The organism is Streptomyces sp. NPDC001137 (assembly GCF_040298885.1).
GTDB lineage: Bacteria > Actinomycetota > Actinomycetes > Streptomycetales > Streptomycetaceae > Streptomyces.
The window spans coordinates 1-225,797 of the sequence record NZ_JBEPBA010000001.1; the positions used below are offsets into that span (position 1 = coordinate 1).

Here is a 225,797-nt window from a genome sequence, read left to right on the forward strand (position 1 = left end):
GACTGCGCGAGGCGACAGGCATGAAGGCCCGCGCAGCAGCGGAGTTGCTCGGCATCGACTCTGTGCAGATCAGCCAGATCGAGTCCGCTGTCGCCAGCGTCAGCGCCGAACGCGTGCGCCGTCTGGCGGCCCACTACGCCTGCACTGACGCGGCGTTGATCGACGCTCTCGTGTCCATGGCCACCGACCGGACCCGTGGCTGGTGGGAGGAGTACCGAGATCAGCTGCCCGCGCCGTTCATGGATCTACCGGAGCTGGAGCATCACGCCCGATTCCGCCGGGACGTGGAGTTCCTGCATGTCCCGGGTCTTCTCCAGACCGCGGATTACGCTCGGTGCCTCTTCTCGTACGTGAACCCGGAGTTCTCGCCGAGCGATGTCGAGCGGCGGGTCGAACACCGCATGAAGCGCAGGATCATCATCGAGCGCACGGAGCCGGTCCCGTACGAGGCCGTGATTCATGAGGCGGCACTGCGCATCAAGGTGGGCGACCGCTCCACAGCACGGGCTCAGCTCGCCCGTGTCCTGGAGATCTCCGAAGCCGATCACGTCACCGTACGCGTCATCCCTTTCGACCTGGACGGCTTCGGCGGGGCCGGAAGTGCGATGGTCTACGCGGGCGGCCCCGTCCCCCAGCTGGACACCGTCGTCCGTGACGGCACCGGCGGGCCGGTTTACATCGATACCGAGGCCCAGCTCAACCGATATCGAACGCGATTCCGTAGAGTGCAGAGCGTGTCACTGGACCCGAACCATTCGCGGGACTTCATCCACCGGCTGGCGAAGGAGCTGTGAGTGTGCTGACCCCCCACTCCTGGCAGAAGTCCTCGTTCTCCGGTGGTGACGACGGCGACGCCTGCGTCGAAGTCGCGGACCTGGACGACCACATAGCCATCCGCGATTCAAAGGCTCCGGCCAGAGCAACCCTCGCCTTCCCCGCGGAAGCCTTCACCCCCTTCATCGAAGCCCTGAAGCACGCGGCCTCCGCGGCAGACTGAGATGCCCGGGTGCCCCCGACCTGGGGGCACCCGGGCATCAAATGACCTGCTGTCAGCCGTGCTTGGCGCGGCTGGCCGCGCGGGCGCGCTCGCGGGCGTCCAGGTTCACCTTGCGGATGCGGACCGCCTCCGGGGTGACCTCCACGCACTCGTCGTCGCGGCAGAACTCCAGCGACTGCTCCAGCGAGAGCTTGCGCGGCGGGACGATCGCCTCGAACGAGTCGGCCGAGGAGGACCGCATGTTCGTGAGCTTCTTCTCCTTGGTGATGTTCACGTCCATGTCGTCGGAGCGCGAGTTCTCGCCGACGATCATGCCCTCGTACACCTCGGTGCCCGGCTCGACGAAGAGCACGCCGCGCTCCTGAAGGTTCGTCATCGCGAAGGCGGTGACGGCACCGGCGCGGTCGGCGACCAGCGAGCCGTTGTTACGGGTCTGGAGCGTGCCGAACCAGGGCTCGTGGCCCTCGTGGATGGAGTGGGCGATGCCCGTGCCGCGGGTCTGGGTCAGGAACTCGGTACGGAAACCGATGAGACCGCGGGACGGGACGACGAACTCCATGCGGACCCAGCCCGAGCCGTGGTTCGACATGTTGTCCATGCGGCCCTTGCGGACGCCCATGAGCTGCGTGACGGCGCCCATGTGCTCCTCGGGCACGTCGATCGTCATGCGCTCGACCGGCTCGTAGACCTTGCCGTCGACATCCTTGGTGACCACCTGCGGCTTGCCAATGGTCAGCTCGAAGCCCTCGCGGCGCATCTGCTCGACCAGGATGGCGAGCGCCAGCTCACCACGGCCCTGGACCTCCCAGGCGTCCGGACGCTCGGTGTCGAGCACGCGCAGGGAGACGTTACCGATCAGCTCGCGGTCGAGGCGGTCCTTGACCTGACGGGCGGTCACCTTGCGGTCCTTGATCGCGGCCTTGTTGTCGGCGCCCTTGCCGGTACCGCCACGGCCGACCAGCGGCGAGGTGTTGGTTCCGATGGTCATCGAGATCGCCGGCTCGTCGACCGTGATCAGTGGCAGCGGGATCGGGTTCTCCGGGTCGGCCAGGGTCTCGCCGATCATGATGTCCGAAATACCGGCGACGGCACAGATGTCACCCGGGCCGGCCTTCTCGGCGGGCTTGCGGGTGAGCGCCTCGGTCATCAGCAGCTCGGTGATGCGCACGTTGGACATGGAGCCGTCGCGCTTGATCCACGTGACGGTCTGGCCCTTGCGCAGCTCGCCCTGCTCGACACGGAGCAGCGCGATACGGCCGAGGAAGTTGTCGGCGTCCAGGTTGGTGACGTGCGCCTGGAGCGGGGCCGTCTCGTCGTACTCCGGAGCAGGGACGTGCGACAGGATCGTGGAGAAGAACGGCTCCAGGTTGGTGCTGTCGGTCGGGACGGTGCCGTCCTCCGGCTTGGTCAGCGAGGCGACACCGTCACGCGCACACGCGTAGACGATGGGGAACTCGATCTGGTCCTCGTCCGCGTCCAGGTCGAGGAAGAGGTCGTAGGTCTCGTTGACGACCTCGTCGATCCGGGAGTCCGGGCGGTCCGTCTTGTTGATGCACAGGATGACGGGCAGGCGCTGCTGGAGAGCCTTGCGCAGCACGAAGCGTGTCTGCGGCAGCGGGCCCTCGGACGCGTCGACCAGCAGGACCACCGCGTCCACCATCGACAGACCGCGCTCGACCTCGCCACCGAAGTCGGCGTGGCCCGGGGTGTCGATGATGTTGATGGTGATGACGTCGCCGCCATCCTTCGGGTGGTACTTCACGGCCGTGTTCTTGGCCAGGATCGTGATGCCCTTCTCACGCTCCAGGTCGTTCGAGTCCATCATTCGGTCGTCGAGCGACTCGGCGGCGTGCGCGGCGAAGGCACCGGCCTGCTTCAGCATGGCGTCGACGAGGGTCGTCTTGCCGTGGTCGACGTGGGCGACGATGGCGACGTTGCGGATGTCGTGGCGCGTGGCCATGAAGGCGTACTCCTGGAGTGTGAGGAAGGCCGACGCGTACGTCTGTGTTACGCGGACCCTGCCGGGCTGAACACGCCACGGCCTTACACCATGGTACGGGGCCGCCGAAGCGGCGGCTCGCCGGGCGGTCGGGGTCAGGCGTTCCGGGTGGCCCTGGAGCCGTGCGGGCAGGTCTCGCGGGCGGCGGTGCGGCCGGTGGCCTGGTCCGCGGGATCCTCGGCGCAGGGGAGGAAGCCGCTGCCCGTCGTCGCCCAGGTGCGGACTTCGCCCCTGACCGGCTTGTCGCTGCCGCAGGTGTACGTGAAGCCGGCGTCGACCAGTTCGATATAGGCCCAGGAGTAGTAGGCGCCCTTCAGATCCCCGGTGTGCACCTCGAAGTACTCGTCGTGCCCGGGCCGCTCCGTCTCGGACGGGTCGGCGAGCGGCTGCTCCACCTTCAGATGTGCCCCGAGGGCCTTGATCACCCCGGCCGCGCTCGCGCCCGCCGGGACGCCGGTGACCGTGGGCCGGTAGACGGTGTGGTCCACCGGTTTGAGGTGGCTCGAGTAGGACTCCGTCCTCTTCGCGAAGGAGACGGGGTCGCCGAGCGCCGTCAGCTTCTCCGTGCGCCGGACGCCCGACCAGGCGTAGGTCCCGCCCGTGCAGGGCTTCGCCCGGTTGTCCGTGCTGCTGCCGCCCCCGCCGCAACCCGTGAGCCCCGCCACCAGCGCCACCCCGGCCAGTCCCGCCGCCCAGGTCCCCCGCGTGCTGCCGCGCATCCGCGTCCCCGTTCCCCCGCGCACGGACGCCCGGCGTCCGCGGCATGATCAATGGTCGATTCATGCTGCGGGCGCCGGGCGCCTGCCACAAGGGTTTTGAGCCATCCCTGAGGTACCAGCGAGGTACCGCCCCGTCAGCCGTCCGACTTCGCGCTCGCCGACGGCTTCGCCCCCTTCTTCAGGAAGCCCATGTCCTCGTAGACCGGGGTCTGGAAACCGAAGGACCCGGCGTTCACCAGGTTCTTGGTCACCGCCGTCAGCTGGGGGCGCTGGTACAGCGGGATGGAGCCGGCGGCGGCCCAGATGCGGGAGTCGGCCTTGCGGATCAGGGAGAGGTTCTCGTCGGTGTCGAGGGTGGCGGCCGCCTGCTCGAAGAGGTGGTCGACCTGGTCGGTGCCGACGCGGGTGTAGTTCTGCTCGACGTCGAGGGAGCCGTCGGCGGCCGGGACCGGCTTGGCGTAGACGGGCCGGGCGTCGGTGGCCGGGAAGGCGGAGGCGGGCCAGGAGTACAGCGCGAGGTCGAACTCACCGGACGCGATGTGGTCCTTGAAGTAGCTCTCGTCGGAGACCTTCGTCATCCGGGTGCCGATGCCGATCCGCTGCAACATGGCGCCGATCCGGTCGGCCACGGTCCGCAGGGCCTGTGAGCCGGGCCCCGACGGCAGCACGAAGCGCAGGGTGAGCGGCTTGCCGTCCTTGGCCAGCAGCCCGGCGGCGGCACCGGCCGGGGCCGCGGTGCCCTTGGGCGCGTAGGCGCCGGGTGCGCCGCCGTGCGGCGGCTGCGCTCCGGCGTACTTGCCGTCCGCGAGGTGCGTACCGGCGTGCTCGCCGCCCTTGGCCTTCTCGTCCTTCTTGGTGTGGTCCTTGGGATCCTTGTGGTGGCCGCTCTTGCTGTCGCCGTTGCCGTCCTCGCCGACGATGTACGTCCCGTCGTCGTCGCCCTCGGACTCGTCGGCCTTGCGGCCCTGGGCCCCGGCGGCCTTCTCGCCCTTCTGCTTCTTCTTCTCCTCCTTGACCGGACCGCCGCGCACCCACCCGGCGTCCGCGAGCAGCGCCTCGGCCTCGGCGGTGTCCTGGCCGCCGAGCGCGCCGCTGTTGTCGGCGTAGGCGGCCTGCCCGGACAGCGCGAGATGGCTGCCGACGGGCACGGCGGGCAGCCCGAGCGGTTTGAGGACGGTCTCGGCCAGCGCCTTGCGGTCGAGGGCGCGGGCCACCGCGCGGCGTACGCGCTCGTCCGCGAGGGGACCCTCGGCGCCGTTGAGGGCGAGCTGGGTGTAGACGGGCTCCAGCGACTTGCGGACCTCGAAGCCGCTCAGGCCCTCGGCGTCGGCGGGCAGGGCCTTGGCGGCGGCGCGCCTGGCTTCCGGGCCCGGCAGCGCGGCGGAGCCCTTGGCCCCGGCGGCCGGCTCGATGCGCTGGGCGCCGGACGGGTCGACCTCGGCCAGGTCGATCTCGCCGTCGGTGAGCGCGGCGGGCCGCTTGTCGAGCGGTACGGCCTTCAGGTCGATCTCGGAGAGCTTGGCGGGCTGACCCCACCAGCGCGGGTTGCGGACCAGGCTGACCTGGTTGTTCTTGTGGTCGACCGCCTTCACCGCGAAGGGCCCGGCGGTGACCTTGAGCGTCCTGCGCGCCCCGTCGTTGAAGGAGTCCGGTGTCCCCATGACGTCCTTGGGGTACAGCGGCGAGAACAGCGACTGCCAGTCGGCGTACGGCCGCGCGAAGGTGACCTTGACCTCGAGGTCGTTCGCGCCGCGCTCGATCTTCTCGATGCGGTCGTAGCCGGCGTTGCGGGCGGTCCAGTAGGCGGTGTCCTTGCCGGACAGGGCGCGCCACTGGGCGGCGAAGTCGGCGGCGCCGATCTCGCGGCCGTCGCTCCAGACGGCCTGCTGGGCGATCTTGTAGAGCACGACCTGCTTGGGCTCGGTCTGGACGACCCTGGCGGACTCCAGGTAGTCGGAGTTGCGCTGCGGCCGTCCGTTCCGGTCCAGCCGGTACAGGGACGGGAGGACGGCCTGCGCGACCCGGTTCGTGACCGCGTCGGCGTCCGACTGGAACGTGTTCAGGGTCTCCGGCACGTCGTCCACGGCCCATCGCAGGGTGCCGCCGTCGGCCACCAGGTCTCGCCCGGCGGGCGCGATGTCGGGCCCTGCAAGGGGCTTGCCCGCCTCGTCCTCGGAGGCACAGCCGGCGAGCAGGGGCACCACGAGCGCGCCCGCGGCGAGAAAGGCGATCGTGCTCCGCCGCAAGGGCCGCGATGGGCCGAGGTTCGTCTGCGGCACCACCGTGGCTGGTCGCTCCCCCACTCTCGGCTTCGCTCGAGTGGGGGGACCCCCATCGCGGCGGAGCCGCAGATCGATGCTGCCCCGCGCCCTTTCGGGGCGCTGCCGAACGTGGGACGTCACTGCTTACCTCCGGGGAGCCGCTCTCGCCGGTGAATGAGTAGGGGTCTGATCACATTTGGGCGTATTTTGGAGCTGATCAGATCTACGGCCCACTGAAGAGGAAAGGGTTCGCCCACCGGGGGTGACACGGCGGCACAGCCGGACAACCCCACCCGTACGGCCCAATGTGCGCCCCCGGCGCACACAGAGCGCTTGCAGGCGTGCACTCAAGGCGTGCAATCCGCCAATCGCTGCACATCCCTTCCCACCGGCAGGTGTGACGCGCAACACTCGCAGGCGCATGAACGTTGCCACCTGGGGCCTGACGGCCCATGGAAGTGAGGTCACGTCATGTCCGTGCAAGACGACCTGACGACAATGCAGCGCTGCCTGGACGACCTGTCCCGGTCGGTGGGCCGCCTGGAGAAGCAGCTGGGCAGCGGCGGCCTCGACATACGCCGCGTCCGCGCCGACGCCGATCACCTCCGGGAGAGCGTCGCGCTCCTGCGTGAGACGGCGTCGAGTCCGAGCGCACCGCGCAAGCCGGAACTCGTCACCATCCCCGACACCCCGTACGACCCCTCGCTGTGGATCGACACGGACGACGAAGGACTCGGCGCCCGCGACCGCCACGCCCCCTGAACCCGACCGGAGTCATGAGTTGGCCACTGGTACGGAACCACATCTGAACAGCGGCGGCGTACGAACCGGTACGCGCGCCGCGATCGACGCCCCGCATCTGCGGACCGACCGCTGGTGGCTGGCTCCGGCCGCCACCGCGGCCGGGTTGCTGGCCTTCATCGTGTACTCGACGTGGCGGGCCTTCGCGAACGCGGACTACTACTCGGCGCCGTATGTCTCCCCGTTCTACTCGCCGTGTCTTGCGGAGAACTGCAAGGACATGCCGTCGGGCCCGAACGCCGACCTCTTCGGGAGCTGGTGGGGCATCTCCCCCGCCATCATCATCCTGATCTTCCCGCTGGGCTTCCGCCTGACCTGCTACTACTACCGCAAGGCCTACTACCGGGGCTTCTGGGCCTCGCCCCCGGCCTGCGCGGTGGCCGAGCCGCACAAGAAGTACACCGGTGAGACCCGCTTCCCGCTGATCCTGCAGAACATCCACCGGTACTTCTTCTACGCGGCGATCCTGGTCGCGGGCGTGCTGACGTACGACACGGTGCTGTCCTTCCGCGACACGCACGAGAACTGGGGCCACATGGGCCTCGGCACGGTCGTGTTCCTGGTCAACATCACGCTGATCTGGGCTTACACGATCTCCTGCCACTCCTGCCGGCACATCGTGGGCGGCAAGCTCAAACACTTCTCCAAGCATCCCGTGCGCTACAAGGCCTGGCAGTTCGTGGGGAAGCTGAATGCCCGTCACATGCTGCTCGCCTGGGCGTCGTTGGTGAGCGTGGCGCTCGCCGACTTCTACGTCTATCTGGTGGCGTCCGGCGCCTTCGACGATCCGCGATTCTTCTGATGAGGGGTGCCTTCTGATGTCCGTGGTCGACCGCCAGGAGTGGGACGTAGTCGTGGTCGGCGCCGGGGGCGCCGGACTGCGTGCCGCCATCGAGGCGCGCGAGCGGGGCGCCCGTACGGCCGTGATCTGCAAGTCGCTGTTCGGCAAGGCGCACACGGTGATGGCCGAGGGCGGCATCGCGGCGGCGATGGCCAATGTCAACGAGCACGACAACTGGCAGGTGCACTTCCGCGACACCATGCGCGGCGGCAAGTTCCTCAACCAGTGGCGGATGGCCGAGCTGCACGCGCAGGAGGCCCCGGACCGGGTGTGGGAGCTGGAGACCTGGGGCGCCCTCTTCGACCGTACGAAGGCGGGGAAGATCTCCCAGCGCAACTTCGGCGGCCACGAGTACCCGCGCCTCGCGCACGTCGGGGACCGTACCGGCCTCGAACTCATCCGCACGCTCCAGCAGAAGATCGTCTCCCTCCAGCAGGAGGACCACCGCGAGACCGGCGACTACGAGTCCCGGCTGAAGGTCTTCCAGGAGTGCACGGTCACGAGGGTGCTGAAAGACGGAAGCAGGGTCTCCGGTGTCTTCGCCTACGAGCGTGAGACCGGCCGTTTCTTCGTCCTGGAAGCCCCTGCCGTGGTGATCGCGACGGGCGGCATCGGCAAGTCCTTCAAGGTGACGTCGAACTCGTGGGAGTACACCGGCGACGGGCACGCGCTCGCGCTGCTGGCCGGGGCGCCGCTGCTGAACATGGAGTTCGTGCAGTTCCACCCCACGGGGATGGTCTGGCCGCCGTCGGTGAAGGGGATCCTCGTCACGGAGTCGGTCCGCGGCGACGGCGGCGTGCTCAGGAACTCCGACGGAAAACGCTTCATGTTCGACTACGTCCCCGACGTCTTCAAGGAGAAGTACGCGGAGTCGGAGGAGGAGGGCGACCGCTGGTACGAGGACCCGGACAACAACCGGCGTCCCCCCGAACTGCTCCCCCGTGACGAGGTCGCCCGCGCGATCAACTCCGAGGTGAAGGCGGGCCGCGGCTCCCCGCACGGCGGGGTCTTCCTGGACGTCTCGACGCGGATGCCCGCCGAGGTCATCCGGCGCCGGCTGCCCTCCATGTACCACCAGTTCAAGGAGCTGGCGGACGTCGACATCACCGCGGAGGCGATGGAGGTCGGGCCGACCTGTCACTACGTGATGGGCGGCATCGCGGTCGAGTCCGACACGGCCGCCGCGCGCGGGGTGCCCGGGCTGTACGCGGCCGGAGAGGTGGCCGGCGGTATGCACGGCTCCAACCGGCTCGGCGGTAACTCCCTCTCCGACCTGCTGGTGTTCGGACGCCGGGCGGGCTGGCACGCGGCCGAGTACGCGGCGGCCCTGGCCTTCGAGCGTCCCGCCGTCGACGAGGTCCAGGTCGACACGGCGGCCGCGGAGGCGCTGCGCCCCTTCTCCGCCGAGGGCCCCGCGCCCGGCGCCGACGAGGGCCGCCCGCCGGAGAACCCGTACACCCTGCACCAGGAACTCCAGCAGACCATGAACGACCTCGTCGGCATCATCCGCCGCGAGGGCGAGATGGAGCAGGCCCTCGAGAAGCTGGCGGACCTGCGGGTACGGGCCCGCCGGGCCGGTGTCGAGGGGCACCGCCAGTTCAACCCCGGCTGGCATCTCGCGCTCGACCTGCGGAACATGCTGCTGGTCAGCGAGTGCGTGGCCCGGGCGGCCCTGGAGCGCACGGAGTCCCGGGGCGGCCACACCCGCGAGGACCATCCGACGATGGACCGCAAGTGGCGCAACATCAACCTGCTGTGCCAACTGACCGACCCCACGGGTGGGTTGGCCGCCACGGACCCCGTCCGCGGCCAGATCGACCTCTCCCGCGAGACCACCGAACCCATCCGCGCCGACCTGCTCGCCCTCTTCGACAAGGAGGAGCTGGTCAAGTACCTCGCCGAAGAGGAGCTGTACGAGTGAGCAGCTACGAGGCCCGCTTCAAGGTCTGGCGGGGCGATGTGAAGGGCGGCGGCCTGGAGGACTTCAAGGTCGAAGTCAACGAGGGCGAGGTGGTGCTCGACATCATCCACCGCCTCCAGGCCACCCAGGCCCCTGATCTGGCGGTCCGCTGGAACTGCAAGGCGGGCAAGTGCGGTTCGTGCTCCGCCGAGATCAACGGGCGGCCGCGGCTGATGTGCATGACACGGATGTCGGTGTTCACACGGGAGGAGACGATCACCGTCACGCCCCTGCGCGCCTTCCCGGTCGTACGGGATCTCGTCACCGACGTCGGGTTCAACTACACCAAGGCGCGCGAGGTCCCCGCGTTCGTGCCGCCGGAGGGTGTGGGGCCCGGCGAGTACCGGATGATGCAGGAGGACGTGGACCGCTCGCAGGAGTTCCGCAAGTGCATCGAGTGCTTCCTGTGCCAGGACACCTGCCATGTGGTGCGGGACCATGAGGAGAACAAGACCGCGTTCGCCGGACCCCGCTTCCTGATGCGGGTCGCGGAGCTGGACATGCACCCGCTGGACGCGGCCGCCGAGACCGGCCTGGACCGCAAGAAGACGGCCCAGGACGAACACGGCCTCGGCTACTGCAACATCACCAAGTGCTGCACCGAGGTCTGCCCCGAGGGCATCAAGATCACGGACAATGCGCTGATCCCCTTGAAGGAGCGGGCGGTCGACCGCAAGTACGACCCGTTGGTGTGGCTGGGGTCGAAGATCAGGCGGCGGTCCTCGTAGCCCTTGGGCGGGACGGCCGGGTTCAGCGGACCCAGCCGTCCCGGTACGCCCTCCAGTCCGCCTCCGTCGCCGCAAAGTCGACGTAGAGCGCGACGCCGAAGCGGGCTCGGTCCGCGTCCGTGCGGGACAGGCCCAGGCGCACGCCGCGGACGGCGGCCGGCACGGTCTCGGCATGGTTCCAGTGGCCGAACCGGTTCTCGTGGTAGAAGGGCAGGCCCATCAGCAGGTCGGTGGAGGGCGGGGTGACCTCCAGGGCGAGCGAGGTCTGCTGGGCGACGTAGCCGCCGTACAGGCTCTGCAACGGCTGCATGGTGTCGTACGACATCACGGCGATCTGGTCGACCCGGCGTGCGACCTGCCCGAAGAACCTCTGCGACCACCACTTCGGGTGTCCGGCGACCGTGCCCCAGAAGGCGTGGAAGCCGGGGAGCGGGTCGATCTGGTGGGCGGCGACGGACAGCAGGGCGTGGTGCGCGCGGGTGACGGAGCGGAGGGAGTCGAGGAGGGTGAGGTAGTCGCGGTCGCCGGAGTGGAGGGGCTCCAGGTCGAAGTGGACGCCGTCGAAGCCGGCCGCCAGGATCTCGCGGGTGGAGGCGACGACGGCCGCGCGGGTCGCCGGCCGCTCCAGGCGCATCCCCGTCGGGCCCTCGGTCGCGAGTACGTCGCCCAGCCAGGCCTGGACGCGGAGCCGCGGCGCTCGGCCGTGCAGGGTTTTGATGAGCCAAGTCGCCTTGCTGTAGGCCGACTTGGGGAGGGTCCCGTTGTGTTCCAGGGGGCCTGCGTGGACGTACAGGTCGCGGATGCCGGTGGTTTTCAGGCGGTCGGCGAGGGCTGTGACGTCGGCGTCGGTCTTGCGGCCGTCGACCCAGGCGTGGCCCAGCCAGATGGCGTCGCGGTTTCTGGTGTACGTGCCCTTCTTGGGGTCGCCGGTGTAGTTCAGGCGCAGGGCGGATTCGGCGGCGAGGAGGGGGAGGAGGAGGGTCAGGACCACGGCGAGGGTGAGGCGTCGCCAGCGGCGGGAAGGCGGCTTTGTCGCCTCGGCTACGCCATCGGCTTTGTCGCTCCCACCCGCACCACCCGTACTGCTTTCGTCGTCGGGTGCGGGTGGCCCCAGTGGGGGGTTCTCGCCGCCGGCGGCTGCGGGGGTGTGGGGGGGCGCCGGCGGCTCGTCCGGCACACCGGCCTGCTCGGCCCCCGCCCCTTGCTCAGTGTGCTGCGCGCGGTCCATCCCGCTCACTCCCCCTCGTCGATCCCGTCCCGTCCCGCCCCACCTCCCCCACCCCTGACCCACCCCGGTCGCGCGGCCGCATTCCTGCTCATACGCTCCGAAATGTGACGTCATCCTTGATCCGGGGCCGGCCACGGCGCGCCACTGCTCACATATCCGTACGGGTGCTGCACACCGTCGTGGGCGGGCTGGCCGCGGTGGTGTGGCTGGTGTTGCCGTGGATGACGATCAACAGCGAGGCGCCGGTTCCGGACGCCCGCGCGCATCCGGCCGCCGCGAGCGCCGCCGCGCCGGAGCAGGACGAGACGTCGGCCGCCGATCTGGTGCTGCCGCTCGTTGCGGTGGGCGCGGTGGTGGTGGCCGCGGGGTACGGCTGGGTGCGGCGCACCCGGCGCGCCCGGACACGTACGACGCCCGGTGGCGGCACGGCGCCCGCCGGGCCCTCCGCACCCCCGCTCTCCGAACTCGACGAACGGGTACGGGCCTTGCTGGTCGACGCCGACGACTGGGTGCGCACCAGCAGGGAGGAACTCGACTTCGCCGAGGCGCGGTCCGGGGCGGATGCCGTGGTGCCGTTCGTACGGGCCGTGCGGGACGCCGAGGCCGAGCTGTCCGCCGCCTTTCGGATGCGGCAGCAGTACGACGACGGTGTCCCGGAGGACGAGGCGTCCCGGCGGCATGCGCTCGCCGGGATGATCGGGCGGTGCCAGGAGGCGGGGCGGCGGCTGGACGCGGAAGCCGCGGGGTTCGACCTGCTGCGCGCGCTGGAGACCGCGGACGGCCTGGGCGAGGCGCTGGAGGTCGCGGAGGACCGGTTCCGTGCGCTGGCCGCGCGTACGGCGGGCGCCGGGGCGACACTGGCCGACCTCGGCACGCGGTACGGGTTGGCCGCGGTCGACGCGGTCACCGGGCATGCCGAACAGGCCAAGGACCGCCTGGTGTTCGCCACGACCCGGCTGAACCGGGCCCGCCAGGCGGCCGACCTGGGGGAGGCGGCCGATGCGGCACGTCATCTGCGGGCCGCCGAGGGCGCGACGGCCCAGGCCGAGGTGTTCGTGGCCGGCATCGAGCGGCTCGCCGCCGACCTGGCCTCGGCCGCGGAACTGGTGCCGGCGGCGCTCACCGGGGCGGAGGCGGAGCTCGCGGGCGCACGGACGGGCGCGGGGGACGTCCCCGCCGGGGAGCTGCACGCCCGCGCGGCGCACGCCGACCTCGTCCTGACGGCCGTACGAGAAGAGCTGACGGCCGGGCCGTACGACCCGCTCGACGCCCTCCGGCTGCTCGTACGGGGGCTCGCGCCGGTGGGCGTGGGGCGCACCGGGGTGCTGTCGGCCGCCGCGTCGCTGGTCGCCCGCGGTGCCGTGGCCGAGGCCGACGCCTTCGTCACGACCCACCGGGGAGCCGTCGGCAGCACGGCACGCACCCGCCTGGCGGAGGCGAAGCGGCTCCTCGCCGAGGAGCCCTCGGCCCTGCTCACCGCCGACGCCCTGGCCCGCCGGGCCCGCGAACTCGCCGAACGCGATGTACGGCTCCACGGCAACCCGAAGGCCGGGGCTGCCGAGCACGAGAGCGGCGTCGCGGGGGCGGTCCTCGGTGGGGTGCTGCTGGGCGATGGCTCACCATCGAGCTTCGGCGGCCCCCGCACTCGGGCCCGCCGGGCCGCGACCCCGCCCTGAAGGGGCGCGAGGAACTGCGCGACCAGCCACAACAGGCCCGCAGCCGCCGAACGACCCGCGCCCCCTATCCGATAGGCGCACCCCGGCTCAAAACAGACTCAGCAACGCCTCCGCCGGATCCGTCAGCCCCGTCTCCCCGTCCGGCAGCGGCAGTTCGAACCACACCGTCTTGCCGCGTGGTGTGCGGCGGGAGCCCCACGCCGCACTCAGGAGGCCGACCAGCTGGAGGCCGCGGCCGCCCTCGTCGGTGTCGCGGGCGCGGCGGCGGCGGGGCTGGACGAGGCCGGCGTCCCAGACCTCGCAGACCAGGGTGCGGTCCAGCAGCAGGCGCAGTCTTATCTCGCCCTCGCCGTACCGCAGGGCATTCGTGACCAGCTCGCTGACCAGCAACTCCGTGGTGTCGACGAGGGGTTCGAGGTCCCAGGACAGCAGCTGGCCGCGGGCGTACTCGCGGGCCCTGCCCACGCTGCGCGGCTCGCGCGGCAGCGTCCAGTCGCCGACGGAATCGGCGGGCAGGCCCTGGACGCGGGCCATCAGCAGGGCGATGTCGTCCTCGCCGTGGTGGGTGTCGAGGGTGTTGAGGACGTGGTCGCAGACGTCCTCGAGGGGGCGGGCCGGGTCGGTGAGCGCTCCTACGAAGGCCTGGAGGCCCTCGTCCAGGGGGTGATCGCGGCTTTCGACCAGTCCATCCGTGTAGAGCGCCAACAGTGCGCCTTCGGGTAGTTCGACCTCGACCTCCTCGAAGGGCTCCCCGCCGACGCCCAGCGGCATGCCCGGCGGCACGTCGAGCATCAGCGCGTCCTCGCCGGGCTCGACCAGCACGGGCGGCAGATGGCCCGCGTTGGCGAAGGTGCAGCGGCGGGTGACGGAGTCGTAGACCGCGTAGACGCAGGTGGCGAGGTACACCTCGGAGAGGTCCGCCTCGCGGGGGCGGCGGGCCGCACGGGTGGCCTGCTGGACGCCGCCGGGCGCGCCGAGGCCCCGGGCGATCTCGTCCAGCGCGCTCAGCACCTCCGCCGGTTCGAGGTCGAGCAGCGCGAGCGTCCGTACCGCCGAGCGGAGTTCGCCCATCGCCACCGCCGCCCGCAGGCCGCGGCCCATGACGTCCCCGACCACCAACGCCGTGCGGTGGCCCGGCAGTTCGATCACGTCGAACCAGTCGCCCCCGACCTCGCTGGGGCGGTCGGCGGAGGAGTTGCCGGGCAGATAGCGGCAGGCGATGTCCAGGCCGGAGGCGACCGGGTCGCCCGGCGGGAGCAGCGAACGCTGCAGTATCAGGGCCCGTTCGTGCTCACGGCGGTACAGGCGCGCGTTGTCGATACAGACGGCGGCGCGCGCCGCGAGCTCCACCGCCAGATCCCGGTCCCGGTCCCCGAACGGCTCGCTGCCCTTCGTACGGGCGAACTGGACGAGTCCTACGACGGTGTCGTGGGCGACCATCGGCACGGCCAGCGTGGACTGGACGAGGCCGCCCTCCTCGGCGGGCACGAGCTGGGTGCGGGCGGTGCGCAGGGCATCCGCGCAAGGGGAGTTGAAGGGGTAGTGGTGGACCGCGCCCACGGCGACGGGTGCGCCGCCCCCGACGAACGGCGCGTCGGAGACCGCGCTGGCGAAGGCGACCCGGCGCAGCTCCGCGCTGCCGTCGGCGAGGCCCGGCGGGGTCTCGTCGCCCGCCAGCAGCCCCTGGTAGAGGTCGACCGTGGCGAGGTCGCAGAAGCCGGGGACGACGACGTCGAGGAGTTCGCGGGCCGTGGTCTCCAGGTCGAGGGAGTTGCCGATGCGGGCGCCCGCCTCGTTGAGAAGGGCGAGATTGCGCCGCGCGGCAGCGGCCTCGCGGGCCGCGGCGCGGCGGGAGGTGATGTCGGTTCCGAGCCATGCGACGCCGATGGGGCGGCCGGAGCCGCTGTGCACGCGGTACAGGTTGATGGACCAGTGCCGACGGTCCTCGGACCCCGGCACGAAGCCTGTGACGTGCATGTCCGTGATGGAGTTGCCCGTCTCCAGGACCCGGCGCAGGGTCGCGGCGACCCGCTCGGCCTCGGGCCGCTGCAGATAGTCGTGGACGCCGCGGCCACGGTGGTCGTCGGGAGTGCCGCCGAAGGTGTTCGCGAACTGCTCGTTCACACGGCGAACCCGCAGGTCGGGGTCGATCAGCAGGAAACCGAAAGGAGATTGACCGAAAATCGACTGCGAGGCGGCAAGATCGGTCTCGATGCTGCGCAGGGTACGTACGTCGACCACGATGCAGACGGCGGCCTTCTCGCCCTCCTCGGTCCGCGTCGGCATCACATAGACCTCGGCGAGCCCCTCCCGTCCGCTCTCCCCCGGTGCCGCGCCGGGCTGACGGAACGGGACCACTCCGGTCCACTCCCGCCCGTCGAGGATCTCGGCCATCTTGCGCTGGCCCTGCTCGCGCAGATCGGGGTCGATGAACGCCTCGATGGGGTCCATGCCGACCGCGCGCTCGGCGGGGATCCCGAAGAGCTGCTCGGCGCGCAGACTCCACTGGTCGACCAGCCCGTCCGGGCCGATGGAGAAGGACGCGACCTTGATGTAGTCGTAGATGGAGCCGGGCGGACTGCTCTGCCACATGGCGTCACCGTGAGGTGCTTCCTCGGTCCCGTCGAAGGAGGACAGGCCCGCCCCGCCCGCCGTCCCGCTCGTCGCATCGGCCGCGGCATCACCCGCGGCCTTTGCCCTCGCGCCGTCCGACGGGTCCTCGGACTCCGTGGCCTTCGCTGGTATCTCGCTCACGCGAACCGTCCCCTCCAGCTCACCGCGTCCGGCACCGGTCACCGGGTGCGGCTGCCCGCAGTATCCAGCACTACGGCGCCGCACAACACGGTGTTCACGATCACAGCACGGTCCCGACGGTTTTCGGTCCCGGCTGCGACAACACTTCCAGTCTTCTAACCAGCCGACACCTCGTCGAATCACACGCGCGGGACACTGCCACCGGCCTGAACGAGTCGGTCTACAGGGCGGGTGTTCGCGTACAGCGTCCTGGGGCCGGACCCGGGGGCCGGGTCAGCCGGGCAGCGCGAGTTCGAACCACACCGTCTTGCCCGCCTCGCCGGGCCGGGTGCCCCAGCGGCGCGAGGAGTGGGCGACCAGTTGCAGCCCGCGGCCGCTCTCGTCCTCGGGGCGGGCCACGCGTTCGCGCGGCAGGTCGGGCAGCGGGTCGGAGACCTCCACCAGCAGGACGTCCGCCAGGCCCGCGGGCCGTACGAGGCGTACGCCGATGGGTCCGGTGGCGTGCCGCAGTGAGTTGGTCACCAGCTCGCTGACCAGCAGGGCCGTGAGATCTCCGAGGGCGTCGAGCTCCCAGGTGCGCAGCTGGCCGCGGACGGCGGCGCGGGCGCTGCGGGCGGCTCCCGGTTCCGCGGGGAAGCTCCACTCGGCGCAGTCGCCTTCGGTGTCGATCACGCCGATCACTTCCCAGGCCACAAGCCCACCCTTGTCCGGTTTCGTGGGGTTAATGGGCACATACCCGATATCAGGGATGCAGTACCGTCCACGGCGGGAGCTTGCTCCGCGGGGGTGCGCCGCCGAGGGGGCGGGGCGCCTATGAGCTCGGGGGTACGTGCGCCTAGAGGGCGGGGCCTCGCCCCGATCCCCATCGGGTGGTCAGCTCACCGACCGCCGGGATGTCCTGGTCCAGCCAGGGCACGTCCCACAGCTCGTCCCGAGTGAGCCAGCGCAGTTCGTCGTGGTCCTGGAGGGGTTTGGGGTCCGGGGAGCCCGGGCGCAGACGGGCCGTCCACACCTGGAGGACGTACGGCGGCTTCAGGGGCCACTCGCCCGGTACGCGGGCCACGGGGTCGGCGTCCACGCCGAGTTCTTCGTGCAGTTCGCGGGCGAGAGCCGCCTCGGGGGTCTCGCCCGGTTCGACCTTGCCCCCGGGGAGCTCCCAGCGGCCGGCGAGTTCGGGAGGTGCGCTGCGGCGCGCGGCGAGCAGGCGGTCGCCGTCGAACAGGGCGGCGCCCACCACCACGATCCGTTCCGTCATGCGGGGAGCCTACGGGAGTCAGTTGACCGTGGCCGTTCCGTTCTGCCCGTTCTGGCCTATGCGCTCGACCCAGTACAGCTGCTTGTGCCCGCGGTCGTCGAGGCTGTCCGCGATCTTCTGGGCCTCGGCCCGGGTCGCGTACCGGCCGACGCGGTAGCGATTGCCGTTGTCGTCCTGCCGAATGACGAGCCAGGGAAGCGTGATCGTGCCGTCGTTCATCGCGCCCCACCGCTCCTTCCCACCGCGGCCCGACCGCTCCTCGCCCGCGGTTCGTGCCGTGCCCCACCCTCTAAGGAAACCGCAATCCGCATATGCCCGAGCCTACGCCTTACCTTTACGCAGCGAACACGCCTTTTCACAAAGAGGTACGCAACCGGCCAGAACGAGGGGGGCGCACGGAGTCGGATGCGCCGCGCGCGGGCATCGACGCATCGGGTCAGCGGCACGGCGGGCAGGCATGGGGCGACCTGCGAGAACGGCCGGATTCCAGCGGCGGACGGACAGGCTCCGAGGGCGTGCGGAAGGAGTCGCGGCGAGGGGGCGGCGGGGTCAACTGCCGTAAAGGTGTGCGCTACTTCACTGGGAGGTGGTACGCCACGCGGTAGCGATCGGCGGGGATGACCACGTCGGCCGTCTCCACGGGACGGCCCGAGGCGAAGAACGTGCGCTGGATGACCAGGACGACATGACCGGGGACACCGCCGAGGGTCACGAGTTCCTCGGCGAGGCCGGGGCGGGCGCCGACCTCCTCCGTGACGTTGTCCACGATCACGTCGATCGCCGCCATGCGCTCGACGACGCCCATGCCCCCGAGCGGGCCCTCCTCGGGAAGCATCACGGGGGTGCGGCCGGTGACGGCGAGGGGCTCCCAGGAGGTGGAGAGCATCATCGCCTCGCCGGCTTCCCGGAAGACGTACCTCGTGCACATCACGCGGTCGCCGGGCTTGATGTCGAGCCGCTCCGCGACGGAGCTGCTCGCCTCGGCCTGGGCGCTGCTGGACTCCCAGGTGCCGCGGCCCTCGCCGTCGGCCTGCTCCTGGCGGAAGGGGGTCGCCCCGCCGGCCGGGCGGAACCCGGAGCGGGCCACGCTGCGGGGCACGGGGCGCTCGCGGACGTATGTCCCGGATCCGGAGCGGCCCTCGACCAGGCCCTCCGCCATCAGCACCTTGCGCGCCTCCAGCGCGACGGTGTCCGAGACGCCGTACTCCTCGCGGATCCTGGCCTGTGAGGGCAGTCGGGTGTGCGGTGGCAGCGAACCGTTGACGATCTTCTTGCGGAGATCACCCGCGACACGCAGGTACGCCGGCTGCTCACCGAAAGTCACTGGCCGCTCCCATCAGCTTGTACAGACAGCAACAGCGTGGCAACCGTGGGTTGTGCCGTGCAAGCAAAGGCCAGAGAATCACTCGATGTGATGACATGTGCCCGCGGAGGGCTTTACGCAGGCACTTTCTCCCCGCTATAGCCGTGGTCACACCTCGAACTCGGTGCCACCTCCGGCGCTGGTCCCGTCGTCGTCCGCGTCCCGGGATTCCGGCGGGACGGCGGCCAGGCCCAGAGCCTTGCGGGCGGTGACGGCGCGGTCGGGTGTCGAGAGCGCCATGACGAGGTCGTAGTGCTCGTAGAAGCCGTTCGCGTCATGGGCCTTCGCGGCGCGCGCCCACTCCTCCTGTCGCGCCTCGACCTCCTTGGCGACCTTCGCGACCGGCGTCCTCGCACCGGCCGGCCACGGATGGTCGTGCAGCATCCGGGCCTCCTCGGTGAGCGCGGCCGACATCTGTCCCGCCCACCGGCGGCTGGCCCGCAGATCGTCGTCGGGGCTGTCCGGCGGCTGCCGGTCCAGGGCCGCGTTCTCGACGTCGACGGCCTGGAGATAGGCGGCCTGGTCGGCGTCGAGGGTCTGCTTGTCGTTGCGCAGCGAACCCTTCAGGCCGGCCTTCTCGTCGGTGTTGCCGAACAGACAGGTGACCTCGCGGTCGCCGTAGCGCCAGCTCTGCCGGCCCGGCGTCAGGTAGTACACGTCGACGTCGTCGGGCACGGCCCAGACGTCCATGGCGTAGCCGTAGCGCAGCGCGTAGCACCTGGTGTCGGCGGCGTCCGTGATCTCGCCGTCGCCGGGGTAGTCGGCGCCACCGGGCAGCTTGAAGGTGGCGAAGACCTCGGCGTCGTGCGGGCCGGCGCAGGGCACCTTGTCGACGTCGTAGGCCATGCCCTCCAGGGATCCGCTCGGGGAGTCGAAGCACTCGCCCTTGGTGAGGGAGTAGGCGCTGCCGTGGTCGCGGGCGGCGTCCTTCACCCAGCCGTCGAGCGCGGCACCGCCGACCGGCACCGCCACCCACAGCACGAGCCCGAGGCCGGAGAGGACCGCACCGGTGACGGCCATCGCGCGTCCCCGCTCGCCGGTCCTCCTGATCTGGCGCAGCGCGACCAGTCCGAGCAGCAGCCCGAGGGCCGGAACGCAGCAGAGGATGCCGAGAACCAGGGCGGCGATGGCGACCCCGTTGACCGGCGCGGGAGTGTTGTAGGGGCGGTAGCCCTGCCCCCAGGGCTGGTACGGGTACGGCCCGGGAGGCGGCGGGGGTGGTGTGGACACGGCTACCGTGCTCCTGGTTCGGATGACTGACGCACAGAAACGGCGCACAGAACTGGCGTACGACTGGGCGCATGGTAAGCGTGCGGTGAGGAAAAGAGGACCCCCGGCCTCCGTTACGCCCGCCCGCGCTCCGTCTCCAGCAGTGCCACGCACCGCCCCAGCAGCCCGACCAGCGCCTCGCGTTCCTCGTCCGTGAACTCGGCGGCCAGGGCCCGCTCGACCCTTACGGCACGGGCGTCCGCGTCGGCCATCACCGCGCGGCCCTCGTCGGTGAGGCGGGTCTCCAGCACGTTCCTGTGCCACTCGTGGGGGGTGCGTTCGATCAGGGCGCGGTCCTGGAGGTTGTTCAGGACCGTGTTCATCGTCGGCGGGGTGACCCCGCACAGGCGGGCCAGGGCCGCGGCCGAGATGCCGGGGTTCTCGGAGAGATGCAGCAGTGCCGAGTACTGCGCCACCGTCACGCCGGCCGGTTTGAGGACGGCCGCCTTGGTCGCGCTGAGAGCCTGTTCGGCCCGCTTGAGGTGGGAGCCGAGGCGCTCGGACACGGGCATGGACGTCATCTCCGCATGGTAGCGGCCCCTTTCAATGGTCAACATGCAGCCAACCATTAATGCATTGACGAGTATTAGAGGTCTAATCTACGTTCATGCACACAAGATAGTGAGTACCGAGTCGACCCGAAACGAGAGGCACCGACGTGTCCCGTTCGATCCACCGCCGTACCTTCCTGACCAGCGCCGCCGCACTGGCCGGCGCCGTGGCACTCCCCGCGACGGCCGCCCGGGCCGCCGCCGCGCCCCGCATCAGCACGGCCTTCACGCTCCCCGAGGACCGCGCCTACCCCGAAGGCATCGCGCTCGACGCGCGCACCGGTGACGCCTATGTCGGCTCGTACACGACGGGTGCGGTGTACCGGGCCCGGCGCGGCAGCCGTGCGGCCGAGGTCTTCCTCCCGTCCGGCACCGACGGCCGTACCACCGCCAACGGCCTGAAGGCCGACCGGGCCGGGCACCTGTGGGTCATCGACTCCACCGCCGGGGTGGACGTCTACGACCTGCGGACCCGCGCCCTGCTCGCCCGCTTCACCGTGCCCGGCGGCGGCCCCTCCTTCGTCAACGACCTGGCGCTCGGGCCGGACGGCACGGCCTACCTCACCGACAGCTCCCGCCCGGTGGTCTACCGCGTCACCCCGGCCGACCTGGGCCGCGCCCGCGGCGGCAGCGCGACGCTCGACGCCGCCTACGACCTGAGCGCCGTGGCCCCGTCGGACGGGCTCTTCCTCAACGGCATAGTCGTCGATCCCTCGGGGCGGTATCTGCTCGCCGTCGGCATGACGGGCGGCGGCCTGTACCGCGTGGGCACGGCCACCGGATCCGTACGCCAGGTCGCACTGGACGGCGGCGACCTGAAGCACGGCGACGGACTGGAGCTGGCGCACGGCACGCTGTGGGCCGCGCACAACGCCACCAACACCCTCAGCCGCTGGCGGCTGTCCCCGAACGGCACCTCGGCCCGCCTGGAGCGGCAGTTCACGGACACCGCGCTGCAGATTCCGACCACCCTCGCCCGCACCCACGGCCGGTTGCTGGTCGTCCGCTCGCAGTTCGACAAGGGCGGGCCGATGGGGCCCGGGGTGCCCGAGGAGCCGTTCACCGTGGCGTGGGTGGACGGGATCTGAGGGCCGGTCGGGCGCCTCAGTCGCGGAAACCCGTGCGGCGGGTGCGCTTCTCCCAGGCCAGGACGTCGTCGCGCACCTGGTCGAGGTGGTCGAGGACCGCACTCACGCCGTCGTCGCCGAGCGGCAGGCGCAGCGGGGGCTGCCCCGACTCCAGCGCGGCGAGGATGAGCGCCGCCGCCTTGGCCGGGTCGCCCGCCCGCTCGTCGAAGCCGGCGTCGACCATCGCGCGCGTGCCGCCCACGGTGGCGTACGCCCCGCCGTCGGCACTGGCCTGCGTCCCGTCGTACAGCGCCGTACGGAAGGCGCCCGGCTCGACGATGAGGACCTTGATGCCGTACTCGGCGACCTCGCCGGCGAGCGCCTCGGACATGCCCTCCAGGGCGAACTTCGTCCCGCTGTACGCCGAGAAGCCGGGGTAGGAGGTCTGCCCGCCCATGCTGCTCATCTGCACGATCGCGCCCGAGCGCCGTGAGCGCATGTACGGCAGTACGGCGCGCACCAGGGCGGCCGGGCCGAAGACGTGCACGTCGAACAGGGCGCGCAGCTCGTCCTCGGTGGTCTCCTCGAAGGCACCGACATGGCCGCGGCCGGCGTTGTTGACCAGGACGTCGATGCGTCCGTGCCGCGCCACCACGTCCCGTACGGCAGGTTCGGCGGCAGTCGTGTCCGCGACATCGAGCCGCAGTGCCTCGACCTGGTCGGGATGGGCGGCCACGAGGTCGTCCAGCCCCTCGGGCCGCCGGGCGGCGCCCACCACGACATCGCCGTCCGCCACGGCCGCCTCGGCGACGGCCCGCCCGAGTCCGCTGCTGGCACCAGTGATCAGCCACACCTTGTTCACGACAACCCACCCCTCTCCGAGCAGCGCTGCGAGTGCCTCCCTGAGCAACTCCTGAACCAGGCTGCTCCTGTGGCGAGTTGCCCGTCCAAGACCTACGGTGACAACCGATGGCTATGACGGCGGACGTACATGTGCGGGACCTGCGGTACTTCGTCACGGTCGCGGAGGAGCTGCACTTCACGCGCGCGGCCGAGCGGTTGTACGTCTCGCAGCCCGCGCTGAGCAAGCAGATCCGGGCGCTGGAGCGGCAGTTGGGGGTGGAGCTGCTGCGGCGCGACCGGCACGGCGTGGCGCTCACCGCGGAGGGAGCGGCGCTGCTGCCGCACGCCCGGCGGGTGCTGGACGCATGGGCGCAGGGCGCGTCGGTGGTGGCCCAGGCGCGGGCCGCACAGCGCAGCACGCTGGTGGTGGGCATGAGCACCAGCCCCGGCCGCGGCGGTCTGCTGCCCGCGATCCGCTCCCGTTTCACGGCCTCGCATCCCGAGGCCGCCGTCCGCCTGCGCCAGGTGAGCTGGGACGACCCGACCGCGGGCCTGGCGGACGGCGACACGGACATGGCCTTCGTCTGGCTTCCCCTGCCCGGCCAGGACCGCTACGCCTGGACGGTCGTCGCCGAGGAACCCCGCCTGGTCGCCCTCCCCGACACCCACCCGCTCGCCTCCCGCCCCGAGATCGACTTCACGGACCTGGCCGAGGAACCCTTCCTCGCCCTGCCGAAGAGCGCGGGACCGCTGCGGGAGTACTGGCTGGCGGCCGAGGAACGCGGGGGCCGTCTGCCCCGCATCGGCGCGGAGATCGCCAGCACGGAGGAGACCTACGAGGCCCTGGTCGCGGGGCTGGGTGTGTGCCTGGTGGCGGTCGGGAACGTCCCGCTGATCACGCTGGGCGGTGTGGTCACCCGCCCGGTCCGCGGACTCACGCCCAGCCGGTATGTGCTGGCCTGGCGGAAGGGGGACCGCAGACCGCTGGTACGGGCGTATGCGGAGGCTTGCCGACGGGTGACGGAGCGGGCCGGCGGCAATGAGACCGCGTGAGAGTCCGCGCCCTCCGTGTGCACACGGGGTCGCTGCCCCGTGGCAGGTCCGGGGCGGTCACCCCTTGACGACCTCGTGGCCCGGGCCTCGCCGAGCCGCTACCGTTTAGCCATGACCGCACTGCCCGACTGGATGCGCCCGCCGCGCGAGGAAGGCTGGTTCGCGGAGGACCTGGACCGCCTCCCCGAGGCACCCCGCCACACCGAGCTGATCGACGGGGCGCTTGTCTTCATGATGTCTCCCCAGCGGTCCTGGCACGGCCGCCTTGTCACCTCCCTCACCACCACACTCATGGCCGTGGCGCCCGCCGGTTTCGAGGTCGAACGGGAGATGACGATCCGTCTGGACGAGCGAAACCGGCCGGAGCCGGATCTGCTCGTGACGACCGCACCCTACGACCCGGACCGGACGTGGTATGCACCGGAAGAGGTCCGGCTCGTCATCGAGGTCGTCTCACCGGAATCCGCCCACCGTGACCGCACGGTGAAGCTGCACAAATACGCAGAAGCCAAGATCCCGCACTATTGGTACATCGAGGAAGAGGACGACGCTCCTGTCGTCCACGTCTACGAACTCGACGAACCGACCGGCGTCTACGCACCCGCCGGCATCTTCCGGGGCACCCTGAAGCGGCCTGTGCCTTTCGAGATCAGCCTGGATCTCGACCGGCTCACCCCGCCGAAGCGCACGTAGCAGCCGGCACCAGGTCGGCGCGGGAACACGGAAGGGGCCGGGCTCACGGAGCCCGGCCCCTTCCGGCCGCTCACACGTTGAAGCGGAACTCCACCACGTCGCCGTCCTGCATCACGTAGTCCTTGCCCTCCATCCGCGCCTTGCCCTTCGCACGGGCCTCGGCGACCGAGCCGGTCTCCACCAGGTCCTCGAAGGAGATGACCTCCGCCTTGATGAAGCCCTTCTGGAAGTCGGTGTGGATGACACCGGCGGCCTCGGGGGCGGTGGCGCCCTTCTTGATGGTCCAGGCGCGGGATTCCTTGGGGCCGGCCGTGAGGTAGGTCTGCAGGCCGAGGGTGTTGAAGCCCACGCGGGCGAGGGTCGTCAGGCCCGGCTCCTCGGCGCCGACGGACTCCAGGAGTTCCATGGCGTCCTCCTCGTCGAGCTCGGCGAGGTCCGCCTCCAGCTTGGCGTTGAGGAAGATCGCCTCGGCGGGGGCGACCAGGGCGCGCTGCTCGGCCTTGAAGTCCTCGTCGACCAGTTCGTCCTCGTCGACGTTGAAGACGTAGAGGAAGGGCTTCGTGGTCAGCAGGTGCAGGTCGTGGAGGAGCTCCTCGTTGCCGGAGCCCTGGACGATGCCCGCCGAGAACAGCGTGTCGCCCTTCTCAAGGATCTCCTTCGCGGCCTCGACCGCCGCCACCTTGGGAGCCACGTCCTTCTTGATGCGCGACTCCTTCTGGAGGCGCGGCAGGACCTTCTCGATGGTCTGGAGGTCGGCGAGGATCAGCTCGGTGTTGATCGTCTCGATGTCGTCCTTCGGCGAGACCTTGCCGTCGACATGCACGACGTTCTCGTCCTTGAAGGCGCGGATGACCTGGCAGATCGCGTCGGACTCACGGATGTTCGCGAGGAACTTGTTGCCCAGGCCCTCACCCTCGGACGCGCCCTTCACGATGCCCGCGATGTCGACGAAGTCGACGGTCGCCGGGAGGATGCGCTGCGAGGAGAAGATTTCGGCCAGTTTCGTCAGCCGGGGGTCGGGGACGCCCACGACGCCCACATTGGGCTCGATCGTGGCGAACGGGTAGTTGGCCGCGAGCACGTCGTTCTTGGTCAGGGCGTTGAACAGGGTCGACTTGCCGACATTCGGCAGACCGACGATTCCGATCGTGAGCGACACGTTGCGACTTCCCGTACGTGAGAGACATCAGGGGACTGGGGGCTGCGGGCCCGGTCCTTCTTCGGTGCACGGGCGGGCCGATCCACCAGTCTACGGCGTGCCGGTCCCCGTACCGGCGCCCCGTCGAACGCTTGGCCAGGGTCCGCCCCTCGGCGTGTCTGAGGGGCGATTGCGCACATAAACCGACCTAAGTTGGTCCGGTGGAGCAACACGGGTCGGGACCACCGCACAACGGAACGCGACGCGGCAGGCCCCCGCTGCCCCCGCAGGCGAAGCGCGGTGGAAGCGGGGGCCGTGCGGGCGGCGGTGCGCGACCTTCCGGACAGGGCCGCCCCGCCACCCGCCCGGCGGTGCGTCAGCCCGGCCCGCCGCCGGCCGAGGCCGTACGGCGGCTGCCCAACCCGCTGCTGACCGGGCTGGGCAGCGGGCTGTTCTGCGGGGCGCTGATGTTCACCCTTGGCTGTCTCGACCAGCTGCTGTTCGGGGCGTCGCTGACCCTGTACGGCGTGCTGTTCCTGCCGGTGTGCCTGCTGACCGCGGTCTGGGTGCGCAAGAGCGACCTGGCGACCGCGCCCGTCGTCGTACCGATCGCCTTCGCGCTGGGTCTGCTGCCGGTGGCCGACAGCAGCGGCGGGCTGCTCGGCCGGCTGATGGGCCTGGTGACGGCACTGGCCACCCAGGCCGGGTGGCTGTACGGGGGCACCCTCGTCGCGGGCCTCATCGTCACGGGGCGGAAGGCCGCCCTGATGCGCCGCCGACGCGGCGGCCGCCGCCCGCCCCGGTATTAGGCCTCTGGTACCAGCCCCCACCCCGGTACCTGGCCCGGCCTCAGCTCTCCGCGGCGTGCATCGCCGCGCCGACGATCCCCGCGTTGTTCTGCAGCTGCGCCGGGACGATCTCCGCCTTGATGCCGTCGATGAAGGGCAGGAACTTCTGGGACTTACGGCTGACACCGCCGCCGATGACGATCAGCTCGGGCGAGAACAGCATCTCGACATGGGCGAGGTACTTCTGCACGCGGTGCGCCCAGTGCTCCCAGGTCAGCTCGCCGTCCTCCTTGGCCTTGCTGGAGGCGCGCTTCTCCGCGTCGTGGCCGTGCAGCTCCAGGTGGCCGAGCTCGGTGTTGGGCACCAGGGTGCCGTCGACGAACAGGGCACTGCCGATGCCGGTGCCGAAGGTCAGCAGGATGACCGTGCCCCTGCGGCCCCGGCCGGCGCCGAAGTGCATCTCGGCGACGCCCGCCGCGTCCGCGTCGTTGACCACGGTCACCGGCAGTCCGCCCAGGCGGTCGCTGAACAACGCGCGCGCGTCCGTGTCGATCCAGCTCTTGTCGACGTTGGCCGCCGTGCGGATGGTGGACCCGCCGGTGACCACGCCGGGGAAGGTGAGGCCGACCGGGCCGGTCCAACCGAAGTGCTCGACGACCTGCTTCACGCCGTCCGCCACGCCGTCGGGTGTCGCCGGGTGCGGAGTGAGCACTTTGCAGCGCTCCTGAGCCAGGTCGCCCTTGTCCAGGTCCACAGGGGCACCCTTGATCCCGGACCCGCCGATGTCCACACCGAAGATCTGCATGGCTCTACGTTACGACGGACGACTGACAGTCACTCCGGCGAGGTGCCGGTTCGCTCCGCGATCAGCGCCGCCGCCTCGTCACGCAGGTCGCGGCGGAGCTCCTTGGGCAGCGAGAACGTGATGGACTCCTCGGCCGCCTTGACGATCTCGACGTCCTCGAAACCGCGCTGCGCGAGCCACTCCAGGACCTGCTCGACCAGGACCTCGGGGACGGAGGCGCCGGAGGTGACACCGACCGTGGACACGCCTTCGAGCCAGGCCTCGTCGATCTCGTCGGCGAAGTCCACGAGGTGGGCCTCGCGCGAGCCCGCCAGCTTGGCGACCTCGACGAGCCGCTTGGAGTTGGAGGAGTTGCGGGAGCCGACGACGATCACCAGCTCGGCCTCGGCGCCCATCTGCTTCACCGCGAGCTGGCGGTTCTGCGTGGCGTAGCAGATGTCGTCGCTGGGCGGCGAGATCAGCTGCGGGAACTTCTCCTTCAGGGCGTCGACGGTCTCCATCGTCTCGTCGACGGAGAGCGTGGTCTGGGAGAGCCAGACGACCTTGGAGGGGTCACGGACCTCGACCTTGGCGACATCGTCCGGACCGTCGACGAGGGTGATGTGCTCGGGGGCCTCGCCGGAGGTGCCGATGACCTCCTCGTGGCCCTCGTGCCCGATCAGGAGGATGTCGTAGTCCTCGTTCGCGAACCGGACGGCTTCCTTGTGGACCTTGGTGACCAGCGGGCAGGTGGCGTCGATGGTGGCGAGCCTTCCGCGCGCGGCCTCCTCGTGGACGACCGGCGCGACTCCATGGGCGGAGAACATCACGATGTTCCCCTCGGGGACCTCTTCCGTCCGTTCGACGAAGATGGCGCCCTTCTTCTCCAGCGTCTGCACGACGTACTTGTTGTGCACGATCTCGTGCCGGACATAGATCGGAGCCCCGTACTGCTCCAGGGCTTTCTCGACGGCGATCACGGCGCGGTCCACACCCGCGCAGTAGCCCCGGGGGGCGGCGAGCAGAACACGGCGGCCAGGCGAAGCAGTCATGCGGTCCATCGTAAGGCCGCGGTGGGGGAGGCGAAGATCGCAGCCCGGAGTTGTCAGTCCTGGCCGTTACCCTCGCGGCATGGCTCTCAACACGTCCCCAGAAGCGCCCCTGCCCGTCGGTGAGGTGTCGCGGCTGATCGGTGGGTGGATCGACCGGCTGGGGGCCGTCTGGGTCGAGGGGCAGATCACTCAGCTCTCGCGGCGGCCCGGCGCCGGGGTCGTGTTCCTGACCCTGCGGGACCCCTCGTACGACATCTCCGTCAGCGTCACCTGCTACCGGCAGGTGTTCGACGCGGTCGCCGACGTGGTGAGCGAGGGCGCGCGGGTCGTCGTCCTCGCGAAGCCGGAGTGGTACGCGCCGCGGGGGCAGCTGTCCCTGCGGGCCGCCGAGATAAGGCCCGTGGGGGTCGGTGAACTCCTCGCGCGGCTGGAGCAGTTGAAGAAGTCCCTTGCCGCCGAGGGCCTGTTCGCGCCCGAGCGGAAGAAGGCCCTGCCCTTCCTGCCGCAGCTCATCGGGCTGGTGTGCGGCCGCGCCTCGGCCGCCGAGCGGGACGTCCTGGAGAACGCCCGGCACCGCTGGCCCGCCGTCCGCTTCGAGGTGCGCAACGTCGCCGTGCAGGGCGTGCACGCCGTCCCGCAGGTCGTGCAGGCGGTCAAGGAGCTGGACGAGGCCGGCGAGGTGGACGTCATCATCGTCGCGCGCGGGGGCGGGAGCGTGGAGGATCTCCTGCCGTTCTCCGACGAGCAGCTCGTGCGCGCCGTCGCCGCGTGCCGTACGCCGGTCGTGTCGGCGATCGGGCACGAGCCGGACAATCCGCTCCTCGACCACGTCGCCGACCTGCGCGCCTCCACTCCCACCGACGCCGCCAAGAAGGTCGTACCGGACGTCGGGGAGGAGTACGAGCGGGTGCGGCAGTTGCGCAACCGGGCGCGACGGTGTGTCGAGGCGTTCCTGGAGCGGGAGGAGCGCGGGCTCGCCCAGGCGCTCGCCCGGCCCTCGATAGAGGATCCGCACCGGATGATCGACGAGCGGGCCGACCATGTCTCCTCGCTGGTCGACCGTTCGCGGCGCACGCTCGGGCATCTCCTCGACCGCGCCCACTCCGAGCTGACGCACACGCACGCGCGCGTGGTGGCCCTCTCCCCCGCCGCCACCCTGAAGCGCGGTTACGCCGTGCTGCAGAAGCCAGACGGGCATGTCGTCCGGGCCCCGGACGAGGTGACGGCGGAGGAGACACTGCGGGCGCGCGTGGCCGAGGGCGAGTTCACGGTGGTCCGGGCCGACCGAGAACGCTGAGAGCGGTGGGAGTCGATGCATAGGGTGGGCGGATGACCAGCAAGGTGGATGAGGCGCTCGGCTACGAGCAGGCACGGGACGAGCTGATCGAGGTCGTACGACGGCTCGAGGCGGGCGGTACGACGCTGGAGGAGTCCCTGGCGCTCTGGGAGCGGGGCGAGGAGCTGGCCAAGGTGTGCCGGCGCTGGCTGGACGGGGCGCGCGCCCGGCTGGATGCGGCCCTCGCGGAGGAAGAGGCCGCGGAAGAGGCCGGCGGCGAGTAGCGCTCGACAAGGAGCGGTGGCGGCGGTCCGCTGTGAAGCGGATCACCACGCCCCGCTTATTGTTGAACTTTGAACCTTCCTTCGCGTACCGTCGGTCCCGTCAGTCGATCCGGACCACGGTCCGGAACGGATCCCGGCGCGATTCCGAGGAAGTTCCCGCATGTCTCTCGTTCTTGACCCCGCCGCCCAGGACCTGCTCTTCCGCGAGGCCCGTACCGCGAACACCTTCACCGACGAGCCGGTGACCGACGAGCAGATCCAGGCGATCTACGACCTGGTCAAGTACGGCCCGACCGCCTTCAACCAGTCCCCGCTGCGCGTCACCCTGGTCCGCTCCGCCGAGGCCCGTGAGCGCCTGGTGAAGCACATGGCCGAGGGCAACCAGCCCAAGACCGCCACCGCCCCGCTGGTCGCGATCCTCTCCGCGGACAACGAGTTCCACGAGGAGCTGCCGACCCTCTTCCCGCACTTCCCGGCCGCCAAGGACGTCTTCTTCTCCGAGCGCACGGCCCGCGAGGGTGCCGCCGGCCTGAACGCCGCGCTGCAGGCCGCGTACTTCATCATCGGCGTCCGCGCCGCCGGTCTCGCCGCCGGCCCGATGACCGGTCTCGACTTCGCGGGCGTCCAGAAGGAGTTCCTGGACGACGACCACACCCCGCTGATGGTCGTCAACATCGGCAAGCCGGGCGAGGACGCCTGGTTCCCGCGCTCCCCGCGCCTCACCTACGACGAGGTCGTCACGACGGTCTGAGCGACCCCGCACGACGGACGGGTCTGAGCGCCCCCGCAGGACAAAGGCCCCCGGCGACGAAGCCGGGGGCCCTTCCCGTGCGGTCTCGCGTGCGAAGACCTACGCCAGTTTCAGCGCCCGCGCCATCTCCGTCAGCTGCTGGAACGAGCCCGTGCCCGCGACCACCGTCGTGGAGCCCTTGCCGGGCAGCACGAGGGCGTCGTAGCGGCCGCCGGTGTAGCGGGTCCAGGTGCGGCCGGCGATCTCCTCGGTGGCCTTCGTCTCGTCCGACCCCTGGGTGGCCTGGTCGATGAAGGTCGAGGGCTTCTGAGTCGACTGCTCGATCTGCACGTACTGGCCGTCGGGTGTGTGGAAGCCCAGGTGCCAGGCGTCGAACTGGTCGCCCTGGAAGCGGACCGAGGTCGCCTTCCAGTCCTTGGACAGGCCCTCGGGTGCGGCCACGGGGTAGGCGGCGGCGCGACGCGCCGTGAGCAGTTCGACGCGGTAGTCGACCCGCGGGAGGTCAGGAGGCGAGTCGTCGTGCGGGATGAACACGTAGATGAGTGCCGCCGCGATCCCGATGAGGCCCAGGGAAAGGATCATGTCCCGGACCGTCTTCTGCTTGCCGTTCGAACCTGCCACGCCCCCTATCGTCGCAGGTGCCCGGCTCGCTCATCCGTGGGGTCCCCTGCTCATTTTGTCGGACTGGCGATAGAGTCGAGGGTCGAACCCTCATCCGGCCGTCGTCGTATCAGAAAGGTGCGCCTCGATGACCGAGCATCATCACTTGCCGTCCGAGCTCGAAGTCCCCAGCGAAGCCCCCGACCGCAACCTCGCCCTCGAACTCGTCCGGGTGACCGAAGCCGCCGCCATGGCCGCGGGCCGCTGGGTCGGGCGGGGCGACAAGAACGGCGCCGACGGCGCCGCGGTGCGCGCCATGCGGACCCTCGTCTCCACCGTGTCGATGAACGGTGTGGTCGTCATCGGCGAGGGCGAGAAGGACGAGGCCCCGATGCTCTTCAACGGCGAGCGCGTCGGTGACGGGACCGGGCCCGAGTGCGACATCGCCGTCGACCCGATCGACGGCACCACCCTGACGGCCAAGGGCATGCCGAACGCGATCGCCGTGCTGGCGGCCGCGGACCGCGGGTCGATGTTCGACCCGTCCGCCGTCTTCTACATGGACAAGCTGGTCACCGGGCCCGAGGCCGCCGACTTCGTGGACATCGACGCGCCGGTGTCCGTGAACATCCGCCGCGTCGCCAAGGCCAAGCGCTCCACGCCGGAGGACGTGACGGTGGTGATCCTCGACCGGCCGCGGCACGAGGGCATCATCAAGGAGATCCGGGAGGCCGGTGCGCGCATCAAGCTGATCTCCGACGGCGACGTAGCCGGGTCGATCTACGCGCTGCGCGAGGGCACCGGCGTCGACATGCTGCTCGGGATCGGTGGTACGCCGGAGGGGATCATCTCCGCGTGCGCCGTGAAGTGTCTGGGCGGGACGATCCAGGGCAAGCTGTGGCCCAAGGACGACGAGGAGCGGGGGCGGGCGATCGACGCCGGGCACGATCTCGACCGGGTACTCACCACCGACGACCTCGTCGCCGGCGAGAACGTGTTCTTCGTCGCGACCGGGATCACGGACGGGGAGTTGCTGCGCGGGGTTCGGTACCGGTCGGAGACCGCCACCACCGAGTCGATCGTCATGCGGTCGAAGTCGGGGACGGTGCGGCAGATCAACTCCGAGCACCGGCTGAGCAAGCTGCGGGCCTACAGCGCGATTGATTTCGATCGCGCCAAATAGCCCCCGCGCTCCAGCAGCGTCGGCAGCTATGACAGCGGTGGGGCGCCCCCGGTGCGGTGGGGGCGCCCCATCGGTGTGCGTACGGGGGCCGGTCAGCCCGCTGCCGCTATACGGCCCTGCGCGCGGGCCGTCTTCTTGAGCTCCATCTCGCGGCGGCGCCTGCGCGCCAGGACCACGCGGCGTTCGGCGGCGGTGAGGCCGCCCCAGACGCCGTAGGGCTCCGGTTGCAGCAGCGCGTGCTCGCGGCACTCGACCATGACGGGGCAGCGGGCGCAGACGCGCTTGGCCGCCTCCTCGCGGGAGAGCCGGGCGGCGGTGGGCTCCTTGGAAGGTGCGAAGAACAGGCCGGCCTCGTCGCGCCGGCACACCGCCTCGGTGTGCCATGGAGCGTCTTGGTCCCTGTCCCGCACTGGCACCCGCTGGGCCGGAACGGCAGCTACCTGCAGGGACGAATGCGGCGGTTGCAGCACGGTCTACTCCTGACGACGGCTTCGCGAGCGAGCGACGATGCAGCAAGGCCTACCCGCTGTGCGCGAGCCTATGCACTGAGTTCCGAACCGCTGGATTTCGCGTGCTCGTGAGCGCCTCGGGCGTGCGACCGCGGGTGGACCAATCCCCTGCGGGCGCGCCCGAATTAGCAATCGTCAACGATTCAGGTGTTTGCGCAAACTCTTGTCGACCTTGTGCTGGACGCGGTCGAGGATGTCCGCGACCAGCTTGCCCCGCTTCGGCCGCGCCTCGACGCTGCCCAGCACGGCCCAGCCGTCGACATAGACCACCGGGGCGTTCGGGTCGGTCGAGTCGAGGTTGTCGACCTCGAAGCTGCCGAGCACCCCGCCACCCGTGCCACGCAACGACACGTTCTCCGGGACGCGGATCTCGACGCTGCCGCAGAACGAGAAGGTCTTGACCGCGACCTGCTGGTACTCGAAGAGGGCCTCGCTGAGGTCTATCTCCACGCTGCCGAAGATCGCGTACGCATGGATACGGCGCCCCGCGCGCCAGCGGCCCTTGCGGACGGCGCTGCTGAACACCGCCACCACGTTGTCGTCGGGGTCGGCCGGGATCGCGCCCACCGGGGGGCGGCTCGGGGCGGCTGCGAAGGCGGGGGCCGCGCGGTGGTGGGCCGCGGGCAGGTCCCGTATGAAGACCTCCAGTTCACCGACCGTCTTGGCGGCGAGGACGCCCTCGACCCGCTCGGCATGCTCGTCCGCGGTCAGGCGGCCCTCGGCGAGGGCGTCGCGCAGGAGGTCGGCGATGCGGTCACGGTCGGCGTCCGAGGCGCGCAGTTCGGAAACCCGCGGTGCCGTGTCCTGGTGTCGGTCACTCTTCTGAAGGTCCACGACGGCAGCGTACCGAAACGCGATAGATCGCGACTACCCCTCATCGCGACCTGTGGAAAACGCGTGCGGCCCTCGAACTGAGCCTTACCTCACAGGCTCGGTGTCAGCGGCAGGTTCTACGCTGGTGAGCGCCCGCCAATGACGGCGGGCGCCGTCTGCCGAGTGAGGAATGGGCTGAGATGCCTGAGTTCGCGTACACCGATCTGCTCCCCATGGGAGAGGACACCACCCCGTACCGGCTGGTGACCTCCGAAGGTGTGTCCACCTTCGAGGCCGACGGGCGGACGTTCCTCAAGGTGGAGCCGGAGGCGCTGCGCAAGCTGGCCGAGGAGGCCATTCACGACATCCAGCACTATCTGCGGCCCGCCCACCTGGCCCAGCTGCGGCGCATCATCGACGACCCCGAGGCGTCGAGCAACGACAAGTTCGTGGCGCTGGACCTGCTGAAGAACGCGAACATCGCGGCCGCGGGCGTGCTCCCCATGTGCCAGGACACCGGCACGGCGATCGTCATGGGCAAGCGCGGACAGAACGTCCTCACCGAGGGCGGCGACGAGGCGGCGCTGTCGAAGGGCATCTACGACGCGTACCTCAACCTCAATCTGCGGTACTCGCAGATGGCCCCGCTGACCATGTGGGACGAGAAGAACACCGGTTCCAACCTGCCGGCGCAGATCGAGCTGTACGCCACCGACGGCGGCGCGTACAAGTTCCTGTTCATGGCGAAGGGCGGCGGCAGCGCCAACAAGTCGTTCCTGTACCAGGAGACGAAGGCCGTCCTGAACGAGGCCTCCATGATGAAGTTCCTGGAGGAGAAGATCCGTTCGCTGGGTACGGCCGCCTGCCCGCCGTACCACCTGGCGATCGTCGTCGGGGGTACGTCCGCCGAGTACGCGCTCAAGACCGCGAAGTACGCCTCCGCGCACTACCTGGACGAGATCCCGGCGGAGGGCTCGGAGCTCGGGCACGGCTTCCGGGACAAGGACCTGGAGCAGAAGGTCTTCGAGCTGACCCAGAAGATCGGCATCGGCGCGCAGTTCGGCGGCAAGTACTTCTGCCACGACGTGCGGGTGGTGCGGCTGCCGCGGCACGGCGCCTCGTGCCCCGTCGCGATCGCCGTGTCCTGCTCGGCCGACCGGCAGGCCGTCGCGAAGATCACGGCGGAGGGTGTCTTCCTGGAGCAGCTGGAGACGGACCCTGCGCGGTTCCTGCCGGAGACGACGGACGAGCACCTGGAGCAGGACGGGGACGTCGTCAAGATCGACCTGAACCAGCCGATGGAGTCGATCCTCGCCGAGCTGACGAAGTACCCGGTCAAGACCCGTCTCTCCCTCACCGGTCCGCTGGTCGTGGCCCGCGACATCGCGCACGCCAAGATCAAGGAACGCCTTGACGCGGGTGAGGAGATGCCGCAGTACCTGAAGGACCACCCGGTGTACTACGCGGGCCCGGCGAAGACTCCCGAGGGGTACGCGTCCGGTTCCTTCGGGCCGACCACGGCCGGGCGCATGGACAGCTACGTCGAGCAGTTCCAGGCGGCCGGCGGCTCCAAGGTCATGCTCGCCAAGGGCAACCGCAGCAAGCAGGTCACCGACGCGTGCGGCGCGCACGGCGGGTTCTACCTCGGCTCCATCGGCGGCCCGGCCGCCCGGCTCGCCCAGGACTGCATCAAGAAGGTCGAGGTCGTCGAGTACGAGGAGCTCGGTATGGAGGCGGTCTGGAAGATCGAGGTCGAGGACTTCCCGGCGTTCATCGTGGTGGACGACAAGGGCAACGACTTCTTCCAGGATCCGGCGCCGGCGCCGACGTTCACGTCGATCCCGGTGCGCGGGCCTGGGCTGGCGTAGTGCCTGCGGGTGCGGCGGGGGACGGATCTCGCCCCCGCCGCCCCTACCCGTCCCATCCCCAGGGGCTGCCGCCCCTTCGACCCCACCAGGGGCTCCGCCCCTGCACCCCGGCGGGGACTGCGTCCCCTGCACCCCTCCCGGGGCTCCGCCCCCGCACCCCGGTTCGGGGCTCCGCCCCGGACCCCGATCGGCCTGAACGGCCTCGTCCTCAAACGCCGGACGGGCTGAAAATCAAACGCCGGACGGGTTGAAGGCTCAAACGCCGGGCGGGGTGGAAGACCAAACGCCGGACGGGCCGAAAGACCCAAAGCCGGGCGGGCTGAAAAGCCCAAACGCCAGGCGGAGTGGAAGACCAAGCGCCAGGCGGCAGGAGAAGACACAGTCCCGGGACGGCGTCGCTATGCCGCGCTGCTGCGGGTAACGCCTGGATGTCGTCCCAGTTCGTCCCAGGAACGGGTGGGACGGCATCTTTGGGAACTTCGCCGGAAACGCTCCGTGCTGACTGGATCACAGCCCGTGATCCGCAGGTCATCTCGGAGGGACCAACCATGATCCGACGCACACTGCGCAACGGCCTTCTGGCCGCGTTCGCGGTCGTCGCCGTCTTCCCGGTGGCGGCCGTCGCCTCCGCCGGGCCGGCCGCGCAGGCCCACGCGCTGAACTCCACTCCCCCGCAGATCTCCGTGCCGGCGTGGCAGCCGGCCCCCGCGCCGTCCACGCTGCCCGCCCGGCCCAAGGCGCCGAAGTGCCACCACGCCAAGGGCCGTGCCTCGCGTCACCACCGCCAGGTCCGGCACATCCAGCACATCCACGGCATCCGGCACATCGTCAGGAACCACACCTGGGGCCATGTCGCCACCCATCGCCTGCCGCTGAACGTCCGCTCCGGGCCGGGCACCGGCTACCGCGTCGTCGGCTCGCGGCCGGTGGGCTCCAGTGTGGCCATCACCTGCAAGGTGCGGGGCTCCGGCGTCCGCGGCAACCACCGCTGGTACCGACTCGCCCACCACCGGGGCTGGGTCTCCGCCCGCTACGTGCACAACCTCGGCACCGTCCGCTGGTGCTGACGGCCCCCGGACCGCACCGGTCGTGATCCCCGGCACCTCCCGGCGGGCGGCACAGGCCCGCCGGGAGATGCCGTCCGGTTATCCGCCGATCACACCCCCACTCGGCGTAATCGCAGGTCAACTCAGTCAACTCCCCTTCATATTCCGGTGATCGCGGTATGGCCGGGCGCCGCCGCCGGGAACACATCAGGGCGGTCACCCCGGCATGGCGAGGGAGCGAGATGGAGAGCCACGTGACGGTCCAGAGGCAGCCGCTGCCCGACGCGTCGCAGGACGACGGGCGGCTCCTGACGGAGCGGCTGCGTGCCCTCAAGCAGCGGACGGGGCTGAGCCTGGCCGCACTGGCCGGTGTCACCCCGTTCAGCAAGTCGACCTGGCACCGCTATCTGAACGGCGATCAGTTCCCGCCCCGGGCGGCCGTCGTGGCGCTCGGACGGCTCGCAGACGCCGACCCCGGCCCGCTGCTCGCCCTCTGGGACTCCGCGGCACGGGCGCAGGCCGACGGGGCGACCGTCGCGAAGCGGCAGCCGGTCCCGTCCGTGCCGCCCGACGCCGTACGGCGCCGCCGCATCCCGCGGCCGAGCCGTGCCGTCGTCGCCCTCGCCACCATGGCCGCCACCGTGGCGGTCACCGCGGCCACCGCGGACGTCCTGGACCCCGGCCACACAGCGGCGCCCAGGACGGCCGCCTCCTGCCACGGCAGCGACTGTCAGGGGGAACTCCCCACCTCCGAGACCTGCGCCCGGGACGCGCGCACCGAGAGCACGGTCGCCAGGGCCGCCGAGATGGTGCTGCTGCGGTTCTCGCCGTCCTGCGCCACGGTCTGGTCCGAGCTGCGCACCCGCACGGGCGGCGCGCGGGAGATCTGGATCAGGTCGGGCGAGGACGAGCTGTCCGCTGAGTACCAGGGCGACAAGTCCGACGGGTACAGCAGCCCGATGCTGGCCGCGCCGGACCCGCACGGAGCCCAGGCGTGCGCCGAGGTGGCCGAAAAGCCCGTGTGCACCGGCCGGTTCGGAGTGCCGGGCCGCTGACGAGGGCACCGGCCCGCGCAACGACCCCCGGCCGGCTCAGGGTCCGGAACATCCCCGCCTCCCCGATCGCTATACGGGCATGAGCGACGACTACCGCATCGAGCACGACTCCATGGGCGAGGTCCGCGTCCCCGCCGACGCCAAGTGGCGCGCCCAGACGCAGCGCGCCGTCGAGAACTTCCCGATCTCGGGCCAGCGCATCGAGCGCGCCCACATCGAGGCCCTGGCCCGGATCAAGGGCGCCGCGGCGAAGGTGAACGCGCGGCTGGGGGTGCTCGACAAGGACATCGCCGAGGCGATCCAGGAGGCGGCCGAGGAGGTCGCCCGGGGTGACTGGGACGAGCACTTCCCGATCGACGTCTTCCAGACCGGTTCCGGCACCTCGTCGAACATGAACACCAACGAGGTCATCGCCACCCTCGCGACCGAGCGGCTCGGCAGGGACGTGCACCCCAACGATCATGTGAACGCCTCCCAGTCGTCCAACGACGTCTTCCCGTCCTCCATCCACATCGCCGCCACGGCCGCCGTCACCCGCGACCTGATCCCCGCCCTGGAACACCTCGCCGACGCCCTCACCCGCAAGTCCGAGGAGTTCGCCGACGTCGTGAAGTCCGGGCGGACGCATCTGATGGACGCGACGCCGGTCACCCTGGGGCAGGAGTTCGGCGGCTACGCGGCCCAGATCCGCTACGGCGTCGAGCGGCTGTACGCCGCGCTCCCCCGCCTCGCGGAGCTGCCCCTCGGCGGGACGGCGGTGGGCACCGGCATCAACACCCCGCCCGGCTTCTCCGCCGCCGTCATCGAGGAGGTCGCCCGTGTCACGGGGCTGCCGCTGACCGAGGCGCGCAACCACTTCGAGGCGCAGGGGGCGCGGGACGGGATCGTCGAGACCAGCGGACAGCTGCGGACGGTCGCCGTCGGGCTGACCAAGATCGCCAACGATCTGCGGTGGGCCGCCTCCGGACCGCGCACCGGGCTCGCCGAGATCAACCTTCCCGACCTCCAGCCCGGTTCGTCGATCATGCCCGGCAAGGTCAACCCGGTCATCCCGGAGGCCGTGCTCATGGTCGCCGCGCAGGTCGTGGGCAACGACGCCACCGTCGCCACCGCCGGAGCCGCCGGCAACTTCGAGCTCAACGTGATGCTGCCGGTCATCGCCAGGAACGTCCTGGAGTCGGTCCGGCTGCTGGCCAACGTCTCGCGGCTGCTCGCCGACCGGACCGTGGACGGCATCACCGCGAACCGGGAGCGGGCCCGCGAGTACGCCGAGTCCTCGCCCTCCGTGGTCACTCCGCTCAACAAGTACATCGGCTACGAGGAGGCCGCCAAGGTCGCCAAGAAGGCCCTCGCGGAGCAGAAGACGATCCGCCAAGTCGTGCTGGAGAGCGGGTACGTGGAGCGCGGCGACCTCACGGCGGAGCAGCTCGACGAGGCCCTGGATGTCCTGCGGATGACGCATCCGTAACCATTCGTCGCGCCGTCGCGAACCGTGACGCGCGCCGCAGCGTCGTATGCCGGGGGCACCTAATATCTGTGCATGGCAGAGGGTGGAGCGATGAGAGCGGAAGCGGACGCGGCTGCGGCGGTGCGGACGGGGTTCTGGACCCCGGGGACACAGGTTCTGTGGCGCTACCGGGAGAACGCGGGCGAACGCTTCCACATCGCACGCCCCGTCACCGTCGTCCGGGACGACGAGGAACTGCTCGCCGTCTGGCTGGCACCCGGCACCGAGTGTGTGCGGCCCGTCCTCGCCGACGGCACCCCGGTGCACGTCGAGCCCCTCGAGTCCCGCTACACCAAGCCGCGTACCGTCCAGCTCGACCACTGGTTCGGCACCGGGGTACTGAAGCTGGCACGGCCCGGTGAGCCCTGGTCGGTGTGGCTGTTCTGGGAGCCGGGCTGGCAGTTCAAGAACTGGTACGTGAATCTGGAGTCGCCTCTGGTGCGTTGGGACGGCGGGGTCGACTCCGAGGACCACTTCCTGGACATCTCGGTGCACCCGGACCGCAGTTGGCACTGGCGTGACGAGGACGAGTTCGCGCAGGCCCAGCAGGACGGACTGATGGACGCGTCGGCCGCCGAACAGGTGCGCAGGGCGGGCCGCTCCGCGGTGGAGGTGATCCGCGCCTGGGGCGCGCCGTTCAGCGACGGCTGGCAGCACTGGCGCCCGGATCCGTCCTGGGCTGTACCGTCTTTGCCGGAGGACTGGGACCGTACGCCCGCGCATGCGTCCACGTGAGACTCTTGATGCGCCCCCGGTCCACAACCGTAGGATCGTCCTCCGCAAGGGTGCGGCAGCAACTGCCGCAGCATGCGCTGGGCTTGACCGATCGTCACCGAGGGGCGGCAGGACGTGAGCGAGGGGTACGAGGGCAACACCGCAGCGAGCCGTGAACGGTTCGCCGGTGGCACGACAACAGCCTCTGACCACGCGGGAAATCCGTTCCGGGGACACGTATTCCGGGTATCGGGATTCCTGCGGGACCAACTGCGCTCGCGATGCGCAGCCCCGGACGGACGGATTCGACACGCGTGACGGAGCACCCCATGTCCTTCGAGCGCCCGCAGCCGGGCGCCGACCCCGCGGACCCCCGCGGGGCGCTCCTGCACACCCAGACGCCCTCCCCCACGGCCGCTTTACCCGCACAGGCGCGCACCGGGGAGACCCCGTCGACACCGGGTACGGCCACACCGTGCAGCAAAGGAAGCCAGGGAAAGGACCCGGTCTCGCCCCCCTCCGACACCACCGGCCCCGAGCACTCGCAGCCCGCCGCCGCAGAAGCCGTGGAACCCGGCACGCACCGTCCGCGCCCCCTGCCCGAGACCATCCCGGACCAGCCGGACGGCGAGCAGGACCGGCCGCAGGGGTCCGGCGCCCAGGAGCGCCGTACCGGGCAGGGAATGACGACCCCCGGGCAGCCCACGCCGATGCGGCGGGACGGCGACCGGCTGCGGTTCGTCGGCGCCGCGACCCGGCGGATCGCCCGCGGCATCGACCTCGACGAGATCGTCATGGGCCTGTGCCGGGCCACCGTGCCGACCTTCTCCGACGCGATCCTCGTCTATCTGCGCGACCCGCTGCCCGTCGGCGACGAGCGGCCCACCGGCCCGCTCGTGCTGCGGCTGCGGCGCACCGACCGGATCCCCGCGGAGCGGGACACCGAGGGCGGCTTCTCGCCCGCCCTTCAGCCGGAGGCCCCGGAGATGACGGGGCTCGACGCGGTCGGCGCCGAACTGTGCGAGGTGCGGCCGGGCAGCGCGCTCGCCGAGGTGCTGCGCGGGGTCCGCCCGGTCTTCACGGACGCGCCCGCCGCCCGCGCCGCCCTGCCCGAACTTCTGGTCGAGGGCGGGGAGTTCGCCGTACCCGGCGGACGGCGCGCGATCCTCGCCCCGCTGCGCGGCCGGCGCCGGGTGATCGGCGCCGCGCTCTTCCTGCGCCGCCCGGAGCGCATGGCCTTCGAGGCCGACGACCTGCTGGTCGCCGCCCAGCTGGCCACGCACAGCGCTCTCGGCATCGACAAGGCGGTGCTGTACGGGCGCGAGGCGTACATCGCCGACGAGTTGCAGCGCACCATGCTGCCGGAGACCCTCCCGCGGCCCACCGGCGTACGGCTGGCGTCCCGCTATCTGCCCGCCGCCGAGACCGCGCGGGTGGGCGGCGACTGGTACGACGCCATCCCGCTGCCCGGCAGCCGGGTCGCGCTGGTGGTGGGTGACGTGATGGGCCACTCCATGACGTCCGCGGCCATCATGGGCCAGCTGCGGACCACGGCCCAGACCCTGGCGGGCCTCGACCTGCCCCCGCAGGAGGTTTTGCACCACCTCGACGAACAGGCCCAGCGCCTGGGCACCGACCGCATGGCGACCTGCCTCTACGCCGTGTACGACCCGGTCTCGCACCGCATCACCATCGCCAACGCCGGCCATCCGCCGCCGGTCCTGCTGCACCTGGGCGGCCGCGCCGAGGTGCTGCGGGTGCCGCCGGGGGCGCCGATCGGTGTGGGCGGCGTCGACTTCGAGGCCGTGGAGCTGGACGCACCCGCCGGGGCGACCCTGCTCCTGTACACCGACGGCCTGGTCGAGTCCCGGCTGCGGGACGTGTGGACCGGCATAGAACAGCTGCGCGAGAAGCTCGCCGCGACCGCACAGCTGACCGGCCCCGACCATCCGCCGCCGCTGGAAGCGCTCTGCGACGAGGTCCTCGACATGCTCGGCCCGGGCGACCGGGACGACGACATCGCGCTGCTCGCCGCCCGCTTCGACGGGATCGCGCCGAGCGACGTGGCGTACTGGTTCCTGGAGCCGGAGGACGCGGCGCCCGGCCGGGCCCGCAGGCTGGCCCGGCGCGCGCTGTCCCGCTGGGGCATGGAGGACCTCAGCGACTCCGTGGAGCTCCTCGTCAGCGAGGTCGTCACGAACGCCGTCCGCTACGCCTCCCGGCCGGTCACGCTGCGGCTGCTGCGCACCGACGTACTGCGCTGCGAGGTCGGCGACGACGTACCGCAGCTGCCGCGGCTGCGGCAGGCACGGGCGACGGACGAGGGCGGTCGCGGCCTGTACCTGGTGAACAAGCTGGCCCGGCGGTGGGGGGCGACGCGGCTGAGCACCGGGAAGGTGGTCTGGTTCGAGCTCGGGAGCAGCGCGGTCCAGATCTGACGCGGCGGCGACGTACGGGCACGGAGACTTATCTGGCGTGTCCATGCCTCGTGTAAGGTGGACTCGCGATCGGCGACCCGGACTTGACCACTCCGGCCTCCTGACCGCGCGAACGTCCAGGGGGACTTCCGCACAGCACGCCCTGTGTCGCCCCCATCCGTATGCATTGACACATGGGGGATCGAGATGCGTCTCACAAGAATCGGTGGTTCGTCGATCCTGGACGCCCTCCCTCGCTGACCCTTCCCAAAGTCGCCCTGCCCACCCCTGACCAATTCCTCAGGGGCGGGCACAGCCCCACGTGCGCCTGGCGGTCCGGACAGGGAACCCCCTGAGCGACTTCTTTGAAGCGGCGTTCTACACCGGCGCCTTCCGGGCGATCACGGAAGCAACTGGCCTGCTCGAAAAGCCCCGCCAGATCTGACGGAAGCGCGGGCGTGAGCAGGAAATTCTCAGTCGAGGGAATGAAAAAGCCTCAGCGCACGATCACTGTTCCCTCATTCGCGACGCCACCGGAGACAAATATCCGTGACATCTCCTCCGGTCCCGCCGCAGTAAGTGATCCACATATTTCTGGAGGTAATTGCATGACTGCCAAAGCGAAGTTCGGCACACTCGTGGCCGGCCTGGCTATCACTCTGGGGCTCGGGGTGGCCCCCGCGCACGCTGCGGACTACAGGTACCACGGGTCGTGCGAGACCGAGGGTGCCAGCGGTTCCATAGCCACCAGCGGGTGGCACCGCGGCGTCGGCCAGAGGACGGTGCCGTCCATCAAGCTCAAGGTCTATGACTGGGTCGAGGACCGCCACCATGTGAGCATCCGTGTGGTGGCGTACTACGCCGACGGCTCCAAGGGGTACTACCCCTGGCACGCGAACTACGACGGATACGGCACCTCCAAGGAGATCGACACATCCGCCACCGCGGGCGGGGTCAGCGGGATCTGGGACCTCGGCATCGAGGTCGCCCGATTCGAGGGCTCGCATCTGCTGAACTACTGCTCGGCCGGCGTCTCCTGACGCCTGCTCTGCCGTCACCCGTGTGCCTTCCCGCGACTCCTGCCGCGGGAAGGCACACCTCCTCGGGGCAGGCGCCCGGCAATCGGGTGCCGAGAACGAAAGGGGCGCCCGGCGTTCGCCGGGCGCCCCTTTGTTTTCTGCCGCTGCTACTGGCCGTTCGGATTGAGCGGGTCCGTCGGGGCCGTCGGGGTCTGCGTCGGCGTCTGCGTGGGTGTTTGCGTCGGCGTCTGCGTGGGTTTCCGTGTCGGGGTCTGCGACGGCGTCTGAGACGGGGTCTCGGACGGCTTCTGAGTGGTCGGTGACTGGCTGGGCGTCCGGCTCGGCGTCTGGGTGACCGTCGGCGTCCAGGTCGGCTGGACCGCCGCGCCCTGCGTGGTGTCCAGGTCGAACTTCAGGCCCGTCTTGGAGACGCCGAACATGTACGCCGCCCAGACCTCTGCCGGGAACGTGCCACCGTTGACGCGGGGCAGTCCGCCCGCGTGGTACATCGAGACCTGGGCGCCGCTCTTTGCCTCGCCGAACAGGCCCACTGAGGTGACCAGGTCGGGAGTGAAGCCGGTGAACCAGGCCGAGCGGTTCTCGTCGGACGTACCCGTCTTGCCGGCGACCTTGCGGCCGTCACGGTTGGGGTTCTCCTGCACCGACTTCTTGGCCGTACCGTCGTCGACCACGCCGGTCAGCACGGAGGTGACCGTGTCGGCGGCCTCCCGGGTGATGACCTGGTCGCCGATCGGATCCGGCAGGGTGACCGAATGCCTGCTGTTCTCCACGGACTTGAGGATGGTCGGGGTGACCTGCTTGCCGTGGTTGTCGAGGGTCGCGTAGACCCCGGCCATCTGCAGCGGGCTCGCGCCCATGGTGCCGAGGGTCTGCGCGTACACCGGATCGAGGCCGGCCGTGTCCATGCCGAGCTGGCCGGCGACCTTGAGCACCTTGCTCATACCGACGTCGGCGCCCATCTGCGCGAAGACGGAGTTCACGGACTGGTTCATCGCCGTCTGGACGGTGATGGGGCCGTAGCTCTGGTCGTCCTCGTTCTCGGGGGCGAAGCCGACCTTGTTGCCGTTGCCGTCCACGACCTGGCGCTTGCTGGTGCCGTCGTAGATCGTGTTCGCACCGATCGCCTTGCCGTCCTGGGTCTCGGCGGCCCCGTCCAGGGCCGCGGCGAGGATGACCGGCTTGAACGTCGAGGCGGGCTGGTAGTCCGTGCGGGTCGCGTTGTTGCGGAAGTGCTTGTAGTAGTCCTTGCCGCCGTACATCGCGACGACCGCGCCCGTCTTCGGGTTGACGGACACGGCGCCCGCCTGGACCTCCCCGTCGACCGAGCGCTTCTTCGGGTCGAGTTTGCTGTTCAGCTGCTCCTTGGCGGCCTTCTCCAGCGCCACCTGCTTCTTCTTTTCGATGTTGAGCGTGATGGTCCAGCCGCCGGCCTTGACCATGGTCATGGCGTCGTTGAAGTTGTCGGCGGTGCCCTGGGTCACCAGCCGCTTCGCCAGCTGGTTGTTGGCCGCGTCCACCAGGTAGCCGGTCTGCCCGCCCATGCCCGGCGCCGCCTTGGGCGCCAAGGGGGTCGGGAACCTCATCTCCGCGCGCTTGGTCTTGTCCAGCCAGTTCTTCTCGACCATGTTGTCGAGGACGTAGTTCCAGCGGGCCTGCACCAGCTTCTTGCCGGTGTCGGTCGCGATCGCCCAGTCGTACTGGTTGGGCGCCTGGAGGAGCGCGGCGAGGTACGCCCCCTGCTGGACCGAGAGCTTCTGGGCGTCGACGTGGTAATAGGCCTGCGCGGCGGCCTGGATGCCGTACGCGCCGCGGCCGTAGTAGCTGGTGTTGATGTAGCCGGCGAGGATGAAGTCCTTGGACTTCGTCCGGTCCAGCTTCAGCGAGATGACCAGTTCCTTCAGCTTGCGCGAGATGGTCTGGTTCTGCGTCAGGTAGTAGTTCTTGACGTACTGCTGGGTGATCGTCGAACCGCCCTGCGCGCCCTTGCCGGAGAGCGTGTTGAGGATGCCTCGCGCGGTGCCCTTGAGGTCGACGCCGTTGTCCTCGTAGAAGGTCTTGTTCTCGGCGGCGACGAAGGTGTGCTGGACGGGCTTGGGGACCTTGGACAGATCGACGATCTCGCGGTTCTTCTCGCCGTCGCGCGTCAGCAGCTGGCCGTCGCTGTACTTGTAGACGTTGCTCTGCAGCGTCGCGTCGGGGTTGCCGCCGTCGGGGACTTTGATCATCATGTACAGCGCGACGAAGGCGCCCATGCCGAGCAGGCACAGCACGAAGAAGGTTCCGAGGATCTTCTTCCAGGTGAACAGCCGGCGTAGGAAGCTCCTGCCGTCCTTGCCCGCCTTGCCCTTGCTCCTGCCCTTGCCCTGGGCCGCACGGCGAGCCGCGGCCCGGCCGCCTATGACGGTGGGCTCGGTTCCGGACGACTCCATGCCGGACGAGCGCGTGGGGGGCGCCGCGCGGCGGCCACCACGCTGTCGCGCTCGTCTCTCTTCCGCTCGTCCCATGGGTCCGTTCCGCTCCGCTTCGGTCATGTGTGCTCATCTGCCACACAGGTTCACAGCACAGGTCAGCTCAGAAAGCTAACACCGGGAGATGTGACAAAGGTCGGTCGATCCGCTCTTTTGCGGACGTGACAATCAGCACCCGCTCCGATGGAACCGACGGCCGAGAGGGGTTCAGGGTTGCTCTGCGGGGTAAAGTGATATCACTTAGCTAGATGCATGCTTTCGTTTGAGGGCATGCCGACCGGACCGCACCACGACGACGGGGGACCACCCATGCCCATACACGACACCACTCCCGAGGCCGACATACCGGAGATGCCGGCGCCCCGCGTCCGGGAGTTCACCGCGCACAGCATCGGTGGCGCGCTCGCACTGCTGCTCGGGCTGCTCGGACTCCTGGTCGCCGTCCTCCTGTTCGCGGCCGCGCAGGCAAATCCGGCCTTCGCGGCCGGCGGCGCCGTCGTCCTCGTCGCGGCGGTGATCTCGCTGCGCGGGCTGAACACCGTGGCGCCGGGCGAGGCGCGGGTCGTCCAGCTCTTCGGGCGCTACCGGGGGACGATCCGGCAGGACGGCCTGCGCTGGGTCAACCCCTTCACCTCCCGCACGAAGATCTCCACGCGGGTGCGCAACCACGAGACCGCCGTCCTCAAGGTCAACGACGCCTACGGCAACCCGATCGAACTCGCCGCGGTCGTGGTGTGGAAGGTGCGCGACACCGCGCAGGCCACCTTCGAGGTGGACAACTACCTGGAGTTCGTCGCCACGCAGACCGAGGCGGCCGTGCGCCACATCGCCATCGAGTACCCCTACGACGCCCATGACGAGGGCGGGCTCTCGCTGCGCGGCAACGCGGAGGAGATCACCGAGAAGCTCGCCGCCGAGCTGCACGCACGCGTGGAGGCGGCCGGGGTGCAGATCATCGAGTCGCGCTTCACGCATCTCGCGTACGCTCCCGAGATCGCCTCGGCGATGCTTCAGCGGCAGCAGGCCGGGGCGGTCGTCGCGGCCCGGCGGCAGATCGTGGACGGAGCGGTGGGGATGGTGGAGGCCGCGCTCGCCCGGATCACCGAGCAGGACATCGTGGAACTGGACGAGGAGCGGAAGGCGGCGATGGTGTCCAACCTGATGGTGGTGCTGTGCGGGGACCGCGCCCGGCAGCCCGTGCTCAACACCGGGACGCTCTACCAGTGACGGAACCTTCCGAGGGGGCTTCGCCCCGGCGTCGGCCGCAGCAGCGCAAGCAGGTGCTGCTGCGGCTGGACCCGTTGGTGTACGAGGCGCTGGCGCGGTGGGCCGGGGACGAGCTGCGTTCCGCGAACGCCCAGATCGAGTTCCTGTTGCGCAAGGCGTTGCACGAGGCCGGGCGCCTCCCGGGAGGGGCCGGACCGATCCCGCGCCGCGGGCGCCCGCCCGCAGATCCCGAGCACTGAAGGTTCGTGTAGCAGAACCGTGACAATCGGCCCCCACCTGCAAAGCTGTGAGCCCGCTGTACACCCCGCCATGATCTAAACACGGGGCGTATACACAAGGCGTATACACCATGTGTAGAGTCGTGGACATGTCCATCGGTCACACCCTTCTAGGGCTCCTGGAGTCCGGGCCCCGCCACGGCTACGACCTGAAGCGGGCCTTCGACGAGAAGTTCGGTCACGACCGGCCGCTGCACTACGGCCAGGTCTACTCGACGATGTCCCGCCTGCTGAAGAACGGGCTCGTCGAGGTCGACGGCATCGAGGCGGGCGGCGGGCCCGAGCGCAAGCGGTACGCCATCACCGACGCCGGGATCACCGACGTGGAGCGGTGGCTCGCGACGCCGGAGGCCCCCGAGCCGTATCTCCAGTCCACGCTGTACACCAAGGTCGTCCTCGCGCTGCTCACCCACCGCAACGCGGCCGACATCCTCGACACGCAGCGCTCCGAGCACCTGCGGATGATGCGGATCCTCACCGACCGGAAGCGGAAGGGGGACCTGGCCGACCAGCTCATCTGCGACCACGCCCTGTTCCATCTGGAGGCCGACCTGCGCTGGCTGGAGCTGACCGCCGCGCGTCTCGACAAACTCGCGGAGGCGGTGGCCAAGTGACTCCCGCAGGTTCCCTGCTCGTCGCCGACGAGCTGCGCAAGTCGTACGGACCGACCACCGCGCTGGACGGTGCCGAGTTCTCCATCCACCCCGGTGAGGTCGTCGCCGTGATGGGCCCCTCCGGGTCCGGCAAGTCGACGCTGCTGCACTGTCTCGCGGGGATCGTGACGCCCGATTCGGGGTCGATCCTGTACGCGGGGCGCGAGATGGCGACCATGAGCGATGCCGAGCGCAGCGCGCTCAGGCGCTCCGAGTTCGGCTTCGTCTTCCAGTTCGGCCAGCTCGTACCTGAGTTGACCTGTGTCGAGAACGTCGCCCTGCCGCTCAGGCTGAACGGCACCTCCCGCAAGGAGGCCGAGCGCACCGCCCTGACCTGGATGGAGCGGCTGGAGGTCGACGACCTCGCGAAGAAGCGGCCCGGCGAGGTCTCCGGCGGTCAGGGGCAGCGCGTCGCCGTCGCCCGGGCTCTGGTGACCGGCCCCCGTGTGCTGTTCGCCGACGAGCCCACCGGCGCGCTCGACTCGCTCAACGGCGAGCGCGTGATGGATCTGCTCACGGACGCCGCCCGGTCCACCAACGCCGCCGTCGTCCTCGTCACGCACGAGGCCCGGGTCGCCGCCTACTCCGACCGGGAGATCGTCGTACGGGACGGCAAGTCCCGGGACATGGAGCGCATCGTATGAGGATGCGTCAGTGGGCCGACGATCTGGCCATGGGGGTTCGGTTCGCCTTCACCGGCGGACGCGAGGGATGGGTCCGGGCCCTGCTGACGGCCGTCGGCGTCGGGCTCGGCGTGGCGCTGCTGCTGCTCACGACGGCGATACCGAGCGCACTGCACCGGCGCGACGAGCGCGGCACCGCCCGGGACGACTTCACGTACAGCCAGAAGGTGCTGCGCAAGGCGGACAACACCCTCGTCATCGCCTCCGCGGACACGACGTTCCGCAGCAAGGACGTGCGCGGCCGGCTGCTGGAGCCCGAGGGCGCGCGGGCGCCGCTGCCGCCGGGGGTGGCGAAGTTCCCGGCGAAGGGCGAGATGGTCGTCTCGCCGGCGCTGAAGAAGCTGCTCGACTCCGGCTCCGGCAGACTGCTGCGCGAGCGCCTCCCGTACCGGATCACCGGCACCATCGGGAACTCCGGGCTGATCGGGCCCACCGAACTCTCCTACTACGCGGGCGCGACGGGACTCGCGGACCATCTGTCCGGCGGCCGCGTCGAGCGCATCAACTACTTCGGGCCCTCCCCCGGACACCAGCAGGACGAGCTGGATCCGATCCTGATCCTGCTCATCATGATCATCTTTGTGGTGCTGCTGCTGCCGGTCGGCGTGTTCATCGCGGCGGCCGTCCGCTTCGGCGGCGAGCGCCGGGACCGCCGGCTCGCGGCGCTCAGGCTGGTCGGCGCGGACGGCGGGATGGCGCGCCGGATCGCCGGCGGCGAGGCCCTCGCCGGGGCCCTGCTCGGGCTCGTCCTCGGCACCGTCTTCTTCCTGGTGGGGCGGCAGCTGGCGGCCCTGCTGGACGTGCGGGACATCAGCGTGTTCCCGAGCGACCTCAATCCCTCGCCCGCGCTGGTCGCGCTCGTCGCCGTCGCCGTACCGGCCGCGGCCGTCCTGGTGACGCTGTTCGCGCTGCGCGGGGTCGTCATCGAACCGCTCGGCGTGGTCCGTACGGCCAAGCCGCCGCGGCGCCGGCTGTGGTGGCGGCTGCTGCTGCCGCTGGGCGGCCTCGCGCTGCTCTACCCGATGATCGGCCAGGGCAACGACAACGGCCGCTTCAACGAGTGGATGGTGATCGGCGGCACCGTGCTGCTGCTGGTCGGCGTCACCGCGCTGCTGCCATGGATCGTCGAGGCCGTGGTGGCCCGGCTGAACTCCGGCTCGGTCTCCTGGCAACTCGCCGTCCGCAGGCTGCAGTTGAGCAGTGGCTCGGCCGCCCGCATGGTCAACGGCATCGCGGTCGCGGTGGCCGGGGCGATCGCGCTGCAGATGCTGTTCGCCGGGGTCGAGCACGACTACACCAAGGTGACGAAGAACGACCTGAACCGGGCTCAGCTGCAGGTCATGGTGCGCGGCGACGTCTCGCTGGCGGAAACGGGCCGGCAGCTCGCCGAGACCAAGGGCGTACGCCATGCGTCGGTCATCTCGCAGGGCTCCGTCGGGGACCGGGCGAAGGAGCCGCACACCACGCTGGAGGTCGCCGTCGGCAGCTGTACGGAGCTGCGTGAAGTGGCGAGTCTGCCGTCCTGCCGGGACGGCGACGTCTTCCGGATCCTCGGCGGCGAGTACGACAGCGACACGAAGAAGGCCACCGGGCCGGACGACACGCTGTACTTCGACCCGGCCTACGACGGGTCGCCGAGCCACCCGGTGGCCTGGAAGGTGCTGCCGGGCATGAAGACGGCAGGACAGCGCGAGGACCCCACCGGCTACGAGCGCAGCGGCCTGCTCTTCACCCCGGGCGCACTGCCCAAGGCCGCGGCGGCCGGTCTGAGCCAGCAGGTGTACCTCTCCCTCGACGAGTCGGTGCCGGACGCGAGCGACTACGCGCGCAACACCGCCGCACGGCTGGACCCACTGGCGGACGTGTACACCCTGACGAGCAGCCGGCAGTCGCTGCAGTTCCGGTCCATCCGCAACGGCCTGTTCGTGGGCGCGACCTGTGTGCTGCTGCTGATCGGCGCGAGCCTGCTGGTCTCCCAGCTGGAGCAGCTGCGCGAGCGCAAGAAGCTGCTGTCCTCGCTGGTCGCCTTCGGCACCCGGCGCCGCACGCTGAGCCTGTCGGTGCTGTGGCAGACGGCGATCCCGATCGCGCTGGGCCTGCTGCTGGCCTCGGTGGTCGGGCTGACGCTGGGCGCGGTGCTGCTGCGGATGACCGGCGAGACAGTGCGCGTGGACTGGGCGAGCGTGCTGTCGATGACCGGCATCGGCGCGGGTGTCGTACTCGCCGTGACCCTCCTCAGCCTGCCCCCGCTGCTGCGGCTGATGCGCCCGGACGGGCTGCGCACCGAGTAGGGACGGCCCGGGCCCAGGGCCCCTCCCCGCGTCGGGGAGGGGCCCTGTCCGTTCACAGGCCGTACTCCCGCACCACCCGCCGTACCTGAGCGAACAGCATGCCCACGTTGACCGACTTGCGGCAGACGACGACGGCGACGACGTCCTGCTGCTCGTTCATGCGCACGAAAAGATGGGTGAGGTTCTCGCTGTTGACGAGGATCTCCTGGAAGAAGTGGTTGTCGCTCTGGATCCCGCGGCGCTCCTTGAAGACGTCCTCGATCATCACGACCGTGCGTCCCTGGAACAGGTCGAGGGTCGCGCCGGCCAGCAGGTCCAGCACCTCCGGCGGGTGGTTGTCGACGGTCTCGTACGACAGCAGCATGCCGGTGGACATGTCGACGACGCCAGAGGCGACACAGTCGGGGGCGTCGGTACGGAGTGACTTGACCAGGCCCATCACCTGATCGGAGAAACCTGGGGTCATACGCTTCGTCGCCATCCCTTCAGACTCCTTCAGCTGTCTTGTTCTGGTGCGTGAGGATCGAGCCGATGCGGTCCAGGGCGGGCTGAGTCACCCGGTGCAGGCGGTCGACGTCCATGCCCTCGTCGCCCACCACGACCATCAGGGCGGTGTCACCGACGGCGTAACAGGCGGCACAGCCGTGGCTGCCGTACGTCACGGTCCGGCGCAGCGTGCCGCGGGCGGTCGCCTGGGCGGTGCGGCGGGCGAGGCCGAGGCCGGCCGCGGCGAGCGCGGCGAGGCCTTCGGGGTCGATGGCGTCGGCGGTGTCGGCGGCGATCAGCAGTCCGTCGGCCGCCGCGACCGCGGTGTCGGTGATTCCGGCCACCTGCTCTCGAAGGCCGCGCATCTCGAGCGCCAGGGCTTCATGATCCATATGCTCAACTCCCCTATTTCTCTTTGCGTTTCATGGGTCTCGCGGCTGCTCGGCCGGCTCACTTCGGGGCCCCGTTCCGCAGCCGGAAGAAGCCGCCCGGTCTGCGCCGGGGCAGGTCGACGGGTGCCGGCGGTTGCGGCGGGGGCGGTGCGGGTGGGGGCGGGGTGCGGTGGCGGATGCCCTCGGGGAGTGCGCGGACCGGGATCGGCGCGGGCACGGCGGGGCACTCCAGGAGCCCCTCGCCGAGCATGCGCGCGACCTCGACGGTGACGGTGTAGACGCCGCGCCCGGCGCGGAAGGCCAGGTCGCGGGCGGTACGGCGACCGTCGGCGTGGTCGAGCAGCGCGCGTTGCAGTGCGCTGAGCGGGCCGCCGGCGTGCGGGCCGGGCACGGGGCGTTCGCGGTCGGGATGGACGGGGCGGGGCAGGGCCGCGAGGGCGGCGAGTTTGCGGGCGGCGTCCTCCAGGAGCCGGGCGGGCGGCTCGCCCACGGCGACCGGAGCGGGCGCTTCGGAGCCGTCCCCGACGCGCTCGCAGCCGTCGATACGGCCCGCGAGGATCGCGAAGGCCGCGTCCTGCAGCGCCATCGCGCACACCACCCTGAGCTGGGCGGCACCGGCGTACCCGTGGGCGATCAGCCCGGCGGCCGGCCAGCGTGCGCCCCCGGCCTCCCGGACCAGCGCGGCCCACTGCTCGCCGTCCAACCGCCCGGACCGCAGCAGCAGTGTCTCGGCCCCCGGCGCCCCCGGCGACTCGGCGGCGACGACGAGCCCGTCCCTGAGGTGCAGGGCGCCGCCGGGCGCCCCGGACACGCGCAGGACACCGGTCCACCCGTCCCGCCCACAGGCGGCGAGGGCCCGCGTCAACAGGTCGTAGCCCGACATCACGCGGGAAGGTGTATCAGTCCGAACGCATATTCCGGGTGCAGGTTTCCGACCTGTCTCCAGGTGACGGAAGTTGAGCCGCGAGCTCGTTCAAATCGCTTTGTTCGGTGCGCATTTGATCGAGCCGGGGGCCCGTTTCAGGCACCGTCGGACGTCAGGCGCCGGCGTCTTGGGTGACGTCGCCGGGGGCTGTGCCCCCGGACCCCCCTTCGGCCTGAACGGCCTCGTCCTCAATCGCCGGACGGGCTGGTTGTTGCTGATCGGCGGGGAGAACTCCGGCCGAGTACGCCCGCAGATACCCCACCACCGTGTTCGTCACCGCCACCAGCGGAACGGCTACCACCGCGCCGCCGATGCCGGCCACCATGCCGCCCGCCGCGACCGACAGGACCACCGCGAGGGGGTGGACGCGTACCGCGCGGCCGAGGATGAACGGCTGGAGGATGTGGCCCTCGATCTGCTGGACCGCGAGGACCACGAGGAGCGTCATCACCGCCGTGAACACGCCCTGGGTGACCAGTGCGACGACCACGGCCAGCGCGCCGGAGGCCACCGCGCCGACCAGCGGGATGAAGGAGAACAGGAAGATGAAGACGGCCAGCGGGACGGCCATGGGGACGTCGAGGAAGTAGATGCCCAGGCCGATGAAGATGGCGTCGATCAGGGCCACCAGCACCGTGCCGCGCACATAGGCGGTCAGCGTGCTCCAGGCCCGCGGGCCGGCGCCCGCGACACCGGGGCGGGCCGCCGCCGGCACCAGCTTCAGCGTCCACTCCCAGATGCGCCGGCCGTCGTAGAGCAGGAAGAGGGTCGAGAAGAAGGTCAGCAGGATGCCGGTGAGGGCCTCGACGACGACCTGGACGCCCTCCAGCCCCGCGGAGGTGATCTGGTCGGTGTTCGCGCCGACCGCATCCCGCAGGTTCTTGGCGATCTGGTTGATCTGCTTGTCGGTGACGTGGAAGGGGCTCTTCAGCAGCCAGTTGCGCAGATCGTCGATGCCGCTCTGGATCTGGTTGGAGAGGTTGTCGATGTTCTCCATGACCTGCCAGGTCACGAACCAGCCGATCAGCCCCATGACGACGAAGCCGAGGATCGCGGTGAGCGCCGTGGCGGGGCCGCGCGGCACCCCGTGACGCTTGAGGCGGGCCACGGTCGGCTGCAGCAGCGCCGTGATGAGCAGGGCGACGACGAAGGCGAAGACGACGAGTTGTACGGCGCTGATGACCCGCATCAGCACCCAGACCGTGCCCGCGAGCACCAGCAGCCGCCAGCCGGCCTCGGCGGCGACGCGCACACTCCACGGCACGGCCTGCACGGGGTCCGGGCGTACCACGGGCGCGGGCGGCGGCGCTTGAGCCGCTCGGTCCCGGGACGGCGGATCGTCCGCGGCGGTCTTGCGGGGCGGACGCGGTGTCTCGTCCCCGGCGGTCTCCCGCTCCACCTCGGCGCGGCGTTCGTCCAACCGCTCGCTCACCTCGGTCAGACCGGCGCCGATACGGCCGAGCCACCCTGGCACTCGCGACATGATCCGTCCTCTTCCCCCGCGTCCCCGGGTGCTCCCCACCACTCCCCCCTGGAGTCGTCGGATCGACCGTACAGGGCAACAGCCCCTCCCCCTATGACGGGGAGGGGCTGTCGAAGGTTGAGAGGCCGGACCGCGGGTCTCGGCGGCTGCGCGCCGGGCCTAGTACCAGTGGTTCGCGACCCAGAAGGACTGCGCCGCGCAGGGGCTGCCGTAGCGGTTGTTCATGTAGTTCAGGCCCCACTTGATCTGCGTGGCCGGGTTGGTCTGCCAGTCGGAGCCGGCCGAGGAGTACTTCGAGGCGGGCAGCGCCTGGAAGAGGCCGTAGGCGCCGGAGGAGGCGTTGACCGCGTGGTAGTTCCAGCTGGACTCGTGGTCCACGATGTAGCTGAAGCACTGGAACTGGCCGCTGGGCACCATCTGCCGTGCCATCGCCTGGATCTCGGCGACGGAGTACGAGCTCTGGATCGGGAAGTCACCGGCGCTGCGGCTGGCCTTCTCCTTGGCCTCGGCGCGCTCCTTGGCCTCCTTGGCAGCCTTCTCCGCCGCTGCCTTCTTGGCGATGGCGGTGTCGGCGGCAGCCTTGCGGGCGGCCTCCTCGGCGTCCTTCTTGGCGCTCGCGTCGGCCTGGATCGCCTGGGCGTCGGCCTGCTGCGTCAGGGAGGCGGTCTGGACCTGGGCCTGCTGGCCCGCGGGTATGTCCGCCAGGAGCGTCGCGTCGCTTGCCGTCGCCTCGGCGTCGTTGGGCACGGCGGTGCTGCCCGAGGCAACTCCGACAACGCTTCCGACGGCGGTGACCGCGGTGGCCGAGGCCACTGCGAATCCCCGGACCGAAATCCGGCTCACACGGTTTCCTTCCAGCATCGCCCGCTTCGGTGACCCTGGCGGACGCAATCGTGCCCCTGACTCTGGCCTCCCAACTACGGGGTCACGGGAGGCGCGGGCCCGGTGGGCAACTCCCGCGAGGGGAGCGCCGCGTGGTGCTCGGGCGGCATACGACGACGCTGTGGAGTTAGCTGTGGTGCTCATGTGGTTCCGTACCGCTGGGGGTACAGGTGTGTCGTATGCGGGGCCTGACAGGAGTGAGACTCTGCCGTAACCGGACGCCGGGTGGCAATTCTGAGTTGCGTGTGAAAGCTCACATGCCGTTTGACCCCAGGGATTTTGAGAAACAGCAACACGCGAAGGCGCCGCCCCGCTAGGCTCACGGCCTTTGCGGAACGGCGCCAACCGACCTTGAATTACCTCAGAGTTGGCCTTCCGGCTCAGATCTGTCCGTCTTCGAGCATTTCGGTCACAAGCGCCGCGATCTGGGACCTCTCGGACCTGGTCAGCGTCACATGCGCGAAGAGCGGATGCCCCTTCAGCTTCTCCACCACGGCGACGACACCGTCGTAGCGTCCGACGCGCAGATTGTCCCGCTGTGCCACGTCATGGGTGAGAACCACCCGTGAATTGGCGCCGATTCGGGACAGAACGGTCAGCAGGACATTCCGTTCCAGTGACTGCGCCTCGTCCACGATCACGAATGCGTCGTGCAGCGAGCGTCCGCGGATGTGGGTGAGCGGAAGGACCTCCAGCATTCCGCGCGCGGTGACCTCTTCGATGACCTCGCGGCTGGTGACCGCGGACAGCGTGTCGAAGACCGCCTGCGCCCAGGGGCTCATCTTCTCGGCCTCGGAGCCGGGGAGATAGCCGAGCTCCTGCCCGCCGACCGCGTACAGCGGCCGGAAGACCATCACCTTCTGGTGCTGGCGCCGCTCCAGCACCGCCTCGAGTCCCGCGCACAGCGCGAGCGCCGACTTTCCGGTGCCGGCCCGGCCGCCCATGGACACGATCCCGACGTCCGGGTCGAGGAGCAGATCGAGCGCGATCCGCTGCTCCGCGCTCCTGCCCTTGATGCCGAAGGCCTCCCGGTCGCCGCGCACCAGGCGGATGTTGCCCTCGGCGGTGACCCGGCCGAGCGCCTTGCCGCGCTCCGACTGGATGGTCAGCCCTGTGTGCACGGGAAGGCCGGACGCTTCGGGCACATACACGTGCCCTTCCTCGAAGAGGATGTCCACCTGCTCGCCGGGCAGGGTCAGTTCGGACATTCCGGTCCAGCCGGAGGAGTCCGTGATGGCGAGCTCGGCGCGGTACTCCTCGGCGAGGAGACCGACGGACGAGGCCTTGATCCTGAGCGGCAGGTCCTTCGACACGACGGTGACGTCGAACCCCTCGGCCTGCAGATTGCGGGCGACCGCGAGGATGCGGGAGTCGTTGTCCCCCAGGCGGTAGCCGGTCGGCAGCACGCTGGGGTCCGAGTGATTGAGCTCGACACGTACGGTCCCGCCGAGTTCCCCGATCGGGATGGGGGCATCGAGGCGGCCGAACCTCACCCGGAACTCGTCGAGCAGCCTGAGGGCCTGCCGGGCGAAGTAGCCGAGCTCGGGATGGTGCCGCTTGGCCTCCAGCTCCGTGACCACGACGATGGGGAGCACTACCTCGTGCTCGTCGAAGCGGCTCAGGGCGTTCGGGTCGGCCAGCAGGACGCTGGTGTCGAGAACATAGGTGCGCCGGTCTGGCTTGTGGCGCTTTGTGCTGGTCACCACGGAAGGACGTACCCCCTCGGATGAGGTCGGGGAGCGACGGAGTGGAGCTGGGCCGGTCGACGGCCGCGATGCACGGGCCGAAAACCGGCCCTCCGCCTGTTCTTCCGTGCTGGAACCGCACGGTCGGGCTGGTGCAAAGGGCCTCCCGGGCGGACGGCCCCGTGCCGCCCGCTGAGATCCGACACCCGTGGTTCGGGCATCGACCTGACTGGCTTATGCCCTCGAACATGCGTCACCATGCCGACGCATATGACGGCACCTTGGTGAACTCCTCGTTACGGATGCCCCAAATCGGGGTACTCGCGCGCCCTTCGGAGGGGTACGGCGGGTCAGCCGCCGTAACGCCGGTGTCGCGCCGCGTAGTCACGCAGGGCGCGCAGGAAGTCGACCTTGCGGAAGGCCGGCCAGAAGACCTCGCAGAAGTAGTACTCCGAGTGCGCGGTCTGCCAGAGCATGAATCCGGACAACCTCTGCTCACCGCTGGTACGGATCACCAGGTCGGGGTCGGGCTGGGCGCCGGTGTAGAGGTGGCGGCCGATCATGTCGACGTCCACGGCCTCGGCGAGGTCCTCCATCGAGGTGCCCTTGTCGTGGGCGTCGAGGAGCATCGAGCGCACCGCGTCGGCGATCTCCTGGCGGCCGCCGTACCCGATGGCGACATTGACCAGTATCCCGTCGATGCCGGCGGTGGCCTCCTCGGCCTCCTTCAGGGTGGTCTGCATCTGCGGTGGGAGCAGGTCGGGGGTGCCGACGTGGTGCACCCGCCAGCGGCCGTCGGCGGCGAGCGTCTTCACGACGCCCTCGATGATGCCGAGCAGCGGGACGAGCTCTTCCTGGGGCCGGTCGAAGTTGTCCGTCGACAGCAGCCAGAGGGTGACCACCTCGACGTCCGTCTCGCTGCACCAGCCGAGGAACTCCTCGATCTTCTCGGCACCGGCCCGGTGGCCGTGCTCGGTGGAGGAGCCCGCGGCCTTCGCCCAGCGTCGGTTGCCGTCCATGATGACGCCGATGTGCCCCGGCACCTGAGCGTGGTCCAGGTGGCCTTCCACCCGGCGTGCGTACAGCCTGACCAGCAGGCCGCGCAGCTTGTCGCGCAGGTTCACGTGATTGTCAGCCCCTCCGTACGGATCGGACAGGCGCGGCCCGGGAGTGTGGAGGGCGATCCTGTCCGTATGGCGGTCCCCGGGGGCGAAGCCTACCCCCGGCTCCACCACGGCTCCCCCAAGGGGTGGTTGGGGGCACAGAAAACGGGCCGGTCCGTGGGGGGGAGACGGACCGGCCCGAGGGGGGGTTTCCACCATAACCCTTTGTAAGTGCTGCTGGGTGCATCGGCGTGCCACAACTACTCTCCGAATTCGAACGGCGACGCGCCGATGGCCATGGAGTGGCACTTTCCTGGCGGGCGCATGGCCGGATCATGGCGGATTTCCAGGGGAAACGTGGGGGAAGCGGAGTGATCCGGAGGGTTTGCCGCGTCTTGGGACTCGTTCGGGCGAGTTGTCCCGGCATCCCCCAGCCGGGTGACCCGGCCCGCGAACGTCGATTTGACGTGGATACGGCACCGCGCAGCCCCCTCCACTGCGCGGTGCCGCCGCGCAGCTTTGCTCACGCGAATTACCTTGGTCTGAACTTACGTGACGCATGGGACTGGAATCGACTCGGGGGGATAACGATGTGGAAACCGCCCGCCTTCGCGCACGGAAGCTCCATCTAGGACAGAAACTGTCCTGCTTGGATCCTACGGTCGTCCCATGACCCTGAGGATCAGCTGGAACGAGGCGAGCGCTCGCCGACTGGAACGGCAGTTCCTGGCCAACCCTGCCGAGCCGGGCACATCGGTCGCCGATGTGGTCGGCGCCATGCTCGCCGCGCATGCGCAGGTGCTGTCCGCGGCCGAGGTGTCGGTGGGAGTGCGGTCTGCCAGGACGACCCGGGCCGATGTGCGCGCGGCGCTGTGGGACGAGCGGACGCTGGTGAAGACGCACGGCCCGCGCGGGACGGTCCATCTGCTGCCCGCACGGGAACTGCCCCTGTGGTGCTCGGCGCTGCCCGCCGTACCGTCCACCGCGAGCCCGTTCGCACCGGGGGTACGGGTCACCGAGGAGCAGGCACAGCGGATCGTGGCGGCGATCGGTGGGGCCCTGGAAGGGGTGTCCCTGACCATCGACGAGCTGAGTGAGGAGGTCGTCGCCCGTACCGGTCCCTGGGCCGGCGACCGGGTGATGCCCGCGTTCCAGGACCTGTGGCCGCGCTGGCGGCAGGTGCTGCACCGGGCCGGCCAGTCCGGCGCCCTGTGCTTCGGCCCGAACCGTGGCCGCAAGGTGACGTACACCCGCCCGCCGCACTTCACACCGCTGCCGCCGGACGAGGCGGTGCGCGAACTCGTCCGCCGATATCTGCGCGCGTACGGCCCGGCGACCCCGCAGCACTTCGCCAAGTGGCTGGCGGCGCCCGGGGGTTGGGCCGTCAAGCTGTTCGGCACGCTCGCCGGGGCCGGGGAGGTCGAGGAGGTCGTCTTCGAGGGGGAGCGGGGGTGCTGGCTCGTGGCGGGCGACACGGAGTTCCCCGAGGGGCGGCTGCCCGGGGTCCGTCTGCTGCCGTACTTCGACGCCTACGGCATCGCCGCGCAGCCCCGGGAGCTGCTGTTCCCGGGGGCCGCCTACGAACGTGCGCTGGCGGGCGGCCAGGCGGGCAACTACCCGGTGCTGCTGGTGGACGGCGTGGTGGCGGGGGTGTGGCACCAGCGGCGCCGTGGACGTCGTACGACCGTCACGGTGGAGCCGCTCGGGCGGCTGACGGCGCGGCAGGAGCGGGAGCTGGGCGAGCAGGTGGAACGGATCGGCGAAGTGCTGGAGGCGGAGCCGGAGTTGGTGATCGGCGAGGTGACGGCGGGAGCGCACGCATAGGGCTCATCGGCGGTGCGGCTTGCGGGCCTCGACCAGGTGACGGGTGCTGTGCGCGACGAAGGGGCCCTCGGACTCGATCTGTTCGTGCAGGGCGCGGAGCCGGTCCTCGTACGCCTCGACGGTGAAGTCCGGAACCATCCAGATCACCTTGCGCAGGAAGTGGACGACGGCTGCGATGTCGTGGAACTCGACGCGGAGCCGTTCGGCGCGCAGGTCGGCGACGTCCAGGCCGGCGGCCTCGGCGCCGGCGCGTTCGTGGTCGGGGTGGCGGGTGCTGCGGGATGCGTCGGGCTGGGGGCCGAGGAAGTACTCGACGAGTTCGAAGACGCTGTTCGGGCCGACGTGCTGGGCGAAGTAGGTGCCGCCGGGCTCCAGGACACGGGCGATCTCCGTCCAGTGCGGGGTCACCGGGTGCCGGCTGCTGACGAGGTCGAAGGCGCCGTCCGCGAAGGGCAGCGGGGCGTCCTCGGGCACGGAGACGACCACGGTGCCGTGCGGGCGGAGCAGGGCGGTGGCCTTGGCGGCGTTCGGCGGCCAGCCCTCGGTCGCGGCGGTGAGCATCGGTGGCTTCTCGGCCCGGCTCAGGGCGAAGTGCAGGACCTCGCCTCCGCCGGTCTGGATGTCGAGCGCGGCTGTGGCAGTGGCGAGGCGGCCTGCCAGGGAGTTGGCGTAGCCCCAGGAGGGCCGCTGCTCCGTGGCGCGGCCCTTGAACCAGGAGAAGTCCCAGCCTTCGGTGGGTACGGCGGTGCCTTCGGCGAGGAGGGCCTCGAAGCGGTTGTTTTCTCTGCGAGGCATGGGTTCCGTCCTGTCTGGGGGTTGTCTGCGGCGCCGTCGTGGCTGGTCGCGCCCACGCGGCGGAGCCGCATATCGATGCAGCCCCGCGCCCCTATCGGGGCGCCGCCGGACCGTGGGGGACTTTGCGCACCCTGCTCACGGGACGAGGGGCCTGACCTCTTGTGCCGCGAAGCGTACGAAGCCCTCGGGGTCGGGCTCGTCGCCCGTCGGCTGGAGGATCACCCTGTCGGCGCCTGCGTCCGCCAGCCGCTGTACGGCCTTGGCGACGGCGCCTGCGTCTCCGGCGACGCCGAGGTCGGGGACGGACTCCAGGCCCTCGTCGGCGAGTTCGGCGCGGAGCCTGGCGGCGGCGTCGGGGCCGGTGGCGGTGAGGAGGTACACGACCACCTGGTGCGGGTCGGTGCGACCGGTGGACTCCCGGCCCTCGTCGATGAGCCGGCGGGCCCGCCGTACGCCGTCGGCCGTGGTCGAGGCGGTGAGGATCGTGCCGTCGGCCGCCTCCCCGGACAGCCGCAGTGAACGCGGCCCGGTGGCGCCGGCCAGCACGGGCACGGGACCGGCGGGCGGCCAGTCGAGCGCGACGTCGTCGAGCCGGACGTAGCGCCCCTCGGTCGTCACCCGCTCCCCGCCCAGCAGGGCCCGCAGGGCGACAAGGTGTTCACGCAGCAGTGTGACCGGCGACTCGACCCGCGCCCCGACCTGCCCCATCCAGTCCTGCACCCCGTGCCCGACGGCGACGACGGCGCGCCCCGGGAACATCCGGTGCAGCGCGGCGGCCTCCATGGCGGTGATGGCGACGTTGCGCAGCGGAACCGGCAGCAGCCCGACACCCACCCGCAGCCGCTCGGTCCAGGCGAGGGCGGCAGCGGCGGTGGAGATCCCGCCCTCCCGGAAACAGTCCTCCCAGAGCCAGAGCTCTTCGAGGCCGCTCTCGTCCGCGAGGCGGGCGACGTCCCTCAGGCGCTCGGGAGGCAGTTGGGGGCGGAACACGGCACCGAGTCCAGTCATGCGTTCTTCCTATCCGGGCGGAAACGAACCGGACAACTGCTTTATTCACCGCCGCCGTCGGTGTCCGGCTCGTATTGCAGGAGTACGACGCCGTTGCCGAAGACATGGCTGTCGGTGAGCCGGAGCGAGGCCGCGATGTCGGCCTCCGGGAAGAGCCGTGTGCCGTGCCCCACCAGGGCGGGATGGACGTACACCCGGTACGCGTCGATGAGTCCGAGGCGCAGGAACTCCTCGGCGATCTCGGCCCCGCCGAGCCAGAGATCCGCATCCGCCTGCTCCTTGAGCGCCCTGACCTCCTCGGGGACGACGTCCCGGAAGACGGTGGTCTTCCACCCGGCGTGCTCGATCGTCCGCGAGTACACGGCCTTCGGGATGTCCCGCCAGATCCCGGCGAACTCGGCGGTGACGGCGGAGACGCCGGGTTCCGCGTCCGCCGTGGGCCAGTAGGAGGCCATGGCCTCGTAGGTGCGACGGCCGCTGAGCAGGCCGCCGAGTTGCCGGATGGTGTCGTTCATGTGCTGGTGGAGCTCGTCGTCGACGCGGTGCCAGGAGATGTCGTGGTCGGGGCCCTCGGTATAGCCGTCGAGGGAGATGCCCATCGTCCACACGATCTTCGCCATCGGCCACCTCGCCTGGTCTGTTCCTGATCCGTCCCGCGCCGGTCGTGGTCCTCACCGTACGCGCGGATGGTCCACCTGAGCGGTGTGCGCGCCGTCAGGCGGCCGCGCATGCGCCGAGCAGCAGCCCCGTGAACGCCCCACCGATCATGAACGGGCCGAACGGAATGGCCGACTTGCGGCCCGCGCGGCGTGCGAGGACCATCCCGAGGCCGTACACCGAGCCGTAGAGAAGACCCGCGAAAGCCCCCGTCAGCAGGATCTGCCGGCCGTACCAGCCGAGGGCCGTGCCCAGGGCGAGGGCGAGTTTCACGTCGCCGAAGCCCATGCCGGACGGGTGGACGAGGAAGAGGACGAGATAGGCGGCGCCCAGGGTCAGGCCGCCGAGGAGGGCCGTGGGCCAGGATCCGGTGGCGGAGGGGAGGGCGGCGGCGACGCCCAGGAGAGCGGCGGTCGCGGCGGCCAGCGGCAGCGTCAGGACGTCGGGGAGGCGGTGGACCCGGTGGTCGACGAGGGTCAGCAGGACCGCCACGGGGGTGAGGAGCACCCACACCGCCGTCTCGGGGTGGGCGCCGGACGCGGCGGCAAGGACCGTACAGGCGAGGGCGGTTGCCGTGGAGACGGCCACCGTGCGCGGGCCGTACGGACCGCACAGCCCTGTCCCTTCGGTTCGTCGGCACCGCGCTCTGCCCAGCCAGCCGTCGAAGGCGCCCGTGATCCGGTGGCCTGCGGGGCAGCTGTCGCTCCACGGCCGGCCCGGGTCGACCGAGAAGCGGTGGGCGGCGCGGGGCAGGAGCAGGCCCGTTCCCGCGCCCCACAGGGCCGCCACGAGGGTGAGGAGTGTGCGCACGGCGGGACCTTAGCCGGGCGCGGGCCGGGCGGCATGGGTCTGCGGGCCCATGGGGGCCTACTCCCGTGCGGAGCGGAGCGGATACGTTCGGTCCGGGCAGCGGACGGTGGCGGCGGGAGGTGGCCTCGGGATGGGGCGGCAATGGGCGGACGGGCACGGGAAGTTGATCGTTCGTACGGGGGACGGCGGGGCGGGCGCTGTCGCTGTTCCGCTGGAGATCGCCACCTCCTACCGGGCCCGTACGAAAGGGTTGTTGGGGCGGGACTCGGTCGACGGGGCGATGCTCCTCTCCCCCGCCAACAGCGTGCACACGTTCCGGATGCGGATGCCCATCGACGTCGCCCACCTCGACCGGGACCTGAGGGTCGTCGCCGTGGTCACCATGAAGCCCTGGCGGTTGGGGCTGCTCCGGGCCCGGGCGCGGCATGTGCTGGAGTCGGAGGCCGGGGCGATGGCGGGGTGGGGGCTGAGGGTGGGGGTGCGGGTGGAGGTGATTCCCGAGGTCCGGGCCGGGTCGTAGAAGCTCCCGTCTCCGCTAGAGACGTGTCGCGGTACGGACGAGGCCCGCGACGGCCCGGGAACGGCTGTGCGGTGGCCAGGCGATGACCGTGGTGACCGCCGGCGCGTCCAGAACCGGCACGGCGGCGAGGTCGTCGCGCAGCCGGCCCTGGCTCGACTCCGGTGCGATCCAGCAAGCGCGGCCGAGCGCGATCAGCTGGAGCAGCTGCCCATGGTCCCGGGCCTGCGGACCGGGGCCGTCGGGGTACTTGCCGTCCCGGCCGGGCCAGCGCGGCATCGGCAGATCGGGCAACTGGGCGACGTCGGCCATCTGCACGTGGGGCCGGGTGGTGAGAGGGTGTCCGGCCGGCAGGATCACAACCTGTCGTTCCGTGCGGAGCTCCTCGGTGTCGAGGCCTGCGGTCGCGTCGAACGGCAGGTGCAGCAGGGCCACGTCCGCGCGGCCGTCGCGCAGCATTCGTTCCTGCTCGCCGATTCCGCACAGGACCACCTCGACGGGAGCCGCATCCGGTTCGGCGGCGTAGGTGTCGAGCAGCTTCGCCAGCAGCTCGCTGGAGGCGCCGGCCTTCGAGGCGAGGACGACGTCGGCCTGGCCGCCCGCGGCGAGGGCGGCGCGGCGGGTGCGCCGCTCGGCGGCCTCGACCGCGTCCAGTGCCGCGCGGGCCTCCCGCAGGAGCACCGAACCGGCCTCGGTCAGGGTGACCGTGCGGCTGGTGCGTTCCAGCAGGACCGCCCCGAGGCGCCGTTCGAGTTGGCGGATCGTCCGCGACAGCGGGGGCTGTGCGATCCCCAGCCGCTGTGCGGCCCTCCCGAAGTGCAGCTCCTCGGCGACGGCGACGAAGTACCGCAGTTCACGCGTCTCCACGCCGCCACTTTACCGGCCGGGACCGGGATCGATACCCGTGCGGTATCGGTCCGCACCCGATTGGTGTTGGCCTGCCCCTGCCGGGCCGGGACAGCATCGACCGTATGAGCGAACAGACGATCGCGCTGGTGACCGGCGCGAACAAGGGAATCGGCTACGAGATCGCGGCCGGGCTGGGTGCCCTCGGCTGGAGGGTCGGGGTCGCCGCCCGGAACGAGGAGCGGTGCGAGGCCGCCGTGGCGAAGCTGCATGCGGCCGGCGTGGACGCGTTCGGCGTCCCGCTCGACGTGACCGACGACACGAGCGTGACCGCGGCCGCCGAGCTGCTGGAGGACCGCGCCGGAGGCCTCGACGTACTCGTCAACAACGCCGGGATCACCGGCGGCATGCCGCAGACGCCCACCACGGTCGACCCCGACACGGTGCGGGCGGCCGTGGAGACCAACGTGATCGGCGTCATCCGCGTCACCAACGCGATGCTGCCGCTGCTGCGCCGGTCGGCGTCGCCGCGGATCGTGAACATGTCCAGCAGCGTCGGCTCCCTCACCCGGCAGACCACTCCCGGCAGCGAACCGGGCCCGATCGCGGCTGCCTACTCGCCCTCGAAGACCTTCCTCAACGCCGTCACCGTCCAGTACGCCAGGGAGCTGCACGACACGAACATCCTGATCAACGCCGCCTGCCCCGGCTACTGCGCCACCGACCTCAACGGCTTCCGCGGCGTACGCACCCCGGAACAGGGCGCGGCCATCGCCATCCACCTGGCGACCCTGCCGGACGACGGCCCGACGGGCGGGTTCTTCGAGGACGCGGGGGTGGTGCCGTGGTGATGTGAGCTCCACGCCGCTGCACGGTGGCGACGAGAAACCGCACGGAGTATGCCTACTCCGTTTCCTTGGCACTCGCTCACAGTTCGGGGAACAGCCTGACGACAGGTGGAGCCGAGGCCACATCAATCGCTCCCCAGTCTCCCTCCACATGAAAAACCGAACCATTCCAGAAGAGCGCATCGATACCCCCGAAGTCCTTGGCCCCCGAGGCGTCCACGGCCGGAGGTGTTCCCTGATCGGCCCACATCAGATTGCGCACCTTCGGGAATTCGATCGTCGCCCGCGCGTAACAGTGCTGCTCACCGGGGACAGGCGGGTGATATGCGGGGTGCTGGGGAGTGAGAACCAGTTCCGCCTCAAGAACCAAGGATCCCGGAGTAGCTTTGACCTCCAAAACAAAACTGTCCTCCAGATAGAAGTTCGCAAATCCATCCAACTGTGCATAGTCGACCTTTTTGGCGTTCATGGCAGATCCCATGTGATCGGTGTGTGGTTACCCGGACTCTTCCTTGTGACGAGATTCCCGTTCGGGTCAATTCTCTCCCCTTGGGCATTCCTGATTTCCACATGCGGCATGCCGCTGCCCGGCGCACGGCTGCTCCCCTGCTTGAGCGTCACACGGACTATCCCGTTCTCATCGACGAACTTCGGCGGGCCGTTCTCCGTCTGTGTTTCGGTCCACCCCTGCTCGCGCGCCCATTTTGCGATACCGGATGCCGTCCGCTGTCCTCCGATCGCGTCGCCGGAAGCAGTCGGAGCCTGCTTGGCAGGAGAGGTGCCCGGCGATTGCCCGGTGCCGCCGCCTGCGCCACCCGGCCCTCCGCCGACCGCCCCGGCAGCCATCAAGGCGATTCCCGCCGCGCCGAGCCGCGCAGCAAGCACAGCTCCCAAGGCGCCTTCGCCCCACGCGGAGACACCGGCAAGCGCCAACCCGGCTCCCGGCGGAAAGAGCGCGAGCAGGGAGAGAAGAAGCAGGGCGAAGCCCAGGTAGACGAGGAAGTGGTTCAGGGCGTCGAGCAGGTGGGCCGCAGGAACGACCCGCCCGTCGGGGCCGGCCGGCCCCGCGCTGCGCCAGAGCAAGAGCGCTCCGATCGTCGCGGAGGCCAGCGCCGAAGCGAATCGCAAGCGGTGGGTGGCGAGTTGCTCGCCCAGCGGATGGGCGGTGGCCTGCCGCCAAGTGCGCAGCAGGATCGCCACCTGCCAGAGGATCCACACCAGGGCGGCCATCGCGAAAGCCAGCAGCACCTTCGGTCCGCCACCGGTCGTGAAGTAGTGCTGGAGTCGGGCCGTCGACTTGAACGAGCCGACGCAGAGGAAGAGGACAGACGGGAGCAACAGGAGGCATGGGATCAGCAGCACAAGCCGCCTGCGGCCGCCCCCAGCCGCTCTGGCCGCTCTCACATGGGTGCGTATGTCGGCCGTACGCCAAGCCGGTTCATGGTCAGTGGCATCGATCCGCGTGGCGACGTCGGCCACTGCCACGCGTACCGGCTCGAGGGCAGAGGCCGGGGTGACTGCCGCCGCGTAGCAGAGGGCTCGCCGTAAGCGTACGAAGCGCAGTGCGATCAGGAGGGTCCACGGGAGGCGTCGGCTTGCGTAACGGATCAGCACGGCAGCGGTGTCCCCGTCCGCCCGCTCCGCCGACAGCAACAAACCAGGTATTCGCCGCTTTCCCCGACGCAGCCAGATCCAGTCCGCGGCCATCGCCAGGAGCAGTGCCACCAGAGGGACGAGCCACAGCGTGCCGTCCAGGTGCTCCAGCCACCGCTTGGCCTGCCGGTCGACCGGGTGCTGGACGACATAGTTGTTCAGGGTGTGATGCGCCACGGACACGGCGAGCGGCACCAACGCCAGCGGCTTCATCCAACCCTTTGCCCGCCACAGAAGGCCGACTCCCAGTCCCACCAAGGCTGTCCACGCCAGGTGATTGAAGGTGGGGACGGAGATGTCACCGGTCTGCCCGAGGTTCAGCGACGCAGCCGGGGCGGGCAGCCAGGAGGTGAGCACCTGGCTCGGGCCGGGGATGTACGGCGGGGAGAGGCTGTCCGGGACGATCCAGCCGCCGTGACGTGCAAACGCCCGATCCGCGTCCAGGGAGTAACGCAGCAGCGCTTCCAGCAGACCGAATCCAGCACCCAGCCCGGCTCCCAGCACGGTGAAGTCTGCCAAGCCCCACTGCCGCCGTACCTTGGCATGCAGCCCCACAGCCAACAACGGCAGGGCCTTTACCAGTTCCTCCACCCAAGGAGCCGTGGTGTAAGACGTGGTGTTGACGACGTCGATCAGGGACTGGCCGGTCCGATCGGCAATCACCCTGGTGTACGTCAGTTCCAGCAGGGCCACGACCGTTCCGCAGACATAGACACCCACGATGAGCGCCAGCAGCACCGTGGCAAGGCGCACCGAGCGCGTCGGATACGACAGCACGAACAGCTGGACGACCCCGTACATGGCCGCGGCCACCATGAGTACGGTCACGCAAGCCCCCGCTCCCCCAAAGCAAGTACGTTGCTAACGCGAACATCATGTCAGTTCGGCCAGTCGATGACTACAACGATTAACTTGCCTTTGCTCTAGGCGGATCGATGGCGCCGGTGGCGATCCGATTGGGTGCGCAACATTCGCCCCCATGAACATGCCCGCCAGGGAGAACGGACGGCAGGGCCTGGAGATCAGGGCAGGCAAAGTCGATCACTTGCTGTAGCACCTTCTCCCCCGGCGTCAGAGGCCCCGGCTCAGGTGCTCGGACCGAGGACTCAACTCGAGGCGCAGGCGCACATAGTTCGCGTCACCCGGACCGGGCCTATGATGCCCGTCGGGCTTCCACCCGTGCCGGGCGTAGAAGGCCTGGGCCCGGCTGTTGCGCTCCCATGCTTCCAGCACGCCGGTCGTGCGGGACGCATCGCGAAGCTGCCGCACGAAGGCCGCGTGCAGCAGGGTGCCGATCCCCTGTCCCCAGCTCCCGGGGCAGACATGGATCTGGTACAGCTGGGCGGTAGCGCCGGGGTCCATGTCAGCGTCCAGGGGCGGGCCCATGGCCAGGATGCCTACGGTCTCGTCGCCGCGCGCGGCGCACAGCACCGTCCTGGTGTCGTCCTCGAGGGCGTGCATCCACATGTCCCGGCGACGGGAACGTCCCTCGGGAGAGGCAAGATCCGGCTCCGAGAACCCGCCCGCCTGGTAGTAGGCGATGCGTGCCTGCGTGTGCAGGTCGGTGATCCGGTCCAGGTCGTCCAGGCTCGCTGTTCGCAGCAGTGTCCGGGAAGTCGTCATGATCAGACGACGTGCCGGGCACGGTCTGCGGTTGCGCCGGCTGACGGCTGACGGCTGACGGGACGAGCGGTCTGCGTCAGTTGCCGCCCTCGGTGCGCGGGAACGTGACCTCCACCCGTCGGTTCTTCCTCCGGCCCGCCTCCGTCGAGTTGTCCGCGATCGGGTACTGCTCCCCGTAGCCGCGCACCTCGAAGGTGATGTTCGGGTCGTGCAGTTCCTGGTCCAGGACGTCCTGTACGGCGTTGGCGCGCTGCCGGGAGAGGACGTCGCCGTGGGCCGCCGAGCCCAGGTTGTCCGTGAAGCCGAAGACGCGGACCTTCGTCGCGTTCTGCTTCTTGATCTCGTCCGCGATCGCCGCGATACGGGACTTCGACTCGTCGCTCAGCTTCGCGCTGTCCTTGCTGAACAGGACCTCGGCCTGGAGCGCGAACGTCACGTCGCTATTGGTGTCTTCGCGGCGTTCCTCGCCGCCCTGGTCCTCTACGACGGACTTGATGTCCAGGACTTTGGGGGCGGCGAGCGTGGCGCCCTCGGGGAGCTTGAGGTCGGGGTCGTTGGGATCGACTTTGACCGGGGCCGAGGCGGTTGGTTCGGTGCCGGGCGGGACGCTTGGGGTGTCGTCGGCGTGGGCCGTTGCGGCGCCGAAGAGGTTGGTGGCGACCAGCAAGGAGGCGGCGGTGAGGGCGAGGCGGGGCGCGCCCGCTCGCGATGGCGTGTGGGTGACGGTCATGGCCGGCCTCACCCAGAGATCGCGATGTCGGCGGGAGCGAACATGGGCAGCTGGAAGGAAACTTGGGTCGTGTCCGTGGGCGGGGAGGGGAACTGCATGAACACGGGCACGGTTTCGCCCGACTTGACGGAGGTGATGCCTGTCGTCGTCAGCGGACGGCCATCCGTGTCGCGCAGGACGTAGTAGCGCTTCTTCCCCTTGGAATCCACCAACGTGGCTCCACCGAGCGATCGGCCATTCCTGATGATCTCGGTTTCGTTGCCGCTCAGTTGCGCGGGAAGGGTGAGGGTCTTGCCGCTGTCGTTCTTCAGGACTCCGTTGACTGTGACGAATCCGCCCGAGTCCCGCTTGGCCGAGGCGAGCTGAAGCAGCAGGCCGTCCGGGCCCTTCAATTCGGCCAAGGGCTCGTCCGACTGCCCTTCCTGAGCACTCGCGTTTGAACCACTGCCCTTGGAGGCGGACGCCGACGTGTCCGGCTTCTTGTCGTCGCCGCCACCACCGTTGCCGCAACCGGCCACCCCGAGGGCCAGACCCGCCGCAAGGGCCAACGCGACCGTCCCCCTACGGGCCTTCGCAGTGAACCGAATGCTCATGACTCCGCTTCCTTCATCACTCGTCGTTCGCTTGTCAGTCGGCCAGATGGACGGAGAAGAGGTCCTCGGGACCCGGCAGGCCGGCGGGGTCGTCCGGGTTCAGGTCCCAAATCCTGTTGTCCTTGCAGGTGAGCTGCGGCAGTACGTCGGCCCCGGCACCCTCGGTCGGAAGCTCGAACGTGCAGAGGGGCTCGATCACAGCCGTGGCGGAGGCCTTTGCGTACGTGTTCTCCGTACCGGGGACGATCGTGTCTCCGACCGGCTTGTCGGTCTTGACCGCGACCGTGAAGCCCAATGGGCCCGTCAGAGTCGCCGCACACTGCTCGACATGGGCCCCGTTCTGCGTGGCGAGCTCGGACGCGCGCCAGCACGAAGGCTCGAGCCCCTGCACGTTGCCGTCGAAGATGTCCTGCCACTTCGTGGGGTCGAGTACGTCCTTCACCCACTTGCCCGCGAGTTGATTCCGGGAGTCCTGCGCCGCAGCGAGAGCTGCCGCATCGGCTGCCGTCTGTGCTCCGTTCCGCGTTGCCGCGGCCTGGCCGACCGCAAGGTACGCGAACGCGAGAAAGAGCAGACCCGCCACCACCGTGATGTAGATGGGGAAGGCCTGCCCTGCGTCGTCGTACCTGTGGGGCCTCATCAACCGCCGGTAACCTCGGTGATCTTGTCGGTGATCGCGTTGAAGATCGTCTGCCCGATGTCCGTCCCCGTAATGGCCAACACGATCGCCACAACCACCGCGATGATCCCCAGATACTCCACCGCCGTCTGACCCTTGTCGTTGCGGGCGGCGCGTGACTGGAGGTACGTGACGGTGGTGTTGATCCAGTTGCTCATGGTGTTCCCCTCCGGGTCGGATCTCCGTGCCGCTGTCGGCACGAGAACCGTACGGTGCAACTCCCCTTCCGCCGAAGGGTCCCAGGGCCCAATCATGGGCCCAGAGCGAGGACCGGCCGCGAGCTCGGTACCGCCCGTTCCCCCCTGCCCTCATCTCGGCTCACCCCACCCCTCGGCCCGAACCGGGCGCCGTGCCGAGCCATTTGGCGGCCGCTTCCGCGCGGCTGGTGCTGTGGAGTTTCGCGAAGATGCGGTTGATGTGGTTCTTGACCGTCTTCTCGCTGATGAAGCAGGTGGCGGCGATCTGCCGGTTGTTCATCCCGGACGCGATGAGCTCCATGATCTCCGCCTCCCTCGTGCTCAGTTGGAACCTTGCCCTGTACTGTCCCACATCCGGTTGCACCTGCGAAAGGTTTTCTGAAGAAATAGTGAAGGTCGGGGTCGGGGGCGCTTTAAAAGCCGCTGGTGAAGCGGGGTGTTGAGTAGTCGCACGCGAATGTGCGCGGTGTTCATTTTCGTATGCAGTTGCACTACCCAGGCCTTCTGGGAGCGGAGGGCCTCCCTGGCTCTCACGCAGTTGCGCCAGCAGCGCCCCGGCTGCCGTCGGAGTGAAGTGGGCCCTGCCCTCCTTGATGTCCCATACCGCCGCGACCAGTTGGTCCGCGGTGAACTCGCCGTGGACCAGATAGCCTCCTGCGCCCCTGCGCAGGGCCTCCTGGACGATCTCCGACTCCCTGCTGTACGTGAGCATCACGACCGGGGCGATCTGTACGAGGTGGGGGAGCGCCGAGATGCCGTCCACGCCGGGCATACGGACGTCCAGGAGGATGACGTCCGGCTGGTGTTGGAGTGCCGCTTCGTAGGCCTGGCGGCCGTCCGCCGCTTCCGCCACCACGGTGATGTCCGCACGGCCGGAGAGGAGGGCCGTCAGGCCTGCCCGGACGACCGGGTTGTCGTCCGCCACCACGACCTTCAGCGGGGCGGGCGAGGGGACGGCCTCGAACGGGTTCTGCGGTGGCGGCTGCTGGGGACCGGTGCGGGGAGTCGCGGGATCCGGCATGGGGCAGCCTCCTCTCGTGTCGTGGGGGACGTTCATGTCGTCACGGCCGCCAAGGGGAGTTCCAGGCAGACCTCCGTGCCCTTGGTGTGGGCGCCGCGGCCGATGCGGATGCGGGCGCCCACCGATTCCGCGCGCTCGACCATGCCGACCAGGCCGAAGTGACCTGCCCTGCGCAGTTGTCCGAGGGTGGTGCCGGAGGGCAGACCGGGGCCGTCGTCGTGGACACTGATGCGGAGGAGGCCGCCGTGGACACCAGCCTGTACGTCCACGCGGGTCGGGGCCGCGTGGCGGTGGGCGTTCTCCATGGCCTCCGAGGCGATGGTGAGGAGTTGGCGGGCCACGGCCGGTGGCATGGGCGGGACGGCCTCGTCGCCGGTGGAGCGGTAGGCGGCGGGGACGCCCGTGCGGGTGGTGAAGTCGCGGGTGCGGGCGGCCAGTTCGACCAGGACGTCGATCGCGTGGTCCGGGTCGGATTCGCGGCGCAGGTCCGCCAGCAGCTCGCGGGATTCGGCGGCGGCTCGGCGGGCCGAGCGGGCGACCAGTTCGGCTTGTTCCTTGACCAGCTTCGGGTCCAGGTGGGGGCTGCCCGCCGAGGCTGCCAGGCTGTCCGCGGCCAGGGCCACGCCGTGGAGGGTCTTCGCCACGGAGTCGTGCATCTCCCTGGCCAGACGGGCTCGTTCGGCGCCGACCGCCTCCGTCACCGCCAGCCGGGCCCGCACCGTGGTCAGGGCCTGCGTCGCGGCGCCGAAGCGGAACATGAGGTTGCGCAGGGCCGAGCCGACCGCGCCCGCGATCACGCACAGGCCGGGCAGGAGCAGGGTCTCCGCGGGGCGGCCGGAGTGCAGGTCCCGCGCCGCCGCGTGCACGAAGAAGAGGATCAGGGACTGGAGCGAGGCGAAGACCGCGGCTCCTCGCCAGCCGTAGACGATGCCGGCCAGGAGCGGGGTGCAGACGCTGACGTACGCGAGGGGGGTGTCCGGGCCCGCGGAGATCAGGAGCAGCGAGCCGAGGAGCATGTCCACGGCGAGGAGCGTGGGGTGCCTCAGGAGCAGGGGGCCGAAGCGCTCCCAGTCCCTGAAGAGGACGTAGGAGCCCATGAAGGTGACCACGACCGCCGCGCCCACCAGGCGGGTGGCCAGGCCCGGCGCCGCGTGGAGGAGGGCGGCGGGGGCCGCCAGCGCGATCATGGCGAGGCGGAAGCCGAACACCTGGCGGCACATGGCCTGGAGGGCGTTGACCTGGAGGGGGAGGGCGATGTCGCCGGGTGCGGGTTCCGGAGCGGGTGCTTGGGTGGGCACCCGGCCTTCGTCCAGGCTCGGGCCACCCGCACCGCCCGCACCACCCGTACTGCTTTCGTCGTCGAGGGCAAGCGGCCCCTGTGGGGGTCGACCGCCATCGGCGACTTCGGGGCTCCGGGTGTGCGGTTGCGCGGGCACGGCAGGCAGATGGGCGTGGGGTGGCAGGACCCTGGCCGCCGGTGGGGTCGTGATCTCCCGGGGCTTCGGGCGTCGTCGTAGCAGCCGTGTGCGTTCCCGGCGGCCCGATCGTTCCTCTGTCGTAGCCATCGTCCTCGTCGCCCCGTCCCTACTTGCCCGTGAGTGAGCCGAAGTCGGTGCCGGAGCCGAGGATCAGGCCGGCGCCGAGGAGGAGCATCGTGGCCGGGACCATGAAGGTGGTGATCATCATGGTGGCCTTGGGGACCGCGCGGGCCGCCTTGCGGCGGGCGTTCTGCGCGTCCGTGCGGCGCATGTCCTTCGCCAGGGCCACGAGGGTGTCGACGATGGGGGCGCCCAGTTCCTCGCCCTGCTGCAGCGCCGTCACGAACATCGCGACCTGTTCGGAGTCGTTGCGGCGGCGCAGCTCCGCGAAGGCCTGGCGGCGGCTCATGCCGAGGTCCATCTGGCGGAGCGTGATGCGCAGTTCGTCCGCCCAGGGGCCCTCGTACTTCGAGGCCACCCGGTCCAGGGCCTGGCGGAAGCCGAGGCCCGCGCTCACCACGACGGCGAGCACGTCGAGGAAGTCCGGCAGGGTGCGCTCGATGACGTCCTTGCGGATGCGGATCGCCGACCAGATGCCGACCTCCGTCCAGAACGCCCCGAAGGCGAACAGGACCAGGGCCAGGATGAAGTTGCCCTTCATCAGGAACACCAGTCCGCCCACGCCGCCCAGGAAGCCGTAGACCGCCCGGCGGGCCGCGTAGCGGTCGATGGTCAGGCCGCCGGGGTTGCCCGCGAGGTCGATCTTGCGGCGGTACTTGGCGACCAGCTTCGGGCCCATCAGGCGCAGGACCGCGGGCGCGTACCGCATGCCGAGCCGGTCGATGAGCGAGTCGACCGCGCCGGTGCGGGTCGAGCCCACCTCCAGGGCGAGCACCAGGTCGCCGGGCAGCTTGGCGTCCGCGCGGTACATGCGGATGCCGGCGAAGACGCCCCAGACGCTGAGGCCCATCACCAGTGCCAGCAGAAGTCCCAGTCCCATGGTCGTCCTCCCTCCAGAGTTCTCGTACGCTCGGGCGTCTCAGACGTCGATGCGGGACAGGCGGCGGATGAGGATGAAGCCGACCGCGTAGAGCGCGAAGGCGATGATCACGGCCGCTTGGCCGAGCGAGGAGCCCGTCATACGGTCCAGGGCGCCGTGCTTGACGCCGTTCATGAGGAACAGGGAGCCCACGCCGAGCACGGGGACGGCGTACGAGGTCATGTTGACCTGGGAGAGCTGGGTGCGGACCTCGCGCCGCGTCTCCTTGCGCTCCTCCAGCGTGTCCGTGAGGTTGCGCAGGGCGGTGACCACCTGCCCGCCCGCGCGGTTCGACAGCACCAGCGTCGTCACCAGGACGACCAGCTCGCGTGACGGCAGCCGCTCGGCCAGTTCGCCCAGCGCGTCGTCCATGGACGCGCCGAGCGCCAACTGGTTGGCGACCTTGGCGAGTTCCTCCCCGGCCGGCGCCTCCAGTTCCTCCGCCGCCATCCCGATCGCGGTGCGCAGGGCCAGTCCGGCCTGGGTGGCGTTGGCCATGATCCGGGCCAGCTCCGGCAGTTGGTTGATGAACTTCTCGATCCGCTTCTGCCGCTGCCAGTTCAGGAACTGCAGCGCCACCCAGATGCCCAGCAGACCGGCCAGCGGGCCGAAGAAGGGTGCCAGGGACGCCTGGCCGACGAGCCACAGGCCCGCCACCGTCGCCAGCATGTAGACGAAGAACTCGCCCGGAGTGATGTCCAGGCCCGTCGCCGCCAGCCGCAGTTCCAGCTTCTTGCCCGGTTTCGTACGGCGCAGTCGGCGGTCCAGGTTGCGAAAGCGCCGGCGGCGGCCGCCCGACGGTATCTGCCCGGCGGCCGAGAGGCGGTCGACGAGTGCCTGGCGCTGGGCCCTGCCGGTGGCGTAGGAGTGCAGGCCGATGACCGCGAGGACGCAGGTCAGCAGGGTGATGCCGGTGGTGAGCAGGACTAGGGTGTGCAGATCCATCGGGCTGTTCCTACCTGGGTTCCATCGGGACGGTTCCTACCTGGCTTCTCGGACGGCGAGCTGTGCTGCGGACTCGGCGACGCCGAACGCCTGGGGGACGGGCTGGCTCGCCATGTAGAGGCGGTCCGCGGTGCGGCGTGGAAGCGGGAAGTACTCGAAGGCGCCGTAGATTCGGCCGTCGGGGGCCATCGGCTGTGCGTTGAACCGGGCCACCGTGGCCAGGCGGTACGGCTCGCTGCCGTGGCTGTCGAGGATCGCGATCTCGGTGATGCGGCGGGCGCCGTCGGCGAAGCGGGTGAGCTGGATGATCACGTCGATGGCGCTGTTGATCTGGTCGTGCAGCGCCTCGAAGGGGACCTCGACCTCGGACATCGATGCCAGGGTCTTCAGTCGCATCAGCGCGTCCTCGGCGCTGTTCGCGTGCACGGTGGCCAGGGATCCGTCGTGGCCGGTCGACATCGCCTGGAGCATGTCGAGGGACTCGCCGCCGCGGACCTCACCGACGACGATGCGGTCGGGGCGCATCCGCAGGGAGTTGCGCACCAGGTCGCGGATGGTGACCCGGCCCTTGCCCTCGACGTTCGGGGGGCGGGACTCCAGCCGGATCACATGTCCCTGCTGGAGCTGGAGTTCGGCCGAGTCCTCGATGGTGATGATGCGCTCGCTCTCGGGGATCAGGCCCGACAGCGCGTTCAGCAGCGTCGTCTTGCCCGTGCCCGTCGCGCCCGACACGATCACGTTCGACTTCGCCTGCACCAGTCCGGCCAGCAGATACAGGATGGGCTCGTCCAGCGAGCCGAAGCCGATCATCTCCTGGAGCGTGAAGGAACGCGGGAAGCGGCGGATGGTGAGGGTGGCGCCCGTGAGGGAGAGCGGCGGGATGATCACGTTCACTCGCTCGCCGGACGGAAGGCGGGCGTCGACCATGGGGTTCGACTCGTCCACCCGCCGGTTGACCGTCGAGACGATCCGCTCGATCGTCTGCATCAGCTGGTCGTGGGAGGGGAAGCGCAGGGGCAACTGCTCCACCCGGCCGCCCCGTTCGACGAAGATCGCGTCCGGGCCGTTCACCATGATCTCCGTGATCGACGCGTCTTCGAGCAGCGGTTCCAGGATGCCGAGGCCCAGGGCCTCGTCCACCACCCTGCGGATCAGCTGCGAGCGCTCGACCGTGGACAGCACCGGGCCCTCACGGCTGATGATGTGCCCGAGCACCCGCTCAAGGCGGGCGCGGCGCTCGGCCGCGGCCAGCGCGCTCATCTCCGCGAGGTCGATCTCCTCCAGGAGCTTGGCCCGGTAGGAGGCGACCAGGTGGCCGTCCTCGCCCCGGTGGCCGTTCTCCTCGGGGGTGTTGATGCGTGCGCGCAGGCTCATCGTCGGTGCTCCTTGTTCCCGCGTCAGCCGGTGGTCGGGTCGGTCGAGTCGAGCGGCATGGTCGCGGTCTTCCTGGCGGGGTCGAAGTCCCAGCCGGGGACGATCGACGGGATCTTGACGGTGGCGGTGACGGTGACCGTGTCGCCGTTCGGCGCTTCGTCGCAGGTGACCGACAGCCCGTTGCTGATCGCGTTCGTGCAGCCCTGCTGGCCGGTCCCCGGTTCCAGAGAGGCGGCCCGCGCCCCGGCCCGGGCCGCCGTACCCGCCTGCTGAGCGGCGTAGGCGATCAGACCCAGCTGCACGACCGCCATGCCGACGATCAGCAGAATGGGCAGGAACCCCAGGTATTCGATGGCGACCTGTCCGCGGTCGCGGTCTTTGCGGTCGTACGACATCTCAGTGCGTCGCCTCCTTGACCGCGCCCGCGTGTCCCTTCACGTGGAACGGGATACCGAACGTGCCCGGGAAGAGGAGGGGGACCGTGAGCGTGACATCGGCCGTGACATAGCCGGGTGCTCCCGGATTGCAAGTGACGGTGGCGCCGCCCTGCCATGCGTCCGGCAGCTTCTCCTTCCCCTTCTGCGCGCACACCCCCTGCCAGTCACCCTCCGCCGCGGTCCCCGCCCGCACGGCCTCGTCCGCAGCATTCCCCGCGAGGGTGTACGTGTATCCCACCAGCACGAGCTGCCACAGCACCACCAGCGTGATGATGATCGTCGGCATCATGCCCAGGAACTCGACGGTGACCTGGCCCCTGTCCCCGCCTGCGCGCAGCGCCAGCCGCATCCCTAGCCCCCACCCTCCCGACGCCGCCGGAAACTCACCGACCCGCGGTCCCCCCGGAACCGCCCACCCCGCTGCGCCCCCTCGACCGCCTTGACCAGCCCCAGCTCCCCCGCCAGCGCCCACAGCGCCTGCTTCACCGCGCCCCTGCTGTCCAGCTCGTGGACCCGGCCCGCGTCCACCGCCCCCTGCAACTCCTTGAAGTTGGCGGGGATCGCGGTCCCGGCGACCGCCGTGCCGGTGATCTTCTGGATCAGCGGCGGCTGGATCTCCGTACCGCGCGAGTGCCGGTTGACGACCACCGTCGTCTCCTCCGCCTTGCGGATCTGCAACCGGTCCCACATCCGCACGGTCCGCTTGGCGCCGCGAACCGCGACCACGTCCGGGGTGGTGACCAGCAGGGCGGTGTCGGCCATCTCCACCGCGGCCGCTCCCGCCCCGCCGAGCTGGGCGCCGCAGTCGATGACGACCACCTCGTAGCGGGAGCGCAGGGCGCTGACGATCTGCCGGGCCGCCCGGTCGGTCACCTCCTCGCCGCGTTCGCCCTCTCCCGGGGCGAGCAGCAGCGCGAGGCCGGTGTCGTGGCGGAAGACCGCGTCCGCGAGCACCCGCGGGGAGATGTCGGTGATCGCCGCCAGGTCCACGACCGACCGGCGGAACTGGACGTCCAGGTACGAGGCCACGTCCCCGGTCTGCAGGTCCATGTCCACCAGTGCGGTGCTGCGCCCCGAGGCCTGTGCCGCGAGCGCGAGTTGGATGGCGGTCAGGGTCGCGCCCACGCCGCCCTTCGCGCCGCTCACCGTGACGACGGTGCCGCCGACGCCGGTGAAGACGTCGCCGCCGGAGCCGAGATGGCGCCGTACACCCACCGACCACTGCGCGACCGCCTGGACGCGGCTGGCCAGTTCCTCGTAGCTGAGAGGGAGCGCCACCAGGCCGCGCGCGCCGTAGTCCATCGCCGCCTGGAAGAGGCCGGGGCTCGCGTCCGAGGTGACCAGGATGACCCCGACCGCGGGAAAGCGCAGGGCCACCTCGCGGATGAGCTCCAGTGCCGGGACCGGGCCGATCCGTTCGTGCACCACCACGACCTCGGGCAGCTCGTCGACGGACTCGGCGGCGAGGCGCGCGAGGGTGTCGACGAGCTGGGTCGAGTCGACGACCGGGGTCACCGGTTCGGCGTCCGGGAGCTGGCTGAGCAATGTCGTGATGGACCGGACCGCGTCCACGTCACCGACTGCCGGGAGGATCCTCGTGGGCATGGGGGCCTCTCACTTGTCCTTGGCGAGTTGGTACGTGCGGTCCTGCCCGGGGATGGTGCCGGTCTCGCCCGGCGCGACCAGCGCGAGCCGGACCCGCTTGGCGAAGGACTCCGCGTACGTCAGGCGCTGGGCGTCGAGCGCGGAGAGCGCGAAGGTGATGGGGACGGCCTTGGTGGGCTGGCCGGTGCGGTTGTCGGCGTCGGGCTGGAGCGAGGTGAGGTCACCGACGTCGAGCACCCTGGCGTTCGTTACGATGATCTTGGACAGGTCGGGGTCACCCTCCTTCTGTCCCTCGAAGGTGGCGTAGACGTTGACCTTGGAATCCGGCGTTATCTTGCCGGCGACGCCGGTCGCCGCATCGATCATGATGGCGACCTCCTGCTGCCCGGGCTGCAGGGCGGGCTGATCGGCGATCATGTCGCTCTGCAGCAGGGAGCCCTTCTTCAGGCTCGTCACGGCGACCTTCCCGCGGATACCGGCGAGATCGGTGACCGCGTTCGCCGACAGCCAGCGCTTGGGCATCTCGGTCTTCTCGAACTGGTCCGCGCGCAGGCTCGCGTAGGGCTTGATGTCGCTCTTGACCTCGTACGCCGTCACCTTGGGCCCGACCTGGGACTTCACGTCACTGATGACGGACAGGACGCCGACGAACGCGCCGAGGGCGCAGACGACCGACAGAAGCAGGAGTAGCACGCCACGGCGCTGACGGGAGTTCATGAACCGTACAACCTCATTGGGGGATAAGGGTCGAGCGGACGGGATGGTGCGGGCGGTGCGTCTGCGGTGGGTCCGGTCGGCGGTTCAGGAGCCTCTCCCCGCGGGGAGCTGGTTCTGGTTCTCCAGGATGGGCGGCGGGCCGGCGGAGCAGAAGACACAGCGGTCACCGATGACGTCGATGCCGCACCAGTGGCAGGAGCCCTGCCGTACGGACGTGACCAGCTGGTACAGCACGGGCAGGTCGGGCAGGAAGGCGGCGAACTCGATCAGCTTGCCGGTCCCCCACCAGAGCGCGGACTCGGCGGGCAGCACCGCTTCCCGCAGGCCCTGGGCGTTCCACTGCGGTACGAGGCTCGCGGTGACCCAGTCCGACTGCAACTGCCCCTTCGCGACCAGCATCGAGGTGCCGAACTCCGGCCCCGGCAGGGCGGCCCCGGGGGCGAGCTTCACCAGCTGCGGCTCGGGGTGGGCGAGTACGGCGAAGTGCTGGCCAGGCACCCAGGACTTGGCGTGCTGCTTCAGTCCGACGTGGACGCGGTCGAGGCGGGCGACCGAGCCGAGCAGTGCTCCGGCGTGGATGTAGTGGGTGAGGAGGCGGCCGGCGGAGGCGAGTACGCCGGGGCTGAGGTCGCAGGAGGCCAGCTGCCTCAACTGGCGGGCCAGGACGGCCAGTCCGAGCGGGGGCAGAGCGGGGCGGAACAGGGCGATACGGTCGGTCTCCAGCAGGGAGCGGATCGTGTGCAGCCGCCGGCCCGTCTCCGCGGAGACCGCCTGTGAACAGACCACGATCAGATGCCCGTGCTGGTCGATCAGACTCTGCACACCCGCCAGCGCCTGCCCCAGCGGCTGCTTGTCCAGGTCCTGGAGCACGACGGCGGGCAGGGTCCGCTCGTCCTGCGGTGGCAGCGCCATGTCGGCACTGGTCACGGCGATGGCAGTTGGCACGCGCAGCTCCCCGTGGTACGCCCGTCGGCGAACCGGCGCGTAACTCCGGGACACCGAGGTGACTTCACTCCGTGACTACCTCAGCACTGTATCCACGCCTCTGTGGCCGGAGAACAGCGTTTGTGTAGCTGATGAGCAACTGGCGTTTCACAAGTTGAGTCAAAACGGGGCAGGTTCGAGCATCTCGCCGATCCCCGAGCGAGCCTGCGGCCCATTTGGTCTGGACCTCTTGACAGGTGAATTGGTCTGGACCAACTTATTGTCATGTCCCCACAGAGACGATCCACGGCACGACGTACGGCACGGCTGTCGACAGCACGGCTCTGGTCAGGAGCCGTCACCGCCGCCCTCGCCCTCACCTTCGCGGGCACGGGCCAGGCGTCCGCAGCGGACGTCAACAACGTCAGGAACGCCGGCTTCGAGTCCGGCCTGACCAACTGGACCTGTTCCGCGGGCAGCGGTACGACGGTCTCCTCCCCCGTGCACGGCGGCGCGGCCGCGCTCAAGGCCACCCCGGCCGGGCAGGACGACGCCCGGTGCAGCCAGACGGTGGCGGTGAAGCCGAACGCGACGTACTCACTGAGCGCCTGGGTGCAGGGCGGCTACGCCTTCCTGGGCGTGACCGGCACGGGCACCACGGACGTGTCCACCTGGACCCCGGACTCGTCCTCCTGGAAGCAGCTGACGACGAGCTTCACCACGGGCTCGGCCACGACCTCCGTGACGGTGTACACGCACGGCTGGTACGGCCAGGCGGCGTACTACGCGGACGACGTGTCGGTCTACGGCCCGGACGGCGGCGGAGGCGGCGATCCGGCACCGACGGTCCCCGCCACGCCGAGCGGTCTCTCGGTGTCGGGTGCGACCTCCTCCTCGGTCTCCCTGGCCTGGAACGCGGTCTCGGGCGCGACCGGCTACAACGTCTACCGGGACGGCACGAAGGTGACGGCGGTGACGGGCGCGTCGGCGACGGTGACCGGCCTTGCGGCCTCGACGTCGTACTCCTTCCAGGTCACGGCGACCAACTCGGCGGGCGAGTCGGCGAAGTCGACGGCGGTGACGGGCACGACCACCGCGTCCTCCGGGGGCGGCGGTGGCACCGCGCTTCCCAAGCACGCGGTCACCGGGTACTGGCAGAACTTCAACAACGGCGCCACGGTCCAGAAGATCTCCGCCGTCTCGTCCCAGTACGACATCATCGCCGTGGCCTTCGCGGACGCCACCTCCACGCCGGGCGCCGTGAGCTTCAACCTGGACTCGGCGGGGCTCGGCGGCTACACGGTGGACCAGTTCAAGGCGGACATCGCAGCGAAGCACGCGGCCGGCAAGAAGGTGATCATCTCGGTCGGCGGCCAGAACGGCACGGTGTCGGTGAGCGACTCGACGTCGGCGACGAACTTCGCGAACTCCGTGTACTCCCTGATGCAGACGTACGGCTTCGACGGCGTCGACATCGACCTGGAGAACGGCCTGAACGCGACGTACATGTCCCAGGCCCTGCGCTCCCTGTCCGCGAAGGCGGGCTCGTCCCTGATCATCACCATGGCCCCGCAGACGATCGACATGCAGTCGACGTCGAACGCGTACTTCCAGACGGCGCTGAATGTGAAGGACATCCTGACGGTCGTCAACATGCAGTACTACAACAGCGGTTCGATGCTGGGCTGCGACGGCAAGGTCTACTCCCAGGGCTCGGTCGACTTCCTCACCGCCCTGGCCTGCATCCAACTGCAGGGCGGCCTGTCCCCGTCCCAGGTGGGCCTGGGCCTGCCGGCCTCGACGAGCGCGGCGGGCAGCGGCTACGTCTCCCCGACGGTCGTGAACAACGCCCTCGACTGCCTGACGGCCGGCACGAACTGCGGCTCCTTCAAGCCGTCGAAGACGTATCCCGACCTGCGGGGTGCGATGACGTGGTCGACCAACTGGGACGCGGCTGCGGGCAGCTCGTGGTCGAGTGCGGTGGGGGCGCATGTGCATGGGCTGCCGTAGCGGCCTTTGACCGATGTGCTTCGGTGCGGCGCCGCGGGCTGTGCGGCGCCGCACCTGCGTGCGGGTGCGACTGCCGCGGGCAGACCACCTGCGGTGAAACATTTCCCCGGCCCCACCGCGTCAATGAAGTGAGAACAGTCGAACGCCGGCGCCGGTACGGTGCGGTGGGCAGGGGGACGTGGATGAGACGGGCGCGTGCGGACGAGTATGCGGAGTTCGCTGCGGTGCGTGCCGGGCATCTGTACCGGTCCGCCTGTCTGCTGACCGCCGGCGACACGCATCTGGCCGAGGATCTGGTGCAGGAGACCCTCGGGCGGCTGTACGTCAGTTGGCGGCGTGTGTCCCGTGTGGGGAATCCGGCGGGGTACGCGCAGACCGTTCTCATGCGTACGTTCCTCACCCATCAGCGCAGGCGCAGCAGCACCGAGCGCGCCACCGACGTGCTGCCCGACGTGCCCGACGACGGCCGCGACATGCCGCTCAGGCTGACTCTGCTTCAGGCCCTGGCCCGGCTGCCCGCCAAGGACCGGGCCGTGGTCGTCCTGCGGTACTGGGAGGACCGCTCCATCGAGGAGACCGCCCAGGCCATGAACGCCAGCTCGGCGGCCGTGCGCACGCGGTGCGTCCGGGCCCTGGGGCGGCTGCGGGAGCTGCTCGGCGAGGACCTCGGCGAGTACGCCCGCCCCTGAACGGCATCTGTGCAGCCCTGTGCAGCCGTCCTCTTCACTCACTTCTTCGTCCCTTTCGCGAAACGGTGGTCCGTCATGCCCTTCGAACAGCACGGCAATCCCCTCGAGCCCTTCGAGGAGCGGCTCTCGGCGGATCTGCGGCAGGCCGGCGACACCTTCGAGGCCGACCGGGCCGCGCTCGTCACCGCCGGCGCGCTGCGGGGGCGGCGACGTCTGCTGCTGCGGCGGCGGGCCGCCGTCGTGGGCGGGGTCGCCTCGCTCGCCCTCGTCGGCGTGGGCGGGGCGGTGCTGCTGCCCGGCAGCGGATCGCCGGCGCACCAGGACGGGGCGTCGGTCGGCACCGGCAGCCACACCGCCACCGCCGCACCCAGCCCCTCGCCCGTCTCCGGCGACCAGCTGGTCCGCACGCTCGAAAGGTTGCTTCCCAAGGGAAGGTTCAGCCAGGCGGAAGCGCGCGGGTCGGACGAGCAGCCGGGGCCGTATGTGCAGCTCGTGTACGACGACGGAAAGGGCCCGGCGGCCATCAGCGTCGGCCTGGGGCGGGTCGAGCCGGGGAGCGACGAGGCGCGCGGGACCACCGAGTGCCCGGGGAAGGTGTTCGTCCATTACGACGCCTGCAGCACGACCCGGCTGCCGGACGCCTCGGTGGTGATGGTGCTGCAGGGCTACGAGTATCCGGACCGGCGGGTGGACACCAAGTGGTGGAGCGCCGAGCTCGTCACGCCGAAGGGTCAGCATGTGAGCGTGAGCGAGTGGAACGCGGCGGCCGAGAAGGACGCGCCGATCAGCCGGACCGAACCACCGTTGTCGGCGGCCCGGTTGAGGAAGCTGGCAGCCGCCGGTGCCTGGCGGGACGCCGTCGACGCGATGCCCCCGGACACGAACCGGCCGGCCCCGCAGCCGAGCGCGACCGGGACGGCCGGCTCCAGCGCGATCGCCCCCACGCTCAAGTCCCTCTTGCCGAAGGGGGTGTTCAAGGTGTCGGACGACAGCGGTGACGACTCCGGATACGGCTACCTCGTCCTCGACGACGGCAAGGGCAAGAACTTCGTCCAGGTCAACGTTCAGCCCGACATGTCGGACGCCGAGGGTGATCTCTTCGGCTCCGGCGCGGAGGTCCTCGCCGACGGGACGAAGGTCGCCACGCACCAGGTGCCGAGCGAGAAGGGCGGCGCGGGAGCCGTCATGTGGACCGTCGACACCCTCCGGACCGACGGAAGGCGGGTGGTGATCAGCGAACTCAACTCCGGCGCGCCGAACGACGACGCGACCCGCGAGACCCCCGCGCTGACCATGAAGCAGCTCCGCGAGATCGCGCTCAGCCCCAAGTGGTGGCGCTGAGGGTGACAAGGGGGGCGGCGTGCGGGGCCTGGCGCTACGGGTCCCGCCGGCCGCAGCCGTCCGCCCCGCACGTGCCCAGCTCGAACCACACCGTCTTGCCCTGTCCGTCCTGGTGGCAGCCCCAGCGTCGGGCCAGCGCGTTCACCAGGAACATCCCGCGGCCGCTCTCCGAGGCTCCCGCCTGAAGCACCTGCGGGGTGCGGCGGCCGCCGTCGCGCACCTCGCAGCGCAGGACGCCGTGCGCCGCGGAGAGGGTGAGCCGGAAGCGGCTCGCGGAGTGCAGCAGGGCGTTGGTGGCCAGTTCGCTGACGAGGAGTTCGGCGACGTCCACCAGGTCTTCCCGGTCGGTCAGCCCCCAGACCTCCAGCTGTCTTCGGACCTCTGTGCGGGCCTCGCGGACGGCGGTCGGGCGGGGATCGTACTCCACGCTCGAATGGCCTGCCCGCAAGGGCGGTTGAGGGTAAGCGGCGAACTGAGCGTCCGAGTCCGGGTGGGGGGTCCCGGAGAGATCCAGCATGGATTCAGGGTGTCCTCCCCGGTGCCGCGGCAAACGGGGAGGACTACCTGTTTCCATACCTGCGTACGGGGCAAGCGGTTACCCGTACTGCAGCCGTACGGTCGTCCCCGTGGCGTCGTCACGGACGTCGACGTAGGCGCAGACCTGCCGGGTGAACCACAGGCCCTGGCCCGGTTCCAGTTCGGGTACGGGCGGGGGGACGAAGCCGGCCAGCGGGTCGTCGAGACGGCGTGACGCGCGCAGTTCGCAGACGCAGGCGGGTGCCTCGCCCCACATCAGGGCGCCGGTCACGGAGCCGAGGGAGATGGCCGCCGCGGTGACGGCCTCCGTGAACAACTCCGCGTCCGCGGGCGCAAGTCCACGGGCGGCGGCCGCCCTGCGCACGGCCTCCGGGTCCGGCTGCCTGAGCGGCTCGGCGGTGGCCGGGGGCAAGGGCAGCGGCACGGAGTCCAGTTCGGCGGTGAGGCGGACCGGGTCCTCGTAGACGGCGGTGTCGGGGTGGGCGCGGCGGGCCGCCTCGATGATGGCCGCTCCGGCGGTGCGGGTGTCGTACGCGCACAGGGCCGTCGCCGCCAAGGGTGCGAAGAGGAGGTTGGCGAGCGCCTCGTAGCGGATCCACTCGGTGGTCTCCCGGACGGAGCGTCCTGCGCGGCCGTTCCAGACGGGTTCCATGAGGAGGTGGATACGGCCGCCGGGCCCGGCGTGCGCGGCGAGGTAACCGGCGCCCTGGGCCACGGCGTTGGCGGCCGAGCCGGTGTACCACTCGGTGTGCGGGACGAAGGTGATGCTCTTCGTGTCGCCGCCGAGGGCCTCGCGCAGCAGATCCAGCTTGTCGGGGGCGGCGATGGCCACCGGCGGGGGTTCGCCGGGGGCGCCGAGGCCTTCGAGGAGGAACGGCAGCGCGGCGGCCACGAACTCGTCGTCCGCGCCGTACACGGCCATGCGGTGGTCGAACGGGGTGGGGGCGGGTGGTGTGCTGGTCATGGTTCTCCGCTCTGTGGGGGGTGTGGGGGCCGGGAGGGGAGCCTGGACGGGGCTCAGTTCTGGGCGGTGACCCAGGCGGCGATCTGGCTGCGGTTGCTGAAGCCCAGCTTGCTGAGGATGCGTTCCACATGGCCTTCGGCGGTACGGCGGGCGATGACGAGCCGGTCGGCGATCTGCTGGTTGGCGAGGCCCTGGGCGACGAGTTCGGCGACCTCGGTCTCGCGGCGGGTGAGCGTGCTGTTGCGCGGGGGCCGGGATCTGCGTCGGCCCCTCGTCTCCCCTGCCGCCGTGGCGGGCTGGGGCGTTTCGCTCTTCGTCGCATGGGCGACGAGCTCCGCGAGTCCGAGGGCGCCTCCTTTCTCGTAAGACCGCTCGAAGGCGGCCCGTCCCAGGGCCTTCGACGCCCGCTCGCCGCTGTCACGGCGGATGGCGCCCAGGTAGGCCGATCCCCAGCGGTCCCGGTCGATGTCGGCCCAGGTGCGGTCGGCGCCGCCGAGCAGGGCGGCCGCGTGTTCATGGGCGCCGGCCCGGGTCGCGATATGGGCCAGCAGGTCGAGGGTGAGGGCGATGCCGGTGACGTCGTGCACGGCCAGCTTGAGGCGCAGGGCCTCGCGGGCGTGCCGTCCGGCCTCGTCCCAGTCCTCCTTCACGGTGTGGGCGAGGGCCAGCATCCGCAGCACGTACGAGCGCACCCACTCCTCGCCGTGCTCCTCGCACAGCCGGCGGGCCCGTTCGCAGACCTCGACGGCGCGGTCGGCCTGGCCCAGGAAGCCCAGGGCGCAGGCGAGTTCGACCTGGTCGAGGCCGTGCAGACTGAGATGCTGGCCGGGGACGGGGCCGCGGGCGACGGAGGCCTCGAAGTGGTCGAGGGCGGCCGGCAGTTCGTCGCTGAACAGGCGGATGACGCCGATGACGTAGGCGGCGTGGGCGGCCTCGGACTTGTCGCCGAGGTGCTCGGCCAGCGCTTGGGCGTCCCGTGCGCGGCGCAGGCCTTCACTCATGTCCTGGGTGGCGGCGGCGAGGAGGCCGGCCACCCACAGCCCGCGGGCCCGCGGGGCGGTCGGTTCGGGGTTGGCGTCGAGGGCCCGCTCCAGCCAGTAGCGGCCCTCGCGGGGTGCGCCGCAGGCGTGCCAGTAGAACCACAGGGTGCCTGCGAGGCGCAGGGCGGCGAGACGTTCACCGGGGGCCGTGAGGCTGAAGTCGAGGGCGGCACGCAGGCTGTCCTGGTCGGCCCGCAGCCGGGCGACGATCTGCCGCTGCCCGGGCCCGAACCAGGCGTGTTCGCAGTCGGCGGCCCGCCGCTGCATCCAGTCGCGCTGGCGGCGCCGGGCGGCGTCCTCCTCGCCCTCCAGCCGCCGCAGCCGGTCGAGGCCGTAGTGCCGCAGGGTGTCCAGCAGCCGGTAGCGCACCCCGTCCGGTCCCGTCTCCCGCCCCAGCACGGACTTGTCGACGAGCCCCGCGACCGCCTCCAGCACCTCCTGCGCCCGCACCCTGCCCCCGTCTCCGGCCGGCGTGACCCCCCTCTCGCCTCGCTCGCCGTCCGCGCACACCGCCTCCGCCGTCTCCAGGTCGAAGCCACCGGGCAGGACGGAGGCCCGCGCCCACACCAACTGCTCCTCGGGGGTGCACAGTTCGTGGCTCCAGTCGACGGCGGCGCGCAGGGTCTGGTGGCGGGGCAGGGCCGCGCTGCTGCCGGCCGTGAGGAGGCGGTAGCGGTCGTCGAGGCGCTCCAGGAGCTGTTCGACGCCGAGGACGCGCATGCGTACGGCGGCCAGCTCGATGGCGAGCGGAAGCCCGTCCAGGCGGTGGCACAGGCGGGCCACGGCGGCGCGATTGCCGGCGGTCAGCCGGAAGCCGGGGACCACGGCGGCGGCCCGGTCGGCGAAGAGGGCGAGGGCCGGGTAGCCGTCGGCGGCGGAGAGATCCCCGTCCGGGTCGGGGACGGGTAACGGCCGTACCTCCAGAAGGTGTTCCTCGGTGAGCGCGAGGCGGTGCCGGCTGGTGGCGAGAACACGGACACCGGTGGTGCCGTGCAGCAGGGCGGCGGCGAGCTCGGCGCAGGCGGACAGCAGGTGTTCGCAGTTGTCCAGCACGAGCAGCAGACGCCGGTCCCGTACCTGCTCGACCAGGGCGTCCAGCGGGGGCTGCGCGGAGTGGTCGTGCAGGCCGAGCGCGTCGGCGGCGGTGAGGGGGACGAGCGCCGGATCGTGCAGTCCGGCCAGGTGCACGAAGCGCACGCCGTCCGGGAAGGCCCGTTCCACGCGGGCCGCGATGCGTGCGGCGAGCCGGGTCTTGCCGACGCCGCCCGGACCGGTGAGCGTCACCAGGCGCGCCTTGGCGAGCAGTTCACGCCCCTCGGTCAGCTCGCCGCGCCGGTCGACGAAGCTGGTGGTCTCGACCGGCAGGTGGCGGTCCCGTCGCGGCGCCGATCCGCCCATGATCAGCCTCCCTGACTGCATTTCCCGGGGGCCGACCCCCGGACCCCCAGCAGAAAAGCAGGCTGGCCAGCGTGACCGGCACGGGCATCGCAAGGCGAACCTGAGTGAAGCGGAACATCACTCTTCTCCGCAATCGGCATATATGCACGTTCCGGTCACACACGCGGGTGCACTTCGCCGGACGGCGCCTCTGCGGTGACGGCTGCGCGTACACTCCGGCCGGTTTTCGCTCTCTTGACCTGTCCATGCCATTCCATGACGATGGGGCGGCACCCGCACAGGCACCTCACAGGCACGTCGCACTGAACCACCCCACCTCCCTAGGAGAATTCATGCGACTTCGGATACGAGGCTCGGGCGCCCGCGGCGGCAGACGCACCGCCGCGTTCGCCGCCCTGCTCGCCCTCGCCCTCGCGGCACCCGTCTCGGCGACGGCCAGCAGCGCCCACAAGGCGGCACCTTCGGGCGACGACGTCCGCCAGTACGAGATCCACGTCGACCACAACACCCCCGTCACCCGCACCGCCATGGCCGCGGCCGGCGTGACCGTGGACGAGGCCGACGAGGAGACGGTGGTCGTCTCCGGACGGGCGGCACAGATCAGCACGCTCCGCCGGCAGGGCTACGACGTCTCACCGCTGGGCTCGGCGCCGGACCGCTCCTCGGGCTCGGACGGCGTACGGCTCTACGACTTCCCCTCGGCCGACTCGAAGTACCACAACTACGCCGAGATGAACACGGAGATCGACCAGCGGCTCGCGGCCTACCCGAACATCATGAGCAAGCGGGTGATCGGCAAGTCCTACCAGGGCCGGGACATCATCGCCATCAAGGTCAGCGACAACGTGGCGACGGACGAGAACGAGCCGGAGGTGCTGTTCACCTTCCACCAGCACGCGCGTGAGCACCTGACGGTGGAGATGGCGCTGTATCTGCTGCGCGAGCTGGGGGCCGGTTACGGCAGCGACTCCCGTGTCACCAGCCTGGTGAACAGCCGCGAGATCTGGATCGTGCCGGATCTCAACCCGGACGGCGGCGAGTACGACATCGCGACCGGCTCGTACCGGTCGTGGCGCAAGAACCGGCAGCCCAACTCCGGCTCCTCGTACGTCGGTACGGACCTGAACCGGAACTGGAACTACAAGTGGGGCTGCTGCGGCGGCTCTTCGGGCTCCACCTCGTCCGAGACCTACCGCGGTGCCGCGGCCGAGTCCGCGCCCGAGGTGAAGGTGGTCGCCGACTTCGTACGCAGCCGGGTGGTCGGCGGCAAGCAGCAGATCACCGCCGGGATCGACTTCCACACGTACAGCGAGCTGGTGCTGTGGCCGTTCGGGTACACCTACTCGGACACCGCGACCGGGATGACGGCGGACGACGCCGCCGCCTTCAAGGCCGTGGGGCAGAAGATGGCGGCGAGCAACGGGTACACCGCCGAGCAGTCCAGCGACCTGTACATCACGGACGGGTCGATCGACGACTATCTCTGGGGCAGTCAGAAGATCTTCGACTACACCTTCGAGATGTATCCGACGTCCAGTTCCGGGGGCGGGTTCTACCCGCCCGACGAGGTCATCGAGCGGGAGACGTCACGGAACCGGGACGCGGTGCTGCAGTTGCTGGAGAACGCGGACTGCATGTACCGGTCCATCGGCAAGGCGGCCCAGTACTGCAGCTAGCGGCTAGTCGGCGTCCTCGGCCTCGGCGCCTTCGGTGTCCTTGGCTTCCTCGGCGCCTTCTTCGAAGTACGCGTCGAGGACCGCGTCCAGCTGTTCGTCCCACTCGCTGAAGCGCGCCCTGGCCGTCGCCTCGATCTCGATCGGGTACCAGCGGCGGTCAGGGGTGTGGACGGTGATGGTGAACCGCTTGCCGAAGCGGGGCGATTCGGTCTCCACGGCGCCGATCTCGTCCCAGCGGAACTCGCACTCCTGGTCGTCCAGGCTGAGCCGGACGCCCCTGTGATCGGCGACGATCTTCGCGCGCCGGTCGGAGGCCTCGAAGACGGGCCCTTCGGGGGCCGCGTCCTCGTCACCGTCCTCGGAGTCCTGGTCCTCGGCGACCGGCACCTGTTCCTCGGCCTCGGACTCCGCCCCCTCGGACGCGACCTCCTCGCCCTCGAGTTCCGGCTCGGGGGACTCGGCGTCTTCCGCCTCGACCTCCTCCGGCTTCTCGGAGACGGGTGAGGTGAGCCCGGGGATGAAGGCCGGGTCGAACCCGGCACCGGTCACGGGCTCTGCCTTCAGGGGCTGGCTGCTCGATCCTATGCGCTGCTCCACAGCGGGCAGTATGGTCGAAGATCCTGTGGCGGACACAGCCAGCCCCAACTTCGTTATGAGACGCCTACACGAACAGGCTCAGCACGGCCGCCACCGCGAAGCCGACCACGGACAGCACCGTCTCCAGCACCGTCCACGTCTTCAGGGTGTCCCGTTCCGTGATGCCGAAGTACTTGGCCACCATCCAGAAGCCTCCGTCGTTCACATGGGAGGCGAAGATCGAGCCTGCCGAGATGGCCATGATGACGAGGGCGACGAAGGCCTGGGAGTGGTGGCCCTCGGTGAGGAGGGGGGCGACGATGCCCGCCGTCGTGACGATCGCCACCGTCGCCGAGCCCTGGGCCACGCGCAGGACCACGGAGATCAGGTAGGCCAGGACGAGCACCGGGAGGCCCACGTCGTGGAAGGTGTCCGAGAGGGCCTGGGCGACGCCGCTCGCCTTGAGGATCGCGCCGAAGACACCGCCCGCGCCCACCACCAGCAGGATGTTGCCGACCGGCTTGAGCGAGGCCGTGGACACCGTCTCCAGGGACTTGCGGGACCAGCCGCGGCGGATGCCCAGCAGGTAGTACGCCAGGAACAGCGCGATCGTCAGGGCCACGAACGGGTGGCCGAAGAACTCGATCACCGAGCGGCCGGTTGACGGGTCCAGCGCGATCGAGGAGAAGGTGGCCGCGAGGATCAGGACCAGAGGGGTGCCGATGATGCCCAGCACCGTGCCCAGCGGCACCGGGTGCTCACGCGGCTCGACGCCCTGCTCCCGCTGCTCGTTGATGATCGCGAGCTTCGCCTCCGCCGCCTCCACCATGTCCTGCGGTACGGCGACGAAGATGCGGCGGCCGATCCACGCGGAGAACGCCCAGGCGGCCAGTACCGCAGGGATGCCGCAGACGATGCCCATCAGGATGACCCAGCCGAGCTGTACGTGGAGCAGGCCGGCCGCGGCCACCGGCCCCGGGTGCGGGGGCAGGAACGCATGGGTCATCGAAAGGCCCGCCAGGAGGGGCAGGCAGTACAGCAGGATCGACTTGCCGGAGCGCTTGGCGGCGGCGTAGACGAGGGGCGCGAGGACGAAGATGCCCACGTCGAAGAAGACCGGGATGCCGAAGATGAGGCCCGTCAGGCCCATCGCGAGCGGGGCCCGCTTCTCGCCGAACAGTCCCAGCAGGCGTGACGCCAACACCTCCGCGCCACCGCTGACTTCGAGGATGGCGCCGAGCATCGTGCCCAGGCCGATGATGATCGCGACATGACCGAGGATGCCGCCCATACCGGTCTCGATGGTGGACACCGCGTCCGAACGCTGGACCGTGCCGAAGAGTTCGGTGACCGACAGGCCGGCGAGCAGGCCGACGGCTATGGAGACGGCCAGCAGCGCGACGAACGGCTGGAGTCTCACCTTGATGATCAGGAAGAGGAGCAGGGCGATACCGATGGCGGCGACCGTGAGGAGGCCGGCCGTTCCGTCGACCAGCAGGAGCAGGCCTCCGGTGTGGGGTGGGGGCACGGGGGCCGGGGCTGGTGCGGCGAGCGGGAGGGACATTTGGGGGTCCTCTATGTAAATGCATGGGCCTTCGGGCAGGGGGGATCGCGGCACGGCGCCCAGGGATGACGGGCGCCGCACCGTGAGTACGTACGGTGTGCGGGAGTTGAGGGACCGTCAGCCGAGTACGGCCAGCGCGTCGATCTCGATGAGGAGCCCCGCGGGCAGACCGACGTAGACCGTCGTGCGCGCGGCGGGCGGCTGGGTGAGGCCCTGTTCCTCGAAGTAGGTGTTGTAGAGGGCGTTCATCTCGGCGAAGTGGTCGACGTCCGTGAGGTAGACGCGGATCATCATCACGTCGTCCCAGCTCGCACCGCCCTCCTCCAGGATCGCCTTGACGTTGGCGAGGGTCTGGAGGGTCTGCTCGCGCAGGGTCGGGCCGGCGGGCGTGGGGGGCTTGCCCTCCTCGGCGGGCAGGAAACCGACCTGACCGGCGACCTGCAGGATGTTGCCCTTCTTGACGCCGTGGGAGAACTTCGCGGGCGGAGTGGTGTGGGTCTTGGGGGTGAGGGCGATCTTCTCGGTCACTGGCTGTCCTTCACTGGCGTTCTTCCGGAGTACTCCCCGCTGATCGCGTCGGCCGTGCGGCGCACCAGGGGGAGCAGGGTGAGGAGTTCCTCGGCGGTGACGACGACGTTCGGCGCGGAGACCGACATCGCGGCGACGACCCGGCCGTCGGCACCGCGGATCGGTGCGGCGACGCAGTTGATGGACTCCTCGTGGCCGCCGAGGTCGGTGGCCCACCCCTGTTCGCGCACCTTGTCCAACTCCCGCAGGAAAGCGGGGGCGTTGGGGGTGGAACGGGAGGTGTACATGGGGTAGTCCAGCTTGTCGGCGAGCGCCCGGCGCTCTCCTTCGGGCAGGTCGGCGAGGAGCAGCTTCGCCACCGCGGCGACGGTGATCGCGACCGGCTTGCCGATCCGCGAGTACATCCGGACCGGGTAGCGGCTGTCCACCTTGTCGATGTAGAGGACCTCGGACTCCTCGTACACGGCGAGATGGACGGTGTGGCCGCACTGCTCATTGAGGCGTACCAGGTGGGGGTGGGCGATCTCGCGGATGTCGAGGTTCTCCATGGCCTCCTGGGCCAGGGCGATGAGGCGGGCGCCGAGGCGGTAGCGCTGGTCGGACTGGCGGTAGACGAGGCCGTGCTCGTGCAGCGTGCGCAGCAGGCGCAGGGCCGTGGACTTGTGCACGTCCAGGCGGTCGGCGACCTGGCCGAGATCGGCGGGGCCCTCGGCGAGCAGCGGCAGGATGCTGAGCGCGCGGTCGACGGTCTGGCTCATGGCGTACGTACCTCCTCGTCGGCCCGATCGACGGCTCGCTCCACGGCGTGATCATCGGCTTGCGTCCAGCCGGGGCCGAGTCGAAGTTTCCCCCACGCGTCGTCGTCGAGGGCGGCGAGGCGGTCGGCGTGGTGGCGGGTGGGGGGCGGGGCGAGGTCGCCCTGGGTGGTGAGGGCGGCTGCCGCCGCCAGGTGGCCGTGGCGCAGGCGGTCCCTCAGGGGGAGATCGCGAAGGGTGGCGGAGAGGAACCCTGCGGCGAAGGCGTCACCGGCGCCGGTGGTTGCCACGACGTCCACGGTGAGGGCGGGGACGAAGGTGCCCGGCGTGGGGGCTGAGGCAGAGGCGGTGTCGCTGACCCGCGCGTGCGGGGTGCCGCCTTTCTTTGGGTCGGGAGCCGCCCCAGCGGCACGACTGCCCGCAGGCTCTGCGAAGTGGCGGCCCGCGGGCGGTGCGGCGTGGCCGCCGGTGGGTTTCAGGGGCGCGGGGAACTGCGCGACAAGCCCACGACTGCCCGCAGCCGACACGAAAGCGGTGGCCCCCACGCTCCCTTGCTTCACCACCAACACCCGCGGTTCCGGCAGTGCAGTGCGAACCGCGTTCGGGCCTCCCCTCACCCCCCACGCCTCCTCCGCCTCGTCCTCCCCCACGAACACGATGTCGGCTCCGCGAGCCAGTTCCAGCAGCACCCCCGCTCCGTCGGCGTCCGGCCACAGGCCCGGCCTGTAGTTGACGTCGAAGGAGATCAGCGGGCGGCCTGTCCGCGGTGCCGTCAGCTCGCGCAGCAGCCCCAGGCACCCCTCCGACAGCGCCGCCGTGATCCCCGAAAGGTGCAGTACCCGGCCCGCGCGCACCGCCTCCAGGTCCGTGTCGGCGACCGTCATCGCGGAGGCCGCGGATCCGGTCCGGTAGTACGCCACCTCGTGGGCGGCGGTCGACCGGTCCCCGGCCGTGCGGAAGTAGATGCCGGTCGGGCGTGCCGGGTCCCGTCGTACGGCGGTGACGTCGACGCCGTACGCCCCGATCGCCTCGACGAGGTGGTCGCCGAAGCCGTCGGCGCCGACCCTGCTCACCCAGCGCACGGAGTGCCCGGCGGCTGCGAGGGTGCAGGCCACGTTGGATTCCGCGCCGCCGATGGCGCGGTCGAAGGAGGGGACGTCGGCGAGGCGGCCGGGACGGGAGGGCAGGAACGTGACCATGGACTCGCCGAGCGCGACGACATCGACGACCTCGACGACCTCGACGGCATCGGCGCCGCCGGGGGCGTTGCAAGGTCCGGTCGCGGTCACGATCGTCGTAACTCCTCGGTGGTTGGCGGGCGGGCGGATGGTCGTTGACCCCGCGTTGGCCGAGATGTTAGACACCGGTGAGCGATATATGCAATGAGCGTTGCAGTTACTGCAACACACCAGATCAGGAGGCCTGTATGGGTACGGAAGATCTCGCCCGGCTCGCCGGGGAACGCGTCGACCACCGGTTCAAGGGCCTCCCGCCGGACGCCGACGGACTGACCGTCGGCGAGCTGGCGGCCCAGCGCCGCAACCTCTTCACCGGCGGCTTCGCGACCCCCGTCCTCGCCCTGTCGGCCGAGCGCCTGGAGCACAACCTCGCGCTGATGGAGACGTATGCGACCCGCCACGGCCTCGCCTTCGCCCCGCACGGCAAGACCACCATGGCCCCCCAGCTCTTCCGGCAGCAGATCGAGCGCGGCGCCTGGGGCATCACCCTGGCCGTCCCGCACCAGGTGCGCGTGGCGCGGGCGTTCGGGATCCAGCGGGTCTTCCTCGCCAACGAGCTGGTCGACCCGGCCGCCCTGCGCTGGATCTCGGCCGAGCTCGACGCCGACCCCGAGTTCCGTCTCGTCTGCTACGTCGACTCCGTGCGCGGGGTGGAGCTGATGGACGCGGCGCTGCGGGGCGCGGGCCGCCCCCTGGACGTCGTGGTCGAGCTGGGGGCCGGCGCGGGCGCCCGTACCGGGGTGCGCACGGAGGCGGAGTGCGCGGCGATCGCCGATGCCGTGGCCCGGACGCGGACGCTGCGGCTCGTCGGTGTCGCGGGCTACGAGGGCGAGGTCCCGCGGGCCGACCCGGAGCGGGTGCACGCCTGGCTGCGCCGGCTGGTCGCACTGGCCGTGGACTTCGACAAGGCGGGGCGGTTCGCGGGGCTTGACGAGATCGTCGTGAGCGCGGGCGGCAGCGCCTGGTTCGACGCGGTGGCGGACGTGTTCGCCGAGATCCCCGAACTCTCCGCCCCGGTGCTGAAGTTGCTGCGCTCGGGCGCCTATGTCTCGCACGACGACGGCCACTACCGCAAGCTCACCCCCTTCAACCGGGTCCCGGAGGAGGGTGCCCTGGAGCCCGCCTTCCGGCTCTGGGCCCAGGTCGTCTCCCGGCCCAACGCCGACCAGGCCTTCGTCAACGCGGGCAAGCGCGACGCGGCGTACGACCTCGATCTCCCCTTCGCGCAGGTCGTCCGGCGGGACGGCGTCGAGCGCCCGGCGACCGGCATCTCGGTGACCGCCCTGTCCGACCAGCACGCCTGGCTGCGGACGACGGAGGAGGCGGACCTGGAGGTCGGGGACTGGCTGGGCATGGGTCTGTCCCACCCGTGCACGTCCTTCGACAAGTGGCAGCTGATCCCGGTGGCGCAGGCGGACGGCACGGTGGTCGACTACATCCGTACCTTCTTCTAGGAGGCAGGCCGTGGAAGAGCTGGTCATCCGGGACGCGGACGTCGTGGACGGCAGCGGCAAGCCCTCGTACCGGGCGGACGTGGTGGTCGACGGCGGCAGGATCGTCTCGATCGTCAAGGAGGCGGCGGCCGCGGGCTGCGGGCGCCCCAAGGCGCGCCGGGAGCTGGACGCGGAGGGGCTGGTCCTCTCCCCCGGCTTCATCGACATGCACGCCCACAGCGATCTGGCCCTGCTCCGGGACCCCGACCACAGCGCCAAGGCCGCACAGGGGGTCACGCTGGAGGTGCTGGGTCAGGACGGGCTGTCGTACGCCCCCGTCGACGACCGCACACTCGCCGAGGTGCGCCGCGCGATCACCGGCTGGAACGGGTACGGCGACGACATCGACTTCGACTGGCGTTCCGTGGGCGAGTACCTGGACCGGCTGGATCAGGGAATCGCGGTGAACGCGGCCTATCTGATCCCGCAGGGGACCGTCCGCATGCTCGCCGTCGGCTGGGAGGACCGCGAGGCGACCCCGCAGGAGCTCGACCGGATGCGGCAGTTGGTCGCGGAGGGCATGGAGCAGGGCGCGGTCGGCATGTCCTCCGGGCTGACCTACACGCCCGGCATGTACGCCAAGGACGCCGAACTGACCGAGCTGTGCCGGGTGGTGGCCGAGTACGACGGCTACTACTGCCCGCATCACCGCTCGTACGGGGCGGGCGCCCTGGAGGCGTACCGGGAGATGGTGACCCTGACCCGTGAGGCGGGCTGCTCGCTCCATCTGGCCCACGCCACCATGAACTTCGGTGTGAACGAGGGCCGGGCGCCGGAGCTGCTGTCCCTGCTGGACGAGGCGCTGGCGGCCGGGGCCGACATCAGCCTGGACACGTACCCCTACACACCCGGCTGCACCACCCTGGTGGCGCTGCTGCCGAGTTGGGCGAGCGAAGGCGGCCCCGAGGCGGTCCTGAAGCGGCTGGCGGACGACGAGAGCGCCGAACGGATCCGGCACCACATGGAGGTCGTGGGCGCGGACGGCTGCCACGGTGTGCCCGTCGAGTGGGACACGATCGAGATCTCGGGCGTGGCGGACGCGGGGCTGGCCGATTTCGTCGGCCGTACGATCCTGCGGTCGGCCGAGGCGCGCGGCGAGTCCCCCTGGGCCACCGCCCGTCATCTGCTGCTTGCGGACCGGCTGGGCTCGACGATCCTCCAGCACGTGGGCCACGAGGAGAACGTCCGGGCGATCATGCGGCACCGCGTCCACACCGGCGGCTCGGACGGCATCCTCCAGGGCACGAAACCGCACCCACGCGCCTACGGCACCTTCCCGCGGTATCTCGGCCGGTACGTACGGGAGTTGGGGGTGCTGACGCTGGAGGAGTGCGTCGCCCGTCTGACCTCACGGCCCGCCGCCCGGCTGCGGCTGCCGGACCGGGGCCTGGTCCGCGAGGGCTACCGGGCCGACCTGGTGCTGTTCGACCCGCAGACGGTGGCCGCGGGGTCGACGTACGAGAATCCGCGCACGCTCCCGACGGGCATTCCGTACGTCCTCGTCGACGGCCGGTTCGTCATCGAGGACGGCCGGCGGACGGACGTACTGGCAGGTCGGGCGGTCCGTCGCAGTCCCGTGCGACGGAACGCCATCCGGCGGTGAGCCAGGGGACTACGGTTTGGGCAGCGTGCAGCCGCCGGCGCTCAGGTTCAGCTTGTTGCCGGTGGTGAAGCAGGCCGGGATCTGGTAGATCTCCTCGGCGTAGTTGGTGCCCTGACGGACCGTGACATTGCCGCTCGTGTCGACCTCACAGGGGTTGTTCTCGGTGCAGCGCTCGCCGTCCTCGTTGCCGGTGTTGTTGACGGCGACGACCTTGCCGGTGGCGTTGTCGACGACGGGCGAGCCCGAGGTACCCCCGATGGTCTGGCAGGCGGAGGTGTAACGGACCGAGTCCTTCCAGGTCCATTCGCCCTCCTTGAGCCGGTAGACGAAGCCGTCGATGTTGCAGGCGTACGTCTTCTTCCAGTAGCCGGAGACGACCGTGATCGCGGTGCCCGCGGTCGGGTGCGTGTCCTGCACGGTGAGCGGGCTGATGCCGTACGTGCTCTTGATCTTCGCGTAGGTGGTGGTGAGCTGGTAGATCGTGACGTCCGTGTCCGTCATCGTCGCGTACGCCACCTTGCTCGCGCGCAGCGTTCCGACCTTGGTGGCCGAGGCGTTGAGCAGGCTGAAGCTACGGCTGGAGGCCTGGTCGACGATGACCTCGCCCGCCGCCGGGAACCCGGTCTCCAGGCAGTGGCCGTTGGTCATGACGAGCGCCGGGTCGGTGTCCGCGGAGCTGGGAAAGCGGATGACGGAACCGGAGCAGTTGCTGAGCGCCACGGTGCCGGCGAAGTTGACGGCCTTGATGGTGGGCGTGGCCGTCTTCGTCGTCGTCTTGGTGGCCGCGCCGCCCGCGAGCAGGGGCGCCGCGACCGCGGGTGCCATGCCCGCCCCGGTTATCACCAGGGCCGAGAGCACGGCGAGGAGAGGCTTCTTCATGTGGGGGTCCCCTCTTGCGACTTGGGCGACCGGAGATTTTCCGGCCGCCCATAGATTTGACATGTGCATTGTGAGGGGACAGGGGTGGTTGGGCAAGGACCCATCCGGCCCTACGGCTGCTTGGGACCCTTCGTGCCGCCCTGACCATGTCCGGGCTTGCTGCCGGAATGCCCCGGGCCCGATGCGCCCACGGTGGGAGTGGGCGCCGCCGTGGCACCCGCGGTGGAAGCCCCGGCCGAGGGGTCCCGGGTCGCACCCTCGGACGCGGTACGGCTCGGCGAGACACTCGGGCTCGGGGAGGCCGCCGGGGGCGATTCGGCCCCGGCGCCGACAGGGGGACCCACGGCCTCGGAAGCCGTAGGCGACGCGGAGTCACCGACCGTCGGCGCGGCACTCTCCTCCTTGCCCTGGGCGCCACCGGAGGGCCCGGAGGAAGACCCGGCGAGGGAAAGCCCCACCGTCACGGCGACAGCGACACCACCGGCGACCAAACCACCCTTGAGGGGCGCGGGGAACTGCGCGACAAGCCCCCACAGACCGTCAGACGCCCGACGACCATTCGCCCGCCTCCCCGCGGAGCGCTTGGGCTTCCGCCGGGAGGGCCTGTTCGCCGACGGGGACACGGGCACCTTCGCCGGCGGGGGCACGGGTGCCTCGTCCACCACCGGAGGCATCTCCCGGGTCTGGTCATACGCATTGAGCCACCCGTGCGCAACAGCCGGATCGGCATACTCCTCGTACGAGGGGACCGACTCCGGCTGTGGGTGGTACACGTTCGGCGGACCCTGGGGTGCCCCGTATTCGTACTCGGGTGGCCTGGACATGACCGCGCATTGTAGAGACGGGCGGGGCCCGTGGGACAGCTACCGGCGATAACGGCCCAAACCCCATGTCTCACGTGGCGGATAACACGGGCCAAGACGCGTTACCGGGCCGTAAGCTCCCAGACATGCAGGTGATCCAGTCGACCAAGCTCGCCAACGTCTGTTACGAGATCCGGGGCCCGGTGCTCGAGGAGGCGATGCGGCTGGAAGCGGCCGGTCACCGCATCCTCAAGCTGAACACCGGCAACCCCGCGGCGTTCGGCTTCGAGTGCCCTCCCGAGATCCTGGAGGACATCCTCCGCAATGTGTCGTCGGCGCACGGCTACGGCGACGCGAAGGGCCTGCTGGCCGCCCGCCGGGCGGTCGTCATGCACAACCAGACCCTCGGCATCGAGACCGACGTCGAGCACGTCTTCGTCGGCAACGGCGTCTCCGAGCTGATCGTGATGGCCATGCAGGGCCTGCTCGACGACGGCGACGAGGTCCTCGTACCGTCGCCCGACTACCCCCTGTGGACCGCCGCCGTCTCGCTCTCCGGCGGCACGGCCGTGCACTACCGCTGCGACGAGCAGTCCGACTGGATGCCCGACCTCGCCGACGTCGAACGCAAGGTCACCGACCGCACCAAGGCGATCGTCATCATCAACCCCAACAACCCGACGGGGGCCGTCTACGACGAGGCGATGGTCAAGGGCCTGACCGACATCGCCCGCCGCCACAACCTGCTGGTCTGCTCGGACGAGATCTACGACAAGATCCTCTACGACGGCGCCACGCACACCCCGACCGCCGCCGTAGCCCCCGATCTGCTGACCCTCACCTTCAACGGCATGTCGAAGGCGTACCGGGTGGCGGGCTACCGGGTGGGCTGGATGGCGATCTCCGGACCGCGCGCGCACGCGGACTCGTACATCGAGGGTCTGACGATCCTGGCGAACATGCGCCTGTGCGCGAACATGCCGGGGCAGCACGGCGTGGTCGCCGCGCTGAGCGGGCGGCAGACCATCAACGACCTGGTGCTGCCGGGCGGCCGGCTCAAGGAGCAGCGGGACGTCGCGTACGAGCTGCTCACCCAGATCCCGGGCGTGACCTGCGTGAAACCGAAGGGCGCGCTGTATCTCTTCCCGCGCCTCGACCCCAAGGTGTTCAAGATCAAGGACGACCGGCGGATGGTCCTGGACCTGCTGCGCCGCGAGAAGATCATGGTCGTGCAGGGGACCGGGTTCAACTGGGCCGAGCCCGACCACTTCCGGGTCGTGACCCTGCCGTCGGTCGGGGATCTGCGGGACGCGGTCACCCGGATCGGGAACTTCCTCGACGGCTACAGCCAACTTTAGACGAAATCTAAGCTAGGATGGTTTCCTGACAGCACAGGAGGCCATCCATGTACGAACCGATCCGCACACCTCCTTCCCGCAAGGGGTCTGTCCACAGCACGATGGCCGGCACCACCTCTGACTCCGACTTCCCGCACCGCTCCCGTGAGGAGGAGCTGGACATCCAGCTCGCGGGCCATCTCGGGGCGCTGCTCGCCGTCACCGACGAGTTGCGGGCGGCTGCCCCGTCCGAGGAGCTGGACACCGCGGCCGAGCGGCTTGCCGCTCAGGTGGCCCGGTTGCGGGGCGGTGTCGCGCCGGTCCGCATGGCCGCGGCCCCGGCCGACGACCTCAGGGCGCTGCACCAGCGGGCCCACGCCCTCGCGGGACGCGCGCTGGTCGTGGCGGCCTCGCGTGCGGACACGGCGGCCGCGATTCTTGCCGCCGAGCAGATGGACGTACATGCGGCGGCGCTGGAGCCGCGCGAACTCGCGTCCCGCTGAGCCCTCGGGGCTCCCTTCGACGGCCCCGGTCCGCGTGCTACCCGCAGCGTCGCGCGGACCGGGTGCCACAGCACTGCGTTGGCTTGGGCCGGGGCGCCCATTCGCCATAGGGGTTCATGTTGTTTTGCGGGTGCGGGTTCGTTGTGGCTGATCGCGCAGTTCCCCGCGCCCCTGAAAAGCCACTGCAGTGCCGCCGCGCATTAGCCGCTGCGGTGCTGCCGCGCCCCTTAGGGGCGCGGGGAACTGCGCGACAAGCCACGACGGACCCGCACCCGGCAGACCACGGACAGGCCAACGACGAAGGCCTGTCGTCGCCTTTCCGTCGGGGCGGACGGAAGGCGACGACAGGCCACGAGCCACGCACGCCGTTGTGCGCGGCCTCGCCGAATCTCACCGCGGCCGGCCGTGACGATCACTGGTCAGGGCACATCCCAACCGGCCGCGGAGCTTTCCCGACGGGGCGGCTCAGCCCAGGCGCCGCACCAGCGCCCGGTACTCGTCCCAGAGTTCCTTCGGGGTGTGGTCGCCGAAGGTGTTGAGGTGGTCCGGGATCAGGGCGGCCTCCTCGCGCCAGACCTCCTTGTCGACCGTGAGCAGGAAGTCCAGGTCGGACTCGGAGAGTTCGAGGCCGCGCGTGTCGAGGGCCTCCTTGGTCGGCAGGATGCCGATCGGGGTCTCGACGCCCTCCGCCTTGCCGTCGAGGCGGTCGACGATCCACTTCAGGACACGGCTGTTCTCACCGAAGCCGGGCCAGACGAACTTGCCCTCGTCGTTCTTGCGGAACCAGTTGACGTAGTAGATCTTGGGCAGCTTGGACTGGTCCTTGTCCTTGGCCACGTCGATCCAGTGACCCATGTAGTCGCCCATGTTGTAGCCGCAGAACGGCAGCATGGCGAACGGGTCGCGGCGCAGCTCGCCGACCTTGCCCTCGGCCGCGGCGGTCTTCTCCGAGGCCACGTTGGCGCCGAGGAAGACGCCGTGGTTCCAGTCGAAGGACTCCGTCACCAGCGGGACCGCGGTGGCGCGGCGGCCGCCGAAGAGGATCGCCGAGATCGGCACGCCTTTCGGGTCCTCCCACTCCGGCGCGATGATCGGGCACTGCGCGGCGGGGGTGGTGAAGCGGGCGTTGGGGTGCGCGGCCGGGGTCCCCGACGCCGGAGTCCAGTCGTTGCCCTTCCAGTCCGTCAGATGGGCCGGAGTCTCCTCCGTCATGCCCTCCCACCACACGTCGTTGTCGTCGGTGAGCGCCACGTTGGTGAAGACCGAGTTGCCCCACAGCGTCTTCATCGCGTTGGCGTTGGTGTGCTCACCCGTGCCGGGCGCGACGCCGAAGAAGCCGGCCTCGGGGTTGATGGCGTACAGGCGGCCGTCCTCGCCGAAGCGCATCCAGGCGATGTCGTCGCCGATCGTCTCGACCGTCCAGCCGGAGACCGTGGGCTCCAGCATGGCGAGGTTGGTCTTGCCGCAGGCGCTCGGGAAGGCTGCGGCGACGTACTTGGACTCACCGGTCGGCGGGGTGAGCTTCAGGATCAGCATGTGCTCGGCCAGCCAGCCCTCGTCGCGCGCCATCACCGACGCGATCCGCAGGGCGTAGCACTTCTTGCCGAGCAGCGCGTTGCCGCCGTAGCCGGAGCCGTAGGACCAGATCTCGCGGCTCTCGGGGAAGTGCGAGATGTACTTGGTCGAATTGCACGGCCAGGGGACGTCCTTCTCGCCGTCCTCCAGGGGCGCTCCGAGGGTGTGCACGGCCTTGACGAAGAAGCCGTCGGAGCCGAGCTCGTCGAGGACCGGCTGACCCATGCGCGTCATCGTGCGCATGGAGACCGCGACATAGGCGGAGTCGGTGATCTCGACGCCGATCGCGGAGAGGTCCGAGCCGAGGGGGCCCATGCAGAACGGGACGACGTACATCGTCCGGCCTTTCATCGAGCCGCGGAAGACGCCCTTCTCGCCCTGGAAGATCTCCCGCATCTCGGCGGGGGCCTTCCAGTGGTTGGTCGGGCCCGCGTCCTCCTCCTTCTCGGAGCAGATGAAGGTGCGGTCCTCGACGCGCGCGACGTCGGTCGGGTCGGAGGCCGCGTAGTAGGAGTTCGGGCGCTTGATCGGGTCGAGTTTTTTGAACGTGCCCTTTTCGACGAGCTCCTCGCACAGGCGCTCGTACTCGGCCTCGGATCCGTCACACCAGACCACGTTGTCCGGCTGAGTCAGTTCGGCGATCTCGTTCACCCACGAGACCAGTTCCTGATGCTTGGTGGGGATGACGGTGGGAGCCGCGTTGTCGCGCGCCACGATTGCTCCTAAATGAGGGATTTTTGTTTTGGAGGCCCCGTGGGGGCTGCGGCCCGGATGCATCGTGGCTGGATCTTCAGCGCTCATCCGGTGCCGACCGCACTCATTTGATCATCCGACGAGAGTGCCCATATGTCCAGAGGGCCTCACAGGTGAGCGGAGTGGGGATCGTCACGCGGGAGAGTGTTTCCAAGCGTGTTTTTGCGTGCACGTTGAGTTCATCTGAAGGTTCTTTTGCCCGACGGCCGATGGCGCCAACTGCCGTGAGATGATGGCCACTCTTGGCCCGTTATCGGCCCGCGCTCATCCGCAACTTACGGTCCCGTAGGTACGATGAAGGGCATGACTGCGCCCGTCCCCGACGCGCCCACGGACACGCCGGCCGCCGGCCGCGGTTCCGACGCGCCTTCCATCCCGCACCAGATCAAGCAGCACGCCCAGCAGCTCGCCGAGCCGATCAAGCCGAAGCTCCGCGGCTGGCTGCATCTGGGCATGTTCCCCGCCGCACTCGTCTCGGGCCTGGCGCTCACGGCCCTCGCCGACTCGACCAGAGGACGCATCGCCTGCGGGATCTTCGCCCTGACGGCCTGCCTGCTGTTCGGCGTGAGCGCGCTGTACCACCGGGGGAACTGGAGCCCACGCATGGACGGCGTCCTGCGCAGGCTCGATCACGCCAACATCTTCCTGATCATCGCGGGCACGTACACGCCGCTGACGATGCTGCTGCTGCCGGGTGCGAAGGGGCAGTGGCTGCTGTGGGGCATCTGGGGTGCCGCTGCGGCGGGGATCATTTTCCGCGTCTTCTGGGTCGGCGCCCCGCGCTGGCTCTACACCCCCTGTTACATCGCGATGGGCTGGGCGGCCGTCTTCTTCCTGCCGGACTTCATGCGCGCGGGCGGTATCGCGGTACTGGTCCTGGTGATCGTGGGCGGTCTCCTCTACAGCGCGGGCGGCGTCATCTACGGCATCAAGCGTCCGAACCCGTCACCGCGCTGGTTCGGCTTCCACGAGGTCTTCCACTCGTTCACGCTCGCCGCGTTCGTCGTCCACTACGTGGGGATCTCGCTGGTGGCGTACCAGCACGGGTAGTACCTCGCAGCACCACAGGGCCACGGCTTCCAAGCCGTGGCCCTTTTTGCATGCCCGAAACAGATTGACAGCCCAACCCGATTGACAGTGACCATATTTTGAGAGCTACTCTCATTTCATGGTTACTACCACCTTGAACCCACGGCGCTGGTGGGCCCTCGGGGCCCTGGTCGCGAGCATGCTCACGCTCGGCTTCGACACGACGATCCTCAACGTGGCGCTGCCGACCATGGCCGCCGATCTCGGCGCCACCACCGGCCAGCAGCAATGGATGGCGGACGCGTACGTCGTCGTCTTCGCGGCGCTGATGCTCCCCGCCGGGCTCCTCGGCGACCGCTTCGGGCGGCGGCTGATGCTGATCGCGGGGCTCGCGGTCTTCCTCGCCGGTTCGCTGGCGGGCGCGCTGGCCGGGGACGTGAACTGGGTCATCGCCGCCCGTGCCCTGATGGGCGTCGGGGCCGCGCTGGTCACGCCGCTCGCGCTCTCCGTCGTGCCCACGCTTTTCGCCCGCGACGAGCAGCCCAAGGCCACCGCCATCGTCTCCGCCGCCTCCGCGCTCGGCCTGCCGCTCGGCCCGATCATCGGCGGCTGGCTGCTGAACCACTTCTGGTGGGGCTCGGTCTTCCTGGTCAACGTCCCGATGGCCGCGATCGGCATCGCCGCCTGCGTCTTCCTGCTCCCCGAGACCCGCGACCCCGCCTCCCCCGAGGTGGACACCGTCTCCACCGCGCTCACCGCGACCGGCCTCGGCGCCCTGGTCTACGCGATCATCGAGGCACCCACCCGCGGCTGGGGCGACCCGCTGGTCCTGGGCATGCTCGCCGCAGCGGTCGTACTCCTCGCGGCCCTCGTCGTGCGGGAACGCCGGGTCGAGCGCCCCATGCTGGACATGACCCTGCTCGCCCACCGCGGCTTCCTCCTCAACACGATCGCCGCGACCCTGGTCATGTTCGTCCTGTCCGGCCTGCTGTTCGTCCTGCCGCCCTACCTCCAGGCGGTCCTCGGGAGCGACGCCTTCGGCACCGGCGTACGCCTGCTGCCGATGATGGGCGGCATCCTGGTCGCCTCCCGGACCGCCCCGCAGGCCGCCGTGCGCTTCGGCGGACGCGCCACGGTGAGCGCGGGTCTGGTGGTCCTGGCCTTCGCGGCCTTCCTCGGCAGCCGTACGACCGTCGACTCCGGCTACGGCTACACCGCGCTGTGGCTCTCGATCACCGGCCTCGGCTTCGGCTTCTCCCTCATGCCGGCGATGGGCAACGCCCTGGGCGCCCTGCCCCGCGACCGCGCCGGCAGCGGCTCCGGACTGCTGATGACGCTCCGCCAGGTCGGCGGCGCGATCGGTATCGCCCTGCTCGGCAGCCTGCTCGCGGGCGCCTTCCGCGACCGGCTCGACGTCACCGGGCTGCCCGCCGAGGCCGCCGACACCGCCGGGGACTCCGTGGTCGCGGCGCACCTCGTCGCCGAGAAGGCACACCCCGACGTCGCGGCCCACCTGGCCGCCTCCGCGAACAGCGCGTACGTCCACGGCATGGGCCTGGTACTGCTGGTGTGCGGGGTCGCCGCGCTCGTATCGGCGCTGCTGGCGGCGGCGTTCCTGCCGAACACCCGGGCCGACCGAGCCGCCGTACCGGCGGAAGGCACCCCGGACATGGTCGCCCCGGCGGCCGATGCCCGACAATGAGCCGCATGACGGCCGCACGTTCCCCCCTCTCCCCCGCCGACCGCTCCCAGCTCGGCCTGCGCGAGCGCAAGAAGATCAAGACGCGTGAGGCGATCCGCACGGCGACCTACGCGCTGATCGAGGAGCAGGGGTACGACGCCACCACCATCGAGCAGATCGCCGAGCGGGCCGAGGTCTCGCCGTCGACCGTCTTCCGGTACTTCCCGACCAAGGAGGACATCGTCCTCACGGACGAGTACGACCCGCTGATGCTGGAGGAGTTGCGGGCGCGGCCCGCCGACGAGTCGTGGATCGAGTCGGTGCGGCACGTCATGCGGAAGTCGCTGGACTTCATGGCGCAGGAGAGCCCCGAGGTGATCCGGCTGCGGGCACACCTCGGGGTCCAGGTCCCGGCCGTCCGTTCCCGGATGTACGAGAGCATGTCGGAGACCGGGCGCCTGATGCGGGGGGCCATCGCCGAGCGCTTCGGCCTGGACCCGGACAGCCTCGAGGTCCGCGTCTACGCGATGTCCCTCATCGGCGGCCTCATGGAGGTCAACATGTACTGGGCGGAGAACGACTTCGGGGGCGACCTGGGAACACTCATGAACCGCGCCCTGGACGTCCTCGAACACGGCCTCCCCGCCGAAAAGCCCTGAGCCCGCCGCCCCGACGCATGACATCCTGACCGGGTGAACGGTCCCGAGATCCATGTCGAGTTCGCCCCCGACCTGGCCGTGTTCGTCCAGCACAACCTGGAGCGGAGGCTCGCCACCGACGGCGTCTCCTCCCTCGGCCATGTCGTCGAGTCGGCCGGCGTCCCGCTCACCGAGGTCGGAACGCTGTGGGTCGAAGGCCGCGAGGTGCCGCCGTCGTACGTCCCCGCCGAGGGCGACCGTGTGGAGGTCCGCACCGTCGACCGCCCCCAGCAGGTCCCCGGCGCTCCCCTGCGCTTCCTCCTCGACGTCCACCTCGGCACACTCGCCCGCCGGCTGCGCCTGCTCGGCGTGGACACGGCGTACGAGTCGAAGGACATCGGCGACCCGGCTCTCGCCGCCCGCTCGGCCGCCGAGCAGCGGGTCATGCTCAGCCGCGACCGGGGCCTGCTGCGCCGCCGCGAGCTGTGGGCCGGGGCGTATGTCTACAGCACCCGGCCCGAGGACCAACTCCGGGACGTCCTCGACCGGTTCCGGCCCGAACTCAGGCCCTGGACACGGTGCACCGCCTGCAACGGGCTGCTGAAGGAGGCCACCAAGGAGGAGGTGGCCGACCAGCTGCACGGCGGCACGCACCGGTCGTACGACGTCTTCGCGCAGTGCCGGGACTGCGGCCGTGCGTACTGGAAGGGCGCGCACCACGAACAGCTGGTGGCCATCGTGGAGCGCGCCCTGGAGGAGTTCGCGGGCTAGCTCTTCCTCAGATCCGCCTTTCCGCAGGCCAGACCGTCCTTGTTCGGGTCGAGGCCCAGCGGGTCGTCCCTGCCGTTGATCTTCAGGCGGCCGTAGTGGTTCTGCTTGAGCCAGGTGCAGCGGGACTTGGCCGTCGCCTTCACGCCCGGCGGGAACACGGTCGGCACACACACGTTGACCGAGCCGTAGTGCCGGTCGCAGCCGGAGATGGTGACGGGGACCTTGACCGAGGTGCGCTTCTTGCCGGGCCCCGCGACCTTGCCCGACAGGGAGTCGGCGAAGGAGTGGACGTGGGCGTCGGCGGTGGTGGCGCTCAGGGCCTGCGGGCCCTGGAGGTGCACCCACTTGGCCACCGACGGAACCCCGTTGGCGTCGACCGCGAAGAGCATGTACCAGCCGGGCGGGGCCACGTTGGGGTTGCTCGTCACGTTCAGGTCGACGTTGTTGCCGTCGACGGACAGCGGCAGGTCGACGAAACGCTGGTTCGGATCCGAGGAGTGGGTGACGGCGGCGGGTCGGATCAGCTCGGCCTTGACGACGGGGTGGTCGACGGTGATCCGCTGGGTGTCGCCGTAGTGCCACTCCGTGTTGATCATCGAAGTGATCGTCGGGCGCTCGCCCTTGAGGAGATAGGGCGGGGTGTAGATCGACACGTTGTGGTTCCAGGTGCCGTTGCCCGGGTTGTCACCGGTCGCCATCACACGGCCGTCGGGCAGCAGGAACGCGGAGGAGTGGTAGCCGCGGGCCTCGGGGTCGGCGGCGACCGGGTCGAAGGTGTTGCTGTCCGGGTCGTACATCGACGCCTCGTAGACCGGGTTGGCCCGGTTGTGCAGGCCGCCGCCGGTCTCCAGGACCTTGCCGTCGGGCAGCAGCACCGCGGAGACGTACATCTTGCCCTGGTTGCCGGTCTCGGGGACCTTGCCGTTGCCGAGGTCGACCGTGCCCTGCGGGATCGGCGGCCCGGCGACGTACGACGGGTTCGCCTGCTTGAGGTCGATGACGTCCGTCAGACGGTTGGCGTCCGGGTTGGACTCGATGTTGCCGCCGCCGAGGGTGAGGACCTTCTGGTTCTGAGCCGGGGGCAGCAGCACGCTCGCGGACTGGTCGCGCTGGTCCTTGTTCTGCAGGCCCGGGACCTGCGTGACCGTGTTGGCGTTGTAGTCGTAGATCGCCGAGCCGGTGCCGGGGATGTTGTTGCCGAAGACATGGCTGCCCGAGTAGAAGAGGCGGCCGTCCTGCATCAGGATCATCGACGGGTACAGGCCCCAGAACGACCAGGTCTGGTTGACCTGCCACAGCGCCAGCCACTTCTGCTGGGCGTCGGACCAGTACTCGGCGGTCACCGAACCGGACGAGTCCTCGCGCAGGCCGCCGAAGGAGACGACGTCACCGTTGCCGAGCTCGGTCGCCGACGGGTACCAGTGGCCGTCGTTGAGGTCGTTGGTCTTGCTGTAGGTCTCGGTCTTCGGATCGAAGATGTACGAGTCCTTGTAGCCCTCGTAGCCGTGCCCGCCCGCGACCGGGAACGCCTTGTTGCCGCTCAGCACCAGCACCCGGCCGTCCTGGAGCTGGATGTGGCCGGAGCAGAACATGTCCTTCGGGGTCGGGATGACCTTGTAGGAGCCGTCGGCCGGGTTGTAGACCGCGCTGGTGAACGTGCCCGCGTTGAAGTTCTCCTCGCTGTTGCCGGAGCCCGCGATCAGCAGCACCTTGCCGTTGTTGAGGACGACCGAGTGCATCGAGCGCACCGGGTTCTGCGTGGGCAGCACGTCCCAGCGGCCGTTGGCGCACTGGTCCGCCGTGCCGGTGCAGGTGGCGGGCGGGGTGACGTCGGGGACCTGGTCCATCGTGTAGTCGTCGGTGGTCGCCGAGCCGGTGCCGTAGACGGAGACACCCCAGGTGATGCGGTCGGTGCCGGTCGGGACCTCGGGTGTGCGGACCGTCGCCTGCGTCCAACTCCCCTGCATTGCCAGGGTTTTGAGGTCGGTCCAGTACTGCCAGCCGGCCGTGGTGTCGTGCCGGAACAGCGTGATGTTGGCGTCCGGTGTGGTCGTCTTGTACCAGAGCGACAGGTCGTACTGCTTGCCCGCCGTCACCACCGGCGCGCACTCCGTCGACTCGGTGATCAGTGCCTTGCGGTCGCCGTTGACGCGGCGGCTGAGCGACACCTTCATCGCCCTGGACCCGCTGTGGGCGTCGCTCGTCGTCTCGAAGGTGAAGTCGTTGTCGCCCCAGCCGGACTTCTCCCAGCAGTACGGCATCCCGCCCGTGCCGTCCGTCTCGAAGCCCGGGTTCTTGACGAGGTTGGCGGCCTCGGCGGACTGGGGTGAGGTGAGGAGCAGACCGGCGGTCAGGGCCCCCACCCCGACCAGTGCGGTTCTCCTGCGGAATTGGTTCACACGGCTCTCCTTGGTGCGGTGCTCTTCCCGCGGCCCCTGCGCGGGAGGTAGACCAGCGCTTCGGTCCCGACGAAGCGCAGAACGAAGGTCGTCACCAGCGCGAGCGCGGTGGCGGTGAGTGCCCCCATCCCGAACCGGTTCACGAACAGCGCGATCAGCGGGATGCGCAGCACCAGGTCGGCGTTGGCGAGCAGCGCGAACCGGCCGAGGCGGTCCCACCAGCGCCGGTGCGCGCGGCGGTCACGGAAGAGCAGATGCTCGATGAGGACGAAGTTCCAGGCGACACCGAGCTGGTTGGCGAGGATCTCGGCCGGTACGTAGTGCAGACCGGCGACCGTCAGCGCCCACAGCCCGAACAGGTTCGGCAGGAAGCCGCTCGCGCCGATCAGCCCGAAGGCCACCATGCGCGCCACGGGCGAGGCGGTGCGCAGGCCCACGAGATGGCGCAGAAAGCGGAAGCCCTCCTGCGCGGACGACTTGGACTCCCCCGCGAAACGGTCCTGGAAGACGAAGGGCACCTCGGTGACCTGGCGGGGGCGGCTGCGGACCGCCAGCTCCAGGAGGATCTTGTAGCCGAGGGGCCTCAGGGCGTCCGCCGCGATGTCGCTGCGGCGGATCGCGAAGAAGCCGCTCATCGGGTCGCTGATGCCCCGCAGTCTGCGCGGGAACAGGCATTTCGTCAGCCAGGTGGCCCCGCGGCTGACGGCCACCCGGTAGCTGCCGGCCAGGCCCGCGCGGCTGCCGCCCTTGATGTACCGGGAGGCGACGACCAGCCCGGCGTTCGCGCGCTCGCCGGTGGCCACCAACTCCGGGACCAGGGACGGCGGGTGCTGGCAGTCGCCGTCCATGACGACGATCCAGTCCGAGCCTGCCGCCTTCATCCCCTCGACGACCGCGCCCCCGAGCCCGCCGACCGGCTCCTCACGGTGCAGCACGGTGACCGGGAAGGGGCAGTCCTTGGCCGCCTCGTGGATCACCTCGGGGGTGTCGTCGGTGGAGTCGTCGACGAAGACGACCTCGCAGGGCAGCCGGGAGGGCACTGACTCGGTGATCTGGTACAGGAGTTCACGGATGTTCGCGGACTCGTTGTACGTCGGTACGACGAGGGTGACGGCGCCGGGCTCGGCCACTTCGGCGCCGCGTACGGCCGGGTCGTCGAGTTCCCCGGGGGCGGTGTACTCGTGGGTCATCGGACGCCTCCGGAGGCGGTCTGGATCTGCCGGATCTCGATGCGGTCGGGACCGGTGCCGAAGGTGGCGACCGGAGTGGAGTGCTCGATGGCCGCCCTGACGTTGGGCAGGTCCACCGCGTCGCGCCGCACCGTCGGGGAGGCGACCACGTAGTCGAGGTCCTTCCAGCCGTGCGGCATCGTCTTCGTCACGGCCGGGTCGAGGTCGGCCTTGTAGAACCAGATGACGCCGAGTCCGGGCCGGTATCCCTCGTGCACCAGGTCCAGCCAGAGCGCGTCGTCGACCAGGACCCGGGTGTCCTTCGGATGCGCGACCTCGGTGGCCAGCCACTTGGAGGCGGACCGGTAGGGCGCGTTGGCGTCGGCGGTGACGGCGGTGCGGTCGCCGTCGAACCACTTCGGGACGACGTAGGCGCCGGCGGCGAGCGCCAGGACGGCGGCGAGGGTGTAGCGGCCGTATGTCGTCCAGCGCTGTTCTTCGGGGCGCCGCCACCTGCGCAGCACGGCGTGCGCGACGGAGGCGGTGCCCCCGGCGAGGACCAGGGCGAGGAAGGGCAGCGCCTGGATGACGTACATCGCGGGCAGATAGCCGCCCGGCCGCAGGGCCAGCGCGGTGAGGATCGCGACCGTGAGGGCCGGTCCGGCCAGGGCGCGGGCGGTGACCGACCAGCGCCAGGTGGCCACCAGCAGCAGCGCGCCGGCGAGGCCGCCCAGCGGCAGGACGCGGTCGTAGTAGAGCCAGGAGTGCAGGACGCCCCAGGAGCCGGAGCCACGGTGGAGGATGAAGCCCGAACCGGGCCTGGTCATCTGGTACTTGACGCCTTCGAAGAGCGAGACGTGTCCGCCGCCCTGGAACAACTCGCCCTTCAGGAGGGCGAAGAGGGGGTAGCTCAGGCCGATCAGGGCGCAGGCCGTGACGGCTCCCGTCACCGCGAACTTGCGGGTGTCGCGGTGGCTGTGCCGCCACATGGTGACGAACAGCGCGGGGAGGACGACGAGCATCGTCTCCTTGGTGAGCACCGCCGTGGCGGCCGCGAGGCCCGCGCCGAAGTGGTGCCAGAGGTGGCGGCTCGGGGAGGCGGCGAGGGTGAAGGCGAGGAGCGTCCACATCACCGCGAGGTTGTCGAGGAAGATCTCGCGCTGGAGGACGACGGAGAGCGGCGAGAGGCCGAACAGGACCATCGCGAGCCCTGCGGCCCAGCGCGGCAGCGACAGGCGGCGGGCGAGGACGTAGACGAGGACCGCGCTGACCGCGGAGACGATCAGCATCACCGCCCGCATGGAGCCGACGGTCATCGAGCCGGGGCTGAGCCAGGACGGGATCCAGGTGAGCAGGGCTATCTGTATCCAGCCGAGGGGCGGATGGTCGTACCAGTAGGTGTAGTGGGCCAGGCCCTTGCCCTGCTGGACCGCCCAGGCCTGGGCGAGGTAGGTGCCCTCGTCGTCGCTGAGCGTCGGGTAGTCGGCGATGTTCCAGCCCTGCACGACGAGGATCGCCACGAGGAGCGCGCCGCACAGCAGGAGGTCGGGACGGGAGGAACGGAGGCGTCGGGGCGGCGCCGTCGGACCGGTGGAACCGGTTTCGGGCGCAGGCTGCCGCTGCGCGGGGACCTTCTGAGAGGTCACCGCGGGAAGTGTGGAGGTCACGCAGGGACGTCCTCTCGGAGTACCGCTGTGTCATTCAGATGTGCGCCGACATGGCTGGTCAGCTCCCAGTCGTTGCGGCCGCGCTGCTCACGCCATACGGCGCGGATCGCGGCCCCGGCGAGGAGGACCTGGTAGAAGGGGCCGCCCACGACCAGCTTGAGGTAGTGGACGAGGCGGACGCGCAGCCCGTACTGCTTGCCGAAGTCGTGCAGTCCGACGACTTCGAAGACGAAGGTGACCGCCGCGGTGACCAGCGGCAGGAAGGTGAGGAAGGCGATTCCGACGGGCACGTCCAGGAAGAGCGCGACCGCCGCGTTGAGCGGGATGATCACCCCGGAGAAGGCCTGGAGGAACGGGGTCATCAGCGTGTACCGGGCGAGCAGCCGCTGCCCGAAGCCCGGGAGCTGCTTCCAGTCCTTCTTCCGGTAGACCTGTAGGAAGCCCTGGTTCCAGCGGGTGCGCTGCTTCAGCAGCGACATGAGACTTCCGGGTGTCTCCTCGCGGGTGACCATGTCGGAGTCGTAGGCGACGACGACCTTCTTGCCGACGGACGACAGCCGTACGCCCAGGTCGCAGTCCTCGGCCAGGCAGTCCGGGTCCCAGCCGTCGGCTTCCCTGAGCACGTCGGTCCGTACGAAGACGGTGTTGCCGCCGAGCGGGATGAACCCCTTCTGCGCGTGCAGGTGCAGCCGGGAGCGGAACCAGAAGAAGTACTCCAGGCAGTTGCGCAGGGAGTACCAGCTGGAGTGGAAGTTGATGAGCTGGACGCCGCCCTGCACCACGTCCGCGTGCGTGGTGCGGAAGGCGTGGTCGACATGCGCGAGGAGCTCGGGGTGGACCTGGTCCTCGGCGTCGAAGACCCCGACGACATCGCCGCGGCAGTGCGGCAGCGCCGTGTTCATGGCCTTCGGCTTGTTCTTCTTCTCGTGGGTGTCGACGACGACACGGACGCGCGGGTCGCGCGCGGCCGCCTGCTCGGCGACCTCCGTGGTCCCGGGGTCGTCGTGCCCGACGATGACGATGATCTCGAAGTCGGTGTGGGTCGACTCCAGCAGACGCTGGATGGTGTGGTCCAGCACGGCTTGTTCGTGCCGGGCGGGCAGCAGCAGCGAGAACGACATGTGTTCGTCCCCGTCCGGTCTGCTGAACCGGGTGGAGGCGAGCACTTCGGGCGTGCGCCACGCGTGCATCTGCCACCACAGGGTGAAGGCCGCCATCCAGAACAAGGCCAGCGAGACGGCAGCGATGAAGACAGACGTCAGCAACAGATCCCCCCAGATCCCCAATGCCCCCTGCCGCAACAGACGTTACATCTGTCGCGGAACCGTGTAGACATTAAGGGTGATCTGTGAAGTCCGCAGTCCGTTTCGATGAAGAGCGCGTTTCCTCACAACGAGCCCAGGAGTGAGCAATTCGAACAGCGGATACGTGACGCACCCCTCGCCTGACGATGTTTCAGCTGGTCAGCGCGGTGCGCAACCGGTCCGGGTCGGTGGTCGGGGCATCACAGGTGAAGTTGCGGCAGACGTAAGCCGCAGGTTGACCCTGCTGCAACGGACGGTCGACGAGGAGCGGAAACTCGTCACTCTCCGGAGGCCCTACGGCCACGACCGCGCCCGGGGCGCCACCCAGAAGTGCCGTGCGGTGCAGGGTCCTTGTGGCGGGGTCGTCGAGCGACGGGCCGACGATCGCGACCTCCCGCGGCCCGTCGAGGAGGGCCTCGGCGACGGCGAGCCCCCAGCCGATGAAGCGCGGCACCCGCGGACCGAGCGCCTTGACCACGCCCAACGCCCGCTCCGCGGCGGCCCGATGGGGCTCAGCACCGGTGTGGGCTGCATAGCTCAGCAGGGCGCCCGCGGCGGCGGTCCAGCCGGACGGCGTGGCGTTGTCGGTGGGGTCCTGCGGCCTGCGGATCAGCTGCTCGGCGTCGGCGGCGGTGTCGTAGAGACTGCCGGACTCGGCGTCGACGAAACGGGCCAGGACATGGTCGAGCAGGAACCCGGCGAACTCGAGCCAGACGCCCTCGCCGGTGACGGACGCGAGCGCGAGGAAGCCCTCGGCGACATCGGCGTAGTCCTCCAGCACCCCCGCGTTGGCGCCGGCCCGGCCGTCCTTGCTGGTACGGGTGAGGCGGGCCTGCTCGTCCAGATGCAGCCGTACGAGGAGGTCGGCGGCGCCGACCGCGGCCTCGACCAGGTCGGGGCGGTCGAAGTAGGCGCCGGTCTCGGCGAGGGCCGCGACGGCGAGCCCGTTCCAGGCGGCGACCACCTTGTCGTCGCGACCGGGGGCGGGGCGCTCGCTGCGCGCGGCGAGCAGCCGCTCACGGATGGAGGCGATCCTTCCGGCGTCGAACAGGCCGTCCTGCTGCGGGAGTTGGAGAACGGACTGACCGTGCTCGAAGGTGCCCTCCTCGGTGACGCCGAAGTAGTGGGCGGCGAGCTCGGCGTCCTCCTCGCCGAGGACTTCGGTCAGCTGCTGAGGCGTCCACACGTAGTACGCGCCCTCGACGTGCCGGCCCGTCCCGTCGTCGCTGTCGGCGTCGAGGGCGGAGGCGAATCCGCCCTCGCCGGTGCGCAGTTCGCGGACCATGAAGTCGGCGGTCTCCAGCGCGACACGGCGGGCGAGCTCGGAGCCCGTGGTCCGCCACAGGTGCGCGTACACGCGGCACAGCAGGGCGTTGTCGTAGAGCATCTTCTCGAAGTGCGGGACGACCCACTCACGGTCGACCGAGTAGCGGGCGAAGCCGCCGCCGAGCTGGTCGTAGATGCCGCCGCGGGCCATGCGCTCGCAGGTGTCCGCGGCCATCTGCAGCGCGCCCTCGGCGCCGGTGCGGGCATGGTGGCGCAGCAGGAACTCGATCACCATGGACGGCGGGAACTTCGGCGCGCCGCCGAACCCGCCGCGCTGCGGGTCGTACTCGCGGGTGAGCCCGAGCAGGGCCCGCGCGAGCTCCTCCTCGCCGGGGACCTGTGCGTCGCCGTACGAGATCTCCCGTCCGGCGAGGTCCCGCACGATCTTCCCGGCGACCTCGGCGACCTCGTCCCGCCGGTCCGACCACGCCGAGCGGACGCCCTCCAGGACCTGCCGGAAGGAGGGGCTGCCGTGGCGGGGGGCGGGCGGGAAGTAGGTGCCGAAGTAGAAGGGCTCGGCGTCGGGCGTGAGGAACACGGTCATGGGCCAGCCGCCCTGGCCGGTGGCGGCCTGCACGGCCTCCATGTAGACGGCGTCGACGTCGGGGCGCTCCTCGCGGTCGACCTTGACGCTGACGAAGTGCTCGTTGAGGAAGTCGGCGGTGGCCTGGTCCTCGAAGGACTCGTGGGCCATGACATGGCACCAGTGGCAACTTGAGTACCCGACGCTCAGCAGGACCGGTTTCCCGCTCTTGCGCGCCTCCTCGAAGGCCTCGGCCGACCAGGGCCACCAGTCGACGGGGTTGTCGGCGTGCTGGAGAAGGTAGGGGGACGTCTCGTGAGCCAGTCGGTTCGGCATGAGGTCCATCCTGCCGCAGTACCCCCGGCGGCACGCGCCAGGCATGTCACGGAGGCCGGTGATCGCCGCCCCCTGTCGCTGACGTGTTCCCCGAAGGACACTGGTAGGCAAAGGAGTTGCTGCCGGAGGGGGACGTGATATGCGGGACAGCCATCGGGCGGATGCCGAACGGCTGTTGGCCCGGGCCGTGGAGGAAGAGGTACGGCGCTCGGGCGGGCGCACCGACGGGACGGTGCTGCTGTCGCGGTCGCGCGGCGCGCTGGACGCGATGGCTCAGACGGCCGCCGAGGAGTACGAGGCCTACACACGCGCCCTGGACGAGGCGGAGGGCGACCGGCTCACCTTCGGGCAGAGATACGCGAAGGAGGGCTCCGGGACCCCCCTGCTGGTGGCGGTCGTCGCGGCGATCGCGGCGGCGGTGGCCGACCTGGCCTTCGGCACGGACACCGGTACGGCGGTGGGGGTCGGCGTGACGGTCGGTGTGGTCGGCGCCGCGGCGACCGTGATCAAGGTGGCCGGCTCCCATCTGCCCGCCGCGCACCACCGGGCCGGCGCCGCGAACCAGCCCGGCGGCCCCGAACAGCTGCGGCTTCAGTGGCTGACGGCACTGGAGGTGCGCGGCATCCGGCCGTTCCTCGACCAGCAGCGGGTGCGCGCCGCATCCACCGGCCCGAAGAAGCCGGGACCGCAGCTGCGCGGCACCGACAAGAGCGCGGCGGCCCGTGGGCGGAATGTGCTGGCGCAGTCGTTCGCCCAGCTCCCGGAGCCCGCCGGGGCCTTCGCCGGGCGGCGGCAGGAGATGGCGCGCATACGGCAGTGGGTGCAGGCGTCCCGCGCGAGCACGGACACCCGCCCGACGGTGGTGATCCTGCACGGGGCGCCCGGCAGCGGCCGTACGACCCTCGCGATGCGCGCCACGCACGACCTGAAGGACTACTTCCGCGGCGCCTGCGTGGTCGACCTGCGCGGCGGCAGCCCGGAGGAGCCACCGCTGTCCACCCGGGACGCCCTGCTGCACCTGCTGAACCGGCTCGGCGCGCCCCGCGAGCAGCTGCTGTTCCGCGAGCGTTCCTCCCCCGACCAGCAGGTCAAGCGGCTGAGCGAGCTGTACCACCAGCATCTGACGGGCCTGCCGGTCACGGTCGTCCTCGACGACGCCTCGGACCCGGAACAGATCCGTACGCTCGTGCCCGAGCGCTCCGACAGCCTGGTCCTGGTCACCGCCCGCGAGCCCATCGAACTCCCCTCCGATCTGCAGGCCCATGTGCACGAGCTGCCGGTCGAGGCGCTGGACGCGGCGGGCGCCGAGGAGCTGCTGGACGCGGCGGCGCAGGACAGCTCGGGGCCGTACGACGCCGATGCGACGGACCGGATCCGGGAGCTGTGCGGCGGGCTTCCGCTGGCGCTGAGCATCGCGGGTTCGTCGCTGGGCCCGCGCTCGCCGCGGCAGCTGGCCACGGATCTGGCGGCGTACGGCCCCGTGGAGCCGATCGAGCGGGTGCTGTGGCTGCGCTACACCGACCAGTCGGAGGCGGCCCGCGGGCTGCTGCGCCGACTGGCCCTGGCCGGGCGTGCCTCCCTCGGTGCCGCCGCGGCCGCCTCCCTGCTGGCGACGGACGAGACGGAGGCGACCCGCCATCTGGTGGCGCTCTCCCGGGCGGGCCTCATCGACCATGTGCGCGGCAGCCGCTACCGCCTCCACGACCTGGTGCGGGCCTTCGCCCAGGCCCGGCTGCTGGACGAGGAGGAGGCGAGCGAGCGCACCGCCGCGCAGGAGCGCCTGATCGTGAACTACGCCGACCTGGCCGACTCGGTGCTGCGGCTGGTCGACGGCAACATGTCGACCCGCTCGGACCGCTTCAGCCCGCATGGCTTCACCTCCCTGGACGAGGCGCTGCGCTGGCTGGACGACGAGTCGAGCTTCATCACCTCCACGCTGCGGCACGCGGAGGGCGTGAACCAGGCCGCGGTGCTGAGCCTGCTGGGCGCGCTGTGCGACTACTGCCTGCTGCGCGGCGACCTCTACCGCCTGGGGGAGATCAGCGAACTGGCGCAGGCCGTCGACCAGGGTCTGCTGCTCCGCTCCGTGCAGTGGCGCACGGGCATCGCCGCCCGTCAGCTGGGCGAGCTGGACAAGGCGCGGACGACGCTCACGTCGGTCGTCGACCTGTACATGGAGGCCCACCACGACGCGGGCGCGGCCCGGGCCCTGTGCTCCCTGGGCATCACCCTGCACCACCAGGGCAACCTCACGGAGGCTGCGGCGAAGCTGCGCGAGGCGCTGGAGCTCCAGGCGGCTCCCGAACTGGCGACGGACCGCGGCTGGACGATGCACGCCCTGGCCGCGGTGGAACGGGACCGCGGCCATGTCCGGGAGGCGCTGCGTCTGCTCGCCGAGTCGCTGGACCTGCACCGCGCCGGCGAGTCCGTGCACGGCGAGGCGTGGGCCCACTTCCAGCTCGGCCAGCTGTCGCTGCGCATGGGCGACGTCCCGCGCGCGGAGTCCGAGCTGAACGCGGCCCTCGACCGCTACGGCCGCACCCGCGACGCCCGCGGCGAGGCCTGGGCCCTCACCCAGCTGGCCCGCGCCCGCCTCGTCGCCGGCGACCCGTCCCAGGCGGTGGACGGCCTGCGGCAGGCGGCCTCCCGGCACCGGGACAACGAGGACGCCCGCGGCGAGGCCTGGACGGTCTACTACCTGGGCCAGGCCCTCGAGGAGACCGGCAACCTCGACCACGCGGTCCGCGAACTGGAACGCTCCCGCACGATGTTCTCCCGGATGCGCGACGTCTACGGCCTGGCCTGTGCCCGCCACCACTCGGCGAGAGTCACCCGCGACCAGCGCGCCGCCCAGACGGGCTCACTCAGGAACTCGGGTTTCGCCCGCCAGCTCCTGGTCGACGCGCGTGCCGACTTCCAGCGCATCGGCGTCGCCCACGGCGAGGCATGGACCTGCCTGGAACTCGCGGTCGTGGACGCGGGCAATGCCCGCAACCAGCAGGCGCTGGCGCTGTGCGACGACGCGGTGGACCTGTTCACCTCGTACGGCGACCGGCGCGGCGCGGACTGGGCGCGCTTCCTGCGCTGCACCCTGCTCCCCTACGCGGCTCCGGGCGGCGTGGAGATCGGTACGGCGGTCGCGCAGGAGGAGCTGGCCCAGCTCGCCCGCACCGGTCATCCGCTGCGGGACCGGAAGCTGGACGACTACGTGGAGGCGTATCAGCTGCTGCTGGAGCGGGGCGTGAACCTGGAGGAGGGCTGGCAGGCCTGGCGGCTCGGCATGGTGCCGAGCCGGCATGCGCGGGAGGTGATGGGGGTGGCGGTACCGGCCAGTCACTGACCGCCTGCCACCCCCGCTCCCGCGATCTCAGCTGCGGCGCGCCTCGGAGTCGGCGGAGGCCTCCGCCGACCCGGCGTCCGCGTCCGAGTCCGCCGGCTCCTGGAACTCCACCTTGCTCATGTGCCGGTTCATGGACTTCATCAGGGCCCACACCGCCAGGGCCATCGCCGCGAAGACGATGAAGCCGAGGACGCCGGGGGTGACCTTGTTCTCGTCCACCTCCTTGGCGAGGGGGACGAGGTGCGTCATTGCCAGGCTCACGCTTGCGCTCATGTCAGGCATTCTCGCGGACGCCCGCGAAGAGGTCGTCCTCGGGGAGGGAGGTATCGACGAGGGACTTCGCGAGCTCGTACTCCTCCGTCGGCCAGACCTCCTTCTGGATCTCCATCGGGACCTTGAACCAGCCGCCGTCGGGGTCGATCTGCGTGGCGTGCGCGATCAGCGCCTTGTCGCGGATCTCGAAGAACTCGGCGCACGGAATGTGCGTGGTCAGCGTGCGCTCGACGCGCTCGAACTCGCTCCAGCGCTTGAGCCAGTCCCCGTACGGCGACTCCAGGCCGCGGTCCAGCATCGCGTTGTGCAGCGCCTCGGTGCGGGGGCGGTTGAAGCCCTGGTTGTAGTAGAGCTTGAGCGGCTGGTAGATGGGGCCGAACTCGGACTCCGGGTACTTCTCGGTGTCCGCCGCGCCCTCGAACGCCACCATCGAGATCTTGTGGGTCATGATGTGGTCGGGGTGCGGATAGCCGCCGTTCTCGTCGTAGGTGGTGATCACCTGGGGACGGAAGGAACGGATCTGCTTCACCAGCTCGCCGGCCGCCTTGTCGACGTCCTCCAGGGCGAAGCAGCCCTCGGGCAGCGGCGGCAGCGGGTCGCCCTCCGGCAGACCGGAGTCGACGAAGCCGAGCCACTCCTGCTTGACGCCGAGGATCTCGCGGGCCTCGTCCATCTCCTTCTTGCGTACCTCGTGGATGTGCTCCTCGATGTACTTGTCGCCCTGCAGCTTGGGATTGAGGATGGAGCCGCGCTCCCCGCCCGTGCAGGTCACGACCAGCACGTCCACCCCCTCGGACACGTACTTCGCCATGGTGGCCGCGCCCTTGCTCGACTCGTCGTCGGGGTGGGCATGCACGGCCATCAGTCGCAGCTGGTCAGTCAAGACTCAATCCTCGGTCAGTCGGCGCCCGGTGTGAACCGGCGCGATCGGCGGCTTCTATAGTGACCGAATCCGGGGGAGAAAAATTCCGTGGTCCGGTTTCGGAGAGGACGATCATGAGTACGGCGAGCACGCGGCTGCCCGAGGGCCGCTACGGCCGCTCCTCGGACGAGCGCGCCGACCGCAAGCTCAAGATCGCCGGGGCTGTGCTCGGGGCCTTCCTGCTCGTACTGATCGGCTACTTCGCCTACCACTACGTGGCCCAGAACAAGATCAGCGCCGAGGTGATCACCTTCGATGCGCACAAGGACGCGGTGAAGGTGCATCTGGAGGTCCGCAAGGACGCCGACGCCTCCGGCTACTGCACCATCCGCTCCCAGTCGAAGGACGGGGCCGAGGTGGGCCGGGCCGACTTCCACTTCGGCGGACACGCCACCCGCATCGACCGGCTCGTCACGCTGCGTACGACCTCCGAGGGCACCACGGCGGAGCTGCTCGGCTGCCACGCCGACTGACCCGGGCCGAAAATACACAAGCCGTGGCCTGCGGTGATGCAATTCTGATGGCTTATGTCCTCCCCCTTCAGCCGCTGAATTGTTAGGCTCGTGGTTTCGCCCATCCGTGAAGGAACATTCTTCTGGGTAGGGCGATGCTTTGTATTCCCAGTACCTACGAGGAGCACCTGTGACCCAGACCAGCGAGAACGTCACCTGGCTGACCCAGGAGGCGTACAACCAGCTCAAGGCCGAGCTGGAGTACCTGTCTGGTCCTGCGCGCACGGAGATCGCCGCCAAGATCGCGGCCGCGCGCGAGGAGGGCGACCTGCGTGAGAACGGCGGGTACCACGCGGCCAAGGAAGAGCAGGGCAAGCAGGAGCTCCGTGTGCGCCAGCTGACCCAGCTCCTGGAGAACGCCAAGGTCGGCGAGGCCCCGGCGTCGGCGGACGGCGCCGTGGCACCCGGCATGGTCGTGACGATCGCCTTCGACGGTGACGAGGACGACACGATGACCTTCCTGCTCGCCTCGCGCGAGTACGCGAGCTCGGACATCGAGACGTACTCGCCGCAGTCCCCGCTGGGCTCCGGTGTGATCGGCCACAAGGTCGGCGAGGACGCGGAGTACGAGCTGCCCAACGGCAAGAAGGCCTCGGTGAGGATCCTGAAGGCCGAGCCCTACACCGGCTGATCCGGTCCGCACGCCCTTCGGTGCCCCCGGCGTCCTGAGGACGCCGGGGGCGTCTTCATGCCATGGGTCACGCCGTCGCCGAGCGGTACTTCCGCACCGCCAGCGTCCTGAATATGACGATGATCAGGACCGAGTAGATCAACGAGGCCCACACGGGGTGCGCCATGGGCCAGGCGTCCGAGGGCGAGACGCCGGGGTTGCCGAAGAGCTTGCGGCAGGCCTGGACCGTCGCGCTGAACGGGTTCCACTCGGCGATGTGGCGCAGCCAGGGAGTCATGCGGCTGGAGTCCACGAACGCATTTGAGATGAACGTGACGGGGAACAGCCAGATCAGACCGCCGGAGGTGGCCGCCTCGGGCGTGCGCACGGACAGGCCGATGACCGCGCCGATCCAGGTGAACGCGTATCCGGTCAGGAGCAGCAGCCCGAAGGCGCCGAGCACCTCACCCATGTTGGTGTGGGTACGCCATCCGACCAGCAGGGCGACCATGGCCAGCACGAACAGCGTGAGCGCCGTCTGCACCAGGTCGGCCAGAGTCCGTCCGGTCAGCACCGCGCCGCGTGCCATGGGCAGCGAGCGGAAACGGTCGATGAGCCCCTTGTGCATGTCGTCGGCGATGCCCGCCCCCGCGCCCGCGGTGGCGAAGGTGACCGTCTGGGCGAAGATGCCGGCCATCAGGAACTCGCGGTAGACCTGTGGGTCCGTGGTGCCGCCGATGTTCATGGAGCCGCCGAACACATAGCTGAACAGCACCACGAACATGATCGGCTGGATGAGGCCGAAGATGACCATCTCGGGGATCCGGGACATCCGGATCAGATTGCGTTTGGCAACGACCAGCGAGTCGCGGATCGACTGGCTGACCGGGTTCGCGGGCGGCGCGACCCGCACGGCGTCCGTGACGGCGCTCACTTGGCTGCCTCCTTCTTCTGCTTGCGGTCCTTGGTCTCCGCCGTCGCGCCGTTCTCCTCGTCCTTGACCTCTGCCACGTGTCCCGTCAGGGACAGGAAGACGTCGTCGAGGGTGGGGCGGCGCAGGCCTATGTCGTCTATCTCGATGCCGCGGGTGTCCAGCTCCCGGATGACTTCGGCGAGCAGCTTCGCGCCGCCGGTGACGGGCACGGTGAGCTTGCGGGTGTGCTCCTCGACGGTGAGCTCGCCCTTGCCGAAGCCGGTGAGGACCTCGCCGGCGGTCGACATGTGCTCGCGCTCGTGCACCACGACCTCGACGCGCTCGCCGCCGGTGCGGGCCTTGAGCTGGTCGGAGGTGCCGCGGGCGATGACATGGCCGTGGTCGACGACCACGATGTCGTGCGCGAGGTGGTCGGCCTCCTCCAGGTACTGGGTGGTGAGCAGCAGGGTCGTGCCGCCGGAGACGAGCTGTTTGATGACCTCCCACAGCAGCTGGCGGTTGCGGGGGTCGAGGCCGGTCGTCGGCTCGTCCATGAACATCACGGGCGGCGAGACGACCAGGGCCGCCGCGAGGTCGAGCCGGCGGCGCATGCCTCCGGAGTAGGTCTTCGCGGGCCGGTCGGCGGCGTCCGCGAGGTCGAACTGGTCCAGCAGCTCCCCGGCCCTGGCCTTCGCGGCCCTGGCCTTCATCTGGTACAGCTGGCCCACCATCTGGAGGTTCTCGCGGCCGGTCAGGTACTCGTCGACCGCGGCGAACTGTCCGGACAGGCCGATGGAGCGCCGCACCTCGTTGGGCTGCTTGAGGACGTCGAGGCCGGCCACGACCGCCCTGCCGCTGTCGGGTCGCAGCAGCGTGGTCAGGCAGCGGACCGCCGTCGTCTTGCCCGCGCCGTTCGGCCCGAGCAGGCCCAGCACGGTGCCCTCGGGGACATCGAGGTCGACGCCGTCCAGAGCCCTTACGTCGCCGAAGGTCTTGACCAGTCCTTCGGCATAGATGGCGCCTGGCATGTGAGTCTCCACGTCGTCGGGGATTCTTCGGAAAGCCTTGCTCTGCGCACTTGCTCCGCCTGGTGGGTGACCCGACCGGCGGCCAGGACACACACCATAACGCGATGTATCGCGTCTCTCAACGCATTTGGTCGACCGGGTGACGAGGAGCCTTTGAGCTGGAGTTCTTGCCCAGTCCGGGGCGCCGGGCGGCTCAGTCGATGACCGTGTAGCCCGCCTCGCGCAGCGCCCGGCCGACCTCGGCGCAGTGCTCCCGCCCCTTCGTCTCCAGGTGCAGCTCGACCTCCGCCTCCGTGAGCCCGAGCCGTGGGTCGGTCCGTACGTGACTCACATCGAGGACGTTAGCGTCCACCACTGACAACACCCCGAGAAGAGTCGCGAGCGCTCCCGGCCGGTCCGTCAGCCGCAGCCGTACGGCCAGGTAGCGGCCCTGCGCCGCCATGCCGTGGCGCAGGACGCGCTGCATCAGCAGCGGATCGACGTTGCCGCCGGACAGCAGTGCCACCACCGGGCCCTCGAAGGCTCCCGGCTCGCTCAGCAGCGCCGCCACCGGACTGGCACCGGCCGGCTCGACGACCAGCTTGGCCCGCTCCAGGCACAGCAGCAGGGCGGTGGACAGGGCGTCCTCAGAGACCGTGCGGACCTCGTCGACCAGCTCGCGGACGATCCCGAACGGCACGTCGCCGGGCCGCCCGACCTTGATGCCGTCGGCCATGGTCGCCGGGTTGTCGACGGACACCGGACGCCCGGCCTCGATGGAGGGCGGGTACGCCGCCGCGCCCTCCGCCTGCACGCCCACGATCCGTACGTCCGGGCGCAGCGCCTTCACCGCGATCCCGATACCGGCCGCGAGGCCTCCCCCGCCGATACCGACGACGACGGTGCGCACCTCCGGGCACTGCTCCAGGATCTCCAGCCCGACGGTGCCCTGGCCCGCGATGATGTCCGGGTGGTCGAAGGGGTGGATGAACACCGCGCCGGTCTCGGCCGCGTACGCCTGCGCGGCGGCCAGCGTCTCGTCGACCACCTGGCCGTGCAGGCGCACCTCGGCGCCGTACTCACGGGTGGCGCTGATCTTCGGCAGTGGGGCGCCCTGCGGCATGAACACCGTCGCCCGCACGCCGAGCAGCGAGGACGCCAGCGCGACACCCTGCGCGTGGTTGCCGGCGCTCGCCGCCACCACCCCGGCGGCCCGCTCCTCGGGCAGCAGCCCGGCGATCCGGACGTAGGCGCCGCGCAGTTTGAACGAACCGGTGCGCTGAAGGTTCTCGCACTTGAGGTGCACCGGGGCGCCCACCAGCTGGGACAGATGCCTGCTGCCCTCCATCGCCGTCACCCGCGCCACGCCCGAGAGCATCTTCTGGGCGCCCCGCACGTCGTCGAGGGTCACGGGCCGAAAGGAGTCAGCCGTGCTGTAGCTCATGACTCAAGCATCGCAGTTCACAGGCGCGCACGGTCGCTGTGACCAACGTCCGAGACTGGTTTGCGCAGCGCCGGTACGGCTTGCCCCCCGGCCGCGTACTCTGTCCCCCATTCCAGACAGCCCCCCTTCATGAAGTGAGCCTCCGGCCATGCCCACAACACCTGAAATGTCGATGGACATGACGACCGTCGGTGACACCGGTCTCCTCGACACGCTGCAGCACGAGGTGGCGGTGTTCGCCCGCCGTGCCGAACAGACCCGGCTCGGCGGGGTCGGGCAGGTGCGCAACTCCATGGACCGCGCCGCGTACCTGCTGCTCAACCGCCTCGACAAGGAAGGCCCCATGGGCGTCAAGGCGCTCGCGGCGAGCATGGGCATCGACTCGTCGACGGTCACCCGGCAGGTGGCTCCGCTCGTGGACACCGGGCTCGTCAAGCGCACCTCGCACCCCGAGGACGGGCGCGCGGTGGTGCTTCAGCTGTCCCCGCGCGGCCAGGCGCGACTGGAGGAAGTGCGTTCCTCGAGGCGTCAGTTGATGGCCGAGCTGACACACGACTGGGCGCCGGAGGAGCGCGAGGCGTTCTGCACGCTCCTGACGCGCTTCAACACCGCTCTCTCCTCGCGGATGGCGGCCCAGGGGATGCCGGCGCCGGAGGCGTCGTCGGCCTCGTAGCCGCCGTCGGCAGGCGCACCCGCCGTGCTCGGTACGCGCGCGTGCCGCGCGGCTCTTGACCGAAAGGCCACCCCTGGCCTCAGATGAGACCGGGCCCCTTCGTACGCGGTCGCGCACCCGTACGCGGCCGGGTCCGTTCGGTCAGGGTCGCGTCAGGCGGGAGGCGTGGTGCGACAGCGGCAGGCGTTCCAAGGTGCCCGCCGGGCCCGGGAGTTCGAGGCGTTCGTCGCGGGCGCGGCAGGGCGGCTGCTGCATGCCGCCACACTGCTCACGGCGGAGGCCCCGGACGACAACCCGAGGGCGCGGCGCCTGCTGACGCTGGCCCTCGCGCACACGTACGCCTGCTGGGACAGGCTGCGCGGGGAGGACCCGTACGACCGTGCTCGCCAGTATCTGGCGACCCGCTTCGCGCGCGGGGCATGGCACCAGTACGGCGGTTTCGGCCGGGCCCGCCCGCATCCGGGCAGTCCGCTGGCGCTGCTGACGCCGCAGGAGCGTCTGATCCTGGTCCTCAGGCTGTACGAGGGGGTCGGCGAGGAGCAGACGGCGGCGCTGCTCGGCCTGCCGACGGAACGCGTCCGCGCCATCTGCGACCGGGCCACGGCGACGCTGCTGCGTCCGCCGCGCAGCCCGGCACCGGCGGTCGGCGGGGCGAAGGTGGCGCCGTCATGAGGCGCGCGGGCGGAGGGGGACGCGCATGAACCGGGCCGAGCGTCAGGCCGCCGCACGGCGGATCATGGAGCAGGTGCCTCCGCCGGTACCGCCGGACCTGTACGGGGAGGCCGTGCGCCGCGGTGCCCGCAGCCTGCGCCGCAGGACGCTCGCCCGCCGTCTGATGTGGCTGCTGCTGTGCGCCGCGAGTGTGGCGTTCCTCGTGTGGGCCATGACGGCCCGCCCGTGGGTGGAGCCGCCCTCGCAGACGACTCCCCCGTACACGGGCTGGTGAGCGGGCGGGCCGGCTAGCCGAGCGCCTGCTGCAGGTCCTCCAGGAGGTCGTCGACGTTCTCGATGCCGACGGAGAGACGGACGAGATCGCCGGGCACCTCCAGGGCCGAGCCGACCACGGAGGCGTGGGTCATCCGCCCGGGGTGCTCGACCAGCGACTCGACGCCGCCCAGGGACTCGCCGAGCGTGAACACCTTGGTGCGGTTGCAGACCTCGACGGCCGCCTCCTCGCCGCCCTCGACGCGGAAGGAGACCATGCCGCCGAAGGACCGCATCTGCTTGGCGGCGACCTCGTGACCGGGGTGCTCGGGCAGGCCCGGGTAGAGAACCTGCGTCACGCGTGCGTGCCGGGTGAGCATGTCGGCGACCTTGGTGGCGTTCTCGCTGTGCCGGTCCATGCGCACCGACAGCGTCTTCGCGCCGCGCAGCACCAGCCAGGAGTCGAAGGGCCCCGCGACCGCGCCCATCGCGTTCTGGTGGTACGCGAGCTCCTCGCCGAGCGCCTCGTCGGCGACGACCAGCGCACCGCCGACGACGTCGGAGTGGCCGCCCATGTACTTGGTCAGCGAGTGCACGACGACGTCCGCGCCGAGCGCCAGCGGCTGCTGCAGATACGGCGTGGCGAAGGTGTTGTCGACGACCAGCTTCGCGCCCGCGTCCCGGGCGATCTGGGCGACCGCGGCGATGTCGGTGATGCCGAGCAGCGGGTTGGAGGGGGTCTCCACCCACACCGCCTTGGTCTTGGGGGTGATGGCGGCTCGTACGGCGGACGGATCGCTGGTGTCGGCGACCGACCACTCCACCCCCCACCGGGCGACGACCTTCGCGAACAGACGGAAGGTGCCGCCGTACGCGTCATTGGGGATGACCACGTGGTCGCCGGGGCTGAGCAGCGCACGCAACAGGCAGTCCTCGGCCGCCAGTCCGGACGCGAACGCGAGGCCGCGACGGCCGCCCTCGAGGGCGGCGAGGTTCTCTTCCAGGGCGGTCCTGGTGGGGTTGGCGCTGCGGCTGTATTCGTAGCCGCCGCGCAGACCTCCGACGCCGTCCTGCTTGTAGGTCGAGACCTGGTAGATCGGCGGGACGACCGCGCCGGTGAGGGGATCGGCGGTGTTGCCCGCGTGGATCGCGAGGGTCTCGAAGTGCTGACTGATGTGCCTGTCGCTCATGGGCACCGAGGGTAGTGCGCTCGCGGGGCGCGCGCCGGGCGGCGAGGCGCACAGGGCCGTACTGCCGGGTTTTCCCTCGGTCCCGGCGCCCGGTTCTGGGAGTTTTCCACAGGGCGGCCGACCGGGTTCGCCAATTGTCACCGGCGTCTGGAACGCTTGAGTCATGGAATTTCTCTGGGTCCTGATCGCCGCCGTCATGCTGAGCTTCGTGCTGCTCCCCGTCCTGCGGCGCAGGCGGGGCATGATCGAGCAGGTCCCGGCCGGTCACCCGGACGCCGCCGACCCCGCGAACTACGGATTCGTGCGGGAGGAGGAGCTGGACGTCCGCATGCCCGGCCCCGACCAGGACCTGCTGGACGTCCTGGACCTGGTGCAGCGCACTCAGGACCACCGCGCGGCCTCCCAGCTGCTGGCGGGCACGGAGTCGGAGGGCGAGCTGCGCTGGCAGCGCGTGCAGGCCTTCGCGGGTGCCGCCTCACTGGAGCTGCAGCAGCGGCCCGGCGGGGTCAGCGAGACCCCGGGCGGTCAGTGGCTCAGGGTGTGGCGGGCCGAGCAGCCCAAGGACGCGGGCGGCGCCGCGGTGCACGCGGAGTTCCTGGTCCAGCAGGCGTGGCGGACGTCGACGCCGGGCACGGACGAGTTCCGGATCATCATGGAGGAGGCGAGGGCGGCGTGCGGCGATGCGGCGCTGCTCGCCCCCGGTGACCCGGTCCCGTACATCATCGAGCTGTCGGTGGCCCGCGGGCTGGCCTACTCCCGGACGGAGTTCGAGGAGCTCTGGCTGAGGATCCTGGACCGCGCCCCGGCCCACATGGGCGCACACCTGGCGGCCCTTCACTACTGGTGCGAGAAGTGGCACGGCTCGCGCGAGCTGGCGTACTCCTTCGCGGAGGCGGCGGCCGCGCGCGCACCCCAGGGTTCCCTCCTCGCCGCGATGCCCCTGTTCGCGGTCTTCGAGCACCTGCCCGAGGTGAACCTGGTCAGCAGCTTCTACCAGAGCGAGACCGTGCAGAAGGCGATCCACGGAGCGCTGCACGCCGTCCACTCGGCCCGCCCCGACGACCCGATGCTCGCGCACGTACGCCATCTGCTGGTCTTCTTCCTGGTCCGCGCGGAGCGCTGGGCGGAGGCCATGAACCAGCTGATACACATCGACGGCCACGTCGGCGCCCTCCCCTGGACGCTGTCCGCCGACCCGGCAGCCGAGTTCGCGGTCTACCGGGCGCTGGCGGTGGCGGGCTACGAGGCGAACGGCGGCAGTCCGGCGACGCTGCCGCACTGAGCGCCGGCCCCCCCGGGAGGGTGTCAGCCCTCCGTGCGGGCGGGCAGCCGCCATCCCGGGCGGGGGAAGTGGCAGGTGTAGCCGTCCGGGTAACGCTGCAGGTAGTCCTGGTGCTCCGGCTCGGCCTCCCAGAAGGGGCCGACCGGCTCCACCTCGGTGACGACCTTGCCGGGCCACAGGCCGGAGGCGTCCACGTCCGCGATCGTCTCCTCGGCGATCCGCTTCTGCTCGTCGTCCACGTAGTAGATCGCCGAGCGGTAGCTGAGGCCGATGTCGTTGCCCTGGCGGTTCTTCGTGCTCGGGTCGTGGATCTGGAAGAAGAACTCCAGGAGCGCGCGGTAGTCGGTCTTCTCCGGGTCGAAGAGGATCTCGATGGCCTCCGCGTGCGTGCCGTGATTGCGGTACGTCGCGTTCGGCACGTCACCCCCGGTGTATCCCACCCGGGTCGCCGTCACTCCGGGGAGCCGGCGGATCAGCTCCTCCATCCCCCAGAAGCATCCGCCCGCCAGCACGGCCCTCTGCGTCTGCGCAGCCATTGCAGTCCTCCCATTTCTGTCAGCTCGGTCACTGGGGCGACGCTGCTCGCACACCGCCGGCATCCCGTGCCCACCCTCCTCAACGCGCGAGGGTTCCACGCGATTCCGCGCCCGCCCGACCGGCCCTCCGGCCGAAAACCGGTCGCCGCCCGCACCGGCCGTCCCCCACGCTGTATGCCATGGAAGATCCACAGCGCGGCATCCGTGCGGTCCACACAGAGTCCACGATCACCGTCTACCAGGCCTACCCACCGGAGATCGGTGGACCCGCGGCCCGCACGGGACGGTTTCCCGCCGCGTGGAAGCGGGACCGGATGACCTGGATCAAGCCGTCATTCCTGTGGATGATGTACCGCTCCGGCTGGGGCACGAAGACAGGGCAGGAGACCGTGCTCGCCGTCGAGATCAGCCGGGACGGCTTCGAGTGGGCTTTGCGGCATGCGTGTCTGTCGAGCCATGTCCCCGCCGTGCACGCCGAGCGGGAAGCCTGGCGGCGGGAGTTGAAGGCTGCGCCGGCCCGGGTGCAGTGGGATCCCGAGCGGGATCTGCGGCTCCAGCCGCTGCCGTACCGGTCGTTGCAGCTCGGTCTCTCCGGTGAGGCCGTACGGCGCTATGCGGACGAGTGGACGGTCGCCATCAGGGATGTGACCCCACTGGCCCGGGAGATACGTGCGTATGTGGGCAGCGGCGACCTCGGCTCGGCGGCCCGGCTGCTTCCGCGGGAGCGGCCGTACCCCGCGGGGGACGAACTCCTGGCCCATCTGCGTCCGTCGGCTGCCGCAAATTCGGTTGCCGCACCGCGTGCAGATGCGGGCTAATGCCACGCATGGCTGACATCCAGGGCACGTACGACAGTCTGTTCACCGCGGTGCCCAGCAAGCTGGCGGAGATGCTGGACGGCGGGGACACGGGCGGCTCGGTGGCCGTCTTCGTGGACGGCGAACCGGTGGTGGACGTCTGGGGCGGGTTCGCCGACGCCGGGCGCACCGTGCCGTGGGAGCGGGACACGATCGTGGGCGTCTTCTCCGTCACCAAGACCATGACGGCGCTCGCCGCGCTCGTCCTGGCCGACCGCGGCGCGCTCGACCTGGACGCGCCCGTGGCCCGGTACTGGCCGGAGTTCGCCGCGGCGGGCAAGGGCGGGGTGCTGGTGCGGCACCTGCTCTCGCACACCGCGGGCCTGCCCGACTGGGACGGGCCGGTCGAGGAGCTCTACGACTGGCCGGCCGCCACGGCGCGGCTCGTCGCGCAGGCCCCCCAGTGGGAGCCGGGCAGCGCGGCCGGGTACCACTCGCTCACCCAGGGGTTCCTCGTGGGCGAGGTGGTGTGGCGGGTGAGCGGACGGAGCGTGGGTGAGTTCTTCGCTCAGGAGATCGCCGGGCCGCTGGGGGCCGACTTCCACATCGGGCTGGCCGCCGAGCACGACCGGCGGGTGGCGCTCACGGTGCCGCCGCCGGGACGGGACGAGGAGTACGTCGCGAGTGCGCCCGGCAGGGGTGCGACGCCCGCCGCCGGGACCGCCCTGCGGGTCCGGGACGGCAACAGCGTGGCCTGGCGCCGTGCGCAGATCCCCGCGGCGAGCGGATTCGGCAATGCCCGCTCGGTCGCGCTCGTGCAGTCGGCGATGGCCTGCGCGGGGACGCTGCGCGGAGTGCGGCTGCTGTCGCAGGCGGGGTGCGAGCGCGCCTGGGAGGAACAGTTCAGCGGCGACGACCGGGTGCTGGGCATGCCGGTGCGCTGGGGGCTGGGCTACGGGCTGTTCGGCAACACCTACGGCTGGGGCGGCTGGGGCGGATCGATGGTGATGATCGAACCCGAGTCCCGGATGGTGGTGGCGTACGTGACCAACCAGATGCGCGAACCCGCCGACGACAACCGGGGGTTGGAGATCGTCATGTCCGCCTACGACGGTCTCGTGGGACTGCGGGCCTGAGGGGTGGACGCAGAGATTGTGGGGGAAGTGGCGGGCAGCCGTGGCAGTCGTACGTTCCTGATCGGGGGCGGCTGGGACGCGACGGCCGCGCACGCCGTCTACGGGCCTTTCCTGCGGGCGGCCGCGGGGCCGCGCATCGGCTGTGTCGTGCTCGACGAAGGGGACGGCGGCGAGCAGTTCGGCCGCTACGACGCCGTACTGCGGAAGGTCGCCGACTGCGGGCCCGTACCGCTGCTGGTGCCGATCGGCGGGGAGTTCGACCCGGACCGCATCCAGGATCTGGACGGGCTGCTGGTCTGCGGTGGGCTGACGCCGGCGTATCAGGACGCGTTCGCCGGCTGTCTGGACCGAGTGCGGTCCGCGCTCGCCGAGTTCGGCGTTGCGTACGCCGGTTTCTCCGCCGGGGCCGCGGTCGCGGCGCGGCACGCCGTGGTCGGAGGGTGGCTCGACGACGGCGTACCCGTGTGCCACGAGGACACGGCCGAGGACCTGGAGGAGATCGCCGTACGGGCCGGGCTCGGCCTTGTGCCCTTCTCCGTGGAGGTGCACGCCGCGCAGTGGGGGACGCTGCCGCGCATGACCGCCGCCGTCGCAAGGCACGGACTCCCGCACGGTGTGGCCATCGACGAGAACACGGTCGTGGAGGTCGGCGCGGACGGACGCGCCCGGGTCTCGGGCCTCGGGCGCGCGCATTCCGTGCGACCGTCCGCCGACGGGAGCGTCCTCGTACGGGCCTACGGAGCCGGCGAGTTCCTCCCCGCCGAGTGAACCGGCAGGTCAACTCCCGCTGCCGTAGGGCCTGGTGATGATCTCCAGGTTGTGGCCGTTGGGGTCGTCGAAGTACGCGCCCCGCCCGCCGTCGTTGTGGTTGATCTCGCCGCGGCGGTGGTGGTACGGGTCCGCCCAGTAGGTCAGTCCTGCCTCCTGGATGCGGCCGAAGATGGTGTCGAACTCGTCCTCGGACACCAGGAACGCGTAGTGCTGCGGCGTGATGTCGTCGTCCGTCTCCATGTAGTCGAGGGTCACGCCGTTCGGGATCTCGACGGGGATGAAGGGGCCGAACGGCGGGCTGGGCTCCAGCCCCAGGATGTCGGCGAGGAACTGGGCCGACGCCTTCTTGTCATGAGCGGCGACGATGGTGTGGTTCAGCTGCACGTTCATCGTGTGGGCCTCCTCACGCCCAAGATACTCCGCAGGGCGGGCAAGGTAAGGCTCGCCTCACAAGGCCTCGGGGAGCCCGCGCGTGGGGCCCCGTCGGTCGTTTTCCGCCGGGGCCCCACTTGTCAGGCCGGTCAGATCTCTCAGATCTCTCAGCCCTGTCAGACCTGTCAGACCTGTCAGATCGTCGCGACGTCGATCACGAAGCGGTACCGTACGTCGCTCGTCACCACCCGCTCGTAGGCCTCGTTGATCTGGTCCGCGCTGATCACCTCGATCTCGGCGCCGAAACCGTGCTCGGCGCAGAAGTCGAGCATCTCCTGGGTCTCCGCGATTCCGCCGATCATGGAACCGGCGAGGGTCTTGCGGCCGGCGATCACCGAGAAGAGGTTCAGGGCGATCGGCTCCTCGGGGGCGCCGACGTTCACCAGCGCGCCGTCCCGCTTCAGCAGCGACAGGAAGGCGCCGAAGTCGAGCGGGGCCGAGACCGTGGAGAGGATCAGGTCGAAGGAGCCCTGGAGGTCCTTGAAGGTCTGCTCGTCGCTGGTCGCGTAGTAGTGGTCGGCGCCCAGCTTGAGGCCGTCGTCCTTCTTGCGCAGGGACTGCGAGAGGACCGTGACCTCGGCTCCCAGGGCGTGGGCGATCTTGACGCCCATGTGGCCGAGGCCGCCCATGCCGAGGATCGCGACCTTCTTGCCGGGGCCGGCGTTCCAGTGCTTCAGCGGGGAGTAGGTGGTGATGCCGGCGCACAGCAGCGGCGCGGCCACGTCCAGGGAGAGGGCGTCGGGGATGCGGACGACGAAGTTCTCGTCGACGACGACCTTCTGGGAGTAGCCGCCGTAGGTGGGCTCGCCGTCCTTGCCGATGGAGTTGTACGTGCCGACGTTGCCGCCGGTGCAGTACTGCTCCTCGCCGGCCTTGCAGCTCTCGCACTCCCGGCAGGAGTCGACCAGGCAGCCCACGCCCACACGGTCGCCGACCCGGTACTTGGTGACGCCCGCGCCGACCTCGGAGACGATGCCCGCGATCTCGTGACCGGGGACCATCGGGAAGATCGCCTCGCCCCAGCCCTCCTGCGCCTGGTGGATGTCGGAGTGACAGATGCCGGCGAACTTGATGTCGATCAGGACGTCGAACTCGCCGACCTCGCGGCGTTCGATGGTGGTGCGCTCCAGCGGAGCCTTCGCGGCGGGGACGGCGTAAGCGGCAACAGTGGTCATGCCGGTGGTCTCCTAGCAGTGGTTACGCGCCCGGCTGCCTTCTGACCGGGCATGTCGTTCAGCATGCCGGACCTCAGAGCCCTCACCCAGCCCACGCTTCTGCATAGGTCCGCTGTGCCTACCACTGGCGGGGTCAGGATGCTGTACGTACGACAGTGAATACTTGAGGCATGGACGAACAGCCCGATGCCGTACCCGAGCCCGCCGGGGCTCTGGACCGTCGTGCCGAGCTCAGCGAGTTCCTGCGCACCCGGCGCGCCCGGCTGAAGCCGGAGGACGTGGGGCTGCCGGACTTCGGCCGGCACCGGCGGGTGCCCGGACTGCGCCGCGAGGAGCTGGCGCAGCTGGCGGGCGTCTCGGTGGCGTACTACACGCGCCTGGAGCAGGGCAACGGGCGGAACGTGTCGGCGGAGGTGCTCGACTCGATCGCGCGGGCGCTCAGGCTGACGGACGCCGAGCATGCGCACCTCATCCACCTCGCCAAGCCGAAGCAGCACAAGAAGAAGCCGGTGGCCCGGTCGCAGCAGGTGCGGGGTTCGCTGCGGCAGCTGCTGGACTCGATGGACGGGGTGCCGGCGTACATCTCCGGGCGGCGCTCGGACATCCTCGCGTGGAACCGGATGGCGGCGGCCGTCTTCGGCGACTGGGGAGAGCTGCCGGCGCAGGAGCGGAACTGGGCGCGGCTGGTGTTCCTGCGGCCGGAGTACCGGGAGCTGTTCCTCGACTGGGAGCAGAAGGCCAGCGACGTCGTCAGCTTCCTGCGGATGGACGCTGGCCGCTGCCCGGACGACCCGCGGCTGTCCGCGCTGGTGGGCGAACTCTCCGTGAAGAGCGAGGAGTTCAGGCGGCTGTGGGCCACGCACGACGTGCAGGAGAAGGGCTACGGGGTCAAACGTCTGCACCATCCTCTGGTCGGTGACCTGACGCTCCACTTCGAGTCGTTCCGCTCGGCCGACGGTGACGATCAGGCGCTGACCATGTACCACGCCGAGCCGGGGTCCGCATCGGCGGAGGCGTTGCGGCTGCTGGCCAGTTGGGGGGCGGACGCCACTCGGGCGGGGCAGTCGGCGCCGTCCTCCTGAGCTGTGCCCGGCGGTTGGCGCACCGCTGCTGGGGGCTGCCGCCCCCAGACCGCTGCTGAAAGACCTCACCCCTGATACGGCGGCATCGTCCCCCACGTCCACCGCGGCACCGGCTGCTCCGCCGGCGGCTTGGCGTCCGGGCTGGAAAAGTACACCGCCAGCCTCGTCCCCCATTCCACATACGCCACGAACGCCGACCTGAACTCGGCATCCGTCGGCAGTCCCGCTTCGTCCGCCGCGTCCTGGATGAGGTTGACCCAGCGGCGGCGCTGTGGCTCGGTGATGTGCTTGCCGAAATGTTTGGCGACCATGTGGCCGTGGCCGCCCTGGGTCAGGGAGTAGGTGGCGGGGCCGCCGAAGACCTCGCCGAGCCAGAGGGCGACGTGCTCGGCGTGGTCGGGGGCCAGGCCGGCGAAGAGCGGGGCGAGGAGGTCGTCCTTCAGGACCTTGTCGTAGAAGGCCGACGTCAGACGGGAGAAGGCGGTGGCGCCCCCGGCCCAGTCGTACAGCGTCGGCACGGAGGACCCCGTACCGCGTACCGCCGTCGGCTTGTAGTGGCGCATCTCCTCGATGTGGGCGACGTACGGGCGGATCTCCGCGAGGAAGTCGGAGAACAGGTCCGAGCTGCGGAAGCCCTCCAGGTGGTCCTCGGTCGACGTCCAGGTGATGCGCAGGACGTAGTGCTCGAAGTCCTCCTCGCAGCGCGCGAGTTCGTAGTCCACGCACTGCGGTGCCGCGGCCAGTTGTACCGCGGCCCGGGTGTAGGCGGCGAGGAACTCCGCCGAGCGGTCTTCCGGGATGCGGTAGCGGATGTACTCGACGGTCTGTGTGGTCATGCGCCCACGGAAACACGGACCGCCCGCCGGAAGCTGCACTTCCGGCGGGCGGATCACTCAGCGCTCAGCGAACCTGCGGCTCACTCGGCGTAGTACGCGTTGTAGATCGAGATCGTCGACTTGTTGTTCTGCTTGTCGGTGATCTTGGCGTGGAAGGAGATGGCCTTGCCCTTCTCCGGGTTCTTCACCTTGATCTTGCCGCCCACGACGTCGAGCTTCGTCCAGGTCTTCCCGTAGTCGTACGACACGTAGACCGACAGCGACTTGAGGTTGCTGCCCTTGGCGGCGCCCTCGACGGTGACCGGGATCGACACCGTCTTGCCGGCCTCCACCTTGTTGTCCAGGCCGGTGGTCGCGTTGAAGCGGACCGTGGACGCGGGCAGGGTGGCCACGTCGGACGTCTTCTTCGAGCGGAAGGTCCAGCTCGCGTCGATGCGGGTGGAGGCCTCCGCGACCAGGACACTGCGCTTGACGGACGTCGTCAGCTTGTAGTCGGCCTCGTCGGCGGGGACCTTGAACTCCTTGTTGCCGAAGAGCGGGTCGTCGTTGGAGCCGACCTTGGTGCCGTTGCGGTACAGGGTCGTGTCGACCGCGGTGAATTCCGAGGAGCCGGCGTGGCCCGCCCCGTCGGTGAACAGCGGCAGATAGCCGTAGATGCTGTTGCCGTCGCGGAAGAGCCCGAAGTACTTGTTCAGATGCGGACCGAAGACCGCCCTGTTGAAGGTCTTCGTGTACTTCTGGCCCGCCTTGAAGGTCTGCGGGTCGCCGAGCGTGTAGTACGCCTCCGGGATCGGGAAGCCGTCCGCGTCATGGCCCTTGATCTGCTCGAAGTCCCACGTCCACTGGATCTTGTCGGAGGTCGACAGGTACAGCGTGCGTGCGCCCGGCAGCTTCTGCTCGATGCCGCCCGCGAAGACGGCGTCCTGCGGGAACAGCCCGAGGGGCATCAGGACGCCGGTCTTGCCCGGGGCTCCCGAACCGAGGTTGTTCTTCACCGTGGCGAGCTCGCTCGCCTTGAAGTGGCGGACCTTGTCGCCCTGGATCTTCTTGACCTTGGCGGTGGTGGCCACGTCGTACTCGGCGTCGTCGCCCTTGGTCCACTGGCCGTTCCAGGTTTGGTGCAGGCCCGACACCTCGCCGCCCAGCGGCGCCACGCGCACGTCGGCGAAGGACTTCAGACCGAAGCCGAAGCCGCCCACGGGGTCGTAGTTGTAGCTGACCATTCCGAGCTGCTGCTCGGCCTGCGCGTCCGGCACCGTGATGTCGGCCGCCTTCGTCCTGCGGGCGTCGATCGTCACCGTGGTGTTCTTGGTGACGCTCAGCTTCGGCTGGACCAGCCAGTCGAGGCCGCCCTCGAATTTCACGAGGTCCTTCGCGATCCAGGCGTCCAGCAGGTAGTTGCCCCGGGGCAGGCGCATCGTCGTCGTACCGGAGTCCGAGAGGGTCACCGGGTAGCCGCGGCCCTCGGCCAGGCCCGAGTAGCCGAGCAGGACGTCGTTGTAGTTCCCGGTCGGCTGTCCGTCACGCCCGATGTGCTTGAACGTCACGCTGTACGACTCGACCTCGCGCTGTACGCCCGCTGCCGTACGCACGCTCTGCCCGCCGCCCGTCGCCGTCACATACGCGGAGTACGCGCCGTCGAGCGTGCCGCCCAGCTTGGTGTTGACCGTCAGGTTGACGGAGGCCTTGCCACCCGCCGGGACGGTCAGCTTCGTCGCGGCCAGCTTGAAGAAGCCCGCGGGGGCCGCCTGGCCCTTGGGGTTCGTGGCGGTGGCGGACAGGTCGAGCGTGACGTCCTTCGTACCGAGGTTGCGGTACGTCAGCTGCTTGGTGACCGGCTTGTCGTCGGTGTGCGGCCACTGCTGCACACCGAAGCTCAGCGACACCGGGTCGGCGATCACGCTCTGCTTGATGGCCTTGTCGACGGCGATACGGCCCGCACCCTGCTGGAAGGCCGTGTACTTGCCGCCCTTCGCGGAGCCGGTCAGCGCGCCCTTGAGCTCGGAGAACTTCCAGTCCGGGTGCTGCTGCTTCAGGATCGCGGCGGCGCCCGCGACATGCGGCGTCGCCATCGACGTACCCGAGATGGTCAGGTAGCCGGGCGGGTTCTCGCCGACCTCCTGGTCGATGACGCTGCCCTTGGCGGCGGCCGCCGTGATGTCCACGCCGGGCGCGGTGACGTCGGGCTTGATGGCGCCGTCGACGGTCGGGCCGGTCGAGGAGAAGTCGGCCAGCTTGTCGTGGTCGTCGACCGCGCCGACGGTGAGCGCGTCCTCGGCGCTGCCGGGCGAACCGACCGACTCGGGGCCGGCGTTGCCCGCGGCGATCGCGAAGAGGATGCCCTTCTGCTCGGACAGCTTGTTGACCTCGGCCTCGAGCGGGTCGATGCCGGGCGCGTCCTGGCCGCCGAGGCTGAGGTTCACGACGTCGGCGCCCTGCTCGGCCGCCCACTCCATGCCGGCGAGGATGCCGGAGTCGTCACCGGAGCCGGTGTCGTCGAGGACCTTGCCGTTGAGGATCTTCGCGCCGGGCGCGACACCCTTGTACTTGCCGCCCGACTTGGCGCCGGTGCCCGCCGCGATGGACGCGACGTGCGTGCCGTGCCCGAAGTGGTCGGTGGCGTCGGCGGCGGTGGAGAAGTTCTTGGACTCGATGACCTGGGTCGCCAGGTCCGGGTGGGTCGCGTCGACACCGGTGTCCAGTACGGCGATCTTGACGCCCTTGCCGTCGTAGCCGGCGGCCCATGCCTTCGGTGCGCCGATCTGCGGGACGGACTTGTCGAGGCTGGCCCTGCGGGTGCCGTCGAGCCAGACGTGCGCGATACCCGCGGCGGCCGTGGCACCGTTGGTGACGGCGTCCCACAGCTCGGGCGTTTCCTTCTGCGGGGTCTGAACGGCGTCCGCGTTCAGGGACTTCAGGGTCCTGCGGAGGGTGCCCGCGTCACGGACGTCGGCCTTCGCGGCGGTCGCCGCGCCCTGGTAGCCGACGATGACCTTCAGCCCCTTGGCCTGGGACTTGCGGGTCGCGGACTTGTTGAGCTCGGTGATGTCGAACAGCCGCTGGTCCAGCTTGCCGGTGGCGACCAGCCGGGCCGCGTCCGCCGGTACGACGAGCGTGTGCCCGCCGGCCTTGCGGAACTGAACGGGTATGTGCTCGCGCCCCTTCGCCCGCTCCAGGCCGACGACCCGGCCCTTGGAGTCGACGACCACACGGTCGCCGGTGATCAGGGTGATGCGGTGCTTGGACGTGAGCTGAGTCTGCGGAGCGGTCGTCGACTGCTCCGGCTTCGCGGACGCCGGGCTGGTCATACCCGCCGCCAGGGCCACGGCGGCCGCCGTGGCAACGGTTGCCGCGCATGCTCTCTTCACTTGTCTGCGCAAGTCTCCCCCTGGAGATGAAGTACCGGGCGTTTTCCCCTGTCACCCGGCCGGGGGCGGTCCCGCACACATGAACGCGTGCACCCCCCGGAACACGCAGTATGCCGGGGGGTGATCAGGCAGCTCAATAGATGAGAAGAAGGTAAGAGGCGGCCCTGGGGACTGTTACGAGCCGGTCCCAAAGCCGTTACCGTTCCGGGCAATTACGCGCCCGCGTTCTCCTTGACGGTGAGCTTGCCCTTGCGGATCGTCGCCAGCCGCGGGGCCTTCCTCGCGATCGCGGAGTCGTGGGTGACCATGATGAAGGTCAGCCCGAGCTCCTTCCACATGCGCTCCAGCACCTCCATGATCTCGTCGCGCATCGACTCGTCGAGATTTCCGGTGGGTTCGTCGGCGAGCAGCACCTTCGGCTGCTTGACGAGTGCTCTGGCTATGGCGACGCGCTGCTGCTGTCCTCCGGACATCTCGCCGGGCAGGTGTCCCAGCCGCTCGCCGAGACCGACCGAGGTCAGCGCCTCGGCGGCCCGCTCGCGCCGCTCCTTCACCTTCACCGAGAGGGGTACGAGAGCGGTTTCGACGTTCTCCTGGGCGGTGAGGGTCGGGATGAGGTTGAAGGACTGGAAGACGAAGCCGATGTTCTCGCTGCGGACGCTTGTGAGCTTGGCCTCGGAGAGCCTGGCCAGGTCCGTGCCGTCGAGGACGACTTCGCCGGAGGTGGGGCGGTCCAGACCGCCGAGCATCTGGAGGAGGGTGGACTTGCCGCCGCCGGTGGGGCCCTGGATGACCAGGCGGTCCCCGTCGGCGATGGAGAGGTCGACTCCGTCGAGGGCGTGGACGGTGTCCTTGCCTCGGGTGTAGCGCTTGGTGACGTTTCTCAGTTCGTACATGGTGACTCCTGAGAGGGGTTTCGGGGGGATGTGGTGTCGTGTTCGACTGCGGGTCGGTGGGGGCTGGTCGCGCAGTTCCCCGCGCCCCTAAAAGCCGTTGCAGCTGCCGTAGCCGCCCCAGCTGCGGGCAGTAAGCCGTCAGGCCGCGGGCATTCGTGCCGCCTAGGGCGGCACGGGTGGGCGCGGGCGGCACCCCGTAGCGCCGGGCCGCGCAACCCACCCCCGCCCAGCCCCAGCCGACGTCAGCTATTCGACGCGCCTCAGCGCATCCGCCGGACGGAGCCGAGACGCCCGCCAGCCGCCGAAGGCACCGGCAATCAACCCGCCGGCCACAGCAAGCGCCACCGCCAGCACGATCGTCGTCACACTCACCGGCGCCGTCAGCGCGACCTCCAGCGTCTGCGCCGCCCGCCGCCCGGGCCCCCCGAAGCCCCCGGGACCACCCGTACCACCGCCGCCGCCCAACTGCGCCTGCAGCGTCGGGCTGACACTGGTCACGGCGTACGCCCCCACCAGACCGAGCCCGATCCCCAGCGCACCGCCCAACAGCCCGTTGACCATCGCCTCACCGACGACCTGCCGGGTCACCCGCCCCGACTTCCACCCCAGCGCCTTCAGCGTCCCGAACTCCCGCACCCGCCGCGAAACGGCGGAGGACGTCAGCAGCCCCGCCACCAGGAACGCGGCCACCAGCACGGCGATCGACAGCCACTTGCCGACGTTGGTCGCGAGCGACGACGCCGTGGACAGCGACCCGGAGACCGTCTTCGCCAGGTCGGACGAGGTCGTGACCGTCGTACCCGAGACGTTCTTCTGGATGGTCGACTTGACGGAGTCGATCTGCTGGGAGTCGGTCGCCTTGACGTAGACCGTGGTGACCTTGTTCTTCTGGCCGGCCAGCGTCTGCGCCTGCCGCAGCGGGATGTACAGGTTGGCCGCCGCGTCACCGCTGTCCGCGGTCGCGATCCCGATCACCTTGAACTTGACGTTCTTGATGGTGACGGTCGAACCGACCTTGTACTTCTTCTCCTTGGCGTACGCGGAGTCCGCCACGGCGACCTCGGCGTTCGTCTCGGCCGTCCTGAACGTACGGCCGCTGGTGATCTTCGACGAGGTCAGCGGGCCGAGCGCGGTCTTCGTGACGTCGGTGCCGTACACCGTGTACTGGTTGATGTCGAAGTCGGCGCCGCCGCCTTGCACTTCGCCCTGCGGCTGCCCGGTGCCGCCGCCGCGGCCCCCCTGGCTGCCCCCGGAGTTCTGGTTCTGCTGGAACTGCCCACGGGTGAACTGGCCGTCGACCTTCACCACGTTGAGGCTCAGCCCGCCCACCGCGGATGAGACTCCCTTCTGGTCCGCGACCTTGCCGACGGTCGAGGAGGCCAGGGTCGTGAAGCCCTGCACCAGGACCCGGTCGCTGCTCTGTGTCGAGTCGTCGTCGTTGTTCCGCGCGTCGAACTGGAAGCGCGGACGCTGGGAGTTGCTCGCGGTCGGCGTCGCCGCCTTGGTGACCGTCATGTCCGTGCCCAGCCCGTACAGCGACTGGAGAACCTTGTCCTGCGCCCTGCCCATGCCGGACGACACGGAGCTGACCACGATGACGAGCGCGATGCCGAGGGCAAGACCGGAGGCGACGACGAGGGCCGCCTTTCTGCGGCGGCGCAGTTCGCGCCTCAGGTAGGTGAAGAACATGCGCCGCAAGCTAGGGACGCCCCGTGATGACTCGATAAGGCCCCCATAAGAGATGCATGAGAAGGCTGTGGCGGACCCGGGAAAGGGCTCGGAAACACCGATGCCGCCCCTGGGGGCGGCATCGGGAACCTGTGGACCGGCAGTGGCTCAGACGGCCGAACCGGCCTTCCAGTCGGCCCAGCTGAGGTTCCAGCCGTTGAGGCCGTTGTCCGGCTGGACCGTCTTGTCGCCGGTGTGGGAGATGACCACGACGTCACCGACGATCGAGTGGGTGTACATCCAGTAGCCCGGCGTGCTGGTGTCGTTGGCGCCCTTGGTGTCGGACAGGCCCACACAGCCGTGGCTGGTGTTCACCGAGCCGAAGATGGACTTCGCGCCCCAGTAGTTGCCGTGCAGGAAGGTGCCGGAGTTGGTGAGGCGGATGGCGTGCGGCACGTCCTTGATGTCGTACTCGGCCTTGCCGTCGTTGTCCGTGAAGCCGACGGTCGTGCCGTTCATGCGCGTCTGCTTGTACTTCTCGGACATCACCATGACGCCGTTGTACGTCGTGTGCTCGGGCGAACCGGCCGAGATCGGGATGGTCTTGATCGTCCGGCCGTCCTGCGTGACCTTCATCTGCTTGGTCTTGGCGTCGACGTACGAGACCTGGTTGCGGCCGATGTGGAAGGTGACCGTCTTCTGCTGCACGCCGTAGACACCGGAGGCACCCTGGACACCGTCGAGCGCCAGCTTCAGCGTGACGGTGGAGTTCTCCTTCCAGTAGTTCTCGGGGCGGAAGTCGAGGCGGTTGGCGCCGAACCAGTGTCCGACGACCTCCTGGCCGCTGCTGGAGGAGACCGTGATGCCCTTCTGGACGGCGGCCTTGTTGGTGATCGCCTTGTCGAAGTTGATCGACACGGGCATGCCCACGCCGACGGTGGTCCCGTCGTCCGGCGTGAAGGTGCCTATGAAGCTGTGGGCCGGAGCGACCGTGGTGAACGAGGCGTTCTCGTGCGCGACGCGACCGGCGGAGTCCTTCGCCACCGCCGCGACCTTGTAGGTGGTCGAGCGCTCCAGCTGGGCGTTCGGCTTCCAGCTGGTCTTGTCGGCGGAGAGCGTGCCGGCGACGGCGGTGCCGCTCTCGGTCGTCATGGTCACGCCCGTGAGCGTGCCCTTGCTGACGGTGACGGCCGCGGAGTTGTTGATGGAGGCGTTGTCGGAGCCGTCCTTCGGCGTGATCTTGATGTCGGCCTCGGACGGCTTCTTGGCCGCCGCCTCGTCGGCCTTGGCCTGTGAGGTGTCCTTGCCCTTGTCGCCCGAGGCGTCGTCGCCGCCACCGCCGGAACAGGCCGAGAGCACCAGAACCCCGCCGAGCAGTGCGGACGCGACCGTCAGGCCCCTGCGCCGCTTACTGTTCGTCATCACACGCTTCTCCATTGTTGCCGTATCCCCAAAAAGCCCCGAGAGTCCCCGTTGACGAACTTCAACGCTACGGCCGCCACGTCCCGTTCCACATGTCCCACAGGTGTGGGGCACGCCACGTCCGCCGGGGCGGGCGGTGCGGCTGGTGCGGCGGAATCCGTCGGCGGCTCCGCCGCGGGCGGCCGGTGCGCGGCAGGGGACGAAGAAAACCCCGGACGGCGGTCGCCACCCGGGGTCATGTTTTCCCAAGCCGCTCAGGAGACGCCGTCGGCCCCCTCGTCTTCGTCGTCTTCGTCCACATCATCCCCGTCCAGGTCCCAATCGGGCGAATCGGGGTCGTAGTCGATGGGCTCGCTCGACCAGGAGGCCTGCGCGAGGTCGACCCCCGGCACCTCGCTCACCAGGTCGAACGGGTCGACGAGAGAGGCGAGGGCCTCCGCCGTGTCTTCCGTCACAGCACCCTCGGCGTGCGCCCGCTCGTCGGCCGGCATGTCGGTGTCGGCGGCGAGGCGCTCCAGCGCGGCCTTGGTCAGTTCGCCGGGATCCTCGATTTCAAGAACGAGTTCCACTCGAAGGCGGACAAAACGTGATGTCTCTTCAGTGTTCATGCCCGGAGCGTAAGGCCCGGGGCTCCCGTGACTTTCCTGTGACCCGCGCCTTTCACTAACATCGCCCCACACGGCCAATTCGCCAGCGCCACAAGGGGATCGATATTCCGTGTCATCCGCTCGTCGTCCGTTGCTGACCGCCACCGCCGCAGGCACCGTCCTGTGCGCCCTGTGGTTCGTTCCCTCCGCCAAGGCGACCGGGGAAGAACCGGCGAGAACAGCGTCGTCGGCGGCCCCGACCTCGCAGGTCACAGCGCAGGCGCGGGCCGTCTCGGAGGCCACGGACAGCTCCGGCACCCAGGCCCAACTCGCCGACACGGGAAGCCCCGACACCACTCCCTACGTCGTCGGCGGCACTCTCTTCCTCGGGATAGGCGCCGGTTTTGTGGCGTATTCGGTGCGCCGGGAACGCCTCGGCTTTTGAATTCACTTGACGCTTCCTTGACTCGGACCTCATAGTCCGCCCATGAAGAGATCATCGAGGGTGCGTGCGGGCGCCACGGTTGCCGTGAGCGTGCTGTCGCTCGCCCTCATCACGGGGTGCGGCGGGAATTCGGACGACTCCAAGGGCTCCGGCTCCAAGGACTCGTCCTCCTCGTCGACTGCGGCCGCGAAGGCGCTCAGCGCGGCCGAGCTGAAGAAGCTCATCATCAGCGGGGCGGACCTCGACGGCTACGACGTCAAGTCCGCGGACACCGGTGGCAAGTTCGCCGCGTCCAAGGACCAGGTGAAGGTGGCCGACGCCAAGTGCGCGCCGCTCGCCTACGTCCTCACCGGATTCGCGCCGGGCGACACGAGCGCCTACGTCAACCGGATGGCCACGGAGAAGAGCGACAGGCCCACGCCGACGGGCACCTCGGACGAGGACCTCGACGCCGCGATGAACGGCCTCCAGGACGTCCTGGAGTCCAAGTTGACGATCGTCTCGCTGTCCTCGTACGACGGCGGCGGCGCGCAGGAGACGATGAAGTCCGTGTCGGACGCGGTGAGCGGCTGCGCGAACGGCTTCACGGTCTCGGCCAAGGGCCAGGACACCCAGAGGTTCACCAAGGTCGCCGAGGAGAAGTCCTCCGGCAGCGGTGACGAGTCGGTGGCGTTCGCCGTGACCGGCAAGACGGAAGGCGACACGACGACGGTGCACGGCGAGGTCGTGCGGCACGGCTCCACGGTCGCCACGTACTACTCGATCAGCCTGGCGGCCCTGGCCGGCAAGCAGGACAAGTACGGCGTCCCCGCCGAGATCGTCAAGGCGCAGTCGGCCAAGCTGGCACAGAGCTGACGTGCGGGGAGGGCCGCCGCCGGGGGGAGACAGCGGCGGCCCTCGTACCTACCGGAGCGTTCAGGCGAGCGGTCCCGTCACTCGCTCCACCGCGGCCACCAGATGCCCCTCGCGCACGAACGCGTCCGCGGCGGCGAGGTCGGGCGCCAGGAACCGGTCCGGGCCGGGGCCCTGGACCCCCGCCGCCCGTGCGGCCGCGATGGCGGCCTGAGAGGCGGGCGCCGGGGCCAGGCCCTCGCGCAGTTCGATGGCGCGGGTGGCGGCGTACAGCTCGATGGCGATCACCCGCGTGAGGTTGCCGACGGCCGTACGCAGCTTGCGGGCGGCCGACCAGCCCATGGAGACGTGGTCCTCCTGCATGGCGGAGGAGGGGATCGAGTCCGCGGACGCCGGTACGGCCAGTCGCTTCATCTCGCTGACCAGCGCGGCCTGCGTGTACTGGGCGATCATCAGCCCCGAGTCGACACCCGCGTCGTCGGCGAGGAACGGCGGCAGACCGTGGCTGCGGTTCTTGTCCAGCAGCCGGTCGGTGCGCCGCTCGGCGATCGACGCGAGGTCCGCGGCGGCGATGGCGAGGAAGTCGAGGACGTACGCCACAGGGGCGCCGTGGAAGTTGCCGTTGGACTCGACCCGCCCGTCGGGCAGGACGACGGGGTTGTCCACGGCCGAGGCCAGCTCGCGCTCGGCGACCAGCCGGGCGTGCGCCAGGGTGTCCCGTCCGGCGCCGGCGACCTGGGGGGCACAGCGCACCGAGTAGGCGTCCTGGACGCGCGGCGCGTCGTCCTGGTGGTGCCCGGTGAGCTCCGAGCCCTTCAGCACCGCCAGCATGTTGGCGGCGGAGGCGCCCTGCCCCGGGTGCGGGCGGATGGCATGCAGCTCGGGGGCGAGCACCTTGTCCGTCCCGAGCAGTGCCTCGAGGGACAGGGCGGCCGTGATGTCGGCGGACTTGTAGAGGGCGTCCAGGTCGGCGAGGGCCATGACCAGCATGCCGAGCATGCCGTCGGTGCCGTTGAGAAGGGCGAGGCCCTCCTTCTCGCGCAGTTCGACGGGGGCGATCCCGTGCTCCGCGAGGAGCTCACCGGCGGGGCGGACGGTTCCGTCCGGTCCTTCCGCCTCCCCCTCGCCCATGAGCGTGAGGGCGCAGTGCGACAGGGGCGCGAGGTCGCCGGAACAGCCGAGCGAGCCGTACTCGTGGACGACCGGGGTGATCCCGGCGTTGAGCACGTCGGCCATGGTCTGCGCGACCTCGGGCCGCACGCCCGTGTGCCCCGAGCAGACGGTCTTGAGCCGCAGGAACATCAGGGCCCGTACGACTTCCCGCTCCACCCGCGGCCCGAGGCCGGCGGCGTGCGAGCGGACGATGTTGCGCTGCAGCTGAGCGCGGAGTTCCGGGCTGATGTGCCGGGTCGCCAGCGCGCCGAAGCCGGTGCTGACGCCGTAGACGGGCTCGGGCTTGGCCGCGAGCGCATCCACGATCTCGCGGGCGGCGCCGAGGGCCGCCACCGCCTCCGCGGAGAGCTCGACCCGGGCGCCGCCGCGCGCCACGGCAAGAACGTCGGACGCGGTCACCCCGGACGTCCCCACCACCACAGTGTGCATATCCATATTCAGGAGCGTACGCAGTGAAGACAGAGATGTCACTACTGGGTCGCGGGTACGCCCCTTACACCTCGGTCACGTCTCAGCGCCGGTCGGCAAATTTCAGCCCGTCGTGGGGGTCCCCCCGCTCGAGCGAAGCCGAGAGTGGGGGAGTTTGAGGACGAGGCCGTTCAGGCCGATCGGGGGTCTGGGGGCGGAGCCCCCGGCACGTCCCCCCGGGCTCCCCGGAACCGCCGGCGCTCCGCAGGACCCTGCGGCGACGGCTCGTCGGCCAACCGCACCACCGGGTCGTCGGGCCCCGCCCGCCCCGCCACCACCGGCCCACCCGAGCGGAGCGCCTTCGCCCGGTACTGGGCCGCGTCCGCCAGCCGGAACAGCCGCCGGGCCGACCGCACGGGCCCGATGGGATCCTCGGTGGAAGCGACCCCGCAGGCGACCCCGTCGCCGAGCTCCAACTCGGCGGCGCGGCGGCAGAGTTCGTCGGCCGCCTTGACGGCCTCGTCGGCGGACGGGCCGACGGAGAGCAGACAGAACTCGTCACCGCCGAGGCGGGCGGCGAGCGTGCCGGGGAGCATCGCGCCGCACAGGGAGAGGACGGAGCCGAAACGTTCCAGGAGGCGATCGCCGACGGCGTGCCCCTGGGTGTCGTTGACCCGCTTGAGGCCGTTGAGGTCGCAGACGACGAGGCTGACCACCGTGCCGTCCGTGCGGTGCCGCTCGACGGCCTCGTCCAGCTTCGCGTCGACGGCACGGCGGTTGGCGAGACCGGTGAGGGCGTCGGTGTAGGCGAGCCGCCTCACTTCCTCCAGCCGCTCCGCCTGGGCGATCCCGGCGGCGACGACGGCGGCCAGGACGGTGGCGAAGTCGGCATCCTCCCGATCGAAGACGGGCGCACCGGCGGGACGGGCGACGTAGAGCTCGCCCCACGCGCGCCCGTGCAGCACGATCGGGGCGACGACACAGCAGCCGCGGCCCCGGCGGCGCAGGGCGGCGACCCGCTGGTGGAGGTATCCGGGGCGGCCGCCCGCCGCGGGGCCGTGCGCCGTCTCGACCCATGCGTCGGGCTCGCCGCCGCCGGCCCACCGCTCGTGCAGGAACTCGGTGATCTCGGGGAACTGGTGCACGGGGTACGACTCGTCCTCCGGGAACTCCTCCTCGCCCTCGGCCCGGTCCCCCACGTTCGCGAGGACCCGCAGCCGGCCGAGCTCCCGCTCCCACACCGACAACGCGGCGAAGCTCCCGCCGAGCGCACGGCACCCTCCGGCCGCCGCCGCACGCCACGCCTCGCGCGAGCCGTGGGCCGCGGCCATGCCCTGCGCCAGCGCGACGACCGCTGCGAGACGTTTGTCCTCACCCATTACTCCAGGTTAGGGAGGTTTCTATTGGTTTGTTCTACTGATACGGCGGTGGGGTGACCGGCGCCGGGGGCTCCGCCCCGGACGGCCTTGTTTCACTCACCCGGCCAATTGGGCCGCCGCTTCTCGTTGAACGCCGCCACGCCCTCCGCCCGGTCCCCCGAGAACGCCACCGACCGCCACGCCGCATCCTCGACCTCGAGCCCGGCCCGCAGGTCGAGCCCGTGCCCGAGGCGCAGTGCGCGCTTGGCGGCCCGCAGGCCGACCGGGGAGTTCGCCGCGATGCGCGCGGCCAGGTCCAGTGCCGCCTCCCGGTCCCGGCCCTCCTCCACCAGCTCGTCCACGAGCCCCAACTCCCGCGCCTCCGCGGCCTGCAGACGCCGTGCGGTGAAGATGAGCTCGGCCGCCCGCGCGGCCCCCACCCGCCGCGGCAGCAGCTGTGTACCGCCGCCGCCCGGGATGACGCCCACGGACACCTCCGGCAGCCCCACCACCGCCGTACGGTCGGCCACGATCAGGTCGCACGACAGCGCCAGCTCGAAGCCCCCGCCCAGGGCGAACCCGTGCACCGCCGCGATCGTCGGCACCGGCAGCTCCAGGACCCCGGTGTAGGCGGCCCGCGCGACCGGCCGCTGCCGCAGCAGATCGGCGTCGGTGAAGGAGTTGCGCTCCTTGAGGTCGGCCCCGACGCAGAATGCCCGCTCATGTGTGGAGGTCACCACGACCACCCGTACGTCACGGTCCGCGCCGAGCGCCGTGCAGGCCCCGGCGATCGACCGCGCCATCTCGCTCGACACGGCGTTCATGGCCTTGGGCCGGTCCAGGACGAGCTCCGCGACATGCCCGACGTCCCCGACACCCTCGTCGCCGTGTCGCCGCACCACCACGAACTCCCCGAACCGCTCCTCGCCCATGACACCCTCCGGTTAACGCGGGTTAACAACCGTCGGCCCGATCATTGCAGGGTTTTTCTCCGTTGTCCCCGTTCGGGTGACATCCCGCCCAACTCCCGCCACACCGCCCACAGGAGCGCATACGGTGCGTTCGCCACGGCGCACAGGGGGGCGCGGGCGCAGGGGGAAGGGGACATGATGACGCTGACGGCGGAAACATCGATGAGGCGCGGCCGCCATCGCAGGCCCCGCCCCCGCAAACTGCTGTTCGCCGTCAGCGGCCTGGCACTGGCCGCGGGCGCGCTGAGCCTCGTACGGGTGGCACCGGACTCGGGAAGCGCCGGTCTCGGGACCACGGAGGCGGACCCCCATCAGGACCCGGCCACCGACACCGAGCAGTCGACCACCACCGTCGCCGCCGCGGAGACCGCAGCCCGGGTGAGCCCATCGGCGACGTACGCGATGGGCGGCGCGAACACGACCCCGACGGCGCCTTCCACCCTCGTACGGCCCGAAAAGGCGGCCCCGTCACCGAGTGTGGCGCCCACTGCGGGCACCACGACCATCCCGGTCACACCGAACGCCCCGGCGCCGACGACCCCTCAGCAGCCGCCGACGACGGCCCCCGCCCCACGGCCGACTCCGACACCCGACCGGACGACGCCCCCGCCAGCCCCACAGCCGGGCGAGACAAACGAACCCGGCCTGTGCGTACCGGCCGTCGGCCTGTGCGTGGACTCACTCGCCAGGCGCTGAGGAGCGCCCCGATAGGGGCGCGGGGCTGTATCTCTATGCGGCTCCGCCGCGTGGGCGCGATCAGCCACAACCAAGCCGCGGCCGAAAGACAGCCCACCGCCCTACGGCGAAGTCGTAGATCGGCATACTCGGCGGGAGGCCTAGGGTCTGTTGTGAAAGTGCTGGTCACAGCCACTCATTGAGGACTGCGATCAGCACGGTCGCTTCGTAGCGGACCGCGAGTTTGTCGTACCTCGTGGCGACCGCGCGGTGGCGCTTGAGGCGGTTGATCCCGCACTCGACTGCGTGCCGCTGCTTGTAGTCGTCTTTGTCGAACTTGGGCGGCCGTCCGCCTCGCGATCCGCGCTTGAGGCGGTTGCGGACGCGGTCCGTCGGCACCGGGATGGTGGCCTTGATCCCGCGTCTGCGCAGGTAGGCGCGATTACCGCGGGAGTCGTATGCCTTGTCGGCCCGCACCCGGTCCGGCCGCTTGCGCGGCCTGCCGAGCCCCAGCCTCGGCACCCGAATCCCTTCCAGGACCGCTTCGAACTGCGGGGAATCGCCCCGCTGCCCGGCCGTGATCACGACGGACAAGGGCTTCTGACCCTGCTCGACCGCAAGGTGGATCTTGCTGGTCAGTCCGCCGCGGGATCGTCCGAGGCCGTGGTCGGCCGGCTCGACGAAGACGCCGCCGGGCGGTTCCTTCTGGAGGTCCCCCTTTTCGCCGCTCCGGCGGCGTGCTGGTGGGCCCGGCAGACGGTGGAGTCGACGTTCACGTCCCAGGTGATCAGGCCCTTGGCATCCGCCTCGGCCTGCAGCTGGGTGACGATCCGGGCCCAGGTGCCATCGCGCTGCCAGCGCCGGAACAGGTCATAGACCCCGTCCCACGGTCCGTAGCGTTCCGGCACGTCACGCCAGGGAGCACCGGTCCGAGTCCGCCACCGTATGCCGTCTATCAGCTGCCGTCGTGTCCATACCGGCGGACGGCCCGACTTGATGCCTCGCGGCAACAGCGGTGCAAGCCGGGCCCATTGGCCGTTCGTCAGATCACCACGTCCCACAGGACGTGATCATCCACGATCAAGATCCACTTTCACAACAGACCCTAGCCCCGCCGGGTGAGCAGCCAGGGCTCGACCACACCAAGCCCCCGCACCGGCCGCTGCCACATCGGCTGCAGCGCGAACCGGTACACCGGCGGCTCCTCGCCCTCCTTCTCCGCCGCGGCAGCCGCTTCGGCCGCCTCGGCCTCGGAGGCCGGTGCCTCCCCGGTGCGGATGAGCTCCTGGGCGAAGTCGGCGTCGACCAGGACGGCGTCACGCGGGGCTATCGACGTCAGCCGGGAGGCGAGGTTCACCGTCGTACCGAAGACATCGCCCATACGAGTGGTCACCGTGCCGAAGGCGATGCCGACGCGCAGTTCGGGCATCGTCTCGTCGTTCGCCATGGTCTCTATGAGACGCAGCGCGATCTCGGCGGCGATCCCGGCGTCGTCGGCCGCGTAGAGCACTTCGTCGCCCAGCGTCTTGACCAGCCGGCCGCCGTGCGCGGCGACCAGGTCGGCGGCGGTGGTCTCGAAGGCCTCGACGAGTTCGCCGAGTTCCTCCTCCTCCATGCGGCGGGTCAGACGGGTGAAGCCGACCAGGTCCGCGAAGCCCACCGCCAGGCGCCGGTCGACCATCTCCTCGTCGTCGGCGGCCTGCACGACCCGCCCGGCCGAGGCGGCGAGCTGGCGCCGCCAGACGTAGACGAGGAACTCCTCCAGCTCGGGCAGGAGCAGTTCGACGATCGGGTACGTCACCTCGGTGCGCGTCATCCCCGGCTCCGGGGGCTCGGTGAGGCCCTCCAGGAAGGAGTCGATCTGCCACTCGGCGAGCCGGGCGGTGGTCTGGCCGGTGGACCGGGCCACCTGCACCGCCATCGCCTCGCTCAGCAGCCCGGCCTCGACGAGGCCGGACAGCCGGCGCAGCGCGAGTACGTCGGCCTCGGTGAGCGCCTTGGCCTGCCCGATGTCGGCGAAGCCCATGGCCCGCCAGAAACGGGTGGCCAGCTCCACGGAGACGCCCGCGCTGCGGGCCGCCTGAAAGGGGGTGTAGCGTCGCTCCGCGCCGAGGATCAGGTGTTCCAGACGCAGGGCGAGCGGGTCCTCGCCGGGTTCGGCGGCGTGGGGGTCCACCCGGCCGTCCGCGCCCGTGCCGGAGCCCGTGTCGTCGACGGTCACGCCTGCTGCCCTTCCCATCTGCCACGGTCAGGTATCGACCGGCCTCAACTGTACGGCAGGTGTGCCCTAGCTCACTCCCGAGAGTCGTGCACAGCTGCAGGCAGCCGTACATCCACCCTCGGTCAGGCGGGCCTCAGGTGCACGATGTCCCCGGCTCCCACCGGTTCCTGCACTCCGGACCCGGTGGCGATCACCAGCCTCCCGTCACCGTCCACCGCCACCGCCTCCCCGGTGATCGACCGGTCGCCCGGCAGCTCGGCCCGCACCGTCCTGCCCAGCGTCGCGCAGCCCGCCGCATACGTCTCCTGCAGACCGCTCACCGACGGGTCGCCGCCGGCCTCGCGCCAGCGCCCGTACCACTCCTCCAGGGCCCGCAGCACGGCCCTGAGCAGGGGGTCGCGGTCGGTGCTCACCGCGCCTGCCAGCGCGAGCGAACCCGCGGTCGGCACCGGCAGCTCGTCCTCCCGCAGCGTGACGTTGACGCCGACCCCGATGACGACGCCGTCGTCCCCGGCCCGCTCGGCGAGGATGCCGCCGGCCTTGCGTTCCTCGCCGCCGATGGAAACAAGCAGGTCGTTGGGCCACTTGAGTGCCGTGTCGACGCCCGCCGAGCGGGACAGCCCGGTCGCCACGGCGACCCCGGTGAGCAGCGGCAGCCAGCCCCAGCGGGCGACCGGCACCTCGCTCGGCTCGAGCAGTACGGAGAAGAAGAGGCCGGAGCGGGCCGGTGCCGTCCACTGGCGGTCCAGGCGGCCCCGCCCGGAGCTCTGCTCCTCGGCGACCAGGACGTGCCCCTCGCCCGCCTTGCCCGCGCCCGCCAGGGCCACCAGGTCGGAGTTGGTGGAGCCGGTGCTCTGCACCACCTCCACCTCGCGCCACAGCCCGCCCTCCTGCACGAGCCCGCGCCGCAGCGCGGCGGCGTTGAGCGGGGGCCGGTCCAGATCGGACCAGCGGCTGTCGTCTGAAGCATCTCGCGGCGTCATGCAAGCCACCCTAGGTGTGTGAAACGCCGCACTGCTGATTCGTAGCGCCACCACTACTCTACGGATGAGTAACCGTCCCCCCTTTTGAGCAGGCAGGGAGCCGCGATCCCGATGTCCGAGCCGGAAGAGATCGATATCCACACCACCGCGGGCAAGCTCGCGGATCTCCAGCGTCGTATCGAGGAAGCGACGCACGCCGGCTCCGCACGCGCCGTCGAAAAACAGCACGCCAAGGGCAAGTTGACGGCCCGTGAGCGGATCGAGCTGCTGCTCGACGAGGGCTCCTTCGTCGAGCTGGACGAGTTCGCCCGGCACCGGTCGACGAACTTCGGTCTTGAGAACAACCGCCCGTACGGGGACGGCGTGGTGACCGGTTACGGCACCGTCGACGGCCGACCGATCGCGGTCTTCTCCCAGGACTTCACCGTCTTCGGCGGCGCCCTGGGCGAGGTCTACGGCCAGAAGATCGTCAAGGTGATGGACTTCGCGCTGAAGACCGGCTGTCCGGTCATCGGCATCAACGACTCCGGCGGCGCCCGCATCCAGGAGGGAGTCGCGTCGCTCGGCGCGTACGGCGAGATCTTCCGCCGCAACACGCACGCCAGCGGTGTCATCCCGCAGATCAGCCTGGTCGTCGGCCCCTGCGCGGGCGGCGCGGTCTACTCCCCCGCGATCACCGACTTCACGGTCATGGTCGACCAGACCTCGCACATGTTCATCACCGGTCCGGACGTCATCAAGACGGTCACCGGCGAGGACGTCGGCTTCGAGGAGCTGGGCGGCGCCCGCACCCACAACTCCGCCTCCGGCGTGGCCCACCACATGGCCGGCGACGAGAAGGACGCCATCGAGTACGTCAAGCAGCTGCTGTCGTACCTGCCGTCCAACAACCTCTCCGAGGCCCCGGCATTCCCGGAGGAGGCGGACCTGACGGTCACCGCCGAGGACCTCGAGCTGGACGCGATCGTGCCGGACAGCGCGAACCAGCCGTACGACATGCACACGGTGATCGAACACGTCCTGGACGACGCCGAGTTCTTCGAGACGCAGCCGCTGTTCGCGCCGAACATCCTCACCGGGTTCGGGCGGGTGGAGGGCCACCCGGTCGGCATCGTCGCCAACCAGCCGATGCAGTTCGCGGGTTGCCTCGACATCGACGCGAGCGAGAAGGCGGCGCGCTTCGTGCGCACCTGCGACGCCTTCAACATCCCGGTCGTCACCTTCGTCGACGTGCCGGGCTTCCTCCCGGGCGTCGACCAGGAGCACACCGGCATCATCCGCCGCGGCGCCAAGCTGATCTACGCCTACGCCGAGGCGACCGTCCCGCTGATCACGGTCATCACCCGCAAGGCCTTCGGCGGCGCCTACGACGTCATGGGCTCCAAGCACCTCGGCGCGGACCTCAACCTCGCCTGGCCGACCGCACAGATCGCCGTCATGGGCGCCCAGGGCGCGGTCAACATCCTGCACCGCCGCACCATCGCGGAGGCGGAGGCAAGCGGCGACCTGGAGGCGACCCGCGCCCGGCTGATCCAGGAGTACGAGGACGCCCTCCTCAACCCCTACATCGCGGCCGAGCGCGGCTACATCGACTCGGTGATCATGCCGTCCGACACCCGCCGGCACGTCGTACGCGGCCTGCGTCAGCTGCGCACCAAGCGGGAATCCCTGCCTCCGAAGAAGCACGGCAACATCCCCCTCTAGGAGCCGCCATGACGATCAAGGTCGTACGGGGCAACCCGACCCCGGAGGAGCTGGCCGCCGCCCTGGCGGTGGTCCGCGCCCGCGCCGCGGCGGAGGCATCGATCCCGCCCGGCGCGACACGAGACAGGGACTCCTGGTCGGACCCGGCCCGGATTGCCAGCCACCGCCTGCCCCAGCCGGGCCCGACGGCATGGAGCCGTACTTACTGGCCGGCGTAACGGCTTTTGCTTTGTGCTTTTAGGGGCGCGGGGCTGTATTGGACATGCGGCTCCGCCGCGTGGGCGCGACCAGCCCCCACCGGCCCGCAGACGAACGACTACGTCTGCGGGCCAAGAACTTGAGTACCCGTACTCAGGCGCCCGCCCCCGCCCCAGCCCCACGCTGGTGGCATGCTGTGGTCCGACCCTGAGAACGAGCCCCCCAAAGAACTCCGCGACATGCAGGAGATGCTGCGGCGGCTCGGCCTCCTCATGGCGTTGGCCATGATCCTCGCCATGGTCGTGATCGGCCTGAGGTGACCCCGCCGCCGCATCGATGTGCGGCTTCGCCGCGTGGCACCGCGCGGCTACGCTGACCGCATGACAGACGCGCCCCACCGCCGCCTCATCCTCGCCTCCCAGTCCCCCGCCCGGCTGAACCTGCTGCGCCAGGCAGGCCTCACACCGGAGGTGATCGTCAGCGGTGTGGACGAGGACGCCGTGACCGCCCCCACCCCTGCCGAACTCGCCCTCGCCCTCGCGGAGGCCAAGGCTTCCGTCGTCGCCGCCCGGCCGGAGGCGCACGGCGCCCTGGTGATCGGCTGCGACTCCGTGCTGGAGCTGGACGGCGAGGCTCTGGGCAAGCCCGCGGACTCCGAGGAGGCCACCGCCCGCTGGAAGTCGATGCGCGGCCGGGCGGGCATCCTGCAGACGGGGCACTGCGTCTGGGACACCGCGAGCAAGCGGTACGCGTCCGGCACCGCCTCCACCGTCGTCCGCTTCGGCGACCCCTCGGACGAGGAGATCGCCGCCTACGTCGCCTCCGGCGAACCCCTCCACGTCGCGGGGGCGTTCACGCTCGACGGCCGCAGCGCACCGTTCATCGAGGGCATCGACGGCGACCACGGCAATGTGATCGGCATCAGCCTGCCCCTGGTCCGCCGGCTGCTCGGCCAGTTGGGTGTCGGCATCACGGAGTTGTGGGCGCCGGCGGAGTAGCGACCGGGGAGCCCCCTTGGTCCTTGCTGCCGTCCTCCCGGCCCCCGTCGTCGCTGCCGCCGTCGTTCCCGGGGCCGGGTGCCGCGGGCGGGACCGCGTCGGTGGGTGAGGCCGGGCTGTCGTACGTCATCAGGAGCAGCACGATGAGGGCGAGTACGACCACCATGAACAGGAACGCGGTCCAGCCCACCAGCCCCCACACGAACGCCCCCAGCAGCCCGTGCACGACCGCGGCGCTGATCAGCAGGATGCGCCCGAAGCCGGCCGGCGGACGGTTGCGGATCGCCACGAGGAGCGCGACGAGGCCGCACAGGGCGAAGTAGAGGCCGAAGACGATGCCGCCGATCTTCGAGGACGCCGACATCATGTCGGGGTCGAGACCGGCCAGCGACATGTCCTGCCGGTCGACGACGATCCCCAGGAACCAGTTCAGCGCCGCGACGCCGAACGCCTCCGCGAAGAGCACCACGGCCACGACCCACGCCACCGGTCTGCGTACCACCGGTCCCACCCACTTTCGACTGCCGCCCGAGCGGGCCGGGCAAGGCTGTAGTTACCTCAAGTACGTACGAGACATCGCGAACGCTACTAACGGGTAAACCCCGGGACAAGGGTTCTGCGGGCGGCAAAGATTCATTGGGCCATTCGTAGGGACTCCACAAAGAAACCGAGTGGCCCGCAGCACGCTCTCACAGAGACCTTGACCACATGGGAGAGCTAGGGTTTCCGGGAGGAGTCCTGCGTACCGAGGTGCGACAAGGGATTTCGCGGGTCGAGCAAGCCTCGCATCACGCTCCGTGTGGGCAAGCTCACCACTGGGGACGGGTCGTAGTGCCGTGTAGCCAGTCCCTAAACTCGGCTTGTTTCAAGGAGGGAGCCTCAATCGTGCGCAAGGTGCTCATCGCCAACCGTGGCGAAATCGCTGTCCGCGTGGCCCGGGCCTGTCGGGATGCCGGGATCGCGAGCGTGGCCGTCTACGCGGACCCGGACCGCGACGCTCTGCATGTCCGCGCCGCGGACGAGGCGTTCGCCCTGGGCGGTGACACCCCGGCGACCAGTTACCTGGTGATCGACAAGATCCTGAACGCGGCGAGCGAGTCCGGCGCGGACGCCGTCCACCCCGGATACGGCTTCCTCTCCGAGAACGCCGACTTCGCGCAGGCCGTTCTGGACGCCGGGCTGATCTGGATCGGTCCGCCGCCGCAGGCCATCCGCGACCTGGGCGACAAGGTGGCCGCCCGGCACATCGCCCAGCGCGCCGGCGCCCCGCTGGTCGCGGGCACGCCCGACCCGGTCTCCGGTGCCGAGGAGGTCGTCGCCTTCGCCGAGGAGCACGGCCTGCCGATCGCCATCAAGGCCGCCTTCGGCGGTGGCGGCCGCGGCCTGAAGGTCGCCCGCACCCTCGAGGAGGTGCCCGAGCTCTACGAGTCCGCGGTCCGCGAGGCGGTGGCCGCCTTCGGCCGCGGCGAGTGCTTCGTCGAGCGCTACCTGGACAAGCCGCGGCACGTGGAGACCCAGTGCCTGGCCGACCAGCACGGCAACGTGGTCGTCGTCTCCACCCGTGACTGCTCGCTCCAGCGCCGCCACCAGAAGCTGGTCGAGGAGGCCCCGGCGCCGTTCCTGTCCGAGGCGCAGGTCGCCGAGCTCTACTCCTCGTCCAAGGCCATCCTCAAGGAGGCCGGCTACGTCGGTGCGGGCACCGTGGAGTTCCTCGTCGGCCTCGACGGGACGATCTCCTTCCTGGAGGTCAACACCCGCCTCCAGGTCGAGCACCCGGTCACCGAGGAGGTCGCCGGCATCGACCTGGTCCGCGAGATGTTCCGCATCGCCGACGGCGAGGAACTCGGCTACGGCGACCCCGAGCTGCGCGGCCACTCCTTCGAGTTCCGCATCAACGGCGAGGACCCGGGCCGCAACTTCCTGCCGGCCCCCGGCACCGTCACCACCTTCGCCCCGCCGTCCGGCCCGGGCGTCCGCCTTGACGCGGGCGTCGAGTCCGGCAGCGTGATCGGCCCGGCCTGGGACTCCCTGCTCGCCAAGCTGATCGTCACGGGCGCCACCCGTGAGCAGGCCCTGCAGCGCGCCGCCCGCGCCCTGGAGGAGTTCCAGGTCGAGGGCATGGCGACGGCGATCCCCTTCCACCGCGCGGTGGTCAAGGATCCGGCCTTCGCCCCCGAACTCACCGGCTCCGCCGAGCCGTTCACGGTCCACACCCGCTGGATCGAGACCGAGTTCGTCAACGAGATCCCCGCGTTCGCCGCCCCGGCCGAGGCCGAGGCCGAGGAGGACTCGGACCGCGAGACGATCGTCGTCGAGGTCGGCGGCAAGCGCCTGGAGGTCTCCCTGCCGTCCTCGCTGGGCATGTCCCTGGCCCGCACCGGCCTCGCGGCCGGCGCCAAGCCGAAGCGCCGCGCCGCCAAGAAGTCCGGCCCGGTGGCCTCCGGCGACACCCTCGCCTCGCCGATGCAGGGCACGATCGTCAAGGTCGCCGTCGAGGAGGGCCAGGAGGTCAAGGAGGGCGACCTGGTCGTCGTCCTGGAGGCGATGAAGATGGAACAGCCGCTGAACGCCCACAAGTCCGGCACCATCAAGGGCCTGTCCGCCGACGTCGGCGCGTCCATCAGCTCCGGCGCCGCGATCTGCGAGATCAAGGACTGAGCAGGACCCGTAGCGACATCCTGGGGCGCCCGGCGGACTGGAGCAGTGAGTCCGCCGGGCGCTCCGTGTTTCCCCCGAGGTGATGGTCTACGAGGTGCTCCGGACCCATCCCGTGCCGTGCCGGACGAAGGCGAGGGCCGCGTAGCCGAAGGGCACGGCGAGCATCACGAACGACAGGACGGTCACCGGTTCGATGCCGCCCGCGTAGCCGGCGACGTTGAACGGCATGGACAGGATGAGCAGCCAGGCGGCCCAGACCGGCACGGTCCGGCTGCGCAGCAGCGCGACGCCCAGCAGGATCGCCCCGATGACGTGGGCGGCGACGAAGTAGAGGATCGGCACGCCCACCACGAGCAGGTCGTTGGTGCCCTTCCCGACCTTCGCCAGGGTGTCGACGTCGACTCCCTTGTCGAGCGCGCCGAGGGCGACGGTGTCGAGCGACGGGGTCGCGGTGATCGCGAGCAGCCCGGTGCCGAAGAGGACCGAGCCCCACAGGCCCAGCTTGGCGGACCGCGCGGTGGCCAGCAGTCCCACGGTGATCAGGCCCGGGGCGAGGACGAGGGTCCCGACCGTCCAGAGCCACACCGACGCTTCCGTGGCGCCCTGGTGGGCGGCGATGACCCGGGCGATCTCGTCGGCGTCGGCGTTGGTGTCGTACGGACTGATCAGGAACGCCGCCGCGAGCAGCAGCGGCCCCAGCACGGCCGCGAGCCCCGCGAGCCGCCGCGCGGTCCCGGCGGGCGTCGCCTCGGTGGTGGTGGGCGGGTGTGACGACGTAGTGGCCATGAGAGTCCCCCTGAGCTCGCGTCTTTCGGAGCGCCTCAAGCCAGTGAAGCGAGGGGACCTGGCCGATGACCATCCGTCAATTCTGAGGGTTGCGGGGGCCGGGCTCAGTCGGTCAGGAGCCCGAGATCCCGCCCCCGCCGCAGCAGCGCCGCCGTATGGCCCGCCTCCAGCTTCCGGTGCAGGGAGGCGATGTAGCCGCGCACGGTGGTCGGCGACAGCCCCATCCGGCGGGCCGCCTCCGTCGCCGTACGGCCGTCGTGGAGGTGGCGCAGCGTCCGGTGCTCCTGCTCGGTCACCCCGAACAGCCGGGCGAGGGTCCGCCCCCGGGCGAGGTCGCGGAGCAGAAGCAGGTCGGGCAGTCCGGGGGTGGCCGACGGCACGGGCCGTACCTCGACGTCCCGGACGGTGAAGGACCGCTCGTGCCGCAGCCGTGGATCGTCGCCCACGACGGTCAGGAGCTCGGCGGCGAGCGCGTTCAGCGGCTGCGCCCGGCCGTCCTCGCCGAGCAAGGCCACCCCCCACCCATGGTCCGCGGCGAGGGCCAGCGCGGCGGCGGAGAGCGCGAGCAGCCGCTGCCGCTCGGCCAACCGCTGCTCCACGCCGACGAGGTGGAGCTGGGCGAAGCCGAACAGATCGCGCTCCCGTTCGCTGAAGTCGGCGCCGGACCTCATCAGCGCGTACCCCTCGACCACGTCCTCGGCCGAGCCGGCCGTCGCCACCAGGTGCCGGCGCAGCCCGAAGGGCCTGAAGTCGAGGTTGTAGCAGTGGGTGCGCCGCCACTGCCGGTCCCCGGCGACATCGCTGACCCGCCAGGCCTGAGCGGTGGGCGTCTCCAGCATGATGTCGGTGAGCGGGTGGTCCAGGGGATGCTCGTAGATCACCATCGGGTCGGCGTGGAAGGAGTCCTCGGGCACGGACAGGGCGGACACCCCGGTCCCGTCGGCGGAGAGCCGGTATGCCTGCCCCGCGTCGGCCGGTATCAGCTCCATCAGCGCCCCCACGGCGCGCTCCCGCAACTCCCGCTCCGACCCGGCGTCTTCCAGCTCGCTCGCGATCCCGAGCACCCGCCGCGCGTCCGCACCGGCGATCTCCATACGCACTCTCCCGGCGCTGCTCTCGCCATGAGAAGTCCTGAGATGTCCGGGGAAACCCCGAGAAGGGCGCCCCCGAGAAGAAGGTACGGCCTGAGCGCGCCCCGGGAAGCCCGGTCGGCCGTCTGTCGATGGCATCCTGGAGGCATCACGGGGGCGTGCGGGAGAGCAGGTGGGAGCCATGGTGAGCGCGATCTCACGGGAGGCTGCGGGGAACCGGGAGACCCCGGCGCCGACCGCACCGACCCGCCCCATGCGCGCCGACGCCCGCCGCAACTACGAACGCCTCCTCACCGAGGCCCGCACGGCCTTCGCCGCGCACGGCGCGGAGGCGTCCCTGGAGGACGTGGCGAGACGCGCAGGCGTGGGCATCGGCACCCTGTACCGCCACTTCCCCAACCGCAACGCGCTGCTGAGCGCGGTGTTCGAGGACGCGGTGGCGGACCTGCTGGCCCGCTCCCGCGAGCTGCTGGCAGACCCGAACCCGTGCACGGCCCTGGTGACCTGGCTGCGCGAGATCGTCACGCACGCCGGCGAATATCGGGGCCTGGCACGGCAGTTGATGTCGGTGACATCCGACGACACGTCAGCACTGGCGCGCTGCAGCGACCCGATCAGGGAGGCGGGCGGCGCGCTGCTGCGACGAGCACAGGAGGCGGGCGCGGTAAGGGAGGACGTGGTGATCGCCGACCTACTGCAACTGACGCACGCCATCGCACTGGCGGCGGAGGAGAGTCCGGGAGACCCGGAACTGGCCGACCGGTTGCTGATGCTGACGTTGCGTGGATTGGCCTTTTAGGGGCGCGAGGCTGTATCGATTTGCGGCTCCGCCACGTGGGCGCGAGCAACCCCACACCCCCGCAGCCGCACAACAACCGCAAGCCCTACGGCGACTGGGCGACCTTCACCGCCGCCGCAAGTCAGCAACCCGCGCCCGCTGTTGCTCAGACCCCGGCGCCTCGGACGTCAACGTCCGAAGCCCCGCCCCCGGAACCTGCCCCCGACGAGGCCCCGGCAGGGCAACGTCACGGCGCGCTTGGCGCGGGGGGACGGAATCACCCCCCGAGTTCCCCGAGGCCCCGGCCACCGCGATCTGCACGCCCTGATCGGCGAGAGCCTGCAACTCCGTGGCGGCCCGGTCGTCATGCACCGGCGGCTCATCGGTCACCAGCCGGGTGATCACATCCGTCGGCACGGTCTGGAACATCGTGTCCGTGCCCAGCTTGGTGTGATCGGCGAGCACGACGACCTCCGCGGCCGCCTGCACCAGCGCCCGGTCCACGGACGCCGACAGCATGTTGGACGTGGACAGGCCGCGCTCGGCGGTGAGCCCGCTCCCGGACAGGAACGCCCGGGACACCCGGAGCCCCTGCAGGGACTGCTCGGCACCGCTGCCCACGAGGGCGTAGTTGGAGCCGCGCAGGGTGCCGCCGGTCATGACGACCTCCACGCGGTTGGCATGGGCCAACGCCTGGGCGACCAGCAGGGAGTTGGTGACTACGGTGAGCCCGGGGATCCGGGCGAGCCGGCGGGCCAGCTCCTGGGTGGTGGTACCCGCCCCGACCACGATGGCCTCGCCCTCTTCCACGAAGTTGGCGGCGAGGTCGGCGATGGCCGTCTTCTCGGCGGTCGCGAGATGTGACTTCTGCGGAAAGCCGGACTCCCGCGTGAACCCGCCCGGCAGTACCGCACCGCCGTGCCGGCGGTCGAGGAGTCCTTCTGCCTCCAGTGCGCGCACGTCCCGCCGTACGGTCACTTCGGAGGTCTGGACGACGCGGGCGAGCTCACGGAGCGACACGGCCCCGTTCGCTCGCACCATTTCGAGGATCAATTGGCGACGTTCTGCAGCGAACACGAAACTGACAGTAACCCCAACGACCGTCTGGTTTCAGCAGTTTGCGCCGAATAGCAGAAGTTGTTCGCACACAAGGGCGGGAAGTGGTATAGGACCTACCCGCCCCGACTATGCCGTACGCATGCTCGACAACTCCCCGTGACCAGCGAGGAGTCGGTTTCGGCCGTCAGACCTCGCCGCCGGTCTTGCGGGTGTGGAGCTGCCGGGCGACCTCCGCGATCGACCCCGAAAGGGACGGATACACGGTGAACGCGTTCGCGATCTGTTCGACCGTCAGATTGTTGTCGACGGCGATCGAGATCGGATGGATCAGTTCCGAGGCGCGCGGGGACACGACCACACCGCCGACCACGATGCCCGTACCCGGACGGCAGAAGAGCTTCACGAAGCCGTCGCGGATGCCCTGCATCTTGGCGCGCGGGTTGCGCAGGAGCGGGAGTTTGACCACCCGGGCGTCGATCTTGCCCGCGTCGACGTCCGCCTGTGTGTAGCCGACGGTCGCGATCTCCGGGTCGGTGAAGACGTTGGACGAGACGGTCTTCAGATTCAGCGGGGCCACCGCGTCGCCGAGGAAGTGGTACATGGCGATACGGCCCTGCATGGCGGCCACGGAGGCGAGGGCGAAGACGCCCGTCACGTCACCGGCGGCGTACACACCGGGAGCGGTCGTGCGCGAGACCTTGTCGGTCCAGATGTGCCCGGTCTCGCGCAGCTTGACGCCGGCCTCCTCCAGGCCCATGCCCTCGCTGTTGGGGATGGCGCCGACCGCCATCAGGCAGTGGGTGCCGGTGATGACACGGCCGTCGGAGAGGGTGACCTCGACGCGGTCGCCGACCCGCTTGGCGGCGGCGGCGCGGGAACGGGCCATGACGTTCATGCCGCGGCGCCGGAAGACGTCCTCGAGGACAGCGGCGGCGTCCGGGTCCTCACCCGGCAGCACCCGGTCCCGGGAGGAGACCAGGGTGACCTTCGAACCCAGCGCCTGGTAGGCACCGGCGAACTCGGCGCCGGTGACACCGGAGCCGACCACGATGAGCTCCTCGGGAAGCTCGTTCAGGTCGTACACCTGCGTCCAGTTGAGGATGCGCTCGCCGTCGGGCTGGGCGTCGGGCACCTCGCGCGGGTGGCCGCCGGTCGCGATGAGGACGGCGTCCGCGGTGAGGGTCTCCTCGGTGCCGTCGGCGGCGGAGACGATCACCTTGCGGGAGCCGTCGAGGGCCTGCATGCCCTCCAGGCGTCCACGGCCGCGCATGACCCGGGCGCCGGCCCGCGTGACGGAGGCGGTGATGTCATGGGACTGGGCAAGGGCGAGCCGCTTCACACGGCGGTTGACCTTCCCCAGATCGACCCCCACCACCCGGGCCGCCTGCTCCAGCGGCGGGGTGTCGTCGGCGACGATGATGCCGAGCTCCTCGTACGAGGAGTCGAAGGTGGTCATCACCTCGGCCGTAGCGATAAGGGTCTTCGACGGTACGCAGTCGGTCAGCACCGACGCCCCGCCCAGACCGTCGCAGTCGACGACGGTCACCTCCGCGCCGAGCTGGGCGGCCACCAGGGCCGCCTCGTATCCGCCGGGTCCGCCACCGATGATCACGATCCGAGTCACGTACCCCATTGTCCCGCACCGTTCAAGGTGCTACTGCCCGGGGGGCGGGGCAATGGGTTGGCAAGAGGCCGCTGATACGTCAGGGGCCCGTGGGTCGGCTGCCGTACCCTCGACCCATGTCGCTCTACGCCGCGTACGCCGGCAACCTCGACGCGCGGCTGATGACCCGCCGCGCCCCGCACTCGCCGATGCGCGCCACGGGCTGGCTGAACGGCTGGCGGCTGACGTTCGGGGGCGAGCACATGGGCTGGGAGGGCGCCCTGGCGACGATCGTCGAGGACCCGTTCTCACAGGTCTTCGTCGCGCTGTACGACATCGCACCGCCGGACGAGGAGTCCATGGACCGCTGGGAGGGCGTCGGCCTCAATGTCTACCGCCGGATGCGGGTGCGGGTGCACACGCTGGACGGCGAGGAACCGGCGTGGACCTATGTCCTCGACGGCTACGAGGGCGGTCTGCCCTCCGCCCGGTATCTGGGCGAGATCGCCGATGCCGCCGAGTCCGCGGGCGCGCCGCACGACTATGTGATGGAGCTGCGGAAACGCCCCTGCTGAGACGCGACAGGTTCACAGTTGAACCACAGGGGCCACAAAGGTCCCGTTGTGTCACAAGCTTCGTTGGAAACGACAAGACAACGATCGCCAACCCGTGAGCTCTGTCATCTACGCGCGTAGGCCCAGAGCGGCTACTCTCGACGCGTGAACGCATCTCTTCTTCCGGACGACATCCAGGGCGACCCGCACGCCGCCGCCGACGCCGCCGCCGCACGCCTGCGCGAACTGACCGGCGCCGAGACCCACGACGTCGCCCTCGTGATGGGCTCCGGCTGGGCACCGGCCGTGGACGCCCTGGGCGCACCCGACGCCGAGCTCCAGGTCACCGACCTGCCCGGTTTCCCGCCGCCGGCGGTGGAGGGGCACGGCGGCAAGATCCGCTCGTACAAGATCGGTGAGAAGCGGGCCCTGGTCTTCCTGGGCCGTACGCACTACTACGAGGGCCGCGGGGTCGCCGCCGTCGCACACGGCGTCCGCACCGCCGTCGCCGCCGGCTGCAAGACCATCGTGCTCACCAACGGCTGCGGAGGCCTCCGCGAGGGCATGCGCCCCGGTCAGCCGGTCCTGATCAGCGACCACATCAACCTGACGGCGACGTCGCCGATCGTCGGCGCGAACTTCGTCGACCTGACGGACCTCTACTCCCCCCGCCTGCGCGCCCTGTGCAAGGAGATCGACCCCAGCCTGGAGGAGGGCGTCTACGCCCAGTTCCCCGGCCCGCACTACGAGACGCCGGCCGAGATCCGGATGGCCCGGGTGATCGGGGCGGACCTGGTGGGCATGTCGACGGTGCTGGAAGCCATCGCGGCGCGGGAGGCGGGTGCGGAGGTGCTGGGTATCTCCCTGGTGACGAACCTCGCCGCGGGGATGACCGGCGAGCCGCTGAACCACGAGGAGGTCCTCCAGGCCGGCCGCGACTCCGCGACGCGGATGGGCTCGCTGCTGGCGCAGGTGCTCGGGCGGATCTGAACGCCTTAGGGGGTGCCGCGGAATGTCGTAGAGCGACTGCGGACCGGTCGTGTCTGATCACGCAGTTCCCCGCGCCCCTTGGGAGGCCGCAGTCGCCCACAGGGGACACGCGCCCCCTTGGGGCGGTCTGCACCCGCGTACGGCGAGAAGGGGACGTGGCGGGCGTGTCCGCCCGCAGCGGCGGGCGTCCGCCACCGAGCGCGGCCCCACCGAACACCAACCGCCCGACCGAGGACGGACACCCCCGGCGCGGCCCCGACCCACAATCGAACCGCAGGCGCTGCGCGCACCCCACCGATGCCGCGGATGCGCCGCAGGCACCCCCTTCAGACCCACACGAGAGGCTGGACCGACCGTGCACGACGATCTCATCGCCCGGGCCGAGACCTGGCTCGCGGAGGACCCCGACCCGGAGACCCGCGACGAGCTCGCCAAGCTCATCGAGGCCGGTGCCGTCGCGGAACTCGAAGAGCGATTCAGCGGCACCCTCCAGTTCGGCACCGCGGGTCTGCGCGGTGAGCTCGGCGCAGGCCCCATGCGCATGAACCGTTCGGTCGTCATCCGGGCCGCCGCCGGACTCGCCGCGTACCTCAACGCCAAGGGAGAGCGCGGCGGGCTCGTGGTCATCGGCTACGACGCCCGGCACAAGTCCGCGGACTTCGCGCGCGACACGGCGGCCGTGATGACGGGCGCGGGCTTCCGGGCCGCGGTGCTCCCCCGCCCGCTCCCCACCCCCGTCCTCGCCTACGCGATAAGGCACCTCGGCGCGGTCGCGGGCGTGGAGGTCACCGCCAGCCACAACCCGCCCCGCGACAACGGCTACAAGGTCTATCTGGGCGACGGTTCGCAGATCGTGCCGCCGGCCGACGCGGAGATCGCCGCCGAGATCGACGCGATCGTCTCCCTGGACGACGTGCCGCGTCCGGAAGCCGGCTGGGAGACCCTCGACGACAGCGTCCTGAACTCCTATCTGGCGCGCACGGACGCGGTGCTCGCCGCCGGTTCCCCGCGCACCGCGCGCACCGTCTACACCGCGATGCACGGCGTCGGCAAGGACGTCCTGCTCGCCGCGTTCGCCCGGGCCGGTTTCCCCGAGCCCGTCCTGGTCACCGAGCAGGCCGAGCCCGACCCGGACTTCCCGACCGTCGCCTTCCCCAACCCGGAAGAGCCGGGCGCCATGGACCTCGCCTTCGCGAAGGCCCGCGAGAGCGACCCGGACCTGATCATCGCCAACGACCCCGACGCCGACCGCTGCGCCGTGGCCGTCAAGGACGCCGGCGACTGGCGGATGCTGCGCGGCGACGAGGTGGGCGCGCTGCTCGCCGCCCACCTGGTCAGACGCGGCGCCAGGGGGACCTTCGCCGAGTCGATCGTCTCGTCCTCCCTCCTCGGCCGTATCGCCGAGAAGGCGGGGCTGCCGTACGAGGAGACCCTCACCGGCTTCAAGTGGATCGCCCGCGTCGAGGGGCTGCGCTACGGCTACGAGGAGGCCCTCGGCTACTGCGTGGACCCAGACGGTGTGCGCGACAAGGACGGCATCACCGCCGCACTGCTGATCACCGAGCTGGCGTCCGAGCTCAAGGAGGAGGGGCGGGCCCTGCCGGACCTCCTCGACGACCTCGCGGTGGAGCACGGGCTGCACGCCACCGACCAGCTCTCGGTCCGGGTGGAGGACCTGTCGGTCATCGCGCGCGCCATGCGGCAGCTGCGGGAGCAGCCGCCGACCGAGCTCGCGGGCCTCGCCATCACCAGGGCCGAGGACCTCACCCGGGGCACCGACAGGCTGCCGCCCACCGACGGGCTGCGCTACACGCTCGAGGGCGCCCGCGTCATCGTCCGCCCGAGCGGCACGGAGCCCAAGCTGAAGTGCTACCTGGAGGTCGTCGTCCCGGTCGCCACACACGCCGACCTCCCGGCGGCGCACGCCACCGCGAACGACCTGCTCGCGGCGATCAAGCGGGACCTGTCGGCGGCGGCCGGCATCTGAGCCGCACCGCTCGCACCGGCGCCACCTCGAAGGGGTGCCCTCGGCCATCGGCCCGGGGCACCCCTTCGAAGCCTTGAGCCAGGGCTGCCGACCTGGCCACCACGCCCCCACGACGACGCCGCTGGGGGCACCCCGTGGGGCGTACCAGACCCGCCCCCGAGCCGACCCTGCGGGCCCGGGCAGCAGCACACCGTGGCCGACCGGCCAAGACCCGAGCCGGGCAAGACCGGAGCCCAGCCGGGACCGGGGCCCAAGCGGGGGCAGGCACGGGCAGCAGCACACCGTGGCCGACCGGCCAGGACCCGAGCCGGGCGAGACCGGACCCCAGCCGGGACCGAGGCCCAAGCGGGGGCAGGCCTGGGCAGCGGCACACCGTCGCCGACCCGGCCGGAGGGCCAGCCGGGAGCGTGTCCGCTCGGCAGCGCGCCGTAGCCGGCCGATACCCAGCGGGCCGGGCCTGCCCGGGGCCCCGGCGCCAAGCGCCACCCGTGGATCAGCGGTCGTTCAGGCCGTCGCCAGCAGAATCGCCAGCAGTACCGCTCCGGCCAACGCCGGGCCCGCGATCTCGTACGCCCAGCGCACCGTCACTTCGCCCTGCGTCGTCTCCGTCCGCTCCTGGGCTTCGAACAGTTCGCGCAGGTCGTCCATGGTCCTGTCGCCCTCGGCGCGGACGGGTCCCGCCGGGACGCCGGGTCCGAAGGCGCTGCCCCGCCGGCCCCCGCCGCTCGCGTCCGCCTTCGCCCTGGCCTCCCGGCGCGCCGCCTTCTTCCGGGCGCGCAGCGAGACGGGGACGGCCCACAGCTGGTACTTGCTGCCGGACTTCACGACGACCTCGTTGGAGTAGCCGGACCGCAGCTGGACGACCTCGCTCCAGGGCACCACGACGATGCGGAAGGGGTTGCGGATGCGCAGCCGCTCCGCGTTGGCGTGGACGGCGGGGCGCAGCGTGAAGGCCACGATCAGCGGCACGATGAGGATCAGCGTGGCGAGCGCCAGCCACGGCGTGCGGCCGTGCCCGGAGACGATCGCGTCGATGCCCAGCCAGCCCGCGATGGCGAGCAGCAGGACGCCGCCGGCGAGACCCGCGGACGACCGGTAGGCCCGGTCCTGGTACGGGGAGGCCGGGGGCTGTGGTGCTGCTGACTCGTGGTCCGGGGTCGTCATGGTGCCGATTCTGCCCGACGGCCACGACGATGCTCGTACGTGGTGCGTGCGCACTTGATGAGCAGCCGGGGGTGTACAGCCGCTACGCGCGTAGATATGCTCGTCTGGTGACCATGCCCATCACTGCACCCACAGCACACGCTCTCGCTGACGTCACCGCGTCCGACAGCACGCTGCGCCGCTTCCTCCACGGGCTGCCCGGCGTAGACGCGGTCGGCCTGGAGGCACGCGCCGCCTCGCTCGGCACCCGTTCCATCAAGACGACCGCGAAGGCGTACGCCATCGACCTCGCCATCTCGATGGTCGACCTGACGACGCTGGAAGGCGCGGACACCCCGGGCAAGGTCCGGGCGCTCGGCGCCAAGGCCGTCCACCCCGACCCCACGGACCGTACGACCCCCGCCACCGCGGCCGTCTGCGTCTACCCCGACATGGTGCCCGCCGCGAAGGAGGCCGTCGCCGGCTCCTCCGTGAAGGTCGCCTCGGTCGCCACCGCCTTCCCGGCGGGCCGCGCCCCGATCGCCGTGAAGCTGGCCGACGTGCGCGAGGCCGTCGCCGCGGGCGCCGACGAGATCGACATGGTCATCGACCGCGGCGCGTTCCTCGCGGGCCACTTCATGAAGGTGTACGACGAGATCGTCGCCGTGAAGGAGGCCTGCGGCGCCTCGGCCCGCCTCAAGGTCATCTTCGAGACGGGCGAGCTGTCGACGTACGACAACATCCGCCGCGCGAGCTGGCTCGGCATGCTGGCGGGCGCGGACTTCATCAAGACGTCCACGGGCAAGGTCGCGGTCAACGCCACCCCCGCCAACACCCTGCTGATGCTGGAGGCCGTGCGCGACTTCCGTGCGCAGACCGGGGTACAGGTGGGCGTGAAGCCCGCCGGCGGCATCCGCACCTCCAAGGACGCCATCAAGTTCCTCGTCCTGGTCAACGAGACCGCGGGCGAGGACTGGCTGGACAACCACTGGTTCCGCTTCGGCGCCTCCTCGCTCCTGAACGACCTGCTGATGCAGCGTCAGAAGCTGGCCACCGGCCGCTACTCCGGCCCCGACTACGTGACGGTGGACTGATCACCATGGCATCCGCATTCGAATACGCCCCGGCACCCGAGTCCCGCTCGATCGTCGACATCGCACCGTCCTACGGCCTGTTCATCGACGGCGAGTTCACGGACGCGGCCGACGGCAAGGTCTTCAAGACGGTCTCCCCGAGCACCGAGGAGGTGCTGTCGGAGGTCGCCCAGGCCGGTTCCGAGGACGTCGACCGCGCGGTGAAGGCCGCCCGCAAGGCTTTCGAGAAGTGGTCGGCGCTGCCCGGCTCCGAGCGCTCCAAGTACCTGTTCCGCATCGCGCGGATCATCCAGGAGCGCAGCCGTGAGCTCGCCGTCCTGGAAACCCTCGACAACGGCAAGCCGATCAAGGAGACCCGCGACGCCGACCTCCCCCTGGTCGCCGCGCACTTCTTCTACTACGCGGGCTGGGCCGACAAGCTGGAGCACGCCGGTTTCGGAGCGAACCCGAAGCCGCTGGGCGTCGCCGGCCAGGTCATCCCCTGGAACTTCCCCCTCCTGATGCTGGCGTGGAAGATCGCCCCGGCCCTCGCGACCGGCAACACGGTCGTGCTGAAGCCCGCCGAGACGACCCCCCTCTCCGCCCTGTTCTTCGCGGACATCTGCCGCCAGGCCGGTCTCCCCAAGGGCGTCGTCAACATCCTTCCCGGCTACGGCGACACGGGCGCAGCGCTCGTCGCGCACCCGGACGTCAACAAGGTCGCGTTCACCGGGTCGACGGCGGTCGGCAAGGAGATCGCCCGCACCGTGGCGGGCTCGCGCAAGAAGCTCACCCTCGAACTGGGCGGCAAGGGCGCCAACATCGTCTTCGACGACGCCCCCATCGACCAGGCCGTCGAGGGCATCGTCAGCGGCATCTTCTTCAACCAGGGCCAGGTCTGCTGCGCGGGCAGCCGGCTCCTCGTACAGGAGTCGATCCAGGACGAGCTGCTGGACTCGCTCAAGCGCCGCCTGACCACCCTCCGCCTCGGCGACCCGCTCGACAAGAACACGGACATCGGCGCGATCAACTCCGAGGAACAGCTCTCCCGTATCACCACCCTCGTCGAGCAAGGCGAGGCGGAGGGCGCCGAGCGCTGGTCCCCGGCCTGCGAAATCCCGTCCTCCGGCTACTGGTTCGCCCCGACGCTCTTCACCAACGTCACCCAGGCGCACCGGATCGCCCGCGACGAGATCTTCGGCCCGGTGCTGTCGGTCCTCACCTTCCGCACGCCGGACGAGGCGGTCGCCAAGGCCAACAACACCCCGTACGGCCTGTCGGCGGGCATCTGGACGGAGAAGGGTTCGCGCATTCTCGCCGTCGCGAACAAGCTCCGCGCGGGCGTCGTCTGGTCCAACACGTTCAACAAGTTCGACCCGACCTCGCCGTTCGGCGGCTACAAGGAGTCGGGCTTCGGCCGCGAGGGCGGCCGCCACGGCCTGGAGGCGTACCTCGATGTCTGAGAAGACCGAGAAGACCGAGCGGTTCGACCGTCTGTCGGTCTTCAAGACCTACAAGCTGTACGTCGGCGGGAAGTTCCCGCGTTCCGAGAGCGGCCGGGTGTACGAGGTGACGGACACAAAGGGCAACTGGCTGGCGAACGTGCCCCTTTCGTCCCGCAAGGACGCCCGTGACGCCGTGGTCGCCGCCCGCAAGGCGTTCGGCGGCTGGTCGGGCGCGACGGCGTACAACCGCGGTCAGATCCTCTACCGCATCGCGGAGATGCTGGAGGGCCGCAGGGATCAGTTCGTCCGCGAGGTCGCCGACTCGGAAGGCCTCTCGAAGTCGAAGGCGGCGGCGGTCGTCGACGCGGCGATCGACCGCTGGGTCTGGTACGCGGGCTGGACCGACAAGATCGCCCAGGTCGTCGGCGGCGGAAACCCCGTCGCGGGCCCGTACTTCAACCTGTCCTCGCCCGAGCCGACGGGCGTGGTCGCCGTCCTGGCCCCCCAGGAGTCGTCGTTCCTCGGCCTGGTCTCGGTGATCGCCCCGGTGATCGCCACGGGCAACACGGCGGTCGTGGTGGCCTCCGAGAAGTCCCCGCTCCCCGCGCTGTCCCTGGGCGAGGTCCTGGCCACCTCGGATCTGCCCGGCGGTGTCGTCAACGTCCTCTCCGGCCGTACGGCGGAGATCGCGACCCCGCTGGCCGCGCACCAGGACGTCAACGCGATCGACCTCGCGGGCGCCGGCGCCGACGATGGCCTGGCGAAGGAGCTGGAGATCGCGGCGGCGGACAACCTGAAGCGCGTTCTTCGTCCACAGCCTGTGGACGAAGTCGACTGGTCGGCGACTCCGGGGACCGACCGGCTGACGGCGTTCCTGGAGACGAAGACGGTCTGGCACCCGACGGGTTCGCTGGGCGCGTCGGGCTCGTCGTACTGACCGGCCCCCGCAGACCGAGAGCCGCGTCCTCCCTCCGTCCGGGGAGGACGCGGCTCTCTTTCATGCGCCGGCCGGGTTCAGACCAGGCGAGGCCCGCCCAGCAGCATGGCGGCCGTCGTCAGCGCAGCCGGAACCGTACCGACCGGGCTCGTCTCGGCGAGGTAGCTCAGCCCGGAGAGCGGGCCGGCGATGTGGTTGTCCGTCGGGTCGACCGTGTTGCGGGTGAGCGCGTTGCGCCTGAGGCCCTGCACGGAGCCGGTGACCGACCGCACCTGGCCGGTCGGCCCCTGCAGGCTCTTCTGCGGGTCCAGCTTGCCGAGCGCGTTCGCCGCGGTGGCCGGCGACAGCGGCACCTTCACGGCGGCCGTGGAGTCGGCGGAGGCCGTCGCCGCGCTCGCGCCCAGGGCCGCCGAAACGGTCGCGAGGGCGATCAGGGCGCGCTGGGCGGTGGGCTTGGAGGGGGAAGCGTGTCGTGCCATTGCAGTAGTCACCTTGGATTCGCTGAGTAATCAGGTCGACACGAAGGGTAGTTGAGATGTGATGCGCACACCAAAGCCGACCCGCGGGGTCGGCAGGGCGTACGGAATACGTCAAACTGGTGTCCCGTGAGCATTCATCTCCCCTCCCCCACCCGCGTCGTGCTGCTCTGCGGCCCCTCGGGCTCGGGCAAGTCCCTGGTCGCCGCCCGCTCCGGCCTCCCCGTGCTGCGCCTCGACGACTTCTACAAGGAGGGCGAGGACCCGACGCTGCCGCTGGTGGCGGGAAGCTCCGACATCGACTGGGACCACCCGGACTCCTGGGACACGGACACGGCCGTCGCCGCGATCGCGGAGCTGTGCCGCACGGGCCGTACGAAGGTCCCCGTCTACGACATCTCCCGCTCCGCCCGTACGGGCGAGGAGACCGTCGACATAGGCCGGACCCCGCTGTTCATAGCGGAGGGCATCTTCGCCGCCGAGATCGTCGAGCGCTGCCGGGAGTTGGGGCTGCTGGCCGACGCCCTGTGCCTGAACCGCGGTGCGGTCCGCACCTTCCGCCGCCGCTTCCTGCGCGACCTCAAGGAGGGCCGCAAGTCGGTCCCGTTCCTGCTGCGCCGCGGCTGGCGCCTGATGCGCCAGGAACGCTCGATCATCGCCCGCCAGACCGCCCTCGGCGCCCACGCCTGCGACCGGGACGAGGCACTGGGCCGGCTGGCCGCGGCCGCGGTGGGCCGGCGCCCGGCGGCAACCCCCACGCGCTGACCGCACACGTACACGAAAAAAAGCGGGACTGGACGGACCCCCCGGCCCTCCAGTCCCGCTCCCCCGTTCCCCCCGTGGTGCTTCCCCCGTGAACCCCCGTTGTCCCCCGTGGGCCCCCCGGTTACCGCTCCCCCGTGCTTCCCCCGTTCCTTGCTTCCCCCCAACCCTCAGGCGACGAGCTCCCCGAAGGCGTCCTCCTCGTCACGGCCGAAGCTGAGGACCTCGTCCTCGCGCAGCCGGCGGAGCGACCGCCAGATGCTGGACTTCACCGTGCCGACACTGATGTCGAGGATCTCCGCGATCTCCGGGTCCGTGCGGCCCTCGTAGTAGCGAAGGACCAGCATGGTGCGCTGGAGTTCGGGGAGGCGGGCGAGCGCCTGCCACAGGACCGCGCGCAGTTCCGTGCCGCGCATCGCGTCCGTGTCGCCGGGCGTCTCCGGCAGCTCCTCGGTCGGGTATTCGTTCAGCTTGCGGCGGCGCCACGCGCTGATGTGCAGGTTCGTCATGGTGCGGCGGAGGTAGCCCCCGACCGCGGCCTTGTCGCTGATCCGGTCCCAGGCCTTGTACGTCGAGAACAGCGCGCTCTGCAGCAGGTCCTCGGCCTCGAAGCGGTCACCGGTCAGGTGGTAGGCGGTGGCGTACAGGGAGGCGCGGCGCTCCTGGACGTAGGCGGTGAACTCCGCCTCCGACAGCGACCGACGCTCCCCCGAGTCCTCCCTGTACGCGCTTCCCCCGTGCGGTTCCCCCGTGAAACCGTCAACCACCGTCATGTACGCGGTGTGCTGACGCCCGGCGCCGCGAGCGCACCCCCGCCCGCTCACGGCACCGGACTTCTCGGAACCCCGGCCCCCGTTCACGTCGTGCAGGCGCGTGATCACTGCGCTGGTGCTCGTGCTGTGCAGCATGTTCATCTCGCGCCCCCCGTCGTGGACTTCCGGTGTTCGGCTTGCTCAGGCGGTGGATCTCTGCGGTGCTTTCTTGCCTGTGCCGAAAAGATTGCCCTCGCACCTTCATGGCCGTGTCCGCCGACTGTCACAGACCTGTCACAGGGGTCGGCCGCAGGGAAGACACAGCGCGGTCACAGAGAAGAGCGGTACGGGCACACAGGCGTACGGGTCCGCAGCAGAGTCGAAACCCCGACCCACCATGGGCCAGAATGAGCGCGTGCCTACCCTGTTGCTGATCGAGGATGACGACGCCATCCGTACGGCCCTGGAGCTGTCTCTTACGCGCCAGGGACACCGGGTTGCCACCGCTGCCACCGGTGAGGACGGTCTGAAGCTCCTGCGCGAGCAGCGGCCGGACCTGATCGTGCTGGATGTGATGCTGCCCGGCATCGACGGGTTCGAGGTGTGCCGGCGCATCCGGCGCACGGACCAGTTGCCGATCATTCTGCTGACCGCGCGCAGTGACGACATCGATGTGGTCGTGGGCCTGGAGTCCGGCGCCGACGACTACGTCGTCAAGCCCGTACAGGGGCGGGTGCTCGACGCCCGGATCCGGGCCGTGCTGCGGCGCGGCGAGCGGGAGTCGAACGACTCGGCCAGCTTCGGCAGCCTGGTCATCGACCGCGCGGCGATGACGGTGACCAAGAACGGCGAGGACCTGCAGCTCACGCCGACCGAGCTCAGGCTGCTCCTGGAGCTGAGCCGGCGTCCCGGTCAGGCGCTGTCCCGGCAGCAGCTGCTGCGGCTGGTGTGGGAGCACGACTACCTCGGCGACTCCCGGCTGGTGGACGCGTGTGTCCAGCGGCTGCGTGCCAAGGTCGAGGACGTGCCCTCGTCCCCGACGCTGATCCGTACCGTGCGCGGCGTGGGCTACCGGCTGGACACGCCTCAGTGACCGAAGCGCAAGGGGGGGTTCGCGGCTGGGCCGCGACTCGCAAGGGACATCTTTCTCGGCTGCGCTTCACCAGTCTGCGGCTGCGCCTGGTCGTCGTCTTCGGCCTGGTGGCGCTCACCGCGGCCGTCTCCGCCTCCGGGATCGCCTACTGGCTCAACCGCGAGGCCGTGCTCACCCGCACCCAGGACGCGGTGCTCGGCGACTTCCGGCAGGCGATGCAGACCCGGGCGGGCACCCTGAGCGCGCACCCCACGCAGGACGAACTGCAGCACACCGCGGGCCAGATGGCGAACAGCAGCCAGCGCTTCAGCGTGCTGCTGGTCGCACAGGACCCCGACGGCAGGACCGTCTACGGCAGTTCGGGCGGCCTGGACGGCTTCTCGCTGCAGGACGTGCCCAAGTCGCTGCGCGCGGCCGTGACCAGGAAGCAGCAGGTCGACTCCGGCAACAAGTACGCCTACCACCTGTACTGGCAGCGCGTCGTCGACCACGGCACGCCGTACCTGGTGGCGGGCACGAGGGTGATCAACGGCGGGGCGACCGGCTACATGCTCAAGTCGCTGGAGCCGGAGGCCAAGGACCTCAACTCCCTCGCCTGGTCGCTGGGGATCGCCACCGGGCTCGCGCTGGTCGGCTCGGCGCTGCTCGCGCAGGCCGCCGCCTCGACCGTGCTCAAGCCGGTGCAGCGGCTCGGGGTCGCCGCGCGCAGGCTCGGCGAGGGCAAGCTGGACACCCGGCTGAGGGTGTCGGGGACCGACGAACTCGCCGACCTGTCAAGGACGTTCAACGACGCGGCCGAGGCGTTGGAGAAGCGGGTCGAGGACATGGCCGCGCGGGACGAGGCATCCCGGCGCTTCGTCGCCGACATGAGTCATGAACTCCGTACGCCGCTCACCGCGATCACCGCCGTGACGGAGATCCTGGAGGAGGAGCTGGAGGCGGACTCCGGGTCGATGGACCCGATGATCGAACCCGCCGTACGGCTGGTCGTCAGCGAGACCCGGCGGCTCAACGACCTCGTCGAGAACCTGATGGAGGTCACCCGCTTCGACGCGGGCACCGCACGGCTGGTCCTGGACGACGTCGACCTCGCCGACCAGATCACCGCCTGCATCGACGCCCGGGCCTGGCTGGACGCGGTCGAGCTGGACGCCGAGCGCGGCATCCACGCCCGCGTCGACCCGCGCCGCCTGGACGTGATCCTCGCCAACCTGATCGGCAACGCGCTCAAGCACGGCGGGTCGCCGGTGCGGGTCTCGGTGCGGCCGGAGGACGCCGAGATCGTCATCGCCGTGCGCGACCACGGGCCCGGCATCCCCGAGGACGTCCTGCCGCACGTCTTCGACCGCTTCTACAAGGCGAGCGCCTCCCGCCCCCGCTCCGAGGGCAGCGGACTCGGGCTCTCCATCGCCCTGGAGAACGCCCACATCCACGGCGGCGAGATCACCGCCGCCAACTCCCCCGAGGGCGGCGCGGTGTTCACACTGCGGCTGCCGCGGGACGCGTCGGCGCTGACGGAGGAGTCCGAGAAGGACACGGGGAAGAACGGGAACGCCTCATGACCGCACGACGTCTTCTGGCGCTCCCCTTTTTCGCCGGCATGGCCGCGCTGATCGCCGGCTGCGGCATCCGGCCCACCGAGGTGCCCACGGACTTCGGGGCGGCGCCCTCCCAGGTGCAGTGCTCGCCGGCCGAGCCGGAGGTCTCGACCCAGGCCTCGCGCGGGCTGCCCGTGCAGGTGTTCCTGCTGTGCGGGTCCTCGCTGGTCGCGGTGGACCGGACGGTACGGGTCCCGGACGGCTCCCCGGACTCCCAGCGGCGGGTGCTGGTGGCGCAGGGGCTGCTCGACCAGCTCGCGGCGACGCCGTCTGCCGCCGAGAAGGAGGCCGGGTACACCACCGACGTACGCGGCGGCATGACCGTGAGCGGCCCCCGCCCCGGCGATCCCGACGACACGCTCCGGCTCAGCAACCCGCCCGGTGACCTCACGTCCTTCGCGCTGGCCCAGCTCGTCTGCACCTTCTCCGACTCGGCGGCGGCCGAGGGCGACGGCTCGGTCATCCTCGGCGGCCCCGGCAAGGAGCCGCTGCGCCGCTACGAGTGCACGGACGAGGTCCGCTCCCGCCCGGGCACCGAGCAGCCGCCGTCGAGTGCGGTTACGGGCGGCTGACGTACTGCATTGTTCCGGGGGACGACCCCCGGACCCCCAGCAGAAAAGTAGGTCGGCCAGCCGGCAGAAAAGAAGGTCGGCCAGTGCAATCGGTGCGGGCATCGCGAGGCGAACTCGATTGTCCGCACCGGCTGAGGCGCCCCGGAGGTGAACGAGCCATGAAAGGGGCGTGTGGCGGAGGCCTCATACAGGTACCTCCGGGCAAGCCGGAACCGATCCTGCCGCACGCGGCGTCTAGGGGGTCGTGCAGCGTCAAGGCTTCATCGGCGGCAACGCCGCGATCCGTATCCGTGTGACAGGGGGTGTCCTCCTTGTCGCACACCTCGTGTTCGTCGCCTGGCTCACGCTGCGCCCGCTGGATGTGCCCTGGGTGATGCCCCCCAACCTGCATCCGTTCGCCGGCATACGCGCCGACCTGGCCCTGGGCCGGCCGGCGGCGGCCCGCCGCATCGGCGAGGGCGTCGGCCTCCTCGCGCCGCTCGGCGTACTGCTCCCGATGGCGCACGGCAGGCTGTGGGCCTTCCCGTTCGCCTCGTTCGTCCGCACGGTCGCCGCGGGCGCGCTGGTCTCCGCGGGCATCCTGCTGCTGCAGACCGGGGTGCCCGGCCGGGTCCCGGACGTCGACTCGCTGCTGCTGAACACCGTGGGTGTGGCCCTCGCCCACCTCGCGGTCGTCCCCGCGGCCCGCTCCTGGCTCCGCCGCAGGTCCGAGCGGAAGGAGGGGGCGGCCGTCCGCCAGGAGGAAGCGGTTCAGGGTCGAACCCCGACGTTTCCCAGGGTCGGGATCGCACCCTGGAGCGACGCTTTGCCCCCTTCGTCTCCGTAGCGTTGAAGGCAGATGAGGAAGCCGACCAAGAGGCTCCCTCCTACCGACGCTCACGAAGGAGCCGCACATGTCCGCCCTCGTCCGCCCCACCCACGGCCGCATGATCGGCGGCGTGTGCGCCGGTCTGGCGCGGCGCTTCGGCACCTCCGCGACCACGATGCGCGTGATCTTCCTGCTGTCCTGTCTGCTGCCTGGCCCGCAGTTCCTGCTCTACATAGCACTGTGGATCCTGCTGCCCTCCGAGGAGAAGGCGGCCCGCACCGCCTGGTGAGGCCCTTTTCCAGGTACGCCGATGGGGCGCACCCCGTGCCCGGGGGTGCGCCCCATCGGCGCGTTCGGGAGGCGGGTCAGCCGAGCGGCAGACCGTTCACGGGCAGCCCGTGCGTGGGCAGGCTCGACTGCACCGGCATACCACCGAGCAGCCCGGCCACCGGCGCGGATCCGTCGGTGAGCGCGCCGGCCGACGGCCGCACGGAGGACAGACCGCGTTCGAGGGCGGGCTTGCCCTGGGCCACCGCCGCCTGGGCACCCGGCAGCGCCTGGGAGACGTTCTGCGCCGGGAGCGCGCTGGTGACGGAGCCCAGCATGCCGGTGGCGTCCGGGACCGCCGGGGCCGCGTTCGCGGCGCCCGCGCCCGTGGCGGCGAAGGCGGCACCGAGAGCGGCGACACCGAGGGTCTTGGCAGCAGACTGCTTCATGAAATGCATCCTCGAAATGGGGTTGCGGAAATGTGAGCGGTGTCTCGACCGTAAACACGGGCACCCACCCACCGCAAACATCGAAATGCGAACGGGTTGTGAATACCCGTCCGCATTCCACACACCCCAATATCCCCGGTTACCCCTCCGAGGACACAGAACCGCTGGTGGAAGCCGTTTGCTGGAACAGCCATTCGGACTTCAGCTCGGCATATCCCGGCTTGATCACGTCATTGATCATCGCCAGTCGTTCATCGAAAGGAATGAACGCTGATTTCATCGCATTGACGGAGAACCACTGCATGTCGTCGAGCGAATAACCGAAGGCGTCGACAAGGTGCTCGAATTCCCGGCTCATACTCGTGCCCGACATGAGTCGATTGTCCGTATTCACGGTCGCACGGAAGTGCAGTCTGCGCAGCAGCCCGATCGGGTGTTCGGCATACGACTCCGCAGCCCCGGTCTGGAGGTTGGAGCTGGGGCACAGTTCGAGCGGGATGCGCTTGTCGCGTACGTACGAGGCGAGCCGCCCGAGCTTCACCGAGCCGTCGGCGTGCACCTGGATGTCGTCGATGATGCGCACGCCGTGTCCGAGCCGGTCGGCGCCGCACCACTGCAGGGCCTGCCAGATGGACGGCAGCCCGAAGGCCTCACCGGCATGGATGGTGAAGTGGTTGTTCTCGCGCTTCAGGTACTCGAAGGCGTCGAGGTGCCGGGTGGGCGGGTAACCGGCCTCGGCGCCCGCGATGTCGAAGCCCACCACCCCCAGGTCCCGGTACCGGTTGGCGAGTTCGGCGATCTCCAGGGCACGGGCGGCGTGCCGCATGGCGGTCAGCAGGGCACCCACCCGGATCCGGTGACCGCTCAGCCGTGCGAGCCGCTCCCCTTCCCGGAAGCCCTCGTTGACGGCCTCGACGACCTCCTCGAGGGTCAGCCCGCCCTCCAGGTGCTGCTCGGGGGCGTAGCGCACCTCGGCGTAGACGACCCCGTCCTCGGCGAGGTCCTCGGCGCACTCGCGGGCGACCCGCACCAGCGCGTCGCGGGTCTGCATCACGCCGACGGTGTGGGAGAAGGTCTCCAGGTACCGCTCCAGCGAACCGGAGTCGGCGGCCTCCCGGAACCAGACGCCCAGCTTGCCGGCGTCGGTCTCGGGGAGGCGGTCATAGCCCGTCTCGCGGGCGAGTTCGACGATCGTCCCCGGGCGGAGACCGCCGTCGAGGTGGTCGTGCAGCAGAACCTTCGGCGCCCGGCGGATCTGCTCCGGCGTCGGGGTGTTCGAGATGGTCTGGCTCGTCATTTCCGCACTCTACCTCCTACGCGCGTAGATCGCTGGTTGTACAACTCCGCCGATACGTAACGGTGACCGCATGGACGGGGCACGTACACCCGCGCTTCTGACACTGTTCTGTCATGGCACACCAAGCGACGCCGGTTCGACGGGCCCGGCTGGGGAGGGCACTCGGCCCGGAACCGACGGCGGTGAGCGGAGTGGTTCTGCTGCTCCCCGGCGGCGACGAGGAGTCGGACCGCAGACCCTCCCCCATGCTGGCGACCGCCTCCGTACGCGCACTGGGCCGCCGGCTGGCCCGCGCGGGGCGGGAGGAGGGCCTCGCCACGCATGTCGTCCACTACCGCTACCGCGGCTGGAACGGCAGCGAGGCCCATCTGGCAGAAGACGCCTCCTGGGCCGCGGACGAGGCCGTACGGCGCTACGGCGACGTCCCCGTCTGCCTCGCCGGCCTCGGCATGGGCGGCCGGGCCGCACTGCGTGCGGGCGGGCACGAGGCGGTCAATTCCGTACTGGCGATGGCGCCTTGGCTGCCCGAGGAGGATGTCGCGGCTTCGCCTGAACCGGTGAAGCAGTTGGCGGGGCGGCGGGTGCTGATCGTTCACGGGACGAATGACGAGCGTACCGATCCCGAGCTGTCGTTTCGGCTGGCGGCTCGGGCGAAGAAGGCGAACCGGGACGTGTGCCGGTTCGAAGTGCACTCCGACGGTCATGGGTTGCATCAGTACCGGAGTGAAGTGCACGCGCTGGCCGAGGACTTCGTGATGGGGGCCTTGTTCGGGCGGGCGTTTTCGCGGCCGGTGGAGGATGCGCTGGCGGCTCCGCCGCCGTTGGGGTTGCGGATGCCTTTGGCTGCGGGGTTCGGTAAGTCGTTGCGCCGGTAGCGCCGTTGGTGTGGGTGGGTCGTTGGCGAGTGCGGGTTGTATGTGGTTGCTCGCGCCCACGCGGCGGAGCCGCATATCGATGCAGCCCCGCGCCCCTGACGGGGCGCTGCCGCTCAGGTGGGCAGCAAGTTGCCCCTTCTTGAAAGCAGGAACTTTTTGAAGGCGGCCACGGGGGGCGTGTCCGGGTGGCCGTCGAGCCAGGCGACGCCGATTTCCCTTGCCGCTCTCGGGGCCGTGACCGTGAGTTCCACAACTCCCGGGCGGGGAAAGGCGGGTGGGGGCAGGAGGGCTACTCCGAGGCCTGCTGCCACCAGGCCTCGTAGGGTCTCCGCTTCTTCCCCTTCGAAGGCGATCCTCGGCCGGAAGCCGGCCTCCTTGCACAGGTCGTCCGTGATACGGCGCATGCCGTACCCCGGTTCGAGGGTGACGAAGGTTTCGTCGGCTGCTTCGGCCAGGCGGATGCGGCGGCGGGACGCCAGGGGGTGGTCGGCGGGGACGACCAGACGGAGTTTCTGTTCGTCGAGGCGGCGGGCGACCAGGTCGGGGGCGTCGGGGACCGGGGAGGTCAGGCAGAGGTCGAGTTCGCCCGCGCGCAGCTTCTCCAGCATCGCCTCGCCGTAGTTCTGGACGAGGCTGAAGCGGACGCGGGGGTGGTCGGCCCGGAAGGCGTGGATGAGGCCGGGGACCGTCTCCGCGCCCATGGTGTGCAGGAAGCCGAAGGCGACCTTGCCGGTGGCCGGGTCGGCGTCGGCGCGTACCTCCTCGGCGGCGCGCTCGATCTCGGCGAGTGCACGTTCGACGGAGCCCAGGAAGGTGCGGCCGGCCGGGGTGAGCGAGACCGTGCGGCCGCGGCGGGCGAACAGATCGACCCCCAGGTCCTGTTCGAGACGGACCATGGCCCGGGAGAGGGTGGACTGCGGGACCTGCATCTCCTGGGCGGCGCGCGTGACGTGCTCGGTGCGGGCGACCCCGGCGAAGTGGGCGAGGCGCGGGGCGAGCAGCGAGACGATGTCCTCGGTGTCTTTTGTGTCACTGGACGGTGACAGGCGAGCTTGTGACCTCTGCTGATGCACCATGGGAACGATTATGGCAATTCCATGCATTGGACGGATGAGCGGGGCCGTACGTAGCTTCGAGGCATGTCTCCCGCCAGTACCGGGGCGTCCACCGTCGTGGGCGCCGCATCCGTTGTCCCCGTCGTCCCCGTCACCCCTGCCGCCGATTCCCGTATGACGCCGGGAGGGCCCGGCTACCGCCGGATGAGCTTCGCGCTCTTCCTCGCGGGGGTCGCGACCTTCGCGCTGCTCTACTCCACGCAGGCGCTGCTGCCGCTGATCTCCGGCGAGTTCGGGGTGGCGGCGAGTGCGGCGAGCTGGACGGTGGCGGCGGCGACCGGTGGCCTCGCGGTGTTCGTCCTTCCGATGAGTGCGCTGTCGGAGCGGTTCGGGCGTCGTACGGTGATGACGGCCTCGCTGGCGGTCGCGGTGACGGTGGGGCTCCTCGTGCCGTTCGCACCCTCGCTGCCCGCGCTGGTGGTGCTGCGGGCGGTGCAGGGGGCCGCGCTGGCCGGGCTCCCGGCGTCGGCGACCGCGTATCTCGCGGAGGAGGTCCGGCCGAAGGCGCTGGTCACGGCGATCGGGCTGTTCGTCGCGGGCAACAGTGTCGGCGGCATGAGCGGCCGGGTCATCACCGGGTGGGTCGCGCAGGAGTGGGGCTGGCGGGTCGCGGTCGGTGTCATCGGTGCGATCGCGGTGGTGTGCGCCGTGGCCTTCCGGCTGCTGCTGCCCGCTCCGCGGCACTTCAAGGCGGGCTCGCTGCGGCCGCGGGTGCTGGTCCGTACGGTGCGCGACCACCTGTCGAACCCTCTGCTGTGCCGGCTGTACGCGATCGGTGCGCTGTTCATGACGGTGTTCGGCGGCGTGTACACGGTGATCGGCTACCGCCTCACGGAGGCGCCGTTCTCGCTGCCGCAGGGCATCATCGGGTCGATCTTCCTGGTGTACCTGGTGGGCACGGTGTCCGCCTCCACCGCCGGGCGGCTGGTGGGGCGGCTGGGCCGCCGTGGGGCCCTGTACCTGGCGGGCGGTACGACGGCGATGGGCCTGGTCCTGTCCCTCGCGGGGTCGCTCGTGCCGGTTCTGCTGGGGCTGGTGCTGATCACCGCCGGGTTCTTCGCCGGGCATGCGGTCGCGTCGTCGGCGGTGAGCAAGACGGCGACGACGGGGCGGGCGCAGGCGTCTGCGCTGTACCAGTCCGCGTACTACGTCGGGTCGAGTGCCGGCAGCACGGTGGGGGCGATCGCGTTCCACGCGGGGGGTTGGACCGGGACGGTCGGGGTCGGGCTCCTGGCGGTGCTGGGGGTCGTGACGATCACGGTGTTCGGGACGCGAGCGGCGCGGGTCGCTGCGCGGCGGAGCCCGGTGCCGGCGCACTGAGCTCTCTTCGCCCCCGCCGCCCCTACCCGTCCCGTACCTGGGGGCTTCGCCCCCAGACCCCCGATCGGCCTGAACGGCCTCGTCCTCAAACGCCGGACGGGCTGAAAAAACTCAGCCCCTCCGGCGTTTGAGGAGCGGGGGTCCGGGGGCTGGCCCCCGGGTCGGGACGGGAAGGGGCGGCGGGGGCGATACCCCCCTGGCCTGCACATTCCTCCGCTCGGCACGCCATTGTCAGTGCCCTGCGCTAGCTTCGGACGTGCTGGGCGCAAAGGCGCGACACAGAACGGCCACAGGGGTGGGTGGACCATGACGACAGACCTCGACGTCAGGCTCGAGAAACACCGCGTCGAGCTGACCGGCTACTGCTACCGCATGCTCGGCTCCTCCTTCGAGGCCGAGGACGCGGTACAGGACACGATGGTCCGCGCCTGGCGCAGCTACGAGAAGTTCGAGGGCCGCTCCAGCCTCCGCTCCTGGCTCTACCGCATCGCGACGAACGTCTGCCTGGACATGCTGACCGCAGGCAACAAGCGCGCCCGCCCGATGGACCTGAGCGAGTCGACACCCCTCGCCAGGGCCGCCCTCTCCCCCCGTCCGGACAACACCTGGCTCGAGCCGATGCCGGACGCCCGCGTGCTGCCGACCGTCGAGGACCCGGCGGAGGCCGCCGTCGCGAAGGAGTCCGTGCGGCTCGCCTTCATGGCGGCCCTGCAGCAGCTGCCCGCCAAGCAGCGCGCGGTGCTGATCCTGCGCGAGGTGCTGGCCTGGAAGGCCAGCGAGGTCGCGGAGCTGCTCGACACCTCGGTCGCGTCGGTGAACAGCGCCCTGCAGCGGGCCCGGGCGACACTCGCCGAGCGCGAGCAGGGCGACAAGGCGGCAGCGGCGGCCGTCTCCGACCCTCTCGACGAGGAGCAGCGCAAGCTCCTGGACCGCTATGTCGCGGCCTTCGAGGGATACGACATGGCCGCGCTGACGGCGTTGCTGCACGAGGACGCCGTGATGACGATGCCGCCGTTCGACCTGTGGCTGACGGGCCACGACGACATCACGGGCTTCATGACCACCCTGGGCTCCGCCTGCGAGGGCTCGCGGCTGCTCCCGGTCCAGGTCAACGGCCTGCCGGGGTTCGCCCAGTACAAGCCGGACCCGGAGAAGGGCGGCTTCACCCCGTGGGCGGTGCAGGTGCTGGAGATATCAGACGGCGGGCTCTCCGGGTTCCACTTCTTCCTCGACACTCAGCGCTGGTTCCCGCTGTTCGGCCTGCCCCTCCACCTCGAAGCGGAGCCCGACCAGGTTGAGGAGGGCGTGTAGGGAGGGGGCGGGATCGCGCAGCCGTATCCGGCCCCCGGCTCGCCGGGCGGCCAGCTCCAGCCGCGCCAGTAGATCCACGGCACCCAGCCCCGGCGGTCCGATCGCGGCGACGTCGACCACCACGACCCCGGCACCGGTGGCCTCCAGCAGCGCCCGCACGTCCTCGCACAGCCCGCTCACCTCGTCACGGGTGACGGGGCCGGGTAGCACGAGTACGGCGGGTGTCATGGCATCCACGAGCGGTAGACCGGACGGGCGGGCGGAACTCATCGGGCTCATCGGGGGCACACGCCTGCCGGGCGGGTCCGCCGACCGGGATCACATTGACCTGCCACCCTTCTCCCCCGGAGGGTTGGGTGTATGCCCCAAGCATCAGCACCGTCCCGGATACCCGACGGCCTTCTCCCCGCCGAGGGGGCGCCGTGCAGGGAGTGCTGACGGGCTTCGCGGTCATCGCGGTCGTCATCGGGGTGGGCTACGTCATCGGACGGCAGGGGCATCTCGGCGAGCACGGGCGGGAGGTGCTGACCAAGCTGGCGTTCCATGTGGCGTCCCCGGCGCTGCTGTTCACCACGCTCGCGCGGGCCGACCTTTCGGTGATCTTCTCCAGCCGGCTGCTGGTGACGGCCATGAGCACGGCGGCCGCGGCCGGTGTCTTCGTCGCGGTCGGTGCCGTACGGGGCTGGAGTGTGGGGCGTACGACGATCGGCGCCCTGTGCTCCAGCTACGTCAACTCGGGCAACCTCGGCATCCCGATCGCGGTGTATGTGCTGGGCGACGCCTCGCTGGTGGCGCCGGTGCTGCTGTTCCAGATCATCGCGGTCACCCCGATCGCCCTGACGGTCCTGGACCTGTCCGGCAAGGGCGAGAAGGGTCCGCTGTGGCTACGGCTGCTCACGCCGCTGCGCAACCCGATCGCGGTCGGCTCACTGGCCGGGGTGGCGGTGTCGGCGACCGGCTTGCGGGTCCCGGCTCCCGTGATGGACCCGCTGACCCTGATCGGCAACATGTCGGTTCCGGCGGTCCTGCTGGCCTTCGGCATCTCCCTGTGCGGCAGCACGATGCCGGGTCGGGGCGCCGACCGGTTCCCCGTGTTCCTGTCGGTCGCACTCAAGGCGGTGGGCCAGCCGGTGGCCGCATGGGCGCTGGCGGTGGGGGTGTTCGCTCTGCACGGCCACCAACTCCTCGACGTGGTGGTGACGTCGGCGCTTCCGGCGGCGCAGAACCTGTACACGTACGCGAGCCGCTATCGGGTGGCGGAGGGGCTGGCGCGGGACTCGATTCTGTTGTCGACGGTGTTGTCGGTGCCGGTTCTGGTGGTGGTCGCCGCACTGCTGGGGTGACTCAGGGTTCGGGGAACTGACTGGTGTCGACGGCGAGTTCGAAGGGGTGCGGGAGTGTGACGGGGGCGCCGAACTTGCCTGCCCGAAGGAGCCGGTAGACGCCGTCTTTCGGTTCCCCGTAGAGCGTGATCGTCGGGCCATACGGTGCCAGGCCGTCGATCAGGAGGTACAGCGGGATGCCGGCCTCGGCGTAGCCTGCGGCTTTGTGGATCCGGTCATTGGTCGCGGTGGCCTTCGAGGTGATCTCCACGACAAGTTCGGCCGTGCCAGCCTGGATGAAATAGCCGTCTCCTTTCAGCACCTCCTCCGGCACCACAGCAAGGTCGGGCACGTACAAACCCAGTCGGGACGGCACAGCCATGCCCAGCCGTTGATAGACCCCCCACTCTCCCGGGATCACCTCGTAGAGGCGCCGATGCACGCGCTCGGCAATTGCGTGGTGCGCGTTGACGGGCGAGGGGGTCACGGTGATGAGCCCCTCGACGATCTCCGCCTTGCAGCCCTTGGGAACATCCGTCTGCTGCCAGACCCAGACCAGTTCGTCCCACTCGTTGTCGGCCTTGATGTAGTCCCCGTCGAGCACGTCCATGACACACATCAAACACGCCGAACGGGACCGGTGGCGGTCCACCGATCCCGTTCACTCGAAAGGGAAAGTCCCCAGGTCAGGCGATACGTTCCAGCACCACCGGCGACGCCGAGAACTCCGCCCCTGCCGCCCCGATGTCGTAGGACCCCTCCACCGCCTGGAGCGCGTACTCGAAGCGCTCGGGGGTGTCGGTGTGGAGGGTCAGCAGGGGCTGGCCCTCGGTCACCGTGTCGCCGGGCTTGGCGTGCATCTCGACGCCCGCGCCCGCCTGCACCGGGTCCTCCTTGCGGGCGCGGCCCGCGCCGAGGCGCCAGGCGGCGACGCCGATGTCGTACGCGTCGAGGCGGGTCAGGACGCCCGAGGACGGGGCCTTGATGACGTGCTGCTCGCGGGACGTGGGCAGGGCCGCGTCCGGGTCGCCGCCCTGGGCCGCGATCATGCGGCGCCAGACGTCCATCGCGGAGCCGTCGGCCAGGGCCTTCGCCGGGTCGGCGTCCTTCACGCCGGCCGCGTCGAGCATTTCGCGGGCGAGCGCGATGGTCAGCTCCACGACGTCCGAGGGGCCGCCGCCCGCGAGGACCTCCACCGACTCACGGACTTCGAGGGCGTTGCCCGCCGTCAGGCCCAGAGGGGTCGACATGTCCGTCAGCAGGGCCACGGTCTTCACGCCGTGGTCGGTGCCCAGGCCCACCATCGTGGACGCCAGTTCCCGGGCGTCCTCGATCGTCTTCATGAAGGCGCCCGTGCCCACCTTGACGTCCAGGACCAGGGAACCGGTGCCCTCCGCGATCTTCTTCGACATGATCGAGGAGGCGATCAGCGGGATCGCCTCGACCGTGCCGGTGACGTCACGCAGGGCGTAGAGCTTCTTGTCCGCGGGGGCCAGGCCGTCGCCCGCCGCGCAGATCACCGCGCCGGTGGTGTCGAGGACGTTCAGCATCTCCTCGTTGGACAGCAGCGCGCGCCAGCCGGGGATCGACTCCAGCTTGTCCAGGGTGCCGCCGGTGTGGCCGAGGCCGCGGCCCGACAGCTGGGGGACGGCCGCTCCGCAGGCCGCGACCAGGGGCGCCAGCGGGAGGGTGATCTTGTCGCCGACGCCGCCTGTCGAGTGCTTGTCGGCCGTGGGGCGGGACAGGGACGAGAAGTCCATGCGCTCGCCGGAGGCGATCATCGCGGCGGTCCAGCGGGCGATCTCACGGCGGTTCATGCCGTTGAGGAGGATGGCCATGGCGAGCGCGGACATCTGCTCGTCGGCGACCTCCCCGCGGGTGTACGCGTCGATGACCCAGTCGATCTGCTCGTCGCTGAGCTCACCGCGGTCCCGCTTGGTACGGATGACGGAGATGGCGTCCATGGCCATGGGGTGCGTTCCTTCCGAGGTTCATGGAAGTGTGCGGCCCCTCCGCTCGAAGGGTTCAAGCCGGAGGGGCCGTACGGGAGTTACTTGGTGAGATGCTCCGGGCCGAAGGCCTGGGGAAGCATCTCCGACAGGGGCAGGATTCCCGCCGGTGTCTCCAACAGCAGCTCGGGGCCGCCGAACTCGTACAACAGCTGGCGGCAGCGGCCGCACGGGACGAGGATCTCGCCCCTGCCGTCCACGCAGGTGAAGTGCGTCAGACGCCCGCCGCCGGTCCGCTGCAGCTCCGAGACCAGACCGCACTCGGCGCACAGGCCGAGGCCGTAGGAGGCGTTCTCGACGTTGCAGCCGGAGACCGTGCGGCCGTCGTCGACCAGGGCGGCGACCCCGACCGGGAAGCCCGAGTAGGGGGCGTACGCATGGGACATGGCCTCGCGCGCCAGCTCCCGCAGTGCCTCCCAGTCGACGGCGGCCGGCGGGGTCACTTGCCCTGGCCCTTCCGGTAGCGCATGCCGTCCGCCTTGGGCATCCGCAGGCGCTGCGCGGACAGCGACAGCACCAGCAGCGTGACGACGTACGGGGTGGCGCCCACGAAGTCGCTCGGGACCTCGTCGGTGACCAGGTACCAGACCAGGACGCCCGCGCCCACCAGGAGGCTGATGCCGCCCTGCCAGTGCGCCTTCTTGTACAGCTTCCAGCCGGCCAGGCCCGCGAGGAGCACGACCAGCAGGAGCAGCAGCGCGTGGACGGTCGCACCGCCGTTGCGCAGCTGAAGCGCGTCGGAGTAACCGAACAGGCCCGCGCCCATGGCGAGGCCGCCGACTCGCCAGTTGCCGAAGATCATGGCCGCGAGACCGATGAAGCCGCGCCCGCCGGTCTGCGCCTCCAGGTAGGTGTGCGAGGTGACCAGCGCGAGGAAGGCACCGCCGAGGCCCGCGAGGCCGCCGGAGACCGCCACGGCCGCGTACTTGTACTTGTAGACGTTGACGCCGAGGGACTCCGCGGCGATCGGGTTCTCGCCGCAGGAGCGCAGCCGCAGACCGAACGAAGTGCGCCACAGCAGCCACCAGCTGCCGATGAACAGCAGGACGGCGAAGACCGTCACGACGGACAGGTTGGTGACCAGGCCGCCGATGATGCCGGCGAGGTCGGAGATCAGGAACCAGTGGTGGTTCTCGATGGAGTGCAGCCCGCTGGACAGGCCCGGTACGTCGAAGTTGGGCAGCGAGTCGACCGGCGGGGACTGCTTGGGGTTGCCGCCCGCGTCGGCCGCCTTGCCGTTCGTGAAGAAGAGCTTGGCGAGGTACTGGGTGGCGCCCAGCGCGAGCAGGTTGACGGCGACACCGGAGACGATGTGGTCGACGCCGAAGGTGATGGTCGCGACCGCGTGCACCAGGCCGCCGAGGATGCCGAAGCCGATACCGCACAGCAGGCCCAGCCACGGGTTGGACTGCCAGCCGATCCAGCCGGCGCCGAAGGTGCCGAGGATCATCATGCCCTCGAGGCCGATGTTGACCACACCGGAGCGCTCGGACCACAGGCCGGCGAGACCCGCGAGACCGATGGGTACGGCGAGGCTGAGCGCGGCGGAGACCTGGCCGTCGGAGGTGAGCTGGTCCGAGCCGGAGATGACGCGGACCGCGGCGACCAGCAGCAGCGCACCGGCGACGATCATCAGGATCTGGCCGAGCGAGCGGCCCGAGCGGCCGCGTTCCATGTCCGCCTTGGGAGCCGCGGGCGGCGGCGTGTCGGTCATCGTGGCAGTCATCACGCCACCTCCTGCTTCTGGGTCGGGGCGGCGGCCTGGGCGGCGAGCTCGGCGCCGACCCGCTGCTGCTGGCGCCTGAGGCCGTAGCGGCGTACGAGTTCGTAGGCGATGACGACGCACAGGACGATGACGCCCTGGATGACGCCGAGGATCTCCTTGTCGTACCCCTCGAACTCGAGGTGGTTGGTGGTGCGCTCCAGGAAGCCCCACAGCAGGGCGCCGAGCGCGATGCCGACCGGGTTGTTGCGGCCGAGCAGCGCGATGGCGATGCCGGTGAAGCCGATGCCCGTCGGGAAGTCGTTGCTGAACTGGTGGCTGTCGTTGAGCAGGGTCGGCATGCCGATCAGACCGGCCACCGCACCCGAGATGACCATGCTGGTGGCGATCATCTTCTTGACGGAGACACCGCTCGCTGCGGCCGCGCTCTCGGACTGGCCGACGGTGCGCAGGTCGAAGCCGAAGCGGGTGCGGCCGAGCACGAACCAGTACGCGACACCGACGACCACGGCGATGACGATGAAGCCCCACAGCTCGCCCGCGGCGCCGGTGTCGATCTGGAAGAAGTACGAGGACTGCGGCAGCGGCTTGGTGGAGATCACCGTGCCGCCGCTCTGGAGCTCGGCCAGCTTCCCCGGCTGCAGCAGATAGGCGATGATCGCGGTGGCGATCGAGTTCAGCATGATGGTCGAGATGACCTCGCTGACACCCCGGGTCACCTTGAGGACACCCGCGATGGCCGCCCACAGGGCGCCGGTCGCCATGGCGCACAGGATGATCAGCGGGATGGAGATCCAGCCGGGCGTGGTCAGCGCGCCGCCGAGGACCGCGGCGAAGAACGCGGCGATCCGGTACTGGCCGTCGACGCCGATGTTGAACAGGTTCATCCGGAAGCCGATGGCCACCGAGACACCCGCCAGGTAGTACGTCGTCGCCTTGTTCAGGATGTAGACCTGGCTGTCGCTGGCGGTGCCGTAGCTCACCATGTCGCTGAAGGCGGAGCCCGGGTTCTTGCCGGTGGCGAGGATGACCAGGGCGGTGACGACGAGCGCGGCGACGATCGCCAGCAGCGGCGCCGCGATGCCGAGGAGCAGCCGCTCCTTGTCGATGCGTTGGGTCAGCTTGTTCATCGGGCGTCGTCCTCTGTGTGCTCCAGGTGGCCGGTGGCCGCACCCGTCATGGCGGAGCCCAGCTCCTCGGGGGTGATCGTGGCGGGGTCGGCGTCGGCGACCAGTCGGCCGCGGTACATCACCCGCAGGGTGTCGGACAGGCCGATGAGCTCGTCCAGGTCGGCGGAGATCAGCAGCACGGCCAGGCCCTCGCGGCGGGCCTCGCGGATGTGGTCCCAGATCGCGGCCTGCGCGCCGACGTCCACGCCGCGGGTGGGGTGGGCGGCGATCAGCAGCTTGGGCGCGTGGCTCATCTCGCGGCCGACGATCAGCTTCTGCTGGTTGCCGCCGGAGAGGGAGGCGGCGGTGACGTCGATGCCGGGGGTGCGGACGTCGTACGCCTGGATGATGCGCTCGGTGTCGGTGCGGGCGGCCTTGATGTCGAGCAGCTGACCGCGGGAGTTGGGCTTCTCGGTGACATGGCCGAGGATGCGGTTCTCCCACAGCGGGGCTTCGAGGAGCAGACCGTGGCGGTGGCGGTCCTCGGGGATGTAGCCGACGCCGGCCTCGCGGCGGTCGCGGGTGGGGGCGTGGGAGATGTCGGTGCCGTCGAGGCTGATGAGACCGGCGTCCGGATCGCGGATGCCCATGATCGCCTCGACCAGCTCGGACTGGCCGTTGCCCTCCACGCCGGCGATGCCGAGGACCTCGCCCTTGTGGATGGTGAAGGAGATGTCGTCGAGGATGATCCGCTCGACGCCGTCGAGGTCCGTCTGGGCCAGCCGCAGGCCGTCCAGCTTCAGCAGCGGCACGTCGGTGACCGTGGACTCCTCGGTCTCCGGGGTGGGCAGTTCGCTGCCGACCATCAGCTCGGCGAGCTGCTTGGGGGTGGTGCCGGCCGGCTTGACCGTGCCGACGGTGGTGCCGCGGCGGATGACGGTGATCTCGTCGGCGACGGACAGCACCTCGCCCAGCTTGTGGGAGATGAAGATGACCGTCAGGCCCTCGGCCTTCAGCTCGCGCAGGTTGTCGAAGAGGGCGTCGACCTCCTGCGGCACGAGGACGGCGGTGGGCTCGTCGAGGATGAGGGTCTTGGCGCCGCGGTAGAGGACCTTGAGGATCTCCACGCGCTGGCGGTCGGCGACGCCGAGTTCCTCGAGGAGGACGTCGGGGCGGACGTTCAGGCCGTACGCGTCGGAGATCTCCTTGATCTTCGTACGCGCCTTGGCGCCGATGCCGTGGAGCTTCTCCGCGCCGAGGACGACGTTCTCCAGGACGGTGAGGTTGTCGGCGAGCATGAAGTGCTGGTGCACCATGCCGATGCCGCGGGCGATGGCGTCGGCGGGGTTGTGGAAGACGACGGTCTCGCCGTTCACGGTGATGGTGCCCTCGTCGGCCTGCTGCATGCCGTAGAGGATCTTCATGAGGGTGGACTTACCGGCGCCGTTCTCACCGCACAGGGCATGGACGGTGCCTGTACGGACGGTGATGTCGATGTCCTTGTTGGCCACGACACCGGGGAATCGCTTGGTGATGCCGCGCAGTTCGACGGCAGCGGGAGGGCTGGACGCGTTGATGGCGCACTCTCCTCGGGGGAAATGGGCTGCGTAGGGGAGGGCAGGCGTCGGCGACGCTAGCGCGGCAACTCCATGCTACACGCGTAGAGTTGACACATTGTTATGGCTCGGCGAGGGGCTGTGGGAACGCGCCCTCGCCGAGCCGGGGTTCGGCGGGAACCGCCAGGTCAGCTGGTCTTGACCTTGACGGTGCCGTCGACGATCTTCTTCTTCGCGGCGTCCAGCTGGGTCTTGATGTCGTCGATGAAGCCACCGCTGGTGGCGAGGCCGACACCGCCCTTGGCGAGCGAGTAGACCTGGTTGCCGGTCAGCGGCTTGCCGTCGTGCACGGACTTGATGAAGTCGTAGACGCCGACATCCACGTTCTTGACCATCGAGGTCAGGATCGAGCTCTTGTACTTGGCCAGACCCGGGATGTTGTACTGGTCCGAGTCCACGCCGATGGCCCAGGCACCCTTGACGCCGTTGACGGCCTCGATCGAGCCGTTGCCGGAGGAGCCGGCGGCGGCGTAGATCACGTCGGCGCCGTTGTCGAGCATGCCGGACGCGGCCTCCTTGCCCTTGTCGGGGCTGGAGAAGCCGGACAGGTCCGAGCCGTGGGTCAGGTACTGGACGTCGACCTTGACCTTGGAGTTGGTGTCCTTGACGCCCTGGACGTAACCCGCCGCGAACTTCTTGATCAGCGGGGTGTCGACGCCGCCGATGAAGCCGACGTGGTCCTTCTTGGTCTTCAGTGCCGCGGCGACACCGGCCAGGTAGGAGCCCTGCTCCTCGGTGAAGGTGATGCTGTCGACGTTCTTGGCGGTCGCGACCGAGTCGATCAGGCCGAAGTTGACCTTCGGGTACTTCGCGGCGACCTTGTCGACCGCGGTGGCGTAGGAGAAGCCGACGGCCACGATCGGGTTGTAGCCGGCGTCCGCGAGGTCGGTGAGGCGCTGCTCGCGGTCGGCCTCGGTGTCGGAGTTCTTCGCGGTCAGCTCCTTGATGGAACCGCCGAACTCCTTCTCGGCCTGGTCGGCACCGCGCGCGGCGGAGTCGTTGAAGGAACGGTCACCGCGGCCGCCGACGTCGTAGGCGAGACCGATCTTGATGCCCTTGCCGCCGCCGGAGGAAGCGGAGGAGGACGAGTTGTCCTTCTCGGACGAGGTGCTGCCACAGGCAGTGGCAGTCAGTGCAAGAGCTGCGGTGGCGATACACGCAGCGGAAAGCTTGGCTACCCGGCGCACGGGAGGCTCCTTCACCTGACCTGAGCGCCATGTCGGCGCTTCATGTGAGCACCTTGCCAGTGCTCGGGCCCGGACGCCCCTGCGGCGTCGGCTTCGCGGCATCGTAACGCGCGTAGATGTCAGAAAAACACCCCTCCCGAAGCCGTTATCGATTCGAGGCAAACGCTGTCTGAACTCGGGCTCTCACTCGGTCGCACACCCTGATTTCGATGCGTGCACGATTGGCTTACGAGCATGTTGCGCCGGTCGGCGGAACGGCCCCCGAGGGGGCCGCCCGCACGCTCGGATCACTCAGCCGCGTCCAGCAGGGCCGCCGCCGTGAACAGCTCCACACCCACCGTGATCGCCGACTCGTGGGCGTCGAAGTCGCCCTGGTGCAGATCGCGCACCGTGCGCTCGCCCGGGGTGCGCACGCCGAGGCGGGCCATGGAGCCGGGGACGTGCTCCAGGTACCAGGAGAAGTCCTCGCCGCCCAGGCTCTGCTCGGTGTCCTCGATGGACTGGGCGCCGCGGCGGGCGGTCATGGCGTCGCGCAGCAGGTCGGTCACGTCCGCGTCGTTGACCACGGGCGGGACTCCACGCACGTAGTTGATCTCCGACTTGGCGCCGTGCAGGTTGGCGACCTCGTCGATGGCGGCGACCACGAGGTCCGGGGCCTGCCGCCAGGCCTCGATGTCGAGGCAGCGGACGGTCCCGGAGAGCTCGGCGTGCTGCGGGATGACGTTCGGGGCGTGTCCCGACTCGATGCGGCCCCAGGTCACGGCGAGGCCGGAGCGGGTGTCCATCCGCCGGCCGACGAGCGCGGGCACGTCGATGGCGACGCGGGCGGCGGCGGTGACCAGGTCGGTGGTCAGGTGCGGGCGGGCGGTGTGGCCGCCGGGGCCGTCGAGCGCGACCTCCAGCCGGTCGCAGGCGGAGGTGATGGCGCCCTGCCGGAGGCCGATCCGGCCGGCGTCCACCCGGGGGTCGCAGTGCACGGCGATCATCCGGCCGACGCCGTCGAGCACCCCGCAGTCGATCGCGTCCGCGGCGCCGCCGGGCAGCACCTCCTCGGCCGGCTGGAAGACCAGCCGCACGGGCCGCGGGAGCTTGCCCTGCTTGTGCAGCTCGGCCAGGACCAGGCCGGCGCCGAGCACCACGGTGGTGTGCACGTCGTGGCCGCAGGCGTGGGCGCGGTCCGGCACGGTCGAGCGGTACGGGCACTCACTCTTCGTGTCCGGGATGGGCAGGCCGTCGATGTCGGCGCGCATGCCGAGCATGGGCCGCCCGCCGTCCCACTCCCCGATGTCACAGACGAGCCCGGTACCGGTGGCGAGCACACGGGGCCGCAGGCCTGCCGCCTCGAGCCGCTCCTTGATCGCCGCGGTGGTGCGGAACTCCTGGTTGCCGAGCTCGGGGTGCATGTGCAGGTCACGACGGAAGGCGACGAGTTCGGCATACAGCGCCTCGGGCAGCGTGCCTTCGAGCACCGCTTCCCCGGCGAGGTCGACCTCGGACTCTGGTGACATCAGTTGCTTCACCCTCTTAAGCGTAGGACGCCGGGGTGGCCAACTGACCCTCGATCAACAAAAGTTCAACCCCTCAGGGGGGAGAAAATCTGGCCGCTCGGCGCATGGGCAAGGGTTGAGATGGGTATACCTTGCTTTTCTCTACGCATACCACGCCCCGCCCCTGTCCATGGTTCCGGTCCACGTGTCGGGACCGCACTGTGGGACGTACGGGCCCGGATCCCGGAATCATCACCACCGCGCGACGTTTCCGCCACGCAGCGCACACGGTGGGTGGATCGTGGGCAGCCTGCCCCCATGGAGGCGTGCGGCTGCGGTGAGGAACACATCCCCGGGATGCTGGCGAAATTCGGTCTGCTCGGCACGGCCGGCCTGTTCCTGGGCCTGCTGGTGGCGATGACCCTTGTGGGCTGGCTGCTGGTGGCGGCGGTCTCGCTGTATCTGCGGTGGCGGTACCCGCCGTGGACGGACGAGGTCGACGAGACATCCGGGCCGGGCCTCGGGGAGAGGCACGGGGAAAGGTTCGAGCAGTCCTCGCAGGACTCTCTCGGCGGTTTCACCTGGACGACGGACGACCGCTAGTAGGGTGCGGGCCCGTGAGCTCCGCGATACCGGGCAGCCCGGACTTCCTGCGTACCACCCGATCCTCGTACGACGCGATCGCCCGCCCGTACAGCGAGCAGTTCGCCGACCACCTGAGCGGCAGACCGCTGGACCTGGCCCTGGTCACCGCCTTCGCCGAGCTCGTCCGTGCGGCCGGTACCGCCCCTGTCGCCGATGTCGGCAGCGGGCCCGGCCATGTCACCGCGCGGCTCGACGCGCTCGGGGTGCCGGCCTTCGGGGTCGACGTCTCCCCCGGCATGGTGGCGCTGGCCCGTCAGGCGCATCCCGGGCTGCGGTTCCACGTCGGATCCATGACCGCGCTGGACCTGCCGGACGAGACGCTGGGCGGTGTGCTCGCCCTCTACTCGATCATCCATGTCCCGGACGATCACCTGAAGACCGTCTTCGACGAGTTCCGGCGCGTTCTGGTGCCCGGGGGGCATGTTCTGCTGGGCTTCCAGAGCGGTGACGAGGACGGGCATCTGCGGCTGGAGGAGCGGTTCGGGCGCGAGATCTCGCTGGACTACTACTGGCGTACGCCGGATGCCGTGGCCGAGCAGCTGGTCAAGGCGGGGCTGCGGGTGGATGCACGGGTGCTGCGCGAGCCCGCGCAGGACGAGACGCGGGCGCGGGCGTTCCTGCTGGCGCGGAAGGACGACTGAGGCGCGGTCATGCCGCCGTGACCGCCGACAGCCGGGTCACGTCCCGTGCCGTGCCCGTCACGCCCGACAGGAAGCCCTGGGCCCGCGGCGACGCGTTCTGGGTCAGCCAGGCGGGGTCGATGTCGCACACCGCGACCCGGACCTCCGTGCCCGTCAGGGCCAGCGGGAGGGTGTGGACGACCGTCGAGGGGAAGCTCAGGACGGTGCGGCCGATGGGGCCGCGGCGGGCGATCAGTTCCAGGGGGAGGTCGGGGCGGACGATCTCCAGGCCCGTCTCGGCGGCCAGTCGGTGGAGTTTGTCCGTGCTCTCGCGGCGGTGGGCGAAGTAGCGGGTGGCTCCGTGGGTCTTCGCCAGGGTGCGGACGGCCTCCAGGTAGCGGTCGCCGTCCACCACGCCGGTCTCCACCAGGGAGGTGCCCACCATGTCGGCGCCCTTGGTGATGCGGGGCGGGCCGAAGCGGAAGCGGGTCCAGGAGAAGTCGTTGGTGTGGACGGTCACGCCGGGCGGGATCTCGTCCATGGGCATGGAGGAGAAGACCGCCACGCTGCGCCTGGCGCTCGGGGTGAGGCGGCGGCGGGCCTTGGAGGACACCGGCGCGAAGATCAGGTCGCGGGCGCTCGGGCGGCCGCCCTTGCGGTGCCAGCGGACGAGACGTTCACCGCGGGCCAGCTGGGCGACGAACTCCATCGTGGCCGTGCCGTCGTCGACGACGACCAGGTCGCGGGCCTTGGTGATGGTCAGCAGGAGTTGTACGTAGCGGGAGAAGGGGTCGCCCAGGACGATGCGGTCGGCCCTGCGGAGCGTGCCCGTCAGGCCGCCGATGGTCTGGAAGGGGGCCGCGGGGCCGCCCCGGGCCTCCTCCCAGCGGACCGTGTGGCCCTCGTCGCGGGCGAGTTCGGCCATGCGGCGCAGCTGGCCGCGGGTCATGGGGTCGGTCGGGGACAGGACGACGAGGGTGAGCCCCGCGCCGGGCGCCTGGGCATGCGCCCACTCCAGCACGTTCAGGAGCTGTACCGGGCTCTCGACGAACGCGAGAGTGGAGGTGCTGCCGGCGGATCCGGCGCGGCGGCTCATCGACGTATGACCGTCCCGTAAGTGGTGGTGAATCAGACCGTGACCGGCTCGCCCGCGGCCGCGGCGATCTCCGCCTCGGCGACGACGCCCGTGACGCGGCGCAGCTTCTTCATGGGGCCGAGCTCGGACTCGTAGACCTTCTTGACGCCGTCGCCGAGGGAGGCCTCGATGGTGCGGATGTCGCGGACGAGGCGGGTCAGGCCCTGCGGCTCGACGGAGGCGGCCTGGTCGGAGCCCCACATCGCGCGGTCCAGGGTGATGTGGCGCTCGACGAAGGTGGCGCCGAGGGCGACCGCGGCGAGGGTGGTCTGCAGGCCGGTCTCGTGGCCGGAGTAGCCGATCGGGACGTTCGGGTACTCGGCCTGCAGGGTGTTGATCACGCGGAGGTTGAGCTCCTCGGCCTTCGCCGGGTACGTCGAGGTGGCGTGGCAGAGCAGGATGTTCTCCGAGCCGAGGACCTCGACCGCGTGGCGGATCTGCTTCGGGGTGGACATGCCGGTGGAGAGGATGATCGTGCGGCCGGTGGCGCGCAGGGCGCGCAGCAGCTCGTCGTCGGTCAGGGAGGCCGAGGCCACCTTGTGGGCGGGGACGTCGAACTTCTCCAGGAAGGCGACGGCCTCGGTGTCCCACGGGGAGGCGAACCAGGCGATCCCCTTCTCCTTGCAGTACGCGTCGATCTGGCGGTACTCGTCCTCGCCGAACTCCACGCGGTGGCGGTAGTCGATGTAGGTCATGCGGCCCCAGGGGGTGTCACGCTCGATGTCCCACTGGTCGCGCGGGGTGCAGATCTCCGGGGTGCGCTTCTGGAACTTCACGGCGTCGCAGCCGGCCTCGGCGGCCACGTCGATGAGCTTGAAGGCGTTCTCCAGCTCGCCATTGTGGTTGATGCCGATCTCGCCGCAGATGTAGACGGGCTGACCGGGGCCGGCGATGCGCTCGGTACCGAAGGTGCGCAGGCGGGAGTTGATGCTCATGGCAGTGAACTGTCCTTACTTGGTTAGGGAGTCGAGAGAGGGGCCGAGGATCCAGCTGGCGATCTCTCGGATCGCGCCGTCGCCACCGGGGAGGGTGGTGACCGCACGGGCGGCGCCGCGTACCACGTCGTGGGCGCTCGCGACCGCCACGGGCCAGCCCACGAGGGCGAAGCACGGGAGGTCGTTGACGTCGTTGCCGACGTAGAGCACGCGCTCGGGCGCGATGCCCTGCTCCTCGCACCACTGCTTCAGTGCGAGGTCCTTGCGGTCGATGCCGTGCAGCACGGGGATCTGCAGCTTTCGTGCGCGCGCGGCGACGACCGGGTTCTGCTCCGTGGAGAGGACCAGCATCTTCAGGCTGCTCTTGCGCAGCGCGGCGATGCCGAGCCCGTCTCCGCGGTGCACGGAGACGAACTCCCTTCCATCGGCGTCGATCAGCACCCTGTCGTCGGTCTGGGTGCCGTCGAAGTCCAGTACGACCGCGTCGATGTCGTCGGCGGTCGGGAGGGCGCCGGGCCGGTCGGCGTCGAAGAGGGGGGCCAGGGCCCGGGCCCGCGCGAGGTCGTGCGGGTCGTCGATCTCCAGCACCCGTGCCGGATCGGTGCGGACGAGTTCGGTACGGCCGAAGAAGCGGTGCTGGTGCTTGCGGAAGCCCGCCGCGTCCATCGCGTAGGCGGCGCCGGTCTCCAGGAGGTCCTGGGGGCGGTCCTGGCGGCGGGGGCGGAAGGACTTGTCGTGGTTGACGCCGTAGCCGCCGCCGGTGGCCGCGTCGGCCTCGGCGACGGTGCCCGCGGTGGCCTCGTCGTCGGCGTCCCGCCAGATGAAGCCGTGGAAGGGGGCCACGGTGACGGCGGTGTCGGCGCCGTTCTCGACGACCGCGGACGCCACTCCGTCGATGTCCTCGCGGATGATGAACGGGCTGGTGCACTGCACGAACACCACCACGTCGACGGCCGCGCCGTGCAGGGCCTCGTGGGCGTCCATGGCGTGCAGGACGGCGGCCTCGGAGGTCGCCGTGTCCCCGGCTATGGCGGTGGGGCGCAGGACGACCTCGGCGCCCGCCTGACGGGCCGTCGCGGCGATGGCCTGGTCGTCGGTGGACACCACGACGTCCGTCACCAGCCGGGTGGCGAGGCACTCCCGCACGGCACGGGCCACGAGCGGCACACCGCCGACGGGGGCGAGGTTCTTCGCGGGCACGCCCTTGGAGCCGCCACGCGCGGGAATCACCGCGAGCACCCGGCGCACCGAAGCGCCTTGGCCCGCTTGCGGGTTGGACATGGGAACTACTCCTTGGGCTCCTTGCGGAGGAATCGGCGCGAACGCGGCTCGCGCTCCTGTGGGTTCCGTGGCGGCCGGGGTCACGGCTCGTGCGACCGCGGAGCGCTCGGCGGCGGTCACAGCTCCCCCATCCGCCGGATGACGGGAGCCACCCGCTGCACCCCGTGCCGGTAGGCGCCGCGGGCCGCGCGGCGGACGATCTGGCGGACCGGGCCCGGCTCCCTGTCGTGGGCGGGGGCTCCGGGCAGCGGGCTGCCGTCGGGGCCGAGGTGGTGGCGGGCGAGGATGCCGGGGAGGTAACCGGGCGCGGTCGCCGGTGTGTAGTAGGGGGCGAGCGGGGGCAGCTCGGGCGCCGCGAGCAGCTTGGCGATGCGCTCCCTCGCCACGTCGAAGGCGGTCTCGTACGACCCGTCCGTCGCGACGCCCTGCCGGGCCACCCACTCCTCGTCGGCGGCCGGCCGGTGCCCGGCGTCCAGCTGGTCCCAGGAGGCGAGGCAGCCGGAGCCCACGAAGTGGTGGTTGCCGAGGACCTCACGGATGCCGAGGTCGGTCAGCACGACCGTCGGGATACGGCGGTGCAGGGACTCCAGCGCGGCCGTCGAGCTGATGGTGACCAGGAGGTCGGTGCGGTCGAGGACCTCACCCATGTTCCCGTAGACCAGGCGGAAGTTGGCCGGCGGATCGAGCCGCTGGACCAGCTTCTGGTAGGGCTGTTCCTCGATGTGCGTGGTGTGCTCGCCCGGCTTGGAGCGCAGCTTCAGCAGCACCTCGCGCTCGGGGTGCAGCCGGGCGTGCCGGATCAGCCGGTCGAGCAGGTAGACGCGGTCCTTGCGGGTGTCCGGGACGGACGGCTGTACGGCGAACACCACGGTGTAGGGGTCGTGTTCACCTTCGTAGGGAGCACCGCCGAGGAACGGCAGTGCCACCTCGGTCACCGACGAGGCGTCGGCGCCCACCCCCTCGTACACCGCCCGGAAGCGCTCCGCGTCCTGCCGGGAGTTGGCGAGGACGAGGTCCGCGCCGTGCCGCAGCAGAAGGCCGTCGGCCAGCTTCTCGTAGACGACGCCGACATAGCCGGTGACGACCACGGGACGTCGCTCGCGGCTCTCCCACGCGTGCCGCAGGCCGTTCAGCATCGCCTGGACGCCACCGCCGACGAGGGCGAGGACGAGGACGTCGTACTCCTCCTCGGCCATCGCGCGCAGGAACTCGACGGCCGTGACCTCGCGGAGCGAGTCGGCGCGCACACCGACCTCCGCCAGCTGGCGTGCGGTGGGCGTCGCCCGCCCGCGCAGCAGGAATCCGCTCAGCTCGAGACCGACTTGCGCGTCCTCGCTGGGTGCGGTTTCCATGGACGGGCCCGGGGCGATGCGAGCCGCGGTCAGCGCACCCCATTTCCAGCGGGTGTCGGAGTCCGCGAGCACGGCGATTCGCGTGGGCTTCGAGGTACTTGGTGGCACGTCGAAGACGGTAAGAAGCAATTCCGAGGCGCGGCCCAACCGCACCTCAACAAAAAGTTAACAACACCCCGCCGAGAGCCGAACTGGCCCGCCAAACCGCCGGAGCTACAGGTGATGCACCGTTCCGACACATTGAGTTCACCCTCTGTACGGGCACCGGAAAGTTACGCCGCCGAACCGCCTCTTACCCTTTCTCGTGTGCCAAAGCTTTCCGTGATCGTGCCGTTCTACAACGTGCAGCAATACGCCCCGGACACCCTCAAAAGCCTTCGCTTGAACGCGCAACGGGATTTCGAGTTCGTACTGGTCGACGACCATTCGAAGGACGAAACTCCGGCGATTCTCGAACGTGCGGCCGAGGAACTCTCCGACGTGGCGCAGGTGCGGTATATCCGCCATGAGAAGAACGGGGGACTCGCCACTGCCCGCAACACCGGCCTGGACGCGGCCCAGGGCGAGTACCTGACGTTCCTGGACGGCGACGACTGGCTGGCTCCCGGCTACCTCGCCGAACTGGTCGCGGCCATCGAGGGGTTGGGCGTCGACTTCGTGCGCACCGACCATGTGCAGGCGACCGCCCGCGCGCGCAGTGTGAGCAGGGTTCCCATCGGGCGCCGCTGGGAGGCACTGAACCCGCGCGAGGCGATCCTGCCGGCCGACCGTTCGACGTCCGTGGACTACGCCTTCGCCTGGGCCGGCGCCTACCACCGCCGGCTCCTCGACCAGGGCCTGCTGCACTTCACCGACGGGCTGCGCACGGCCGAGGACCGGCCGTGGATCTGGAAGCTGCACCGCGAGGCGGAGTCGTTCGCCGTGCTGAGTCTGCTCGGCGTCTTCTACCGGCGCGGGGTGGCGTCCTCCCTGACGCAGATCGGCGACGTCCGCCAGCTCGACTTCATCCGCGCCTTCGACCAGGTCATAGAGGAGACGGCGAAGGACCGGGACGCGGACCGGCTGCTGCCGAAGGCGGTGCGCACGTACTGCGCGATCATCGCCCACCATGTCTCCGACGAGGACAAGTGGGAGCCGTCGGTGTACCGGCAGCTGCGGGCCAGGAGCGCGGCCGCCATCCAGCGCCTGCCGCAGGACATGCTCGGCGACGTGCTCGAAACGATGGACATGCACCGTTCCTCCAAGCTGCGGCGGCTGCGGCGCAGGATCACGACAGCGAAGGCGGCTGCCTGATGCCCCGGACCACCCGTATCTACTGCGTCTCGACCCTGTACGGCGCCGCCACCCTGGCCGCCGCGCTGGACTCGGACTGCTTCGAGGACGAGGACCGCAGTCTGCTGCTGGTCTTCAACAACTCGGCGACGCCGGAGACGACACCGCCCGTCGACGAGATGCCGGGCTTCGAGCCGCTGCGCGACCACTTCGACGAGATCCTGTCCTGGAACGAGGCCATCCGCCCCTTCCATCCGGGCGCCTGGACCCCGCGCCAGGACGACATCCCGCTCTTCGAGCGCTATCTGCGGCTGCTCTGGGACCTGGGCGACGACCGGGTGGAACTGGTCGTGGAGTCCATCCAGGTCGCCCCGGCGCTGACGGTGGCCCAGCTGTTCACCGACGCGCCCGTGCACGTCTACGCCGACGGCCTGATGAGCTACGGCCCCACCCGCAACAAGATCGACCCGCTGGTGGGCACGCGCGTGCGGCGGCTGCTCCACCTGGACCTGGTGCCGGGACTGACCCCGCGCCTGCTGACCGAGTTCGACGTACCGGCGGAGCTGGTGCCGACCGACGCGTTCCTGAAGGTGATGGGCGAGCTCTCCTCCTCCGTCCAGGACTTGCCGGTGCTGCCCGACGACTCGGCGCTGCTGCTCGGCCAGTACCTGTCCGCGCTGGGCATCCTCACCCCCGAGGAGGAGGAGGACCTGCACGTACGGATGATGCGCGGGGCGGTCGAGCGCGGACACCGCTCGATCGTCTTCAAGCCGCACCCCACCGCGCCGGCCCGCTACAGCCGCGCCCTGGAGACCGAGGCCGGGAAGCTGGGCGTGGACCTCACCGTCCTCGACCTGCCCGTCCTGGCCGAGGTGCTGTTCGAGCAGTCGCGGCCCGCCCTGGTCGTGGGCTGCTTCTCCACGGCGCTGTTCACGGCGTCCGCGCTCTACGGCCTCCCGGTCGCCCGCATCGGTACGGCAGCGCTGCTGGGCGCGCTCACGCCGTACCAGAACAGCAACCGCGTGCCGGTCGTCCTCGCCGACGCGCTGCTGCCGGATCTGGAGGGCGGCAAGGCCGAGAAGACGCTGCCCGCGAGCACCCTGGACGGTCTGCTCGACACGCTCAGCTACACGATGCAGCCGCAGATCTACCCGTCCCTGCGGGCGGCGGCGGAACGCCACCTCTCCGAGCACCTGTCCCCGCGCACCAAGCGGTACTTCAGGCGGAAGCGGCTCACCGCGCTGGGGCTGCCCGGGGGGCTTCCGGAGCGGCTGGCGTTCATTCCGCGGAACTCCACGGCTCGGCGGGTCGTGCGGCGGGCCCGGGCCCTGCGGAAGGCTGTCCAGCGGTAGGCGGACGGGCCGTCTTTGGCACACGTCTCAGGAAGCCCCTTGCGTCTGCGCGAAGTACCCACCCTCGCGCGGGCACAAGGGGCTCCTCTGTTGCCGCTCAGGCGATTCCGTAGCGTGCCTCCAAGCCCGCGACGATCAGCGCCAGGCCCTCCTCGAAGTGGTGGTCGTAGTCCTCGAAGAGCTCTGTGCCGACGGCGGCCGCGAGGGGGAAGTCGGCCAGCAGGCGGGCGCGTTCGTCGACGTCGTAGCCCTCGCGGCGTTCGCCCGGCAGTGGGCGGACGCCCTGTTCCTCGGTGACGAAACCGATGGTGAAGGCATACGCGGTCTGGTGGGCGCGGACGGCCTGGGCGAGGGTGAAACCCGCGGCCGTGAACAGGCGTAGGTTCTCCTCCATCTCGCGGGCGTGGTCGGTGCCGGTGAAGCGCGCGCCGCTGTAGACCTTGGCGCCGTCGCGGTAGCCGAGCAGCGCCTCCCGCAGGCCCCGGTACGCCTTGGCCGTCCGCTCCTGCCAGGTGTCGTCCGGATCGAGGGCGGTCCCGGCGACCATCCGCCGGTACATCTCCGTCGCCATCTCGTCGAGGAGCGCCTGCTTGTCCTTGAAGTGCCAGTACAGGGCGGGTGCCTTGACATCCAGCTCCTTGGCGATGGTCCGCAGGGACAGGCCGTCCAGGCCCACCTCGTTCAGGAGTTTCAGGGCGGTGTCCGCGACCCGCTTGCGGTCGAGGGGCGCGCGTCGTTCCGTACTCACGCTTGACAGCTTAACAGCGTTAAGGGCACTCTCGGATCCAAGGGAACTTAACAGCGTTAAGGAGAGTGGATCATGAATCGTGCCGTGGACGGCGTGATCGATGTCCTGATCGTGGGGGCGGGCCCGACCGGTCTGGCCCTCGGGGTCGACCTCGCCCGGCGGGGCGTGGACGCCCTGGTGGTGGAGAAGGCGGACGGGCTGTTCCCCGGCTCGCGCGGCAAGGGTCTGCAGCCGCGCACCCTGGAGGTCCTGGAGGATCTCGGCGTGCTGGACGCGATCCTCGCGGCCGGCGGGCGCTACCCGGTCGGAATGATCTGGCAGGACGGGGAGCGGGTCGGCGAGCACCGGATGTTCGACGCGGACGAGGTGGAGGGGGCGGCCGACGACTCGGCGTTCACCGAGCCGTGGATGGTGCCGCAGTGGCGGACGCAGGAGATCCTGTTCGCTCGGCTGGAGGAACTGGGAGGGCGGGTCGAGTTCGGCCGGGAGGTCGTCGGGCTCGACCAGGACGAGGACGGCGTGAGTGTGCGTGTCGCGTCCGGGCCGGGACTTCGCGCCCGGTACGTCGTCGCCGCCGACGGCGGCCGCTCGGCCGTGCGGCGCGCGCTCGGCATCGGCATGACCGGCGAGACGGTCGACCCGAACCCCGTGGTGGTCTCGGACGTCCGGATCACCGGCCTGGACCGCGACCACTGGCACATCTTCCCGCCGCGCGAGGACGGCTATCTGGCCATCTGCCCGCTCGCCGGTACCAAGGACTTCCAGCTCGTCGCCCAGTTCCCGGAGGGGACCGCGGTGGACGTGTCCCTGGACGGCATCCGCAAGGTCGCCGCCGCGCGTTCGCATCTCGCCCCCGAGGACGTGACCGAGGTCCGCTGGGCCTCGGAATTCCGCCCGCGCGCGGCTCTCGCGGACCGCTTCCGGAGCGGGCGGGTCTTCCTCGCCGGGGACGCGGCGCACGTGCACTCCCCCGCCGGCGGCCAGGGCCTCAACACCAGTGTCCAGGACGCGTACAACCTGGGCTGGAAGCTGGGCGCGGTGCTGCGGGGCGGAGCTCCCGCCGCGCTCCTCGACACGTACGAGGAGGAGCGGCGCCCCATCGCGGCGCAGATGCTCGGCATCTCCACGGGCGTGCACCGCGGGGAGGTCAAGCGGGGTGCGGCGACCGTCCAGCTCGGGCTCGGCTACCGGGAGTCGTCACTGACGGAGGAGACGCGGAAGGACGCGGGAACGATCCAGGCGGGCGACCGCGCGCCGGACACAACCGTCGGGGGCGTACGGCTCTTCGACGCGCTGCGCGGGCCGCACTGGACGCTGGTCGCGGTGGGGGTGGCACCGCCGGAGCTGCCGGATTCGGTGCACGTGGTCAGCGGCGAGGCCCAGCCGCCGCTCGGAACGGGCCTGTTCCTGGTACGCCCGGACGGTTACGTGGGCTGGGCCGGCGAAACGAAGGACGGCCTGTCCGAGTACGTGACGCGACTCGCCCTGTAGGGGCAGGCACCGAGTTCACAGCCCGAGGGAGAAGCCGTCGTCCGGACCATCCAGGTCACCCAGCTCACTGACGGGCCGAGGCGTCTTGGGGAGACATGTGGCCCGCTGTCTCGCGGAAACTCGGATGGGGTTCGAATTGCCCAGGCCGCACGGGAGGCTCACACGGCCGGGGGAGGACGTGCGACAGCCGAAGATCGAGCGGGACCCCCAGCTCAGAAGGCGTCCGAGGGCACGTACGTCCCCCAGACCTCGCGCAGCGCGTTGCACACCTCGCCCACCGTCGCCCGCGCCCGCAGCGCGTCCTTCATGGGGTAGAGGACGTTGTCCTCGCCCTCGGCCGCCTTCTTCAGGGCCGCCAGGGCGGCGTCGACCGCCGGCTGGTCACGCTCGGCGCGCAGCTTCGCCAGGCGTTCCGCCTGCTGGGCCTCGATGGCCGGGTCGACCCGGAGCGGCTCGTAGGGCTCCTCCTCGTCCAGCTGGAAGCGGTTGACGCCGACCACGACCCGCTCGCCGGAGTCGGTCTCCTGGGCGATGCGGTAGGCGCTGCGCTCGATCTCGGACTTCTGGAAGCCGTGCTCGATCGCGTTGACCGCGCCGCCCAGCTCCTCCACCTTGGCCATCAGCTCGATGGCGGCCGCCTCCACGTCGTCCGTCATCTTCTCGATGACATAGGAACCCGCGAAGGGGTCGACGGTCGCCGTCACGTCCGTCTCGTAGGCCAGCACCTGCTGGGTGCGCAGGGCGAGGCGGGCGCTCTTGTCCGTGGGGAGCGCGATCGCCTCGTCGAAGGAGTTCGTGTGCAGCGACTGCGTGCCGCCGAGGACCGCGGCCAGGCCCTGGACGGCGACCCGGACCAGGTTCACCTCCGGCTGCTGGGCCGTCAGCTGGACGCCCGCGGTCTGCGTGTGGAAGCGCAGCATCAGCGACTTCGGGTTCTTCGCGCCGAACTCCTCCTTCATGACCCGGGCCCAAATGCGCCTGGCCGCACGGAACTTGGCGACCTCTTCGAGGATCGTCGTACGGGCCACGAAGAAGAAGGAGAGCCGGGGCGCGAAGTCGTCGACGTCCATGCCGGCGGCGACCGCCGTGCGGACGTACTCGATGCCGTCGGCCAGGGTGAAGGCGATCTCCTGCGCAGGGGAGGCGCCCGCCTCGGCCATGTGGTAGCCGGAGATCGAGATCGTGTTCCACTTCGGGATCTCGGCCTTGCAGTACTTGAAGATGTCGGCGATCAGCCGGAGGGAGGGCTTCGGCGGGAAGATGTACGTCCCGCGCGCGATGTACTCCTTGAGCACGTCGTTCTGGATGGTGCCGGTGAGCTGGGAGGCCGCTACGCCCTGCTCCTCGCCGACCAGCTGGTACATGAGCAGCAGCAGGGCCGCCGGCGCGTTGATCGTCATCGACGTCGAGACCTTGTCCAGCGGGATGCCGCCGAACAGCACCCGCATGTCCTCGACGGAGTCGATCGCCACGCCGACCTTGCCGACCTCGCCGTGCGCGATCGGGGCGTCGGAGTCGTGGCCCATCTGGGTCGGCAGGTCGAAGGCGACCGACAGGCCCATCGTGCCGTTGGCGATCAGCTGCTTGTAGCGGGCGTTGGACTCCGTCGCCGTGCCGAAACCGGCGTACTGGCGCATCGTCCAGGGGCGGCCCGTGTACATGGAGGGATACACACCGCGCGTGAACGGGTACTTCCCGGGCTCGCCCAGCTTCTCGGCCGGATCCCAGCCCTCCAGGCTCTCCGGCCCGTAGACCGGTTCGATGGGCAGTCCGGACTCCGACTCGCGCGCCATGGTGTGATGCCTCCCGCTGCCTCACTCAGGTGGGCCTCGCGATGTCCGCGTCGGCCACCGCTGCTGCCTGCTTTTCTGCTGGGGGTCCGGGGGTCAGCCCCCGGAATAATGCAGTACTGGCCAGTACGACCGACCCTCCTGCGGACTGTAGCGGGGCGCGTGCAGTCGGTGGAGGGAAGCACGCTGGGAGCTTCCTCACAGCGCTTTTGCGGTCTCCGTCACAACCATGCCCCGCCGTTCGCAACCAGTCATCCGCGGGCAGCATCTCAGGTGACACGCGGGGCTGTGAGTTGCCTCGGTGAGACGCCGGGGGGCGCTGTGCGTATGACGGGCATGGGGAGATCGATCGCCGCCGCGGCGGCTCTCGCGGCCCTGGTGGGCGTGTGCGGCTGCACGGTGCAGGGCGCGGACGGCAAGGGGCACTCGCCCGTGCACATCCAGCTGCCGAGCAGCACCCCCTCCGGCAAGTCGGAACCGGCCTCCGGCTCGGGCTCCGAGGACAAGCCGAGCGCGTCGCCCTCGACGGCCGGGCCCGCCGTGCTGTGGTCCCGCGGCGACTCCGGGGACGCCGTGCGGGAACTCCAGGCCCGGCTGCGTCAGGTGGCCTGGCTCTACGACGGTCCGACCGGGACGTACGACGACCTGACCGAGGATGCCGTGAAGGGCTTCCAGGGCAAGCGCGGGCTGCCGAGGACCGGGGAGACGGACACCGTCACCTGGCAGCGGCTGCTGCGGATGACGCACGAACCCGGCAAGTGGGAGCTGTATCTGATGGGCGGTCAACCCGCGGGGCCCGCCGATCCGCGGTGTCTGACCGGGCGGGTGCTGTGCATCGACAAGACGAGCCGCACCCTGCGCTGGATGATCGACGGGCGGACGGTGTCGACGATGTCGGTCCGGTTCGGCGCGATCGGCACGCCCACCCGCGAGGGCGTCTTCCATGTGTACTGGAAGTCCCGCCACCACTGGTCGACGCTCTACGACTCGTCCATGCCGTACGCGATGTTCTTCAGCGGCGGCCAGGCCGTGCACTACTCCTACGACTTCGCGGCCCGCGGTTACGCCGGCGCCTCGCACGGCTGTGTCAACGTCCGGGACGAGTCGGCGATCGCGGATCTGTACGCGCAGGTGAACAACGGCGACAAGGTCGTCGTGTACCGGTGAGCCCCCCGGAGCCGGGAGAGAAGTGAGTGGGGCGCGGGCGGGACCGGGGGAACGTGTCCCGCCCGCGCCGATGCACGAGCCGTGGGTACGGGGGGAACCCCGGCTCTGTGCGACGGCCGATGACCAGTCGGCTCACTCAGTACTGCGCGGGTGGGGCCGAAAACGTTACTGGTGGGCCGAAGAAAATTCCGCGAGCTGCAAAACCGCAGGTCACAGCGCGCTGTAGGTCGGCTTCGGGGACGGGGTCGGTGTCGTCACCAGCTGCCTCGGCAGGAAGGGCGCGAGGGGGGACGGTGTGACGGTGGGGCCGGGGGCTATGTGGTGGCCGTCGCCGTCACCACCCTGATCTCCCTGGTCGCCGCCCTTGCCGTTCTGGTTGCCCTGTCCGCCCTTGCCCTTGCCGTCCTTGTCCTCGCCGCCGCGGTGCGCGCCCTCGGTGCCGGCGAGAACGTTCTTGCAGTACTTCCAGACGCGGGCCGCGCCGGAGCCGCCCGCCGCGCTCTCCAGGGCCCGTCTGCGGTCGGTGGTGAGTTCCTTGCCGTCGCGCACGTCCCGGCAGGCCGACGGGGCGCCGAGCCACCAGCCGCCGCCGGTGGGCCGCCCGCCGTCGGAGCCGGAGCCGGGCTTGGCCGAGGAGGCGCCGCCGGTCGAGCCGTGCGGGGTCGTCGGGCCGGAGGAAGGGGAAGTGGAGCCGTCCGGGGTCGGGGCGCCCAGGGCGCTGTTCTGCGAGGGCGACACGAGCGGGCGCTCGGGGCTCGCACCGACCGACACCGAGGCCACGGGGCCGGGCTCGTCGTGGCCGAACGGCCCCGGAAGCACTCCGGTGGTCGCCGCGAACGCGACACCGCCGACCATGCCGGCGGCCAGTACGGCCGTCAGCCCGAAGCGCGCGGGCCGGCCCCAGCGCGAGCGCCGGGGGGCCGGAGGGGAGCCGCCGATGCGGACGAGACCGGCATCGGAGGTCCGGGGGCGGCCATGGTGGCGCCCGACGGCGGCCTGCTCGGGAAGCGCACCGGCGCGCGCCGCGCGGAAGGCGGCCAGCGCGGCGGCCTCGCCGGGGAGTTCGGCGCTGCTCAGCGGGGTCTCGACGATCAGCCCGTCGAGGGTCTTCGCAAGCCGTTCGGCCTGGTCGCGGGAGGCGGCGTCGACCGTGTCGAGAGACTCTCCGCGCAGCAGGAGCTCCGCTGTTTCAGGGTCCAGCCACCAGGCGGGAGTCGGTCCCGCGGCGGAGCCGCCGGCGGACTCCGAATCCCCCGGAAAGGCACAGCGCTCGTCGGCCATCACATGTCCTTCTGCGTCCGCGCAACGCTTTGCGTCACACTCGCGGACGTCACCGCGCGGCCGCGCGGTTCCCTCTGGGGCGGCAGCCCGTCCAGGCCGACGCTCGATTCCGGATCCTCGCCGAGCAGTTCCGCGAGCCGCTTCAGACCGCGGTGCGCCGCCGTGCGTACGGCACCCGGGCGCTTGCCGAGCGTCTCGGCGGCGGTCTTGGCGTCGAGGCCCACGACCACGCGCAGCACGACGGCCTCGGCCTGGTCCTGCGGCAGCCGGGCGATCAGCGAGAGGGTGTGGTCGGTGGCCAGGGACTCCATGGCCTCGCCGGCGGTGTCGGACTCGGCGGCCCTGCCGGTCAGTTCCGTTTCGTCGCCGCCGATCACCGGGCGGCGGCCGCGCATCCGTATGTGGTCCAGCGCGCGGTTGCGGGCTATCCGGGCGGCCCAGCCGCGGAAGCGGTCCGCGTCGCCGCTGAACCGGTCCAGATCACGGGCGATCTGCAGCCACGCCTCGGAGGTGACGTCCTCGGCGTCCGGATCGCCGACGAGCGTGCGGACGTACCCGAGCAGCCGCGGATGCACGGCTCGGTACACAGTCCGGAACGCGGTCTCGTTCCCGTCCTGTGCCGCAAGCACCGCGGTGGTCAGCTCCGCGTCGTCCCCCAGCACCCGATGGTTCCTCGTTCGATGGTCGCGGCATCGAGGCCGCCGATCGTTGCGATGGTCCGCGATGGTCGTTCGCCTCCCGCGCCCGGCGCGAAAGGCACGTTACGACCTGAAACCGCTGCTCGTCCATGTCCGGACACCATGCAACCAGCTTGCGAAGGGGCTCACTGTACCCGGGGTGTGACAGAAACCGCACTCACGGCGCTGTAGAGAGTACGGGCCGCCGCGCGGCCCGACCGCGCGACGGCCGGGGCCTCTCCTGTGGGGGGTGGCGGCCCCGGCCGTTGCTTCGGTTGAGGGTCTGACCTGCAACGATGCGCGGGATTCGTGACGAACGTGGTCGGCGCGCGGCCAACGGACCAGACGTCACGCTTGATTTCCAGCCGCACCGATGGGCTGTGCCATTTACGGACGCCGGGGGCCCGAGCCGCCTGGGTGACGACCGCCCGGCTGCGGTCACCCGTCTGTCATCTCGAGGACACCCGGTTGTTGACGTGCCATCCGTATGGTCGTCGCCCGAATGTCAACGATGACACCTGCATCAGGTGTGCGGAGGTGCGTGTCATGGGGCGTCCCGAGAGACCGGTGGACCCGGCGGCGGGGCCCGTTCAACGACTCGCGCATGAGCTGAGGGAGCTGCGGAAGGCCGCCGGCAGCCCCTCGTACCGGACGATGGCCGAGGCGGCGGGGTTCTCGGCGACCGCGCTGTCGCTGGCCGCCGCCGGTGAACGGCTTCCGTCTCTCGCCGTGGTCCAGGGCTATGTGCGCGCCTGCGGGGGCGATCCGGCCGGATGGGAGCTGCGCTGGAAGGCCGCCGAGGCGGAGGCGAACCTGGCCCCCGCGGAGAACATCGAGGACGCACCGTCGCCGTACCGCGGTCTGGCCCGGTTCGAGCCCGACGACCGGCATCTGTTCTTCGGCCGGGCCCGGATGGTCGACGAGGTCGGGCACCTGGTGTGCGAGCACCGGTTCGCGGTGCTGTTCGGGCCCTCGGGGAGCGGGAAGTCCTCGCTGCTGCGGGCCGGGCTGATCCCCCGGCTGCAGGAGGAGATCGCGGCGCGCGGCTGCCCGGCCGCCCTGCGGATCCTCACCCCGGGGGCCAGGCCGGCCACGACGTACGGCCATCTGCTGAGCCCGGCCGAGGACGAGCCGGAGAGCTGGGTGGTGGTGGACCAGTTCGAGGAGGTCTTCACCCTCTGCCGCGATCCGCAGGAACGTTCCCGCTTCATCGACCTGCTGCTGGCCGCCCGCGAACCCGACAGCAGACTGCGCGTGCTGGTCGCCGTACGCGCCGACTTCTACGCCCGCTGCGCCGAGCACCGCGGCCTCGCGGACGCGCTGCGCGGCGCCGGGCTGCTGCTCGGCCCGATGACGGCGGACGAGCTGCGGCAGGCGGTGACCGGACCGGCGCAGGCGGCCGGATGCCGTGTGGAGCGGACGCTGACCGCCCGCCTCGTGGAGGAGGTGCAGGGCGAACCCGGCGGGCTGCCGATGCTCTCGCACGTCCTGCTGGAGACCTGGCGCCGCCGCAAGGGCCGGATGCTCACCCTGGCCGGGTACGAGGCCGCGGGCGGAGTGCGGGGCGCGATCGCGGCGAGTGCGGAGGAGGTGTACGGCGGGCTGTCCCCGGCCCAGGCGGCTGCCGCCCGGCGGGTGCTGCTGCGGATGGTCGAGCCGGGTCAGGGCACCCCCGACACCCGTCGCCCGCTCACCCGGGCCGAGCTGGAGGAGTGGGCGGACGCCGATGTGCGGGTGGTGGTGGAGCGGCTGACCCGGGCCCGGCTGCTGACCGCCGACCAGGCCGGCGTCCAGCTCGCCCACGAGGCCCTGATCACCTGCTGGCCCCGGCTGCACGGCTGGATCGAGGAGGACCGGGAGCGGCTGCGGCACCGCCGGATGCTCGCGGACGCGGCCCGGACCTGGCTGGAACACGAACGCGACCCGGGCGACCTGTACCGGGGCAGCCGGCTGGCCCGCGCCGAGGAGCTGTTCTTGGCCCCTGCGGCCGACCTCGCGCTCACGGTGCCGGAGCGGGCCTTCCTGGCCGCCGCGCTGGAGGCCCGCGCGGCGGAGCAGCGGGCCGCCGCCCGGACCGCCCGCAGGCACCGCTTCCTGACCGTGTCCCTGTCCGCCGTCCTGGCGGTGGCCCTGCTGACGGCCGTCGCCGTCCGGCGTGCCTACGACGACAACGAGCGCCGGCGCACCCAGGAAGCGGCCCGCCGGATCGCCGACGTCGCGGACGCCCTGCGCACGACCGACCCGCGCACCGCGCAGCTGCTGGGCGTCGCGGCCTGGCGCGTGGCCCGGCTGCCGCAGACGCGGCGGGCGCTGCTGGGCTCCCTCGCCCAGCCGGAAGTGGACAGCTTCAGCGACCCGGAGCCGGGCGAGGGGGCCGCGCGCTTCCTGACGGGGTCCGGCCGCACCCTGCTCACCGTCGAGGGGCGCACCTGGCGGACCTGGGACGTGGCGGCCCACCGGCGGCTCGCCTCCGGGCGGCTGCCCGAGGACGGCCGGGTGGATGCGGTGAGCCCCGACGGGCGGCTGCTGGCGGTCCACGGAAGTGACGGGGTACGGCTGTGGGACACGACCGCAGGGCAGTGGCGCGGCGGCCTGCTGCCGGGTTCGTCCCTCGTGGGGTTTTCCGGGAACACCTATGCCGTCGGCGACATCGACGACACCGAGGTGCGGGTGCGCGCGACCGCGGACGGAAGGCCGCTGTTCGCCACCCGGGCGGAGAACACGCAAGTGGTGGCGGTGAGCGCGGACGGCCGGCTCGTCGCGTCCTGCCCCCTCAAGGGCGGCGCGCCACAGGTACGGGACCTGGGCGGCGGCGGACGCACGCTCCCCGGCGGCTGGGAACACGGCGGGGAGTTCTGCGGCCGGGACCAGTCGCTGCTCACCCTCGGCGGCGGGCGAAGCGAGCCGGGGGCCCCTCGGGCCGAAGGCCGGGAGAGGCTCGCCGCGGTGACCGCGGGCGGGGCGAGCGTCTGGGACGTCCGCTCGGGGCGGCAACTGGCCGATCTCCGGGACCCGGGTCTGCAGTACCTCTCCTTCAGCGCGGACGGAAGGTTCCTCGCGACCGCCGACGGCCAGGAGATCAGGGTGTGGCGGCTGGGCGTCGAGGCCCCGGTGTTCCGCCACTCCCAGAACAACGAGCACCTCTACGGCCAACTGGCCTGGGACCCGGACCGCCCGCTGCTCCGGTACCTGGAGGGCGGCACCGTGCACACGCTGGACGTCTCGGCCGCCACGACCTCCGCCTGGCGGGAGCAGCCGCTGGACGGGGCGCTGCTGAGCCCCGACGGCCGCACCCTCGCCACCGCGCGGCGCACCGGCGGCCACTACCGCGTCGACCTGCTCGACCCACGCGACGGCCGTCTGCTGCGCACCCTGCCCGCCCCGCCGCTCCCCGTCTCCGCGGACCCCTCCGCACCGGTGTACGCGCCGTACACCCTCGCGCTACTGGCGTTCAGCCCCGACGGCAAGGCGCTCGCGTACGGCGTCTCGGCACCCAGCAGCCGGACCTCCCGGCAGCCGCTCACCATCTGGGACCTCACCAAGGGCCGGGTGCGCACCACGCTCGACCTGGCCGCGAAGGCGTCGACCGCGGCGGCGGTCTCGATCGCCCTCGCCCCGGACGCCCGCACCCTCTACGCCGCCCGCACCGGCGCCGCCGTCAACCCGGTGGACGAGGTCTGGGACACGGCGCGCGGCCGCAGGACGGCACTCCTGCCGGCCCTGTCCAGCAGCCATCTGGCCATCGGCCCCCACAGCCGTGTCCTGGTCGGTGACAACCGCGTCGCCGCTCTGCCCACCGGCAAGGTCACCAACCACGACCTGGTCCAGACAGACGAGATCGGAGCCCTCGCCTTCGCCCCGGACGGCTCGCTGCTGGCCGCCGGGGACCAGTCGGGCCGGGTGGCGGTGTGGGACGCCGGTCTCAGGCAGAAGCGGGGGATCCTGCGCAGCGTCTTCCCCGCGCTCCCGGACGGCGGTGACGTGCTCACCGGCGACACCTCGGAGGGCGTGAGCGCGCTCGCGGTCAGCCCCGACGGCGCCACGCTGGCGGTGGCCGGTGAGACGGGGAGCCTGCAGTTGTGGGACATCGCCACGCAGCAGCCGCTGGGCGGCCTCCTGACGACGCCCGGCGAGAAGATCGACACCGTGGCCTTCAGCGCCGACAGCGGCACGCTGTACGCGGCGAGCGCGCACGTTCCGCTCCAGCGGTACACCGTCGATCCGGCGCGGGCGGTGACGACGGTGTGCGCCCGGACGGGAGGCGGGGGGCTGACGCGGGCGCAGTGGCAGAACTACGTGTGGGACGTGCCGTACCAGCGGGTCTGCGGGGGTTGATCGTCCCGCGCTCTCACGTGAGCCGGGGCGTGAGCTTGCGGGCCAGCGGTACGAGCTGTCCGGCGCCGCCCTTCGACCCGGCGGGCAGCGTGGCGAGGGTGAGCACCCAGGTGCGGGAACCGGCGCGCCACACCACGTACGCGACGCTCTGCCTCGGCCGCAGCACCTCGGCACTCTCGCTGAAGCCTCCCTGCCCCAGCCCGTCGGCCTCGGTGACCTTCACCTCGCTCATGCCCGCCGACGCGGGGTCGCGGACCAGGCTGTGCGAGGCGGAGACCTCGGCGTCGTAGGAGCGCGCGGACGCGTTGAGCGTCAGCAGGGCTGTCCCGTCGCCGGAGGCGTAGCTGCACGAGTCCCCCGCCGTGCCCTTGCCGGGAGCGAGGCGGGGAGCCGGCTTCGGGTTGGTCAGCACCTGCCGGGCGGCGGACCGGTCGAGGACGGCGCACAGGCGGGAAGGCGGCAGGGTCCTGGGCGAGGAGCTGACCGCGGGGGCGGGTGGGATGCCGGTTTCCTGAGCGGCACGGCTGGGGGGAGCACTGGCCGCGGCCGGGGATGCGCTGCCCGTGGAGCAGGAGGTGAGCAGGCCGCACAGGAGGGCGGCGGCTGCGGGAAGGGCGGTGCGGGAGAGACGGCGCGGGTACACGGCTGGGGGTTCCTCACGGGTCCGAGGTCGGGAGAGAAGGAGGCCCGGCCCCGGTGCAGGTGCAGGAACACCGGGGCCGGGCCGGCTCTGGGGCGTCAGCGCCAGATGTTGTAGGTGCCGTAGTCGTTGACCCGGAGGTTGGCCTCCCAGTGGCCCCACTGGTAGTTGCCGTCCCACCAGTACCGCTCGCTGCCGTGTTCGCAGCCGGAGTGGTCGGTGCGGAAGGCGCCGACGAAGGTGCCCTGCGTCCAGCGGCGCTCCACCACCTGGATCGGCTGGGCGTACTGCCCCGGGCTCAGGTTCGTGCTGAAGGTGAACGAGGTCGTGGTGGACCCGTTGCGGCCGTAGGAGGGGGTGATGCTGGCCAGCACCTGGTTGAGCCAGGGGACCGGATTGCTGACGCTGACGCCGACCGACCACTGCCAGCCCGACGTCTTCGACTCCTGCCAGGCGTAGCCGCAGCTGGGTGCGTTCGGGGGGCAGCGGAAGGTGGGACCGCGCCACACCCAGTCCTGCCAGGTGTTGCCGGCCTGGGACTGGGCCTTGGCCCAGGTGGTGTCGCCCTTGCGGATGTCGTAGCCGTCCGGCTTCCAGCACCAGGTGTCCGCCGAGGCGGAGCCGGGCGAGGCCAGCAGGAGGAGAGGGGCGAGACCCAGGCTCAGCACCGCGGCCGGCCAGCGGCGGTGCTTGCTCTTCTTGGTCACTGTGGGCGCGGCTTCGGGGGTCGTCAGAGCGTGGGGGCGCACTGGGGTGGCTCCTTGCGGGGAATGAGGGGGAGGGTCTGATGGTGCGAGCGGTGTGCGGCGGTCAGTGCCTGTTGACGACGATCAGGTGGTACTGGTCCGGGGTCGAGCGCCAGTCGCCCCACCAGTCGTCGTTCTGGCTCCAGCCCTCGCAGTTCCCTCCGTGGAAGGCCGTCAGCGAGACCCGGTCGCTGTTGGAGAACCACACGCTCGGGTAGTAGCTCGTCCCGCCGGGCCGGCCGCCCGTGAGGCAGCGGTTCCACCGGTGGCCGTTGGGCTCGGTGACACTGATACGCCAGCTGTACGCGTCCACACTCTGGTTGACGATCTCGACGCAGGCGGTGAAGACGGGGGAGTTGCAGGCGGGATGGGGGAAGGGGCGCGGCGGCGGAGAGGTGGCGGCGTCGGCCCCGCCGGCGGCGAGGGTCAGCGACCCGCCCGCGAGGGCGACCACAGCCAGGGCGCCGGCGATTCTTTTACGGAGTGAACGGGACACGGCCCCGCTCCCTTCTGTCCGGTCGGGTTCAGGCAGAACCGAATCTCCGGGGTGCGGGGTTGATCAGGGAGTCGGGAGCGGGCCGTAATCAACTCGGGGAAGTCCTCCGCCGGCGGAGGCCCTGCTGACGGCGGTGAGCCGACTCAGCCAGTGGTCAGTTCCCGGTCTTGCCGCTCGCCTTGCCGGCGCTCTTCTGCGGCTTCTCGGACTTGCCGGACTTGTCGGCCTTACCGGTGGTGTCGGCCTTCGGGGTGTTCTCGGCCTTGGCGGTCTTGTCGTCCTTGCCCGGCTTGGACTGCCCGAGCTGCTCGGCGCAGTAGGCGGTGACGTTCGCCTCGCCGCCCGCGGCCGCGATCAGCCGCTGCCAGGCCGTCGAGTCCAGCGCCTTGCCGTCGCCGTCGAGCTTCTTCTCGTACGCCCGGCAGTGCGCCTCGGTGTCCTTGGCCGTCTCCGGCCGGCCCGGCCCGGCGGCGGCACCGGGCGTACCGGAGGCCGTCGCGGAGGGCACGACCGGTGCGTGCTGCCGCTGCCGGGCCGCTTTCCCGTCGTCGTGCGAGGAGCCGCCCATCGAGCCGATCGCCGCGAACGCGACACCGCCCATGGTGAGTCCGGCCAGGGCCAGCGTCAGCGTGGCCCGCAGGGAGCGGCGGGCCCGGCCGTGCTCACGCGGGCGCCAGTCGTCCCGGCGCCGGGTCCGCGCGCGTAGCGTCCCGGCGTCGCGGGCGGCCCGGAACGCGGCCACCGCCCGCTGCTCGGCGTCGGCGTCGAGCGCGCCCGAGCACATCGCGTCGGCGAGCAGGCTCTCCAGGACGGGTCCGGCAGGCCAGTCCTCGGTGCCCGACAGGGTCCCGCCGGGGTGTACGCGCCGACGGCCGCCGGGGGCACTGCCGTCGCTCTGCCGTTCACCCATGTCCGTATCCATCCGTGTCCGACGGCCGGCCCTCGCAGCCGTCCCTGCCGTCGTTGACGTTCATTCCGTCATTGATGTTCATGCCGTCGTTGACGTTCGTTTCGCCGTCGACGTTCATTTCGACTCCCCCAGCGTCCGGGGATCCTCATTCGTCACACCTGGGGCGACCAGGCGGGCCGCGAGGCGCTTCAGACCCCGGTGGGCGGCCGTGCGCACCGCACCGGGGCGCTTGCCGAGCACGCGGGCCGCGGCGGGGCCGTCGAGGCCGACGACGATGCGCAGCAGCACGGCCTCGGCCTGGTCGCGGGGCAGGCTGCGGACCAGTTCCAGGGCGCGCTCGGTGGAGAGCGCCTCCAGCGCCTGGTCGTAGGTGTTGTGGGTGCCGGGCAGCTCCAGCACGTCCTGTTCGAGCGCCGCCGACCGGGGCCGTACCTTCTGCCGGCGCAGATGGTCCAGGGCGCGGTGCCGGGCGATGGTCGCGGTCCAGCCGCGGAAGCCCGCCCCGTCGCCCTTGAAGCGCCTGAGGTCCCGGGCGATCTCCAGCCAGGCGTCGGACGCCACGTCCTCGGCGTCGTCGCCGACGATCCCGCGGAGGTAGCCGAGCAGGCCGGGCTGCACGATCCGGTACGCGACCGCGAAGGCGGCCTCGTCACCCTCCTGGGCCCGCGCGACGGCAGCGCCCAGCTCCCCGTCGTACGCCTGTCCTCGGCGGGGTTCGCGTCCCTGGCCCAACACTGTCCTCGTCGTCCGTACGAGTGATGCACGTGGTACGTCAGAGACTGCGCCGGCCCTCACGGAAGTGTCACAGGCCGCCGGCGACACCCCCTCCGCCCCGCAGTGACGTTTGGCCAGAGCCGAGCGCTGTGTGTAAGTGCCACCTGTCCTGTGACAGGTGTGGCAGTCATGGTCTTTCTTCTAGGGGTGGGGTTAGTGAGTCCTCGCGGTACGCGTGCGTACAGACCGCTGGGCATGAAGCGACGGGCGTGGATCACGCTCGGCGCGGTGGTACTGGGCGGTGGGGGTGTGGCGACGTACGCGGTGGCCGGGCCGTCCTCCGGGCACGGACAGGCCAAGCGGCCGGCGAAGGTCTACGACCTGACCCTGAAGAGCACGGCGAGCGGCAAGCGGGAGCTGCCGCGCACGGGGACCGAGCAGTTCTCGATGCTCGGTGTCTCCTGGAAGGACGCCGGCAAGCGGCTGCACGGCACGGCCCAGGTGCGCACCCGCAGCGTCGAGACCGGCGAGTGGACCGCCTGGAAGGACCTCGAGGCGAACGTCGACCCGCTCGAGGACCCGCGGGCGGGCTCCGGCGCGCGCGGTGCCTCCGAGCCGCTGTGGGTCGGACCCTCCGACGGCGTCCAGGTCCAGGTCGTCCGCAAGGACGGCTCCACCGGCTCCGCTCTGCCCAAGGGGCTCGAGGTCAACCTGGTCGACCCGGGGGTGGCGACCGCCGCCGAGCAGAAGGCCGAGCCGGCCGCGTACGCGGCGGACGTGACACCCACGGACTCCGCGTCACCGACCGACTCGGCGTCTCCGACCGACTCGGTTTCTCCGACGGACTCGGTTTCTCCGACCGATTCCGCGTCGCCGACGGACTCGGCCTCCCCGAGCGACTCCGCGTCACCCTCGACGAGCGCATCGCCTTCGGCGAGCACCTCCGCGAGCCCCACGGCCACCACGCCCACCGCGCCGCCGTCGACCGTGCCCGAGCCGCCGATCGTCTCGCGCGCCGGCTGGGGCGCGGACGAGTCGCTCAGCCCCGACCCCTCGGAGTACAACGCCGATGTGAAGGCCGTCTTCGTGCACCACACCGACGGCACGAACGACTACTCGTGCGCCGACTCCGCGGCGATCGTCCGGGGCGTCTACGCGTACCACACGCAGACCAACGGCTGGAACGACATCGGCTACAACTTCCTGGTCGACAAGTGCGGCACGATCTTCGAGGGCCGCAAGGGCGGCGTCGACCTCCCGGTGCTCGGCGCGCACACCTACGGCTGGAACCGGGAGTCGGCCGGCATCGCGGTGCTCGGTGACTACACCACCACCGGCGCCACCGACGCGGCCCTGACCTCGATCGCCCGGATCGCGGCCTGGAAGCTCGGCCAGTACAGGGCCGACCCCGCCACCACCGTGCAGCTCAAGGCCGGCGCGACCCAGACGAACTACTTCGGGACCGGCTTCACCGCGGGCAACTCGTACACCTTCAACCGGATCTCCGGCCACCGGGACGGCTACAACACCCAGTGCCCGGGCAGCTCCCTCTACGCCCAGCTGCCGACCGTCCGTGCCTGGGCCTCCGGCCCGGTGCAGGGGCTGAAGCTGACCTCGCTGTCCGGAGCGGGCCTGTCCGGCTCGACGTACTACACCAAGGGCGCCATCACCGCGAAGTGGTCGACGACCACGCCCGGTTCGCTGATCTCCAGGTTCGAGCTGCTGGTGGACGGCAAGGTCGCCGCCACCGCCTCCGGCACCTCCACCTCGGTCGGCGCGACCCTCGCACTGGGCACCCACACCGTCGCCGTGCGGGCCGTGCACCAGTCCGGCAGGACCACGACGACCGCCGCGCTGAACGTGGTCGCGGAGACGACCGCGCCGACCTTCACCACCGCGCCGAAGCTCTCGCTGCGCACCGGCACGGTCAACACCAGCGCCGTCCCGGTCACCCTCGGCTGGAAGGCGGCCGACAACGCCGCCCTGAAGTCGGTGAGCCTGCTGACCCCGACGACGGCCACCTTCAGCCCGACCACCACCAGCTCCAGCCGTACCGCCGCGTCCGGCACCGCGGGCACCTGGTCGATGAAGGCGTACGACTACGCGGGCAACACCGGTACGTCGTCCGCGTCCTTCACACCGGTGATCCTTCAGGAGACCTCGGCCACCAAGTCCGGCAGCTGGACGGCCCGTTCCTCCACCAGCTACCTCGGCGGGAAGTCGTACTCCAGCGGCGCGAAGGGCGCGAGCCTGACCTGGACCTTCACCGGCCGCTCCGCCTCCTGGGTGGTCAGCCGCGCCGCCACCTCCGGCCAGGCGTACGTCTACGTCGACGGCGTGAAGGTCAGCACCGTCGACCTCAAGTCGTCGACCACCCTGTACCGCCAGGCGATCTGGACGAAGACCTGGTCGTCCAGCGCCAAGCACACGGTGAAGATCGTGGTGGTCGGCACCAGCGGCCGCCCGACGGTCACGACGGACGGCCTGGTCTACATCAAGTAGCCGACGGCTCCCGGCAGTTCACATCGCCGAGTCCACCGGTTCGGGCGCCCGCTCCTGCGCAGCTTGCGGGGTGGGCGCCCGGTCCGCCCGCAGCGGGCGCGGGCCGACCCCGGGCGCCGTCACACGCGCGGCGACGGTGTTCAGCAGCGCCGTACCGCGGTCACCTTCGGAAGCCGCCGGTCGCATCCCGGCACAGCAGCCGCAGCGAACCGTCCCCGCTCCAGCACCGCCGGGCCTCGTCGAAGGGGTCCCACATCCGGCCGTCGGGAGTGCGTATCCAGTGGTCGCCGCCGGTCGCCCACCACTCGGCGCCCGTCTGACGGACGATCACCTCACCGGCGTACGCCCCGAAACCGCGCAAGACGCTCTCCACCGCGGCGTACGGCGCCCCTTCCTGCCGTATCCCCTCGATCATCCGGTCGACGCGCCACAGGCTCTGCGCCGAGTAGTCGAGGCGCAGCCGCGCCCCCTCGCGCATCGCCGCGACCGCATCCGCCGCCCACCGCACGGGCTTCGTCGCCGCGCTCGGCCTGGTCTCGTGGAAGGTAGTCACATAGACAGGAGCGGGGTCGGCGGGCCATCCGTCACGCGTTTTCCGGGGAGTTCCCGATACCGGCGCAGTACCGCCCCACGGCCACCGCAGGACGGTCACAGGACTCCCTCAGGTGCGAGCTTTACCCGGGAGTGACGCTTTGCCCCTTCCGTGCGCTCCTCTCACTGATGAGCCTGTACTTCCACCTCCGCGCGGTGCCGCCCTCGGCCCTGCGCAACAGCGCGACCTGGCTGCAACGGCTGTTCGAGGACGACTGGGACACCGTGCGCCGACGGATCGACCGCCACCGTGAGGAGATGCTGGACCACCACTACGTCGACCACGACATCCTCTACGCGGGCGCGCCCCCGACCCGTGCCGAGGCGGGCCCCCGCACCCATGTGGTCCTCGGCGGCCGCCCGGTCCCCCACCACGCCCCCGAAGACCCACCGTTTCTCCTGCTGACCGCGGCTCAGGCGGCCCGGGTGGCGGCCTTCCTCACCTCGGCCGACATCGAGACCCTGTGGCACCGGGCCCGCGACCACCTCCTCCCGCGCTACGGCGGCCCGGCCTCGGAACAGGAAACCCACGCCCTCATCACCTCGGCCCACCGCGACCTGACGGCCTTCTACACCCAGACCGCCGAGTACGGCGACGCGGTGGTGAAGTGCCTGCTGCGCTGACTTCGTGCCTTGGGGCGCAGTTGGCCTTCAGGGGCGCGGGGCTGTGACATGAGCGGCTCCGCCGCGGGGCGCGACCAGCCACCACGAACCCGCGCCCGCCCACCAACCGTTACCGCTCTACCCGCGCCGCGCCCTCCGCGACACCACGGCCTGCAAAACCCGCCGCCCCTCGATCGACACCTCCAGCGCACGGCGCAGTCCCCCCGCCCCATGCCCGGCAAGCAACTCAAGTACGGCGACCTGTCGCCGCAGCTCCGCGGCAACGAGCGGAGACATCCCCTCCGTACGCCCCTCCCGCCGGGAGTCGACCGAGGACGCCGCATCGTCCATGGGGTCCAGCAGCCGGTGTATCTGGAGCGCGGCGACGGAGCAGGCGTCGGCCCACACCCGCACCTGGGCGGGCGCCCGGTCGACCGGCGCCGCCGCCAGCATCCGCCGGGCCAGCAACGCGGCCTCGTCCTCGACGGACTCGTCGTACTCCCCGCCCCCGGCCAGCTTCAGCCGCGCATGCTCCAGCCGCGCACCCCACTCACCGACGTCACCGGAGTCCGCGAGGCTGGCCCACAGCGGCCGCAGGATCTCGTCGTCGCCGCCCAGCAACGGCACACACCGATCCAAACAAGCCAACCCGCTGGCGGCCAGTCCGCGGTCGTCGGCCTGAGCGATCAGTTCCACCAGGCTCATCCACGCCTCCTTCTGCGGGTCCCGTACCGGGGCCCAGCAGGGCTCTTCCCTTACGGAGCCCGCACTTCCCCTTACTGCGTGCGACGGCCCGGGAGTGTCACAGCGGTACCACACCGAGCCGGTCGAGCAACTGGAAAAACAGGTTTTCGGCCAACGGATCGGCGTCGGCGGTCAGAACGTCCAGCAACGGCCCGGCGTCCACGTCGTGCCCCGCCTCGGCGGCCCAGGCGACCGCCCGGTCGGCCGCGTCCCGGGGCTCCAGGAAGTAGTCCTCGATGGTGAGCCCCTCGCTCGCGGCGCCGAGGTACCCGGCCATCGCGGCCCGCGCGAGACACGTGGTCCACGCCCCGCTCTCGGGCGCCGCCGCCTCGACCACGACCGAGGCGCTGTCCATGACGTACCCGAAGAGCGCGGGCGCCCCGGTCTCGGCGGCGAGGACGTTCATGTTCCCTACCTCGCCGTCCCCGCTCGGGTACTCCCAGACCTGCCAGCCACCGGCCGCCGAGGACCGCCGCACCATGCCCTTCACCCCGGCGAGCGCGTCGAGCTCCGCAAGCGGCCGCTCGCTGCGGCCCACGACGAAATACCCCCAGTAGCCCATCCCGGCCCCCCACGGCTGTGTCACCTTCGGCTCGCGCCGAATACACCACAGTCGTACGACAGTTCGCAGCTGTATGGGCCAAGAAAGCCCCGGCCGTTCGGGGCGTCAGCCCAGCCGGCCGGCCAGCGCCCTGAACTGCGTCCACGACAGCCCCGGCCGCCCCGGATCCCACAGCTTCTGCACCGTCGCCCGCAGCGGCATCCGGATCCCGGCCGCGACCTGGTCCTGCGTCTGGGAGTTCGACAGGTCGCACCAGACGGCGAAGGACCCGCCGAGAATCTGCCCGTCGTACCGCGAGGGGACCGCCTGCGTGCCGCGCACGACGCGCGGCGTCCACTGCTCGTAGATCCGCTGCCCGGTCGGGTAGACGAAGTTGTTGGGCTGCCCGAGGACGTAGTACAGGAACTGGTCGTTGTAGTTGATCAGCTTCCGTCCGGCGCTCAGATACTCCACCGGCTGCCGTGCGCCGATCTCCTTGCCCGTCCAGTACCCGACCTGCAGATCCTTGGCGGGCTGCACGGACGTCCCGCGGAAGAACCCGTCGTTCCACACCCGCATGGTCCGGTCGTGGGCCCGGATCGTGTCGGCGCGGTCGTTGAGCCACCCCGTGGTCAGATCGGAGACGGTGCCGGCGGGCCCGTACTTGTTCACTGCGGCGGTGGCCAGCTGCGGATAGGAGGCGGCCGGGTTGGACACCATCAGCGCCAGGTACTCGTCACCGCCGAGATTCCACTGGCTGCCGGGGAACAGCCCGGCGTACTCGTTGAGCAGATCGTCGACGATCTGGGCGGCGGCGGGCTTGGAGATGTCGACGGCACCCTTCGCCGCCACGCCCCGCACATTGCGCAGCTGCAGATCGGGATGAGCGGCGATGACGGCCCCCAGATGCCCGGGCGAGTCGATCTCCGGCACGACGGTGATGTGCCTACTGGCGGCCAGATCGACGATCCGCTTCACCTCGGCCTTCGTCAGATGCTGCTGCGACACGATCTCGGGGTGCGTGTCGGACTGGATCCGGAACCCCTGGTCGTCGGAGAAGTGCAGCCCCAGCTGGTTGAACTTCAGGTCCCCGAGCTCGCGCACCCGGTCCTCGATCCAGCCCGCGGTGAAGTGCTTGCGCGCGATGTCCAGCATGAACCCGCGCACCGCCTTGGCCGGCCGGTCGTTCACGACCCCCTCGGGCGCCGTGCCCCCGCCGCGCACCTCCTGCTTGAGCGTCCGCGTGCCGTAGAACACACCGGCATCCGTCGGCCCGCTGATGGTGACCCGGCCACCGCGCACGGTCATCGCATACGACTCCGGGTTCGCCCCCTCGTCGTCGTTCAGCGCCAGCCGTACGTCCCCGGCCTGCACGTCGTTCTTCTCACCCGCGTACGTCAGCCCCAGCTCACCGGCGATCAGGCGCCCCTCGTCGGCCAGGTCGGCATCGTTGACCACGACCCGCTCGCCACGCACCGGACGCCAGCCGGGCCCGCGCGCCGCGGTGTGGGAGCGCACGGCGGGGATGGTCTGCGGGGCCTTCGACAGGGGGTACGAACGGGTCGGGCGCGGTGCCGGACTCCGGCCGCCCGAGGCGCTGGGGGCCTGGGCGGATCTGCCGGCGGACGGCGACTGCCGCTGCGCGGACCCGGCCGGCCCGCTGTCGTCGCCGGAGGCCCAGCACCCCAGGCCGATCCCGAGCGCGACGGTCCCGGCGAACGCACCCGCGATGATCATGCGCCGCTGCTGCTTCACGTTCTGCGCCGGAGACCGACGCCTGTGCTGGCTCACAGCGTCAACCTAAAGCCCACAGACAACACGACGCGTCCACCACGCATTCCAAAAGTCTCCCTTGCGGGTGAAATTCGGGCATCCGTCGGACACCTCGCGTCCAATCTCGATAACGTAAGACCACATCTCTCGCAGCTTCCACAGCATCCTCTGCCGAAACGCACGTGACGCCCACACACCTTCCTGGCCGAGTCGCCGCCATACCGACGCTGCCCACCATCCTGGACGCCTTCAACATCGCGCCCGCGGAGGAGGCCCGCAAGCTCCTCCTGGACTGTCTCCGCAGCCTCCGCTGGGCCCACCGGGTGGCGGACCACCGCCCGTACCCGGACCTCGACTCCCTGCTCGCCGCATCGGACGAGGCCGCGTACGACCTGTCCCCGACGGACCTGTCGGAAGCCCTGGCAGGCGAGACATTGCCACCCCTGCCGGACGAAACGTACGCAATCGCCTACACGGCCCTGAGCGCGGCCCACGCGGCATACGAGGCGAAGTTCGGCCACGCCTTCGTGATCTGCCTGGAGGGCCTCCCCCCGGACG

The 225,797-nt window shown here is 70.6% G+C and carries 211 protein-coding genes (1 of these 211 running past the window's edge); 88 read left to right on the forward strand and 123 right to left on the reverse strand.

Translation table 11 applies throughout. From position 1 onward, the window contains the following. Positions 1-2 precede the first annotated feature (2 nt). Together ABT254_RS00005 and ABT254_RS00010 are read left to right on the forward strand one after the other, a co-directional pair. Positions 3-794, forward strand: a complete 792-nt coding sequence (locus ABT254_RS00005; protein ID WP_351462149.1) for a helix-turn-helix domain-containing protein — start codon at positions 3-5, stop codon at positions 792-794. 2 nt (positions 795-796) lie between these two features. After that, the gene (locus ABT254_RS00010; protein WP_351462809.1) at positions 797-997 is read left to right on the forward strand and encodes a DUF397 domain-containing protein; all 201 of its coding nucleotides are present in this window, start codon (positions 797-799) and stop codon (positions 995-997) included. Positions 998-1,049: 52 nt separating this feature from the next. Here the strand turns inward: ABT254_RS00010 and typA are convergent, their stop codons facing one another. The 3 genes from typA to ABT254_RS00025 all read right to left on the reverse strand — a co-directional run bounded on the left by typA (position 1,050) and on the right by ABT254_RS00025 (position 5,994). Next, positions 1,050-2,957: a translational GTPase TypA gene (typA, locus tag ABT254_RS00015; RefSeq protein WP_351462150.1), complete on the reverse strand. Its 1,908-nt coding sequence runs from the start codon at positions 2,955-2,957 to the stop codon at positions 1,050-1,052. A 134-nt stretch (positions 2,958-3,091) separates the two neighbouring features. Continuing rightward, the gene (locus tag ABT254_RS00020; RefSeq protein WP_351462151.1) at positions 3,092-3,715 is read right to left on the reverse strand and encodes a hypothetical protein; all 624 of its coding nucleotides are present in this window, start codon (positions 3,713-3,715) and stop codon (positions 3,092-3,094) included. 134 nt (positions 3,716-3,849) lie between these two features. Beyond that, positions 3,850-5,994 carry an ABC transporter family substrate-binding protein gene (locus ABT254_RS00025; RefSeq protein ID WP_502971909.1) on the reverse strand — a complete coding sequence of 715 codons (2,145 nt, stop codon included), beginning with the start codon at positions 5,992-5,994 and terminating at the stop codon, positions 3,850-3,852. Between the two features lie 453 nt (positions 5,995-6,447). On the opposite strand from ABT254_RS00025, the gene ABT254_RS00030 reads away from it, so the two are divergent. From ABT254_RS00030 to ABT254_RS00045, 4 genes are read left to right on the forward strand one after another with little or no spacing between them, the layout of a single operon-like run. Beyond that, on the forward strand, positions 6,448-6,738 hold the full coding sequence (locus tag ABT254_RS00030) for an Rv0250c family protein (RefSeq protein WP_351462152.1): 291 nt from the start codon (positions 6,448-6,450) through the stop codon (positions 6,736-6,738). 19 nt (positions 6,739-6,757) lie between these two features. Further along, positions 6,758-7,579: a succinate dehydrogenase subunit SdhC gene (sdhC, locus tag ABT254_RS00035; protein ID WP_351462153.1), complete on the forward strand. Its 822-nt coding sequence runs from the start codon at positions 6,758-6,760 to the stop codon at positions 7,577-7,579. 16 nt (positions 7,580-7,595) lie between these two features. Then, positions 7,596-9,539: a fumarate reductase/succinate dehydrogenase flavoprotein subunit gene (locus ABT254_RS00040; RefSeq protein WP_351462154.1), complete on the forward strand. Its 1,944-nt coding sequence runs from the start codon at positions 7,596-7,598 to the stop codon at positions 9,537-9,539. Beyond that, positions 9,536-10,306 carry a succinate dehydrogenase/fumarate reductase iron-sulfur subunit gene (locus ABT254_RS00045; RefSeq protein ID WP_344405504.1) on the forward strand — a complete coding sequence of 257 codons (771 nt, stop codon included), beginning with the start codon at positions 9,536-9,538 and terminating at the stop codon, positions 10,304-10,306. The genes ABT254_RS00040 and ABT254_RS00045 overlap by 4 nt, the downstream gene beginning before the upstream one ends. Before the next feature lie 22 nt (positions 10,307-10,328). On the opposite strand, the gene ABT254_RS00050 is transcribed toward ABT254_RS00045, so the two are convergent. Next, positions 10,329-11,534: a glycoside hydrolase family 18 protein gene (locus ABT254_RS00050; protein ID WP_351462155.1), complete on the reverse strand. Its 1,206-nt coding sequence runs from the start codon at positions 11,532-11,534 to the stop codon at positions 10,329-10,331. Positions 11,535-11,755: 221 nt separating this feature from the next. Here ABT254_RS00050 and ABT254_RS00055 point away from each other — a divergent pair, with 221 nt between their 5' ends. Further along, positions 11,756-13,210 carry a hypothetical protein gene (locus ABT254_RS00055; protein ID WP_351462813.1) on the forward strand — a complete coding sequence of 485 codons (1,455 nt, stop codon included), beginning with the start codon at positions 11,756-11,758 and terminating at the stop codon, positions 13,208-13,210. A gap of 87 nt (positions 13,211-13,297) precedes the next feature. Here the strand turns inward: ABT254_RS00055 and ABT254_RS00060 are convergent, their stop codons facing one another. The 7 genes from ABT254_RS00060 to ABT254_RS00090 all read right to left on the reverse strand — a co-directional run bounded on the left by ABT254_RS00060 (position 13,298) and on the right by ABT254_RS00090 (position 20,372). After that, entirely contained in the window at positions 13,298-15,964 is a 2,667-nt protein-coding gene (locus ABT254_RS00060; RefSeq protein ID WP_351462156.1) for a SpoIIE family protein phosphatase, read from the reverse strand. Positions 15,965-16,237: 273 nt separating this feature from the next. Further along, entirely contained in the window at positions 16,238-16,696 is a 459-nt protein-coding gene (locus ABT254_RS00065) for an ATP-binding protein (protein WP_351462157.1), read from the reverse strand. A gap of 103 nt (positions 16,697-16,799) precedes the next feature. Beyond that, positions 16,800-17,219: a (deoxy)nucleoside triphosphate pyrophosphohydrolase gene (locus ABT254_RS00070; RefSeq protein ID WP_351462158.1), complete on the reverse strand. Its 420-nt coding sequence runs from the start codon at positions 17,217-17,219 to the stop codon at positions 16,800-16,802. An 18-nt stretch (positions 17,220-17,237) separates the two neighbouring features. Next, on the reverse strand, positions 17,238-17,438 hold the full coding sequence (locus ABT254_RS00075; protein ID WP_351462159.1) for an SPOR domain-containing protein: 201 nt from the start codon (positions 17,436-17,438) through the stop codon (positions 17,238-17,240). A gap of 352 nt (positions 17,439-17,790) precedes the next feature. Next, positions 17,791-18,543, reverse strand: coding sequence for a GntR family transcriptional regulator (locus ABT254_RS00080; RefSeq protein WP_351462160.1), 753 nt, complete (start codon positions 18,541-18,543; stop codon positions 17,791-17,793). 147 nt (positions 18,544-18,690) lie between these two features. Then, the gene (locus tag ABT254_RS00085) at positions 18,691-19,812 is read right to left on the reverse strand and encodes a DUF4190 domain-containing protein (protein WP_351462161.1); all 1,122 of its coding nucleotides are present in this window, start codon (positions 19,810-19,812) and stop codon (positions 18,691-18,693) included. A 113-nt stretch (positions 19,813-19,925) separates the two neighbouring features. Continuing rightward, positions 19,926-20,372 carry a MarR family winged helix-turn-helix transcriptional regulator gene (locus ABT254_RS00090; protein WP_351462162.1) on the reverse strand — a complete coding sequence of 149 codons (447 nt, stop codon included), beginning with the start codon at positions 20,370-20,372 and terminating at the stop codon, positions 19,926-19,928. A 137-nt stretch (positions 20,373-20,509) separates the two neighbouring features. Between ABT254_RS00090 and ABT254_RS00095 the strand changes: the two genes are divergently transcribed. Next, complete coding sequence (locus ABT254_RS00095; RefSeq protein ID WP_351462163.1) at positions 20,510-21,490, forward strand: SMP-30/gluconolactonase/LRE family protein; 981 nt, start codon at positions 20,510-20,512, stop codon at positions 21,488-21,490. Between the two features lie 16 nt (positions 21,491-21,506). On the opposite strand, the gene ABT254_RS00100 is transcribed toward ABT254_RS00095, so the two are convergent. Then, positions 21,507-22,331, reverse strand: coding sequence for an oxidoreductase (locus tag ABT254_RS00100; protein ID WP_351462164.1), 825 nt, complete (start codon positions 22,329-22,331; stop codon positions 21,507-21,509). A gap of 113 nt (positions 22,332-22,444) precedes the next feature. Between ABT254_RS00100 and ABT254_RS00105 the strand changes: the two genes are divergently transcribed. Next, complete coding sequence (locus ABT254_RS00105; protein ID WP_351462815.1) at positions 22,445-23,365, forward strand: LysR family transcriptional regulator; 921 nt, start codon at positions 22,445-22,447, stop codon at positions 23,363-23,365. A gap of 111 nt (positions 23,366-23,476) precedes the next feature. Then, positions 23,477-24,058 (forward strand): Uma2 family endonuclease, encoded by a 582-nt coding sequence (locus ABT254_RS00110; protein WP_351462165.1) that lies wholly within the window; start codon positions 23,477-23,479, stop codon positions 24,056-24,058. A gap of 70 nt (positions 24,059-24,128) precedes the next feature. Here ABT254_RS00110 and ychF read toward each other — a convergent pair whose 3' ends face one another. Further along, positions 24,129-25,217, reverse strand: a complete 1,089-nt coding sequence (gene ychF / locus ABT254_RS00115; protein WP_351462166.1) for a redox-regulated ATPase YchF — start codon at positions 25,215-25,217, stop codon at positions 24,129-24,131. A gap of 350 nt (positions 25,218-25,567) precedes the next feature. Here ychF and ABT254_RS00120 point away from each other — a divergent pair, with 350 nt between their 5' ends. Next, entirely contained in the window at positions 25,568-26,005 is a 438-nt protein-coding gene (locus ABT254_RS00120; RefSeq protein ID WP_450750989.1) for a DUF6542 domain-containing protein, read from the forward strand. 40 nt (positions 26,006-26,045) lie between these two features. On the opposite strand, the gene ppgK is transcribed toward ABT254_RS00120, so the two are convergent. After that, on the reverse strand, positions 26,046-26,789 hold the full coding sequence (gene ppgK, locus ABT254_RS00125; protein WP_351462168.1) for a polyphosphate--glucose phosphotransferase: 744 nt from the start codon (positions 26,787-26,789) through the stop codon (positions 26,046-26,048). Positions 26,790-26,818: 29 nt separating this feature from the next. Then, a complete protein-coding gene (locus tag ABT254_RS00130; protein WP_351462169.1) occupies positions 26,819-27,829 on the reverse strand; it encodes a 4-hydroxy-3-methylbut-2-enyl diphosphate reductase in 1,011 nt (336 codons plus the stop codon). A 70-nt stretch (positions 27,830-27,899) separates the two neighbouring features. Here ABT254_RS00130 and xseA point away from each other — a divergent pair, with 70 nt between their 5' ends. From xseA to ABT254_RS00145, 3 genes are all read left to right on the forward strand, one after another. Continuing rightward, positions 27,900-29,117, forward strand: coding sequence for an exodeoxyribonuclease VII large subunit (xseA, locus tag ABT254_RS00135; protein WP_351462170.1), 1,218 nt, complete (start codon positions 27,900-27,902; stop codon positions 29,115-29,117). Positions 29,118-29,149: 32 nt separating this feature from the next. Then, the gene (locus ABT254_RS00140; RefSeq protein WP_115906151.1) at positions 29,150-29,380 is read left to right on the forward strand and encodes an exodeoxyribonuclease VII small subunit; all 231 of its coding nucleotides are present in this window, start codon (positions 29,150-29,152) and stop codon (positions 29,378-29,380) included. 160 nt (positions 29,381-29,540) lie between these two features. Then, positions 29,541-30,131 carry a malonic semialdehyde reductase gene (locus tag ABT254_RS00145; RefSeq protein WP_351462171.1) on the forward strand — a complete coding sequence of 197 codons (591 nt, stop codon included), beginning with the start codon at positions 29,541-29,543 and terminating at the stop codon, positions 30,129-30,131. A 99-nt stretch (positions 30,132-30,230) separates the two neighbouring features. Here the strand turns inward: ABT254_RS00145 and ABT254_RS00150 are convergent, their stop codons facing one another. Continuing rightward, positions 30,231-30,752: a DUF4245 domain-containing protein gene (locus ABT254_RS00150; protein ID WP_351462172.1), complete on the reverse strand. Its 522-nt coding sequence runs from the start codon at positions 30,750-30,752 to the stop codon at positions 30,231-30,233. Positions 30,753-30,879: 127 nt separating this feature from the next. On the opposite strand from ABT254_RS00150, the gene glpX reads away from it, so the two are divergent. After that, positions 30,880-31,914 (forward strand): class II fructose-bisphosphatase, encoded by a 1,035-nt coding sequence (glpX, locus tag ABT254_RS00155; RefSeq protein ID WP_351462173.1) that lies wholly within the window; start codon positions 30,880-30,882, stop codon positions 31,912-31,914. Positions 31,915-32,006: 92 nt separating this feature from the next. Here glpX and ABT254_RS00160 read toward each other — a convergent pair whose 3' ends face one another. Together ABT254_RS00160 and ABT254_RS00165 are read right to left on the reverse strand one after the other, a co-directional pair. Continuing rightward, complete coding sequence (locus tag ABT254_RS00160; RefSeq protein ID WP_115906155.1) at positions 32,007-32,384, reverse strand: WhiB family transcriptional regulator; 378 nt, start codon at positions 32,382-32,384, stop codon at positions 32,007-32,009. Between the two features lie 174 nt (positions 32,385-32,558). Then, the gene (locus ABT254_RS00165; protein ID WP_351462174.1) at positions 32,559-33,257 is read right to left on the reverse strand and encodes a DUF1707 SHOCT-like domain-containing protein; all 699 of its coding nucleotides are present in this window, start codon (positions 33,255-33,257) and stop codon (positions 32,559-32,561) included. Positions 33,258-33,436: 179 nt separating this feature from the next. Between ABT254_RS00165 and ABT254_RS00170 the strand changes: the two genes are divergently transcribed. From ABT254_RS00170 to ABT254_RS00200, 7 genes are all read left to right on the forward strand, one after another. After that, positions 33,437-35,104 (forward strand): fumarate hydratase, encoded by a 1,668-nt coding sequence (locus ABT254_RS00170; protein ID WP_351462175.1) that lies wholly within the window; start codon positions 33,437-33,439, stop codon positions 35,102-35,104. A gap of 548 nt (positions 35,105-35,652) precedes the next feature. Beyond that, positions 35,653-36,171, forward strand: a complete 519-nt coding sequence (locus ABT254_RS00175; protein ID WP_351462176.1) for an SH3 domain-containing protein — start codon at positions 35,653-35,655, stop codon at positions 36,169-36,171. A 233-nt stretch (positions 36,172-36,404) separates the two neighbouring features. Further along, entirely contained in the window at positions 36,405-37,205 is an 801-nt protein-coding gene (locus tag ABT254_RS00180; RefSeq protein WP_351462177.1) for a helix-turn-helix domain-containing protein, read from the forward strand. Positions 37,206-37,284: 79 nt separating this feature from the next. Next, positions 37,285-38,673 (forward strand): class II fumarate hydratase, encoded by a 1,389-nt coding sequence (locus ABT254_RS00185; RefSeq protein ID WP_351462178.1) that lies wholly within the window; start codon positions 37,285-37,287, stop codon positions 38,671-38,673. A 72-nt stretch (positions 38,674-38,745) separates the two neighbouring features. Then, complete coding sequence (gene fomD / locus ABT254_RS00190) at positions 38,746-39,447, forward strand: cytidylyl-2-hydroxypropylphosphonate hydrolase (protein WP_351462179.1); 702 nt, start codon at positions 38,746-38,748, stop codon at positions 39,445-39,447. A 308-nt stretch (positions 39,448-39,755) separates the two neighbouring features. Then, entirely contained in the window at positions 39,756-41,864 is a 2,109-nt protein-coding gene (locus ABT254_RS00195) for a SpoIIE family protein phosphatase (RefSeq protein WP_351462180.1), read from the forward strand. 587 nt (positions 41,865-42,451) lie between these two features. Beyond that, complete coding sequence (locus tag ABT254_RS00200; protein WP_351462181.1) at positions 42,452-42,883, forward strand: hypothetical protein; 432 nt, start codon at positions 42,452-42,454, stop codon at positions 42,881-42,883. 146 nt (positions 42,884-43,029) lie between these two features. On the opposite strand, the gene ABT254_RS00205 is transcribed toward ABT254_RS00200, so the two are convergent. Further along, complete coding sequence (locus tag ABT254_RS00205) at positions 43,030-45,387, reverse strand: transglycosylase domain-containing protein (RefSeq protein ID WP_351462182.1); 2,358 nt, start codon at positions 45,385-45,387, stop codon at positions 43,030-43,032. Positions 45,388-45,660: 273 nt separating this feature from the next. On the opposite strand from ABT254_RS00205, the gene ABT254_RS00210 reads away from it, so the two are divergent. The 5 genes from ABT254_RS00210 (at position 45,661) to ABT254_RS00230 (ending at position 50,483) form a co-directional block, all read left to right on the forward strand. After that, complete coding sequence (locus ABT254_RS00210; protein ID WP_351462183.1) at positions 45,661-46,578, forward strand: SPFH domain-containing protein; 918 nt, start codon at positions 45,661-45,663, stop codon at positions 46,576-46,578. Further along, positions 46,575-46,817 (forward strand): type II toxin-antitoxin system antitoxin, encoded by a 243-nt coding sequence (locus tag ABT254_RS00215; RefSeq protein WP_351462184.1) that lies wholly within the window; start codon positions 46,575-46,577, stop codon positions 46,815-46,817. Before ABT254_RS00210 ends, ABT254_RS00215 begins: the two co-directional genes overlap by 4 nt. Before the next feature lie 128 nt (positions 46,818-46,945). Next, on the forward strand, positions 46,946-47,470 hold the full coding sequence (locus ABT254_RS00220) for a PadR family transcriptional regulator (RefSeq protein ID WP_351462185.1): 525 nt from the start codon (positions 46,946-46,948) through the stop codon (positions 47,468-47,470). Further along, the gene (locus ABT254_RS00225; RefSeq protein ID WP_351462186.1) at positions 47,467-48,153 is read left to right on the forward strand and encodes an ABC transporter ATP-binding protein; all 687 of its coding nucleotides are present in this window, start codon (positions 47,467-47,469) and stop codon (positions 48,151-48,153) included. The genes ABT254_RS00220 and ABT254_RS00225 overlap by 4 nt, the downstream gene beginning before the upstream one ends. Continuing rightward, entirely contained in the window at positions 48,150-50,483 is a 2,334-nt protein-coding gene (locus ABT254_RS00230; RefSeq protein ID WP_351462187.1) for an ABC transporter permease, read from the forward strand. Before ABT254_RS00225 ends, ABT254_RS00230 begins: the two co-directional genes overlap by 4 nt. Before the next feature lie 52 nt (positions 50,484-50,535). Here the strand turns inward: ABT254_RS00230 and ABT254_RS00235 are convergent, their stop codons facing one another. The 7 genes from ABT254_RS00235 to ABT254_RS00265 all read right to left on the reverse strand — a co-directional run bounded on the left by ABT254_RS00235 (position 50,536) and on the right by ABT254_RS00265 (position 57,460). Then, on the reverse strand, positions 50,536-50,964 hold the full coding sequence (locus ABT254_RS00235; protein WP_351462188.1) for a hypothetical protein: 429 nt from the start codon (positions 50,962-50,964) through the stop codon (positions 50,536-50,538). Between the two features lie 4 nt (positions 50,965-50,968). Further along, entirely contained in the window at positions 50,969-51,361 is a 393-nt protein-coding gene (locus ABT254_RS00240; protein ID WP_351462189.1) for a roadblock/LC7 domain-containing protein, read from the reverse strand. A 58-nt stretch (positions 51,362-51,419) separates the two neighbouring features. Further along, positions 51,420-52,244, reverse strand: coding sequence for a MarR family transcriptional regulator (locus ABT254_RS00245; RefSeq protein WP_351462190.1), 825 nt, complete (start codon positions 52,242-52,244; stop codon positions 51,420-51,422). A gap of 154 nt (positions 52,245-52,398) precedes the next feature. After that, positions 52,399-53,769, reverse strand: coding sequence for an AI-2E family transporter (locus ABT254_RS00250; protein WP_351462191.1), 1,371 nt, complete (start codon positions 53,767-53,769; stop codon positions 52,399-52,401). Positions 53,770-53,928: 159 nt separating this feature from the next. Beyond that, positions 53,929-54,612, reverse strand: a complete 684-nt coding sequence (locus ABT254_RS00255) for an aggregation-promoting factor C-terminal-like domain-containing protein (RefSeq protein ID WP_351462192.1) — start codon at positions 54,610-54,612, stop codon at positions 53,929-53,931. Between the two features lie 419 nt (positions 54,613-55,031). Further along, a complete protein-coding gene (gene phoH2 / locus ABT254_RS00260) occupies positions 55,032-56,357 on the reverse strand; it encodes an RNA 5'-3' helicase PhoH2 (RefSeq protein WP_351462193.1) in 1,326 nt (441 codons plus the stop codon). Between the two features lie 329 nt (positions 56,358-56,686). Further along, complete coding sequence (locus tag ABT254_RS00265) at positions 56,687-57,460, reverse strand: isoprenyl transferase (protein ID WP_351462194.1); 774 nt, start codon at positions 57,458-57,460, stop codon at positions 56,687-56,689. 648 nt (positions 57,461-58,108) lie between these two features. Here ABT254_RS00265 and ABT254_RS00270 point away from each other — a divergent pair. Further along, complete coding sequence (locus ABT254_RS00270) at positions 58,109-59,263, forward strand: winged helix DNA-binding domain-containing protein (RefSeq protein ID WP_351462195.1); 1,155 nt, start codon at positions 58,109-58,111, stop codon at positions 59,261-59,263. 3 nt (positions 59,264-59,266) lie between these two features. Here the strand turns inward: ABT254_RS00270 and ABT254_RS00275 are convergent, their stop codons facing one another. The 4 genes from ABT254_RS00275 to ABT254_RS00290 all read right to left on the reverse strand — a co-directional run bounded on the left by ABT254_RS00275 (position 59,267) and on the right by ABT254_RS00290 (position 62,533). Continuing rightward, a complete protein-coding gene (locus ABT254_RS00275; protein WP_351462196.1) occupies positions 59,267-60,058 on the reverse strand; it encodes a methyltransferase domain-containing protein in 792 nt (263 codons plus the stop codon). Between the two features lie 135 nt (positions 60,059-60,193). Continuing rightward, positions 60,194-61,066 (reverse strand): LLM class flavin-dependent oxidoreductase, encoded by an 873-nt coding sequence (locus ABT254_RS00280; protein WP_351462197.1) that lies wholly within the window; start codon positions 61,064-61,066, stop codon positions 60,194-60,196. Between the two features lie 41 nt (positions 61,067-61,107). Beyond that, positions 61,108-61,686, reverse strand: a complete 579-nt coding sequence (locus ABT254_RS00285; protein WP_351462198.1) for a dihydrofolate reductase family protein — start codon at positions 61,684-61,686, stop codon at positions 61,108-61,110. Between the two features lie 94 nt (positions 61,687-61,780). Then, positions 61,781-62,533 (reverse strand): prepilin peptidase, encoded by a 753-nt coding sequence (locus ABT254_RS00290; RefSeq protein WP_351462199.1) that lies wholly within the window; start codon positions 62,531-62,533, stop codon positions 61,781-61,783. Between the two features lie 130 nt (positions 62,534-62,663). On the opposite strand from ABT254_RS00290, the gene ABT254_RS00295 reads away from it, so the two are divergent. After that, entirely contained in the window at positions 62,664-63,053 is a 390-nt protein-coding gene (locus ABT254_RS00295) for a DUF192 domain-containing protein (protein ID WP_351462200.1), read from the forward strand. A 15-nt stretch (positions 63,054-63,068) separates the two neighbouring features. Here the strand turns inward: ABT254_RS00295 and ABT254_RS00300 are convergent, their stop codons facing one another. Beyond that, on the reverse strand, positions 63,069-63,917 hold the full coding sequence (locus tag ABT254_RS00300) for a LysR family transcriptional regulator (RefSeq protein WP_351462201.1): 849 nt from the start codon (positions 63,915-63,917) through the stop codon (positions 63,069-63,071). 104 nt (positions 63,918-64,021) lie between these two features. Here ABT254_RS00300 and ABT254_RS00305 point away from each other — a divergent pair, with 104 nt between their 5' ends. Then, complete coding sequence (locus tag ABT254_RS00305; RefSeq protein ID WP_351462202.1) at positions 64,022-64,747, forward strand: SDR family oxidoreductase; 726 nt, start codon at positions 64,022-64,024, stop codon at positions 64,745-64,747. A 76-nt stretch (positions 64,748-64,823) separates the two neighbouring features. Here ABT254_RS00305 and ABT254_RS00310 read toward each other — a convergent pair whose 3' ends face one another. The 17 genes from ABT254_RS00310 to ABT254_RS00390 form a co-directional block, all read right to left on the reverse strand. Next, entirely contained in the window at positions 64,824-65,213 is a 390-nt protein-coding gene (locus tag ABT254_RS00310) for a hypothetical protein (RefSeq protein ID WP_351462203.1), read from the reverse strand. Next, the gene (locus ABT254_RS00315; protein WP_351462204.1) at positions 65,210-67,225 is read right to left on the reverse strand and encodes a PrsW family intramembrane metalloprotease; all 2,016 of its coding nucleotides are present in this window, start codon (positions 67,223-67,225) and stop codon (positions 65,210-65,212) included. Before ABT254_RS00315 ends, ABT254_RS00310 begins: the two co-directional genes overlap by 4 nt. 243 nt (positions 67,226-67,468) lie before the next feature. Continuing rightward, entirely contained in the window at positions 67,469-68,020 is a 552-nt protein-coding gene (locus ABT254_RS00320; protein WP_351462205.1) for a GNAT family N-acetyltransferase, read from the reverse strand. A gap of 76 nt (positions 68,021-68,096) precedes the next feature. Next, positions 68,097-68,750: an OmpA family protein gene (locus tag ABT254_RS00325; protein WP_351462206.1), complete on the reverse strand. Its 654-nt coding sequence runs from the start codon at positions 68,748-68,750 to the stop codon at positions 68,097-68,099. A gap of 8 nt (positions 68,751-68,758) precedes the next feature. After that, entirely contained in the window at positions 68,759-69,343 is a 585-nt protein-coding gene (locus ABT254_RS00330; protein WP_351462207.1) for a hypothetical protein, read from the reverse strand. A 34-nt stretch (positions 69,344-69,377) separates the two neighbouring features. Next, on the reverse strand, positions 69,378-69,983 hold the full coding sequence (locus tag ABT254_RS00335) for a pilus assembly protein TadG-related protein (protein WP_351462208.1): 606 nt from the start codon (positions 69,981-69,983) through the stop codon (positions 69,378-69,380). Beyond that, entirely contained in the window at positions 69,983-70,180 is a 198-nt protein-coding gene (locus ABT254_RS00340; RefSeq protein ID WP_351462209.1) for a Flp family type IVb pilin, read from the reverse strand. Before ABT254_RS00340 ends, ABT254_RS00335 begins: the two co-directional genes overlap by 1 nt. A 160-nt stretch (positions 70,181-70,340) precedes the next feature. Then, positions 70,341-71,240, reverse strand: coding sequence for a response regulator (locus tag ABT254_RS00345; protein ID WP_351462210.1), 900 nt, complete (start codon positions 71,238-71,240; stop codon positions 70,341-70,343). 32 nt (positions 71,241-71,272) lie between these two features. Next, the gene (locus tag ABT254_RS00350; protein WP_351462211.1) at positions 71,273-72,805 is read right to left on the reverse strand and encodes a sensor histidine kinase; all 1,533 of its coding nucleotides are present in this window, start codon (positions 72,803-72,805) and stop codon (positions 71,273-71,275) included. Positions 72,806-72,824: 19 nt separating this feature from the next. After that, positions 72,825-73,712 carry a DUF5936 domain-containing protein gene (locus ABT254_RS00355; protein WP_351462817.1) on the reverse strand — a complete coding sequence of 296 codons (888 nt, stop codon included), beginning with the start codon at positions 73,710-73,712 and terminating at the stop codon, positions 72,825-72,827. Positions 73,713-73,757: 45 nt separating this feature from the next. Beyond that, complete coding sequence (locus ABT254_RS00360) at positions 73,758-74,702, reverse strand: type II secretion system F family protein (RefSeq protein ID WP_351462212.1); 945 nt, start codon at positions 74,700-74,702, stop codon at positions 73,758-73,760. A gap of 36 nt (positions 74,703-74,738) precedes the next feature. Next, positions 74,739-76,076: a TadA family conjugal transfer-associated ATPase gene (locus ABT254_RS00365; protein WP_351462213.1), complete on the reverse strand. Its 1,338-nt coding sequence runs from the start codon at positions 76,074-76,076 to the stop codon at positions 74,739-74,741. Between the two features lie 23 nt (positions 76,077-76,099). Continuing rightward, the gene (locus tag ABT254_RS00370; protein WP_351462214.1) at positions 76,100-76,471 is read right to left on the reverse strand and encodes a TadE/TadG family type IV pilus assembly protein; all 372 of its coding nucleotides are present in this window, start codon (positions 76,469-76,471) and stop codon (positions 76,100-76,102) included. Position 76,472: 1 nt separating this feature from the next. Further along, positions 76,473-76,862: a TadE/TadG family type IV pilus assembly protein gene (locus tag ABT254_RS00375; protein ID WP_351462215.1), complete on the reverse strand. Its 390-nt coding sequence runs from the start codon at positions 76,860-76,862 to the stop codon at positions 76,473-76,475. A gap of 2 nt (positions 76,863-76,864) precedes the next feature. Further along, positions 76,865-78,118, reverse strand: a complete 1,254-nt coding sequence (locus tag ABT254_RS00380; RefSeq protein WP_351462216.1) for a CpaE/TadZ family protein — start codon at positions 78,116-78,118, stop codon at positions 76,865-76,867. Positions 78,119-78,127: 9 nt separating this feature from the next. Further along, positions 78,128-78,835, reverse strand: a complete 708-nt coding sequence (cpaB, locus tag ABT254_RS00385) for a Flp pilus assembly protein CpaB (protein ID WP_351462217.1) — start codon at positions 78,833-78,835, stop codon at positions 78,128-78,130. 84 nt (positions 78,836-78,919) lie between these two features. Then, on the reverse strand, positions 78,920-79,747 hold the full coding sequence (locus ABT254_RS00390) for a hypothetical protein (RefSeq protein WP_351462819.1): 828 nt from the start codon (positions 79,745-79,747) through the stop codon (positions 78,920-78,922). Positions 79,748-80,044: 297 nt separating this feature from the next. Here ABT254_RS00390 and ABT254_RS00395 point away from each other — a divergent pair, with 297 nt between their 5' ends. The 3 genes from ABT254_RS00395 (at position 80,045) to ABT254_RS00405 (ending at position 83,799) form a co-directional block, all read left to right on the forward strand. Continuing rightward, entirely contained in the window at positions 80,045-81,769 is a 1,725-nt protein-coding gene (locus ABT254_RS00395) for a chitinase (RefSeq protein WP_351462218.1), read from the forward strand. Between the two features lie 182 nt (positions 81,770-81,951). After that, positions 81,952-82,458 (forward strand): SigE family RNA polymerase sigma factor, encoded by a 507-nt coding sequence (locus tag ABT254_RS00400; RefSeq protein ID WP_351462219.1) that lies wholly within the window; start codon positions 81,952-81,954, stop codon positions 82,456-82,458. 75 nt (positions 82,459-82,533) lie between these two features. Then, a complete protein-coding gene (locus ABT254_RS00405) occupies positions 82,534-83,799 on the forward strand; it encodes a hypothetical protein (protein ID WP_351462220.1) in 1,266 nt (421 codons plus the stop codon). Between the two features lie 34 nt (positions 83,800-83,833). Here ABT254_RS00405 and ABT254_RS00410 read toward each other — a convergent pair whose 3' ends face one another. The 3 genes from ABT254_RS00410 to ABT254_RS00420 form a co-directional block, all read right to left on the reverse strand. After that, positions 83,834-84,316, reverse strand: a complete 483-nt coding sequence (locus ABT254_RS00410) for an ATP-binding protein (RefSeq protein ID WP_450750966.1) — start codon at positions 84,314-84,316, stop codon at positions 83,834-83,836. A gap of 78 nt (positions 84,317-84,394) precedes the next feature. Next, a complete protein-coding gene (locus tag ABT254_RS00415) occupies positions 84,395-85,300 on the reverse strand; it encodes an anti-sigma factor RsbA family regulatory protein (RefSeq protein ID WP_351462221.1) in 906 nt (301 codons plus the stop codon). Between the two features lie 53 nt (positions 85,301-85,353). Next, entirely contained in the window at positions 85,354-87,738 is a 2,385-nt protein-coding gene (locus ABT254_RS00420; RefSeq protein WP_351462222.1) for an ATP-binding protein, read from the reverse strand. 332 nt (positions 87,739-88,070) lie between these two features. On the opposite strand from ABT254_RS00420, the gene ABT254_RS00425 reads away from it, so the two are divergent. Next, positions 88,071-89,414 carry a M14 family metallopeptidase gene (locus ABT254_RS00425; protein ID WP_351462223.1) on the forward strand — a complete coding sequence of 448 codons (1,344 nt, stop codon included), beginning with the start codon at positions 88,071-88,073 and terminating at the stop codon, positions 89,412-89,414. A 3-nt stretch (positions 89,415-89,417) separates the two neighbouring features. Here ABT254_RS00425 and ABT254_RS00430 read toward each other — a convergent pair whose 3' ends face one another. The 5 genes from ABT254_RS00430 to ABT254_RS00450 form a co-directional block, all read right to left on the reverse strand. After that, positions 89,418-90,011 carry a hypothetical protein gene (locus ABT254_RS00430; RefSeq protein WP_351462224.1) on the reverse strand — a complete coding sequence of 198 codons (594 nt, stop codon included), beginning with the start codon at positions 90,009-90,011 and terminating at the stop codon, positions 89,418-89,420. A 64-nt stretch (positions 90,012-90,075) separates the two neighbouring features. Next, positions 90,076-91,554 carry a GntP family permease gene (locus tag ABT254_RS00435; RefSeq protein ID WP_351462225.1) on the reverse strand — a complete coding sequence of 493 codons (1,479 nt, stop codon included), beginning with the start codon at positions 91,552-91,554 and terminating at the stop codon, positions 90,076-90,078. 117 nt (positions 91,555-91,671) lie between these two features. Further along, on the reverse strand, positions 91,672-92,082 hold the full coding sequence (locus tag ABT254_RS00440; protein WP_351462226.1) for a RidA family protein: 411 nt from the start codon (positions 92,080-92,082) through the stop codon (positions 91,672-91,674). After that, positions 92,079-92,840 (reverse strand): IclR family transcriptional regulator, encoded by a 762-nt coding sequence (locus ABT254_RS00445; protein ID WP_351462227.1) that lies wholly within the window; start codon positions 92,838-92,840, stop codon positions 92,079-92,081. The genes ABT254_RS00440 and ABT254_RS00445 overlap by 4 nt, the downstream gene beginning before the upstream one ends. Next, complete coding sequence (locus tag ABT254_RS00450; RefSeq protein WP_351462228.1) at positions 92,837-94,126, reverse strand: sugar kinase; 1,290 nt, start codon at positions 94,124-94,126, stop codon at positions 92,837-92,839. The genes ABT254_RS00445 and ABT254_RS00450 overlap by 4 nt, the downstream gene beginning before the upstream one ends. Positions 94,127-94,263: 137 nt before the next feature. Between ABT254_RS00450 and ABT254_RS00455 the strand changes: the two genes are divergently transcribed. Both ABT254_RS00455 and ABT254_RS00460 read left to right on the forward strand, forming a co-directional pair. After that, positions 94,264-95,529: an amino acid deaminase gene (locus tag ABT254_RS00455; RefSeq protein WP_351462229.1), complete on the forward strand. Its 1,266-nt coding sequence runs from the start codon at positions 94,264-94,266 to the stop codon at positions 95,527-95,529. Between the two features lie 10 nt (positions 95,530-95,539). Continuing rightward, the gene (locus ABT254_RS00460) at positions 95,540-97,171 is read left to right on the forward strand and encodes an N-acyl-D-amino-acid deacylase family protein (RefSeq protein ID WP_351462230.1); all 1,632 of its coding nucleotides are present in this window, start codon (positions 95,540-95,542) and stop codon (positions 97,169-97,171) included. 9 nt (positions 97,172-97,180) lie between these two features. Here the strand turns inward: ABT254_RS00460 and ABT254_RS00465 are convergent, their stop codons facing one another. Continuing rightward, positions 97,181-98,050 carry a S1 family peptidase gene (locus tag ABT254_RS00465; protein ID WP_351462231.1) on the reverse strand — a complete coding sequence of 290 codons (870 nt, stop codon included), beginning with the start codon at positions 98,048-98,050 and terminating at the stop codon, positions 97,181-97,183. A gap of 949 nt (positions 98,051-98,999) precedes the next feature. On the opposite strand from ABT254_RS00465, the gene ABT254_RS00470 reads away from it, so the two are divergent. Both ABT254_RS00470 and ABT254_RS00475 read left to right on the forward strand, forming a co-directional pair. Beyond that, positions 99,000-100,211 carry a pyridoxal phosphate-dependent aminotransferase gene (locus ABT254_RS00470; RefSeq protein WP_351462232.1) on the forward strand — a complete coding sequence of 404 codons (1,212 nt, stop codon included), beginning with the start codon at positions 99,000-99,002 and terminating at the stop codon, positions 100,209-100,211. 47 nt (positions 100,212-100,258) lie between these two features. Next, positions 100,259-100,693 carry an SCO4983 family protein gene (locus tag ABT254_RS00475; RefSeq protein ID WP_351462233.1) on the forward strand — a complete coding sequence of 145 codons (435 nt, stop codon included), beginning with the start codon at positions 100,259-100,261 and terminating at the stop codon, positions 100,691-100,693. 465 nt (positions 100,694-101,158) lie between these two features. On the opposite strand, the gene ABT254_RS00480 is transcribed toward ABT254_RS00475, so the two are convergent. Continuing rightward, positions 101,159-102,982 (reverse strand): phosphoenolpyruvate carboxykinase (GTP), encoded by a 1,824-nt coding sequence (locus ABT254_RS00480; RefSeq protein ID WP_351462234.1) that lies wholly within the window; start codon positions 102,980-102,982, stop codon positions 101,159-101,161. A gap of 342 nt (positions 102,983-103,324) precedes the next feature. Between ABT254_RS00480 and trhA the strand changes: the two genes are divergently transcribed. From trhA to ABT254_RS00500, 4 genes are all read left to right on the forward strand, one after another. Then, on the forward strand, positions 103,325-104,071 hold the full coding sequence (gene trhA / locus ABT254_RS00485) for a PAQR family membrane homeostasis protein TrhA (RefSeq protein WP_351462235.1): 747 nt from the start codon (positions 103,325-103,327) through the stop codon (positions 104,069-104,071). A 118-nt stretch (positions 104,072-104,189) separates the two neighbouring features. Next, positions 104,190-105,752, forward strand: coding sequence for an MFS transporter (locus ABT254_RS00490; RefSeq protein WP_351462236.1), 1,563 nt, complete (start codon positions 104,190-104,192; stop codon positions 105,750-105,752). Between the two features lie 5 nt (positions 105,753-105,757). Further along, on the forward strand, positions 105,758-106,390 hold the full coding sequence (locus tag ABT254_RS00495; RefSeq protein ID WP_450750950.1) for a TetR/AcrR family transcriptional regulator: 633 nt from the start codon (positions 105,758-105,760) through the stop codon (positions 106,388-106,390). Positions 106,391-106,423: 33 nt separating this feature from the next. Beyond that, the gene (locus ABT254_RS00500) at positions 106,424-107,140 is read left to right on the forward strand and encodes a Mut7-C RNAse domain-containing protein (protein WP_351462238.1); all 717 of its coding nucleotides are present in this window, start codon (positions 106,424-106,426) and stop codon (positions 107,138-107,140) included. Here ABT254_RS00500 and ABT254_RS00505 read toward each other — a convergent pair. The 5 genes from ABT254_RS00505 to ABT254_RS00525 all read right to left on the reverse strand — a co-directional run bounded on the left by ABT254_RS00505 (position 107,137) and on the right by ABT254_RS00525 (position 115,864). After that, entirely contained in the window at positions 107,137-109,539 is a 2,403-nt protein-coding gene (locus ABT254_RS00505) for a galactose oxidase family protein (protein ID WP_351462239.1), read from the reverse strand. The two genes, ABT254_RS00500 and ABT254_RS00505, sit on opposite strands and share 4 nt — an antisense overlap. Next, entirely contained in the window at positions 109,536-110,729 is a 1,194-nt protein-coding gene (locus ABT254_RS00510) for a glycosyltransferase (protein WP_351462240.1), read from the reverse strand. The genes ABT254_RS00505 and ABT254_RS00510 overlap by 4 nt, the downstream gene beginning before the upstream one ends. Then, on the reverse strand, positions 110,726-112,375 hold the full coding sequence (locus tag ABT254_RS00515) for an ArnT family glycosyltransferase (protein ID WP_351462241.1): 1,650 nt from the start codon (positions 112,373-112,375) through the stop codon (positions 110,726-110,728). The genes ABT254_RS00510 and ABT254_RS00515 overlap by 4 nt, the downstream gene beginning before the upstream one ends. Next, positions 112,372-113,640 (reverse strand): glycosyltransferase, encoded by a 1,269-nt coding sequence (locus ABT254_RS00520; protein WP_351462242.1) that lies wholly within the window; start codon positions 113,638-113,640, stop codon positions 112,372-112,374. The genes ABT254_RS00515 and ABT254_RS00520 overlap by 4 nt, the downstream gene beginning before the upstream one ends. Positions 113,641-113,830: 190 nt before the next feature. Continuing rightward, a complete protein-coding gene (locus ABT254_RS00525) occupies positions 113,831-115,864 on the reverse strand; it encodes a thioredoxin domain-containing protein (RefSeq protein ID WP_351462243.1) in 2,034 nt (677 codons plus the stop codon). 139 nt (positions 115,865-116,003) lie between these two features. Between ABT254_RS00525 and ABT254_RS00530 the strand changes: the two genes are divergently transcribed. Continuing rightward, a complete protein-coding gene (locus ABT254_RS00530; protein ID WP_351462244.1) occupies positions 116,004-119,204 on the forward strand; it encodes a tetratricopeptide repeat protein in 3,201 nt (1,066 codons plus the stop codon). Between the two features lie 27 nt (positions 119,205-119,231). Here the strand turns inward: ABT254_RS00530 and ABT254_RS00535 are convergent, their stop codons facing one another. Beyond that, positions 119,232-119,486, reverse strand: a complete 255-nt coding sequence (locus ABT254_RS00535; RefSeq protein WP_351462245.1) for a hypothetical protein — start codon at positions 119,484-119,486, stop codon at positions 119,232-119,234. After that, positions 119,479-120,360 (reverse strand): mycothiol conjugate amidase Mca, encoded by an 882-nt coding sequence (mca, locus tag ABT254_RS00540; protein WP_351462246.1) that lies wholly within the window; start codon positions 120,358-120,360, stop codon positions 119,479-119,481. Before mca ends, ABT254_RS00535 begins: the two co-directional genes overlap by 8 nt. Before the next feature lie 113 nt (positions 120,361-120,473). Between mca and ABT254_RS00545 the strand changes: the two genes are divergently transcribed. Both ABT254_RS00545 and greA read left to right on the forward strand, forming a co-directional pair. Beyond that, positions 120,474-120,872 carry a DUF4307 domain-containing protein gene (locus tag ABT254_RS00545; RefSeq protein WP_351462247.1) on the forward strand — a complete coding sequence of 133 codons (399 nt, stop codon included), beginning with the start codon at positions 120,474-120,476 and terminating at the stop codon, positions 120,870-120,872. Between the two features lie 169 nt (positions 120,873-121,041). After that, positions 121,042-121,542 carry a transcription elongation factor GreA gene (gene greA / locus ABT254_RS00550; RefSeq protein ID WP_351462248.1) on the forward strand — a complete coding sequence of 167 codons (501 nt, stop codon included), beginning with the start codon at positions 121,042-121,044 and terminating at the stop codon, positions 121,540-121,542. Positions 121,543-121,609: 67 nt separating this feature from the next. Here the strand turns inward: greA and ABT254_RS00555 are convergent, their stop codons facing one another. The 3 genes from ABT254_RS00555 to ilvA form a co-directional block, all read right to left on the reverse strand. Beyond that, complete coding sequence (locus ABT254_RS00555; protein ID WP_351462249.1) at positions 121,610-122,455, reverse strand: ABC transporter permease; 846 nt, start codon at positions 122,453-122,455, stop codon at positions 121,610-121,612. Further along, the gene (locus tag ABT254_RS00560; RefSeq protein WP_351462250.1) at positions 122,452-123,462 is read right to left on the reverse strand and encodes an ATP-binding cassette domain-containing protein; all 1,011 of its coding nucleotides are present in this window, start codon (positions 123,460-123,462) and stop codon (positions 122,452-122,454) included. The genes ABT254_RS00555 and ABT254_RS00560 overlap by 4 nt, the downstream gene beginning before the upstream one ends. A gap of 193 nt (positions 123,463-123,655) precedes the next feature. Further along, complete coding sequence (gene ilvA, locus ABT254_RS00565; protein ID WP_351462251.1) at positions 123,656-124,885, reverse strand: threonine ammonia-lyase; 1,230 nt, start codon at positions 124,883-124,885, stop codon at positions 123,656-123,658. A gap of 166 nt (positions 124,886-125,051) precedes the next feature. On the opposite strand from ilvA, the gene ABT254_RS00570 reads away from it, so the two are divergent. The 3 genes from ABT254_RS00570 to ABT254_RS00580 all read left to right on the forward strand — a co-directional run bounded on the left by ABT254_RS00570 (position 125,052) and on the right by ABT254_RS00580 (position 126,504). Next, positions 125,052-125,558 (forward strand): MarR family winged helix-turn-helix transcriptional regulator, encoded by a 507-nt coding sequence (locus ABT254_RS00570; RefSeq protein ID WP_351462823.1) that lies wholly within the window; start codon positions 125,052-125,054, stop codon positions 125,556-125,558. Positions 125,559-125,726: 168 nt separating this feature from the next. Further along, positions 125,727-126,230: a sigma factor-like helix-turn-helix DNA-binding protein gene (locus ABT254_RS00575; protein ID WP_351462252.1), complete on the forward strand. Its 504-nt coding sequence runs from the start codon at positions 125,727-125,729 to the stop codon at positions 126,228-126,230. 25 nt (positions 126,231-126,255) lie between these two features. Next, on the forward strand, positions 126,256-126,504 hold the full coding sequence (locus ABT254_RS00580; protein WP_351462253.1) for a hypothetical protein: 249 nt from the start codon (positions 126,256-126,258) through the stop codon (positions 126,502-126,504). Between the two features lie 13 nt (positions 126,505-126,517). On the opposite strand, the gene ABT254_RS00585 is transcribed toward ABT254_RS00580, so the two are convergent. After that, positions 126,518-127,672 (reverse strand): cystathionine gamma-synthase, encoded by a 1,155-nt coding sequence (locus tag ABT254_RS00585; RefSeq protein ID WP_351462254.1) that lies wholly within the window; start codon positions 127,670-127,672, stop codon positions 126,518-126,520. A gap of 163 nt (positions 127,673-127,835) precedes the next feature. Here ABT254_RS00585 and ABT254_RS00590 point away from each other — a divergent pair, with 163 nt between their 5' ends. After that, positions 127,836-128,954 carry a hypothetical protein gene (locus ABT254_RS00590; RefSeq protein WP_351462255.1) on the forward strand — a complete coding sequence of 373 codons (1,119 nt, stop codon included), beginning with the start codon at positions 127,836-127,838 and terminating at the stop codon, positions 128,952-128,954. Positions 128,955-128,977: 23 nt separating this feature from the next. On the opposite strand, the gene msrA is transcribed toward ABT254_RS00590, so the two are convergent. After that, a complete protein-coding gene (msrA, locus tag ABT254_RS00595; RefSeq protein ID WP_351462256.1) occupies positions 128,978-129,490 on the reverse strand; it encodes a peptide-methionine (S)-S-oxide reductase MsrA in 513 nt (170 codons plus the stop codon). A gap of 179 nt (positions 129,491-129,669) precedes the next feature. Between msrA and ABT254_RS00600 the strand changes: the two genes are divergently transcribed. Genes ABT254_RS00600 through ABT254_RS00610 form a run of 3 tightly spaced genes read left to right on the forward strand, consistent with a single transcriptional unit; the run spans position 129,670 to position 132,191 of the window. Beyond that, positions 129,670-130,308 (forward strand): DUF4291 domain-containing protein, encoded by a 639-nt coding sequence (locus ABT254_RS00600; protein ID WP_351462257.1) that lies wholly within the window; start codon positions 129,670-129,672, stop codon positions 130,306-130,308. A gap of 8 nt (positions 130,309-130,316) precedes the next feature. Continuing rightward, positions 130,317-131,423, forward strand: coding sequence for a serine hydrolase domain-containing protein (locus tag ABT254_RS00605; RefSeq protein ID WP_351462258.1), 1,107 nt, complete (start codon positions 130,317-130,319; stop codon positions 131,421-131,423). Positions 131,424-131,450: 27 nt separating this feature from the next. Further along, positions 131,451-132,191: a type 1 glutamine amidotransferase family protein gene (locus tag ABT254_RS00610; RefSeq protein WP_351462259.1), complete on the forward strand. Its 741-nt coding sequence runs from the start codon at positions 131,451-131,453 to the stop codon at positions 132,189-132,191. Positions 132,192-132,200: 9 nt separating this feature from the next. Here the strand turns inward: ABT254_RS00610 and ABT254_RS00615 are convergent, their stop codons facing one another. Both ABT254_RS00615 and ABT254_RS00620 read right to left on the reverse strand, forming a co-directional pair. Then, a complete protein-coding gene (locus ABT254_RS00615) occupies positions 132,201-132,584 on the reverse strand; it encodes a VOC family protein (RefSeq protein WP_351462260.1) in 384 nt (127 codons plus the stop codon). A 176-nt stretch (positions 132,585-132,760) separates the two neighbouring features. After that, complete coding sequence (locus ABT254_RS00620) at positions 132,761-133,801, reverse strand: NAD(P)-dependent alcohol dehydrogenase (RefSeq protein ID WP_351462261.1); 1,041 nt, start codon at positions 133,799-133,801, stop codon at positions 132,761-132,763. 170 nt (positions 133,802-133,971) lie between these two features. Between ABT254_RS00620 and ABT254_RS00625 the strand changes: the two genes are divergently transcribed. Further along, positions 133,972-134,883, forward strand: coding sequence for a helix-turn-helix domain-containing protein (locus ABT254_RS00625; RefSeq protein ID WP_351462262.1), 912 nt, complete (start codon positions 133,972-133,974; stop codon positions 134,881-134,883). A gap of 65 nt (positions 134,884-134,948) precedes the next feature. Here ABT254_RS00625 and ABT254_RS00630 read toward each other — a convergent pair whose 3' ends face one another. The 6 genes from ABT254_RS00630 to ABT254_RS00655 form a co-directional block, all read right to left on the reverse strand. Beyond that, a complete protein-coding gene (locus ABT254_RS00630) occupies positions 134,949-135,719 on the reverse strand; it encodes a group II truncated hemoglobin (protein WP_351462263.1) in 771 nt (256 codons plus the stop codon). Between the two features lie 80 nt (positions 135,720-135,799). Continuing rightward, positions 135,800-139,027, reverse strand: coding sequence for a S8 family serine peptidase (locus ABT254_RS00635; protein ID WP_351462264.1), 3,228 nt, complete (start codon positions 139,025-139,027; stop codon positions 135,800-135,802). 272 nt (positions 139,028-139,299) lie between these two features. After that, on the reverse strand, positions 139,300-139,983 hold the full coding sequence (locus tag ABT254_RS00640; RefSeq protein ID WP_351462265.1) for an ABC transporter ATP-binding protein: 684 nt from the start codon (positions 139,981-139,983) through the stop codon (positions 139,300-139,302). A gap of 246 nt (positions 139,984-140,229) precedes the next feature. Next, positions 140,230-141,672, reverse strand: a complete 1,443-nt coding sequence (locus tag ABT254_RS00645) for an ABC transporter permease (RefSeq protein ID WP_351462266.1) — start codon at positions 141,670-141,672, stop codon at positions 140,230-140,232. 147 nt (positions 141,673-141,819) lie between these two features. Then, entirely contained in the window at positions 141,820-143,088 is a 1,269-nt protein-coding gene (locus ABT254_RS00650) for a L,D-transpeptidase (protein WP_351462267.1), read from the reverse strand. A 239-nt stretch (positions 143,089-143,327) separates the two neighbouring features. Beyond that, positions 143,328-143,681, reverse strand: coding sequence for a hypothetical protein (locus ABT254_RS00655; RefSeq protein ID WP_351462268.1), 354 nt, complete (start codon positions 143,679-143,681; stop codon positions 143,328-143,330). A 109-nt stretch (positions 143,682-143,790) separates the two neighbouring features. Here ABT254_RS00655 and ABT254_RS00660 point away from each other — a divergent pair, with 109 nt between their 5' ends. Next, positions 143,791-144,105, forward strand: a complete 315-nt coding sequence (locus tag ABT254_RS00660; protein WP_351462269.1) for a hypothetical protein — start codon at positions 143,791-143,793, stop codon at positions 144,103-144,105. Positions 144,106-144,147: 42 nt separating this feature from the next. Beyond that, a complete protein-coding gene (locus tag ABT254_RS00665; RefSeq protein ID WP_351462270.1) occupies positions 144,148-144,960 on the forward strand; it encodes a hypothetical protein in 813 nt (270 codons plus the stop codon). Positions 144,961-145,020: 60 nt separating this feature from the next. Here ABT254_RS00665 and hutH read toward each other — a convergent pair whose 3' ends face one another. From hutH to ABT254_RS00680, 3 genes are all read right to left on the reverse strand, one after another. Next, a complete protein-coding gene (gene hutH, locus ABT254_RS00670) occupies positions 145,021-146,559 on the reverse strand; it encodes a histidine ammonia-lyase (protein WP_351462825.1) in 1,539 nt (512 codons plus the stop codon). Between the two features lie 170 nt (positions 146,560-146,729). Next, on the reverse strand, positions 146,730-147,917 hold the full coding sequence (locus ABT254_RS00675; protein WP_351462271.1) for a GGDEF domain-containing protein: 1,188 nt from the start codon (positions 147,915-147,917) through the stop codon (positions 146,730-146,732). 92 nt (positions 147,918-148,009) lie between these two features. Further along, positions 148,010-148,828 carry an enoyl-CoA hydratase/isomerase family protein gene (locus tag ABT254_RS00680; RefSeq protein ID WP_351462272.1) on the reverse strand — a complete coding sequence of 273 codons (819 nt, stop codon included), beginning with the start codon at positions 148,826-148,828 and terminating at the stop codon, positions 148,010-148,012. A 174-nt stretch (positions 148,829-149,002) separates the two neighbouring features. Here ABT254_RS00680 and ABT254_RS00685 point away from each other — a divergent pair, with 174 nt between their 5' ends. Then, positions 149,003-149,563, forward strand: coding sequence for a hypothetical protein (locus ABT254_RS00685; RefSeq protein WP_351462273.1), 561 nt, complete (start codon positions 149,003-149,005; stop codon positions 149,561-149,563). A 165-nt stretch (positions 149,564-149,728) separates the two neighbouring features. On the opposite strand, the gene ABT254_RS00690 is transcribed toward ABT254_RS00685, so the two are convergent. The 3 genes from ABT254_RS00690 to ABT254_RS00700 form a co-directional block, all read right to left on the reverse strand. Further along, positions 149,729-150,603, reverse strand: a protein-coding gene (locus ABT254_RS00690; RefSeq protein ID WP_351462274.1) for an IS5 family transposase whose coding sequence is annotated in 2 segments (ribosomal slippage) — positions 149,729-150,210 and positions 150,210-150,603 — 876 coding nt in all. Because the reading frame shifts where the segments join, the coding sequence is not laid out codon by codon here. Positions 150,604-150,647: 44 nt separating this feature from the next. Continuing rightward, the gene (locus tag ABT254_RS00695) at positions 150,648-151,763 is read right to left on the reverse strand and encodes an adenylate/guanylate cyclase domain-containing protein (protein WP_351462275.1); all 1,116 of its coding nucleotides are present in this window, start codon (positions 151,761-151,763) and stop codon (positions 150,648-150,650) included. Between the two features lie 122 nt (positions 151,764-151,885). Then, entirely contained in the window at positions 151,886-152,746 is an 861-nt protein-coding gene (locus ABT254_RS00700; RefSeq protein ID WP_351462276.1) for a biotin--[acetyl-CoA-carboxylase] ligase, read from the reverse strand. 111 nt (positions 152,747-152,857) lie between these two features. Here ABT254_RS00700 and ABT254_RS00705 point away from each other — a divergent pair, with 111 nt between their 5' ends. From ABT254_RS00705 to ABT254_RS00720, 4 genes are all read left to right on the forward strand, one after another. Next, the gene (locus ABT254_RS00705; protein ID WP_351462277.1) at positions 152,858-154,450 is read left to right on the forward strand and encodes an acyl-CoA carboxylase subunit beta; all 1,593 of its coding nucleotides are present in this window, start codon (positions 152,858-152,860) and stop codon (positions 154,448-154,450) included. Between the two features lie 8 nt (positions 154,451-154,458). After that, entirely contained in the window at positions 154,459-154,668 is a 210-nt protein-coding gene (locus ABT254_RS00710) for an acyl-CoA carboxylase epsilon subunit (protein ID WP_351462278.1), read from the forward strand. Between the two features lie 171 nt (positions 154,669-154,839). After that, a complete protein-coding gene (mmpB, locus tag ABT254_RS00715) occupies positions 154,840-154,968 on the forward strand; it encodes a morphogenic membrane protein MmpB (protein WP_344404440.1) in 129 nt (42 codons plus the stop codon). Positions 154,969-155,028: 60 nt separating this feature from the next. Continuing rightward, positions 155,029-155,646, forward strand: coding sequence for a Maf family protein (locus ABT254_RS00720; RefSeq protein ID WP_351462279.1), 618 nt, complete (start codon positions 155,029-155,031; stop codon positions 155,644-155,646). On the opposite strand, the gene ABT254_RS00725 is transcribed toward ABT254_RS00720, so the two are convergent. Beyond that, positions 155,618-156,148 (reverse strand): hypothetical protein, encoded by a 531-nt coding sequence (locus tag ABT254_RS00725; RefSeq protein WP_351462280.1) that lies wholly within the window; start codon positions 156,146-156,148, stop codon positions 155,618-155,620. The two genes, ABT254_RS00720 and ABT254_RS00725, sit on opposite strands and share 29 nt — an antisense overlap. 383 nt (positions 156,149-156,531) lie before the next feature. Between ABT254_RS00725 and ABT254_RS00730 the strand changes: the two genes are divergently transcribed. Continuing rightward, positions 156,532-158,304 (forward strand): acetyl/propionyl/methylcrotonyl-CoA carboxylase subunit alpha, encoded by a 1,773-nt coding sequence (locus ABT254_RS00730; protein WP_351462281.1) that lies wholly within the window; start codon positions 156,532-156,534, stop codon positions 158,302-158,304. 87 nt (positions 158,305-158,391) lie between these two features. On the opposite strand, the gene ABT254_RS00735 is transcribed toward ABT254_RS00730, so the two are convergent. Both ABT254_RS00735 and ABT254_RS00740 read right to left on the reverse strand, forming a co-directional pair. Continuing rightward, positions 158,392-159,090: a hypothetical protein gene (locus tag ABT254_RS00735; protein WP_351462282.1), complete on the reverse strand. Its 699-nt coding sequence runs from the start codon at positions 159,088-159,090 to the stop codon at positions 158,392-158,394. A 104-nt stretch (positions 159,091-159,194) separates the two neighbouring features. After that, positions 159,195-160,184 carry a helix-turn-helix transcriptional regulator gene (locus ABT254_RS00740; protein ID WP_351462283.1) on the reverse strand — a complete coding sequence of 330 codons (990 nt, stop codon included), beginning with the start codon at positions 160,182-160,184 and terminating at the stop codon, positions 159,195-159,197. 250 nt (positions 160,185-160,434) lie between these two features. Here ABT254_RS00740 and ABT254_RS00745 point away from each other — a divergent pair, with 250 nt between their 5' ends. Further along, on the forward strand, positions 160,435-160,980 hold the full coding sequence (locus tag ABT254_RS00745; protein WP_351462826.1) for a TetR/AcrR family transcriptional regulator: 546 nt from the start codon (positions 160,435-160,437) through the stop codon (positions 160,978-160,980). Positions 160,981-161,085: 105 nt separating this feature from the next. Here the strand turns inward: ABT254_RS00745 and ABT254_RS00750 are convergent, their stop codons facing one another. Next, positions 161,086-162,036, reverse strand: a complete 951-nt coding sequence (locus ABT254_RS00750; protein ID WP_351462284.1) for a DeoR/GlpR family DNA-binding transcription regulator — start codon at positions 162,034-162,036, stop codon at positions 161,086-161,088. A 166-nt stretch (positions 162,037-162,202) separates the two neighbouring features. Next, the gene (locus ABT254_RS00755) at positions 162,203-163,651 is read right to left on the reverse strand and encodes an NAD(P)H-quinone dehydrogenase (protein WP_351462285.1); all 1,449 of its coding nucleotides are present in this window, start codon (positions 163,649-163,651) and stop codon (positions 162,203-162,205) included. A 107-nt stretch (positions 163,652-163,758) separates the two neighbouring features. Between ABT254_RS00755 and ABT254_RS00760 the strand changes: the two genes are divergently transcribed. The 3 genes from ABT254_RS00760 (at position 163,759) to ABT254_RS00770 (ending at position 167,152) form a co-directional block, all read left to right on the forward strand. Then, positions 163,759-164,196 carry a gamma-glutamylcyclotransferase family protein gene (locus tag ABT254_RS00760; RefSeq protein WP_351462286.1) on the forward strand — a complete coding sequence of 146 codons (438 nt, stop codon included), beginning with the start codon at positions 163,759-163,761 and terminating at the stop codon, positions 164,194-164,196. 144 nt (positions 164,197-164,340) lie between these two features. Then, on the forward strand, positions 164,341-165,165 hold the full coding sequence (locus tag ABT254_RS00765) for a purine-nucleoside phosphorylase (RefSeq protein ID WP_351462287.1): 825 nt from the start codon (positions 164,341-164,343) through the stop codon (positions 165,163-165,165). A 355-nt stretch (positions 165,166-165,520) separates the two neighbouring features. Beyond that, the gene (locus ABT254_RS00770) at positions 165,521-167,152 is read left to right on the forward strand and encodes a phospho-sugar mutase (protein WP_351462288.1); all 1,632 of its coding nucleotides are present in this window, start codon (positions 165,521-165,523) and stop codon (positions 167,150-167,152) included. Between the two features lie 504 nt (positions 167,153-167,656). Here ABT254_RS00770 and ABT254_RS00775 read toward each other — a convergent pair. Beyond that, a complete protein-coding gene (locus ABT254_RS00775; protein WP_351462289.1) occupies positions 167,657-168,316 on the reverse strand; it encodes a PH domain-containing protein in 660 nt (219 codons plus the stop codon). A gap of 113 nt (positions 168,317-168,429) precedes the next feature. On the opposite strand from ABT254_RS00775, the gene deoC reads away from it, so the two are divergent. Genes deoC through ABT254_RS00790 form a run of 3 tightly spaced genes read left to right on the forward strand, consistent with a single transcriptional unit; the run spans position 168,430 to position 171,750 of the window. Then, positions 168,430-169,389: a deoxyribose-phosphate aldolase gene (gene deoC, locus ABT254_RS00780; RefSeq protein ID WP_351462828.1), complete on the forward strand. Its 960-nt coding sequence runs from the start codon at positions 168,430-168,432 to the stop codon at positions 169,387-169,389. A gap of 5 nt (positions 169,390-169,394) precedes the next feature. Beyond that, positions 169,395-170,831 carry an aldehyde dehydrogenase family protein gene (locus tag ABT254_RS00785; RefSeq protein ID WP_351462290.1) on the forward strand — a complete coding sequence of 479 codons (1,437 nt, stop codon included), beginning with the start codon at positions 169,395-169,397 and terminating at the stop codon, positions 170,829-170,831. Continuing rightward, entirely contained in the window at positions 170,824-171,750 is a 927-nt protein-coding gene (locus ABT254_RS00790) for an aldehyde dehydrogenase family protein (protein ID WP_351462291.1), read from the forward strand. The genes ABT254_RS00785 and ABT254_RS00790 overlap by 8 nt, the downstream gene beginning before the upstream one ends. A 77-nt stretch (positions 171,751-171,827) precedes the next feature. On the opposite strand, the gene ABT254_RS00795 is transcribed toward ABT254_RS00790, so the two are convergent. Further along, the gene (locus ABT254_RS00795; protein WP_351462292.1) at positions 171,828-172,229 is read right to left on the reverse strand and encodes a hypothetical protein; all 402 of its coding nucleotides are present in this window, start codon (positions 172,227-172,229) and stop codon (positions 171,828-171,830) included. Between the two features lie 126 nt (positions 172,230-172,355). Between ABT254_RS00795 and ABT254_RS00800 the strand changes: the two genes are divergently transcribed. Continuing rightward, positions 172,356-172,991: a uridine kinase family protein gene (locus tag ABT254_RS00800; RefSeq protein WP_351462293.1), complete on the forward strand. Its 636-nt coding sequence runs from the start codon at positions 172,356-172,358 to the stop codon at positions 172,989-172,991. A 167-nt stretch (positions 172,992-173,158) separates the two neighbouring features. Here ABT254_RS00800 and ABT254_RS00805 read toward each other — a convergent pair whose 3' ends face one another. Then, on the reverse strand, positions 173,159-173,902 hold the full coding sequence (locus ABT254_RS00805; protein WP_351462294.1) for a SigE family RNA polymerase sigma factor: 744 nt from the start codon (positions 173,900-173,902) through the stop codon (positions 173,159-173,161). Between the two features lie 253 nt (positions 173,903-174,155). On the opposite strand from ABT254_RS00805, the gene afsQ1 reads away from it, so the two are divergent. The 5 genes from afsQ1 (at position 174,156) to ABT254_RS00830 (ending at position 178,100) form a co-directional block, all read left to right on the forward strand. Beyond that, positions 174,156-174,833 carry a two-component system response regulator AfsQ1 gene (gene afsQ1 / locus ABT254_RS00810; protein ID WP_351462295.1) on the forward strand — a complete coding sequence of 226 codons (678 nt, stop codon included), beginning with the start codon at positions 174,156-174,158 and terminating at the stop codon, positions 174,831-174,833. Then, a complete protein-coding gene (locus ABT254_RS00815; RefSeq protein ID WP_351462296.1) occupies positions 174,830-176,395 on the forward strand; it encodes an ATP-binding protein in 1,566 nt (521 codons plus the stop codon). The genes afsQ1 and ABT254_RS00815 overlap by 4 nt, the downstream gene beginning before the upstream one ends. After that, positions 176,392-177,003 carry a hypothetical protein gene (locus ABT254_RS00820; protein ID WP_351462297.1) on the forward strand — a complete coding sequence of 204 codons (612 nt, stop codon included), beginning with the start codon at positions 176,392-176,394 and terminating at the stop codon, positions 177,001-177,003. Before ABT254_RS00815 ends, ABT254_RS00820 begins: the two co-directional genes overlap by 4 nt. Before the next feature lie 244 nt (positions 177,004-177,247). Next, entirely contained in the window at positions 177,248-177,829 is a 582-nt protein-coding gene (locus ABT254_RS00825; protein WP_351462298.1) for a VanZ family protein, read from the forward strand. A 67-nt stretch (positions 177,830-177,896) separates the two neighbouring features. Next, entirely contained in the window at positions 177,897-178,100 is a 204-nt protein-coding gene (locus ABT254_RS00830) for a PspC domain-containing protein (protein ID WP_030929945.1), read from the forward strand. 76 nt (positions 178,101-178,176) lie between these two features. Here the strand turns inward: ABT254_RS00830 and ABT254_RS00835 are convergent, their stop codons facing one another. Continuing rightward, the gene (locus ABT254_RS00835) at positions 178,177-178,527 is read right to left on the reverse strand and encodes an ATP-binding protein (RefSeq protein ID WP_351462299.1); all 351 of its coding nucleotides are present in this window, start codon (positions 178,525-178,527) and stop codon (positions 178,177-178,179) included. A 139-nt stretch (positions 178,528-178,666) separates the two neighbouring features. Then, positions 178,667-179,824 carry an adenosine deaminase gene (locus ABT254_RS00840; RefSeq protein WP_351462300.1) on the reverse strand — a complete coding sequence of 386 codons (1,158 nt, stop codon included), beginning with the start codon at positions 179,822-179,824 and terminating at the stop codon, positions 178,667-178,669. A 113-nt stretch (positions 179,825-179,937) separates the two neighbouring features. On the opposite strand from ABT254_RS00840, the gene ABT254_RS00845 reads away from it, so the two are divergent. Then, positions 179,938-180,699: a prolyl oligopeptidase family serine peptidase gene (locus ABT254_RS00845; RefSeq protein WP_351462301.1), complete on the forward strand. Its 762-nt coding sequence runs from the start codon at positions 179,938-179,940 to the stop codon at positions 180,697-180,699. A gap of 113 nt (positions 180,700-180,812) precedes the next feature. Here ABT254_RS00845 and ABT254_RS00850 read toward each other — a convergent pair whose 3' ends face one another. Beyond that, complete coding sequence (locus ABT254_RS00850) at positions 180,813-181,775, reverse strand: LysR family transcriptional regulator (RefSeq protein WP_351462302.1); 963 nt, start codon at positions 181,773-181,775, stop codon at positions 180,813-180,815. A 63-nt stretch (positions 181,776-181,838) separates the two neighbouring features. Between ABT254_RS00850 and ABT254_RS00855 the strand changes: the two genes are divergently transcribed. Both ABT254_RS00855 and ABT254_RS00860 read left to right on the forward strand, forming a co-directional pair. After that, positions 181,839-183,134: an MFS transporter gene (locus ABT254_RS00855; RefSeq protein ID WP_351462303.1), complete on the forward strand. Its 1,296-nt coding sequence runs from the start codon at positions 181,839-181,841 to the stop codon at positions 183,132-183,134. Positions 183,135-183,440: 306 nt separating this feature from the next. After that, complete coding sequence (locus ABT254_RS00860) at positions 183,441-184,445, forward strand: sigma-70 family RNA polymerase sigma factor (protein WP_351462304.1); 1,005 nt, start codon at positions 183,441-183,443, stop codon at positions 184,443-184,445. Here the strand turns inward: ABT254_RS00860 and ABT254_RS00865 are convergent. After that, positions 184,329-184,715 (reverse strand): STAS domain-containing protein, encoded by a 387-nt coding sequence (locus ABT254_RS00865; protein WP_351462305.1) that lies wholly within the window; start codon positions 184,713-184,715, stop codon positions 184,329-184,331. The genes ABT254_RS00860 and ABT254_RS00865 overlap by 117 nt on opposite strands. A 152-nt stretch (positions 184,716-184,867) precedes the next feature. Here ABT254_RS00865 and ABT254_RS00870 point away from each other — a divergent pair, with 152 nt between their 5' ends. After that, entirely contained in the window at positions 184,868-185,788 is a 921-nt protein-coding gene (locus ABT254_RS00870; RefSeq protein WP_351462306.1) for an AEC family transporter, read from the forward strand. Between the two features lies 1 nt (position 185,789). Here ABT254_RS00870 and ABT254_RS00875 read toward each other — a convergent pair whose 3' ends face one another. From ABT254_RS00875 to ABT254_RS00910, 8 genes are all read right to left on the reverse strand, one after another. After that, a complete protein-coding gene (locus ABT254_RS00875; protein WP_351462307.1) occupies positions 185,790-186,377 on the reverse strand; it encodes a Uma2 family endonuclease in 588 nt (195 codons plus the stop codon). A 76-nt stretch (positions 186,378-186,453) separates the two neighbouring features. Next, complete coding sequence (locus ABT254_RS00880; protein ID WP_351462830.1) at positions 186,454-187,731, reverse strand: thymidine phosphorylase; 1,278 nt, start codon at positions 187,729-187,731, stop codon at positions 186,454-186,456. A gap of 86 nt (positions 187,732-187,817) precedes the next feature. Continuing rightward, positions 187,818-188,219, reverse strand: coding sequence for a cytidine deaminase (locus ABT254_RS00885; RefSeq protein ID WP_351462308.1), 402 nt, complete (start codon positions 188,217-188,219; stop codon positions 187,818-187,820). Continuing rightward, on the reverse strand, positions 188,216-189,502 hold the full coding sequence (locus ABT254_RS00890) for an ABC transporter permease (RefSeq protein ID WP_351462309.1): 1,287 nt from the start codon (positions 189,500-189,502) through the stop codon (positions 188,216-188,218). Before ABT254_RS00890 ends, ABT254_RS00885 begins: the two co-directional genes overlap by 4 nt. Next, complete coding sequence (locus ABT254_RS00895; protein WP_351462310.1) at positions 189,502-190,629, reverse strand: ABC transporter permease; 1,128 nt, start codon at positions 190,627-190,629, stop codon at positions 189,502-189,504. The genes ABT254_RS00890 and ABT254_RS00895 overlap by 1 nt, the downstream gene beginning before the upstream one ends. Further along, on the reverse strand, positions 190,626-192,119 hold the full coding sequence (locus ABT254_RS00900; protein WP_351462311.1) for an ABC transporter ATP-binding protein: 1,494 nt from the start codon (positions 192,117-192,119) through the stop codon (positions 190,626-190,628). Before ABT254_RS00900 ends, ABT254_RS00895 begins: the two co-directional genes overlap by 4 nt. Positions 192,120-192,352: 233 nt before the next feature. Then, positions 192,353-193,411: a BMP family lipoprotein gene (locus ABT254_RS00905; RefSeq protein WP_351462312.1), complete on the reverse strand. Its 1,059-nt coding sequence runs from the start codon at positions 193,409-193,411 to the stop codon at positions 192,353-192,355. Between the two features lie 287 nt (positions 193,412-193,698). Then, on the reverse strand, positions 193,699-194,919 hold the full coding sequence (locus tag ABT254_RS00910) for a M20 family metallopeptidase (protein ID WP_351462832.1): 1,221 nt from the start codon (positions 194,917-194,919) through the stop codon (positions 193,699-193,701). A gap of 336 nt (positions 194,920-195,255) precedes the next feature. On the opposite strand from ABT254_RS00910, the gene ABT254_RS00915 reads away from it, so the two are divergent. Both ABT254_RS00915 and ABT254_RS00920 read left to right on the forward strand, forming a co-directional pair. After that, a complete protein-coding gene (locus ABT254_RS00915; protein ID WP_351462313.1) occupies positions 195,256-195,501 on the forward strand; it encodes a hypothetical protein in 246 nt (81 codons plus the stop codon). Positions 195,502-195,515: 14 nt separating this feature from the next. Further along, the gene (locus ABT254_RS00920; protein WP_351462314.1) at positions 195,516-196,184 is read left to right on the forward strand and encodes a class I SAM-dependent DNA methyltransferase; all 669 of its coding nucleotides are present in this window, start codon (positions 195,516-195,518) and stop codon (positions 196,182-196,184) included. A 7-nt stretch (positions 196,185-196,191) separates the two neighbouring features. On the opposite strand, the gene ABT254_RS00925 is transcribed toward ABT254_RS00920, so the two are convergent. The 4 genes from ABT254_RS00925 to ABT254_RS00940 form a co-directional block, all read right to left on the reverse strand. After that, on the reverse strand, positions 196,192-197,259 hold the full coding sequence (locus ABT254_RS00925; RefSeq protein WP_351462315.1) for a hypothetical protein: 1,068 nt from the start codon (positions 197,257-197,259) through the stop codon (positions 196,192-196,194). A gap of 32 nt (positions 197,260-197,291) precedes the next feature. Then, positions 197,292-198,233 carry an N-acetylneuraminate synthase family protein gene (locus ABT254_RS00930; protein ID WP_351462316.1) on the reverse strand — a complete coding sequence of 314 codons (942 nt, stop codon included), beginning with the start codon at positions 198,231-198,233 and terminating at the stop codon, positions 197,292-197,294. A 15-nt stretch (positions 198,234-198,248) separates the two neighbouring features. Continuing rightward, positions 198,249-199,514: a cytidylyltransferase domain-containing protein gene (locus tag ABT254_RS00935; RefSeq protein ID WP_351462317.1), complete on the reverse strand. Its 1,266-nt coding sequence runs from the start codon at positions 199,512-199,514 to the stop codon at positions 198,249-198,251. A 116-nt stretch (positions 199,515-199,630) separates the two neighbouring features. Beyond that, a complete protein-coding gene (locus tag ABT254_RS00940; RefSeq protein WP_351462318.1) occupies positions 199,631-200,974 on the reverse strand; it encodes a DUF6716 putative glycosyltransferase in 1,344 nt (447 codons plus the stop codon). Between the two features lie 198 nt (positions 200,975-201,172). On the opposite strand from ABT254_RS00940, the gene ABT254_RS00945 reads away from it, so the two are divergent. Both ABT254_RS00945 and ABT254_RS00950 read left to right on the forward strand, forming a co-directional pair. Next, positions 201,173-202,159 (forward strand): glycosyltransferase family 2 protein, encoded by a 987-nt coding sequence (locus ABT254_RS00945; protein ID WP_351462319.1) that lies wholly within the window; start codon positions 201,173-201,175, stop codon positions 202,157-202,159. After that, positions 202,159-203,490 carry an alpha-2,8-polysialyltransferase family protein gene (locus tag ABT254_RS00950; RefSeq protein ID WP_351462320.1) on the forward strand — a complete coding sequence of 444 codons (1,332 nt, stop codon included), beginning with the start codon at positions 202,159-202,161 and terminating at the stop codon, positions 203,488-203,490. Before ABT254_RS00945 ends, ABT254_RS00950 begins: the two co-directional genes overlap by 1 nt. 97 nt (positions 203,491-203,587) lie before the next feature. Here ABT254_RS00950 and ABT254_RS00955 read toward each other — a convergent pair whose 3' ends face one another. Then, the gene (locus tag ABT254_RS00955; RefSeq protein WP_351462321.1) at positions 203,588-204,238 is read right to left on the reverse strand and encodes a TetR/AcrR family transcriptional regulator C-terminal domain-containing protein; all 651 of its coding nucleotides are present in this window, start codon (positions 204,236-204,238) and stop codon (positions 203,588-203,590) included. A gap of 72 nt (positions 204,239-204,310) precedes the next feature. Here ABT254_RS00955 and ABT254_RS00960 point away from each other — a divergent pair, with 72 nt between their 5' ends. Beyond that, a complete protein-coding gene (locus ABT254_RS00960) occupies positions 204,311-205,729 on the forward strand; it encodes an FAD-dependent oxidoreductase (protein ID WP_351462322.1) in 1,419 nt (472 codons plus the stop codon). A 212-nt stretch (positions 205,730-205,941) separates the two neighbouring features. On the opposite strand, the gene ABT254_RS00965 is transcribed toward ABT254_RS00960, so the two are convergent. Then, positions 205,942-207,522, reverse strand: a complete 1,581-nt coding sequence (locus tag ABT254_RS00965) for an acyl-CoA mutase large subunit family protein (RefSeq protein ID WP_351462323.1) — start codon at positions 207,520-207,522, stop codon at positions 205,942-205,944. Positions 207,523-207,855: 333 nt separating this feature from the next. Here ABT254_RS00965 and ABT254_RS00970 point away from each other — a divergent pair, with 333 nt between their 5' ends. Continuing rightward, a complete protein-coding gene (locus tag ABT254_RS00970; protein ID WP_351462324.1) occupies positions 207,856-208,686 on the forward strand; it encodes a L,D-transpeptidase family protein in 831 nt (276 codons plus the stop codon). 210 nt (positions 208,687-208,896) lie between these two features. On the opposite strand, the gene ABT254_RS00975 is transcribed toward ABT254_RS00970, so the two are convergent. Beyond that, a complete protein-coding gene (locus ABT254_RS00975) occupies positions 208,897-209,967 on the reverse strand; it encodes a hypothetical protein (RefSeq protein WP_351462325.1) in 1,071 nt (356 codons plus the stop codon). After that, complete coding sequence (locus ABT254_RS00980; RefSeq protein ID WP_351462326.1) at positions 209,967-210,629, reverse strand: RNA polymerase sigma factor; 663 nt, start codon at positions 210,627-210,629, stop codon at positions 209,967-209,969. Before ABT254_RS00980 ends, ABT254_RS00975 begins: the two co-directional genes overlap by 1 nt. Positions 210,630-211,190: 561 nt before the next feature. Here ABT254_RS00980 and ABT254_RS00985 point away from each other — a divergent pair. Continuing rightward, complete coding sequence (locus ABT254_RS00985; protein ID WP_351462327.1) at positions 211,191-214,979, forward strand: nSTAND1 domain-containing NTPase; 3,789 nt, start codon at positions 211,191-211,193, stop codon at positions 214,977-214,979. A 13-nt stretch (positions 214,980-214,992) separates the two neighbouring features. Here ABT254_RS00985 and ABT254_RS00990 read toward each other — a convergent pair whose 3' ends face one another. The 6 genes from ABT254_RS00990 to ABT254_RS01015 form a co-directional block, all read right to left on the reverse strand. Then, complete coding sequence (locus ABT254_RS00990; protein WP_351462328.1) at positions 214,993-215,622, reverse strand: hypothetical protein; 630 nt, start codon at positions 215,620-215,622, stop codon at positions 214,993-214,995. Positions 215,623-215,717: 95 nt separating this feature from the next. Then, entirely contained in the window at positions 215,718-216,368 is a 651-nt protein-coding gene (locus tag ABT254_RS00995; RefSeq protein WP_351462329.1) for a hypothetical protein, read from the reverse strand. A 61-nt stretch (positions 216,369-216,429) separates the two neighbouring features. Further along, entirely contained in the window at positions 216,430-216,861 is a 432-nt protein-coding gene (locus ABT254_RS01000) for a hypothetical protein (protein WP_351462330.1), read from the reverse strand. A 154-nt stretch (positions 216,862-217,015) separates the two neighbouring features. After that, entirely contained in the window at positions 217,016-217,771 is a 756-nt protein-coding gene (locus ABT254_RS01005; protein WP_351462331.1) for a hypothetical protein, read from the reverse strand. Further along, complete coding sequence (locus ABT254_RS01010) at positions 217,764-217,889, reverse strand: hypothetical protein (RefSeq protein WP_351462332.1); 126 nt, start codon at positions 217,887-217,889, stop codon at positions 217,764-217,766. Before ABT254_RS01010 ends, ABT254_RS01005 begins: the two co-directional genes overlap by 8 nt. Beyond that, positions 217,886-218,503, reverse strand: a complete 618-nt coding sequence (locus ABT254_RS01015) for an RNA polymerase sigma factor (RefSeq protein ID WP_351462333.1) — start codon at positions 218,501-218,503, stop codon at positions 217,886-217,888. The genes ABT254_RS01010 and ABT254_RS01015 overlap by 4 nt, the downstream gene beginning before the upstream one ends. 237 nt (positions 218,504-218,740) lie before the next feature. Between ABT254_RS01015 and ABT254_RS01020 the strand changes: the two genes are divergently transcribed. Next, positions 218,741-220,987 (forward strand): peptidoglycan recognition protein family protein, encoded by a 2,247-nt coding sequence (locus ABT254_RS01020; protein WP_351462334.1) that lies wholly within the window; start codon positions 218,741-218,743, stop codon positions 220,985-220,987. Positions 220,988-221,005: 18 nt separating this feature from the next. Here ABT254_RS01020 and ABT254_RS01025 read toward each other — a convergent pair whose 3' ends face one another. Both ABT254_RS01025 and ABT254_RS01030 read right to left on the reverse strand, forming a co-directional pair. Then, positions 221,006-221,173, reverse strand: a complete 168-nt coding sequence (locus ABT254_RS01025) for a hypothetical protein (protein ID WP_351462335.1) — start codon at positions 221,171-221,173, stop codon at positions 221,006-221,008. Next, entirely contained in the window at positions 221,148-221,540 is a 393-nt protein-coding gene (locus tag ABT254_RS01030) for a hypothetical protein (RefSeq protein ID WP_351462336.1), read from the reverse strand. Before ABT254_RS01030 ends, ABT254_RS01025 begins: the two co-directional genes overlap by 26 nt. Before the next feature lie 167 nt (positions 221,541-221,707). On the opposite strand from ABT254_RS01030, the gene ABT254_RS01035 reads away from it, so the two are divergent. After that, positions 221,708-222,202, forward strand: a complete 495-nt coding sequence (locus ABT254_RS01035; protein ID WP_351462337.1) for a DUF1877 family protein — start codon at positions 221,708-221,710, stop codon at positions 222,200-222,202. A gap of 117 nt (positions 222,203-222,319) precedes the next feature. On the opposite strand, the gene ABT254_RS01040 is transcribed toward ABT254_RS01035, so the two are convergent. The 3 genes from ABT254_RS01040 to ABT254_RS01050 form a co-directional block, all read right to left on the reverse strand. After that, on the reverse strand, positions 222,320-222,886 hold the full coding sequence (locus ABT254_RS01040) for a hypothetical protein (RefSeq protein ID WP_351462338.1): 567 nt from the start codon (positions 222,884-222,886) through the stop codon (positions 222,320-222,322). 97 nt (positions 222,887-222,983) lie between these two features. Beyond that, positions 222,984-223,487: a hypothetical protein gene (locus ABT254_RS01045; protein ID WP_351462339.1), complete on the reverse strand. Its 504-nt coding sequence runs from the start codon at positions 223,485-223,487 to the stop codon at positions 222,984-222,986. Positions 223,488-223,592: 105 nt separating this feature from the next. After that, positions 223,593-225,203, reverse strand: coding sequence for a beta-N-acetylhexosaminidase (locus ABT254_RS01050; RefSeq protein WP_351462834.1), 1,611 nt, complete (start codon positions 225,201-225,203; stop codon positions 223,593-223,595). A gap of 218 nt (positions 225,204-225,421) precedes the next feature. Between ABT254_RS01050 and ABT254_RS01055 the strand changes: the two genes are divergently transcribed. Beyond that, a protein-coding gene (locus ABT254_RS01055; protein ID WP_351462340.1) for a 2-oxo-4-hydroxy-4-carboxy-5-ureidoimidazoline decarboxylase crosses the window boundary here: on the forward strand, positions 225,422-225,797 show its 5' portion. It continues 140 nt past the right edge of the window; the window shows 376 of its 516 coding nt (coding positions 1-376); the start codon lies at positions 225,422-225,424; its stop codon lies off the right edge, out of view.

What these genes read in the sequence shown, in the direction of transcription:
- typA (WP_351462150.1), bottom strand. Translation starts at nt 2,957, where the DNA reads ATGGCCACGCGCCACGACATCCGCAACGTCGCCATCGTCGCCCACGTC.
- ABT254_RS00020 (WP_351462151.1), bottom strand. Translation starts at nt 3,715, where the DNA reads ATGCGCGGCAGCACGCGGGGGACCTGGGCGGCGGGACTGGCCGGGGTG.
- ABT254_RS00030 (WP_351462152.1), top strand. Translation starts at nt 6,448, where the DNA reads ATGTCCGTGCAAGACGACCTGACGACAATGCAGCGCTGCCTGGACGAC.
- ABT254_RS00040 (WP_351462154.1), top strand. Translation starts at nt 7,596, where the DNA reads ATGTCCGTGGTCGACCGCCAGGAGTGGGACGTAGTCGTGGTCGGCGCC.
- ABT254_RS00050 (WP_351462155.1), bottom strand. Translation starts at nt 11,534, where the DNA reads ATGGACCGCGCGCAGCACACTGAGCAAGGGGCGGGGGCCGAGCAGGCC.
- ABT254_RS00055 (WP_351462813.1), top strand. Translation starts at nt 11,756, where the DNA reads ATGACGATCAACAGCGAGGCGCCGGTTCCGGACGCCCGCGCGCATCCG.
- ABT254_RS00070 (WP_351462158.1), bottom strand. Translation starts at nt 17,219, where the DNA reads ATGACGGAACGGATCGTGGTGGTGGGCGCCGCCCTGTTCGACGGCGAC.
- ABT254_RS00075 (WP_351462159.1), bottom strand. Translation starts at nt 17,438, where the DNA reads ATGAACGACGGCACGATCACGCTTCCCTGGCTCGTCATTCGGCAGGAC.
- ABT254_RS00090 (WP_351462162.1), bottom strand. Translation starts at nt 20,372, where the DNA reads ATGACGTCCATGCCCGTGTCCGAGCGCCTCGGCTCCCACCTCAAGCGG.
- ABT254_RS00105 (WP_351462815.1), top strand. Translation starts at nt 22,445, where the DNA reads ATGACGGCGGACGTACATGTGCGGGACCTGCGGTACTTCGTCACGGTC.
- ABT254_RS00110 (WP_351462165.1), top strand. Translation starts at nt 23,477, where the DNA reads ATGACCGCACTGCCCGACTGGATGCGCCCGCCGCGCGAGGAAGGCTGG.
- ppgK (WP_351462168.1), bottom strand. Translation starts at nt 26,789, where the DNA reads ATGCAGATCTTCGGTGTGGACATCGGCGGGTCCGGGATCAAGGGTGCC.
- ABT254_RS00130 (WP_351462169.1), bottom strand. Translation starts at nt 27,829, where the DNA reads ATGGACCGCATGACTGCTTCGCCTGGCCGCCGTGTTCTGCTCGCCGCC.
- xseA (WP_351462170.1), top strand. Translation starts at nt 27,900, where the DNA reads ATGGCTCTCAACACGTCCCCAGAAGCGCCCCTGCCCGTCGGTGAGGTG.
- ABT254_RS00140 (WP_115906151.1), top strand. Translation starts at nt 29,150, where the DNA reads ATGACCAGCAAGGTGGATGAGGCGCTCGGCTACGAGCAGGCACGGGAC.
- ABT254_RS00145 (WP_351462171.1), top strand. Translation starts at nt 29,541, where the DNA reads ATGTCTCTCGTTCTTGACCCCGCCGCCCAGGACCTGCTCTTCCGCGAG.
- glpX (WP_351462173.1), top strand. Translation starts at nt 30,880, where the DNA reads ATGACCGAGCATCATCACTTGCCGTCCGAGCTCGAAGTCCCCAGCGAA.
- ABT254_RS00170 (WP_351462175.1), top strand. Translation starts at nt 33,437, where the DNA reads ATGCCTGAGTTCGCGTACACCGATCTGCTCCCCATGGGAGAGGACACC.
- ABT254_RS00175 (WP_351462176.1), top strand. Translation starts at nt 35,653, where the DNA reads ATGATCCGACGCACACTGCGCAACGGCCTTCTGGCCGCGTTCGCGGTC.
- ABT254_RS00185 (WP_351462178.1), top strand. Translation starts at nt 37,285, where the DNA reads ATGAGCGACGACTACCGCATCGAGCACGACTCCATGGGCGAGGTCCGC.
- fomD (WP_351462179.1), top strand. Translation starts at nt 38,746, where the DNA reads ATGGCAGAGGGTGGAGCGATGAGAGCGGAAGCGGACGCGGCTGCGGCG.
- ABT254_RS00195 (WP_351462180.1), top strand. Translation starts at nt 39,756, where the DNA reads ATGTCCTTCGAGCGCCCGCAGCCGGGCGCCGACCCCGCGGACCCCCGC.
- ABT254_RS00200 (WP_351462181.1), top strand. Translation starts at nt 42,452, where the DNA reads ATGACTGCCAAAGCGAAGTTCGGCACACTCGTGGCCGGCCTGGCTATC.
- ABT254_RS00205 (WP_351462182.1), bottom strand. Translation starts at nt 45,387, where the DNA reads ATGGGACGAGCGGAAGAGAGACGAGCGCGACAGCGTGGTGGCCGCCGC.
- ABT254_RS00210 (WP_351462183.1), top strand. Translation starts at nt 45,661, where the DNA reads ATGCCCATACACGACACCACTCCCGAGGCCGACATACCGGAGATGCCG.
- ABT254_RS00220 (WP_351462185.1), top strand. Translation starts at nt 46,946, where the DNA reads ATGTCCATCGGTCACACCCTTCTAGGGCTCCTGGAGTCCGGGCCCCGC.
- ABT254_RS00230 (WP_351462187.1), top strand. Translation starts at nt 48,150, where the DNA reads ATGAGGATGCGTCAGTGGGCCGACGATCTGGCCATGGGGGTTCGGTTC.
- ABT254_RS00235 (WP_351462188.1), bottom strand. Translation starts at nt 50,964, where the DNA reads ATGGCGACGAAGCGTATGACCCCAGGTTTCTCCGATCAGGTGATGGGC.
- ABT254_RS00240 (WP_351462189.1), bottom strand. Translation starts at nt 51,361, where the DNA reads ATGGATCATGAAGCCCTGGCGCTCGAGATGCGCGGCCTTCGAGAGCAG.
- ABT254_RS00245 (WP_351462190.1), bottom strand. Translation starts at nt 52,244, where the DNA reads ATGTCGGGCTACGACCTGTTGACGCGGGCCCTCGCCGCCTGTGGGCGG.
- ABT254_RS00250 (WP_351462191.1), bottom strand. Translation starts at nt 53,769, where the DNA reads ATGTCGCGAGTGCCAGGGTGGCTCGGCCGTATCGGCGCCGGTCTGACC.
- ABT254_RS00270 (WP_351462195.1), top strand. Translation starts at nt 58,109, where the DNA reads ATGACCCTGAGGATCAGCTGGAACGAGGCGAGCGCTCGCCGACTGGAA.
- ABT254_RS00275 (WP_351462196.1), bottom strand. Translation starts at nt 60,058, where the DNA reads ATGCCTCGCAGAGAAAACAACCGCTTCGAGGCCCTCCTCGCCGAAGGC.
- ABT254_RS00280 (WP_351462197.1), bottom strand. Translation starts at nt 61,066, where the DNA reads ATGACTGGACTCGGTGCCGTGTTCCGCCCCCAACTGCCTCCCGAGCGC.
- ABT254_RS00285 (WP_351462198.1), bottom strand. Translation starts at nt 61,686, where the DNA reads ATGGCGAAGATCGTGTGGACGATGGGCATCTCCCTCGACGGCTATACC.
- ABT254_RS00295 (WP_351462200.1), top strand. Translation starts at nt 62,664, where the DNA reads ATGGGGCGGCAATGGGCGGACGGGCACGGGAAGTTGATCGTTCGTACG.
- ABT254_RS00305 (WP_351462202.1), top strand. Translation starts at nt 64,022, where the DNA reads ATGAGCGAACAGACGATCGCGCTGGTGACCGGCGCGAACAAGGGAATC.
- ABT254_RS00310 (WP_351462203.1), bottom strand. Translation starts at nt 65,213, where the DNA reads ATGAACGCCAAAAAGGTCGACTATGCACAGTTGGATGGATTTGCGAAC.
- ABT254_RS00320 (WP_351462205.1), bottom strand. Translation starts at nt 68,020, where the DNA reads ATGACGACTTCCCGGACACTGCTGCGAACAGCGAGCCTGGACGACCTG.
- ABT254_RS00325 (WP_351462206.1), bottom strand. Translation starts at nt 68,750, where the DNA reads ATGACCGTCACCCACACGCCATCGCGAGCGGGCGCGCCCCGCCTCGCC.
- ABT254_RS00330 (WP_351462207.1), bottom strand. Translation starts at nt 69,343, where the DNA reads ATGAGCATTCGGTTCACTGCGAAGGCCCGTAGGGGGACGGTCGCGTTG.
- ABT254_RS00335 (WP_351462208.1), bottom strand. Translation starts at nt 69,983, where the DNA reads ATGAGGCCCCACAGGTACGACGACGCAGGGCAGGCCTTCCCCATCTAC.
- ABT254_RS00340 (WP_351462209.1), bottom strand. Translation starts at nt 70,180, where the DNA reads ATGAGCAACTGGATCAACACCACCGTCACGTACCTCCAGTCACGCGCC.
- ABT254_RS00345 (WP_351462210.1), bottom strand. Translation starts at nt 71,240, where the DNA reads ATGCCGGATCCCGCGACTCCCCGCACCGGTCCCCAGCAGCCGCCACCG.
- ABT254_RS00350 (WP_351462211.1), bottom strand. Translation starts at nt 72,805, where the DNA reads ATGGCTACGACAGAGGAACGATCGGGCCGCCGGGAACGCACACGGCTG.
- ABT254_RS00360 (WP_351462212.1), bottom strand. Translation starts at nt 74,702, where the DNA reads ATGGATCTGCACACCCTAGTCCTGCTCACCACCGGCATCACCCTGCTG.
- ABT254_RS00365 (WP_351462213.1), bottom strand. Translation starts at nt 76,076, where the DNA reads ATGAGCCTGCGCGCACGCATCAACACCCCCGAGGAGAACGGCCACCGG.
- ABT254_RS00370 (WP_351462214.1), bottom strand. Translation starts at nt 76,471, where the DNA reads ATGTCGTACGACCGCAAAGACCGCGACCGCGGACAGGTCGCCATCGAA.
- ABT254_RS00375 (WP_351462215.1), bottom strand. Translation starts at nt 76,862, where the DNA reads ATGCGGCTGGCGCTGCGCGCAGGCGGGGACAGGGGCCAGGTCACCGTC.
- ABT254_RS00380 (WP_351462216.1), bottom strand. Translation starts at nt 78,118, where the DNA reads ATGCCCACGAGGATCCTCCCGGCAGTCGGTGACGTGGACGCGGTCCGG.
- cpaB (WP_351462217.1), bottom strand. Translation starts at nt 78,835, where the DNA reads ATGAACTCCCGTCAGCGCCGTGGCGTGCTACTCCTGCTTCTGTCGGTC.
- ABT254_RS00390 (WP_351462819.1), bottom strand. Translation starts at nt 79,747, where the DNA reads ATGGCGCTGCCACCGCAGGACGAGCGGACCCTGCCCGCCGTCGTGCTC.
- ABT254_RS00395 (WP_351462218.1), top strand. Translation starts at nt 80,045, where the DNA reads ATGTCCCCACAGAGACGATCCACGGCACGACGTACGGCACGGCTGTCG.
- ABT254_RS00400 (WP_351462219.1), top strand. Translation starts at nt 81,952, where the DNA reads ATGAGACGGGCGCGTGCGGACGAGTATGCGGAGTTCGCTGCGGTGCGT.
- ABT254_RS00405 (WP_351462220.1), top strand. Translation starts at nt 82,534, where the DNA reads ATGCCCTTCGAACAGCACGGCAATCCCCTCGAGCCCTTCGAGGAGCGG.
- ABT254_RS00410 (WP_450750966.1), bottom strand. Translation starts at nt 84,316, where the DNA reads ATGCTGGATCTCTCCGGGACCCCCCACCCGGACTCGGACGCTCAGTTC.
- ABT254_RS00415 (WP_351462221.1), bottom strand. Translation starts at nt 85,300, where the DNA reads ATGACCAGCACACCACCCGCCCCCACCCCGTTCGACCACCGCATGGCC.
- ABT254_RS00420 (WP_351462222.1), bottom strand. Translation starts at nt 87,738, where the DNA reads ATGGGCGGATCGGCGCCGCGACGGGACCGCCACCTGCCGGTCGAGACC.
- ABT254_RS00425 (WP_351462223.1), top strand. Translation starts at nt 88,071, where the DNA reads ATGCGACTTCGGATACGAGGCTCGGGCGCCCGCGGCGGCAGACGCACC.
- ABT254_RS00435 (WP_351462225.1), bottom strand. Translation starts at nt 91,554, where the DNA reads ATGTCCCTCCCGCTCGCCGCACCAGCCCCGGCCCCCGTGCCCCCACCC.
- ABT254_RS00445 (WP_351462227.1), bottom strand. Translation starts at nt 92,840, where the DNA reads ATGAGCCAGACCGTCGACCGCGCGCTCAGCATCCTGCCGCTGCTCGCC.
- ABT254_RS00455 (WP_351462229.1), top strand. Translation starts at nt 94,264, where the DNA reads ATGGGTACGGAAGATCTCGCCCGGCTCGCCGGGGAACGCGTCGACCAC.
- ABT254_RS00465 (WP_351462231.1), bottom strand. Translation starts at nt 98,050, where the DNA reads ATGAAGAAGCCTCTCCTCGCCGTGCTCTCGGCCCTGGTGATAACCGGG.
- ABT254_RS00470 (WP_351462232.1), top strand. Translation starts at nt 99,000, where the DNA reads ATGCAGGTGATCCAGTCGACCAAGCTCGCCAACGTCTGTTACGAGATC.
- ABT254_RS00475 (WP_351462233.1), top strand. Translation starts at nt 100,259, where the DNA reads ATGTACGAACCGATCCGCACACCTCCTTCCCGCAAGGGGTCTGTCCAC.
- trhA (WP_351462235.1), top strand. Translation starts at nt 103,325, where the DNA reads ATGACTGCGCCCGTCCCCGACGCGCCCACGGACACGCCGGCCGCCGGC.
- ABT254_RS00490 (WP_351462236.1), top strand. Translation starts at nt 104,190, where the DNA reads ATGGTTACTACCACCTTGAACCCACGGCGCTGGTGGGCCCTCGGGGCC.
- ABT254_RS00495 (WP_450750950.1), top strand. Translation starts at nt 105,758, where the DNA reads ATGACGGCCGCACGTTCCCCCCTCTCCCCCGCCGACCGCTCCCAGCTC.
- ABT254_RS00510 (WP_351462240.1), bottom strand. Translation starts at nt 110,729, where the DNA reads ATGACCCACGAGTACACCGCCCCCGGGGAACTCGACGACCCGGCCGTA.
- ABT254_RS00525 (WP_351462243.1), bottom strand. Translation starts at nt 115,864, where the DNA reads ATGCCGAACCGACTGGCTCACGAGACGTCCCCCTACCTTCTCCAGCAC.
- ABT254_RS00530 (WP_351462244.1), top strand. Translation starts at nt 116,004, where the DNA reads ATGCGGGACAGCCATCGGGCGGATGCCGAACGGCTGTTGGCCCGGGCC.
- ABT254_RS00535 (WP_351462245.1), bottom strand. Translation starts at nt 119,486, where the DNA reads ATGCCTGACATGAGCGCAAGCGTGAGCCTGGCAATGACGCACCTCGTC.
- ABT254_RS00545 (WP_351462247.1), top strand. Translation starts at nt 120,474, where the DNA reads ATGAGTACGGCGAGCACGCGGCTGCCCGAGGGCCGCTACGGCCGCTCC.
- ABT254_RS00560 (WP_351462250.1), bottom strand. Translation starts at nt 123,462, where the DNA reads ATGCCAGGCGCCATCTATGCCGAAGGACTGGTCAAGACCTTCGGCGAC.
- ilvA (WP_351462251.1), bottom strand. Translation starts at nt 124,885, where the DNA reads ATGAGCTACAGCACGGCTGACTCCTTTCGGCCCGTGACCCTCGACGAC.
- ABT254_RS00570 (WP_351462823.1), top strand. Translation starts at nt 125,052, where the DNA reads ATGTCGATGGACATGACGACCGTCGGTGACACCGGTCTCCTCGACACG.
- ABT254_RS00580 (WP_351462253.1), top strand. Translation starts at nt 126,256, where the DNA reads ATGAACCGGGCCGAGCGTCAGGCCGCCGCACGGCGGATCATGGAGCAG.
- ABT254_RS00585 (WP_351462254.1), bottom strand. Translation starts at nt 127,672, where the DNA reads ATGAGCGACAGGCACATCAGTCAGCACTTCGAGACCCTCGCGATCCAC.
- ABT254_RS00590 (WP_351462255.1), top strand. Translation starts at nt 127,836, where the DNA reads ATGGAATTTCTCTGGGTCCTGATCGCCGCCGTCATGCTGAGCTTCGTG.
- msrA (WP_351462256.1), bottom strand. Translation starts at nt 129,490, where the DNA reads ATGGCTGCGCAGACGCAGAGGGCCGTGCTGGCGGGCGGATGCTTCTGG.
- ABT254_RS00600 (WP_351462257.1), top strand. Translation starts at nt 129,670, where the DNA reads ATGGAAGATCCACAGCGCGGCATCCGTGCGGTCCACACAGAGTCCACG.
- ABT254_RS00605 (WP_351462258.1), top strand. Translation starts at nt 130,317, where the DNA reads ATGGCTGACATCCAGGGCACGTACGACAGTCTGTTCACCGCGGTGCCC.
- ABT254_RS00615 (WP_351462260.1), bottom strand. Translation starts at nt 132,584, where the DNA reads ATGAACGTGCAGCTGAACCACACCATCGTCGCCGCTCATGACAAGAAG.
- ABT254_RS00620 (WP_351462261.1), bottom strand. Translation starts at nt 133,801, where the DNA reads ATGACCACTGTTGCCGCTTACGCCGTCCCCGCCGCGAAGGCTCCGCTG.
- ABT254_RS00625 (WP_351462262.1), top strand. Translation starts at nt 133,972, where the DNA reads ATGGACGAACAGCCCGATGCCGTACCCGAGCCCGCCGGGGCTCTGGAC.
- ABT254_RS00630 (WP_351462263.1), bottom strand. Translation starts at nt 135,719, where the DNA reads ATGACCACACAGACCGTCGAGTACATCCGCTACCGCATCCCGGAAGAC.
- ABT254_RS00635 (WP_351462264.1), bottom strand. Translation starts at nt 139,027, where the DNA reads ATGACCAGCCCGGCGTCCGCGAAGCCGGAGCAGTCGACGACCGCTCCG.
- ABT254_RS00640 (WP_351462265.1), bottom strand. Translation starts at nt 139,983, where the DNA reads ATGTACGAACTGAGAAACGTCACCAAGCGCTACACCCGAGGCAAGGAC.
- ABT254_RS00645 (WP_351462266.1), bottom strand. Translation starts at nt 141,672, where the DNA reads ATGTTCTTCACCTACCTGAGGCGCGAACTGCGCCGCCGCAGAAAGGCG.
- ABT254_RS00650 (WP_351462267.1), bottom strand. Translation starts at nt 143,088, where the DNA reads ATGGAGAAGCGTGTGATGACGAACAGTAAGCGGCGCAGGGGCCTGACG.
- ABT254_RS00655 (WP_351462268.1), bottom strand. Translation starts at nt 143,681, where the DNA reads ATGAACACTGAAGAGACATCACGTTTTGTCCGCCTTCGAGTGGAACTC.
- ABT254_RS00665 (WP_351462270.1), top strand. Translation starts at nt 144,148, where the DNA reads ATGAAGAGATCATCGAGGGTGCGTGCGGGCGCCACGGTTGCCGTGAGC.
- hutH (WP_351462825.1), bottom strand. Translation starts at nt 146,559, where the DNA reads ATGCACACTGTGGTGGTGGGGACGTCCGGGGTGACCGCGTCCGACGTT.
- ABT254_RS00675 (WP_351462271.1), bottom strand. Translation starts at nt 147,917, where the DNA reads ATGGGTGAGGACAAACGTCTCGCAGCGGTCGTCGCGCTGGCGCAGGGC.
- ABT254_RS00680 (WP_351462272.1), bottom strand. Translation starts at nt 148,828, where the DNA reads ATGGGCGAGGAGCGGTTCGGGGAGTTCGTGGTGGTGCGGCGACACGGC.
- ABT254_RS00685 (WP_351462273.1), top strand. Translation starts at nt 149,003, where the DNA reads ATGATGACGCTGACGGCGGAAACATCGATGAGGCGCGGCCGCCATCGC.
- ABT254_RS00700 (WP_351462276.1), bottom strand. Translation starts at nt 152,746, where the DNA reads ATGACGCCGCGAGATGCTTCAGACGACAGCCGCTGGTCCGATCTGGAC.
- ABT254_RS00705 (WP_351462277.1), top strand. Translation starts at nt 152,858, where the DNA reads ATGTCCGAGCCGGAAGAGATCGATATCCACACCACCGCGGGCAAGCTC.
- ABT254_RS00710 (WP_351462278.1), top strand. Translation starts at nt 154,459, where the DNA reads ATGACGATCAAGGTCGTACGGGGCAACCCGACCCCGGAGGAGCTGGCC.
- mmpB (WP_344404440.1), top strand. Translation starts at nt 154,840, where the DNA reads ATGCTGTGGTCCGACCCTGAGAACGAGCCCCCCAAAGAACTCCGCGAC.
- ABT254_RS00720 (WP_351462279.1), top strand. Translation starts at nt 155,029, where the DNA reads ATGACAGACGCGCCCCACCGCCGCCTCATCCTCGCCTCCCAGTCCCCC.
- ABT254_RS00735 (WP_351462282.1), bottom strand. Translation starts at nt 159,090, where the DNA reads ATGGCCACTACGTCGTCACACCCGCCCACCACCACCGAGGCGACGCCC.
- ABT254_RS00740 (WP_351462283.1), bottom strand. Translation starts at nt 160,184, where the DNA reads ATGGAGATCGCCGGTGCGGACGCGCGGCGGGTGCTCGGGATCGCGAGC.
- ABT254_RS00745 (WP_351462826.1), top strand. Translation starts at nt 160,435, where the DNA reads ATGCGCGCCGACGCCCGCCGCAACTACGAACGCCTCCTCACCGAGGCC.
- ABT254_RS00755 (WP_351462285.1), bottom strand. Translation starts at nt 163,651, where the DNA reads ATGGGGTACGTGACTCGGATCGTGATCATCGGTGGCGGACCCGGCGGA.
- ABT254_RS00760 (WP_351462286.1), top strand. Translation starts at nt 163,759, where the DNA reads ATGTCGCTCTACGCCGCGTACGCCGGCAACCTCGACGCGCGGCTGATG.
- ABT254_RS00775 (WP_351462289.1), bottom strand. Translation starts at nt 168,316, where the DNA reads ATGACGACCCCGGACCACGAGTCAGCAGCACCACAGCCCCCGGCCTCC.
- deoC (WP_351462828.1), top strand. Translation starts at nt 168,430, where the DNA reads ATGCCCATCACTGCACCCACAGCACACGCTCTCGCTGACGTCACCGCG.
- ABT254_RS00785 (WP_351462290.1), top strand. Translation starts at nt 169,395, where the DNA reads ATGGCATCCGCATTCGAATACGCCCCGGCACCCGAGTCCCGCTCGATC.
- ABT254_RS00790 (WP_351462291.1), top strand. Translation starts at nt 170,824, where the DNA reads ATGTCTGAGAAGACCGAGAAGACCGAGCGGTTCGACCGTCTGTCGGTC.
- ABT254_RS00795 (WP_351462292.1), bottom strand. Translation starts at nt 172,229, where the DNA reads ATGGCACGACACGCTTCCCCCTCCAAGCCCACCGCCCAGCGCGCCCTG.
- ABT254_RS00805 (WP_351462294.1), bottom strand. Translation starts at nt 173,902, where the DNA reads ATGAACATGCTGCACAGCACGAGCACCAGCGCAGTGATCACGCGCCTG.
- ABT254_RS00820 (WP_351462297.1), top strand. Translation starts at nt 176,392, where the DNA reads ATGACCGCACGACGTCTTCTGGCGCTCCCCTTTTTCGCCGGCATGGCC.
- ABT254_RS00830 (WP_030929945.1), top strand. Translation starts at nt 177,897, where the DNA reads ATGTCCGCCCTCGTCCGCCCCACCCACGGCCGCATGATCGGCGGCGTG.
- ABT254_RS00835 (WP_351462299.1), bottom strand. Translation starts at nt 178,527, where the DNA reads ATGAAGCAGTCTGCTGCCAAGACCCTCGGTGTCGCCGCTCTCGGTGCC.
- ABT254_RS00840 (WP_351462300.1), bottom strand. Translation starts at nt 179,824, where the DNA reads ATGACGAGCCAGACCATCTCGAACACCCCGACGCCGGAGCAGATCCGC.
- ABT254_RS00845 (WP_351462301.1), top strand. Translation starts at nt 179,938, where the DNA reads ATGGCACACCAAGCGACGCCGGTTCGACGGGCCCGGCTGGGGAGGGCA.
- ABT254_RS00850 (WP_351462302.1), bottom strand. Translation starts at nt 181,775, where the DNA reads ATGGTGCATCAGCAGAGGTCACAAGCTCGCCTGTCACCGTCCAGTGAC.
- ABT254_RS00855 (WP_351462303.1), top strand. Translation starts at nt 181,839, where the DNA reads ATGTCTCCCGCCAGTACCGGGGCGTCCACCGTCGTGGGCGCCGCATCC.
- ABT254_RS00860 (WP_351462304.1), top strand. Translation starts at nt 183,441, where the DNA reads ATGACGACAGACCTCGACGTCAGGCTCGAGAAACACCGCGTCGAGCTG.
- ABT254_RS00865 (WP_351462305.1), bottom strand. Translation starts at nt 184,715, where the DNA reads ATGAGTTCCGCCCGCCCGTCCGGTCTACCGCTCGTGGATGCCATGACA.
- ABT254_RS00875 (WP_351462307.1), bottom strand. Translation starts at nt 186,377, where the DNA reads ATGGACGTGCTCGACGGGGACTACATCAAGGCCGACAACGAGTGGGAC.
- ABT254_RS00880 (WP_351462830.1), bottom strand. Translation starts at nt 187,731, where the DNA reads ATGGACGCCATCTCCGTCATCCGTACCAAGCGGGACCGCGGTGAGCTC.
- ABT254_RS00890 (WP_351462309.1), bottom strand. Translation starts at nt 189,502, where the DNA reads ATGACTGCCACGATGACCGACACGCCGCCGCCCGCGGCTCCCAAGGCG.
- ABT254_RS00895 (WP_351462310.1), bottom strand. Translation starts at nt 190,629, where the DNA reads ATGAACAAGCTGACCCAACGCATCGACAAGGAGCGGCTGCTCCTCGGC.
- ABT254_RS00910 (WP_351462832.1), bottom strand. Translation starts at nt 194,919, where the DNA reads ATGTCACCAGAGTCCGAGGTCGACCTCGCCGGGGAAGCGGTGCTCGAA.
- ABT254_RS00915 (WP_351462313.1), top strand. Translation starts at nt 195,256, where the DNA reads ATGCTGGCGAAATTCGGTCTGCTCGGCACGGCCGGCCTGTTCCTGGGC.
- ABT254_RS00925 (WP_351462315.1), bottom strand. Translation starts at nt 197,259, where the DNA reads ATGAGCCGCCGCGCCGGATCCGCCGGCAGCACCTCCACTCTCGCGTTC.
- ABT254_RS00930 (WP_351462316.1), bottom strand. Translation starts at nt 198,233, where the DNA reads ATGAGCATCAACTCCCGCCTGCGCACCTTCGGTACCGAGCGCATCGCC.
- ABT254_RS00935 (WP_351462317.1), bottom strand. Translation starts at nt 199,514, where the DNA reads ATGTCCAACCCGCAAGCGGGCCAAGGCGCTTCGGTGCGCCGGGTGCTC.
- ABT254_RS00950 (WP_351462320.1), top strand. Translation starts at nt 202,159, where the DNA reads ATGCCCCGGACCACCCGTATCTACTGCGTCTCGACCCTGTACGGCGCC.
- ABT254_RS00960 (WP_351462322.1), top strand. Translation starts at nt 204,311, where the DNA reads ATGAATCGTGCCGTGGACGGCGTGATCGATGTCCTGATCGTGGGGGCG.
- ABT254_RS00965 (WP_351462323.1), bottom strand. Translation starts at nt 207,522, where the DNA reads ATGGCGCGCGAGTCGGAGTCCGGACTGCCCATCGAACCGGTCTACGGG.
- ABT254_RS00970 (WP_351462324.1), top strand. Translation starts at nt 207,856, where the DNA reads ATGGGGAGATCGATCGCCGCCGCGGCGGCTCTCGCGGCCCTGGTGGGC.
- ABT254_RS00975 (WP_351462325.1), bottom strand. Translation starts at nt 209,967, where the DNA reads ATGGCCGACGAGCGCTGTGCCTTTCCGGGGGATTCGGAGTCCGCCGGC.
- ABT254_RS00985 (WP_351462327.1), top strand. Translation starts at nt 211,191, where the DNA reads ATGGGGCGTCCCGAGAGACCGGTGGACCCGGCGGCGGGGCCCGTTCAA.
- ABT254_RS01005 (WP_351462331.1), bottom strand. Translation starts at nt 217,771, where the DNA reads ATGGGTGAACGGCAGAGCGACGGCAGTGCCCCCGGCGGCCGTCGGCGC.
- ABT254_RS01010 (WP_351462332.1), bottom strand. Translation starts at nt 217,889, where the DNA reads ATGAACGTCGACGGCGAAACGAACGTCAACGACGGCATGAACATCAAT.
- ABT254_RS01020 (WP_351462334.1), top strand. Translation starts at nt 218,741, where the DNA reads ATGAAGCGACGGGCGTGGATCACGCTCGGCGCGGTGGTACTGGGCGGT.
- ABT254_RS01025 (WP_351462335.1), bottom strand. Translation starts at nt 221,173, where the DNA reads ATGCGACCGGCGGCTTCCGAAGGTGACCGCGGTACGGCGCTGCTGAAC.
- ABT254_RS01035 (WP_351462337.1), top strand. Translation starts at nt 221,708, where the DNA reads ATGAGCCTGTACTTCCACCTCCGCGCGGTGCCGCCCTCGGCCCTGCGC.
- ABT254_RS01040 (WP_351462338.1), bottom strand. Translation starts at nt 222,886, where the DNA reads ATGAGCCTGGTGGAACTGATCGCTCAGGCCGACGACCGCGGACTGGCC.
- ABT254_RS01045 (WP_351462339.1), bottom strand. Translation starts at nt 223,487, where the DNA reads ATGGGCTACTGGGGGTATTTCGTCGTGGGCCGCAGCGAGCGGCCGCTT.
- ABT254_RS01050 (WP_351462834.1), bottom strand. Translation starts at nt 225,203, where the DNA reads ATGATCATCGCGGGTGCGTTCGCCGGGACCGTCGCGCTCGGGATCGGC.